Origin of the sequence: Veillonella nakazawae (genome assembly GCF_013393365.1) — a bacterium.
In the GTDB taxonomy this organism is placed as follows: domain Bacteria; phylum Bacillota; class Negativicutes; order Veillonellales; family Veillonellaceae; genus Veillonella; species Veillonella nakazawae.
Genome location: NZ_AP022321.1, coordinates 530,001 through 760,686, shown reverse-complemented (window position 1 = coordinate 760,686; position 230,686 = coordinate 530,001). Strand labels below are relative to the sequence as shown.

Genomic DNA, 230,686 nt, shown 5'->3' with positions numbered 1-230,686 from the left:
CTAGCTTATAACCATCAATTGAGCTATACCTATAATAATTCTCAAGCTAATCTTGATAGTCAAAAAATAGCTGCTGATCGTAAAAGCACAGATCAAGATACACTTCAATGTAAGCCACATAAATTATAAACTACCTGCCCTCTATTCATTAATAGTTTATCTATAATAAACATAACTCTAGGCAGATAAGCATATTATTAATTATAATATATATGTGTGTTTTTATTAGAGGAGTGTATTATGAAACAGACAAAAAGAATTATAATCATGACCTTACTTACCATGATTACAATGATTTCTACTGTATTGGGGTATACAGGAAACATAAATACTGGGAAGTTCCATTATGATGACTGCCGTCACGTATCTCGCATGAACGAAAGTAATAAAATTTACTTCGATACACGTACGGAAGCTATCAATAGTGGCTATGTACCTTGTGGTACATGCCACCCATAAAAACAATATAAAATGTACAAGCCTGTGAAACTGATTATACAGTTCCACAGGCTTGTATGTTTATTAGTTTCCTATCTTGTTTACAGATGAGTTTTCATATATACCTTTAGGCATAGCTCCCATCCCAGCTTGACTTTTAGCGTATTTGTCTTTGTCATTTGCATTGTCCACATATTGGACTATATCGCGTAAGTCTTTTGATGGTGTTTTATAATCTAAATCTGCCATTATAAAGTGAGTATATAAATATTTATCATCATAGAGCGATTGAATGTACATTCTAGATGTGGATCGTTCTACTTCCATATACATAGCAGGAGTAGCATCATTCCAAACTGTAGCGTATTGAATTTGTTTGTAATCAGAATATGGCTTATACATAATGAAGAATCGTATCAATTTATAATTAATTTGATGACGATTAGCTAACTCTTCCGGTTTTAACTCTCTCACCATAATACCTTCACGATAGCTTTTACCATCATAAATATAAATGGCATCATTATCAGGGCCATTATAGGTTAAATCACTTGATTTTAACGTTTGGAACGTGAATCCATTAATAGTTATCGGTTTTGTTTTTGAAAGTATTTGTTTTGCAGGCTCAATTGAAGGTAGTACATAATTAACTAATGGTGACATTAGCTCTTTATACACGTACTCCTGATTATGTGTCTTTAATAGTTCCAGTTCCTTTTTCTTAATCAAATCATAACTAATATGATAAGACAGCGAAGGATCAGCTTTCACCCCAAAGTTAATAACCCCTTCTAAAGCTCCACTTTTAGTCTGCCCAATCTCCCATGTAGCATTTCTAACAGTAGGATACGAGAACGAATTTTCCTTAGACTGGCTTTCACTATTCTTACGAATAGTATAATGTATATTTCCTTCAATTAAGCGGAAATTTCCTTTTTGAACCTCTGTAGTTAATGGATCCCCTTTTATAGTTTTACCAAATTGGCTACTCTCTGGTACAGTAAATTTAATATTTGCCCCATTATCCTTAAGAATAAAAACAGAAGAAGACTGATTTGTGGAATGATACAATTCCTTAGTAAAGTATAACAACTCATCTAGTGTCCATTTTTTAGACCCATTATTGTTATATTCATCTCGTATCTGATTAGCTATAATATTTTCAGTCTTTTGGACTTCATTATCAGTCTTACGATAGTTCTGATATGCATCCTTTGAAATTGAAGGATCCGCACCTGGTATATTAATATCAATTGCTTGGCTTCCCAATGTCACAAAACTAAAGCATAGTGCAGCCATTAACACGCGTTTCATTATAACTCTCATCCTTTCACATACTCTCTCAAATAGTATATATGTATAGAATATCATATTTCAGTTGACCTTTAGTAGTACAATATAAGTATAGGATTAAGGAGATGATAACTATGAAGTTTACCAAACGTATAATTGTCATGACATCGTTAGCCGTGACTGCTGCTGTATCTACAGGATTTGCTTATGATTATGTATGCAATGGATCACAAACAAATTGCAATACCAATGCTCAATATAATTGTAATGCAGATACTCAATACAATTGTAATACAAACGCTCAATACAACTGTAATAATAACAATACAGTTTGTAACAATACTAGCCAAAGTTACTGTGGTCAAAACTCTAATGCTAGAGGATGCGGCGGATATAGAAGATAATATGGTAAATACAGTAAAAGCCTATAGTACTAAAAATGTACTATAGGCTTTTGTCTTATGTTACGAGAGTACTATTTAATTCATCAAAATACTGTTAGTCTCAATCTAACACCAGCCTTTTATCAGAAGTTCATACGGTTAAAGTATTCAATTGCTTGGCGTGAGAATTCAACGTATGTATTGCCATATGAGTATGGTCCTAATTCATATGGTTGATATACAAGACCTATGGCGCCTTTACCTTTCAAGTAGTAATTGTCAGAAACATATTCTACATTCCAGTTTGGTAGTAAGTCTGCTTTTTTATGACCTTCACTGTAGAAGCGCAAAATCCCAGAGTTAATGCCTCGTTCTATTTGTTGTGGATTAGCAATTTTAACATAGTTATATAATGGAATTCTTTGACCCGTAATCTTGTTATATACTAGACCTTTGGTGTTATACATACCATGTGCACTACCAGCATGGTAATGATAGGTAGTTAACAAAATAGATACAACTTGAGCGTCTTCATAGGTAACTTTATAGTTTTGCTTTACTTGATATGCATGTTGATCGTAATAAACTGATTTTGCGTATAAAACATAGTTAGCAATGTCTGTATTAATTGCCTTTTGTGCAAACATATTATTGGTATATACCAATGGATATTTTAATTCCATGTTTACATCGGACTGACTACCTGTAACAACAGTTGCATACGTAGGTACCGCCAACATAACACCTAACATAGAGGTCATACATAGCTTTTTAAAGATTCCCATAATACTGTCTCCTTTTAACAAACACATTTAAATAGGTTATTACTGTGATAGTTCTACAAGCTATGATAAAACTCCTCTTTTATATTTTACTTTTTTGATAATTTATTTCACTTTATAAAACAGCCAAACGATTTAGTATTTTACACTAAATGTTAGGCAGAACGCCCCCTAATACAGTACTAAGAAGCCCAAGTACAATCATCCATATAGATATAAACATTAAAACAAAGGATGTATGTGTATAGATTTGTATAGTAAATTGATTATAGTTAATATCACCTTTAATCACCTTATCTCCTACTTTTTTCATAACAGCATCCAGTACAAAGGGATCTTCTGTAACAGACAGTCTATAGGTACCTGGCCCCGCATCAAAGGTATATAATTCCATTCTAGAGTGAGTAATGCCATTAACTCGGGCGCGCATAATAGATAGGAATAAAGGAATTGTCCTTCCCGTTTTTTCATCAACTAAGTTAAAACCAAATTCGCCAATAGGCGCCTTTGTAAACATTTTTCCACTAAGCCATAGGCCATAAGTACCTGCTCGCTCTAACGTAAAAGTGCCTTCTTTATTTACATAGGGCATTTCATAGAGCATCTTAGCTCTACTAAAGCGAATCGTGTATTTAATACCTAAATAAAACAAACAAAGTCCTAAAGGTATTAACAGATAAAATAACTGTTCCATTACCTACTCCTCATCTATTCTCCCGCTTTTACACAACACGATATGTATTTTCACTATATCATACTTTCACCATACAAAAAAAGGACCCTCCAAAGAGAGTCCTTAATCTGTATTGTTATGCTATTAAGCGTTTTTAGCTACTTCAACAAGTTTAGCGAATGCTGCTGCATCGTTAACTGCCAAGTCAGCCAACATTTTACGGTTAACTTCAACGCCTGCTTTAGTCAAACCAGCGATGAAACGGCTGTAAGTTGTGCCATTGATGCGAGCCGCTGCGTTGATACGAGCGATCCACAATTGACGGAATTCGCGTTTTTTCGCACGACGGTCACGACGAGCGTAGTACAACGCTTTCATTACTGTTTCGTTAGCTTTTTTGAACAAACGGGAACGTGTACCGCGGTAACCTTTAGCTAATTTTAAAATCTTTTTATGACGTGCATGAGCTGTAACGCCCTTTTTCACTCTTGCCATTGTATATTCCTCCTAAATTACGATATATCGATCTAATAGTTAACGATTAAGCGTATGGTAAGCATTTAGCTACGCGTTTGTGGTCAGCTTTTGCAACCAATGTAGCTTTACGTAAATTACGTTTACGAGCTGGAGATTTTTTCTCAAGAATGTGGCTTTTGAAAGCTTTTGCACGCTTGAATTCACCAGTACCAGTTACTGCGAAACGTTTAGCCGCTGCGCGACGAGTTTTAATTTTTGGCATAATTATAATCCTCCCAAAACATTATTTACTTACTAAAATCATGGTCATGTTACGACCTTCTAATTTAGCTGCTTTTTCAATAGACGCTGTTTCTTTGAGTTCTTCAGCGAAACGTGTCAACACTGCCATGCCTAGTTCTGGATGTGAAAGTTCACGACCGCGGAACATGATAGTTACTTTTACTTTGTTACCTTCACCCAAGAATTTGGATGCGTTTTTCATTTTTACGTAAAAGTCATGGTCTTCAATATGTGGACGTAACTTAACTTCTTTTAAAGTTACGATTTTTTGTTTCTTCTTCGCTTCTTTCTCGCGTTTTTGTTGTTCATAACGATATTTACCATAGTTCATAATGCGAGCTACTGGTGGTTTAGCGTTAGGTGCAATTTCCACAAGATCAAGATGCTTTTCTTCAGCCAATGCCAATGCCTCACGGCCAGACATAATGCCGATTTGTTCGTTTTCAGGACCTACGACACGAAGTTCACGAGCACGAATTTCTTCATTAATGCGTGGTGTATCCTTGCTAATAGCGTTCACCTCCAAGAGAATAAAAAAAACGGACGGCAAACACCATCCGAATAGAGTTCTCTATATTAACCTCATACTTCTCGGTATTAGGTGAGTGGCGGATGGCCTCTGCTTCATAAATTACTTAATTATAATAACAAATCGACTGATGAAAGTCAACAAAAAATATTGAGCTTTTAACAATGAATTTGTTATAACAACTCTTATAGTATAACAGACATTATAAGTTCTGTATATAGGTATACTTACTGACACCGCTCTCTCTTTATGTATACAATATTCTTATAAATTATACAACTAATTCTATAGAAAATACGATACAATAATATTTATAGAATAATCTAGCTTATATGTGTACTTTATAGAATAGCGTATATTATAGGATAGTGTACTTTATAGAATAGTATAATTTATAGGATAGTTTAGCTTATATAGTTTACCTTATTTATTATTATACAGTAATAGTTATGACACAAATTGAAAGGAGTTTTATTATGAGTGTAACAACCCCTGCCCCTCCTCAAAAGGTACGTACAACTGCTCAAAATATTGGACTTATTTTATCTTTCATTGTTCTAGGTGGCATTTTATTATTGCCTACACCGGAAACCTTATCTACTGGTGGTCATCGTATGATTGGCGTCCTCGCCTTTGCTATCATCTTATGGATGACCTCAGCTGTCTCCTATCCAGTTAGTGCTACCATGATTACTGCACTTACCGCTTTACTATTAGGGTTCTCACCTAATCCCGAAGCACCTGCTAAAGCGATGGGCACGGCCAATGCTTTGAAGCTGATCATAGCTGGTTATTCTTCACCAGCTATGATTCTTGTAGGTGCCGCTATGTTTATATCCGTAGCTATGCGTAAAACGGGTCTAGATCGTCGTATCGCCATGTTAGTACTATCTAGCGTTGGCACTAAGGTAAGCCGTATTTATTTAGGTGTTATTATTACAGGGCTTATCCTCGCCTTTTTCGTACCCAGTGCAACAGCTCGTATTGCTTGCTTAGCACCGATTATCATCGGTATTGTTGAGAACTTAGGTATTGAACGTAAAAGCCGTGTAGCCGCTCTACTCATGGTAGGTGCCGTACAAGCCGATACGTTCTGGAATATTATGATTCAAACGGCTGCCGCTCAAAATCTTGTGGCTGTAGGCTTTATACAAACTCAGATGAATACATCTATTAGCTGGATAGATTGGCTTACTGCAGCGGCTCCCTTCTCCATCATTATGGTTATCATCGCCTACTTCTTAACACAAGCATTAATTAAGCCAGAGTTCAAGGAACTTGTAGGTGGCGATGTACAACTCGCTAAAATGCGCCAAGAAATCGGTCCTATGAGTACTGATGAAAAGAAACTGTTATGTATCTCTATCGGTCTTCTCGCATTGTGGGCTACCGGTGGCAAGCTACATTCTATCGATACAACAACTACAACAATTGTAGCTATCGCATTGTTCTTCTTCCCTAAGATTGGCATTATGGATTGGAAATTTGCACAGCCAAACATCGACTGGGGTTCCATCGTTATGTTTGGTGCTGGTATCGGTCTTGGATCTGTATTACTGAAAACAAAGGCAGCTACTTGGCTTGCTCAAGTATTCGTAAACGCCTTCTCCCTTGAAAGTGCCAGCGTATTTATATTAATTGCCGTAATGGCTGCCTTCCTCATTGTCATCCACCTAGGCTTTGCATCTGCTACAGCCCTCTCCTCTGCTATGATTCCTATTGTAATTTCTATTGTAGTAGGACATAACGCAGAAGGTCTTAACCCAATCGGCGTAACCATGCTTATGCAATATGCGATCTGCTTCGGTCTAGTATTACCAGTAAACTCACCACAAGGTATGGTAGCTTACGGTACCGACACATTCGACGTAAAAACATTTATGACTACAGGCATTCCATTGACTATTATTGGCTATGTAATGATGCTCGTATTTGCCCTTACGTATTGGCACTGGATTGGAATCGCATAATACTGTACTTTCATAACAATCATATATAAACCAAAAGGCTCTGTCATGAGACAGAGCCTTTTAGATATTCACTATATTATTCTAATTCTTTACCTTTAAGTTCAGGGATTAAGAATACAGTTGCTAGAATATCTAGTACGTAGATAATAGCTAGGAATGCAATTGCTACTTGGTAGGAGTACATAGAGATGATCATGCCTACTACCATTGGGCTAAAGCCGCCTACAGCACGACCGATATTAAATAGTACGTTTTGAGCCGTTGCACGGGCAGTTGTTGGGTAGGCTTCTGCCATCAAGGCACCATAGCCACCCATCATACCATTTACAGAGGCGCCTAAGATAGCACCGGCAAATAACATGGCTGTTGGATCAGATAGTTGAGAGTAGATTAAAATAGATGCTACAGCACATACTTGGAATAGGATGAATGTAGGTTTACGACCTATTTTATCGGCTAAGCGTCCAAATAACCAAATACCTACCATCATGCCACAAACAGTAACTGCTGTCCACAAACCAGATTTTGTTAGAGAGAAACCTAATTGCTTACTTAAGAAATTAGGTAACCAAATCATAATACCGTAATAACCAAAGTTTTGAACAGATGTTAAAATAGCAACACCAATAGATGTCTTTGTAGTTCTTACATCTTTTACTAATAACTTGAAAGAGTTTGTATGTGAATGCTCTTTATCTTCTTTACTTTGTACAAAGATTTCTGGTTCATGTAGTTTCGCACGGAATACCCAAGCAACTAGTGCTGGAATAATGCCAACCATAAACATACCACGCCATCCAATGAAAGGAATGAGTAATGGTGTTAACAAAGCAGCAGCCAACACGCCTAATTGCCAACCAAGAGCAACATAACTTGTCGCTTTTGCACGATGTTGAGCAGGCCAAGCTTCAGCAGCGAGTGCCATACCAATACCAAATTCACCACCTAAACCAATACCTGCTATTGTACGGTAGATAAGAAGATCCCAATAGCCTTGAGCAAAAGCACAGAGGCCAGTAAATACCGCAAATAGCACGATAGTCCAAGTCAATACGCGAACGCGACCAAATTTATCTGACAAGGTACCGAAGATGAAACCACCAAGTACGGCACCAACCAAGGTCCACGTAACCAAAGAACCTGCTTGACCAGTGGTCAAGCCTAAATCTCCAGAGATTAAGGTCAACATAAAGCCTAAAATCAAGAGATCAAAACCATCCATAGCATAACCAATGGAGGAACCAATAACGGCTTTCCAGCCATATGAATTTACTTCTTTCATACTATTTCCTTTCGCTACTCACAGGTAACAATTAAAGAGATAGTCCCCACTATACAAATGGCCAACGCCTAGACTTAAGTCTAATGAAAGGCTTTAGTATATGGAGGCTAAATTTATATCTGTTTATTTTGATGCATATAAGAAATTAGATTATAACAATTTCAAACATGACAACTCATCCATCGGTAATATTGATGGATGAGTCATAATAGTCAATTAGTTGCGTTCTTTAATTTCAATTTTAATGGAGTTGAAGAATTCGTCAAATGGAACTGTACCTAATTCGTCGCCGCCGTGTTTACGTACGTTAACGGAATTATCTTCCATTTCTTTATCGCCAACAACGAGCATGTATGGAACTTTTTCCATTTGTGCTTGGCGAATTTTGTAACCAATTTTTTCGTTGCGATCGTCTACTTCTACGCGAACGTAGTCATGGCGCATTTGTTTTGCCAATTGGTTAGCGTATTCCACGTGTTTTTCGGAGATAGGTAATACTTTCACTTGAACAGGTGCCATCCAAGTTGGGAATGCACCAGCATAGTGTTCAGTCAAGATACCGATAAAACGTTCCATAGAGCCAAAGCATGCACGGTGAATCATGATAGTACGATGTTTTTGACCATCTTCACCGATATATTCTACGTTGAAGCGTTCAGGCAAGTTCATATCCAATTGGATAGTACCACATTGCCATGTACGTCCCAAGGAATCTTCGATATGGTAGTCAAGTTTAGGGCCGTAGAATGCGCCGTCGCCAGGGTTGATAACATAATCGATGCCTTTTGCTTCGATAGCGTTACGCAATGCTTCTGTAGCTGCTTCCCAAATTGCATCATCACCCATTGCATTATCTGGTTTAGTAGACAATTCAACATGGTATTTCAAACCGAATTGGCTATAGATACGATCGAACAATTCGATAACTTTCATCAATTCGGATTGCATTTGTTCAGGCAACATAAATACGTGCGCATCGTCTTGTGTGAAAGCACGAACGCGGAATAAGCCGTGTAGTGCGCCAGATAATTCATGACGATGAACTAGGCCAAGTTCTGCATAACGAAGTGGCAAGTCACGGTAGGAATGCATTTCGTTTTGGTAAACCAAGATACCGCCTGGGCAGTTCATAGGTTTAATTGCATATTCTTCGTCATCAATGATTGTAGTATACATATTTTCACGGTAATGTTCCCAGTGACCAGATGTTTCCCACAATTGTTTATTCAAGATGATTGGTGTGCGGATTTCATCATATTCGAAATCATGATGTACTTCGCGCCAGAAGTTTTCTAATTCGTTACGAAGAGCCATACCTTTTGGCAAGAAGAATGGGAAGCCAGGACCTTCTTCTTTGATAACGAACAAACCAAGTTCTTTACCAAGTTTACGGTGGTCCCGTTTAGCCGCTTCTTCAAGCATATGAAGGTATGCATCTAGTTCTTCTTTCTTTTCAAATGCTGTACCGTAAATACGTTGCAACATTTTGTTCTTTTCATCGCCGCGCCAGTATGCACCTGCAATACTTTGTAATTTGAAAGCTTTTACCTTACCAGTGGATGCCACGTGAGGGCCTGCACAAAGATCGATGAAATCGCCTTGCGCATAGCAAGAGATAACAGCATCTTCAGGAAGATCTTCAATTAATTCTACCTTGTAGTCTTCATTTTTAGATTTGAAGAACTCGATAGCTTCTTGACGAGACATTACAGATTTAGTGATAGGCAAGTTTTCTTTCACAATACGGCTCATTTCCTTTTCGATTTTGCCTAAATCTTCAGGAGTCAAAGTATGTTCCATATCGATATCATAGTAGAAACCTTTATCGATAGCAGGACCGATAGCCAATTTAGCTTCAGGCCATAAGCGTTTAACCGCTTGAGCCAAAATATGAGAAGCTGTGTGGCGCAAAGTATGTTTACCACCATCTTCTTCGAATGTTAAGAACGCTACTTCAGAACCGTCGACTAATTCTTCCCGAAGGTCTGTTAATTCACCATTTACATTAGCAGCTAGTACTTTTTTAGCCAAGCTGTTAGATAATTGTTTTACTGCTTCCCCAAGAGTAGTGCCAGCAGCGTATTCCTTTGCACTACCATCAGGTAAAATGATTTTTACATCTGCCATTTTTCTTTCCTCCAATTTATAAACTAGGATAGTTGGATTTTGGTAATAAAAAAAGACCCTCTATCCCTACAAACAAGGGACGAAGATCATTCGCGGTTCCACCCTAGTTAACTACCTATACAAATATATATGTATAGTAATTCACTTCATTAAGCCCGATAACGGTGGCGGCCGTATTTGCCTACTTAGGTTCGACAAATCAGTTTAAAGGGGGTAACTCTAATATATGTGTAAGGCATTTCCAGCATCTGCCTCTCTCTGGTACACAGGGATATGAGAATCATGTCCTTTGCATAACTTTTACTAGATTATAGTATCATAGAGAATTAAAAAATTCAATACGGTTCAATAGTAAATTTCATAAATTCTATAAATTAAAGAAACGCCTTCAAACACATCATATAAAAACGGCCCAATATAACTGATATGTACCCCCATTACGGGTTGTCCATTAAAAGGGGGTACATATGAAACTCAAGCCGTTTATTAAGATTATCATATATACGCTAACTAATGTGGCTGTACTATAGCACATTGTACATAGACTAGATTATTAGCGTTTGAAGTTTGTAGATAACATAGCGCCAATTACTTTTTCCAATTTGCTATTGGAAAGGTCTGGTCCTTTGTATAATATTAAGAGTACATCGTTAGAATTATCTTGTTTAGAAACCATCATAACACCACTACCACGAGCACCGTTATCGTCGTAATCTTTTGCTACGATAACGAGGTTCAAATAATGATCCTTCATATATGTGTACACTTTACTTGTACGTGCAGAGGAACCAATCATTTTTGCCATGCTCATACCACGGTTGAATACGATTGTATTTGCATTATGTGGGTTTGTCGCTAATTGTTGTTTTTCCTCTTCATTTAAAGGCATGAGATTCACCATGAGGGAATCACCCATTTTACCACGGAACATAGCTGGCATTGTTTCGCGCACATCTTCAGGAATACCTGTGTCAGCAGTCAATTTTAATTCTTTAGGAACAGTCATGTATAGAACGCCCTTGCTGTTTCGGCCTACCTCTGTTGTACTGAGGTCTACGGCGCTAAGCATAATGGAATCTTTAATAGTTGCTACTTGATTTGCCAATGGCTTTTCAGGAATGCCACGGCTTGCCAATTGCACGTCACCAGATTTAGTTTTTTTCAAGGTTTCTACATTCCAGTTAGCACCTTTTTTGTCAGCATCGCTAGCCTCAGTGAAAGCATTCGCCCCATCTTTTGTGCCTACATACACGTAAGTTTGAGCTGGGATAATTGTATCTGGCGCACCAGTTTTATTGAACGCTGCACCATATACAACATTAGGAATCACAGAGGAACCAATTTGTAAGTTGTTATTAGTTTGGCTTTCCACATCAAAGTTAATATTGCCAGTGAAGGTCATATCAGGACCATGATTGATAACTACTACATCCCCTGCTTGAGGAATGACAACTGGACCTACTGGGCCCGCCATAGCTACGCCCGCCATAGAAACACTAAGGCAAGCTGTTAATAATGCACGTTTCAACATAGATTGTTTCATAGATATACTCTCATTTCTCTACTAGGTCTAAACAGTTTGATGTAATTATAAAAATATTATATTAATCCTCGATAGTGACATAATCCGATAGACTACTTAATAATTCAATAGCCAAGGGCCGTATTGAAGGTGTACACCTTAGCATACAACGTCCATTTACATCAATAGATGTCATAACCCCTAAGTATTCATAGCCTTCAATGATGCGATTGATATAGTTCGTATGCTTCGGTTCAAGATGAAAGTACACATACGCCTCTTCCCCAGAGGTTGCTAAATCTGGTACATCAGTAAATGCACCGATAGATTTACTCGGTTCTAAAGATGTACCACTCATAAGTCCTCCTACACATCATTACTATAAAATGTAAATGCTATACATGTCTCTAGTATAGGCATCCATTAGATATGTTTGTCGTTAATATACTACCTACTAAGCTTCTTTTAGTTTGCACTCACGGCGCATCATAGAATATGGCTCAAGTGGTGTATCCATGTAGATACGCACTTTCATTTGCGCATGAGGCGCTACGTCGATTGGGTTACCATCTTCGTCTGTCATTTTTTCAATTACAGTTTCCACAAGGTCCCCTTTAGGTTGGCAGAATTCTACTTTATCTCCTACCTTGAAGTTATTACGTTGTTCAAGATCAACGTATTTTTCTTCTTCGTTGTAGCCCATAACTAAACCGATGAAGTCATGGCTTTGTGTATTGGTAGATTTACCATAGTTTTGAGCTGTTTCATCAGGACGACCTTCTGCAAAGCCATCAGTATATGGACGGTGAGAAATTTTTTCTAATTCTGCAATCCATTCTGGACGAACATACCAATCTTTACCTTCTTTAAGATAAGTATCGATAGCTGTACGATATACCTTTGCTACTGTTGCACAATAGTGAACGGATTTCATACGTCCTTCAATTTTAAGGCTATCAATACCAGCTTCATATAAATCAGGAATGCGGTGAATCAAGCACAAGTCTTTAGAGTTAAAGATATATGTGCCATGCTCATCTTCTTCAATTGGATAATATTCACCAGGTCGGTTGGATTCAACAAGGGAATATTTCCAACGGCAAGATTGAGAACATTGACCGCGGTTCGCATCACGGTTGCCTGTCATGTAGTTAGACAAAAGGCAACGACCAGAGTAAGAAATACACATGGAACCATGTACGAAGGATTCGATTTCGATATCTACATTATCCTTCATTTCTTTAAGGTCTGCTAAGGATACTTCGCGAGCCGCTACGACGCGTGTAGCCCCCAGTTCTTTCCACATTTGCACTGTATGCCAGTTTGTTGTAGATGCTTGTGTACTTACGTGAAGCTCAAGGCCTGGAGCCACGCGTTTAGCAAGGCTAAAGATACCCATATCGGCTACGATGATTGCATCAACGCCGATGCTTTCAAGGAATTTCAAATAGTCCTCTAAACCTTCAAAGTCCTCATTATGAGGAATGATATTACATGTAACATGGAGTTTTTTACCATGAGCATGTACGAATTCTACAGCTTCCTTTAATTCCTCGTCGGAGAAATTAGAGTTACCTGCGCGCAAGCCAAAACGTTTGCCTGCACAATATACAGCATCCGCACCATAGCGAATCGCCATTTTAAGCTTGTCCATATTACCGGCTGGACAAAGCAATTCCATAAAATGTTCTGCCATTATTTGTTGTGCCCTTTCCACACACTCACACTCATACCATCACCCATTGGATAGATGGTGGTGTTAAACAATTCTTTATTTTCAACATACGTTAAGTATTCCTTTAACCGTTTTACGATAGTCTTAAACCGTTTTGGCGGCTCCTTATCGCCTCTTACATAGCCTCTAAAAAGTACATTGTCTGCAAGGATAACGCCTCCTTCTTTCACATGAGGCAAAATGAGTTCTAATTGTTTAAGATATTGTCCTTTGGGACCATCTAAAAATACTAGATCATATTCACCGGTGAGTTCCGTTAAGACTTGAGACGCATCGCCTTTCAGCAATATAATTGTATCGGCATAATCAGATTGGTTAATATAATATTTCGCCATTTCGTGACGCACATCATCTAGTTCAATAGATGTAATATGTCCCTCCTCTTTATCGAGTAGCGGAGCCATCAACAAAGCAGAGTAACCAATGGCGGTGCCCACCTCTAACACAGAGGTGGGCCGGTACAAACCTATTAATTCTTCAAAGAGATGAACCTCAGATTCTCGTAGAATCGGTACATCATTAATCATCGCGTAAATACGCTGTTCATTTAAAATATCATTTAATGTCATGAAAGTAGATTCAATCTCCTACATTATTTATTGCTATTACCACTAGGAACTACCAACGTAGAACGATCCACAGATTCAGCTGGCTTTACTTCAATATGAGGTACTTGTTGTGTACTTGGTACAACATTTTGCATAGATTCTGGAGCAGGTGTTGTAGTCGGCACATAAGAGTTAGAGCTAGATGATTGAGTTGCTGGTGCAGATTGAGCTGGTGCTTGTGGAGCTGGTGTTGGTGCTGGAATTTCAGCAGCTGGAACCGTTGTTGGTGTATATTTGTACGTAGGTTCCACATTAACATATTGAGAATCTGCTTCCACCGCTTCTTCAGAGCTGTAATTGTAGTTAGGCTCTGTCGTTGCCACGGCCACGTCATAGTTAGGACCAGCTTGTACTGCGGCCTCTGTATTAGAGGATGTAGCCGTATCATTACCATAGATTTTATGAACTTCCGCCAAATGTTCTTCATATGTTTTAGAGAAGTGGTTATGTCCATCTTTATCTGCTACAAAGTATAAATAATCTGTATCTTCAGAATGCAAGACTGCATCTAATGCTTTTTTACCAGGGTTCGCAATTGGACCAGGTGGCAAACCTTTGGATACATATGTATTGTAAGGGCTTTGTAATTGTGTATCACCAATAGTTACATCTTCTTTTGCATAACCTAGTACATAGGAAATTGTCGCATCAGATTGCAATGGAATACCATGGGCTAACCGTTTTTTAAATACCCCTGCAATTGTTGGACGATCTGCATCAAATAAAGATTCACGTTCAACAATGGATGCCAATGTTACAAAGTCATGAATACTCATGTGTTGAGCTTGAATTTGTTTCTTCACAGCCGGTGTGAGGTAACGATTCATTTCGTCAGCCATCATTTGAATCACTTCACGTGGCGTTGCACCTACTGGAATTTCATAAGTACTTGGGAATAAGAAGCCCTCTACCGGATATGTAGCAGGTCTTGTACCTTTCATATATGGATATGGTACAAAGGTCTTTGCTTCTGCTAAGAAATCCTTTGCCTTCATAATTTGATTTTTTTCAAGAACGATAGCTATATCACCAACTGTGTATCCTTCAGGAATTGTAACACGAATAGATTCTACATGACCTTCTTGTAATAAAGAAATGAGTTCTCGCACAGTTACCTTGTTAGGAATTTGATAGTGACCAGTTTGAAGTTTATCATTGGTACCGCTCAAATATAACCAAAGCTTAAATCCTTGTGTGGAACGAATAAGACCTCGTTCATAGAGCATGTCTGCAATTTCAGTACCAGTCTGCCCCTTTTCGATGACAAGTACCTGTGTACCATCATCTTGCGCAAAGGTATTTGGCACTAAATAAATCGCTCCCAAACCACCTGCGATGATTAATACGCCTACAATAATAAGGATTAAAATATATCTTAAGGCTTTTCTCACGACGTTGAGTTCCTTTCTGTAACATAACAGTATTTATCATCTTATTATACCATAAAGTCCATATTTCCCCTATATAAAAGGACATTATCATATTATGGGCATCTTAATATATAACAAATAAAAATAGCGTATTGCCAAAAGACAACACGCTAGATTTATAAAGAAAACAACTACTCGCCATCTTCCATTTCTTCATACAATTTTACTAGAGTCTCAAAAACTTCATCTTCTTCATCTAAAGGTACGTATACTTCTACGCCTTCTTCATTTTTTTCGATGCTAGCCAAGATCATGTATGTGTCATCTTGACCTTCGTGGTCTGCCTCTTCGTCTTGTACATGTACAAGAACTGCATACTCACGACCTTCATGGTTTAGAACAACATCTTCTGTGAAGTATTGTTTATTGCCGTTTTCGTCTTCGAATTCTAAATAATACACTTCACCTTCAAAGTTTTGGTCAACCATTGGAAACCCTCCTTGTGGAAAAAAAGATTTATTTATTGAACTGCAAGCGATCTAAGTATCCTTGCAAAATTACAACCGCTGCCATTTTATCAATAACGGATTTACGCTTTTTACGACTTACGTCAGCTGCAATGAGTTGCCGTTCAGCCATAACCGTAGATAACCGCTCATCCCAATATGAAACAGGTAAATCGATGACTTCTTTCATCTTTTCAACGAATTCTTCAGTCTTTTCAGCTCGTTCACCTTTTGTACCATTCATATTCTTCGGCATACCTACTACAAGCTCATGTACTTCATATTCAGCAATGAGTTCTTGTAAGCGATTAAAATCTTTTTCAAGAGATGTTCTACGAATGGTTTCAATACCTTGTGCTGTCATGAGCAGTGCATCACTACAGGCAATACCGATAGTACGGCTGCCCACATCTAATGACATAATTCTCATTATAGTTGTTTTGCCTTTGCGTATTCTTTCAACAATTCCTCAATCAAGTCATCCCGCTCTAAACGACGGATATCAGAACGTGCATTATTATAGCTTGTAATGTACGCTGGATCTCCAGAAATAAGATACCCTAAGATTTGATTGATTGGATTGTAACCTTTTTCTTGAATAGATTGATAAACACGAGTAAGAACCTCTTCAGCTGTCATCGGTTCATCGTCTACTTTACGGAATAACATAGTTTCATCAGAAACCTTCATCGTATCCCTCCTTTTTATTACATTGGCAGGTTTCACTGTAAAAGTGAAACCTCGCCTACTATTATACTTGAATTAAAGCTACAAAGTCAGTAACTTTTTATGCATCATAAAATTTTTCTATAACAGATACAAGTATAATTATAAAATTATATGCCTATTGTAACATAGATGTTAAAGCTTCACCACCAGCTTTTAATGCTTCCATCAATTTCGCTGGTTCTTTACCACCTGCTTGAGCCATATCTGGACGGCCACCGCCATTACCACCAGCTACTTGAGCTGCTGCTTTTACGATGTTACCAGCTTTTGCACCTTTAGCAACAACGTCTTTAGATACTTTACATACAAAGTTAACCTTATCGTCACCCATAGCAGCACCTACGAGGACTACGCCAGAGCCATTTAATTGATCAAGGCCCATATCCGCTAAGTCACGTAATTCATCGATAGAGGATGCTTTTACAGCAGCCGCTACAAATGCTACATCGCCAATCATAACTTTACCAGCAATGATATCTGCCGCACCAGCTGCAGAAACCTCTTTGCGAATTTGTTCTAATTCTTTTGCAGTTTCTTTTGCTTCAGCCAATACTTGATGTAAACGTTCTTCTACTTGAGGTGCTTTAGTTTTAAGTTCGCCTGCCATACGTTCGATAGTCAAGCGATCATGTTTTGCTGCATCTAGAGCTGCGCGACCTGTAATTGCTTCAATACGACGTACACCAGAACCGATACCTGCTTCAGATGTTAAGCGGAAGGAACTAATGAAAGCTGTATTACCTACATGAGAACCGCCACATAATTCAACGGAGAAGCCAGGAACCTCTACAACGCGAACTACATCACCATATTTATCGCCAAAGAGCGCCATCGCACCTTTCGCTTTTGCTTCGTCCATGGACATTTCAGCAATAGCTAAGTCTGTAGCTTTTAAAATTTCTTCATTTACAAGAGCTTCGATTTGATCAAGTTCCTCTTGTGTTACAGGAGAGAAGTGAGTGAAGTCAAAACGCAAGTAATCTGGAGTTACTAAGGAACCTGCTTGGTTAACATGCTCGCCTAGAACCTTTTTCAATGCTGCATGTAACAAATGTGTTGCTGTATGGTTACGAGCCATAGCAGCACGGCGATTTGTATCTACTTCAAGCGTTACATCATCGCCTTCGGAAATGGAACCTTCCACAACAGTACCGATATGGTATACAGTGCCTTCAGGTAAACGTTTTGTATTATGAACCTCTACCTTACCCATTGGGCCAACGATAAAGCCTGTATCACCTAATTGACCGCCCCCTTCAGCGTGGAATGGTGTGGTGCGTACGATAACAGTAATTTCATCGCCATCAGCAGCTGTTTGCAAACGTTCAGAGCCTTTGCCAATCATTAATACGGAAGAAGCAGTTACAGCTTCATCTTCAAGAAGCTCTTCGTCTTTCAAGAATGTGATGTCAGGTGTTGCTACCTTAGCATCTTCTTTTACACGAGCTTCACGAGCGCGTTCACGTTGTTCCTTCATAGCTGCTTCAAAACCTTCATGGTCGATTGTAAAGCCGCGTTCAGAAGCAATTTCTTCTGTTAATTCCCAAGGGAATCCGTATGTATCATATAATTTGAATACTTCTGTACCAGGCACTACAGTTGCTTTTTCAGCAGCAAGTGTATCAATCAAAGAATTCAACAATTCAAGACCTTGTTCCAAGGTTTGGTTGAATCGTTCTTCTTCGTTTTGTACAACCCGTTTAACGAAGTCTTGTTTCTCAGCAATGGATTTAATACCAGGGCCAAGAATATCTACTACTACATCAATAAGTGGTGTTAAGAAGATACCTTCAATACCAAGTAAACGGCCATGACGTACAGCACGACGTAAAATACGACGCAATACGTAACCACGACCTTCGTTAGATGGCAATACGCCATCGGAAATCAATGCAGTTACAGCACGAGCATGGTCAGCAATAACCTTTAAAGAAACATCAGTATTTGGATTTTCGTTATATGTAACACCAGCGCGTTTAGCTGTAGCTTCAATAATTGGGAAAATCAAATCGGTTTCAAAGTTTGTTTTACAACCTTGCAATACGGAAGCCAATCGTTCAAGGCCAGCGCCAGTATCGATGTTTTTATGTTGCAATGGTTCATAAGAACCATCTGGCATTTTATTAAATTGAGTGAATACTAAGTTCCAGATTTCAAGATAGCGATCGCAGTCACAACCTGGTGCACAGTTAGGATCATCACAACCATGTTCAGGACCTTGGTCGAAGAAAATTTCACTATCAGGACCACATGGGCCTTCACCGATTTCCCAGAAGTTATCTTCAAGGCGTGTAATATGACTTTCTTCTACGCCACAATCATTGTGCCATGTATCATATGCTTCTTGGTCATCTGGATATACAGTAACATACAATCTATTTTTATCGAGTTTAATAACTTCAGTTAAGAACTCCCATGCCCAGTGAATTGCTTCTTTTTTGAAGTAGTCACCAAAGGAGAAGTTGCCAAGCATTTCAAAGAATGTATGGTGACGAGCTGTGCGACCTACGTTTTCAAGGTCACCTGTACGCATACATTTTTGGCTTGTTGTAATACGATGACAAGGAGGTACCAATTTACCTGTAAAGAAAGGCTTTAATGGCGCCATACCTGCCCCAATCAATAATAGAGATGGATCGTTTTCTGGTATAAGAGAAAAACTATCTAATTTTAAATGTCCTTTGCTTTCAAAAAACTGCAAGTATGCTTGACGCAGTTCATTACCCTTCATGTGTATATTCCTCCTAAAATTATTTACTCTTCATTATATCGTAAAAATGACATAAAATCTATTAAAAACATTGAGATTATGCGGAATTTACCGACTTTCACAATAGTAAATACAAGGATAAAATTCAATATTTCTAGAAATGAGAAAAAGAGGTTATACAAATCAACAGAACATAATTGATTCGTATAGCCTCTTTTAAAGCTAATATGTATTGGTTTATACAACGCGTTTTGCGCCGATATAGCGTTCACCCCAATAGCCAGTATCAAGATCTGCTACTGCTACACCACGACTGGAAGTGGCGCTGATGAACTTGCCATCACCAATATAAATACCGGAGTGAGATGGACCTGGTTCATATGTTTCAAAGAATACCAAATCCCCTGCTTTTAAGTTCGCACGAGAAACCTCAACACCTACGTTATATTGTTCATCTGCTAAACGTGGCAAAGAAATACCTTGTTTTGCAAATACATATTTAACGTAACCAGAGCAGTCGAAACCACTTGGTGTAGTACCACCAAATACATATGGTACACCGCGATATTTGTCTGCTTCCGCCAAGATAGCATGAATGCTACTTGGTGTTTCGTTTTTCGTAATATTATTTAATTTAATATTTTTGCCAGTAATGGATTGACCAGCAACACGACGAGATGTCGCATTGTTGTTTGTGAAAGCGGATTTTGTTGCTACTGCTTTAGTCGCAGCATTTTGAGTCAATACTGCCTTCGTAGAACGAGGAGCACTCATCAATGCATTATACGTAGCAGGACCTACAATACCGTCCACTGGTAAGCCACGATCTTGTTGGAACAGACGAACTGCCCATTTCGTTTCTTTACCATATACACCATTTTTATCTGTAGCATTATAACCGTGTTTAATTAGTTGTTGTTGAACCGCTGTAACACTTTTGCCCTTATCACCATATTGTAATGTTGTTGCACCTACCATGGCTGTTGTGGCACACACAAAAGTTAATGTTAATGCCGTTATTTTAACCTTACTATATTTTGACTTCATATGCTTCCTTTCCAAAACTTTTAAAGTAAGTTATTTATTCAAAATATACTAACCGTCTATTTATTTGCATTCACAAATACAGCTAGTCTTCTTTGCTTTTGTTAGTATAAGTCTCAGGTGCCATAAACACATCTGCACTACTTGGTCCAAGTAATGGAGCATCTTCATGCTCATCAAAGTTTATAGCTGACTTAACCCAATACAAAGGCCGTTGCTTCACCTCTTCAAAAATACGACCTACATACTCGCCAATAATTCCCAGTCCGACGAGTTGAATTCCACCAATAAACAAAATTGATACGCCCAAGGTAGTCCATCCATTCAAGGCTTGTCCCGTAAGATATACATACAAAAGATGCAATATAAGCAAGAAGCTTAACCCACCACATAGTACACCGACGTACAAGGCAGCCCGTAAAGGAACTCTTGAAAAGGCGGTTACCCCATCGAGAGCAAATCGTATCATTTTACGCACACTAAACTTTGAGACACCAGCAAAACGAGGTGGCGCCACAAAGTGCAACTCAGCTTGTCTATACCCCAAAGCACCGACAATACCGCGCAAAAAACGACCATGTTCTCTAAACCGTTTCAATGTGCCCAATGCTTTACTATTCATGAGACGGAAATCAGATCCACCTTCAACAATAGGAACATCGGCCATTTTGTTCATTAGTTTGTAATAATACTTAGACGTGAAAGATTTAGCCCAACTAGCATCTTCAGTTGAATCGCGTATGGTGCGCACCACATCATAGCCTGACTCCCACAACCTAACAAGTTCAGGAATCAAAGCCGGTGGATGCTGCATGTCACCGTCCATTGTAATAACTGCATCTCCATGAGCATAATCAAGACCACAAGTAAGCGCAGTCTGATGCCCAAAATTACGAGCAAGCAATAACACTTTGACATGTTTATCATTGTAAGCAATTTCACGCAATATCATAGCTGACGAATCACTAGAACCGTCGTCTACGAAGATTAGTTCATAATCGTACGTGAGTCCTGACATAACATCAGTTACAGCTTTATAAAAATTCGCTATGTTCTCTTCTTCGTTATATACAGGCACTACAATAGAAAGTAACATAAATCCTCCAAAGTATTTTACTCACATATTTTAAATTAATTAGTAAATTAAGGCAAATCGCCAAGGTTAACAATAGGAAAAATAATATCTATAACCCCAGTAAACATGCGATTTCTACAAACTCTATAGACATTTCTCTTCATTTATCCCATATATAAGCATGGTGAATAAGTTATTGTTTTACTTATCTAAATAACTACTCAATAAACCGTATTATAAAATAAATTTATATCACTAAAAATCAATGAAATACTGTTAATTACTGATTTAATCGTTAATTAATCAAAATATCAAATATATTTTTCGCTACAAATATAAGGATCTCAACCGATTTCATCTTAAATTCATAAAATTTGAAATAATTTTACTAATCACTCTGTGCATAAATCAATCATATATGCCCTAAAAGATGCATAAAATACTAATAATATAAAAAACTAACATTATGCTATTAATAAAATAAATTTACTAGAATCTTTTCATCAATAGAGAAGAAAGAGACCCTTATCAGGGTCTCTTTTATTATAGGCCAGCAGCATCAATCCAAGATTGTAAATCTTCCTCTGCAAGCTCCATATCCTCTTCATATGCACCAGCCACTACAGGATACTTCGAAACCTCTACGGTGTGCAAAATTGAATCATCTCGGCCATTTTTAAAGGTTCCAATCCAAATTCCAGAGAATTGAGATTCATACCACTCTACAGGCTGATCAGTTTCATTGAAGTTAATCGTAATATGACCACGGCCAAGTGTTTCTAATACTTCCACTTGTTCTTCTTCTGTGAGCCCTGTTTTCTCAATATAAATTGAATATGTCTCACCCGTTTCTCGCAAGTTTTTAAGAGCTAAACGCAACTCATTTAAAACAGCGCGAACATTACTATAATTCTCAATCATAAATACTCCTATTAGAGATACTCTTTATATCCTATAAACGCATTATTTTAAGTATTAAGCTCTGCAATTACGCCCCATTCTTGTAGAACATGTAATACCCGCTCTTTTACCTCTGGTAATGCTCGTTGTACAGGCGCACTAGGTTCAAAGCCAATTTCTAATGATTCTGGTTCTACGCCAATAACCACTGCATCCTCTAATGGATCCTCTTGAATAGCACGGATACGTAAAATATCTTGCATCCCTACTTCATGTACAGAAATATGCTCTGTAAAATATTGTTCTAATTCCTTATGAGGAAACTCATATATAGTTCCTGGTGCTTCTCCACCATTGATAGCATCTACAAGAAGAATTTTCTTCATTCCACGCATATACGTAAGTAGCTCCATCCCCATTGTGCCACCATCAATAATAGAAATGGCTGGTGTAAATGTGAAAGATTCTTTCAACTCTTTCACTACATGAACACCTAATCCCTCATCAGTAAGCAATATATTCCCTACGCCAAGTAGAACAATTTCATTATTCCCATCATCATAAAGGCTATTTAAATCAATACGCGGACCCTCAGAGTCCGCGTATTGTTCCAAGCCACTGATGATATCAGTACTTGTATTAGTCATTATCTTGTAATTCTCTTTCTCTAGGATCGTTAGGATCACTTGGACGATATGTAGTACCAGATGGTTTATCGATACGTTCACCACGACGGCGTTTACCGTTTAGATCTTCAATATCGATTGGATCATGCGCATAATACTTCATGCCGGAAACCATAGCAGATACTTCGCCGGATTCCTCCATAACGTCTTCTCGGAATGCCATGTACACGTGAACGATAGTAAAGAACAAGAATCCCCACGCAATATAGTGATGAATAATGTGAACCTTATATTCACCACCAAATAATGTAACAACTGGTGCGAATAGGGTTCCTAGAATACCATTAGGATCCACCATAGAATACATTGTTAACCCCGTTAAGATTTCAAAGAAAAACATTACATATACCATCATATATGCAGTTCTTGCTAAGGAGTTACGAAGCCAATGATGTTCGTGTTTTTGTGGAATCATCAAATAGTGCAATGTAGTTTCTTTAAGACCATACCAATACCGTTTTTGGCGGAATTTAGGTAATAATCTATCTCCTCGATTCCAAAGAGCTCCTGCAAATCGGAAAATAAAGGAGCATGTTAAGATAACCCCTGCAATGAAATGGATACGCCGCATAGTTTCCATAGAGAACCAGCCATCAATAGCAAAGGTTGGCTCTGGATTACCTGTGATAGCCGCAAATCCTGGATCACCAATATATAGGCCTGTCCAGAATAATGCAGTTACGCTTAGCACCATAGTCCAGTGGAATATGCGCAGCCATAGACTAAATACGACATACGCCTTTTTGTCAGTATGTATTAACATAAGCCCACCACCCTTTATTTACACAATGCATCTGTATTGACGGAAACAATTTTTTCGCCTTTTTTATTGTATAAATGGGTTGCACATGCGAGACATGGGTCAAAGGAGTGAATTACCTTCAAGATTTCAAGTGGTTTATCTACAATTTTTACATGTGTATCAATCATGGAGTCTTCGTAGGCACCATGTTCATTTGCTGCAGTCTTAGGACATGCATTCCATGTAGATGGTACGATACATTGATAGTTTGCAGAGCGGCCATCTTTAATGTGAATCCAGTGGCCCAAACCACCGCGAGGTGCATCTACAAGGCCAACGCCTTTAGCATCTTTATCCCATGTATTTGGCTCAAACTTAGTCATATCAGCCACTGTAGTATCGCCATTCTTGATGTTAGCAACAAGTTTATCAAAGAAGTATTGACTCATATTTGCTGCTACTTGTGCATCAAGGCCACGACAAGCTGTTCGACCAACCATTGTAGTCATCCATACATGAGCAGGTACCCCTAATACTTGAGATACTGTATCGATTTGACGAACAATCATAGACTCTGCCCAAGTTGGGTCTTTAATGATACCTTGTTTTACTTTTGTATATACAACGATATATTTCGCTAATGGGCCAACCTCTGCAGTTTTACCTTTGAATGTTGGGGATTTAATCCAAGAATATTTTTTATCTTCATCAAGGAATTCCCATTTTTCTTTTGTACCAGATTTAGGACCTGTAAACTTAGGATCTGTAACACCTTCGATAGGATGAAGAGAACTTTTACCATCTGGATATGTGAACCAGGAGTGATCAACCTCTTCACTAAGGTATTGTGGATCCATGAAATCTTTACCTTCTAGTGGAATAAATGTAGCCTTATCCACACCTAAAGCAAAGTTTTCTACAACGCCATTGGATCGAACCACACATTTTTTATGGTAATCACCATTAGAAATGCCAGTATATGTATCATCTGGATAATCACCATAAGACATAACACGTTTTTTCGCAAGGCCACCGCCATCGACCATGCCTTTTTCAACATAGATTTTTCCAATAGCAAGTAAATCAGGCAAGTAGAAGTTACTTACTAAATCTTTAGCCAATGCAATAGATTCTTCTACCGCAGCAAGACGTGCTGTATTGATAGGCGCATTCATATCATTCATAGAAATGGAACATGGCATACCACCAACAATATAATGTGGATGTGGGTTTTTACCACCAAATACAACGTGAGGAATTACGATATCACGTTGACGATCAAGAATATTCAAGTAATGGGATACGGCCATTAAGTGAACCTCTGGTGGCAACAAATTATAATCAGGATGATCCCACCATTGAGCAGCGAAAATGCCCAACTGACCAGATTCAACAATCTTCTTAACCTTTTGTTGTACCGCTGCAAAATATGCAGTAGTCGCTTTAGGGAACTCTTTAGGATATGCAGAGTCTTTAGATGCCGTTTCAGCTGGTGCCAAGCCACCTACATTATAGGTTGTTAAAATTTCATTTTGTAATTGAGCTGTCTTCGCAGGGTCTGCACTCAACGCTGCTATAGGACTAACCCAATCAAGAGCATGCAAGTGATAAAAATGCACAATATGGTCATGTACATCTAAAGAGCTATGCATGATGTTACGAATATAGTTTGCATTTTTAGGAATGGTAATACCAAGTGCATCCTCTACAGCACGTAACGCTGCCAACGCATGTGTTGTAGTACATACGCCACAAATACGTTGTACGAAAGCCCAAAGGTCACGAGGATCGCGATCTTTAGCAACAAGTTCGATACCGCGCCAAGCAGTACCAGAAGACAATGCGTCCTCTACCTTACCACTCGCTTCATCAACTTTTATTTCTACCCGTAAATGACCTTCAATACGGGAAATCGGATCTACTACTACGCGTTTCATTAGTGACCTCCTCCATTATTATGTTTCTTTTCATCCCATAAGCCTTCTTCTTTTAAGCGTTTTTCTTCTTTCATATCAAGAATTTTATTACGCGTAAGAGTTGCAGCACCATGAACAATAACAGCTGCAGTGGCACCAACAGCAGCTACGGTACCGATTGTATCAGCAGTTGTGATGGTTTTAGCCAATGGAATATCTGGTAAACGTTTATAGAATACGTCATTATCCCAGAAGCCCTTTTCAGAGCAGCCAATACAACCGTGACCGGATTGAATTGGGTAGGATAACCCATTCCACCAACGCAAGTTACCACAAGAATTATATGTTTGAGGTCCACGACAACCTACTTTGTACAAGCACCAACCAGATTTGGATGCATCATCGTCAAATTTTTCAACGAATAGACCAGAATCAAAGAAGGCACGACGATAGCATGTATCGTGAATACGATTGCCATAAAATTGTTTAGGACGACCTTGAGAATCAAGAGGTGGGATTTGTCCGAATAATGAATAATGCATAATTACACCAGTCATAACCTCTGGAATTGGAGGACATCCAGGAACTTTGATAATAGGCTTACCAGATACAACAGAGGATACAGATACTGTATTTGTTGGATTTGGTTTAGCCGCTTGAATACCACCCCAAGATGCGCAAGAACCATATTCAATGATTGCTGCTGCACCTTTAGCCGCTTCTATTAAGGACTCTTTAAATGTACGTCCACCTACTGTACAGTAAACACCATCTTCATCAAGTGGTACGCCACCTTCAACAGCCAAAATATATTTGCCGGCTTTTTCTTTAATGATTTTCTCTAAATGTTCTTCTAATGGTGCACCAGATGCAGCCGCCAAAGTATCATCATATTCAAGGGAAATCATGTTCAAAATTACATCGGATGTAAACGGAGAAGATGAACGAATGAATGATTCACTACAACCAGTACATTCATGACCATGTAACCAAATTACTGTAGGCAATTCAGTTGTTTCAGCTGCCTTAACAACGGTGTCTAACATCGTTGGTGGCAAACCGAGAATAGCGGTGAGTGCTACACAGGATTTCATAAATGTGCGTCGACTCAAACGTCGCTCTTGGAAGAGTGTCCATAAACTGTTTATACGATTCTTCACGGAATATAGCCTCCTTACAACAACTTTGCGCAATATATCAATATTACTTAATGAACTACAACCATTATGATAATAATCATACTATGATAATTAATTTTAATATTCAATATATCATAGATATTATGATAACAATCATATTCTTACAACTTTATTATATCACTTAATAACTGTTAAAACTACAGATTTTAAATAAAAAAACTGTATACAAGAAAATTTATTCAACTTGTATACAGCCTTGTATTATATGATATTGTAAAAAATTTCAATTATCACTAAATTAGATAACTTCCTTGATTAGAGACTCAAGCACGTCAGCTTTTTTGTAACCTACAAGGGAATCAAGCATTTTGCCATCGCGATAGAATACCATGGATGGAATGCCATCGATGTCTTCTTTCAATAAAATACCACGAAGATTTTTATCTTCTGCATCAACGCTGAAGAATTCTACTTGCCCTTCGAAGCGTTCTGCCACTGCTTCTACCTCTGGACGCATAACAGTACAAGGTTCGCACCAAGCAGCCCAAAAATCAACAATAGCTAAACCTTTAGAGCCAAGTACTTTTTCATCAAATTCTTGTACACTAGTAATCGCTGTAATTGCCATGAAGTTCTCCTAACAAAGATCTACAATCTTATATACTACTATAAATTATATCCTAAATATGGAAGCAAGCAATCAATAAGCCGAGTTCTGTTCCGCTTGCACGGTGACGATTATCTTTCTAGGCGTACAGTCGCCTGCACGCTCGAGCGACACAACCCGGAAGGTAGGCGGGACCACCCTTAACCCTTCCCTATTCGGTCTTGCTCCGGATGGGGTTTACCGAGCCAGCCTGTTACCAGACTGCTGGTGAGCTCTTACCTCACCTTTCCACCCTTACCACTGACGTGGCGGTTTCCTTTTCTATGGCACTTTCCCTAAGGTCACCCTCGCCAGACGTTATCTGGCATCCTGCCCTATGGAGCTCGGACTTTCCTCGAGTCATATGGACTCGCAACCGTCTTTCATACTTGCTTCAATTCAGTTTATCATAGCTACGCTATTTGTTGCAAGAAAATGCAACATTATAAAAAGAAGAAATCATTTTGCTCTGTGAAAGCTTTAACAGGAATAGAAAGACCTGTTCCGAGCAAATAGTCTCGCAAACCATCAGCTACAATAGATTCTGTACCAAAATGCCCTGCATCAACCACAAGCAATCCAAGCTCTTTAGCTAATTGTGCATCATGATATTTCACATCGCCTGTAACATATGCGTCTACATGCAAGCGAGCTGCATCCTTAATAAATTCAGCACCGGCACCAGAACATAGTGCTATGGATTGAATTTCTTTAGGCGCTATGCCAGCAAAACGAATATTAGCCAATGGTAAAGCTTCTTGTACCCATTCACGGAAGGTATCTAAATTTAATGCATTTGGCAAGCGGCCAACTCTACCTAAATACTGAGTAGACGCTGTAGGATCTACTAAGGACACAACTTCATAAGCCACTTCTTCATAAGGATGTGCTGCTTTCATAGACTCAATCACTTGGCTTAAATGAGTACCATCTACGATAGCATTCACTTGTACCTCAGGTGCCACCGTTAAGACACCGGCTTCACCGATGACAGGATGAGACGCTTCATTACCGATGAAGCGTCCTTCACCGTGAAGACTAAAGCTACAGTGCTCATAGTTGCCAATTTTTCCTGCCCCTGCGACCCCCATAGCATGACGAACCGCATCAGCAGCATTTTCCGGTACAAAAGTGGTTATCTTATACAATGTATCTTCACCAGTTTTGATAAAGCCTTTAATATCTATAAGACCTAATCGTTCTGCCAACATATCATTCAAGCCACCAGGTGCAATATCAAGATTTGTATGTGCACTGTAAACGGCAATATTATGTTGAATCAGCTGATTAATCACGCGCCCTTGCGCCGTATCACAAGACAATTGTTTTAAGCCCTTAAAAATCAACGGGTGATGACTAACAATTAGATTACAGTCATGTTCAATGGCATATGAAATGGCCTCCGCTGTTACATCTAATGTAGTTAACACGCCTGTAACGATAGCATTTCTATCACCCACCATGAGGCCTACATTATCCCAAGATTCTGCATAAGAACGAGGGGCCAATTGTTCCATTAATGTAATAACTTGTTGAACTGTTGTCATAAAGCTCACTTCTTTCTATCTTCTAAAAGTCCGTGCAGAAATTTTACTTCACGCTCTAAATCCTTATATTTATCTGTATGGCTCAATTGCGCAGTCATACCGTCTAGTGCACATTGTCGTTGATATATTAAGTACTCAATATATTTCGTCCAAAGTGATGGTCGTTCCTGTTCTAAAAGAGCACCTACAGACCATAATAACGAATCCTCTGGTAATGATTGATAAACATCTATGTATTCAGTCATGCCCGTATACGCTTCTACCTGATCATTACGCACTGCTAAAAATGCAGTGTATAGCTTTCCTGCATCTTCAACGATGATTTCAAGGACGATAACATAGCCCTTTTGTACCATATATTGACGTAATTCTTTTTGTCCATTCTGTGGTTGTAATACGTAGAACTCTAAAGACTCTGGACCAGCGTCTACAATATCGCGCATGAGGTATCCACCCATACCACAACAGATGGCACCATTTAATTCGCCCTTCTCTGTTACCTTTAGACCATCCCCTAATCGACAATCTACTTTAGAAGTTAATCCACAAGATTGAACATATTCTTTTGCAGATTCTAAAGGTCCTTTATGCACGTCGCCAGCAATAACAAATTCAGCACGATTACGGTTGATGAGTTCTACTGCTAAATATCCATGATCAGTACCAATATCAGCTATAGCATGAGCTTTTGGTACGATTGAAAACACCGCCTCTAAGCGATCCATCATAGGTCTAGGTTCCATAATTCCTCTATTATTATATATATAAAAATAACCGCCCTTGAATCCTCAAGGACGGTAGATATCAACATAATTGGTGGGCCCACCTGGGATCGAACCAGGGACCGACCGGTTATGAGCCGGTTGCTCTACCCCTGAGCTATAGGCCCACAGTTAGTTTCTAGCTTATTAATTATACCGAATAGGCTAGTACTAAGTCAAGGCACACCGTATTTCTATGACTGTTTCATGAGCATAAAACGATGAATCATATTGTCTTCGTTAAACACACCTTTTGTAGCCAGTGTCGTCGTTTGACTATTGGTAGATTTAATGCCCCGTGCACTCATACAGCTATGAGAGGATGTAATATGAACGATCACATCTTCAGAGCCTGTTGCTAAAGAGATTACTTCAGCTATATCTTCTCCGATTTTCTCTTGCAATTGCAAACGCTTACAGCACATTTCTGCAATGCGAGGAATCTTAGATAAGCCAATAACTCGACCTTTCGGAATGTAACCGATACTAATACTCATATCATACATAAGCGCCATATGATGCTCGCAATGAGAGAAGCAAGTAATATCCTTTACTACTACCATTTGATTTGTATCAACTGCAAAGGTCTTGCCATACATCTCAGCAATCTCAGCATTTGTATACTGAATCCCTTCATATACTTCTTCCATCATTTGTGCTACGCGCTTTGGTGTTTCCTGTAAGCCTTCTCGGTTAGGGTCCTCTCCCAAGGCTTCTAGCAATTGATATATAAGTGATTCTATTTTTTCTGTATCCATATTTTCCCCTTTATATCAAGATGTCATCATACCTCAATGCATCATACTATGATTACATAGGATACTGATTCTATACATCCTAACTACACTATACACCTTTCGCATCTGGATCCCATACAAATTTATGGATTTGCAATTGGAATCGTACATTCTGTAAATTATATGTTTTCATATAATCGATAATGGATGCTGCTTCAATTTTACCCCACACAGGGGATACATAAATTTGAGCCTTTGTAGGATGTTCCTTAATGATACGACGCATACAGTCCAAGTCCTCTACAGAACCTACTACAAATTTAATAAGATCTTGTCTTGTAGAAACTTTGAATATATCTAAATCCATAGACTCTTCTGCCAAAGATGATGGCGTCTTGTAATCGTAGGTAAACCACACATTGTCTCTGTGAAAGCTCGGTATAATGGTACCATTCGTTTCAATATTGAAATCGTAAGGACTTTCATCAGCTAATACACCTTGAGTGCCTTCAGATAATTCATTTCTCACAGTCGATTTTTTAACAGTACACGGTTTATCCTCTAGTTTAGTAGATTTACGACGATTTAATTCATCGATTAACTCCACTACAGCAGCTTCTTGTAATAGTGGCTCACCACCAGTTATGGTAATTCGATGATTGCCTAAACTTTCAATAGCATCAGCTACCTCTTGTACGGTCATATCTGTGAAAGTACTATCAATGCCATAACTATAGGTGGTATCACAATATGAACAGCGGATATTGCAGTCATGAAGACGCAAGAATGTTGTCAATAAACCTTGTCGAATACCTTCCCCATCAATGGAGCCGAAAATCTCAATCACGTTCATAAATAGCTGTGTTTCCTTCAGACTCTTGAACTTCTACTTTAAAACATTTCGGGCCTAACTCATCGGCAATCCATTTCGCCATATTTTCAGCCGTAGGATTAATGTCACCTAATACATCATTGATATGACGATGATCTAAGCGGCCGTGAATCTTTTCTTTAATAATAGTAAAGTCAATAACCATGCCATTATGATCTAATTCTTCAGAACGAGCATGGACAGTAATAATCCAATTATGACCATGTAGATTTTGACACTTGCTAGGATAATCTAGTTTTAATTGATGAGATGCACTTACCTCTAAACGTTTAGTAACTGTAAACATTATATCTCCTAAATCCTTCATTACATTTCAATATATTACTATCAGATTATATCGATGATTCTATAATTGTATAACTATAGTTCTAGTAAAGCTAATAGAGTTAATAGAACTAATAGAACTATTATAAGTAATCATATTTTTAAACATTATCAACCTTTATTATAACACAAAAGGGCTGTAACACAGTGCTAGAGAACACTGCATTACAACCCTTAAAAGATTTAACATCTTATAAGAAGTCTTTAATTTTATCGCGTTTACCGCGGTTACGCAATTTAGTAAGCGCCTTACCTTCGATTTGGCGGATACGTTCACGAGTAACATTGAAGTGTTGACCCACTTCTTCTAATGTACGAGGTTTACCATCCTTCAAACCAAAGCGCAAGATCAATACTTGTTGCTCACGGTCAGTTAAACATGTAAATACATCTTCAATTTGTTCTTGTAATAAGATGTAGCTAGCTGCATCGTCTGGAGCAATAGCATCTTGGTCCTCAATAAAGTCTCCCAAGTGAGAGTCTTCCTCTTCACCAATTGGAGTTTCCAATGATACTGGCTCTTGTGCGATTTTTTGAATTTCACGCACGCGCTCTACCGTAATGCCCATACCTTCTGCGATTTCTTCTGGTAATGGTTCACGACCTTTATCTTGCAATAATTGTCTGGAAATACGAATCAATTTATTGATTGTTTCTACCATATGTACAGGAATACGAATCGTACGAGCTTGGTCCGCAATAGCACGAGTAATAGCTTGACGAATCCACCATGTAGCATATGTGGAGAATTTATAACCCTTTGTATAATCGAACTTATCTACAGCTTTAATAAGGCCCAAGTTACCTTCTTGAATCAAATCCAAGAATAACATGCCGCGACCTACATAACGTTTTGCAATACTTACAACTAAGCGCAAGTTAGCATCTACCAATTTTTTCTTAGCCTTTTTGGCAAGTTGAATATCTTTATATGTAGCATCTTCTGCTGCGCCAGCTTCAATTTGCTTTGCTAAAACGATTTCTTCATCTGCAGAAAGCAATGGGACACGACCAATTTCCTTGAGATACATACGTACAGGATCATCAATGTTAACACCAGAGTCTACACTTAAATCGATGGAGATATTCTTTTCATTAGGAGTATCTTCTTCATCCTCTTCTTCTGGTTCTATTGGCTGAGCGTCCGCATCCTCACTGTCGATATCAGCCACTACTTCAATATTTAATTTACCAAATGTAGTATAAATATCGTCTAATTGTTCCGCAGTAAGTCCAGTTTGCTCATGAAGAGCATCTGAAATCTCTGATTGTGTCAACACGCCGGTTTTTCGGCCTTTTTCAAGAAGTTGTTCTACAATCTCCTCTATTTGACTTTTTTGTACTTTCTTAGCCACAGCGCTCTCCTTCTTACATTATATTACTTAGACCATTCTCTAATTAAGTTCTGTATTTCCTGACACTTATGTAATTCGCTAATAAATGTCGAATCTCCTGCCCGTTTTAATTGATCCGCCATAATTGAATGCGCTTTATACTGTTCACGCAATGAATGAAGCCTTATCTTACGGATTAATCCAGGCACTTGTACCTTATATTCATCGTCACTCATAACAACCAATCTAGAGTAAATATCATACTCCGATGGGGATAAAACAGATTGAATGGCAGTATCATCTAGACGACCTTCTTGTTTAAATAAGGTGAATATCTTTTCTATTATACCTCGATATTCAATTTTTTCAAAGTCTTCTAATGGCAAATAGCTCATCATATGTTGTAACACTTCACCATCTGTAAAGGCTAAGGACAATAATTTTTCTGCATCACCTTTAGGTAAATCCTGTGTTGGCAACGGTGCAGACGCAGTATCAACCAATTCAATTTGTCCTTTTTTTACATAGTCTCGGAAATATCTAAAAATACTACTATTATCAAGCCATAGTGGTAATGCCAATGTCTTTAGAGCATCATCCCGTTGTGTTTGACTATCTATATTAGCAATATATGGGAATACATCAGCCATAACAGCTTGCTTCCCTTCCGTATCATTTGTGTCGTGTTTAATTAAAGACTCACTTAATAAATAATCAAGAGGTTTAACCGCTTTAGCTACTAAATCTTTAAATGCTTGTCCTCCATGATTACGTACATAATCATCTGGATCCTTACCATCTGGCATAGCCAGAACACGCACCTTAAAGTCCGTATTTTGTAATAATTCTATAGCCCTAGCTGCTGCTTGACGACCTGCTCCATCCATATCATAGGCCAGCACAATTTCATCAGCCTGCCTCATTAAGATATGACCATGATCTCGTGTATAAGCCGTCCCCAAGGATGCTACTACATTAGTAACACCATGGTTATGGGCAGATATAACGTCCATATACCCTTCTACAAGGATAGCCTGTCGCTCTTGACGAATAGATTTATAAGCCTTATCAAAGGCAAATAATAGTTTTCCCTTTTCAAAGATGGCTGATTCTGGTGAGTTTAAATATTTTGGCGTGCTGTCATCCATAACACGACCACCAAAGGCAACTACTCGACCTTTACCATCCATAATAGGAAACATAATTCGGTTTCTAAAGAAATCGTAAAACTGTCCCTTTTGGTTTTTACGGACCAAATTCAACTCCAAGAGAATAGAATCATCGATACCACGTTCGTGAAAGGCGCGATACAACTTATCCCAACCATCTGGAGCAAAGCCTAATTTAAATTTTTCAATCGTATCTTTTGTAAGGCCCCTTTTTTTTAAGTAATCAAGGCCCACCTTACCAATCGATGTTTGAGTAAGGCAGTTATGGAAAAATGTAGCCGCTAATTCTGAAGCTTCATATAATTTTTTTCGTCGTTCATCTCGAGCTCGTTGTTCTGGTGAAAGTTTTGCCTCCGGCAAGGGAATATTAGCACGATTTGCAAGCCGCTCTAGAACCTCTACAAAGCTTAAATGCTCTAGTTCCATGAGGAATTTAATGACATTCCCCGATGCATGACAGCCAAAACAATAATAAAAGCCCTTTTCAGGGGCAACACTAAAGGACGGCGTCTTTTCATTATGAAATGGACAACAACCCCAATAGTTCTTGCCCCGTTTCTTTAAAGCTACATGCTCGGATATTACAGATACAATATCATTTGCATCTTTGATTTGTTCAATCAATTCATTTTCAAAATATCTGCTCATAGCCAACGCCTCCTTCCCCATATATATATATTAATTCGATATACAAATAAAAAATCCTCTATTTGTAAAAGATTTTAATTAGTTAAATTATTAAATTAATACAAAAATCAAATACGAATCATAAGAATCCTTATCTATGAAACTAAATACATAAGGATTCCTATACGCCGTATTAAACGATACCATTACCAATATTTTGATAATAATAGGCTGCAATGAAATCATTGCAGCCTATACTTATCGCTTATAGCATATTATTTTGCGTAATCCACAACGCGAGTTTCACGAATAATTACGACCTTAATTTGGCCTGGATATTCGAGTTCAGACTCGATGCGTTTTACGATATTCCGAACAAGTAATGTAGACTCAGCTTCATCAATCTTATCCGGTTTTACTACAACGCGAATCTCACGACCTGCTTGAATAGCAAAGCATTTTTCAACGCCTTCGAAGGATTCAGCGATTTCTTCCAATTTAGATAAACGTTTTAAGTAGTTTTCTAATGTTTCTCGACGTGCTCCTGGACGAGCCGCAGAGATAGCATCAGCAGCTGCTACTAATACAGCTTCTACAGATTGGAACTCTTCATCACCATGATGAGCGCCAATGCAGTTAATTACTGCTGCGCTTTCACGATATTTACGAGCCACATCAACACCGATTTGAACATGAGAACCTTCAAGTTCACGGTCTAATGCTTTACCAATATCATGGATCAAACCACCTCGTTTAGCCAATGTTACATCACAGCCTAGTTCAGCCGCCATCAAACCTGCTAAATGAGATACTTCAATAGAATGTTTCAAAACGTTTTGACCGTAACTAGTACGATATTTCAAACGACCTAAAATCTTAACAATTTCAGGATGTAAGCCATGAACATCAGCTTCAAATGTTGCTTGTTCACCAGCTTCTTTAATAGTTTGGTCAACCTCTTTACGAGCTTTACCAACCATTTCTTCAATACGAGCTGGATGGATACGACCATCTACAATCAATTTTTCTAAAGCAATACGAGCCACTTCACGACGAATTGGGTCGAAGCCAGAAAGAATAACTGCTTCTGGTGTGTCATCGATAATCAAGTCAATACCTGTTAATGTTTCGAGTGCGCGAATATTACGGCCCTCACGACCAATAATGCGGCCTTTCATTTCATCATTAGGCAATGCCACTACGGATACGGTAGTCTCCGCCACATGGTCAGCTGCGCAACGTTGGATTGCAGAGGAGATAATTTCTTTTGCTTTTTTCTCCGCATCATCCTTAGCTTGCTGCTCCATTTCCTTAACCATAATTGCCGTTTCATGACGAATTTCTTGTTCTACATTTGTTAACAAGATATTCTTAGCTTCTTCAAATGTCATGCCAGAAATACGTTCTAACTCTGCCATTTGTTTTTCATACAAAGCTTCAATTTTTTCACGGCTTTGGGCTAAGTCAGCTTCTTTGCGATGTAAAGCTTCCTCTTTGTGTTCAATATTGTCTAATTTTTTATCCAAAGATTCTTCTTTTTGAAGAATACGACGTTCCATACGTTGAAGTTCAGAACGGCGATCTTTATTTTCTCGTTCTACATCAGAACGGAGCTTATGAATTTCTTCTTTCGCTTCTAATAAAGCTTCTTTCTTTTTAGACTCAGCTGTGCGCTCACCATTTGCGATGATGCGTGCAGCCTCTTGTTCAGCTTGATTCAGTTTTCCTTCAGCAATATTTTTTCGTAAAAAATAGCCTACCCCTAGTCCAATCAGTACCATTACCACTGCAATTAGACTATACTCTAAAATCAGTCTCACCTCCTCTTAAATTCTCAAAATCGAGCTTTCATGCTCCTTTTTATGCCCTTTATGCATTAAATTATCATTTAGCCATATCATCATATAAATAAATAAGGCTATTATTAATTTTAGACTTGAAAGCCCTTTCTGTCAAGATTTTACAAGCCTGGTAAGGCCTCAGAAAAAGTACTATCTATTCATAAAAATCATTGCACACAACTTGGATAGTACTCGTTGAAAACCCTCTATATTTGAGAAAATTAAAGACTTTTACACGAGGAGTGCAGTCCTCATTGAGAATGGAACCAAACTTTTTCTCCACTACACGATAAGCAGCTTTAACTTCATCATAATCAGAGATTTCCGGAGGCACAGTAAGACCTCTAAGTTTCATCTTTTGCTTAATCATGTAGGCGCCGTATTTTTGTTCTTTCATCAAATAGTCTAATACTTGTTCAGACAGGCGCTCATCATTGATATAATCATAATCTCTAAGGCGTTCGAGGACCCGCTCAATGATTGGGTCCTCGATTTGTTTACGTCTCATTTTTTGTGTCAGTTCATAGGAACTTAGAAATCGTTGAGCTAGGAAGCGATACGCTTGATCCATAGCAGCTTGCATCGTTTCTTCACTCATGATTATACTTCTTCACTTACTTCTTCACCGATTACATCGATTTCTTCAGTGCCAACCGCTAATGTATCGCGAATAATACGATCAATCTCATCAGCGATTTGTGGATTGTCGAGCAAGTATTGTTTAGCCGCCTCTTTACCTTGGCCCATACGTTCCCCATTGTAGGAATACCATGCACCAGATTTATTGATAATTTCCATATTTGTACCAATATCGATAAGAGTACCTGCTTTAGAAATACCTTCACCATACATCAAGTCAAATTCTGCCGTTTTGAATGGAGGTGCTACTTTGTTTTTAACTACTTTAACTTTAGTGCGAGCACCTACGTTTTCGTTGTTAGCTTTAATAAGTTCACCCTTACGAACATCAAGGCGTACAGAAGAATAGAATTTCAATGCACGACCACCTGTTGTAGTTTCAGGGTTACCAAACATTACGCCTACTTTTTCACGCAATTGGTTGATAAAGATAACAACCGTTTTAGATTTGCTGATGATACCAGTCAATTTACGCAATGCTTTACTCATCAAACGAGCTTGTAAACCTACGTGAGCATCGCCCATTTCACCTTCGATTTCAGCTTTAGGAACTAAAGCTGCAACGGAGTCAACTACGACGATATCTACAGCGCCACTGCGAACAAGAGCTTCTGTAATTTCAAGAGCTTGCTCACCATTGTCTGGTTGAGAAATCAATAAATTATTGATATCTACTCCCAAGTTACGAGCATATACTGGATCCATCGCATGCTCCGCATCAATAAATGCCGCAATGCCACCTTGTTTTTGCGCTTCTGCTACAGCATGAAGTGCTACTGTTGTTTTACCAGAGGATTCTGGGCCATAGATTTCAATAACACGACCACGAGGGAAACCACCTACACCAACAGCGATATCGATAGCAAGGGACCCAGAGGAGATAACCTCTACGTTCATGCGATCTGCTGCTTCACCAAGGCGCATAATAGCGCCTTTACCAAAGTCTTTTTCAATTTGTTTTAACGCGTTATCCAACGCTGCTTGTCTGCCATCTACAGCCATTATTTTATTTCCCCTTTTCTGTTATATAAGTATACACATAATATAGTGCTAGCTCTGCTGCACTTTGTCGAATATCTTCGCGATTACCAATTAAATTAGCCTTGTGAGCTACTGTCCCATGAGGTCCAGTTACACCGAACCACACAAGACCAACTGGCTTCTCAGGACTACCGCCGCCAGGACCAGCTATGCCAGTCGTAGAAACGGCATATGTTGTTTGACCAATAGTTCGTGCTCCCTCTGCCATAGCCTTAGCGACTTGCTCACTTACGGCACCATACGTATCGAGCATGTCTTGTGGTACCCCTAGCACACGATGTTTTATGTCGTTGCTATACGAAATAACGCCACCCATGTAGTATTCACTACTACCGCTGACATTAGTCAATAACTTACCAACTAATCCAGAAGTACAAGATTCAGCAGTACTAATCGTGCTCTGCTCTTCAAGTAATACATGACCTAGTGTTTCCTCCATAGAAACAGTCAAGTCACGTCCTACACGAGCTCCTAATCGTTCTCGAATAATAGCATCCCAAGGATTGAGAACCTCATGGGCAGCCTCTAAGGTGTCAGCCTTAGCAGTAATACGAACCTCTATATACCCCTTTTTAATGAGCAAGGCAATGGTTGGATTCGATTGGTTCTTAATGAGATCCATCAAGGTATTTTCTAGATCAATTTCACGAATATCATATACGCCATAGCGATAGGAGGTAACAACACCTTGTGAACCAAATCGATTCATTAAATAAGGCACCACACTATCGTGGAACATCCCCTTCATCTCACCAGGAGGTCCTGGCAAAAGTATGTATGTAGTATCGCCATCTTCCACTACAACACCAGGCGCCACGCCTACCGGATTATGTAATACATTTGCGCCTTCAGGCAACTCAGCTTCTCGACGACTTGCATCCGGCACGGTACGTTTTACACGATCAAAGAAATGTTTAACCTCATCCATTGCCTCTTGATTAAATACAATAGGTCGTCCAATAGAATCGGCTAATACATTACGCGTAATATCTCCTTGCGTTGGTCCTAATCCGCCAGTACTAATAACGATGTCCGCTCTAGTGCTAGCTAATTGAAAGACCTCTGCCATGCGCTTAGGATTATCCCCCACTACAGATTGATGAGCAATAGTATAGCCTAATTTATTTAATTCTTGTGCTAGCCAAGATACATTTGTATTCACCGTATCGCCTAGCAATAATTCTGAACCTGTAGAAATAAGTTCTACAATCATCAGATCACCTCCATACTCGAATATATCGAAGTGTATTATTCTACAACAGTAGCGACAACGTCGTACGCAAAACCTTGTTCTACTTGTACCTTGAGAATGTCACCAGGTTGAACATCTTCACCGCAGTCCTCAATGTACATATTACCGTCTACATCAGGAGCTTGAGATTTCAAACGACCTTTTGCAAGCAATGTATTATTATCGCCTTCTTCAATTTCTTCGACCATCGCATAATCAATGGTACCTTCTAAGTCGCGATTATTTTCTTCAGAGATAGCTGCTTGAATGGACATGAGAATATGATAACGTTCGTCTTTAACCTCTTCTGGCACTTGGTCTTCACGAGCACCTGCAGGAGTACCTTCCTCTTGAGAGTAGGTAAACACGCCCATATTATCGAATTTGATTTCTTTTACAAAGTCGCAAAGTTCTTCAAATTGTTCATCTGTTTCACCAGGAAAACCAACGATGATAGATGTACGCAATGTAATATGGGTCGGTGCATTTCTAATCTTCTTAAGTAAACGTTCAATATCATTGCGATCATCACGACGATTCATTTGTTTTAAAATATCGTTATTCACATGTTGCAATGGAATATCTACATATTTACAAAGTTTTGGCTCATTAACGATAATATCTAACAATTCATCGGAGAAGAAAGTTGGATACAAGTATAACATGCGAATCCATTCGATACCTTCTACGGCAGTTAATTCCTTAAGCAATGTAGTCAACAATGGTTTACCATCATTTAGATCAATACCGTAACTAGTCGTATCCTGAGCGATAAGAACGACCTCTTTAACACCGGATGCAGCCAATCGTTCTACTTCGGCCTTAATAGACTCAATAGTACGACTGCGGAATGCACCACGCACCTTTGGAATAATACAGAAGGTACAACCATTGTTACAGCCTTCAGCAATTTTTACATATGCACTGTAACGAGGTGTAGTCTGAATGCGAGGCATACGTTCATCATAGATGTTCGTAATATTCTCCATAATACAACTACGATTGCCATGCTCAATAGCATCAACGGCTACCATAATTTGGTCCCATGCACCTGTGCCGATTAAAGCATCAATTTCAGGAATTTCTTGGAATAATTCATCTTGATATTGTTGGCTTAAGCAACCTGCTACAATAAGGCCTTTACATTTACCATCCTCTTTATATTGAGCCACCTCAAGAATAGTATTAATAGACTCGGCTTTTGCTTTCTCAATAAAGGTACAGGTATTTACAACGATAAGATCTGCTTCGCTTAGGTCCTCTGTAATCGTATAGCCATTATCTTTCAATAAGCCTAACATTACCTCTGTATCTACTAAGTTTTTAGCACAACCTAGGCTAACATACCCTAATTTCTTACCCATTCTATATCCTTTCATAACTAGTTTATTTCTCAATTTACTTCCTGTAATAGGATCTATATAACTGAGTTACTCCTTGCGGAAGCGCACTTGGCTAACCCAGTGATTTAACAATAACTTTTTACCATCTATAGTGTAACCACCATTAACAGGCCATAAAATTAACTCGTGCCCCAATGAGTCTTTTGGCTCATCCATTTCTGGATTCGTAAACATATAGGTGAAATTATTTTCAACCATATATTTTGCAGTCTTTATAGATAACAACCAATTAATAAATTCAACGCTATCTGCTTTATGTTTTGAATTTTTTAATACAGCAGCGCCAGTTACATAATAAGATGTTCCATCTGTTGGGTATATAACCTTAATCGGATATCCATGACGAGTATATTGGGCCGCATCAGACAAATTACCAATGCCGATATTAGACTCTCCTAACGCAGTTAAGCGAACTGGAGTAGACAAGAACTTGGCATGTTGTATTATATGTGGCTTTAAACTATATAAATAGTTCAGTGCCTCAGGCTCGCCTCTATATTCCACCATGTTATATAACAAATTAGCTGCATTTTGGGATGCTACAAAATCGGTCATCACAATAGACCAATCACCTTGTTTTCCCAATGTATCCCAAGTAGTAATATATTTACCTATCCCATTGTAGAAGGTGTCATTTTGAACAAATACAATAGGATCATACCAAAGACCTACCCAATACCCATTTATATCTTTTAGATTATCACGTACTTCGTCAATTCTCTCATTAACGATAGGTGCATATTTCCCTGCATTTGCCCCTACAACGAGATTATCTTCAGAGGTAAGTACCAGATCACCAGATGTATCAGCTACATTTGAAGCCGACCGTTGGGCCATTTGCTCTTCTGTAAGAGGCAAAACTGTAACTTTTACATTTTTCTCCTCTTCATAACGATCGGCAAGCAATGTAGTTATATTGTTCGGCAAGTCTGTATAAACTGTAATTTCACCACGAACAGGTTCTTTTGCATGTTCTAACTGTTCTTGATGGTAAAAGTTTACGCCATAGGTTAACATTCCTATAACAAATAGGGCTAAAACGCCCGGAGCAATCCACCGTTTCATATATGCCTCCTATAAGACATAAAGTATTCCCAAACCAGAATAGACAAAGCTATTCTCCATTATTAACGACTACCACGTCCTCGATTACTATTAGATGGGCGACTTTTGGTCATGCCATTACGAGAGGGTCTACCCTTACTACTTTTCTCACTAGACTGACGTCCGTTGCGACGATCATTATTCTTCCCACTATTACGAGAACCACTAGATTGACTAGTACGATTAGTACGACCAATTGGGCGTGGAGGAATCAAACATTCAGGTCCAAACCCTATTAAGTCACGTCGATTAGCTTCAATGAGCGCCTCTTTTACAAGGTCATAATTTTCAATATTTTTATATTGCATTAAAGCCCGCTGCTTAGCTTTATCTCTACCTTTTTTTGCAACATATACAGGTTTTCCATCCAGTGGGTTAATGCCCGTATAGTACATACATGTCGATAAACTTCCCGGCGTAGGAATAAAGTCTTGCACTTGTTCTGGATACATATGTTGATCACGTAAGAACTCGGCTAATTCAATAGCATCTTCCAATGCACAACCTGGATGAGAGCTCATAAAATATGGTACTAAATATTGCTTCTTACCAAGATTTTTATTGGCCTCTTCAAACCAAGATTTGAAGGTGAGGAACTCTTCCTTACCAGCTTTGCCCATCATATTGGTAACGCGTTTAGAAACATGTTCTGGCGCTACTTTTAATTGTCCACTTACATGAAATTCACAAAGCTCGCGGACAAAATCTTTATTGTTATCCGCTAGAACATAGTCATAACGCAAGCCAGAACGAACAAATACCTTTTTTACGCCTTTTATCTTGCGTAATTTACGGAGTAAAGCAATATAGTCATCATGGTTTGTATTTAGATTTTCACAAGGCTCTGGAGCCGCACAAGTACGACCTTTACAAGCACCATATACAGCTTGTTTGTCACAAGCTAAATGACGGAAGTTCGCTGTAGGGCCCCCAACATCATGAATATATCCTTTAAAGTTAACCATATTAATCATAGTTTGAGCTTCATCAAGTAAAGACTCATGACTACGATTTTGGATGATACGACCTTGATGATTTGTTATTGCACAGAATGAACAGCTACCAAAGCATCCCCGTTGACTTACAAGGCTAAACTGTACTTCGCTTAATGCTGGTACGCCACCCTTATCATCATATTTAGGATGCCACTTGCGAGTATACGGCAAGTTATATACGCCATCCATTTCCTCCTGCGTAAGTGGCAATGCAGGTGTGTTTTGAACAAGATATCTATCGCCATGTTTTTGTACTACTATACGACCATAGAATGGATCTTGTTCATCATACTGCATACGGAATGCATCAGCAAAAGCCATCTTATCCGCTTTAATTTCCTCAAAAGATGGACACTCAACATAGTCTATAGTAGGGATTTCCTTGGCCATATAACAAATACCACGAATAGATGGCAAGGACTCTTTAAATCTATCTTGATCTAACGCATCAGCTAATTCTACAATTTGAAGTTCACCCATACCATAAATGAGTACATCAGCCTTTGAATCAACTAAAATAGAACGACGCACAGTATCTGACCAATAATCATAATGACCAAATCGGCGTAAGGACGCCTCTATGCCACCGATAATAAGAGGCACATCACTGTAAGCCTCTTTCATACGATTCGCATATACCAAGGTAGCTCGATCTGGGCGATGGCCCGCTTCACCACCTGGAGAATAGTCATCTTGTCGACGAATTTTCTTTGCCGCCGTAAATTTATTAAGCATTGAGTCTAGATTCCCTGCCGTAACAAGGGATGCTAGACGCGGTTTACCAAGTTTTTTGAAAGCCTCTACATCATTCCAATCTGGTTGATCTATAATGCCTACACGATACCCTTTGGATTCTAAGTATCTGCCGATAACTGCAGGTGCAAAGGAAGGATGGTCCACATAGGCGTCCCCACTAATGAGGACAAAATCTAATTCGGCCCAACCGCGTTTCTTCATATCCGAAGGTTCTGTTACTAAAAATCTATCCATTAATTGAATAAATGCCTTTCTTTCCTTTTATTAGAAAAGGAATAACCATAGTAAAAATAATGCCATACAGAATAAAATAATGCCTAAAATAATGCGTTCTTGTACGATAGAACGTTGACGTTTACGTTGACGCGTTTCTAAGGACATACGCTTTTTGGATGTTTGGTATTCAACGAATTCACTTTGCACCAAATTTGGCGCCGCTTGTGCCTTCTGACGCGTCACAGAACGCAAGGAAAACGTATCTATATCACCTACTTGACTTTGGTAGGCTTTTACCAAGCGATCCCCATCAAGATCTAAATAATTACCGTAATTACGAATAAAGCCTTTTACGTAGACCTGACCAGGAATGATGTCATACTTACCATCTTCGATAGCTTCCAAATAGGTTGTTTTAATGTGCAGTACTTGCTCCACATCTTTAAAGGTTAAATTACGTCTTACTCGTTCACGTCGTAATTCTTCGCCTAATTCAGCCATTTTCGTTCCTCTCTTAATCTACATAATACTCATATCGTAATCATTTAATTATTGCTCATCATTGGAGTCTGAGAAATATCGCGCCTTAGCTTGTTCAGGGCTCATCAAAATCTCTCGAGCCTTACTGCCCATACTAGGACCAACAATTTTAAGGTCTTCCATCGTATCAACAAGGCGAGCCGCACGAGTATACCCAATGCGGAATCGACGCTGTAACATAGACACAGAAGCTTGACCAGATTCCATAACGAGATTAACAGCACGTTCTAATAATTCATCGCGGTAGATATCATTTTCTTCTGATGATTCTTTTTCGGTTTCCTTCTCAGCCTCTTGTGTAACAGTATCGTCATATTCTGGTTCACGTTGAGCTTTTACAAATTCCACAAGATGTTCTACCTCATCATCAGAGATAAACGCACCTTGTACACGAATTGGTTTATTAGCACCAATTGGAGCAAATAGCATATCCCCTTTACCAAGTAATTTCTCAGCACCCGCCATATCGAGAATAGTACGGGAGTCAATTTGAGAACCTACTGCAAAGGAAATACGGCTAGGTACATTGGCCTTAATAGAGCCTGTAATAACGTTGACAGAAGGACGTTGCGTAGCAAGTACCATGTGAATACCTGCAGCACGCGCCATTTGTGCTAAGCGACTAATAGATTCTTCAATATCATCAGGAGCAGTCATCATAAGGTCAGCTAACTCATCGATAATTAATACAATCAAAGGCATAGCCGCCTTAGGGTGTGCTTCGTTATAGCTCTTAATATCGCGTTTGCCAGATGCTGCAAAAGCTTTATAACGAGCCTCCATCTCACGAACAGCCCACCGCAATACAGCGGCTGCTTTTTTCATATCTGTTACAACTGGCACCATCAAATGAGGAATGCCATTGTAGATAGACAATTCAACCATCTTAGGGTCGATTAATAAAAGCTTAACCTCTTCTGGTTTACGACTAAATAGAATACTTGAAATCAAAGTATTTACACATACAGATTTACCAGAACCAGTAGTACCTGCTACAAGCAGGTGAGGCATCTTTGCAAGGTCAGTAATAACAGGCTTACCTGCAATATCCTTGCCAAGACCTACAGGAATACCCCCACGAGCGTCCTTGAAGTCACTACAATCAAGAACATCACGCAAATGAACGGCCTCTGTCGTCTTATTAGGAACCTCGATACCGATGGCGGATTTACCAGGGATTGGAGCCTCCATCCGAATATGTTGAGCCGCTAAGTTTAAGGCGATATCATCAGTTAAATTGACGATGCGGCTAACCTTTACACCTGGTGCAGGTTCAATTTCGTAGCGTGTAACAGTTGGACCTTGTGTAGCATTAACGACCTTAGCAGTAATACCAAAGTTACTCAATACATTTTCAAGCATCATTGCATTTTGAGCTACTTCTTCACCATTGCTTTGACTCCCCTTCCCTTTCGCCAAAATATCAAGGCTTGGGAAATGATAAGGTCTATCATAGGTACGATGAATTTGACCATCTTTAGATACTGCTACTTGTGCTGTATCTTCTGTAGTACTAATAGTAGATGGTACTTGTAAACTCATACCAGACATACCAGCACCAGCACTTACAGAACTTGCTGTAGCACCTGTTCCAGGTACAGCAGAAGCTATGGCAGCGTGATTAGTTTCCAATGGACCAATCGTTGTATTTTGATATGTAAACTTTGGTTGTTCCTCATGATTATTCTCTACTGATTCAGATTCATCTGTATATCCTTCGTCTGGAGTATATGTATAATCCTCATCTGGAGTATATACATAGTCATCACCTGTAGATCTACTAGCATCAGAAAATTGATCAAAATCATCTGCATCATAAGACTTCGCATCACCAGCATCTTCAGAAACATTCGCCAATTGTTCCGCTGCACGGTTGCGCGCTTCTATTTCAGCCAATTCTTTCCAAGATGTAGGAGCCTTTGGAGATTCTACAGTCGTCACTGTATCCACCATAGGTTCATTATCTATAACCGCACTCGTTTCAAAGTTATCTCGATCGGTAGTGATACCTCGTTTTTCAAGTGTATCTAACGCTTGATCTGCAGCATCAGCAAAGCGTGTATCCTTTTCCCTGTTATACGCTTTCCGTTGTTCTGCAGCTTCTTTACGTTGTTCATTCCAATCTTCAAAGACCTCTTTAGCTACAGCGACCTTCTCAGCAGCCACTTCTTTAGCTACATCTAAACCTACTTGTGTTTTATCTGCTGCCTTTTGCAAGCCACTTCGCAAAGATAAACGAGTGATTAGAATACCAAAGGCTAATAATAAGAATACATCTAAAATGATAGCCCCTAGCTCACCTAATAGAGTACGAAGGAATGTAGCGATAGCACCACCTACTACACCACCTTGGTCAGCCAATTGTGTTGTGATTAATTCCTGCCCCTCAGGAACGCGCCACAATGGAACAAGGGCTAGCAAGAATAGGAAGAACAAAGTCATTACAACACCCCGTTTAGTAACGGAAATAAATGTTCCTTTATACAATAATCGCCAGCCGATCCAGAACACACCAAGGCAAGGAATAATACCACCTAGGCCAAAACCATAACGGAATATACCTGTTAAAATCTGTCCTACAAGACCGAGTTCAAACCCAAAGAATCCGAGCAAGGAAATAACTGCAAAGGCAATTACAATTAAGCCTTTAACTTCGCTGCGCAAGGAAAACCCTTGAGACTTAGTTTGCTGTTTTGTACTTGTTCGCTTTCGTCGTGTATTGCGTTTTTTGGTGGAAGTTTTTTCTTCTGCCATAAATCTATACAAACCCCTTACTTATATAACACTACTGTAAATTAACTTATCATTATATTATAGCATATATCGAAGTATTTAGTTAGCTTTTACGCCGTTTCTCCCAGTCACAAAGTAACTGTTCTTCCTTGCCCCTTTTAATACCGTTGTAGTACGAAGCATCCATAAGAGGTGTTGGTAGATACTGCTGTTTTACATAGCCATTTGGATAGTTGTGGGCATACTTATAGGTGTTCCCATGACCTAGCTTGCTAGCCCCACTATAATGACTATCTTTTAAATGATCTGGCACCTGTCCACAATCCTTGTGGCGCACATCGGCAATTGCTGCATCGATAGCCAAATAAGCAGAATTACTTTTCGGTGCTAATGCTACATAACAAGCCGCTTCAGACAATATGATACGAGCCTCCGGAAATCCTACCATATGAGCCGCTTGAGCCGCTGCATTGGCTAGAATTAAAGCTTGCGGATCTGCAAGGCCTACATCCTCAGCTGCACATATTACGATACGACGAGCAATAAAATTAGGATCCTCCCCCGCTTCAATCATACGTGCCAAATAATGCACCGTCGCTTGTACATCAGAGCCACGCATACTTTTAATAAAAGCAGAGATTGTATCGTAGTGGCTGTCACCCTTTTTATCATATGTGTAAATTCTACGTCCCACAACTTTTTCAAGAACCTCTATGGTTATAGTCCCTTCATCCGGTACCATAGCTGCAGCCTGTTCTAAAATATTCAAAGCCATACGACCGTCGCCATTAACGAAAATTCCTACATCCTCTAGCACTTCATCGGTTACTTGTAAACGGCGTTTACCAAGGCCTACCTCTTCATCTGTAATAGCACGACGCAAAATTTGACCAATCGCCTTTGGTGTCAAAGCCTCCAATGTTATGAGTCGCAAACGGGATAAGAGCGGTCTATTAACCTCAAAAAACGGATTTTCTGTGGTGGCACCAATGAGGATAATCGTGCCATCTTCTACACAAGGTAATAACACATCTTGTTGGCTTTTATTGAAACGGTGGATTTCATCGAGAAATAATATAGTTCTTTGTTGTAATGACCGTACGCGCTTACGAGCATCCTCTATGATGTTACGCAACTCACCTATACCAGCATTGGTAGCATTTAAATTTACAAAATGACTATTACTTACCTTAGCAATGATACCTGCTAGCGTAGTTTTTCCCGTTCCACAAGGCCCATAAAAAAGCATAGATGGTATGGTATCCTTCTCTACCATAGCTCGTAAGAAGGTCCCCTTCCCTACGGCCTTCTCTTGACCGTATAAATGATCCAACTTGGTAGGACGCATACGCACAGGAAGTGGCTCATATGCATTTGTAGGCTCTAAATCAAACAAACTATCCATTCTATCACCTCAATTCACAGTATCTAAACTATTAATATCCACATTTCTAAACCATTGATGTTCTCATTATATGTCATTTTTACACGCAAAAAAGCCCCACCATGCCGTAATGTACCGCGTTTTGATCCTGCTTAGGGCAGGTGGGTGTCCTCCTCATCCTGCAGTTGTCCCATAAGGGCGTAACGTTCAGACGAGAGTTCGGACTCCCGAAGTAAATGTGTTGGCTCAAAACTGCGATATCACACGCACATGGCAGGGATATCTTATACATAAATAGTATCAGAAAGATTGGTAATAAACAAGTCTTGACATTTGAATTTTAATCAATTCTTGCCTATGTTTTTACACCAAAGATTGTTCTTCTTCTTCCTCGATATCTGGTTTAATATGCAACTCTTTTAATTGTTTAGGTTCTACTTCAGATGGCGCTTGGCTCATAACATCAGAAGCAGATTGAGTTTTAGGGAATGCGATTACGTCGCGGATAGATTGACGTTTTGCCATCAACATAACAAGACGATCAAGGCCAAATGCACAGCCTGCATGAGGAGGTGCACCATATTGGAATGCATCAAGCATGAAGCCGAATTTGGATTTTGCTTCTTCTTCAGACAAGCCAATAGCTTTGAATACTTTTTCTTGTACATCAGATTGGTAAATACGCAAGGAACCGCCACCGATTTCAACACCGTTCAATACCATATCATAAGCGATTGCTTTTACACTACCAGGATCGGATTCTAATTTATCAAGGTCTTCATGACGAGGCATTGTGAACGGATGGTGCATTGCAACATAACGTTTTTCATCTTCGTTATATTCGAACATAGGGAAATCAGTTACCCATGTGAATGCCAATTTATCTGGATCAATCATGTTCATACGACGGGCCATTTCAAGGCGCAATTCGCCCAATGCACGTGCTACAGTTGCTGGTTTATCAGCAATCATCAATACGAGGTCGCCACCTTTAGCGCCCATTTTTTCACCGATGTTGCGGATTGTATCTTCACCTAAGAACTTCATGATTTGAGACTTGATAGAACCATCTTCGTTGAAGCAAGCCCATGCAAGACCTTTTGCACCATAACGGTTTACATATTCAACGAGATCATCAAGTTCACGACGAGGAATACCAGCATCGCCAGGTACTACGATACCTTTAACTACGCCACCATTGTCGATAACAGAACGGAATACTTTAAATTCTGTATCCTTTACAAGATCAGTTACATCAGTAAAGGCCATGTCGAAACGAAGGTCTGGTTTATCAGAACCATATTTATCCATTGCTTCATCCCATGTAATGCGAGGCATAGGCAATGTGATTTCTTTGCCCAATGTAGTTTTAAATACATGAGCAACCATTTCTTCAAGCATGGAGTAAATGTCTTCTTCATCTACGAAGGACATTTCCAAGTCGAGCTGAGTGAACTCTGGTTGACGGTCTGCACGCAAATCTTCATCGCGGAAGCAACGAACGATTTGGAAATATTTTTCATAACCAGCTACCATCAAGATTTGTTTGAAAATTTGTGGAGATTGTGGCAATGCATAGAATGTACCAGCATTTACACGAGAAGGTACTAGATAGTCACGAGCGCCTTCTGGTGTAGATTTAGTAAGCATTGGAGTTTCAATTTCCAAGAAATCGCGGCTATCGAAGAAGTCGCGCATTGCTTTTGTTACTTTGTGACGTAAAATCAAGTTACGTTGCATTTCTGGACGACGTAAGTCAAGGTAACGATATTTTAAACGAATATTTTCATCTACATCAATATCATCTTGGATATAGAATGGAGGTGTTTTAGCAAAGTTCAATACGCGCAATTCTTCACAGTACATTTCATATGCACCTGTTGGAAGATTTGGATTGATAGCAGCTTCATCACGTTTTGTAATTTTACCACGTACACAAAGTACATATTCGTTACGAACATCCTCTGCTTTGTGGAAAGATTCCACGTTATGATCTGGAGATGCCACTACTTGTACTACGCCAGAACGATCACGTAAATCCAAGAAAATCAAACCACCATGATCACGACGGCGTTCAACCCAACCACATAATACGACCTCTTTACCTACCTCTTGTTCAGAGATGGTGCCACAACCGTGCGTACGGTGTAAGCCTTGCATTGTTTCCATTCTAATTGTCATCCTTTCACCAAAGAAGTTATACGTTCAGAAACTGTATCGAGTGGTACAGTTTCTTGTTCACTAGTTTCCATGAATCGGATTATGGCTTCCCCACGAGCCAATTCATCATCACCCAATATGATAACATATTTTGCATTAATTTTGTTAGCATATTTTAATTGTGCCTTCATACTCTTACCCTGTCCGTCCATTTCAACGGATACATATGCATCATGCAATGCTTGGCAAATTTTGAAAGCCTCTACCTTAGCCGCATCACCAAGAGCTACTACGAATGCAGATGGCTCTACAGTTTGTTCCGGTAATAAGTTTTGTTTTTCAAGGGCTAATAATAAACGTTCCATGCCCATCGCAAAACCGATGGCTGGTGTATGAGGACCATCGAGTTCCTCTACAAGGCCATCGTAACGACCACCACCGGCTACTGCACTTTGAGCCCCTAATGGAGTATATTGTACCTCAAATGCTGTTTTTGTGTAATAATCAAGGCCACGTACTAAACGAGGATTTAATGTATATTGCACATTGGCAGCCGTTAAATAAGTTTTCAATTCTTCGAAGTGATCATGACATTCTTCACATAAATGTTCGTGAATTTCAGGAGCACCTACGGACAAGGATTTACATGTTTCATTTTTGCAATCCAAGATACGCAAAGGATTTTTATACAAACGTTCTTGGCAGTCACTACATAATTGTTCTTTTTTAGGCTCAAAGAACTCAATTAATTTTTCACGGTATGCAGGGCGGCATATTGGACAGCCTACAGAGTTCACCTCTACATTGAGGTCTTTAAGGCCAAAGTCTTTCAACAATTGTACGACCATGCAGATAACTTCACTATCCACTACAGGGGATTGAGAACCTAATACCTCTGCCCCGAATTGGTGGAATTGGCGGTAACGGCCAGCTTGTGGTTTATCATGTCGGAACATAGGCCCCATGTAATACCATTTTGTAAGGCCTTCTTTACCATATACTTTATTTTCTAAATATGCGCGTACTGCAGATGCTGTATTTTCAGGGCGCAAGGTAAAGCTAGAGCCACCATCATCACCTGTAGTAAATGTGTACATTTCCTTTTGTACTACATCTGTAGTTTCACCAATGCCACGCAAGAATAATTTAGTATCTTCAAAGGCAGGTGTGCGAATTTCGTTGAACCCGTATACCTTACAAATTTCACGCATACGCTGTTCAATATAGTGCCAATTTATCATTTGCTCTGGCAAAAAGTCTTGTGTACCTCTTGGTTTTCTAATAGCCATTACACAACCTCCCAAAATTTTTTACAAATTCTATGTCGTTTCTCTAATAGTGCATCTATCGTTGCGTGGTAAACATCTACATCCTTTGGCATATGCTGTTTCAATTGACGATATTCAGGGGCCCGCATCCACTTAGATGAACTACCAGGTCCCATGGAAAGAATACTTTGTCGTTCCTCCATAATCTGAATATTATATTCGCACGCTTTGCCGGGCAAGGTATAGCCGATATTCTCTAACTGTCCTCTCATATATTGTTGACGATATAGATAATATGGTACATAGCCAGCCGCTTCTAGACGCTCTTTACCATATTGTATCATGTCTGCCACGAGATGTTCCTCAGGGATATCATCTTGCATATTTAAATCATACAATGGGCTACCACGTTTTAATGCTAACGTATGAATTGTAACATTTTCCGGCAAATTTTGACATACATAATCCATATTCTCTATCATGTTTTGCATCGTATGATTTGGTAAACCGGCAATAAAATCCATATTTACCGCTAACGACGTATTATGTTTGACATATTGTAACAACTCATCAATATCACATGCACTATGTCCACGACCAATGCGCCGCAAAATATCGTCTTGCATCGTTTGTGGATTAATGCTAATACGATTGACACCTAAATCAAGCATAGATCGTAACTTTGTAGGATTAACAGAATCCGGCCGCCCTGCTTCTACAGTAAACTCATGACCTTCAGGAACAAGTATAGACAGCTGTTTCAGAACTTGGTGAAAGTCTTCGTCCCCTAATACCGTCGGAGTACCGCCACCCATATAAAGAGTATCTACCGTTAAGCCATAAGATTCAACAATAGTTTTCATATCCTCGATGTCGCGGCCTAAGGCAGTTAAAAATTGGCTTTTACCATCATAGTCCTGATAGAGTCCATACGGAAAGGAGCAGTAAACACAACGGGTGTCACAAAAAGGAATGCCACAATAGAGACTCACCTTTTTATGGTCTGTATCGGCTAAAAATGGCCGTTGATACTCACCGATAGAGCCCAGTGTAGCAAGCTTTTCCATAGACACAGAAAACTCGTCCCTAATGTGACGAGTTGCTGCGTGGACAGAGCCATATGTATCTATATATTTATGTAGTAGCTTTGTAGGGCGTACGCCTACCATAGTCCCCCAAGGCGCCTCAGCTGGTAAACCTTGATATTCACGCAAGTAGCGCAGTAAGGCTTGCCCTATTTGACGTCGTCCCATAGAGGAAACAGGGCCTTCAAAAGTCTGAACCGTCTCACCAATGGTAACTGTTAAAGTATACAATCCATCGACTTCGTGAGATTCAAGGATAACATCTGGATGCACCTTGTCAGAAAACAGTCCTGCAGCACCACAATTATGGGCCACTACAGAACCAAGCGGTAATGGTCCCGTATATAGATATCCATTAAGCATGGTGATGAGCCATACGTTCTAATTTGTCAAGCTCTGCTTCAGTCATATGATTTTGGCAATCACTGCAATAACCATATACTTTCAATTGATGGTCGATAGTGCGGAAGTTCAATTTTTTAGCAATGATGGATTCTAGTGTTTCAAGCATATCATCTTCAAACTCGGATACTTTGCCACATTTTACGCAGATCAAATGATGGTGGAAATGAGCAAACTCTTCGTCGTTCAATTCGTAACGGTTACGACCATCGCCAAAATCAAGACGTTTCAACAAATCAAGTTCAGTGAAGAGATCAAGTGTTCTGTAAATAGTAGCCAAGCCGATATCAGGAGCCACTTCTTTTACAAGTACATATACGTCTTCTGCACTTAAATGATTTTCATCAGCATCGATGAAGGCTTGTAAAATTGTTTGACGTTGTGTAGTCAATTTGTATTTTTTGTCTTTAATGCGTTCTTTTAATTTTTCTAATGTTGTATTCATGATAACTATCCCCTTTATTTCTTACAAAATTTTATAAAACCTACGCTCCAACAAATGGATTGTATTGTTTTTCATAACCTATATTTGTTTCCGGCCCATGACCAGGATACACCATAATATTATCAGGCAACTTATAGAGCTGCGTTTTAATGGATTCCATTAACGTCTCATAAGAGCCATTTGGAAAATCCGTACGTCCCACAGAATCTCTAAATAGTGTATCGCCTACAAATACAAGGCCTTCCATATAATAACATACCCCACCTGGCGTATGACCTGGCGTTTCAAGTACTTCAAGGTTAATAGCGCCACATGTAATATGGTCACCTTGCTTAACCTCGATGATCTCTGCCTTCACCTTAATCGGTGTAGGATTGCTATAAGCACTGAGATTGAGTTCAGGATCTGACAAATACGGCACATCACCCTTATGAATATATACAGGCACTTGATAGGCATCTACAATGTCTTGAACGCCCCCAATATGGTCACCATGACCATGGGTTAGCAAAATAGCTTTGGGCTTCAAGTCATGTTTCTTTAGCGCATCTAATACTTCCGGTGTGGCAGGGTCAATGATGAAAGCCTCACCAACAGCTTTATCGCCTATGACATAGCAATTTGTTCCTAGTGGACCTAAAGGCATGCGCATAAGCACTAATTGTTGTTCACTCATTAAGCCCCTCCTCTACTACGTTGTACCGTATACACTTCACGAATACGGCGCAACTTAGTCATAACAAAATCAAGTTGTGAAATATCTCGGATATCAACAACTACATTGATACTTACGGTTTTAGTATCTTCTTGAACCTTTGCATTGATGTTTGTAATAGTGATTTTCAATTCTGAAAGTACAGCCATAACCTCCATCAACAGACCATTTCGATCATAAGCTTGGATATCGATGCCTACGTGGAAAGATTCACCAGAAGAACCATCCCAGGAGACCTCAATCATACGCTCTAAATCTTCTGGCGTATGTCCAAGACTCGTACAATCGGAGCGATGGATGGATACCCCACGACCACGCGTGATATAACCGATGATATCATCACCAGGTACAGGGCTACAGCATTTCGCCATACGCACCATAACACCAGCTTCGCCTTTTACAAGAACGCCTGTACCATTCTTGGTCGTTTTTGGACCTTGAGCTTTTAGTTTCTCAATGATTTGTTCAGTGCTGTGTTTAGACTCTTCTGCTTCTTTAGATTTTTTATAAAGTTCAATTAACCGCAATAGAACCGTGCTTACAGGGATACCACCATAACCGCAAGCGGCAAACATTTCATCTTCTATACCTGCTTTGAGCTGTTTCGTAACCTGTTGAAGTCGATTATCTGCAATCAATTCTTTCCAGCTATAATTTAATCGTTTTGCTTCTTTTTCGAGCGCTTCTAAGCCTTTTTCAATATTTTCAGCTTTATTTTCACGCTTGAACCAGTTGCGTATTTTGCTCTTACTTTCAGAAGAACCTACGATATTAAGCCAATCAAGGCTCGGACGACCTGTTTTAGATGTAATGATATCTACGATATCACCATTTTGCAAGGTGTAATCGAGCGGTACAATTTTACCATTTACCTTGGCACCTACGCATCTATGCCCTACATCGGTATGAACACGATATGCGAAATCTAGTGGAACAGAACCTATCGGCAATTTAACAACATCGCCTTTTGGTGTAAATACGAATACTTCACCGGAGAATACGTCTAATTTTAAAGCGTTTACAAGCTCTGTTGGATTACTTGTATCTTGCCATTCCAATACTTGGCGCAACCACGCAACCTTTTGGTCGAAATCCTTATCGCCATTTTTATTGCCTTCTTTATAACGCCAATGCGCTGCAACACCGTATTCAGATACGCGGTGCATTTCCCATGTACGGATTTGAATTTCTACAGGTTGCCCCATGGTACCGATAACCGTAGTATGTAACGATTGATACATATTAGATTTCGGCATGGAAATATAATCTTTGAAACGATATGGCAATGGTTTCCACAAGCTATGAGCAATGCCTAATACCGCGTAACAATCAGGAATTGTATCAACGATAACGCGAACTGCAAGCAAATCATAGATTTGAGATAAATCGCGATTGTCCTTTTTCATCTTCTTGTAAATACTGTAGAAATGTTTTGGACGACCTTTGATATCCGCCTTAATATGAGCTTCGCCTAAAGCCTTAGTGAGTTGACTCATCGTATCATTTACAATGTCTTCACGAGCTTGGCGTTTTTGTTTCATTTGATCTACAAGATCATAGTATTTTTCTGGTTCTAAATACCGGAATGATAAATCTTCCAGCTCCCATTTCACATTGAAGATACCAAGACGATGTGCCAAAGGAGCAAAGATTTCTAATGTTTCCTTTGCAATGCGTTTTTGTTTGTCGCTACGCATATGCTTTAAGGTACGCATATTATGTAGGCGGTCACCTAGTTTAATAACAACGACACGCACATCCTTCGCCATGGCTAAAATCATCTTCCGATAATTTTCCATTTGCCGATCTTCTTTTGTTTCATATTGGAATTGGTTTAATTTCGTTACACCATCGACAAGGAATGCCACTTCAGAGCCAAACATTTCCTCTAAGTCTTCCTTTGAATATGATGTATCCTCAACCACATCATGCATGAGTGCTGCCATAAGTGTGATATGGTCAATTTGTAAGTGTGCCAAAATATCAGCTACTGCTAGTGGATGCATGATATACGGTTCACCAGAAGCTCTAAGCTGACCTTCGTGAGCCTTATCTGCAAGCTCAAAAGCCTTTAATACTTGGTTACACTCATCATCTGTTAAATAGGTATGGATATACTCCATAAATTCAGCTAAAGCTTTTCCTTTATCAAAAGTGCTTTGTTCTACTAAAGCTTTGCCTTCTTCATTTACAGTTGTCATGGTGTCACCTCCTATACACTATAGGTAAGAAATGTTACGGACGTGACAAGATCTAATTTTCCTTCAATGGCATTCCATCTTAGCATTAATTGACCATCATCACTGGTATATTCTTCTATGATGCCCAACTCCTTAAATACATCTAAGGATGTAAGGGCACTGCGATTATTTTGATCTGCCGGCTTACGGCGCAAAATTTCTTGTTCCACATTATAAACCGATTGACTACGACCACGCATAGCTTGTTTTACTATGACATACATTTGTCTAAGACCTTCCGTGGAAAGTGTAATCGGCTCTTCAGTGAGCGGTTCAATAGCTTGGATCATAAGCTGCGGAGAAACCATCCCTTGCCATTCATTCTTTTGCAATGAAAATGCTACTTTCACCACAGTTCCAATGAATATAGTTTTAAATAAATCGGGACGATTCCAAGCAATGGCATCCAATGTGCCACTAGAGGTTTCTAAAATCACCTTGCAGTGATTTTTCAATTGTCCCATAAGCATTATATCTTGTACGGTTGCTTCCATAACGGCAAAGACCGGCGTACTATTGGCCATACCATATGGCTCAAGGGCTGATACGCGGTCAATAATATCTACATCGATATCATCAACGGGTAGTTCCGCATCAATAGCAACAACAGGAATATATTCCTCTGCTGTTACATGCGCCTTACAATACGCAGTCAAACGGTCTCGCAATTCATCTATACGATTTGCATCAATACTGAAGCCTGCTGCTGCAGCATGGCCACCGAATTGTAATAACACATCTTCGCAAGACTTCAGTGCATCGTAGATATTAAAACCATCGATACTACGACAGGAGCCTTTGCCAATGCCATCGTGGATACTAATAACCAAAGTCGGCTTATAAAACTCCTCAACCAAGCGAGAAGCCACAATACCGATAACACCAGGGTGCCAGTCTTCACCGGCTACAACGGTTACATAGTCTGCCTTATGGCCTTGGTTAGCCACATCGATACGAGCTAGTTCGTGAATATTTCTCTCTAGTTCTTGACGCTCACGATTTGTTTCATTTAATTCTTCAGCAATCGCTTCAGCCATATCAGCATTATTAGTAACTAGCAACTCAACAGCACGTGTTGCATGGGTTACGCGACCTGCTGCATTGAGCCGTGGGGCTAAGGTGAAACCAATATGTCCAGATGTTATAGTTCGTTCATGGAGACCTGCTACATCGACTAGTTTTTTAATTCCTAGATTTGGATGACTATTCATCTTTTCAAGGCCTGCTTTTACGATGATGCGGTTCTCACCGACTAACGGCACAACGTCCGCCACAGTACCTAATGCAACGATATCTAAATCATCTAAATACCATTCACCAGTCTTTGTAAGCCACAATGCTTGGCATAATTTAAAAGCAACCCCAACACCGGATAAATTCTTATCCTTGTAGTGACAGTCCTTTTGCTTGTGGTTAATAACAGCCTTTGCTCGTGGAATCATATCTGGTGCCGTATGATGATCCGTAATAATCATATCGATACGGTCACGTACAGCCTCAACAATATCGTAAGAGCTAATACCACAATCCACGGTAATTACTAGAGCTGTCCCTTGCTCTATAAGATGCTCTAAAGCCTCTAAATTGAGGCCATACCCTTCACTTTGACGCTCTGGTATGTAATAGGTAACATCAGCACCTAGTTTCTTTAAAAAACGATATAGAACAGATGTTGCAGTAATGCCATCTACATCATAATCACCATAAATAACGATTGGTTTATGTTTTTCAATTGTCTCCTGAACTAGCGAAACAGCCACATCCATATCTTTTAATGCGAATGGATCTAACAAATCAGACAAAGAGCCTTGTAAAAACCGACGCCCTTCATCAACATCTATGTGACGATTAACCATTAATTTTGCCACAATAGGGTTCACACCAAGTTCACGGATTAAGATATTCTCTTGTTCTTTGTCGCTTGTGGAAATGCGCCAACGTTTTTTCTTAATCATCATATCCCTCAGTAGTTTATAATCAATATTAGTATAAATTTTCAACGTATTATCATTATCATTTTTATTTATTATACATCAAAAAGCGAATAAAATAAACCATTTTATATATTTTATTCTCATTTAACTTTTGACATTTTCTCAACAAAAAAGAACCTCCCATTATCAATAGGAGGTTCTCGATCAGTGAATTACTTAGAACCGGAAGTCTCGTTCGCCGTCTTTCATCTGTGCAATATAAGCTTTAGCTTTATCTTTAACTAAATCATTTTTGATATTTTCTAACTGTTGTTCAATAACCTTAGCGCCATGAGCTTTAGTTTTTTCGTCACCATAATCCATGATGTATTCGTTTAATGTCATCAATGCATTAGGTTGGCAACAGTTATGGATTTGGCCGGATTTAGCGAGGGCCATAAATCTGTCCCCTGTTCTACCTGCTCGATAGCATGCAGTACAGAAACTAGGCACATATCCAAGATCTAGTAACCAATCTACGATTTCATCTAATGTACGTGTGTCACTGCGATCAAATTGAGCCGAATTATCTTCTGGTTTCTCTTCTTCTTTGTAACCACCTACGCTAGTACGAGAGCCACCACTAATTTGGGAGATACCTAATGCCAAACCGCGTTCACGCATGGATTGACTTTCACGGGTAGACATAATCATACCTGTATACGGTGTGGATACACGAATAAGAGCAACGATTTTCTCAAATATATCGTCAGGTACAGCATTACTGAAATCATCTACATCGATATCATCAGCTGGACAAATACGAGGTACAGAAATTGTATGTGGACCTACACCAAATACTGCTTCTAAATGCTCTGCATGCATCAACAAACCTACAAAATCATATTTATAATGTTCTAAGCCATAAAGAACACCGATGCCTACATCATCAATGCCACCTTGCATAGCGCGGTCCATCGCCTCTGTATGGTAGGCGTAGTCGCTCTTAGGGCCTGTTGGATGAAGTGCTTCGTAGTTTTCTTTATTGTACGTTTCTTGGAATAATGTATATGTACCAATGCCAGCTTCATGTAATTTCTTGTAATCCTCAACGGAACAAGCTGCAATATTTACGTTTACACGGCGAATTTCGCCATTTTTATTTTTAATACCGTAAATAGTCTTGATAGATTCCAAAATATATTCAAGAGGATTATTAAGAGGATCTTCACCAGACTCAATAACAATGCGCTTATGCCCCATTGCTTCTAAGGCAATAACCTCTTCTCTAATTTGGTCTTGAGTCAACTTTTTACGTTTAATATCGCGATTTTTAGAATGATACGGACAGTATACACAACCATTAATACAATAGTTAGACAAGTATAATGGTGCAAATAGAACGATACGATCGCCGTAAATAGCTTTCTTGATTTCTTTAGCTAACGCATAAAGCTTTTCCTTATATTCAGGCAACGGACATTCTAATAGAACAGCTGCTTCTCTATGGTTTAACCCCTTAAATGTAGCAGCTTTTGCTAAAATAGCATCTAACAACTCCCGATTTTCCTTGTTTTCCTCTGCATAGGCAAGGGTGTCAAGGATTTCCTGATGGGAAATAAATTCCTCCGCCTTTGGAGATTTTACATCATACATAGTACTTACCTCAAATCTTTCTAGTGGCAACGCCACCCCTCTTTAGGTATATGAAAGTATATGACAACCAGTCTTCTGGTATTTCACTGATACTGTACATAGTATACCACTATTCCTACTAAAAAACATAGGAATTTGACACACAATAATAAAAGGTTACTCCCTCATAAGAGGAAGCAACCTTTATAGTATGGGAATTTCTAATTTATATCGATTATCTATATCGAATATGACTAAAATGTATGTAACTAAATCTATCCCTTATTTACTATGTAAGATTTCAATAAAAATTACTTATATAATTGATTTCTAGTATTAAAAAATGTCCTATAAGACAACTGGCACGTAATAAAACAAGCAATTGATATAGTGGATAACGACATAAATGTAACGATCATTTGATATTTTACAGCTTCTAAAGGAGGCATGCCCGCCAATATAAGGCCTGTCATCATCCCCGGCAGCGCTACGATACCTAATGTCTTGGCACTATCTACAGTAGGTTGTAGACCCGTCTTTATAACATCGCGTACTATCGCTTTCGAAGCTTGTTTAGGTGTACTACCCAAGGCTAATTTAATTTCCACCTCTTGTTTACGCAATTCAAAATTTGATAGCATTTGGCGATAACAAAGCCCAATCGCTACCATAGCACCACTAATGACCATACCACCAACAGGAATCACTTGATAAGCAGTAAAGGTAAGCACGCCCGTTAAAAGTAGAATCGTTAAAGTAATACTTGCACCTACAGTTATAGCAAACCAAGAAATCCATAGAGCATAAGGAATTCCCTTTCCGCGCTTAGAAGAATTATAGGCTGCATTTATAGCCATAAAGCCTAATAGCCCAATTATAAATATAGGGCTTTCCGTGCTAAAAATATACGATAAAATAAAGCCGATAATTAATAGCTGTACAGTAGCTCTCACAGCACTTATAAAGATATCCTTCTCTAGCTTCAACTCTTGTCGATAGGACATCAGCATACTGATAATCACTAGTACAGACGCAAGACATAAGGAAGTAGTAGAAATAGTTTGAAACTGACTCATATCAATACCTCCTCTTTAGCTAATTGACCGTCTACGATAGTGATGCGGCGATTTGCGGTACGCAAGCTTTGCTCTTCATTATGAGTAATGGAGATAATGGTGATTCCCTTTTTATGAAGCTCATCAATAACATTTTCTACAATAGATGTATTCGTCGTATCTAAGGCAGACGTAACCTCGTCTAAAAGCAACACTTTAGGCTCAAAAATAAGGCTCCGAATGAGGCATATTCGTTGCATTTCACCGCCAGACAACTCATCATTACGGCGCTCCATATAATTTAGTGGCATATGTAGTAGATCAAAGAGATATTCTATACGACTCATATCCGGTTTTAAACCGCGAATATCATAAGGAAATAGAATATTACGATGTACTGTTTTCGCAAACAAATAAGGTCTTTGAAAGCAGTAGCCCACCTCTCTACGATAAGATTCAGGATCTATAGCCGTTAAGGGACGATCATTATAAGTAATAGTTCCCGATGTAGGACTAATCAGATCACTACATAATTTTAAAAGTGTACTCTTACCACTTCCAGAAGGGCCTACAATAGTAATATAATCGCCTTGATTTACCGATAAAGATACATCACGGATAATAGATTTGTCTTTTACAATATAAGATATATTAGATAATTCAAGCAGTGCCATAATGCCCCCTATCTCGTCATATATATATTAAAAGCAAAATATCGACTCACTGTGGCTAGTTATTTAGTATTCTTAAGCATTATGATTCTAATTATGATATCATTGCCAATATGATAATGCTAAGCTTAATTATAATATATCTATCAGACACATACTACAAAAAACAAAAAATCCCTAGTGGAAAACCACTAGGGATTAATAGTCTTTGTAAAATTAAGCTTCTACAGGGTATACGCTAACTTTACGGTTGTAACGACCAGCACGTTCGAATGCTACTTTACCAGGCACAAGTGCGAATAAAGTGTCATCTTTACCGATACCTACGTTAGTACCAGGGTGGAAGTGAGTACCACGTTGACGAACGATGATATTACCGCTCTTTACGATGGAACCATCATGGCATTTAACACCAAGACGTTTAGATTCACTGTCACGACCATTACGAGTACTGGACACACCTTTTTTATGTGCGAACAATTGCAAATCAAAAGTAAACATTAAGTTCACCTCCTATATTTCGTGTATTTGGACAAACTCTGGATATTGACGGCTAATTTCCTCTAGACCGAGAAGCATAGTCCCCAGAATATCCTGTCCACTCTGGTTAATCGTCCCAGAGAGAACCATATCACATCGACCTTCGCTATTCGTATATTCCCCTTCTTGTTGAGCAATCTGGGTAAGTCCTAACATTGCCGTTGCCGTTAAAGCAGACACTGCAGCACATACGATATCGAAGCCATGCTCATCATATCCTGCATGACCGGATAGGTGACAACCAATGACTTGATCTTCACTATTCCGCTGGATTCTAATGGAAACCATAATTAAGCTTGGATAGATTCAATACGAACTTTTGTGAACGGTTGACGATGGCCTTGACGACGACGGTAGTTGGATTTAGCTTTGTATTTGAATACTAAGATTTTTTTACCTTTACCATGCTCAAGAACTGTACCTGTAACTTTTGCACCGTTTACAAGAGGAGCGCCAACTTTAACGTCGCCGTCATTCACTACAGTCAAAACTTCTTCGAATGTAACGGACTCGTTAGCAGCTGCTTCCAATTTTTCGATAGTAATTACATCGCCTTCAGCAACGCGATATTGTTTACCACCAGTTTTAATAATTGCGTACATGAGAACACCTCCTTGTTATCGAACTCGCTGAATTCGGTATCCCGACCCGAACTTCGGTCGGGCGTTTAAACCTGCTTCACGCGGATTGCAAAGTTCAGTAAACCGAACTAATACTGATATAGTATATCCTATTTACCTATCTATGTCAAACAAAATTCAATATACATAGCTCAGTTTATGATACTTTCATATATATACAAACCTTTAAAATTCTCCAATAATACCGAGGTGTTGTAAAAGTATTTTTGTACCGATGAGAATCAATACACCCCCACCTAGTATGTCTGCATATTTTCCCACGAACTGGCCCATAAATTTGCCTAGGTACACACCAATAAGAGAAATACCAAAGGTAATTACCCCTATCATAGTAGAGGCTTCCCATACATTAATAGGTAGAAAAGCAAAGGTTAAACCAACCGCCATCGCATCAAGGCTAGTTGCCACAGATAGCATAATCATTTCCCAAGCACCTAAATACTGTTTATCATCATCTTCATCGTCATCACTGAGGCCTTCTCGTATCATAGCAACACCTAAATAGCCGAGAAGACCGAAGATAATCCAATGATCCCATTCAGATATGACATCGATAAACTGGCGACCAATAAGCCATCCTATAACTGGCATGAGAAACTGGAATAACCCAAATAAGAATACCAATGTAACCTTTCGGCCATTTTCACCTACCGGCATTGATAAACCTTTACCAATCGATACACCAAAGGCATCCATGGCTAGACCAATACTAATTAATATAATTTCAAATACAGACACGAAACTCACCTATAAAAACTACTTACTTATTCTGCTACTGCCATCAAAGAATATCCTTCTCGGCTAATTTGTGAATTCACTACAATCGAAATCTTACGCCCTATAGAATCACCTAACTCCTCAAGGACAGCCTTAGTTAAGTATTGGGCTACCTCTGGATGTACTTCAATTTCTAGATTAGATTTAATGCGACCTGATTTAAACAGCTCACGTATACGACGGATAATTTGCATGTATACAGTTCTGCCTGACAACATGTATCCAGTGCCCCCACATTGAGGGCATGTATCAAACATCAACGTTTGCAAACCTTGACGGGCACGCTTTCTTGTCATCTCCACAAGACCAAGCGAACTAATACCACATACCACAGTTTTCATCTTATCTAACTTGGCTTGTGCGCTCAACAATTTTAACAACTCTTGTTGATGGGACTTATCCTTCATATCGATAAAGTCGACGACGATAATACCACCAATATCGCGCAATCGCAATTGTCGACAAATTTCCTTTGCCGCCTCTTTATTAACTGTAAAAGCCAGATCTTCTAACTTATTAGACTTACCTGTGTAATGAGCCGAGTTTACATCAAATACGGTGAGAGCCTCCGTATGATCAATACGGATAGAGCCACCGGAAGGTAGATTGATATCACGAGAGATAAGATCTTCTAATTGTGGTTCAATATGATTAGCTTTAAAGATAGGTGTGCTACCACGGTGACGTGTCACTTTAATCTGCTGTGATGTAGGCCCATGACCTAAGAGATCCAGCAATCGAGACTCGCCCATATCAGAATCTACAATAATCTCTCCTACATTGCGATGCGCATAGTCTCGCACAAGGCGGAACCAAAAATCCGCATCACTATAGAGATCAGTACCACTCTTAGCCACCTTAAATCGTTTTAATACATGTTGCCATGTACGCCATAGATATTCCATATCACGACCGATTTCGTCAGCACTAGCCTTAGCGGCTGCGGTACGAATAATAAATCCACAGCCTTCCTGTACATAAGGCGCTGCTAATTCTTGTAGTTTAGCACGTACTGCTTCATCAGTAATTTTCTTAGAAATATGCATGCCTTCAGAATATGGTAAAAGCACCATAAAACGTCCTGCCAAACTCACATCAGCTGTAACGCGAGCTCCTTTACCAAGCATTTCCTCTTTTACCACTTGTACAAGAATTTGCTGTCCCACAGATAGGCGTGGCAAGATTTTCTGTTCTTTCCCCTGTTGAAGGTTCAAATACGCATTTTGAGAGCCACCTATATCAACAAAGGCCGCTTGCATACCGTTTAATACGTTCTTAACAGTACCTTTGTACATATGATTTGCCATATGAGACTCATCAGTACGCTCTAAGACAAAGTCTACTAACTGCCCATCTTCGTCGATAACAGCCATGCGAATTTCTTCTCGCATAACATTGACCAAAATTTTATGCATCCTATCCCTCCCTTCGTTCAATTTAAAATATATAGATTTTTTAAAACACTAAAGCTTATATAAAGATTTAAGATTTTTATAAAGAGTATTAGTAGTTAATTTCCAATGGGGTATAACGACCTTCTTCATTTTCCACCATAATCGCTTTACGGTGAATTTCATAGCCACTTGTAATAGGCCAATTATATTGGTCTTTACCAAGATTCCACACTTCGCTAGGTTTGATTGTACCTTGCGGATAGATGCCAATGCCCATAGTAAGGGTTACCATACCGTCCTTAACAGATGCTACGATAGGTTCTTTTACAAATTCTTTCACATCAATAGTGCGAGTTTTCTTTGGAGTTACCTTTTCATAAGAAATCTCCGTAGCTTCATTGAAAGATTTGAGCAAAGCATCCCAATCCGCATGTTCATCCGTTACAGGACCTGTTACTTCGTAAATAGCAAAGTTACAGATAGCCATCATCTTTTTAACCTTTTCAGGCATTTCCTTGCCACCTAGCACCTCAAGACCTGGAGGAGCTACGCGGTTCAAACGCTCCATAATAGACTCTAAAGAATCTTCTTCCAGTACATCCATATCAATATATTCAGCCGCCGCTGTTACACCTAGAGCAAGTGCAGAGGAAAAGCTAATTTTCATATGTGGATTAAAACCTTCAGAATAAGCCATTTTAATTTCTGCGCGGCGAATCATACGTTCTACTGCTTGTGCATAATCAAGGTGCGACAAGAATCGCAATTTTTCGCCTTTATTTAAGGCCAAACGTAACTTTTTCAACTCTGCCACCCTCCTTATAGTCAATAATTGCAGTATTTAGCTCTGGACATACGTTACAGCCCTTACATGGACCGCGACGGCAATCACTTGTTAAGTTTGCCTCTACCGCTTGTTCCCACTCTCGTTTCAAGAAAGCTTTACTTACAGTGCAATCCAAATGATCCCAAGGTAATGGCTCGTCGAAATCACGAGTACGACGTGCAAAATATGCAGGATTCAAACCACAGTCAGCGAATGCTTTCAACCAAGTTTCATAGTTAAAGTACTCAGTCCAGCCATCAAATTTACAACCTGCTTCCCATGCTTTTACAAGAACCTTAGACAATCTACGGTCTCCACGAGCAAAAGCGGCCTCCATGTAGCCAGTATAGCCATCATGATAGTGATAAGAAATATTGCGATTATTGATGAGAGATTTTAAGTAGCGTTGCTTACGATGGATTTCCTCAACATCTTGTTGACCAAACCATTGGTATGGAGAATGTGTTTTTGGTACGAAGAAGGATACACTCACAGTTACAGAACCATTGCGTTTACCCGTAATATCGCGGTGTAAATCAAGTACCTTGTACGCTAGATCAGCAATACCCGCTAGGTCTTCATCAGTTTCAGTAGGAAGGCCCATCATGAAGTACAGCTTAACTGTATTCCACCCAGATTTAAAGGCATTTGTACACGCTGCCAATAAGTCTTCTTCGCTAACGCCTTTGTTGATAACATCGCGCATGCGCTGTGTACCTGCTTCAGGAGCAAAAGTAAGACCACTTTTACGTACTTGTTGCACCTTTTTCGCAATATCGATGGAGAAACTATCGATGCGCAAGGATGGCAAGCTTACGCTCACTTGTTTGTCTTTGAACTCTTCCATAAGCATGTCTACTAGCTCTGGCAATTTAGAATAATCCGCAGAGCTTAAGCTCATCAAAGAGATTTCATTATAACCAGTGTTAGCAATCGTATCCTTAGCAATTTGAAGCAAACGCTCTGGCGTCTTTTCACGAACAGGGCGGTATAGCATTCCCGCTTGGCAGAAACGACAACCACGTGTACAGCCACGGAATAATTCTAGTACTGCCCGGTCATGCACAATATCTAAGAAAGGCACAACAGGTTTTGTAGGGTAAAATACATTTTCTACGTCCTCTACGATACGTTTCTCTACAGCTACCGGTACCTCTTCAAAGCGAGGTGTAATAGATTTAAAATCGCCTTGCTCTGTATATTCCACATCATATAATGCAGGACAATAGGTACCAGGAATTTGAGCCACTTTACGTAAGAACGCCTCTTTACCACCAGGGAAACCTTTTGCTTTTTCAGCTTTATAGAGGTCGATAAATTCATCGCCCCATTCTTCGGATTCACCGAGAGATACAATATCAAAGAAATCTGCAATAGGCTCTACATTAAATGCACATGGGCCACCACATACGAGTAATGGGAAATCCATATCACGATCTTTAGAGTACATAGGAATGCCAGCCAAATCGAGCATATTCAAGATATTAGTAAAGCTCATCTCATATTGAAGCGTAAAGGCTAGTACATCAAAGTCTTTAATAGGCGTACGAGTTTCCAAAGAGAATAAAGGAATGTTGCGCTTGCGCATCTCCTCTTCCATATCGTGCCAAGGTGCAAACACACGTTCCGCTGCTGCATCATCACGACGGTTTACAAGACCATATAAAATTTTGATACCCAAATGGCTCATGGCCACTTCGTATACATCTGGAAAAGCTAATGCCATTGTTACATCAACAGTACTGTGATCTTTTACGATACTATTATATTCGCCACCCGTATAACGAGCAGGCTTTTGGACATGTTGTAACCATGACGTATCTAATTGAATCATACATCCTCCGTCTTTTCTGAAAGACTTCTTTCACAATCGATCCTATATATAGGTTATTTAAAAAATATATTTCGTTCGTTGCATTGCGATATTTAACAAAATACCAATACTCAACATATTCGTGGTCAATGCACTAACACCATAACTAAGGAATGGCAACGGAATACCAGTAACAGGCATAATACCAATTGTCATACCTACATTTACGAGTACCTCAAAGGTAAACATAGTGGCAATACCTGTAGCTAATAACATACCAAAATTATCATTGCACATATACGCCACTTTAATGCTGCGATAAATCAGCATAAAGAGCAATAACAATACTAGGATACAACCTACAAAGCCAAATTCTTCACCAATAACGGAGAAAATAAAATCCGTATGGTTTTCTGGTAAGAAGTTCAACTGACTTTGTGTGCCATTAAAGATACCTTTGCCAAAAATCAAACCTGAACCAATGGCAATCTTAGATTGAATAATATGATAGCCAGAGCCAAACGGATCAATATCTGGATTTAAAAATACGAGAATACGTTGTTTTTGGTATTCTTTCAGTACAAACCAGCCTAAAGGCATCAATAATAAACCAGTGCCCGCGATGATTTTTATGAGTCTAGTTTTAATGCCAGAGATAAATAACATCCCCACAAAAATGGCAATGTACACAAGAGATGTACCTAAGTCAGGTTGTAAAAATACAAGTCCAATAGGTACCCCAACATATAATACAGGCAATATTAAAGACTTAAATGTATCTAACTTGCCAATACGGGGCTCTAGCATTTTGGCCATACAGATAATCATCAATAATTTAGAAAATTCTGATGGCTGAATGGTAATAGGTCCCAGTTGAATCCACCGTTGAGCACCCAATGCAGATGTACCAACGGCCATAACGGCAATTAACATCAAAAGGGTAATGCCATAAATGATATTGCCCCAATCCTTTAACCGATGGTAGTTAAGGAATTGCATGCCTATCACAACAGCTGCATTAGCAAGGAAAAATATAAGTTGCTTTACTACTAAACTACCAAATCCAATAGGCTCTTGATTAACATGAGTTGCACTGCCAATAGCTGCTAAGCCAATACAAACCAGTAGAAAAGTACATATGATAATAGCCCAGTCGCTATCATTCCATAGTTTCCGCCACATCATATCACCTATTTCAATTTACGACGGCGCCATAAACTTTGCTTACCTTGCACTAATAAACGCTGAGTAGTCCATCCACCGCGATTAATATACAAAACAGTATTCGAATCTTCAAAGATAGACTCACCAGCTGAAGCAAGAGTCGGTGTACATGCTTCTTCTTTAGCCGCTTTTTTCTTAGTTACATAGGCATCAAATTGTTTTTGTACATCATAATCTTCCCAACAATCGCCTGTCACAACATAGTCTACAAGAGGTGCTAATACATTACGAAACTCATGAGAAACAAGGTCTAACAAATGACCATCTTGTGTATATGTTAGGATATCTTCATCATAAGGAATCATAGCCCCTACATACTCGGCGCGAAGGACTTCCAACATATCATATAAATCTATGTCTTCACTATCTACTGGCACTGCATTAAAGGCAATAGCAAAGTCGCGAATATTATGTTCTTGACACACTTGAATCATACGCGCCCCATTGCGCAAGGATACCCACAATGGATGGGTCACAACGATACAACGACTCACAAGATCTAAAATTGACTCAATGCCCTTACCAATCCCTGCTGGTGCATCAATCAAAATATAGTCATATACATCACAAAGCCGACGAACTAATTTCTTATACTTCTTTCGACCTATATCTTCCCAGCGTGCACTTTGACTAGCCGGTAAGAAATCTAGATTTTCTGCAATGGATACAATAGCATCATCTGTATATTCTTTATCTTCACTCGCATCAAGTGCATCATAGATAATTTCATCTGCCACGCCTAATACGAGATCCAAATCGCGCAATCCAAAGTCCCCATCACAGAGCAATACGCGGTGCCCTGCATGACTTAAGGCTGCACCCAAGCATGCAGTGACGGTCGTTTTACCTACGCCACCCTTGCCGGATACAACACCAATGATTTCGCCCATACTAATCCTTTCTTGGTTGCCCACTTGTTACTGCATTCTGAGGTTTCTGCCCATTAGACGTATTCCCTACAGTTGCACTATCTTTATTACTTTTAGTATTTGTATCATTCGTTTTTTTATTTAATGGTACATTGAAATATGCGGCTAACACATCTCGTACGATTGGACCTGCAGAGCCCGCACCAAAGCTACCTTGTTCAACAAGTGCAACCACAACAATTTGTGGCTTGTCATATGGTGCATAGGCTACAAACCAGCCATGATCCCGGCCATGTGCATTTTCCGCAGTACCAGTCTTACCAGCTACATTAATTGGGAAGCCTTTAAATAAGTCCCCTGCTGTACCACCTTCGTTTGTAACATCACGCAAACCTTCTCGAATAAGGTCCATAATATTTTTTGGAACTGGTAGAATACCTAATTTATCAGGACCGAAAATCTCTTTCGGAGTGCCATCTTTATTATCAATACGGCTTACCACATAAGGTTTATATTTAATGCCACCATTAGCTACTTCGCTGAGCAAAACAGCCATTTGCAATGGCGTAACTAAGGTAAAAGATTGACCAATAGCAGCATCGAAAGTTTCACCTAAGTACCAATCTTCATCATATACTTTTCGTTTATACTCAGGGCTTGCCATAATGCCAGACGCCTCACCTGGTAAATTAATACCAGTCTTTTCGCCAATACCAAAATAAGCAGCATATTTATCGAGATTTTCTATACCAACGCGATTACCCATTTCATAGAAGTAAACGTTATCTGACTTAGCAAGCGCTCTATTAAAGTTAAGCCATCCTAAGGCTTCACCTTCTGCATTTCGCTTATCGATCAACCAGTGCTTACCACTGTCAAAGATCATCTCTTCAGGAGTAACCTTTTTAAGATCTAACGCAGCTGTACCGGTAATAATCTTAAATGGTGATCCTGGTGGATATTCACCAGAAATAACCTTATTATCAAATGGATGATTTTTATCATTATTCAGCTGATTCCATTGAGCAGTTGTAATCCCTTTAGAAAACCAGTTTGGATTAAATTCAGGCGCACTGACCATAGCTAAAATAGCCCCTGTATTAGGGTCCATGGCCACCACTGCTGCCCCTTGTGCTGGAATACCTTGCGCACGCAATTGATCGAGCTGGTTTTTAACAGCTTCTTCTGCAGCCTTTTGTAAATTCACATCGATGGTTAGATGAATATTAGCACCTGGCACTGTATGTTTTCTATCTACTTCAGCCACAGGACGACCTGTAGCATCTACCTCAACTTGTTTACCACCATCGGTACCACGCAAGATAGAATCATATAATTTTTCGAGACCAGAACGACCTAAAATAGTACCGCCACTTACCAGTGTATTAGGGTCTTGCTGTTTTAGCTCTTCTAATTCCTCTTCACTCACTTCACCAACATAACCAAATAATTGAGAAGCCATCGTTTCATATGGATAGTATCGAAGTGGCTCAACATCAATGGTTACCCCTGGTAATTCATGACGATGCTCTTCAATGGTTGTCACTACATCCATAGAAATATCATTAGCAATACGTATTGGCTCATAACCATACTTGTGATCATTAACCTTCTTTGTAATATCTTCAGGTTTCATTTTTAATAAAGCTGCCAATTTAGCAACTTCACCATCATCCAAAGCCTTTCCGGTAGGCATGATAGATATAGTATAGGCAGGTCGAGAGCCTACAAGAATTTGACCATTACGATCATACATAACGCCTCGTGCTGCAGTCATCGGTACCATGCGCAATCGGTTGCCTTCCGCCTTGGCTTGATAATAGCCACCAGCCAAGATTTGTAGCATAAACAAACGCAATGCTAACACTATAAATATACCCGCTACAATGTAAAAGAGTACATCAAAGCGACTCGTTTTTCTTCGTTTATAGAGGCCTTCAAGCACTCTTTCACCCCCTTACTAATTTATTACCAAATATAATCTTGCTGTTCGTCCTTACGCCACAATAATCCATGTACAATGGCAGCCAATAGACCGTTCCAAAATAGTACCGGTATAACCATATGCCACATATATAACCCTATATGTAAATCCCCGCCACTGGCCAATATCATTAAGCTCCGGATAAATCCATCAAGCAATGTACAAATGGCTACAATAGCACTGGACCAATACCAACGTTCTTCATAGAGTCGATGTTTCACTGCGGATAATAGGTAAACCACAAGAACGTAAGGGAATAAATGGAGCCCAAAGAAGTTAGATATCAATACATCATGTACAATACCACCTATAACAGCTGCCATCAGCCCCATATAACGACCTTTAAATAGTGTGACTATAACAATGGTGGTCAAAATTAAATTTGGCAACCAATTCGTATGAAAAATAGCAGGCAATAATTGCGCCTGTATAAAGTAAATTAAAAATCCACAGAGTACTAAAGCTAGACGCGTCATGGTTTAACGGCCCCCTTTGCCCCTTCAACTTGATCTCGTTGTGTTTGAGGTACCAGTTTAGGCTCAAGCCCTGGTTTTGGTGGTGCACTTACTGAAGATGATGTAAGGACAAACACCTCTTCTAAACGATAGAAGTCCACACTTGGTGTAATTACGGCATTCTTTACAAAACCTTCCGTATCATTTTCGATGGACTGTACATTACCAACAGGCAATCCTTTAGGGTAGATACCACCATACCCAGAGGTGATTAATTTATCCCCTACTAATACATCACCATCACGGGCAATATTTACCATTGATGGCGTACGAGGTGAGTCGCCATCACCTTTTACGACACCAGATAGGCGAGATTCAGGACGTTGTACAATAACACCGATTGCACTACGTGGGTCAAGAATAGTTTGTACGCGAGAAGAATGAGGGTATACATCGGTAATAAAGCCAACTACCCCACTTGGTACAACGACAGCCATATTGACAGCCATCCCTTCTTCACTACCCTTATCGATAGTGAACGTATTTGTCCATGTGCCGTAATCCTTTGTAATAATACCGGCTAAAGTCATGGAGAATTCCGGATGATTGCTCTTATAGTTGAGCAATTGACGAAGTCGAATATTTTCTGCTACTACTTCATCATAGTTAACAACCTTTTGTTCTAATTCAGCCTTGCGAGATGCGGCCTCATCACTTTCAATAGTTGCAGAAATAGCATTATTGAGCACTGTAAAACCGGTTTGTACACCGTCAAGCAAACGGGCAGATCCATAAGCAAATGGTGTTGTAATACCTTCAAGAGTGACAGTAACAAAAGGAATACTAGTTCGTTGTTTCCATGCAAATCCGAGCAGAGCTAATAGGATACAGCTAATGACAACAACGATAATTAACTTTTTATCTGACTGTATCATATTAGTCTTGTCCCTTTCTATTTTTAGAATTCACAATAAAACGTGATAAGCTCACCAAGTCAGATGAAGCTCCGTTAAGGCCCACAACGACTTTTGTCTCTGGTGCATCCGGAACATGTACAGGCACACCTAACTCGCCCCCGATACGCTCAGCCAAGCCCGACAGTTGCGCAGTACCACCAGTAAGATATATTCCATATTGCATAATATCTGCTACAATCTCAGGTTCAGCAGAACGAATCATTTGTTTCACTTCATCTAAAAGGCCAGCAATACAGTCATTAACAACTTGATATACCTCTGACTGATGAATAACACAACGTCTGCCTAAACCATTCATCATATCACGGCCTTGAAAGGCATATTCGGCATCTTCTAAAGGTGCCATAGCAGTGCCTACTGTATGTTTAATATCTTCTATAATTTCTTCAGAAACGATAACCCCAAAACACTCACGTACATAGCGTAGCAATGCATTATTGATATCTGAGCCACCGAAGCGAATCGTTTTACTATCTACAATGCCGCCCAATGAAACAATGCCCATATCGACAGTGCCACCACCAATATCAATGACCATAGATCCACGAGCTTCAAAGATAGGTGCACCACAACCAATGGCTGCAGCGACAGGTCGTTCGATAAGAAATACTTCGCGTGCGCCGGCCTGAATAACAGCATCCATCATCGCTCTTTGCTCAACGTCGGTCATCCCACAGGGAACACCAACAAGAACTCGAGCGCGGCGCAATGCATTAGACACTTTATTCAGAAAATAGTTAAGCATCGTATGCATAACTCGATAGTCCACGATAAATCCATCTTTTAATGGTGTCAAAGGGCGCCACATATCGGGCATACGCAATACAAGACGTGCCGCTTCATCCCCAACGGCTACTACTTTTTCTTGTTTTGTATCAGTTGCTATAATAGATGGTTCGCTTATAACAGTTCCTCGCGTCCCCCCCATGAGACGCGTCTGTATGGAACCAATATCTATACTTACATCTTTTCCTAGAGTAGGTAAAATGGAACTCATAGTAAAATCTCCTTCATTACATCATCATTCCATTTTACCACATATAATGCGACTTTATCTATTGATATCAAGGCTTTTCCCCATGTTAAAAGCACATAAAATGCATAATTCAAGTACACTTAAGTCATACATAATTTATACACTTACAACTGATACACCTTGCTATATATAGACCATACAAAATAGAAAAGCACCCCTATAATGATGTATACATCTCTTCACTGAACAAATCAGAAAGAGTGAACTCATTATTATGAGTGCTTTTACTATTAATATGTGCATTCTCTAACTAAGTTTACCAATTTCACTAAGGCTAGTGAATTCATTATCACCAATGATAATATGATCTAACACTGGTATTCCCATAAACTGACCTGCACTAACAAATAACTTGGTAAGCCGTATATCTTCGTCACTAGGCCGGCTATCTCCAGATGGATGATTATGTATTAAGATAATGGCTGCCGCATTACAAGCTATGGCCTTCTTAAAAACAGCTCGTTGCTCTACGAGGCTAGATACTAAACCTCCATTCGAAATATGTTCTAACTGAATCAACTTATTTCGAGACGTCAACATAGCTGCCCATACATGCTCCACCTCTTCATGTCGCAAGCGCTCCATTACATATTGAGCAATGACAAAAGGTTGAGAAAAATCTTCGTATGTTGCCTTAATTTTTAGTTCCCCTAATCGTCGCCCCATCTCAAGAGCCGCACACAAAGTTACCGCTTTATCTGTGCCAATTCCCTTAATTTTTATAAGCTCTTCAACGGTCATTCTATTAAGACCGTACGCCCCATCATCATAGGACTGTACGATATCACTCGCCAGCGATATGGCAGACTGACCTTTCACCCCAGTACGCAATAAAATAGCTAGCAATTCCTCCATCGCCATATGGGATGGTCCTAAAGCAAGAAATTTTTCACGGGGACGCTGAAATGGTAACATGTCTTTTACACTTACTGTTGGTACTTCCATAGAATCTCTCCATTCAAATAGATAACACCATTTGTAAATCTAACTACACACATCTACTCTCTTACTATATCAATAACGCACAGCACAGCACAGCACAGCACAGCACAGCACAGCACAGCACAGCACAGCACAGCACAGCACAGCACAGCACAGCCGATTATAGCACCATCGCCATCAAATGATAGTATTATTTAGCACCTAATGCTTTACACAATTCATCGTATACATGTTCAACAGGTAATCCTACCACATTGGTATAAGAGCCTTCTATCTTCTCTACCCATAAAGCACCTTTACCTTGTATACCATAGGCGCCAGCTTTGTCCATAGGTTCGCCACTAGCAATATAGGATTCGATTTCAAAAGGAGCTAATTTTTTAAAATATACCTTTGTTTCATTATGAAAAACTATTTCTTGACCTTTAATAAGCAAGGCTACACCAGTAATTACAGAATGAACTCGGCCTGATAAACGCTCTAGCATATGACGGGCCTCAGATTCATCATGAGGTTTACCTAGCACTTGATTGTCTAATACGACAATCGTATCAGCACCTAGTACGATGCTCCCTTCAGGTACGCCTACAGCCGCACGAGCCTTACCTAAAGCTTGTTCTTTCACCATTTCAATAGGATCATCATACCCCTTATTAGCCTCTTCATAGGCACTTGATACAACAATATGATCAATACCAACTTGTGTTAATAATTCAGTTCTTCGTGGTGATTGGCTCGCCAAATATAATCCAGCCATTTGCACTCCTTTATGTATACAAATTTTAGTTAATTTCACCGTTTTATAAATAAAACCATTCCAACCAATTTAGATAATATAAATTAGAAAATATCTGTAAATTAAACAAGAATATCAGGGCCATCCTTTTCAGGTGTTGTTAACTTTTTATAGTACTCTTGTACATCTTCACCATGTTTTACCGCATCAGCACGGACTGCAGCATAGAACACAATGTCCGCTTGAGGCACACGGATACGACCTGGTACATGTTCCTCTAAGATGTCAAAAAATTTATCATCCGCTTTCAATAAAAGGCGACCATTTTGAACCTTATCACCCTTTACAATCGCATATACTAGAGACCAAATAGGACGTGGATCAGAAGTTGAGCATTTTCTATATTTATATCGATATTTAATATTTGTCAATAACTCACGTTCAAACTTAAAGACGCCATCAATCATATCGTAATCTACCTCAAAATGGCGCTTTCTAAATATAGAAGATTCTTCAATTACTAACTTTGTATCTGTCAAAATATAGGTATATCGACTAACAGCTTGTTTAACAATTACGATGATAGCCATAATTTCAATAAAATATTCTGCTATTAGTATAGTATGCAAGTTAATACTACGATATGTAGTGTACCCAACACCACATAATAATAGAATAACAAAACATAATACTAGCCACTCTGCACTTTTAGCACGCTGAGATTTTTCTTCATATAATACTGTCATGTGTTACCCCTTTAAAAGAACTACTACTTTATAACTATACATTCTATTATAAGGTATTCTAAGTATAAAAACTACAAAAACCCCGCCTATATCTATGATATAGACGGGGTTTTATGACTCTATTAGTCACCTAGTTCAGATACGAACTATATTATTTTTTCAAGGATGCTGTAATACGTTGAGTATCGCGAGCAATCATGATTTCTTCGTTTGTAGGGATTACGAAGATTTTAACTCTGGAGCCTTCAGCACTAATTTCTTGTTCTTTACCGCGGATGTTGTTGCGTTCAGAGTCAATGCGAGTACCCAAGTATTCTAAACCGTTGCAGATTGCGTCACGGTTACCGATACCGTTTTCACCGATACCAGCTGTGAATACGATAGCATCAACACCACCCATAACTGCTGCGAATGCACCAATTACACGGCGAACTTTGTAATGGAACATGTTCAATGCTAATTGAGCACGTTTGTTACCATTAGCTGCTGCTTCTTCGATAACACGGAAGTCATTAGACACGCCGGAAATACCAAGTACACCGGATTTTTTATTCATAACAGTGTCTACTTCATCGTAGTTCATGCCAGTTTTGTTCATCAAGAATGGAACGATAGCTGGATCAATATCACCAGTACGAGTACCCATGATCAAACCAGACAATGGAGTAAAGCCCATTGTAGTATCGATGGAGCGACCACCTTTAATAGCGGACACGGAAGAACCATTACCTAAGTGACATGTGATGATGCGAAGATCAGACATGTGTTTGCCCATCAATTCAGCGCAACGTTGTGCAACGTATTTGTGGGATGTACCATGGAAACCGTAACGACGGATGCCATAATCTTCATAGTATTCGTAAGGAAGCGCATACATGTAAGCTTCTTTAGGCATTGTTTGGTGGAATGCAGTATCGAATACAGCAACTTGTGGTACGTTAGGCATGATAGCTTGGCAAGCTTCGATACCTTGAATGTTTGGTGGGTTATGCAATGGAGCCAATGCGCAGCATTCTTCTAATGCTTCCATAACAGCTGGAGTGATCAATACGGAGTCAGCGAATTTTTCACCGCCATGTACTACACGGTGACCAACAGCGTCGATTTCGTCCATAGACTTAATTACACCATATTCAGCATCAACTAAAATATCAAGTAAAATACGAAGAGCTTCTTTATGATTCAAAATTGGTTCAACGCGTTCTAATTTATCTGCGTTAGGACGTTTATGAGTAAAGATAGCGTCTTGATCACCAATCTTCTCAAAAAGACCTTTTGCCAATTCTGTTTCAGTTGTCATATCAAGTAATTGATATTTCAAGGAAGAACTACCGCAGTTAACTACTAATACGTTCATCGATTAACCCTCTTTCTGTTGTGTAACTTGAATCTTGTTTTGAATTTCTTTGCTGATATCAGCACCTACCTGATCCTTTTCAGGATATTGGTAGACTATATTCCACAATACGCCATGATCTAAGAATACGTATTGAGAAAATCTAAATGTTTGTCCTTGAGTTGTATAGGTCACATCAAGCTTTTTAGCAGACGCGCCTTCTAAAGCTACAGACTCTTCTTTGATGGTGCCGCCAATTTTAGTAAACTCAGATTTGCTGCGGTTTACATACTCATCCACCGTTGGCAATGGTTTGTTTTCACCGGCACGCAAAGCCTCAACCTCAATTACCATATGGTCTGTAACAGATCCATAAATATCAATTGGATACCCATCATCAGACATATTTTTTGTACTTTTACCCATTTCATAAGGCAAAGCGATGGTAATTTCAGATTGACCAGCACGGATAACTTGATGGCCAAAACTATATGTATCCATTACATTTGTAGAGCCACATCCCGCCATTGCTAGTAGCGCAGCACCGAGCAGAGCCCCTTGTAATGTACGTTTCCAATTTTGTTTCATCATATACCTCACATCAATTCAGCATTTACAGTTAATTATAGCCTATAGAACAAATAAAATCTACAAAAAACTTTAGTTTTACACACATTTTTTACATCTATTTCTTTACTATACGGCCTCTTAAGTTCAAAATTTATTTACAGTCTTTCTATGCTTTGTTACACTAACACTAATGAAAGGAGTCACTATGAAAACCATCGGTATTATTTGCGAATACAATCCATTTCACAATGGTCATGCACATCAACTACATACATTAGCTACAAAATACCCTGATGTATTGCGCATCTGTATAATGAGTGGCTCCTTTGTACAACGTGGCGAACCAGCTCTTTTCTCAAAATTCGATCGCGCTCGATGGGCTATTCTAGGTGGTACAGATATCGTTATCGAACTTCCTACGCTTTATTCGTTAGGTAGTGCCCAACTATTTTCTTCAGGTGCCATTCAATTAATTAAATCTTTATCTATTGATATGCTGTCCTTCGGTTCTGAAACAACTGATTTAAATCAACTCATCCATATGGCTAAGCGTATGGATTGTGAAAGCACCCAAAATGAATTACGCAATTATTTAAATGAAGGCATGTCCTATGGTACAGCCTTCCGCAAAGCGCTAGGTTCCGAATCATTTAGCACACCTAATGCCTTATTAGGGCTTGAATATATCCGTGCTGCATTAAAGTATTATCCAAACTTAGAATATATTCCTATTCAGCGTACATCTGATCACCATAATCACAATTTCAATCAAGAGTTACCATCCGGTACGGCATTGCGTCAACTCATCACTACTGCTAATCCCTTAGATATGTGTTCAACGCTTCAAAGTACTATTCCAACACCAATTCTAGATGATATGACGCATAGAATCACAAATGATGACTATGTCGACTACAATAGATATTACAATATGGTACATATGTTGAGTCGCCGCATGACAGCCAATGAATTAGAGCATTTTGTTGATTTTACTGAAGGTATTGAACACTTGTGGTTAAAAGCAGCACAACAGCCTTCATGGGAATCTGCCATTGAGCAAATAAAATCCAAGCGCTACACCTACGCCCGTTTACAGCGCATGAGTGCCTACCTTACATTAGGCATTACGAAAGACTTGATAAATATCGCTATGCAAGACGGTCCTCAATACGCTAGATTACTAGCCTTTAACGACAGAGGACGTCAATGGCTGAGAACTAAACATGACATTCCACTCATTCAAAAATGGGCTAAAGCACCTACTCAGCTCAATAATCTTGGAAAATCTATGCATCATATAGATACGCTAGCTACAGATATACAAGCCTTATGTTTCCATAATAAAGGTAAACGTATAGGGCATACAGACTATACCTATACACCGCAATATATCAAATAAAAAGTATAATTTTAATTTAAGCAAAAAAAGGGGTTACAATACAGATTATTCCTGTATTGTAACCCCTTCTTCACCATCTAAGTCTTCTACGGCAACTCGTACACTTTCAAGATGTGATGTAGGAATATTTTTACCCACATAGTCTGCGCGAATCGGCAATTCACGATGACCACGGTCCACGAGTACTGCTAATTGAATAGATTTAGGTCTACCAGATGTCATCAATGCATTTAACGCTGCACGAATAGTACGCCCTGTGTAAAGTACATCATCCACGAGAATGATTGTTTTCTCCGTTGTATCAATCGTACATGGTTTCCCCTCTTTTTGGCGAGCATCACGATCATCACGATACATAGCAACATTGAGTGATTCACATTCAATACGAATACCTTCAATGCGTTCGATTTCGGCCTGCAAACGTTTTGCCAAAATAACACCACGTCGTTCAATGCCTACAATAAGAGCATTAGATAAGCCTTTATTACGTTCTAGGATTTCGTGACTAATACGACGAATCGCGCGCATAATAGCATCTTGATCCATCAATAAGCGTTTCTTTTCCATATATACGCCCTTATAGCACAGAGTTCTCTATGCCCCTTTACAAATATAGTTAGAAGATTATTTTCGTTTATCTTCTCGATATGTTTTAGCAAACTCTATACATGCTTTGAAGTCATCTGGAAGAGGCGCCTCAAAATGCATACTTTCACCTGTAATAGGATGTTTTACATCTAAAGATTTAGAGTGCAATGCCTGTCCTTCAATAGGGAAGTCCATACGACGGTAGCCATAGAACGGATCATTAACAACAGGATGTCCAATATGAGCAAAATGTACACGAATTTGATGTGTGCGCCCAGTCTCTAAATTACATTCAACCAAGGTTTGATGGCCAAATCGTTCAACCACGTTAAAGTGAGTGACTGCATCCTTACTATTTTCAAAGACAACAGCCATTTTCATACGATCCTTAGGATGTCTTCCAATAGGAGCTTTAATAGTACCCTTTTCTTCTACAATATTACCTTGTACTAATGCTAAATATGTCCGTTTAGCAGAATGCTCCTTTACCTGCTCCGCTAAACCTATATGAGCTGCATCATTTTTAGCAGCCATCATAACACCAGATGTATCCTTATCTAAACGGTGAACAATACCAGGTCTAATCTCACCATTAATACCGGACAAATCCTTACAATGATATAGCAATGCATTAACAAGTGTACCCGAATAATTGCCCACCGCAGGATGAACAACCATACCACGTTGTTTATTTACAATAATAATATCATGATCTTCATACAATACATCTAAAGGAATATCCTCTGGTTTTACCTCTACAGATTCAGGCTCCGGTATCTCTACACGTACAACAGCATTTGGTGTAAGTCTAAGATTTGCTTTCCCTACCTTAGCACCTACTGTAACGTGACCACCTTTAATTAAACTTTGAATATAACTACGAGACCCTTCCATATGTTCTGTTAAGAATACATCCAGTCTCATACCGTCTTGCTCAGCATTTACAATATATTCGTTCATCCTCTACCTCTCTATGAGTTAAGTATCATATATTAATTAATTATATGTCATAATATATGAATTATTTATCATCATCTTTTAATGTAAATAAATAGTAGACTACTAAAGCTACGCCTACACAGATACCAATATCAGCAACATTAAAAATAGGCCATATACGGAAATCAAAAAAATCTACCACACCATGAATCATGTAACGATCAATGCCATTACCAATAGCACCAGACACTAATAAAGCAGATCCAATCTGTAAAGTCCACGGACCTTTTGATAAGCGCTTCCAATAATATGCACATGCGCCTAGCAAAATAACCGCTACCAGTAAGAAAAACCATCGCTGATTAGCAAGCATACCAAATGCTGCACCGCGATTAATAATATATGTTAAATGAAATACATTGGGTATAACCACTAAAGACTCACCTAACATAAAATGATTCATAATGTAATATTTAGTCCATTGATCTAAGAGTAACCAAAGAATTAGTATAATATAAAACAAGCTGTACTCCCTTATAATAATATATATCTTAATAGTCCTATTATACTAAGTTAAGCAAATTTAGGCAAAATAAAAAGCCCCTCAATGAGGGGCCGTTTAATTTGTGATTACTCAGCGGAAATTACAGATACTGGGCAAACGGATTCGCAAGAACCGCAATCGATGCAAGTATCGTTGATTTCATATTTAGTTTCGCCTTCAGAAATAGCAGAAACTGGGCAAACAGATGCGCAAGAACCACATTTAATGCAACCATCAGCAATAACTCTCATAATTAGGACCTCCATAAAAATATAGATCAGAACTTTTTATTATCATTTAGAAAGGCACTTGCCTCAACTTATGTTCTCATTATCACACAGTTCTTTTTGAAAGTCAAATGAAAATGATAAAAAACTGTATATATTTTTGCATATTACTTTTTCATTTTTATCATACAAAGCCTATGTTTATAGGTATTTTGATATTACTTTTCATTTAATTAATTGAATATGATATTCAACAAATGAGAATGTTGTAATTATCAATTTTATAAAATCCTAATCATTATAATAGGAATTTAATTATCAATATTTATTATCATAAAAACTATTTTTTTATCACAACAGATTTAACGCTTATCTATATTTTAATCTAACATATAAACTTCACTCTAAAAAAGGCCGAATCATACGATTCGACCTCATTTATATTTATAAAGTAAAGTAATATCTTTACTATTATTCACTATATAACAATAATACTATTTTTTTCTTATAGCACTTAGAAAGATGTTAAGAATGTTAGTGTACCTAAAATAACGCCTGCAAGGTTTGGTACGATTAAAATATAATCACGTTTAGGTGATTTTGTCCAACCATATAATACCCAGATCAAACAGGATACTGCTGCAAATAATGGTTGCCATGGTTGACTAGGTTGACCATGAAGATTAGCAATTATTTGTGGGATATAGGCTAAAAATACAAATACACCAATAAATGCACCAATAGAACCAACTAACATGTTAAATCTTTCTTTTGTCATAGATGACCTCCTTATTCAACATTACGTTATTATATATTACACAATATACTATATCATATTTTTTTCGATGTAGTCAATTGTGTAAAATTAATCATGCAAATTAGTTTAATTCATATTGCTTTTGATTACACTTATATGTAATCTATATTAAAATCATATAGGCTAAAATCATAAAAAACGAGGCCGAATCTTACGATTCGACCTCGTATGTGCTTTATAGTAGAGTAACCTATCCCCTATTATTTACCAGGGAAGAATGGCCATACCATTGGAATGATAATTAAGCTTACTACGAAGCAAACTAAAATCAATGGAACGCCGGCTTTTACATAGTCTGTAAATTTGTATTGACCAGGGCCAAGTACTAATGTATTTGGAGGTGTACCTACAGGTGTACCGAATGCACAAGATGCAGCAATGCCAATAGCCATCAATACTGCATGAGGGTCAGCGCCCATACCTTGGGCAATGGAGATGCCGATAGGAGCCAATAATGCACTAGATGCTGTGTTAGACATGAATTGAGTCATAACACAAGACAAGATGAACAATACAGCTATTGCAAAGTAAGGGCTAGGATTATCGCCTATAACGCCGATTACAGAATTAGCAATCATTTTACCTGCACCAGATTGGTCAAGTGCAGTTGCCACTGGCATCATACCAGCGAATAAGAAGATTGTTACCCAGTCAATAGAAGTGTACGCTTGTCTTTCGTTCAAGCAACCAGTTAATACGCAAAGCATTGCGCCAATAACTGCAACCATGCTCAATGGTAAGTTAATACCATAGCCTTTTAGGAAGTCGCCTAAAATCATAGCGATAATTACGCCTAAAAGAATAAGACCAGAGAATAATTGTTTCTTAGGATCGTTAGAAATATCTTCTGCAGCTACTTCTTGTTCTACTTCGCCAGCATCTGTAATTTCATGATTAGGTAATAAATGTTTACCAATAAGCATCATGAAAACGATAGTAGCGATAGTCAAAGGAATACCAATCCAAGCAAATTCGAAGAAACCAAATTGTGTAAGACCAAATTTAGCTAATGTACCACTTACAATAATGTTTGGAGGTGTACCAACCATTGTATTGATACCACCAACACCTGCAGCAAAAGCCATAGGCATCAATTGGCGAGACGCAGGAATCTTAGCAACAGCACAGATACCAACAACTACTGGAAGTAAAGCAGCTGTTGTACCAGTGTTGGACAAGAATGCGGACATAATTGCTGTAATAACCATGATGGCAAGCATTAAGCTATTTTCGTTAGTACCAGCACGAGATACTACAGTTTCACCAATTTTTTGAGCTAAACCAGTGTAGAACAATGCAGCACCAACAACGAACATGCCAGCGAACAACACAACTGTACTATCAGATAAACCAGAGAATACAACCTTAGGAGTAATAATACCCATAAGGCCTAGAGTAATTGCGCCGCCTAGAGAAGTAATAGCTAAAGGAATAATTTCCGTAACGAATAAAACAGCCATGACTGCAAGGACGATTAAGGTTTGTTCTGCAATACCCATACATCATCATCTCCCTTCAGAGAAATGCACTGATTGTATTAGATGAGATATAAAATATAGCCTACAATACTGATAGCCAAAGAATAATACTTCCCCTAAAAAACCTCGGCTATTAAACCAAGTATATTTAGTTCTACGTTGGAACCATTTGGCCTTTTTTTCATTACCGATAATCAGTGCAGTAATAAAAAACACAATAAATGCCCAAATAAAACAAATCAGTATTTTTAATTCTATCGATAACAAGTGACCACCTCTACTATTTTAAAAGCACTAGAAGATTATTCTGTGAATTCTTGTATCACCTAATGACCGATCTGAAAAGCATTTATTACAAATATACCCTATTTATGCATGAATACATAGATTTAAACTTTTTATTATCATTTAGAAAGACACTTGCCTCAATTTATGTTCTCATTATCATACAGCTCTTTTTGAAAGTCAAATGAAAATGATAAATAACTATATATATTTTTGTATAGTAATTATCATTTTTATGAAACCCTAAGTGCTATACTAGGAATTTAATTATCAATATTTATTATCATAAAAAAACGAGGCCGAATCTTACGATTCGACCTCGTATGTGCTTTTATAGTAGAGTAACCTATCCCCTATTATTTACCAGGGAAGAATGGCCATACCATTGGGATAATAATTAAGCTTACTACGAAGCAAACTAAGATCAATGGAACGCCGGCTTTTACATAGTCTGTAAATTTGTATTGACCAGGACCAAGTACTAATGTATTTGGAGGTGTACCTACAGGTGTACCGAATGCACAAGATGCAGCAACGCCGATAGCCATCAATACAGCATGAGGGTCAGCGCCCATACCTTGGGCAATGGAAATACCGATAGGAGCCAATAATGCACAAGATGCAGTATTAGACATAAATTGAGTCATAACACAAGACAATGCAAATAATACTGCTGTTGCAAAGTAAGGGCTAGGATCAGAACCCATAACGCCGATTACTGCATTAGCAATCATTTTACCTGCACCAGATTGGTCAAGTGCAGTTGCTACTGGCATCATACCAGCGAATAAGAAGATTGTTACCCAGTCAATGGATGTGTAAGCTTGTTTTTCGTTCAAGCAACCAGTTAATACGCAAAGCATTGCGCCAATAACTGCAACCATGCTCAATGGTAAGTTAATACCATAGCCTTTTAGGAAGTCACCTAAAATCATAGCGATGATTACGCCTAAAAGAATAAGACCAGAATATAATTGTTTCTTAGGATCGTTAGAAATATCTTCAGCAGCTACTTCTTGTTCTACATCACCAGCATCTTGAATTTCATGTTTAGGTAATAAATGTTTACCAATGAGCATCATGAAAATAATAGTAGCGATAGTCAAAGGAATACCGATCCAAGCAAATTCGAAGAAACCAAATGGTTGTTCACCAAATTTAGTTAATGTACCACTTACAATGATATTAGGTGGTGTACCAACCATTGTAATGATACCACCAATACCTGCAGCAAATGCTAAAGGCATCAATTGACGAGAAGCAGGAATCTTAGCAACAGCACAGATGCCTACAACTACTGGAAGTAATGCAGCTGTTGTACCAGTGTTAGATAAAAATGCGGACATAGTTGCAGTAACAACCATGATGGCAAGCATTAAACCATTTTCACTAGTACCTGCATGAGATACTACTGTTTCCCCAATTTTTTGAGCTAAACCAGTGTAGAACAATGCAGCACCAACAACGAACATACCAGCGAACAACACAACTGTACTATCAGATAAACCAGAGAATACAACCTTAGGAGTAATAATACCCATAAGGCCTAGAGTAATTGCGCCGCCTAGAGAAGTAATAGCTAAAGGAATAATTTCCGTAACGAATAAAACAGCCATGACTGCAAGGACGATTAAGGTTTGTTCCGCAGTACCCATACATCATCATCTCCCTTCAGAGAAATGCACCGATTGCATTAGATGAGATATAAAATATAGCCTACAATACAGATAGCAGAAGCCATCAAAAAAGTTATACCATAACCCTCTTTAGTTTTAGGATAGCCAAAAAATAACGCTTCCCCTAAAAACCCTCGGCGATTAAACCAAGTATATTTAGTTCTACGTTGAAACCATTTGGCTTTTCCTTCATTACCGATAATCAGTGCAGTAATAAAAAATACAATAAATGCCCAAATAAAACAAATCAGTATTTTTAATTCAATTGATAACAAGTGACCACCTCTACTATATTCAAAGCACTAGAAGGTTATTGTGTGAATTCTTGTACCACCTAATGACCGATCTGAAAGCATTTATTGCAAATATACCCTATTTATGTATGATTACATAATTTATAAGGGATTTTTTATTCACCAATAGGTGTACCTAATTAGGCACACCTTGGTGAATAATTATTTAATTATTAATGGCTAGACAACATAGCAAGCATTGTACCTGCTGCTACTGCTGTACCAATAACGCCAGCTACGTTAGGACCCATAGCATGCATGAGCAAGAAGTTAGCTGGGTTAGCTTTCGCACCTACTACTTGAGATACGCGAGCCGCCATTGGAACTGCGGATACACCGGCAGAACCAATAAGTGGATTTGTTTTACCACCATCAACTAAGCTCATCAATTTACCGAACAATACGCCACCAGCAGTACCACCGATAAATGCAACTAAGCCTAAGCAAATAATAAGAATTGTTTGTACGCTTAAGAAGTGTTCCGCACTCATTGTTAAACCAGTACCAGTTGCCAAGAAGATTGTAACAGTATTGATCAACGCATTTTGAGATGTATCAGACAAACGTTCAGTTACGCCAGATTCACGGAACAAGTTACCTAACATCAACATACCTAAAAGAGATGTAATGGAAGGAAGCAATAAGGAAATGAAGATCGTTGCAACAATTGGGAATACGATTCTTTCAAAACGTGTAACGTCACGCAATTGTTCCATAACAATTTCGCGTTCTTTTTGCGTAGTGAATAATTTCATTACAGGTGGTTGAATCAACGGTACCAAGGACATATAGGAATATGCGGCAACCGCGATTGCACCTAATAAATGAGGAGCTAACTTAGTAGCCAAGTAAATGGATGTAGGGCCGTCGGCACCACCGATGATACCGATAGCAGCTGCTTCTTGAGCAGTAAAGCCAAGCATCATTGCGCCACCTAAAGCAACGAATACGCCGATTTGAGCAGCAGCACCTAAAAGCAATGTTTTAGGATTAGCAATGAGTGGACCAAAGTCAGTCATTGCACCTACACCAAGGAAAATTAAAGGTGGGAAGATTTCTTGAGAGATACCTGCACTAATAAGAGCCATAACGCCTTCTTCGAAGCCATTACGAGGAATATTAGCAAGTACACAACCAAACGCAATCGGACCCAACAATAATGGTTCAAACTCTTTAGCAAATGCCAAGTACAATAGGATCAAACCTACAAGAATCATAATAGCATTGCCTGTTGTAAATGCGAGGAACCCGCTATCATTAATAACGGATTGAATCGCAACAGCAAAAGCCTCCATATGCGTTCCCCTTTCACAAATATAAAATTTTTATATGACGCGGACTAGCCGCGCCACACAAAACTTGGTATTAACCAAGAACAACCATGTCGTCGCCAGTGGATACAGTTTGGTTAGCAGCTACGCGAACTTCTGCAACTACAGCATCATGTGGAGCTGCGATTTCGTTTTGCATTTTCATAGCTTCAAGAATCAACAAAGTTTCGCCTTTTTTAACTGCTTGACCAGCGGATACTGCTACAGATAAGATTTTACCAGGCATTGGAGCTTTTACAGTTTCAGCACCTGCTGGAACTGGAGCTGCTGCTGCAGCTGGAGCTGGTGCTGGTGCAGGAGCTGCTTTAGGAGCTGGAGCTGCTGCTGGAGCTGGAGCTGCTGCAGGAGCTGCGCCTTTTACTTCATTAACTTCTACATCATATGCTGTACCATTTACTGTAACGTTGAATTTTTTCATCTTAAATTCCTCCAAAATGTGTATGTCTACACAATACTTATAAATTTTTATTACACATATAAATTGGATAATCTTATCGATTATCTAAATAAGCCAATAATCTTATCGACTACCGCGCAAACGGCCTTCCATTTTCCAATTATAGCTTACGATTGGACGGATATGCGCGATTTGATCAGCGGAATAACCCATTGCCGCTAATGCACCAACGATTACGGCTACTACATCTTGAGATGGAGCTTTACCGTTAGTTTTTGTAGCATTGCTCATTACAAATGCCTCCTAAAATTTTATTAACCTCTACCGCTTAAACGACCTTCCAAGCGCCATTTAGCACTGATTGCTGTAGGTCGGATAGATGCAATTTGTTCAGATGAGTACCCCATCGCCACAATGGCACCTACGATAGCTGCTACTACTTCTTCCTCATTTTGAGCGGATGCACTTGGAGCAGCCACTGGAGTAGCTGCAGGCGTTACAACAGTTTGTTCTGTTTTAGGTGCTTCTTTTTTTTTCTTAGTTGGATCGATTAAATGTACGATTTCCATAAGAATACCTAAAAGAATCAACACAACAAATACAACTGTCATATTAATGGCCATAATTAACCAAGGATTGGTAGTAACTGCTTGTCCTTCCATAATCATTCCCCTTTCTAAAAAATTAGTAAAGAAAGGTATCTCCCAAATTCGATGTTCTTGTTATCGAAACGAATTATAATGGAATATTACCATGTTTCTTTGGAGCACGGTTTTCGCGTTTGCTTGCAAGCATTGCCAAAGCGTTGATAACTGCTGGACGAGTTTGTTTTGGTTCGATTACAACGTCTACGAAGCCACGTTCTGCAGCTTTGTATGGAGTTGCGAACTCTTCTACGTATTTTGCTGTTTTAGCATCTTTATCTTCGTCTTTCTTGAAGATAATGTTAGCTGCACCAGCAGGACCCATTACAGCGATTTCGGATGTAGGCCAAGCGTATACTTGGTCAGCGCCCAAATCTTGGGAACACATAGCGAGGTAAGAACCGCCGTATGCTTTACGAGTGATAACAGTAATTTTTGGTACTGTAGCTTCAGAGTAAGCATACAACATTTTAGCACCATGACGAATGATACCGCCCCATTCTTGATTTGTGCCAGGCAAGAAACCAGGAACGTCAACAAAGTTAACGATTGGAATATTGAAAGCATCACAGAAACGGATGAAACGGGAAGATTTGTCGGATGCATTGATGTCCAAGCAACCAGCCATTACTTTTGGTTGGTTAGCAATGATACCAACGGATTGACCGTCAAAACGTGCAAAACAAGTAATAATGTTTGTAGCATAGAATGGTTGTACTTCATAGTATTCACCATTATCTACAGTAGCTGCGATAACATCTTTCATGTCGTATGGCATGTTACTGTTATCAGGCAACAAGCTGTTCAAGCCTTCGTCTTCACGAGTTGGATCATCGCCAGTATCTACTAATGGAGCATCTTCCATATTATTGGATGGCAAGAAGCCTAATAAGTAGCGAATTTGTGCGATGCAATCATCTTCATCTTCAGCTGCAAAGTGAGCAACACCAGACACAGAGTTGTGAGCCATTGCACCACCAAGATCTTCAGCTGTTACTTCTTCACCAGTTACAGATTTGATAACTGCAGGACCAGTGATGAACATTTGAGATGTGTGTTTAACCATGTAGATGAAGTCAGTTAATGCTGGAGAATATACAGCACCACCTGCACATGGGCCCATGATTACGGAAATTTGTGGAATAACGCCAGATGCATTTGTATTTTCAAAGAAAATTTTACCGTAACCAGCAAGCGCATCTACTGCTTCTTGAATACGAGCACCGCCGGAATCATTGATACCAACGATAGGAGCACCCATTTTCATTGCTAAACGTTGTACTTTAACGATTTTAGCAGCATGCATTTCACCAAGAGAACCACCTTCTACAGTGAAGTCTTGTGCGAATGCATATACTAAACGACCGTCGATAGTACCATAACCAGTTACTACACCTTCGCCTGGTAATTCTTTCTTTTCTTGACCGAAGTTAACACAACGATGTTTAACAAATTGATCAAGTTCAACGAAAGAGTTATCATCGAACAATTTAGCCAAACGTTCACGAGCAGTCATTTTGCCTTGAGCATGTTGTTTCTCAACGCGTTTTTCACCGCCACCAGCTTTAACTTTAGCTAGTTTTTCGTGCAATAACTCGATTTTTTCTTGCACTGTTGCCATTATAGCACCTCCAAATAAAACTTGTTACAGTATCATTTTATTTCATTAATAATTAAAGTTCAAGCATGCATACATATTTAATATATAACTAGTGATTATATGAATATGTATATCTATTACTCATACATAATGATGTGAATTGGATACTGTATTATTTCATACGTTGACATAATTCAAGCAATACGCCGCCTGTTGCTTTTGGATGTAAGAAAGCAATGGAGGACCCGCCTGCACCGTAACGAGGTTTTTCGTCAATCATACGAACGCCTTTAGCCATCAAATCAGCAATAGCATTTTCAATATTATCAACGCGCAATGCAACGTGTTGGATACCATCACGACCGCCATTTTTTTCGATGAATTTACCGATAGGGCCATCTGGAGTTGTAGTTTCTAAGAATTCAAGTTCAGCATCGCCACATGGGAAGAAGGATACTTTTACTTTTTGTTCTTCAACCACTTCATCTTCTGGAAGATGTTGAATACCCAATGCATTTTTATAGAATTCTTTAGTTGCTGCTAAATCATTAACACCAATACCGATGTGATCCACTTGTAATACTTTAAAAGCCATTTCGATTATCTCCTTTTCAAGGCTAAATCTCTAATGCTATGTAGTCGCCGTCTACTTTAGCACGCTTGTCATTACGCCGTTAACAACTGTGTATGGATCGCTTTCGCGTTCATTAACAGCTGCCACTTGGCTATTAAATTCGTCGCTTGTAACGATTTTATCAGCTACATAACGACCAATTTGTTCATTAATCATTGCGATGATTTCATCACGAGTACGTTCTGCCCGACGAGATTCCAATTCACCAGAATCTTCAAGATACTCAAAATGTTCATCTAAAGCGTCGATGAGTTCATCTACGCCTTGGTCCTTGCTAGCAATTGTGCGCTTAATTGGTGGGCGCCATTTTACTTCACGAGAGTCTAGGTCAAGCATCATTTCAATTTCTACATTCAAACGATCACAACCATCTCGGTCAGCTTTATTGATAGCAAATACATCGCCAATTTCAAGAATACCCGCTTTGATAGCTTGGATATCATCACCGAGACCAGGAACAAGTACTACCAATGTAGTATCTGCATTTTTAACGATATCTACTTCGGATTGACCTACACCTACTGTTTCAATGATTACTAAATCCATGCCAAAGGCATCCATGAGTTTTACAACGTCCGCAGTCTTTTTGGATAAACCACCAAGACTACCACGCGTGCCCATGCTTCGAATAAATACATTTTCATTTAATGTCAAATCATTCATTCGAATACGGTCCCCCAAGATAGCACCACCAGAGAATGGGCTTGTTGGGTCGATGGCAACGATGCCGATTTTTTTACCTTGATCTAGATAATGTTTAACAACTTTATCAGTCAAAGTACTTTTACCAGCACCAGGGGCCCCAGTAATACCGAGAATACGTGCATTTCCTGTTTTAGGGTAAATTGCCTTCATAATATCAATGGCATTTTCATACTCGTTTTCTACAGCTGTTATGGACCGTGCTAAGGCTAGTCGGGAACCTTCAAAAAGTTCTTTAACTAAATCCACTCGCCTCACCACCTATCTTAAAATATGGGAATAGAGGGGAGTCAACCATTTAGTTCAACCCCTCTCTTGCCCAATTAATTATTTAACGTTTTCGTTGATGAATTTAACGATATCGCCAGTTGGTGTACCAGGTGTGAATACTGCTGCTACGCCAGCTTTTTTCAAGCCAGGGATATCAGCGTCAGGAATAACGCCACCACCGATTACAAGTACATCGCCCATGCCTTTTTCTTTCAAAAGTTCAACAATTTTAGGGAACAATGTGTTATGAGCACCGGAAAGAAGGGATAATGCAACTACATTAACGTCTTCAGAAAGAGCTGCTTCTACGATTTGTTCTGGAGTTTGACGAAGACCAGTGTAGATTACTTCGAAACCAGCATCGCGAAGTGCGCGTGCTACTACTTTTGCACCACGGTCATGACCATCAAGACCTGGTTTTGCTACGATTACTCTAATACGTTTTTCTGCCATGATTAATTACCTCCGAAATTAGCCGATATTATAATGTGGAATGAGCTTCGTATTCACCGAATACTTCGCGCAATACATTACAAATTTCACCCAAAGTAGCATATGTTTTAACTGCATCAAGAATTAATGGCATCAAGTTAACGTTTTCATCAGCTGCACCAGCTTTAAGAGCTGCTAATGCTTTATCAACTGCTGCTTGATCGCGGTTAGCGCGAACTGCTTGAGTTTTCTTGGATTGGTTAACACCAACGGAAGCATCTACGCGAAGTAAGTCTTTTGGAGCTTCTTCTTCAACTTGGAATTTGTTTACGCCAACGATTGTGCGCAAGCCAGATTCAACTTCCATTTGCCATTTGTAAGCGGATTCTTGAATTTCTTTTTGGATGTAGCCTTTTTCGATTGCTACTACAGCGCCGCCCATTTCATCAATTTTCTTGATGTATGCCATAGCTTCGTCATAGATAGCGTTAGTCATAGCTTCTACATAGTAGGAACCGCCCAATGGGTCAACTACGTCAGCTAAACCAGATTCGTAAGCCACGATTTGTTGTGTACGAAGAGCTACTTGTACAGATGCTTCTGTAGGAAGAGCCAACGCTTCGTCACGGGAGTTTGTATGTAAGGATTGAGTACCGCCCATTACAGCAGCTGCAGTTTGAAGAGCAACACGAACGATGTTGTTATCAACTTGTTGTGCAGTCAACATGGAACCAGCTGTTTGAGTATGTACACGAAGCATCATGGATTTTGGTTTTTTAGCACCAAAACGTTCTTTCATGATTGTTGCCCATAAACGGCGGGATGCACGGAATTTAGCAACTTCTTCAAGTACGTTGTTATGAGCATTCCAGAAGAAGGAAAGACGACCAGCGAATGTATCAACATCAAGACCAGCTTTCAAAGCTGCTTCTACGTATGCGATACCATCAGCAATTGTAAATGCGATTTCTTGAGCTGCTGTGGAACCTGCTTCACGGATATGGTAACCGGAGATGGAGATTGTGTTCCATTTTGGAACATTTTGAGAACAATATTCGAAGATATTAGTAATCAAACGCATGGATGGTTTTGGTGGGAAAATGTAAGTACCACGAGCTGCGTATTCTTTCAAAATATCATTTTGAATTGTACCTTTCAATTCTGTGGAAGGTACGCCTTGTTTTTCAGCTACTGCGATATACATTGCCAACAAAACGGATGCTGGAGCGTTGATTGTCATGGATGTGGATACTTTACCAAGATCGATGCCGTCGAACAAGATTTCCATATCTGCCAAGGAGTCAATCGCTACACCTACTTTACCAACTTCGCCTTCTGCAACTGCATCGTCGGAGTCATAACCAATTTGTGTAGGTAAGTCGAATGCACAGGAAAGACCAGTTGCACCAGACTCGATTAGGTAGCGGTAACGTTTGTTAGATTCTTCTGCTGTAGCGAAGCCTGCATACATACGCATTGTCCAGAAACGACCACGGTACATAGTAGGTTGTACGCCACGAGTGTAAGGGAATTCGCCAGGCATACCCAAATCACGTTCATAGTCAAAACCTTCGATATCAACTGGTGTATATACACGGTTGTATTTTAAATTTTGACGTTCTGGAGTTTTTGCACTTTTTTCGTCACAAAGTTTGTTGTACTCAGCAATTTGGGCTTTTAAGTTTTCGTAAGCCATGTTTTCATCATCCTCCTAAAAAAACAGGTTATTTTTTCATGCTTCCAGTTTCTGTGAAGCGTTTATGCCAAGAAAGAGCTTCATCAAGCAACATAGGTGTATGGGCATTCTTTGTTGCAGCTAATGCTTTTTCTAGGTATTCAGTTAACATAGGTTTGTAGTCTGGGTGAGCACATTTTTCAATGATCAAACGAGCTCTTTCCACTGGGCTCAAACCACGGCAGTCAGCAACACCTTGTTCTGTACAGAAAATCATAGTGTCATGTTCTGGGTGATCCACATGAGATACATATGGAACGATAGAACTGATGTCGCCATTTTTAGCAACGGAGTTAGTGCAGAAGATAGTGAGATAAGCACTACGTGCAAAGTCACCAGAACCACCAACACCATTCATCATTTTGCTCCCCATAATATGAGTAGAGTTTACATTGCCAAAAATATCAAATTCGATAGCGGTATTCATGGCAATGACACCAATACGGCGAGCAATACCAGGGTTGTTGGAAATTTCTTGTGGGCGAAGAATGATTTTTTTACGGTATTCATCAATATTCGCATAGAAACGTTTCAACCCATCTGGAGAAGGACTTAATGCAGTACCAGAACATACAGTTACTTTACCAGCATCGATCAAGTCGAACATACCATCTTGGATTACTTCTGTATAGATGGACAAATCTGTGAATGGGCCTTTAGCAAGACCACTGATTACAGCATTCGCTACGGAACCTACACCAGATTGTAATGGAAGCAAGTTTTTAGGCAAACGACCTTCTGCAATTTCTTGTTCGAAGAATTTGATAAGGTGTTGACTCATTGCTTTTGCATCATCATCGATAGGTGCCAAAGGTCTTGTTGTATCAGGAACATCACAAGGTACTACTGCAACAATTTTACTTGGGTCACAAGGAATTGCTTCAGTACCAATACGATCACCAGGTGTTTCCAATGGAATTGGTTTACGATGTGGTGGATCGAGTGGTTCATAGATATCATGCATACCTACCAAGGAAAGTGGTTGGGATACATTCACTTCTACGATAACTTTTTTAGCTTGGCTAACAAATGTTGGAGAGTTACCAACAGATGTAGTTGGAACAATGGAGCCATCTTCGTTGATTTGTGCAGCTTCAATAATTGCTACGTCTAAATCACCAAAGAAACCATAGCGAACATTTTGTGCCATTGTGCTTAAATGCATATCAATGTATTTAACAGCACCGCTATTTAAGGCTTTACGTGTATCCCCATTTGTTTGATATGGGAAACGACGATTGATACCGTTAGCACGAGTTAACGCGCCATCAGCTTCATCACCTACGGAAGCACCTGTCCACAAATCAATTTTGAATGGTTCTTTTTCCATTCTTTCTGCCAATGCCAATGGCACTGCTTTTGCATAACCAGATGGAGTAAAGCCGGAAATACCAACTTTATCGTTAGGGTTAATCAAAAGAGCTGCATCATAAGCAGTGACAATTTTACCTTGGAGGGCCGCACATTTAACGCGGTCTTTGATGTCTATCACCATTACCATCTCCTTTAAGAGTAACATTGTATAAACGACAGTTTGATCTCTTGGTCGTTCCTTAAACCGACTTCATCGTAGTCCACATCCAACGTATTGTCAACTTATATGACTAAAATGTATTTTTTTATACACTTTATGGGTGCATTATGATTAAAATGCATAGATTTTCATATATTCACATAAGTTTTATTCACATCGCTATAACTCACAGGAATTATCGATTTATGGCATATATTGATGTTTTTCAATTAAATCGAACTCTCTCTATACAATATATAGACCCTTTTCAATATAAAACAACATCTCACACACAAGAACTAGACCATACACCTCCCTATAAAGATACAAAGATATACAAAAAACCGGCTTTCAAATGTCAACGATAATGTTCAATTATGTCTAACATTAGAAAACCGGTTATAACCTCTTAATACATACCTACCTAAGGTATGTATTAAGTATACCATATTATGAAATTATATATCTACTATAAAACATACTAATTATACAAGCTACTGAAATTATGTAGATTTATCAGCAGACAGCTGAACTTTTACAAAGGCCCCTACCCAGCCAAACAATTGCCAAAATACAATAGTCACTTGATGACTGTATAGCTCAAAATCAGATAAGCCACTAAATAAAACCCCTATAGCCAACGCTCCTACACCAATTTGCGCAGCTTGACGGAATATATCCCCTTTAAGCCTTATAGATGTAATAACATGACCTACGATAACTGCTAGGAATGATAGCAATCCAGGGATACCGGTTTCAGCTAACATATTAAGGTATAAATTATGAGCATGATACATCAAGACGTGAGGTCCTTGAATATAGTAATTATAGTCTGGATATACTAAATAAAATGTATTCCACCCAATACCAAAGATAGGATTTTCTCGTACGATATACATAGTACTATCCCATAAGGCCCATCGAAGATCAGCGGATGTATCATGACCTTGGAATATAGACCACAGCCTTGAAGCTATTTCACCATCATAAAAGTACAAAATTATTGGCACTGCTAATAGGGATAAGAATAATCTTCGCTCCACAAAGATTGCCCAATACAAAATCATCGCTCCGAAGCTAATCCAAATTCCCCGAGAATAGGTTAATAGCATCGTTAAGAATAATATACTACCTATAATTAGCATTGAAATAACTTCGCGCGTACGATTTTCCTTCATATATACCAAGATATAACTGATACATACGCTGAGTACCATCAATAGATAGGCGCCCAATAAATTAGGATTTTGTAATGTAGACGACATGCGACGCATCAATTTAGGGAACTGTGCTGCATCTACCCACTCTTTTATATGTATATTAGGAACAAATACATATTGATAAGCACCTATGATACACACTAGAACTGCAGTGCCTAGCAAGGCACGAAGAAAATAGTTCCACTGTTTAGGCGTTTGAATGTATGTACGAACTAAATAATACATACCGCCGCTGGCCACAATTTGATAAAACCAACTTTGAATTGACCAATCCCAATTTTCTGACACTATAGAAGATACGCCAGTCCATACCACAAAGATCATAACAGACCACGATAAATAGCCTGTTGGTAAGCTCAAAGATTTACTAGATATTAAATCATATAGTGCAAGGCCTATCGCTAGCCAAAGGAGCACATCACCCACCATTGGTTGCAAAGGCATGGCCACAACAACACCATAAATTAAACGTTCAATATAGAATGTAATTCTCTTCTGATTAGGAATAAGTGAGAGTTCCATAGGCTCACCTTAGTGACTCATCTCATGGTTAAACCACTGACGAGCATCTCCTAAAATATATAAAGAACCACAAACAGTGATAATATCACCAGTTTTTGTATGTTTATAGGCTAAAGCCAATGCGTCTTCAACAGAATCTGCTGTTTGTGCTATAGCTTTTGGAACGATGTGACGTATTTTCTCAACCAAAACCTCTGGCACTTCAGTTCTATCTGTTGGAGCTGGTACAACTAGGACCGTATCGCCCGCCTTAACAACTTCGCGGATAATAGCATCTTGATTTTTATCTTTAAGAATTGCCATCACAATCGTTTTTGGGGTGTCCTTAAATAATTCAGCATAGGTCATACTGAAAGATTCAGCACCTGCCGCATTATGAGCACCATCAAAGATAAAGGTGCGATCTAAGCCTCGTTTAACTTCAAATCGACCTGCCCACGTAGTGCGAGCAAATCCTTCACGCATCGTTTCTTCACTAATGTTAGTGTCTTCTTTCATCAGTAAACGCACAGCCATTAATGCACACGCAAGATTAACAGATTGGTGGATACCTGCCATCGTCGTAAACAACATTGCAGGAGCGGTATCATTAGTACTAACCGTAATCATTTGGCCACCAGTTACAGCACTACGGCTATCGATACCAAAGTCTTTATTGAAAGCATACACTCTAGCATGTTTCTCTTTAGCTACCTCTTCAATAATACGAAGAGGAGCATCCTGTGCAGCCGTTACAACAGGAATTTTAGATTTAATAATACCTGCCTTGTGATGCGCAATCTCCTCAATAGTATCACCACAATACTTTTGATGGTCTATTGTTACATTGGTAATAACCGATACCTTTGGTGTCACGATATTAGTAGAATCTAGTAATCCACCTAAGCCAACTTCCACCACCGCATAGTCCACATCTTGTTCTTTGAAGAACAAAAAGGCAGCGGCCGTCAAAATTTCAAATTGCGTTGGCGCTTCTATTCCGTTAGTAATGATAGTATCAACTGCCACTTTTACACGACTAATTAGATTACCGAAGGCTTCCTCTGTTATATTTCCATCATTGATTTGAATTCGCTCCGTATAGGATTGAAGGTGAGGCGATGTAAATCGCCCCACCCGTAGTCCACTTGTAAACAGTGCGTAGGAAATATATGAGGTAACCGAGCCCTTACCATTCGTGCCTGTAACATGAACAATCTTATAGTCTTCTTGTGGATTCCCAAGGGCTTCCATAAGCGCTGTAATTCGTTCAAGGCCAGGCTTAATACCGAATGAAGATGCCTGTTCTAAATAGGCTAAGGCCTCTTGATATGTCATATAAACCTCCTATTATAAGGTTTCAAGGAACGCTTCACGTTCCAATAACGCTTGTTGTTTTTGTTTATATTCTTCTAACTTTTCTTTTTCTTTTGCTACTACAGCTTCTGGAGCTTTTGCGAGGAAGCCTTGGTTAGACAATTTGCCTTCCAAACGGGAAATTTCTTTTTCCATTTGGATTTTTTCCTTTGCAATACGCTCTCTTTCTTTTTCACCGTCGATCAAGTCTTTAAGTAAGAGATATACTTCCATACCATTTACAACTGTTACAGTCGCATTTTCTGGTTTTGAATCATCGGCACCAAGAATTGTTACCTTCTCAGCCCAAGCTAATGTAACGAAGTAATCGCTATGATCTGCTACAGTTTGAGCTAATGCTTCATCTGTTGGTGCTACGATAACCTCAGCTTTTTTACCTAAAGGCACATTCATTTCAGCACGCATGTTACGAATACCTTTGATGGCATCCATCATAACTTCCATTTGACGAGCTGCACTTTCAAGATTATCAAATTTTAATGCTTCAGGCCATTTTGCAACAACGATGCTATCCCCTTCATGAGGTAAATGTTGCCAAATATGTTCTGTTACGAACGGCATAAATGGATGTAATAATTCAAGCATATGACGCAAGATTGTTACGAGTAAATATTGAACAGTACGACGATCACGTTCATTACCATCGTTATATAAACGAGGTTTAGCTAGCTCAATATACCAGTCACAGTATGTGTTCCAAATGAAATCATATACGGAACTTGCAGCTTCACCCAACTCGAATTTGTCGAGATTAGACGTTACACTTTGTACTGTTTCGTTATATTTTTGAACAATCCATTGATCTGCTAATGTCAAATCATCTGCAGTTGGAATGAAGCTTTCATCATAATTTGTAAGATTCATCAATACAAATTTAGATGCATTCCAAATCTTATTGGCAAAGTTACGATTAGCCTCAACACGTTCCATATAGAAGCGCATATCATTACCTGGTGTGTTACCAGTAACAAGAGTAAAGCGCAATGCATCTGCACCATATTGGTCGATAACTTCAAGAGGATTAATACCATTGCCCAAGGATTTACTCATTTTACGGCCTTGACTGTCGCGAACTAGACCATGAATAAATACATGTTTGAATGGAATTTCATGTTCGAACTCAAGAGCCATGAAGATCATACGAGCTACCCAGAAGAAGATGATATCGTAACCAGTTACAAGAACACTTGTTGGGTACCATTGTTTAAGCTCAGGAGTTTGTTCAGGCCACCCCATGGTAGCAAATGGCCACAAGCCAGAGCTGAACCATGTATCTAAAACGTCTGGATCTTGTGTAACATGACCGTGGCAATGAGGACATTCAGTAATATCGTCACGACTAACGATTGTTTCACCGCAATCATCGCAGTACCATGCAGGAATACGATGACCCCACCATAATTGACGAGAAATTGTCCAGTCCCGAATATTTTCAAGCCAGTTTACATATGTTTTTGTAAAACGTTCAGGAACGAACTCTACTTCGTGATCTTTAACAACTTTAAGAGCTGGTTCTGCCAATGGTTTCATATCTACAAACCATTGTTTAGATACCATTGGCTCAATAATTGTGTTACAACGAGAGCAATGACCTACCGCATGGTCATGATCATCGATTTTTTCAAGTAAGCCTAGTTCTTTGAGCTCTGCTACTACTTGTTTACGAGCTTCTTCACGAGTCATGCCATTGAATTTGCCAGCACCTTCATTCATTGTCGCATCATTGTTCATAACAACGATGGATTCCAAATTATGACGTTGGCCCATTTCAAAGTCATTAGGATCATGAGCAGGTGTAATTTTTACACAGCCTGTACCGAAGCTAGCATCTACATAATCATCGGCAATTACAGGAATTTCGCGATTAACAAATGGTAAAATCAATGTTTTGCCGATGAGGTCTTTATAACGATCATCATCAGGATTTACTGCTACTGCTACGTCACCGAACATTGTTTCTGGACGTGTTGTAGCAACAACTACGAATCGATTATCCTCACCTTTTACAGGATATTTAATATGCCATAAGTGGCCATGTTCGTCTTCATGTTCAACTTCAACATCAGATAAAGCGGTAGCACAACGAGGGCACCAGTTGATGATGCGTTCACCGCGATAGATTAAGCCTTTTTCATAAAGTTTTACGAACACTTCACGCACTGCATGATAGTACCCTTCATCTAATGTAAAGCGTTCGCGAGACCAGTCACAAGATGCGCCTAAGCTACGAATTTGTTTTACAATAGTATCGCCGTATTCTTTTTTCCATTCCCATACGCGTTCTACGAATTTCTCACGACCTAAATCATAGCGAGATTTTCCCTCTTCTTTAGCGAGCATCTCTTCTACTTTGATTTGTGTAGCAATACCAGCATGGTCAGTACCAGGCATCCACAACACATTGTAACCTTGCATGCGTTTGAAACGGATGAGGATATCTTGCAATGTATTATCTAAAGCATGGCCCATATGCAACATACCAGTTACATTAGGAGGCGGCAACACGATACTAAATGGTTCTTTATTAGTGTCTACTTCTTCGTGAAAGTATCCTTGGTTTTCCCAATATGAATACCATTTCCCTTCTATTTCACCGGGGTTATAAGTGGTTAAATTTTCGTAGGTTTTCATCGTTCCTCCTAAATAAACTCCTTAGCGCTTCATAATCTTAGCCAATACAAATAGGCTCGTTTCATATAGCAATATCATAGGTAATGCAATCATCGTTTGAGAGAACATATCCGGTGTTGGTGAAATGACAGCACCTATGATAAAGGATATAAGTATAAATATCTTACGTTTCGTTTTTAAAAAACGCGATGTAATTAAGTTGAAATATCCCAAGATGATTAAAATCAACGGCAACTCAAAGATAAATCCAAAGGGTAGTACAAAGGATAATACAAAGTCCATGTACTGGCCGATGGAAAACAGCGGTTGTAATTCGTCGGTAGCAAAGCCCATAAAGAACTTAACAGCTGCTGGTAGCACGAGAAAATAAGAAAATACAATACCTATGCCAAATAAGCCTATAGCAACCGGTAAAATCCAATTGGATAGTTGCTTTTCTCGCACCGTAAGGGCAGGCTTAACAAATAACCAGATCTGATGCAATATAATAGGTGCCCCTATAATAAGACCACCTACTATAGACACCTTCATATATGTAAAGAAGGCCTCAGTCGGTTTCATATAATAGAGCTTACCAGCTGGCTTTAGGAGTATTTCCAATAAGAAGTCTACATAATAATAAGAAATACATGTTCCTATGACTACTGCAACAGCCATTATAATAAGGCGCTTTCGCAATTCAGATAGATGGCCTACAAGGGATATTTCCCTCGCCTCGTCCATCATTTTCTGTTCCATCTCAGTATAAATTGGCTCGTCCTCAGGTTCCTCAGGAACCTGTTGTTTTACCACCTTATACTGTTCTTGTTCAGCCTTTAATTTGGCTTCGCGACGCTTTTGACGAACTACACTATCAAAAGAAGGTTTTTGTATGGGATATTCGAAGTCCGTTTTTGGTTCGAATGGTTCCATATTATACCTTTCTATCAGCTAAATTCTCTACAGCCATCACAAGGAATTCCTTGCCGGGAAAATCACGGACAGCGTCGAGTGCTGCCAAAGCATCTTTGCAATATTGATCAGCTACAGCTAATGTATTATCAATACCGCCTTGACCGATAACATAGTCGATAATAGCCTGCTCATCGCCGCCATTATTCAAGGCTTTAATATCCTCAAGCAATTTATCTTTATTGTCATCATTAACGATACTTAACAACGGATATGTCAATAAACCTTCGCGAAGATCATTCCCCACGGGTTTACCAGTCGTCGCTGTTGTTTCACGATAATCCATAATATCATCAGTAATTTGGAATGCCATGCCCAGAGCATGACCATATTTTTTCAACTCAACGATTTCAGATTCGCTCCAGCCCCCTAAAAGGCCACCCAATTCCATACAGCCTTCCATAAAGTCAGCTGTTTTCTTTTGGGTCTTAGTCATATACCGCTCAATACCTTGATCGATGCGATACACATCTTCCATCTGCATAAACTCGCCTTCCACAAGGCAAGTAATGATATGAGAAAAAATCTGCAAATATTTCATATTAGGCATTTCAGATACAATTTGGAATGCTTTAGCAAACAAGTAATCACCACTAAGAATAGCTACCTTATTTCCTTTATGCATATGTATCGTTTCTTCGCCTCGACGAATCTCTGCTTGATCTAACACATCATCGTGAATCAAAGTCGCTAAATGAAGCATCTCTACGGCTTCAGCAATTCTAATACGCTGACGTTCTACAGATGTACCTGCATTAGCAATCAATAAACATAATTGCGCGCGCAAGCGCTTGCCACCTGCAGCAGATAATGGTCGAATCAGTGCATTAAAGTCTTCTGCACCTGTATTAAAAGATGATGCAAGAGACTCTTCCACACCCTCTAAATCTAGAGCAATGCGTTCCATAATCTCTAATTCATTGGTTTGACTCATGCTTCATCTCCTACTAGAACTTTATTGATGCGTTGTTGTAAAAGTTCACGTCCCGTGTGTTTTAAGGAGCTATATAAAATAGGCGGTGTATTCGTTGGATACATTTCCTTAATTTTAGCCAAGTTCGCAGACTTCTCTTTAGCCGTTAGCTTGTCAGCTTTAGTAACTACAATTTGTAATGGTACACCAGCTTCAATAAGCCAATCATAGGCCACCTTATCGATAGGCATCTCTGGATGACGTCCATCGATAAGTAAGCACAACAACATCAATCGTTCAGAATGTAAAATATAATCGGCAATAAAGGAAGACCACAAGTTGCGGTTTCCCTTATTTGTCTTTGCAAAACCATAACCAGGAAGGTCTACGAGAAACCAGTTATATCTGCGTTCCTCTGTTTCAGAAATATCTTCTTTTGATTCAATATCAAAGTAGTTAATTGTCTTAGTCTTACCTGGTTGGCCACTAACGAGAGCCAACCCACGATAATTACACAACGAGTTAATCAACGAAGATTTGCCCACATTAGAGCGCCCGATGAAGGCTATTTCCACAGTATCCCCTTCAGGATATTGATCAGCCTTAACACAGGAAGTATTATATTTTGCTGCTATAATACGAGGCCCCTTCGGTTCTTTTCGTGTATATTGTGGTTTTGGGCCCATTTGTTTAGTGGATTTTTTCTTTTTTTGCATTACACAAGTGCCTTTGCTAATACTTCATCCATTGTCTTAACTGGCGTAATAATGAGACCGTCTTTTACAATATCAGGTAATTCTGCAATATCCTTTTCATTGCCTTTAGGAATCAATACTTCTTTAATGCCATTAGACAAGGCTGCTAATAACTTTTCTTTTAAACCGCCAATTGGTAGTACACGGCCACGCAATGTAATTTCACCAGTCATGGCAATATCAGAACGAACCTTGCGATTTGTTAAAATAGATACCATAGCCAATGTCATCGTAATACCTGCGGAAGGGCCATCCTTAGGTGTTGCACCTTCTGGCAAGTGAACGTGTATATCGAGTTTCTTATAGAAATCATCTTCAATTTTTAAGGCTTTTGCATTGTGGCGAATATAGCTCATTGCAGCTTGACCAGACTCTTGCATAACCTTACCTAAGCTACCCGTTAATGCAAGTTTACCTGTACCGTTCATAGTTGTTGCTTCGCATGGCAATACAACGCCACCTACAGAAGTCCAAGCTAGGCCATTTACATAGCCAATTTGCGGTTTCTTTTCGCGCTCTTGGTCAACAAAAATTGGTGCACCCAAGAATTCGTGAAGATTTTTTGTCGTTACTTTCGGTGCATCCCCACCTTCTTCAACGACTTTATAAGCAATCTTACGACAAATCTTAGCAATCGTTTTTTCTAAGGTACGAACACCCGCTTCACGAGTATATTCGGAAACTACCTTTTTCAACACTGCATCAGATAATTTGACCTTGTAATCTTCAAGGCCATTTTTCTTGATTTGTTTAGGTACTAAATAGCGCTTAGCAATTTCTAATTTTTCTTGTTCCATATAGCTAGATAGTTCGATAATTTCCATACGATCTAACAATGGACCTGGAATATTGGATGCAACGTTAGCCGTTGTAATCCAGAATACTTCGGAGAAATCAAATGGTACTTCAATGAAGTGATCACTAAATGTGCTATTTTGTTCAGGGTCCAATACCTCTAACAATGCAGAGGATGGATCGCCTTTATAATCAGATGCTAGTTTATCAATTTCATCCAATAAGAATACAGGGTTCTTAGTGCCTACATTCTTGAGGCCTTGAATCATACGACCAGGCAATGCACCAATATACGTACGGCGATGGCCACGAATTTCAGCTTCATCACGAACACCACCTAAAGATGCGCGGATGAACTTACGGTTCATTGCTTTAGCTATAGACGTAGCCAAGGATGTTTTACCAACCCCTGGTGGTCCAACTAAGCAAAGAATGGAGCCACTATTCTTACCAGTTAACTTACGAACAGCTAAGAATTCAAGAATGCGTTTCTTAACCTTTTCAAGGCCATAATGATCAGCCTCAAGCATATCATGAGCTTCTTTGATATCTAAGCGATCCTCAGTCAATTCGTTCCAAGGTAACGCCAACACCCAATCTAGGTAATTACGCAAAATAGTTGCTTCTGGCATCAATTGAGGCATGCGACTATAACGAGAGATTTCTTTATCGATACGTTCATGTATATCTTCGCTAAGGTTGAGTGCTTTCAATTTAACACGTAACTCTTCTGCTTCTTCCTCTGGATCTCCTTTATCACCCAACTCATCGTGGATAACTCGGATTTTTTCACGCAAGAAATATTCTTTTTGCGCTTTTTCCATAGATTGACGAACTTGATTATTAATAGAATTTTCCAAATCAGAAATTTGTAATTCCATATTCAAGATGCCTACGATCATATTTAAACGACGAGCTACAGATAACTCTTCAAGTAACTCTTGGCGTTTAGTATTATTAATAGGCAACAAGAACGCAACTTGGTCAGCTAATTCACAAGGGTCACGTAATTCCATAACCCGTGTTACGCCTTCATCGGTAACAGATTTAGCCTCTTCAGCCCATTCGCCAAACTTAGATTGCACTAAACGACGATAGGCTTCTAACTCAACATCGTCTTCAAATTCGGAGGCTACACGCTCGTAGTCCCCTACATAGTACGGATCCATACTTGTTATATTCATTACGCGAATACGTGTAATGCCCTCTACAAGAACACGTACAATACCACCTGGTAAGCGTAACATTTGCTTAATTTTTACTAATGTACCCATTTGGGCTAAGTCATGAACAGTTGGCGAATCAACAGCATCATCCTTTTGGCTGACAACTGCTAAGATGCGATCCTCGTTCATTGCGGCTTCTACCGCTTTAATGGATTTGTCTCGACCGATATCGAGGTGAATCACGATATTCGGGTATACAACCATACCTCTAAGGGGTACAGTTGGAATCCCAATTTCGAGTAAATTCATACTTCCTCCAGGTATTTATATTATGAAAAGAAACTCATTCCTACACAGAAATGAGTTTCTTCGAATTACGATTTCAACTGGATGTCTTGGTCTGCCTCATTTTTGAGTATAGGTTCACCTGTGCTCAACACGGATTCACGATTAACTATGCACTTAGTTACTTCCGGCATGGAAGGAACTTCAAACATAACGCGTTTCATCACCTTTTCAATGATAGCACGCAAACCACGAGCACCTGTTTTTCGCTGTAATGCTTTATCAGCGATTTCTTCTAATGCATCTTCAGTGAAAGTTAAGTCTACACCATCAAGGGATAGAATTTTTTCATATTGTTTTGTTAATGCATTTTTAGGCTTTGTCAAAATTTGGATCAATGCATCTCTATCCAATTGATCTAATGTTACCATTACCGGCAAACGACCAATGAACTCAGGGATTAAGCCAAACTTCAATAAATCTTCAGGTACAACATCCTTCAAGATAGCCGAAACATTACGTTCTTCTTTACGTTGTACATCTGCACCAAAACCAAGGGTTTTCTTAGCGGTACGCTTAGTAATAACCTTGTCCATACCATCAAATGCACCACCACAAATAAAGAGAATATTTGTAGTATCAATTTGAAGCATTTCTTGATTTGGATGCTTTCTACCACCTTGAGGTGGAACAGAAGCTACGGTACCTTCTAAGATTTTAAGTAATGCTTGTTGTACGCCTTCACCAGACACATCACGTGTAATGGAAGGGTTCTCAGACTTACGAGCAATCTTATCAATTTCATCGATATAAATAATGCCACGTTCAGCCCGAGCTATATCATAATCTGCAGCTTGGATAATTTTGAGCAAGATATTTTCCACATCTTCCCCTACATAACCAGCTTCAGTTAAGCTTGTAGCATCTGCAATAGCAAATGGTACTTCTAGCATTTTCGCTAAGGTTTGAGCCAATAGTGTTTTACCACTACCAGTAGGACCAATGAATAAAACATTAGCCTTTTGTAATTCTACATCATCAACTACATTATCTGTTTGTAAACGTTTGTAGTGATTATATACAGCCACAGCTAAAGAGATTTTAGCATCATCTTGACCAATAACATATTCGTCAAGATGAGCTTTAATTTCTCTCGGCGTTGGCAATTCTTTTAAGTTGAAGTCGTCCGTCTCTACGTCACCTAACTCATCAGCAATAATACGTTCACATACTTCAACGCATTCATCACAAATATATACGTTAGGACCCGCTACTAATTTGCGGACTTCTTCGCTTGTGCGTCCACAAAAACTGCAGCGCATAGTGTCTTTATCTTTTGCCAATGGGCGCCTCCATTACTTGCTTTCTACAGGTTCTCTTGTGAGCACCTCATCAATTAAGCCGTATTCAACGGCATCCTGAGCACTCATGAAGTTATCGCGATCTGTATCGCGCGCTACAACCTCAATATCTTGTCCACTGCGAGAAGCTAAGATACCATTTAATTCTTCACGCATACGAAGAATCTCACGGGCATGGATTTCAATTTCAGATGCTTGCCCTTGAACACCACCTAATGGTTGGTGAATCATAACGCGTGCATGAGGCAACGCATAACGTTTGCCCTTGGCACCTGCTGTTAAAAGCACGGCCCCCATGCTCGCTGCAGAGCCTACACAAATGGTAGACACATCTGGTTTAATATATTGCATCGTATCATAAATAGCCATGCCGGCAGTTACAACACCACCGGGGCTATTAATGTACAAATGGATATCCTTATCAGGATTCTCTGCTTCTAGGAATAACATTTGCGCAATAACCGCATTTGCTACATTATCATCAATAGGTCCACCTAGGAAGATAATGCGGTCCTTTAACAAGCGAGAGTAAATATCATAGGAACGCTCACCGCGTTCACTTTGTTCAACTACGATTGGTACATACATATATTCACCTTTTCATGTACCTAGTTGAGCAAACTATTATTTAGCCGCTTCAGCGCCTTTTGCATTATCAATAATGAATCGAGCTGCTTTTTTGCGAGCTACAGAGCCTGCCAACATAGCTACACGACCTTCTTTTGCAATAATATCCCAAACTTCTTTAGGATCTGCCCCAAAGTTTTGAGCCATAATGAAGATTTCACGGTTCATATCATCTGGAGTTACTTCGATACCTTCAGCAGTTGCGATAGCGTCTAATACTAAATCAGCGCGTACGTTTTCAGCTGCAGAATCTTTGTATTCAGAACGTAAATCTTCGATAGTTTTGTTGGAGAATTTCAAGTAGTCATCAAGTTTCAAGCCACGGCCTTCCATGTTCATAGCCAATTCTTGAATCATTTGTTCTACACGATCTTCGATCATTACTTCTGGGATTTCAACAGTTGCATTTTTAACAGCTGTTTGAATCAAGTCTGCATTGTAAGTATCGATTGCGCGACGGGAAGCTTCTTCTTCCATTTTAGCGCGAAGATCTTTTTTCAATTCTTCAATAGTTTCATAAGAGCTTGCTTCTTTTGCGAACTCGTCGTTCAATTCAGGCAACTCTTTACGTTTAATGTCATGGATATGTGTTTTGAATTCTGCTTCTTTACCAGCAAGTTCTGCTACGAAGTAGTCTTCAGGGAATGTTACTTTTACAGTTACATCATCACCAGCTTTAGCGCCGATCAATTGATCTTCGAAGCCAGGAATGAAGCTACCAGAACCGATTTGCAATGGGTAGGATTTACCTTCACCACCATCGAATGGTTTGCCATCAACGGAACCAGCGAAGTCGATTACTGCGAAGTCGTCTTTTTGAATTGTAGCGCCTTCTTCAGCAACAACCATTTTTGCTTGTTGTTCACGGATGTTGTTCAATTGTTCTTCGATTTGTTCATCAGTTACTGTAGCATCTTGTTTTTCAGCTTCTAAGCCTTTGTAGTCGCCAAGTTTAACTTCAGGGCGTTTAGTTACAGTAGCTTTGAAAATCAAGTCTTTACCTTCTTCGAATTGTTCGCGTTCGATTTCTGGTTCAGATACAGGAACGATATCATTTTCACGAAGTGCAGCACTGTAGTTTTGGCTAGCCAATACTTCGAATGCTTCTTCCATGATAGCGTCTTTGCCGAAGTTCATTTCCAAAATACGGCGAGGCGCATGACCTTTACGGAAGCCAGGAATGTTTACTTGACTTGCAATGCGTTTTACAGCTTGCTTAATGCCTTTATCTACTTCTGCTGCAGGTACTTCAATAGTTAACGTTACTACGTGTTGATCAACAGGATTTACAGTTGCTTTCATTTAAAATATGTCCTCCTCGAAGGGCAATACGCCCAAATTTCTGTAGTATATTATGCACTCCTAATAATAACATAAATGCAAGGTCAATGCAATTCTTCTCAATTTACACTAAAAGACCACCCCGAAATGGGTGGTCTTTCTATGTTCTACATAATTATGCAAATTAGTTATCTTTAGCAATCAATTTGATAATGTCACGACGAGACAAGATACCAATCAAATGGTAATCCTTATCTACAACAGGAACATTTTTCAAATGTTGATCAAGCATAACAGATACAATTTCCTCTACATCTTTATCCGGTGTAGTTGTAATGACTTCGTCGGTCATCAACTCATGAACGTGAGATGCTAACAATTTTTTGAATTGCGCATTATATTCGCCAATGCCATTGTAATAAATACTAGCGCCCAACACATTTACATAGTGAGGTACATGAGGGCGAACTTTTTTATAAAGCAAATCACCTTCAGAAATAATACCTAATAATTTATTGTTGTCATCCACTACGGAAACAGCTGTTAAATTATATTTTACCAATAAGTCAGCCACATCAGAAATCGGCGCATCCTTGCCAACAGTAACAGGGTATTTATTCATTACTTCTTGAATTTTCATAGTGAATTCCTCCTTACAAATACATCTTGCTTTATTATACTATTCGACATAGCATAATAAAACTCCTTTTTTATAAGAATATTATATAAATAATTTATAAGTCTATTACCAATGATATGGTTCGTTACGATTAATCTTAGAAGCTCTATAAATTTGCTCTACTAGCAATAAGCGTACCATTTGATGGGTAAAGGTCATTGGGCTAAAGGATAATTTATAATTTACAGATCTACGTAGTTCATCGCTTACCCCAAAAGCACCGCCAACGATGAACGCCATATCGCTAACACCATCTACTTCTAATTTTGCTACAGTCTTTGCTAAGTCTTCAGAGGACATTGTCTTACCGTACACATCGAGTAATACTGTATAAGCACTCTTCGGAACCGCTTTTAATAAACGCTCACCTTCTTCTGCAACGACTTGTTTTCGATCCGCATCACTCGGCTTATCGCCAATTTTACTTTCATTTAATTCAGTAATAGTAATACCACCATAAGGCCGCATGCGCTTTACGAATTCCGCAACACCATCCCGCAGATAAGCATCTTTTAACTTTCCGATACAAACTACATAAAATCTCATTTTCTACCTCTTTACAGATTGCATAGACACAATTTCATTAGGCTGACCATGTTGCAATTTCATTTCCGGTCCAATGCGTACGCCACCGTCTACTAGCATTTTTCCAATCGTTTGAGTTACTAAAACTGCATTATTATTGTTTTCAGAACGATGGGCCAGAATAACTTGCATAAAATCAGGCCGCTTCATCATAAGCAAGGCTTGAGCTGCCATTTCGTTGCTTAAATGGCCTTCATCACTGGCCACCCGTTGTTTCAAAAAAGGTTGATACGGTCCAAAGCGCAACATATGAGGATCATAATTAGCCTCTAGTACTAGCAACGTACTATCATCCAGTCTATGTAATATATCATCAGAAATGATACCCGTATCGGTCACGACTGTAGCCTTGTCGTTTCCAGAAAATACATTTATTCCGATTGGATCTGCTGCATCATGACTCACTGCAAAAGGTTCTACAATCAGATTCCCCAATGTTAGACTACCTTTGGTCAGTTCAATTAATTGATTCTTTGGTACGACGAGCTTATCTTGTATTTCACGCCACGTTCCCTGTTTCGTATACACAGGAATATCAAAGCGTTTCAACAGTTGTTGTAGCCCTGCAATATGATCACTATGCTCATGACTGATAAATATGCCCTCTACCTGTGCCATATCGATATGCAATTCTTTTAATCCATTTACGATGCGCCGACAGCTAATGCCTACATCGTGCAATATGACGGAGTTTCCTTTTTTTATTACTGTACAATTGCCCTTGCTACCACTAGCAAGGACATGGACCTCCAACGGTGAGGATTCACTCATCAAAACACTCCATATACTTAATCATAATTCTTTACATATTTTTGTGAAAGTCAGTGACTTAGTTATTCGATATAACTATTGTATTAAGTTAAATAACCGTAAACTATCATGACTTGCTTTCAGATAAGTCAGTCAAACGCTCTACAAAGTAAGCCATATTAGACTCGATATCCGGACCTCTACGGAACATATCGCCCCCAACGAGGAACATTGTATCATTACCGTATAACTTAACTAGTTCATTAAGACGAGCATCTGTTACACCACCACCTGGAGCTGGGCAAGCCGCTTTCATCAATGCCATAGGTTGTTTAATATAATTCGAAATTCTCTTGCATTGCTCCTCTGTGAAAGTAAAACGTCCACCATAGGATACAAAGATTGGCATATCAGCCCCAAAAATACGAGGCAACAAGCCTAATTGTAGATAATCAGCTATACCAGATGTGCCAGGACTTACAAATCCACCTGAATAAGCGGGATGATGTATAATGGGCAATCGTAATTTTTCATCACTAGCTAGTTTATGTAGCCAACCAAACCCAACGAGCCCTGAGGCCACCATAAGGGCCGTTGCGCCAGCTTCCTTAGCAAAATAAGCACGTTCTATTACGTCTGTACCATCGCCAGACACATTAGCTGCATATAAGGTATGTTTGCCGTGTTTATCATTCATTTCACGCACTATAGCAGCACATCGCTTTACCCGATCTTTAAATTGAGAGAACGACTGGTTAGAGATACCATGGTCATCCTTAATAACATCTGCCCCACCACGTGTATAAGCTCCACACATACGAGCTAACTCTTCATTAGGTGTTCCCATAGGTTTTACAACGGCTTGAATCATAGGACGCGTTGGTGTTTCCACTAAGTCACGAATGCCTTGTAAACCAAACTGAGGTCCTGTAAACACATCGTAAAGAGTTGGGCATAACTCTACATCAACCACCCAAATATGAGGTTGTAAGGACGAGTTTCCAAAGACAACATTTAAAAATTGTGTCGCTTCTAATGCCGTAGTATCTACAAGATACGAAATACGAGCCACATAGTAACGAGATACATCAATTACAGCATTTGGCATAACGCCAACATTAACATATGCAGAACCTTGTTCCATAGGCTCAAGGCTCTCTAACCGACCAGTGATATTTTCTTTAATATACGAATCAGTAATAAACTCATAAGGGAACTCTATGGTTTGTTCTACTTGAACAGCCCAAGCAATTGCTTTTGCTTCTTCATATGAACCTGCTTCTATTCGATACGTAACTATAAATCGCTCGTCTTTCATAATGCTTCTCCTTTGTAATAATATTATTTAATTATATACCAAAGTAGTACACGATTCCACACAAAAAAGGGCTCACTCTAAAACTAGAGTGAGCCCTTTTAAAATCGAAAACATGTATATAGATGTTTTACCTATACAAACAAGGTTTCTATTGTGAAAGACAATACATGTAATCGTATGAGAATAAACTCGTCTAACTATATATTATTGATAGAAATGTTTAGGATAGCCTTTGAATCGTGTGAAGTGACGGTATTTACGTATTGCACGATTAGGTTCGTTAACAGTTTTGTAACCAAAGCCATTGAATACAACGTTTAGAAGAACGGCAATGATACTACCAGCTGTGATACCAGATTTCAAAAGAATTTGAGCCCAATCTGGGAAATGTGCATAGAAGTTAGGCGCAGCTAGAGGAATCATGGATACACCAATACTAATCGCTACTAACATCAAGTTGTAGTTACCATCAAAGCTAACTTTACCAAGGGAACGGATACCGCTGGCAATGATCATACCAAACATTGCGATACCTGCACCGCCTAAAACGGCATTTGGAATACAAGCTACGATAGCAGCTAATTTAGGGAAAAGACCTAATAAAATAAGAATAACACCAGATGCTGCTACAACGAAGCGGCTCTTAACGCGTGTTACAGCGATAAGACCAACGTTTTGAGCGAACGCTGTGTAAGGGAAGCTGTTAAGCACACCACCGATTAAAGTAGATAAGCCATCAGCACGAAGTACTGCAGCCAACTCTTTTTGACCGATAGGTTTATCAACGATTTCGCCTACTGCGATACTGTCACCAGTTGTTTCAACCATAACTACGAGCATTACAATAATCATAGAAATCATAGAAGCAAAGTCAAAGGTTGGAAGACCAAAATAGAACGGTGTTACAATGGATACCCATTGAGAACGACCTACTTCGGAGAAGTCAGTAACACCACAAAGCATAGCAAGGGCTGTACCAAGGATAAGACCTACTAAGATTGCTAGATTACCAATAAATCCTTTACCAAATCGATAGGTTATAATAACAATAATAAATGTAGCTACACCAAGAGCAATGTTAAGCAGATCCCCAAAGTTTGGACTGCCTGCACCGCCGCCCATCCATTTAACTGCTACTGGCATCAAGTTGATACCAATAATAGTAATGATAGTGCCTGTTACTACAGGTGGGAATAGACGGATTAAGCGACTAAAGAATGGTGCTACCAGGAATGTAAAGATACCGGCTACGATAATCGCACCGTAGATAGTTGTAATATCATGCTGCTGACCAATCATAATCATTGGACCTACAGAAGCAAATGTTACACCTTGAATAAGAGGAATACGACCACCGATAGGACCAAAGCCTAATGTTTGAATCAATGTAGCAACACCACATGTGAACAAGTCGGCCGTAATCAAACGAATTAAGTCTTCAATAGGTAAGTTCATCGCTTGTGCGATGATGATTGGTACCGCTACTGCACCTGCGTACATAGCTAGTACGTGCTGTAAGCCATAAGCAAACAATTGCGGGATTGGCAGCATACCATCTACATGGTCGACGCCAGATATAGCTTTACTCATAAGAATCACCTCATATCTTACGTTTTAGTTACTAGTAAATAATATAGTCATACTATCGTACATGATAGAGTTTAGAGAAATCTCATCGACTTCACGTGGGAACCTTGATGGCTAGGGGCCTTAGGCCCCTACCCATTAAGCAAATATTCTATTTTTTATAACCTGTATGTTGAATCGGCAAAGATCTACGTGGTTCTCCGTCAATACGACGATACGCATTTGCAATAGCTGGTGCAATTGGAATACTGGAAATTTCACCAATACCTTTAGCGCCGTATGCATATTGTTCTGGTGTCCCCTTTTCAATCAAACTCACATGAATTGGTGGACATTGTGTCGCTCTAAGAAGACCTAGAGTGCCGTATTTAGCTGTTACATAGCCATCTTTATAAGGGAAGTCTTCTGTTACAGCAAAGCCCATACCCATGATAGCGCCGCCTTCAGCTTGACCAGCACAGGATTGTGGGTTAACTACACGACCTACGTCGTATGCTACATGTAAATTAGCAATTTTATTATCTTCACCAATTGTTGCTACACAAGCACCGTAACCATAGGCAACGTGATTTTTTGGATGTGGTTTATCAGAGTTGAATGGATCTGTTTCACCAAGGAACTCTTCATAAATTTCTACGCCATTCAGTTCCTCTAATGTCTTAGTTTCTAACATTTCTTTCAAGCGAAGACTTGCTTTACGCGTTGCTTCACCAGTGAACACTGTTTGACGAGATGCAGTAGTTGTACCAGAGTCTGGAGTGCGCACTGTATCAGGGCGCTCTACAAATACTTTATCAGCTGTTAAACCAGTTGTTTCACAAAGTACTTGAGTAGCCATAGTAGCCATACCTTGACCAATACAAGCTGCGCCAGTACGGATGCGAACTTTGCCGTCACGTACTTCTAAAATAACGCGGCCAGTATCAGGTAAACCTACACCGATACCACTATTTTTTAAACATACTGCAAGACCTGTACGGTCAGATGCGTAGTATGCATCTTTTACTGCTTCCAAACATTCTGCTAATGCAGTTTCTTCGGAGCAAATTTGGCCATTTGGTAAGGAGTCACCAGGGCGAACAACGTTTTTATAACGGAACTCCCATGGATCCATGCCTACCAATGCAGCTAATTCATCAATGTTTTGTTCTTGACCAAAGATAGTTTGTGTTACGCCGAACCCGCGGAATGCACCACCAGGAACAGTATTTGTGTAAACACAAACACCATCAAAGGCAAAGTTATCAAATTTGTAAGGACCACAAGAGTGTGTACCTGCACGTTGAAGTACTGGGCCACCTAAGGATGCATAGGCCCCACAGTTAGATACGATGTTTACCTTACTTGCCACCAAGTTGCCTTCTGCGTCACAAGCAGTAGTAATATCCATTTCCATCGCATGTCGTTTAGGGTGAATATTAAGACTTTCTTGACGAGAGAATAGAACCTTAGTTGGTTTACCTGTGAGCCAAGCTACAAGAGAAGCATGATGTTGTACACTCATGTCCTCTTTACCACCAAAGCCGCCACCTACGAGCATGCTATGAACTTTTACAGATTCTTCAGGAATGCCAAGCATACGAGATACTTCATGGCGATCATCATATACGTTTTGGCTACCGGAATGTAAATGAATTACATCGCCTTCACGATATGCTACAGCACATTCTGGCTCCATGAACGCATGGTCTGTTTGAGGTGTGGAATAGTGATTTGTAACAACAAATGCAGCCTCTGCAATAGCCTTATCTACATCACCACGAGATAATGTTTGACGAGACAATACATTTCCATTTGGATGTAATTGAGGTGCATCTGGCTTCAATGCTTCTAATGGGTCTACTACAGGCTCTAACTCAGTATAATCAACTTCAACGAGAGCAAGAACTTCGTCTAAGTATTTTTTCTCAGTTGTCGCTACTAGTGCAATAGCATCACCTACATAACGAGTGTTATCGCCTTCTGCTATGAGCACATCCCAGTCTGGTACCAAGTGACCAGTCTTATTGAATGGAACATCTTTTGCAGTTAAAGCCGTTACACATTTAGGATGTGCAAGTGCTTTAGACACATCAACGCGATCAACTCTAGCGCGAGGATATTTAGAGCGCAATGCTTTAGCATAAATCATGCCATCCATATGTATATCATCAGCGTATTGTCCAGTACCTAATGCTTTTTCCTCCGCATCTACACGGTGTAAACGAGTACCTACATTACCAGTTGTATCCTTTTCAGGAACTGGTAAGTTTTCACGGAACATTTTTGCTGCTAGCATAATGCCTTCTTCAATTTTGACATATCCTGTACAACGACAAATGTTGCCTAAAATAGCTTTTTTTACATCATCAGGTGTAGGGTCATTATTTTCATCAATCAAAACTTTTGCACTAATAATCATACCTGGGATACAGAAACCACACTGCACCGCTCCGCATTCACCAAAAGCATAGGTGTATACCGCTTTTTCCCGTTCAGATAGTCCTTCAATCGTTACAACTGATTTACCATCTAATTGGGATAATTTAGTTACACAAGCCTTTGCTTTTTTTCCGTCTATAATTACTGTACACGTACCACAAGCACCAGCACTACAACCTTCTTTAGTGCCCGTTAATTTCAAATCGGCTCTCAAGAAATCAATTAAACGTTGATCCTCTTGAACCTCATGTTGGGTGCCATTCACTTGAAAGCGGTACATATATAGCCCTCCTCTCATTAAGGAATACATTCACCAAGATATGATTCTGTTAAGGATCCATCTTGTACCACATGGTTACCTCTAAGGATAACATCTCGAACTTTACCTGTTACAGATATGCCCTCATAAGGTATATAGTCTGCCTTTGTATGGGCGGACTCTTTCGAAAGCACATGCTCAATGCGCTTATCAACAATTGTAATATCCCCATCGCTACCAACGGCTAACGTGCCCTTCTTTGGATACATACCGTAAAGCTTTGCAGGATTTTCACTAACTAATTTCATAAAATCTACAACGCTCATATTGCATTGATTTACCAACACATCATAAGCTATGATTCCTCGTTCCTCCGCACCTGGAATACCACCAGGTATACGAGTAAAATCATGTCTACTTTTTAGCTTTTGATCATCAAAAGTAAAGCTACAATGATCAGACCCAATCGTTTGGAATATGCCATTTACTAAAGCATCCTTTATTGCCATTTGATCCTGAATTGTTCTCAGCGGCGGGCTCATCACATATTTAATACCTTCAAAATCAGGCAAATTATATCGTGATTCATCGAGCACTAAATATTGTGGACATGTTTCACAAGTCACTTTATGCCCTAGGTTCCGTTCTCGAATAACCTCTTCAAGGCCCTCTTTAGAACTTACATGAACAATATGTACAGGATATTCTAATGCAGCACCAATTGTACTAAAGCGCTTAATCGCTTCCGATTCAATCATGGCAGGTCTTGTGAGGGGATGATTGCTTACACCTAATTCACCACATTTACGTTTATTAGCTACGAGCGCATCAATAAGATCACCATTTTCACAGTGTGCTCCAACGAGAGCTCCTGTAGGTTTGATTGCCTCTATAGCATCATAAATTTCTCGATCTGTTAAACGGAAGCCATAAGCTAAATATACCTTAAAGGATGATACACCAGCTTCAACCACTTTTGGGATTTCACTGGCCACAGTATCATTCATTTCTACAAGTTCCATATGGAATTTGTAGTCACAGGAGCAATGCCCTGCGGCACGCTCCTTATGAACCTCTAAGCCTTTACAAAGGGAGCCTTCCTCAGGAGAAGCAAAATTGATAATTGAAGTAGTCCCGCCAAGGATAGCAGCCTTTGTGCCACTATCAAAATCATCCGCAGTAGATGCTAAAGCATTAGTCATTTGGAAGTGTGTATGAGGATCTATAAATCCCGGGAATACATAGCAACCTTTTGCATCAATTACTTTAGCTCCTTCTGGAACAGGAACGTGTTCATCGATGGCGACAATTTTGTCGCCATCAATTAATAAATCTCCGGTAAGGATTCGATCAGTTAAGACCAATTCCCCTTGTTGTATGATAATCATGATACATAGTACACATGCTCTTTACAGAAGGCATGTACAACTCCTTTCAATTCTTCAGGTAATGCATCAATGTCACATACGGCTTCTTCACCTTTGAAGCGGTAGCCACAGCTAGTGCCTGTGATGTAGAAACCATCATTTGTACTATCTGCTAAAGCTTCAGCATTGTGGAAGAATGTAATGCGATCCTTGTATGGTTGACAAGGTTCTACGCAATGACATGCACAGTTACCACACTCATTACAGCTTTGATCTACATGGACGATCAATTTAGCATCATTTACAGTAACGACTTCATTACATCTGTTAGGACATACGCGAACGCAAGCACCACACACTACGCGGCAGTGGTAGTCAGAGCTACGTGTACCAGGGAAGGATGGCATTGCTTCACGTTTTTTCTTCATTGCATCGCTTTTCTTGAATACTTTATTTTCAGCGATGTCTTTAGCAAGTGCTGCGATAAGTTCTTTATGAACTTTTAATGCAGCGTTGTAATCAGTAGATTCAACTTCATCTGCCAAAGCTTTGAAAGTATTGTAACCTTCGCCTTGTAGAAGAATTGTACATACTGTTACAGGCCAGATACCACAATCAAAGATAGCTTTAATATTTTGTTTTACAGCACCACCGCTGTAAGACATTGGTAAACGTTCACCGAATTGAGCACTTAATAGCTCAGCTACACCAATTGTTACAGGTAACAAGGATTTACCAGACATGTACATTTGCTCGCCTGGCAATTCATTGTTATGAATTTGTACAGGGAATGTATTTGTCAATTTAACGCCAAAGATCTTGTTGTGTTTTTCACCAAGAGCGATAAGACGTTCTAACATTGGAACAGCTTTATCGAATTGAAGGTCAACTTCGAATTGATGATCTTCAAAGTCAATATATTCAAAGCCAGCGTTATCTAACAACTCTCTAATGCGTTTTGGACCTAACAATGTAGGGTTGCATTTCAAGTATAAGTGAAGGCCTTTTTCACTGATTAGGTAAGAACAAATGGATTCTATTTCTTCAGCTGGGCAACCGTGCATTGTAGACAATGTGATTGCTTGGCAAAGTTCATCGCTAATGGAGTTGATGAAATCAGCATCGATATGTTCAAATTCATCTACATGGTCAAGACACCATTGTTTGCATTCATCCCACATAGGAGATTGAGATGCGCTACGCATTGTGTTGATGAATTTATCAACCATTGGACTCTTAATGCCAGCCAAGTTGTAACCAACACTCATGATAAACAAGAAACCATCTGGATCGCCTAAGCCTAATTCTTTAGAGATTAATTTTAATGCGAACCAAGCTTTGATGTATTCATCAGCAGCTTCATCACAGCTATATTCAGAAGACCATTCTACGTTGTATGTTTCGTCTACAGAGTAGATACAAGGTCTAGGAATACCTAATTCTTCACCGTACATAATTTGTACAGTTTTTAATTCGATGCAACGAGCACCAGCTACATAAGATGCCACAATGTTTTGTGCCAACTGTGTATTAGGGCCAGCTGCAGGACCTACAGGATTTTCAATGGATTTACCAAAGATGGATAAGCGTTGATCATGATTAGTACGATGAATTTTATTTACATTGTAAATACGATTGTACATCTTGTACTCAGTCATAATGTGGTTCATCAAATTTCCGAAACTTACCGGATACATAATGTCACTCATAATGTCACACTCCTTTAAAGCGCTTGCGTTATGGGTTTAGTCGTTTCCATAAACCTTTAGATGTTGATAAAACTTCATTCATTACTTCAGCTTTGTCGATGCCTTGTAACTTACGATCGATCATACGTGGTACACCATCGCTAATAGTTGTTACCACATACATACCATTAGCACCGAATAATAAGTGACCATTGATGTTATTTTCATCAAGTGGCGTTGGTGCTGCGTAATCAAGAACGATTACGTCAGCTGCGGCACCTTTTTTAAGGATGCCAACTGTAGTATCGAAGAATTCATTCGCCATTTTACGGTTGTTTTCAAATAGCATATGAGGAACTTCGCCCCAGCCTACATATGGTTTATGTTGCTCATGTTTTACAAGGCAATTTGCTACTTTGTAAGATTCGAGCATGTCATTTGTGTAACCATCTGTACCTAGACCAACTGTGATACCTGCACCTAATAGTTTCAAGATATCTGTTGTGCCTACTGCATTACCCATGTTACTTTCTGGATTATGTACAACCTTGGCTTGAGATTCTTTCAATAATTCCACATCTTGATCAGTTACATGTACGCAGTGACCTGCAATACTCTTAGGACCTAAAATTCCTGCCTCTACAAGTCGTCTCACAGGTGTCATGCCATATTTTTCTTTACTATCTGCCACATCTTCAGGGCCTTCAGCAACATGAACGTGATAACCTAACTTGTCTTCATTTTGTGCTTTCACATAATCTAATGTGTCAGAACTTAACGTGAAGGATGCATGTAAGCCCATCATAGCAGCGAGTCTAGATGGATCTTTTTTCGCTTCTTTACCAAAACGCACATTTTCTGCAACAGCTGCTTTCATTTGATCAACACCGTTACGATCAGATACTTCATAGCATAGGCAAGAGCGAACACCAAACTGTTTAGCCACATCAGCAATTACAGATAAACTATTAGCGGTTTCTCCATAGCTTGCATGATGATCGAAGATAGTAGTGACGCCGTTTTCAATACATCCTAAGTATGTAAGCAATGCGCTAGCCTTCACATCTGGAGCTGTTAATTTATTATCTAAATAGAACCATAAGCCTTCTAAAATTTCACCAAAATTAGTTGGTGCTGGTCCTGGCAATGATAAACCTCGTGCAAGAGCGGAATAAATATGGTGATGTGCATTGATAAAACCTGGCATAATCAAGCCGTTATGAGCGTCAATGATTTCTGCATTTGCATAAGTTTTACATAACTCATCATATGTTCCGATATCAATAATTTGAGTTCCATCAATAGCAACAGCACCATCATAAATGATAGGTCTATCCGCATCGCGAGTAATTACAGTACCTTTTCCTAATATAATCATATGGGCACCTCCCCAACGAGTCGTTGGATGTATACTTATAAATCTATATATTATTATAATACGATACGCGTGCCTGTTTTTCCTGCTATACCATCCTTAGATTTTTCTAATAATGTAATAATGGAAACACGGCCTTTTTTAGATTCTGCAAAGGCAATAGCTGCTTCTACCTTAGGTTTCATAGAACCTTCTGCAAATTCGCCTGCTGCTGCATATTTTTTCGCATCTGCCACGGTTATTTCATCTAGCCATTTTTCATTTTCTTTACCAAAATTAATAGCTACTTTTTCAACAGCTGTTAAGATAACAAGTACATCTGCATCAATTTCTTGTGCTAACAAGCTACTAGTCCAGTCTTTATCAATAACGGCTGCTGCACCATGAAGTTCATTACCTTCTCTAGTTACAGGGATACCGCCACCGCCACAAGCAACGATTAATTGTTTCCCAACTAAGCCTTTAATCGCTTCGATTTCGATAATTTCTTTAGGAGCTGGAGATGCTACTACACGGCGATAACCGCGGCCAGAATCTTCTTTTACAACGTAATCGTAATTTTTTTCTGCGTATTCAGCTTCTTCTTTAGTCATAAAGTGACCGATTGGTTTTGTTGGATTTTGGAATCCAGGGTCATTTTTGTCAACTAATACTTGCGTAACCATTGTCATAGTTGGTAGATGTTCAATACCACGATTCAACAACTCTTCGTGAAGGGCATTTTGTAAGTCATACCCAATATATGCTTGGCTCATGGCCACACATACGGACAATGGTGTATTAGGTTGTCCTTCTACTTCTCGTGTCAATGCAGCCATCGCATTGTTGATCATACCAATTTGAGGGCCATTGCCATGAGTTACTACCACATCACAATCAGCTTCTACTAAATCAATAATCGTTTTAGCTGTACTTTTTACTGCAATTTTTTGTTCCGGAAGGGAATTACCTAATGCATTCCCACCTAACGCTACTACAACTCTTTTTTTCATGTTATGCCTCATAACAAACTATTAAGAATAAAAAGGGGCCATCAACACGGATGGCCCCTAAAGTTTACTTTACGGTTGAACTCGGTCAGTTCCCTTCCGTTCTAATTCTTTTAAGGTTTCTACAGGATTCTTAAATTTGCTTAAGAAGATCATAGCTGCAATAACATATGGTTTGTAGCTTGCTTCTTTATAAAGAGGTACGCGATAGCGATCGAATACTGTTGCGTCTACTTCGCCTTCTTCACAACTTACACCTGTAATATCTGCTGGTAAGCAATGTAAGTAAAGAGCTTTACCGTCTTTAGTGAGACTCATCATCTCTTCAGTACATGCCCAATCTTTATGTTTACCATTTTCTTCAAGAAGAACTTTTTCTAATGCTTTAATGCCTTCATGGTCGTTTTCGCCATACAATTTCGTACGTTTTTCCATCGCACCAAATGGAGCCCAGCTCTTAGGATATACGATGTCTGCATCTTTGAAAGCATCCTTCATGTCGTTAGTTCTACGGAAGGAACCGCCGCTTTCTTCAGCTTGTTTCTTAGCAATTTCTTCAACTTCTGGCATTACTTCATAGCCTTCAGGATGTGCTAATACAACTTCCATACCTAAACGAGTGAATAAACCAATAGCACCTTGAGGTACGGATAAAGGTTTACCATAAGATGGAGAGTAAGCCCAAGTCATAGCAATTTTTTTGCCTTTAAGATTTTCTACACCACCGAATTCTTTGATGATATGAGCCGCATCAGCCATAATTTGTGTTGGATGGTCGATATCACATTGTAAGTTTACAAGTGTAGGACGTTGTTCTAATACGCCATCTTCATGACCTTCTTTAACTGCATCAGATACTTGATGCATGTAAGCATTACCTTTACCGATGTACATATCATCACGGATACCGATAACGTCAGCCATGAAGGAGATCATATTCGCTGTTTCACGAACTGTTTCACCGTGAGCAATTTGGGATTTACCTTCATCCAAATCTTGAACTTCAAGACCTAACAAGTTACACGCAGAAGCGAAGGAGAAACGAGTTCTTGTAGAATTATCGCGGAATAAAGAAATACCAAGGCCACTGTCGAATACTTTAGTGGAGATATTGCGTTCTCTAAGAGCTCGTAATGCATCTGCTACTGCCCAAACACCTTTTAATTCATCTTCAGATTTTTCCCATGTAAGGAAGAAATCTTCGCCGTACATTTTGCTAACGTCTAAGTCTTTTAAAGTTTCAATACTTTTATTGAAGTCTGTCATCTATAAGTCCTCTCTTTCAATTCCCTAAAGGGCTACTTAGGATCTAACTTTATACGATACCTCATCAAATGGTGAGGTACCGTATTAAATTTGTAGTTATGAACTATGTTCTAGTGATTTCCGTTTTAAAGAGATCTAATCCAATTTATGTGATATTAGTCTTTACAGTATACGGATGGCAATAATGCATATACAGCCGCACATGTTACAAGGTCTTGTTTCCATGTAATTTCGTTAGGAGCATGTGCTTGTGCTTCTGCGCCAGGACCGAAGCCGATGCAAGGGATACCATTACGGCCCATGATGGATACGCCGTTAGTGGAGAATGTCCATTTATCAGTCAATGGGCGAGCTTTACGCATTTCAACTGTATCTTCAGCGCCGATACGTTCGTTACCATACAAGCTAGTGTATGCTTCTTCCAAAGCTTCTGTTACTTTGTGATCTTTAGGGATTACCCAAGTTGGGAAGTAACATTCGATTGGATATGTTAAACCAGTCCAGGATGGACGAGCATATTCATACATGGATACTTTTGCACCATATTCTTTAACATGTGGTAAAGCTTCGATTTCTGCCAAGCAGGATTGCCATGTTTCGCCAGCTGTCATACGACGGTCCAAGGAAACGGCGCAAGAGTCAGCTACTGCACAACGGCTTGGAGAAGTGTAGAAGATTTGGGAAGTAGTTACAGTACCGCGACCTAAGAAGCGAGCTTCTTCGTAGTGGTCAGGGTTGAATTTAGGGTCAAGCATTTTTACAAGACCTTTAATTGCTGTGCTTTCATCAGCAGAGTTAGCATTCAAGTCACGGATGTCTTGAAGAATGTCTGCCATTTTGTAGATAGCGTTGTCACCACGTTCAGGAGCAGAGCCATGGCAAGATACACCTTGTACATCTACGCGGATTTCCATACGGCCACGTTGACCACGGTAGATACCGCCGTCAGTAGGTTCAGTGGATACTACGAATTCAGGACGAATATTACGTTCTTTAATCATGTATTCCCAGCAAAGACCATCGCAGTCTTCTTCTTGTACTGTACCTACAACAAGTACGCGATATTTATCACTTAAAAGACCTAAGTCTTTCATGATTTTAGCACCGTATACAGCGGATACGATACCACCTAATTGGTCGGATACACCACGACCACCGATTTTAGTTTCATCTTCAAAACCTTCATAAGGATCGAAGTTCCAGTTATCGCGGTTACCAATACCTACAGTATCGATATGAGCGTCGAAGGCAATAAGTGTTTTACCAGTACCCATGTAACCAAGAATGTTACCCATTGGATCTACTTCAACTTCGTCGAAGCCAAGATCTTTCATTTCTTTTTCAATGCGTTGAACGTGTTCTTTTTCTTCTGCACTTTCACCAGGGAATGCTACGATTTCACGTAAGAACTTGGTCATCGCTGGTCCATAAGTTGCTGCTGCTTGTTTAATTGCTTGTAAATCCATAATTAATGCCTCCTAACGATCTTCACCATACCACATAATGTTTTTATATCTTTCAGGGTCTGTATCACCTTCAGTGGAGAAGCAGAGCACCTTTGAAGACGCATCTAATTCTAATTCCTTGCGTAAGTCTTCATATTCTGGCATTGTCATAATTGCCGTTACAAGACCTAGTGGAACCGCACCAGATTCACCTGTAGTGATTGGTGTATCACCTTTAATCGGTGCACCACCAACGCGCATCCCAAGTCTTGCTACCCAATCAGGAGCAGATACGAATACATCCGCATGGTTTCTCAAAATATCCCAAGAAACTGTATTTGGTTCACCACATGCAAGTCCAGCCATGATTGTTTCTAAATCACCCTCAACGATACGAGGATTACCATCATCAGCTACAGCCCCTTTATATAAGCAAGCTGCTGCTTCAGCTTCTACAACCACTAATTTAGGTTTCTTAGTTGCATTGCTGTATAAATTAGTAAAATAACCTACTACAGCACCTGCTAGGGAACCTACACCAGCTTGTACAAATACATGAGTTGGTACCTTACAGTTTTCAGATTCTAACTGATTTGCCGTTTCCATAGCCATTGTGCCATAGCCTTGCATGATCCAGTTTGGAATTTCTTCGTAACCTTCCCATGCTGTATCTTGAACTACAACACCATTTGGAACTTCTTTAGATTTTTTAGTTGCTAACCGTACACATTCATCGTAGTTGAATTCTTCGATCGTTACGGTAGCACCTTCATTTTCAATTTGTTTTCTACGATATTCTGTAGAGCCTTTAGGCATGAATACTACTGCTTTTTGACCTAATTTATTAGCAGCCCAGGCTACGCCACGTCCGTGGTTACCATCAGTAGCTGTAAAGAATGTAGCTTGTCCGAATTCTTCTTTTAATTGTGGAGAAGTTAATACATCATATGGTACATCTTCAACATTTTTACCAGTTTGTTGAGCTACATATTTTGCCATTGCATAAGAGCCGCCTAATACCTTAAACGCATTTAAGCCAAAGCGGTAAGATTCATCTTTTACAAAGAGAGAATTAACACCGATATAATCTGCTAATTTTTCTAGCGATACTAGTGGAGTTACACTATACTGTGGAAAACTTTCATGAAACGCTTTAGCTTTCTTAATTTCTCTAACATCCATAACGGACAAAAACTTGTCACTAGATGGTGCCATCGTATTACGTTTCCACTGAATTCGGTCCATATTTGCCTCCTAGGATTCTTCCTTTACAGTATTTAAATCACTATAAAGAGTAAACTTAGAAATATTGAAATACTCCGCAATCTTCTCTGAAGATTTAGAGATAAGAAAAGCCCCTTTTTCATTTAAGTAGCTAATAGCTTTTAGTCGCTCTACTTTATTCATGAGTGGGCCAGGTTTGCCAACTAACCGTTCTGCTTCTAGTAGTAAATCATCTAATAGTTCCGATACACTTGTAGTAATTTTTTCAACAGTGCCAGTCTCAGCTTGACCTATCCCTATAAGACTTTCAAGTGATCGATGCATCATAACAAACTCTGTAATATCCTGATTAATTCCTAATAGGTATTCAATATTGCCATTATCATCACGGATATACATGGTAGAGGATTTTAATATCCGTCCATCCTTAGTTTTTGTTAGATACCCAAATCTACCTTCACTACCATCATCATAGTTGAGTACATCCAAAACCACATGTGATGGACCATCACCAACATGGCGATTCGTTATCGTACCATTTTCTATATATACAAGTGATGTATCGAGATCTCCTTGTAAGTCATGTATTAGTACTTCACAAGATGGTCCGAATTGTATGGCCAATCCATGAGCTATTACTTTTAGCCGTTCCAATGTACTCATTGAGATAACCTCCCTCTCATCGGTATCGGTTAACTTTATGGTCTAAATAACTTCAGTCCGCTTATATAGTCAGCATTATGAGAACAATTCTAACTATTTTTGTATCAACCTAATTTTTTGTTAGGTTCCTTACTTAAATTATAGGTCTATGTATACAAAAATGCAATGCTATTATGCATTAAAGTTATTTATAAACATTCAAACATATACATCCATTGTTATAAACATATACATTCCCTTTGATTTCCATCATATAAACCGGCTGTTATAAAAATTTTTAATGACCTTTGTGCTATCACATCTATATAATTAAATCTATTCAAACTCTATAAAAATCAATGTATATCTATATTTTTATATGTATTAATTCAATCTGCTATGTCATTATGCATATATATATTTTTTATAAATACTCCTACATTCATAACTACCAAAAAGTTACGTCTATATACATAGTAAGTATATATAATCTTCTTATTGCATACAAAAAAGGCTGTAATAACGACATATCGTTATTACAGCCTTTATATACTGTTATCTGTTAGGATTTATGTTAATGGTTAAGAGTAAACTATGCGTTTGCTAATGTTTTACCCAATTCTTCACATTGTGCTTTACCATCATCATCAGGTTCACCCAAGATTGCCACGCCATCAGCTACTAATTCGCCACCAGCGTCTTTAATGCGAGTGCCCCAGTCTTCTAACCAAGTGCCACCCCAACCATAGGAGCCAAAGATTGCTACTTTTTTACCACCCAATTTAGCTTCTAATTCTGTGTAGAATGGTTCAAATTCGCCTTCTTCTAATTGTTCTGCACCCATATCAGCACAGCCAAGAGCTAGTTTTTCGTAAGCTGCTGCGTCATCTACGGATACTTCAGAAACAGATTTCACTTCAACTTCTTGACCTGCAGCTTTGATACCTTCAGCTACTGCTTGAGCCATTTGTTCTGTATTGCCTGTACCGGACCAATAAATTACACCAATCATCTTGTACCTCCTAGGCCGTTCTTGCGACCAATGAACTAAATGTTTTTCCCAACATCAATTGAGTTTGACAAAATTCACGACATGCTTTGTAACATAAGAAAGAGCGTTTTGCATCTACCACATCATGGTAAACTTTCCACTCTCCACACATACGATATCCACTGCCACGACGAGAAATAAAATATTTCACATCTTTTAATGGATAACCTAGAAATACGCCGATTTCATGTGGAAAATCAACACTTGCTTCCATACGATATCTTAGGTGCTCAAGCATCTCCATAATGCTCATGCGATCATGATAACCGTAGGCTTTCAAAAATGTCATTACTGCAGGTTGCCGTACATAGTCTCGTAATTGTTTCTCACGGAATACCAATAATAGTCTACGCGCTTTACAGCGACATAATTCAAAGAAGAACAATCCTTTTTCATTGAACTCTTTATTATATTCTGTCAATACAAATTGGATTTGTTCATTCATGTCCCGTGGAATAGAAACCAAGTTCGAAAGTTTGATACCTCGAATTGCCGGTGCACAATGATATCCAATGATATGGTCAATTGAATTCATCATAATAGTACCTGCCTGTTGCACATCGTTAGAACTTTCTCTAATGAGAATAATTCCTATATGCCAATAGTACTCTTGATGAGAAAAATTGTCAAGAATAATTGATATATATTTTCAATAATTATTTATTTTTTTACGGTTAGCAAAGTCTTAACTTTAGGGAATATCGCAGCATCATCAGCTTCATTTATAGCTATAAAACGTGCATTCGGACCAGTATACTTATCATCAAAAAGGCTAATATGTAAAACTTCATTATAAGAATTATTATTAGCTACACTTTTATATTTTAATATTCCTTCGTATACATTACCTTGTTTAGCTAATGGCGTTACAACTGTGAAAGTACCAAGAATTGGACTATCCCCCTTATTAATAGCAGAAGCAAGTGCACCTAGTGAAGATGGATCTGCATTGACATGCTTAGTTTCACTCATGCGACCAGATAATTGCTTACCTAATACTACATCACCATATACAGCATAGTTCATTTCATTTTCGTTTTTAATATTCAATGTAGATACATTAGCAGAGGTAGCGCCCGCTTCTATAAGCACAGATTTAATATCTTTTTTTGCATCGCCTGCAAAAAGTGCTTTAGGATTATTTTGATACATTGTAACACCTTCAGGTAATTTAACACCTTGATATGTTACAGTTTGACTTTTATTCAAAACGGACTTAATGTTTGCTGCAGAGCCTATTGCTGGAACAGATACTAATACAGCAGCTGCAGTAGCAAGTAATACTAATTTTTTCATATGTCTCCTCTAATGAAATGTTAATGTCACAAACGCTCAACATTATAGTAACAACACAGTAGTAAAGAACCGCCCTTAGTGGAGCGGTTCTTTATCATTATCTTAGCAACGTATATGCCTGACTAAATTATTTTTTTTGTGCCTTAGCCCAGCTATCGCGTAAACCAACAATACGGTTCATTACGATATGATTTGGTGTACTATCTTTATCAGTTACAAAGTAACCTTGGCGCAAGAATTGGAAATGGTCTCCTGGTACAGTATTAGCAAGATATGCTTCCCCTTTACTATGGAATACTTGTAAGGAGTCATGGTTGAAATCGCCCAAGAAGTCTTTACCATCGGAATCTTCTTTAAGTAAATAATCATATAAGCGAGATTCAATATCTACTGCAGTAGATGCTTCAACCCAATGCAATGTACCTTTTACCTTACGAGTGCAACCGCTGCCGCTCTTAGTTTCTGGATCATATGTACAGTGTATTTCTGTAATATTGCCATTTTCATCTTTGATAACATCAGTACATGTAATGAAGTATGCACCTTTTAAGCGTACTTCTTTACCTGGTGCCAAGCGGAAGAATTTCTTAACTGGCTCTTCCATAAAGTCATTGCGTTCAATGTAGATTTCACGACCGAATACAACTTCACGATTACCCAACTCTTCATTTTCTGGATTATTTTCAACTGTGCATAGTTCAGTTTGACCTTCTGGATAGTTCGTAATAACAACTTTCACAGGATCAATAACAACCATAGGGCGTGTAGCTTTGAGTTTCAAATCTTCACGGATACAGAACTCAAGCAAAGCAATATCAACAACGCTATCTGCTTTAGCGACGCCAATGCGATCACAGAAATCACGAATCGCTTCTGGCGTATAACCACGACGACGCAAGCCAGAAATAGTAGGCATACGAGGATCATCCCAGCCAGTTACGAGACCAGCTTCCACAAGTGCACGCAATTTACGTTTGGACATAACCATTTTAGTTACATTTAAACGAGCAAATTCAATTTGTTGCGGAATTTCAGTATCATCCCAATCCTCAAGTACCCAATCATACAATGGACGATGAACTTCAAACTCTAAAGTACAGATAGAGTGTGTAACACGTTCGATAGCATCTTCAATAGGATGAGCAAAGTCATACATAGGGTAAATCTTCCACTCATTGCCTGTGTTATGATGTTCTGCATTTACAATACGATAAAGAACAGGGTCACGCATAACGATATTAGGATGGCCCATGTCGATTTTTGCACGCAATACCTTTTCACCATCAGCGTATTGACCATCTTTCATTTCTTCGAAGAGTTTCAAGTTTTCTTCTACGCTACGATCGCGGTATGGGCTATTAACACCAGGTGTAGAGAAATCGCCACGGGTTTGTTTAATTTCATCAGCCGTTTGATCATCTACATACGCTTTGCCAAGAGTAATTAATTTCTTAGCATATTCGTACATTTGACCAAAATAGTCAGATGCATAACGTGGTTCATCAGCCCAATCAAAGCCGAGCCATTTTACATCTTCCATGATGGAGTTTACGTATTCAACATCTTCTTTTGCAGGATTCGTATCATCAAAACGAAGATTTGTTAAGCCATTGTACTGTTTGCCAATACCAAAGTTAAGACAAATAGATTTAGCATGACCAATATGTAAGTAACCATTTGGTTCTGGTGGGAAGCGAGTTAACACACGACCACCGTATTTGCCAGTTTCGTTATCTTTGTTGATGATAGCTTCGATAAAGTTAACAGATACAACTTCTTCAGGAGCTACAGTTTTTTCAATATCTTTATGTTCCAACGTTCTAACCTCCATAGGATAAATATTCTTTTATTTTACCATATTTTGCATAATACCGCATATCTTTTGAGGTCTTGTGATATTAGTCGAAATCAGCTAAGTCTACACCAGCTTTTTTAAGCTCTTCTAAGGCAGACTCTACATCCATTTCTGGTTTCTTATAGTTAACTTCTTCATTAACACAGGTCTTTAATGGTTTCTTATGAACGCCAGCAATAATATTGTCAGCTGTCAAAATAGACATATCATAACGCGTACGATCAGTATAAGAACCAATATGTGGTACGATAAGACAGTTCTCAACATCCAATAATGGATGATCTGCTGGCAATGGCTCTGGATCAGTTACGTCAAGTGCTGCGTAATCGATTTCACCTGTTTTTAAGGCACTAATCAAAGCATCTGTATCAACGATAGGTCCACGGCCAACATTAACAAACAAAGCAGTATTCTTCATTTTTTTGAAGAATGCTTCATCACACATGTGATATGTTTCATCTGTTAGTGGAGCCATCACACAAACTACATCACTAGTAGCTAATAAGTCATCTAATTCCATATACGTAGTTTTATGAATCTTGTCATCAATACGCTGATTACGATTATGGTATACCACGGTCATACCGAATGCACGAGCACGACGAGAAATAGATACACCAATAGCCCCCATCCCAATAATACCAAGGGTACGGCGACTCAAATCAAAGCCTTTAATATTCGATGGTCTTTGAGCCCAACGTCCTTCTTTTACGAAATTAGCATTTTCCAGAATACGACGACTAGCAGTGGCAATTAATGTAAAAGCAAGCTCTGCTACGGTTTCATTAAGAACACCTGGCGTATTGCCATAAGGAATGCCTGCTGCTGTTAATTCATCAATTTTTACATTATCATAACCCACTGCTGCTTGAGCAATAACCTTTAAATTAGGTGCATTTTTTACAAGATCACCATCTACATCTAAAGGGCGAACACACCACAAACCATCCGCATCAACGAGCCATTCCTTTAATGTCTCACGAGGCATTACAGTCTTTTCAGTCCATTGGCGCACATCTACGTGCTCTTTTAAATAAGCAATTGCATCTTTACGGACTAAACCGTTTACAACAACTAGAGGTTTTTTTTCCATATATATAAGTCCTCCAAAACATCTTATAATACACGCACAAGAATTTCGCGTTAAAGTTAATATTATATATTTCTATTATATACTTATATTTTATACTAGAAAGCTGGCGTAATACAACAAAAAGGAGTAAGGCCTAGGCCTTACTCCTTTTATGTAGCTTTAAATTTGAATTATTTCAAATCTACTGTACAGTTAGGACATTTAACTGCATCAATGTGAATTTCTGTTTTACAGAATGGACATTCTTTAGTTGTAGGTGCTTCAGCAGCCTCTTCTTCTTTCGCGTTTTTCATCATTTTAGCTAATGCGCGAACCATCAAGAATACAACGAATGCCAAGATCAAGAATTGGATCAAGTCGGTAATGAATGTACCGTATGGCAATACAGAACCAGCTGCACGAGCTGTATTAATATCTGCACCAGCCATGAATGCGTCTTTAGAACCTGCGCTTAATGGCAAGTACAAGTTACTGAAATCAATACCGCCTGTGAACAAGCTGATAATAGGCATGAACAAGTTGCTTACAACAGAGTTTACCAACGCTGTGAAAGCAGCCCCAATAATCATACCAATAGCGAGGTCCATCATGTTACCTTTGAATGCAAAAGCTTTAAAATCGTTCAAAAATTCTTTCATTTCTCACTACTCCTAGATACACTTAATTGAGAATGCGTTAATAACTGTACTAATCATAAAAGAAAGATGAAGAGATGTCAATATTTTTCGATGTAGTCTTTCGAATTTATTTAATATAGTTTTTCATAACCCTATCTATTATTGTAATAAACCAGTAATTATGCGTACTTTTCGCACCATATTGATATATACTTCTTCAAAAATTCTATTTGAAATACGTAAAAAATAGAGTCTAATCCTACATCGGTTAGACTCTATTAATTAGAAAAAATAATTTATAGCTCTATATTATATATACTATTATATCTTTATACCTAGGGAAATAGCTTTAGCCCGTTCTATAACTGAAATAAATGCCGGCGGTATCATTTCGGCCTCTAAGAATTGGCTGATACGACGCCCTACAATAACGCCTTTATTAGCATAGAACCAAGAGAAATAATAGACATGTAAATCATCTAATTTGCGATCTGAAATATTTGATAAACATCGTTGTCTAATTTGCTTTTTCGTAATTCCTAGCTTGGCATAACCTCGTCGGGCCATATCCTTTGTCACCATTGGTCTAGCATCATCGATTATATCCTTGATAATAGCATCTATAATGGAACGTTTACGCAAGGATAATAGATGAGTAACAAAGTCCATTTCAAAACATATTTCATCTGTATAGAATATATTGCTATGGGCTTTAGCATATTTCCCTTCTACATCGCGATCATAGAGAGCGACTGTAGGTATGGCAAATCGATTAAACAGTTTTTGTAGTTTACTAATAGAGGACTCACCACGTGCATTGATAAGACATATGCCAAAGTAATCAAAATCTACACCTAATTTTTTCCCAAAGCCAGCAAAACTGCCATACTCTGTTTCACCCTCTACAAGAATGATACACCGTGCATAGAGTGCCTGTTTAGCCTCAGGGAAATGCATAATCAAGTGCTTTTCTACTTCCTTAGGAAAATTAAAGGTCACTCCACAAGCTGTACAAACCATATTGTTCTCATCACGGTATAGACGAATTATATGACGATAGTCGTCAACTAGCGCATCCGTACTATGAGTAACTACAAAGAGCTGCCCTAAAAGTCCATCAATGTTAAATATATCTCTTAGCAACGCCAAAAATTCTTCGTTTTCATTCGTTGCAATTTGGCGATAATAATTTAGCACGGCTCGTTGCAAGTACGGACTTAAGTGTAACTCTGGCTCATCGACACTAATAAAAATAGGTAAATACTTACGACCTTTTTCATCATATACGAGAAGAGATTCTAAATTTGTTGTTGCACTATTAATCTTCATATAAATTTGCGCCAAAATCTTAAGAGCCACCGCCATAATTAAACGCACATTATCAGCAGAGTATTTATGTTCCATTGCGGATGAAGTGGATAACACTTCTATGAGGTGTTGAATATTGAGCATACAATAGGGATCTAAATCCTTACGCAAACTGACGATTTTACGTTGTAAATCATCGGTTACCACTTCCAATCTAGACACATAGTCTTCTAATAGTTTTCCTAGCTCTACATAAACTGAGGATGGAATAGTAAACAACTCTTGTTCAGAAGTATCTCGATGACACATATATAAAGCATGACGAATCATAGAAAGCGCCATAGGCTCAATATCTTTATCAGTCATGCTATACAGGCGTGGATATACCTCTTGTACCACTTGTTCTAATCGTAACCGATAAATTGGCCCCTCATTAGGGGTAAACATACTTTTATAATTTAATTCACCAAGTGATAGTTCAAAATCTATGCGAATCGGTTTATGTACATCTGTAAAATCATGTTCATTAAAACCGTGACATTCCATGACAATTTCTAAGAGATCTAAAAAATTAGACTTACCTACTGCATTTTCACCAACGAAATAATTAATATCATTGTGAAAGCTCAAGGTCACATCAGCCAAGTTGCGATAGTTTTCAATATGCATCCATTTTATATACATAGCCCCTCCTCCTGTAGCTACTTTCAAAATGAAAGAGCCCTAGTATATTTTTAATAACAACCCGATACATCATTATCTCAGATATTTTTCGCACCTATATGTAAAAAGGTGCCAATCACGAATGTGATCAGCACCCCCACTGTCATACAACGTTTGATATTGTATATATTCGACATTTATTTAATTTTATCCTCTATAACCTTGCCTTCACGCAAAGGACCACTTTGCTCTTTAAGGCGTGCTAGCATAACAGAGGACACAAACATAGCAATACCAGCCCCAACGGTTTCGATGGATAAGCTTTCACCAAAGAACAGGAATCCATAGAAGGAACTAATGAATACGCCAACATATTGTAGAAATTGAGCCACTACAGCGTTAGTTGTAACAAAGGCACCAGTCAAGAAGAACTGAGCCACTACACTAATACCACCAATCGCCAAGATGATAAGCCAATCTGTGCCTTGAGGCATAACGAGTTTGTCAGTTGTAACAAGCCCTGCAATCATACCTGTAATCATAAAATACGCCATAATTTCGAAATTACTATGTTTACCTCGCTTAGATATAAGGCGAATCGTTGTATACGCAGCCGCAGATAAAGCAGCCCCTAAAATAGCTACTAAGGCAAACCAAGTAAAGCCAGTAAAGCTAAATGGATTTACCATAACCATTACAGCTACAAAGATCAAAAGAAGCCATTTTCCAGCCCCTTTAGGTACCCGTTCTTTAAGAAATAAGGCGCTAAATATCAATACAAATATACCTGATGTTTGAAATAAAATCGTTGCATCAGATAACTTTAAATGCACTAAGGCAATAAAGTTACAAACCATTCCAAAGCCGCCGTATAAACCGCGCATTAGTAGATGTCCTCTATCTTCTTTAGAGAATCGGATGCCTTGGGTATACATAACGATAAGAACCGCTACAGTACCAAATAAGCCACGGAAAAAGGCAATTTCCCCAGAAGGAATATTAGAGCCAAGCATCTTTACGAATAAATTCATCGTACTCAACAAAAGAGCCGATAACAATGCGTACATAAGGCCTTTTTTAGCCATACTACCTCCCTATACACTTCTACTATAATGTTACTACATAGTTACTGTCCTGTATTATCTATATAAGCAATCCGATATACAGGAGATACATAGTTTACAAAGCCAAAATATATGCCGCCCTTCTAATGAAAGGCGGCATCATATTATTTAGAGAATGTATCTACAAAATCAAGAATTTCTTGTTTCATATCCTCTTTATCGATTGCTTTTGTAAAACGCAATGGTTTAGATTTCAAAGCTTCCAATTGTTTAGGGAATGCTACACCCGTTACAGCAGAAATATTATCTAAGCTTTCATACGGTGTGTCACCCACTTTGATATCTAAAGCCTCGCAAATGGCTGTAGGGAATTTAAATGGATGTGCAGTAGACGCAATAATTGTATGGCGCGCACCATCTTCAGGATGTTTTTCCAATTCCTTCATGTATGCACCCATAGCTACCGCCGTATGAGGGTCCATTACATAACCATAGGAGTTGTACACTTGTTCAATGATGGCTTTTGTTTCTTCATCATCAACGTAGGCACCTGCGAAATTAGCTTTAACACGACTGAACTCTTCTTCGTTGACAGTCAATTTACCGGTTGCTTTAAGATCTTTCATCCAACCAGCGGTACGTTCACTATCTTCACCAGAGATATAGTACAAGAAACGTTCAAAGTTGGAGGATTCAAGAATATCCATGGACGGAGAAATCGTTGTATAGAATGGGCGGTTCATATCGTATGTGCCAGTTTCAAAGAAATCAGTAAGCACATTGTTTTGGTTGGATGCACAAATCAATTTACCAATAGGAATACCCATTTTTTTAGCATAGTAAGCAGCCAAGATATTACCAAAGTTACCTGTTGGCACTACTACGTTGAAAGCTTCGTCTTCGTGAATAGCACCTTGTGCTACGAGCTCAGCATAGGCATTTACATAATATATCACTTGAGGTGCCAAGCGGCCGATGTTAATGGAGTTCGCACTGGAGAATATCACACCTTTTGCAGCAACCTCTTCTGCTATAGCCTTATCAACGAATAAGCGTTTCAAGAATTGTTGAGCATCATCAAAGTTACCATGAATAGCCGTTACATTAACGTTATTTCCTTCTTGCTTTTGCATTTGTTCTGCTTGCATAGGACTTACACCATCTGTTGGGTAGAATACTTGGATATGTGTACCAGGTACATCTTTAAAGCCTTCCAGTGCAGCTTTACCAGTATCACCAGATGTAGCCGTTAAGATAAGAACTTCTTTTTTCTCACCTTCTGCTTCTTTTGCTGCCACCAATAAATATGGGAATAAGGACAATGCCATATCTTTGAAAGCTTGTGTACGGCCGTGGAATAATTCCAATACAGAAACCTTTTCTAATAAGGAATGTAATGGTGCAATATCACGAGTACTGAAATTAGCATCAGAGTATGCAGAATTGATCATTTCATTTAAATGAGCTTCAGAGAAGCATGGGAACAACTTAGATAATACAATAGCTGCTACCTCTTGATAGTTTTTATCTTTCACATCATTGTAAGTTAAGCAGTTTGTAGGGAATAAAGATGGTACATATAGACCACCATCCTCTGCTAAGCCGTGCAACAATGCATATGTTTCATTTACCGCAACGGTACCGCGGGTGCTAGTATAATTCATGGAATACCTCATTCATAACTACAATAGATTTTACGAGTTTAATAGATTTATTATAGCATAAAAGCGCCCCTAAAAGGAGCGCTTCTATAGAATTTATAAGGTATTTTCACTCAAATTATATGCTGCTAACAAAACTGAGCATCACAAACCATATAAATCATGCATAAACTAGCTATGCGGATTATAATTCGCCTTCTGCAATAGCATCCAATGTATCAAGGGATGGAATGAAAAAGAGCATGCCTGTAATAGGTTTGGAATAATCAAGCAATTTATCATTTTGCGTAAACATATTAGTAAGCATTGTTTTAGTTACATCCCAGTAACGAGCATAGCCAATAAAGTATGTACCACGTACACCTTGACCCGGTTGAGCAAACGGTACATTCATGCGCACGATTTTATGTTCTTTATCATCGCGATTATCTTGAGACACTACATTATGAGCTGCTGGATCTTTTTCATCATCTTCTAACTCAATATCGCTGAATTTACGACGGCCAATGAACTTTTCTTGCATTTCTGTAGGAAGCGCACGCCACGCATCAAGATCGTGTTCATATTTTTGAGCAAATGCATAAGAACCATTAGTGAATTCAGGATCTTCATCACCAATAACGCCCCACTCTACAGCTTCTTGACCAACAGGGTTTTCAGTCCCATCTACAAAATCAATGATGGCGCGACCTTGTTCATAATGGAAGCCATGAGTTTCATCTACTACAGATGTAATAGGACGTAAGAACTCCATAATTTGATCCACTACAGTATATGTAACGGACTCATCATTGGAACGTACATGTAAGAATAAATCAGCTGCTACCGCTGGTACGTCTTGTTTATCACCTTTAATACCTTGGAAGTCTTCTAACTCTTTTGGTACAGGTGCATTAGGGAATAAATAATCCCATGCTTTACGGCTGAAACCAAAAGCAATGCCCAAACCTTCACCATTTGCACGAATGCTAACAGAGCGTTTAATAGCTTGAATGCGGTCCGCCATATCTTGAATTACTTCGAGTTCAGCGTCACGATCTTTACGATTTAATAATAATGTTGTAAAGTTTACACTTTGTCCAGCATCTTTATACACATCTTGTGTTCTAGAAACATCTACTGCCATTGGGTGCCTCCTAATGAGAAAAATTATTATATAGTAATCATAAGCTATTAAGCCCGTATTGTCTATAAGATATAAAATATTCCAATAATTAATCCTGTTATCCTACAAACACAGTGTTTTATTCCATTTCATATTCTCTTACTCACCTATATTTCTATATATTTTTTTATAAAATGATGTCAAAATGATGTCAAAAATATATACATTATATGTGACGATCCATTTCTTCACCATATAGTCTTTCCATTCCTTGACGAGTTACAAGCCAATTTTTGCCCGACTTTCTAGCTTCATCATCGGTAAATTGTTTATTTGCATATCTTTTTAAACAGCATTGCTTGATAGAATCAGCTGGTACATTCCATCTTTCACCAGCCTCTTGTGTAGTCATAACGTCATCTAGTTTCATTACAGTACTCCCAATATTACTAATAGATTATAGACGGATAAAACAAAGGCAATAACAAGAAAAACCCGCACCAAAGTGCGGGTTTATTTTGGTGGACCACCAGGGGTTCGAACCCTGGACACCCTGATTAAGAGTCAGGTGCTCTGCCAGCTGAGCTAGTGGTCCATGACACGACTAATTATATGCCTATTTTATAGGAATGTAAAGAATATTTATTACATTCCTATAAAACATATACATCAATATCGTCCTAGCCAATCCTTCATCGTATTACAAGCCTCCGTAGGGAGAATATCACTAGTTCCTACGCAGTCAGTACCACTATATAGTTGAAGAACACTATGCGTACGACTTACCTCTTTAATAATAATGTTTGTCACATCAGCCTTTGGCACATTAAATTGCAATCCATAACGTCCCTTGTAGGTAATGACAGCAGATTTTGTATCGTATTCTATATGGACTTGAAGCATCTTGCCACCAGGCCAACATTCTTCAATATGTTCCTTTGATCTTGGTTTTAGAAAATCAAAAAATCCCATATTATCCTCCAATGCGCCACATAGGACGTTCTGGTTGTTCCATACCTACGCCATCATGACGTTCTTGCTTTCGTTGCAATGCACGTTCAATATGCAAAGCTAAATCTTCCTCGGTCGCACCATTGCGCACAAGAGATACAAGATCAGCCTCATCATCACGCAACAAGCATAAACGCATTTGCCCATCCGATGTAAGACGAACGCGATTACATGTATCGCAGTAGCTATGAGACATAGAAAAGATGAATCCTACAGCCTTTCCACTTGGTAGCGCTAAATACGTAGCAGGGCCAAAGCCATAAACGGAATGTACTTCTGTAAGCGGACCTCCACTAACACGTTCTAATTGAGCCTTCCATTCATCAAAGGTTGGACCATGGAACGCATCGCCTTGGAATGGCATATATTCAATAAAACGCCATACAACAGGCCACTTTTCTACATACTGTAATAAAGATTTAACTTCATCATCAGACCAATGGCGAGATAATACGGTATTAATCTTTACTGATTTAAAATTCTCGCTAATAGCACTGCGAATACCATCTAATACGGAATCTAGCTGCCCCTCTTTACCTACACAAGTGGCAAAGGCATCACTTTCAAGAGAATCTAGACTGATATTCACTCGATTCAAACCAAGTTTTTTCAATCGTTGTGCTCGAGATGCAAGCAAGCTACCATTAGTAGTCATAGATATATCTTCAAACCAACCAGTATCCTTGATACGAGTTAAAAGCTCTTCAATATGAGGATATAGTAATGGCTCGCCACCAGTTAAACGTACCGCTTTCACGCCGATACGATGGAAGGCACCTAAAATAGTCATCCATTCATCAACTGATAATAATTGTGTCTGACTTTGAGGTGTAATTTCAGCAGGTCGACAATAGGGACAACAAAAATTACACGCATCTGTCAATGACAGACGTACATATTCAATTGTACGGCCCCATGCGTCTTTCATAACACACCTCGTTTATCCGACTAAGTTATTTGATAATAGATACTTCATCACCTACGTGAATCGTACCATTTTTAAGGACTTTGCCAAAGATGCCTTGTGTAGGCATGATACAAGATCCTACTTGTTTCATGATTTCACAGCCATGATGACATTCCTTACCAATTTGAGTAATTTCAAGAATTACATCCTTACCAACTCGTAATTGTGTGCCTACAGCCAATTCGTAAAGCACCATACCTTCAACAGTGATATTTTCTGCAAAATCACCAGGTTTTACATCCGCTCCTTGGGCACGCATATGATCGATGCTTGCAATACCAAGCAAGCTGATTTGACGATGCCAATTGCCTGCGTGCGCATCACCTTCCATACCATGATCTACGATAAGATTAGCGGATTCAATATTATGTTTCTTTTGCCCTTTTCTCTCACTAATGGAGATAGCAATAATTTTTCCGTCTGCCATGTAACCCTTCCCTTCTTATGGGAACATACCATATATACATAACTTTATTTCAACATGTAATTGCAGTCATTTTTATAATTTTCATGTTACTGAAAGCATCACAAAATTATTCTACAATTATCTATCTATTATAGCATAGTATTCACACAAATTTCCTGTGAATTTAATCACTAAAAAAGAACTCTGCTCCAAGGAACAGAGTTCTTTTTTAGTAATTTTTATCGACGACCCATTTCTTTAATTTCGTCACCACGATTAACACCATTAAGTAGTAAATTAAGCAATATTGCCATAATACTACCGAAAGTGATGCCAGATTTTAAAATAATTTGTGCCCACGCAGGGAAATTAGCATAAAAGTTTGGCGCTGCAATTGGAATCATAGCTACACCAATACTGATAGCTACGAGCATTAAATTATGATTGCCTTCAAAGCTAACCTTGCCTAAGGAACGAATACCGCTAGCAACGATCATGCCGAACATAGCAATACCAGCACCACCCAACACGGCATTCGGAATGCTAGCTACGATAGCCGCTAATTTAGGGAATAACCCCAATAAAATCAAGATTACACCCGATGCAGCTACAACAAAGCGGCTCTTAACACCTGTTACGGCAATAAGACCAACGTTTTGAGCGAATGCTGTATAAGGGAAGCTATTAAGAATACCACCAATAATTGTAGATACCCCATCAGCACGAATAATAGAAGCAAGTTCTTTACGACCAATTGGCTTATCTACGATTTCACCAATAGCGATACTATCACCAGTTGTTTCTACCATAACTACGAGCATTACGATAATCATGGAAAGTACAGACGCCCAATCAAAGGTTGGTAACCCGAAATAGAAAGGCTCAATAAACGCAATCCAGTGGGAATGACCAACTTCATCAAAGTTTGTAACACCCATGGCAAACGCAATCGCTGTACCTGCAATCAAACCAATTAATACAGAAAGATTACTAAAGAATCCTTTGGCAAATTTATAAACAAATACGACGATTAAGAAGGTAAGAAATCCTAGTCCAATATTGGTAAAACTACCAAATTGAGGATTACCTACACCGCCACCCATCCAATTAATAGCAACTGGCATCAAGTTAATACCGATAATGGTAATAATTGTACCTGTAACTACAGGTGGGAATAAGCGAATAAGACGACTGAAGAATGGCGCTATCAAAAAGGTAAATAAACCGGCTACGATAATAGCACCATAAATAGCAGTCATACCATGCTGAGCGCCAATCATGGCCATAGGTCCAACAGAAGCAAAGGTAACACCTTGGATCATCGGAATACGTCCACCAATTTTACCAAAACCTAATGTTTGGATTAATGTGGCAATACCGCAGGTAAATAAGTCCGCCGTAATTAATCGAATCAAATCTTCCATAGGTAAGTTCATGGCCTGTGCCACAATAATAGGTACAGCAACGGCACCTGCATACATGGCCAGTACGTGTTGTAAACCAAAGGCAAAGAGCTGTGGTATTGGCAACATACTATCGACCGTATTCATTTGTTTTTGATCTGTCATAATGTCTCCTACATCAAACCTCGAAATAACACCCATTCATTTTACACTATCGTTCGGATTTTAACAATAGAAAAAAGAGAACTCATTATTTTTAAAAGAAATAATAAGTTCTCTTTTAAATTTTTCCGAACATTAGGTTTTTAAAATCCTCAATAGTTCGAATTCACTTAAAGTATTATTTAAAAGTATTATTTATTAGTATATACAGTCGTATATCTTGTTATTTTAATCTGCTATTTTAATCTGCTATTTTGAGCTGGCTATACATATAACGCTATAATTGCCGCTTCTTTATCATCTAAACCTGTTTCAATAGCCTTCATTTTTGTGGTTATATCAGCTACAAATGCTTCGTCTTTAATACCGGATAAATTAATACGTACGTTTAGGAATGCCGCCTTTACTGCAGCACGAGCATTGATTGCAGCAATAATACCATCAGTAATAAGATTTTGATTACCTTTTTTAGATGCTAACGCTGCTAAATCAAAGATTTGATAAGCTAACTCGCCGATTTCAAAGGGAACCATCGCAGCATCTTTATAAGCTTGTTGAATAGCGGCAATACGTTTAAACTTTTCTTCATCTGTATTCTTTGGCAAACCTAAGGCATTCATAAAGATATTAAATACATCTGCATCAGCTTGAGATAATTCGAGCATGCGATTACGAATAGATTCCGCTTTAGCTTGAAGATCTTTCATTTCAGATTGAACATCTTCATATCCCTTTTTACTAAAGGTTAAATTCGCCACCATTTCAGCTAATGCTGCACCAGTTGCAGCCGTTAAGGCCGCAATGGCCCCACCACCTGGAGTTGGTTCTTTAGATGCAGTAGCTGCTACAAAATCTACAACACGTTGTTCTACTAAATTCATAACAAGACCTCATGTAAAAGCGATAACAAGCTATCCTTGTTATCGCTTTGTCATTTCTATAAAAATATACAGGTAACACAATATATAAACTAGTGAAAGTAGACACTACCAATCGGCAGTAAAAAAATTGTCTACTACAAGGAATTTATATTAGAATAAACCTTTAATCGTACCATCTGCTTCGATATCCATATTAAGAGCGGCAGGACGTTTAGGAAGACCAGGCATAACCATTACATCGCCCGTACGGCATACGATAAAGCCTGCTCCATTAGCAACACGAATATCGGATACGGTGATAGTAAATCCTTTTGGCGCACCTAATAAAGCTGGATTATCAGATAAGGAGTATTGTGTTTTTGCCATACATACAGGTAAACGATCAAGGCCCCAATCAGCTAATTGTTTAATTTGCTTTTTAGCTTTATCTGTAAAGATAACGCCATCGCCACCATAAATGGTTTTAACGATTTTATTTACCTTTTCTTCTAAGCTATCTTCTAAAGCATATACAAATTTAGGTGTTGGTTTAGAACCTTCAAGCAATTCAACGACTTTTTTAGCCATATCAATGCCGCCTTCGCCGCCTTTTTCCCAACATTCATTGAGCTCTACAGGTACACCAAAGTCATCACAGAGACGAGTCAATTCAGCAATCTCTGCATCGGTATCGGTAGCAAATTTATTAATTGCTACCAATACAGGCACATTGAAGTAACGCATGTTTTCAATAGCTTTTTGCAAATTGCTGAAACCTTTCGTAACGGCCTCAACATTTTCAGTGCTAAGTTCTTGTTTAGGCACACCACCATGCATTTTAAGAGCACGCAATGTAGCTACGATTACAATTGTATCAGGGAAAATTTCACCGTAACGACATTTAATGTCGAGGAACTTTTCAGCCCCTAAGTCAGCACCGAAACCAGCTTCAGTAACTACGATATCGCCTAATTTAAGGCCAAGCTTTGTAGCTACGATGGAGTTACAACCATGAGCGATGTTAGCAAATGGACCACCGTGAACGATAGCTGGTGTATGTTCTAATGTTTGTACTAAATTCGGCTTTATGGCATCTTTCATAAGAAGGGCCATCGCACCTTGGCAACCAAGTTGATGAACATAAACAGGCTCACCTGCTAAATTACAGCCGATAACGATACGACCAAAGCGTTCTTTTAAATCTTCTAGATCTTTAGCCAAGCAAAGAATAGCCATGATTTCAGAAGCAACAGTAATCATGAAGTGATCTTCTCGTGGGAAACCGCACACTTTGCCACCAAGTGCTACAGTTACGTTGCGAAGTGCACGGTCATTCATATCTAAAACACGAGTCCAAGAAAGTTGACGCAAATCGATTTGCAATTCATTACCTTGATGGATGTGATTGTCGATCATCGCGGACAATAAATTATTAGCTGCTGTAATAGCGTGCATATCACCTGTAAAATGAAGATTAATATCATCCATCGGTACAACTTGAGCGTAACCGCCACCTGCTGCACCACCCTTAATGCCAAATACAGGACCTAAGGATGGCTCACGCAATGTGGCAATCGCATTTTTGCCAATTTTTTGTAAGCCTTGTACAAGACCAATGCTCGTTGTAGACTTCCCTTCACCTGCTGGCGTCGGTGTAATAGCCGTAACGAGCACTAATTTACCATCAGCTTTAGATTCTAAGCGACGAATAGCATCAAAAGAAATCTTCGCTTTATAATGACCATATTGTTCAATGTCATCAGGTGTTAATCCGCATTTATCTGCAATGACCTGAATTTTTTCCATTTTATTCTGTTGGGCAATCTCAATATCGCTTAACATAAAGCCTCCTTGGCACTATGGCCACATTAAACCTATATAACAACTATTAATAAACTTTATCTACTTTTTGTCTACTGTGAATGTATATTTGTACACTTACATTACTCTATTATATGTGAAAGTCTCTTGATTGTCTAATAGTAATCACTAACAAATTTAGTAATATATCTAATAGATCTAAGATGCCTAAGACGTATAGAAAATCTAATACGTCAAATACGTATAATACATCTAAAACATCTAAAACATCTAATAGCTAAATTATATTATCTAATACGTTTATCACTACCTATTGCACATATGAGAAAGAGCCCTAATGCAACATACATTAGGGCTCTTTCTAAAAAACTTATATTATCTCATTAAAATGGGAATAAAATTGGTAACAATATAAGCGCTACTATGCTAGATACAACGATGAGTGGCAAACCAGCTTTCACATAATCCATGAAGCTATAACCAGCAATGTTGTATACCATAGTATTCGCAGGCATACCAATTGGGGTAGCATACGCTAAGGAGCTAGCGATTACGATAGCTGCAAGCACCGCTTTTGGATCGAAGCCCAATTGAGATGCTAAGCTAAGACCGATTGGTACCAATAATGCACAGGTAGCAGTATTAGACATGAAGTTCGTCATGAACACACCAAGCACAAAGATTACTACTAGAACAACAATTGGAGATGGACTAGCACCAAGGCTATTTACGATAATATCTGCAATTACAGAACCAGTACCTGTTTTAACCATTGCGTCCCCAAGGGCCATAGAGCCAGCGAAGAGCATGATTGTTTTCATATCTATAGATCTAACAGCTGCACTTTCACTAATAACATTAGTAGCAACTAATACAAGAGCACCTATCCAGGCACTTACATAAAGTTTTACACCTAATTGTTTTTCAAAGATCATAGCAACAACTGTCAAAATTAATACAATTGCAGCAGTCCATTTTTTCCAAGACGGTACATGGCTATAATCGTCATTGCCTTCAAAGGCTCCATCTGGTTGATGACTTGGAGCATCTGGTAAGAAACGTTTACCAATTGTAGCATAGAATATAGTACCTACGATAAGGATTGGTAAGCCTACTAGACCATAATCAAAGAAACCAAAGGAGCCTAAGCCTGCCTGTTGTAAACCTGCTTGCGCAATCATATTACCAGGCGCACCGATAAGAGAAATATTACCACCCATAGCTGCAGCAAATACAAGAGGCATCAATAGTTTAGTTTGTTTAAAACCACTCTTTTTACAAATACCGATAATTACAGGAATCAGTACAGCAGCTGTACCAGTATTAGATAAGAAACCAGATAAAATACCTGTAATCATCATAACTGCAACAAGTAAAGATGTTTCAGTTTTAGCAAACTTATGAACTACATTACCTACACCTACAGCAACACCTGTTGCAAAGAAGGCTTCACCAATAACAAACATGCCCATAAATAGTAAAACGTTTGGATCTACAAAACCGGCAAATGCTTCTTTAGCAGATAAAACTCCACTTAGATGCAAGCCTACAGCTACGATCATAGCGGTAATAGACAATGGAATTTTCTCCCACGCAAACATGACGATGGCAAATACCAAGAAGCCAAGAGTTATCATTACACTCGTATCCATATATACCTCCTAATACGTGTAATATACCTAAAAAAGGGTGCAAAAAAGGAGGATTGTACAAAATCCGTATAATCCTCCTATTTAGTTACATTTCACAATGCAATTATTTAATGAAGCCTACGTGTTTATAGAGCTCTTCTAACACCTCTTCTTTTTTCGCATTGTATTCTACTTTTTTATTTTCAAAGTAGTTATTGCCATCTGCATCAATAGATACGATAAGCGGACCAAATTCTTTTACCTTAAAAGTCCACAAAGTCTCACACATACCTAATTCACGCCAATTAGCAGATTCTACTTTTTCGACTTCTGTAGCAGCAAGAACTGCATTGCCTGCAGGGAATACACAGTGTAGTGCGCCAAAGTCTTTACATGCACGTGCTGTTTCAGGGCCCATCCCACCTTTACCTACAATGAGACGGACACCGGTCTTCTTAACAAAGTCATATTCGAATTTTTCCATTCTCATAGATGTAGTAGGTCCTACAGATACTACTTCAAATTCATTATCGCTTATAGTACGAATAATTGGGCCCGCGTGAAGGATAGCACCATCTTTAACGTCAACTGGTAACGTTTGACCTTCTTCCACCACACGACGATGCCCCATATCACGACAAGTTGTAATATGCCCAGTCAAATAAATCACATCGCCGGGCTTAATGCCTGCTAAATCAGATTGTTGAATAGGTGTAGTTAATATTTTCTTAGCCATTATAATGTCACTCCTTTATGAGATTTAACTGTGCAATTACCATCCTTGTCAAATACGAGATCGCCGCGACGATGATTCCAACAACCTACACTGACAGCACAAGAAATAACAGATGGATGACGTGTACCATGTTCAATGTTAACACCTAATACAGTTTTATCCCCACCCATACCTTGAGGTCCAATACCAATCTTATTAATTCCATCCTCTAACAATTGTTCCATATAAGCCGCTTTTTCATTAGGTGCTTTTGAAGATACAGGACGCATTAATGCTTTTTTAGATAAATCAGCCGCAGTATCAATAGTTGTAGCAATACCTACACCTACCAATAGTGGAGGACACGCATTCAATCCATAGCTTGTCATCAAATCAAGAACAAACTTAGCAACACCTTCATAGCCTTCGCCTGGCATCAATGTTTTACCTGACCCTGGCAAGGAGCAACCGCCGCCAGCCATGTAAGGGAAGATTTCTACATCATCGCGATCAGGAATGATATCCCAGTGAATATAAGGTGCAGTGAGGCCAATATTTTTACCAGTATTAAATTCATCAAAGGTTTCTACACAATTCAATCGTAATGGAGCTTCTTGTGTAGCCTTATAGGTTGCTTCTCTTAGAATATCTTCTAATTCTCCTAGTAATGGATAATTAGATCCAACCTTTACCCAAAATTGTAAGACCCCTGTATCCTGACAAGAAGGACGATTAAGCTGAGCTGCTAAATCCATATTATGTTGCATTGTCTCATAAATAGATTTGGCCATAGGATTTTTTTCATCCTGCGCCAATTCATGAATTTTTTCTTGTACATCATCAGGCAATACCTTTGCCATATAAGAAATGAAATTAGCTATCTTATTAGTCATTTCTTGTACTTGTTGTTCCTTCGTACTCATCGCAAACCTCCAAAAGGACTTCATTATTTAAGACTCAATAACTTCTATTTCGGAACCTTAGTTCCTTTCGATGATTTCATTCTACTCTTTTTTCAGAATATAACTATCCAATTTACAAGTTGTTTTTGCTTGTAAAAAAACAGTAATTTCATACAAAACCATCTATATGATTATATTTTCACCCCTCTAAAATATACAATTACACCTATCTAGAAATACAAAAAAGAGCACTACCTATCAAAAGGAAGTGCTCTTTCATCATTTATTTTTATATGCTTATCAAATATACAAAATCACCTATACCTAATGATTGTATATCTACCTTAATTTTAATTTTCAAAATCATAAAATTATAACTAACTACAAAGTATTATAACAATGAAAATTATGATTGTAAATTTCTTATAACCAGCTCAAGTTGTTCTCTAACAGCCTTTAACTTTTGATTAGCCTCCTCTAATCTATCCTTATTGATAGATTCATCTTGGTAGGGTAAACAAGTTTGTAAAATATCTATAATATCTTCTTCCTTTGTAGAAATAATTTCCTTCCAATCATGTAATTTTGTCTTACGTCCCATCTCTTTTGCTTGCTTTCTATATTCAGATGGTGTTGTATGGAAATGTTTCTTGAAAGCTACATTAAAGGCTTTAATATCTGCGAAACCACAGCTACTTGCAATATGTGCCACTCCATCTTCAGAGTTAACCAAACGAACTGTAGCCTCTCGTAATCTCAACCGCAATAAATACTCTAAAAAGGAAACCCCTAATTGGCGTTTAAAAAACTGAGATGTATAGTTCACATTATAACCGCCAATTTTAGCAATATCTTCTAACTCAATCTTTTGCTGATAGTTTTCATCAATATAAGCAATCATTTTATCAAAGGTAGCTACAGTCATATCAACAGGCTTTGTATGTACAGGGGTAGTCTTAACCGTATCAATTTCACGATATATATCACTAATCAAGGCTAAATAGTGACTCTCCAACCGTAATTGACAATCAGGCCTTTCACCATTCACCATTAGTAACATCATTTGCGCTGCATGATGACGTAAGGACGTAAATAATTGATTATACCGATTAGTTTTATCTGAGCGCAATACAAATTGGTACATTCCAAAGTTAGGATCAAAATATTGGAAAAACTCCTTACTTACATGAATAACAAGAGCAGTCGTATCCTCCTCTAAGGCCAACGTAGCATGACCTACTTGAGGAGAAATAATAATTGTATCAAGAGGCTCCATAGTAAAAACCTCACTATTACAACTCATATCAATTCTACCCTTTAACAAAATTAGGATTTCCACACCACTGTGCCAGTTGTAATGATATGTACTAACCTTATATATATCACTATTAAAATCTATATGATTATGTTTATAGGTATAGTGAAAGTAATCCATAACAACGTAACACCCCTTATAAAGTCAAACAAGTACCTATCAATTATTTACATAAAAAATGCATCCCTTAGAAATTCAAGGGATGCATTTATTATGATATATATATTTAACTAAGGTCAACAGTAACTTAATTTTTATCTATTAAGCCTGCTAAAATGTTGATATACACATTACTGTTACTATTACACTTAATTAAAAATTACATAAGAGCTGTAATTGCTGCTGCTAAACCGAAGAAGATACCTGGTGCATTGGCTAATGCTACTGGAATATCTCTATGTTCTTTAAACAAACCATATAACACCCATAATGTACAGTTGATAGCTGCTACTAAAGGTTGGATCCAATCACCAGTACCTGGATGTGCTAAGTTGTTCATAATTTGTGGGAAGTAAGATACATACATAGCTACAGCTGTAACTGTTGCAACTTTACCTACGTTTTCCATAAATTTTACTTGATTCATTATATCCTCCAAAATGATTAATTTACGATTGTTTGTAATACCTGATGAAGTATATTCTACTCATTTTAAGGAATCTAACTATCCAAATTAAAAGATAATTTTTCTAGTAAACCTTACATAAAACGATGATTTTCTTTTGATTTATTATATTTTGATTTCACGACAATCTATAAATCCGCCCCCATAAAAGGTACAAAAAAAGCACTACTTATCAACAGTAGTGCTTTTTAGGTAACTATTTGATGATTTTTTATATAGAAAATCACCCAATTCTAACGTTTATATATGTATCAAAAATATTTGCTAATATTTTGCTAATGCGCCCTAGGCTATGAAGATATATATTCTATCAAAATATACGGAATTAATTATAAGTCTTTTACAACATCAGCTAACTTCTCTTTCAAATATTCTAACTTTTTACTCATGAATTCTAACTCATCCTTCGCTCGTGAATCATCTTCATAGGATAAGAATGAGTGCAGTAGATTTAGAACATCTTGATTTTCTACAGAAATAATTTCCTTACAGTCTTGCAATGTCGTTTTACGCCCAATATTCTTTACTTGTTTGCGATATTCTGTTGGGGTTATGTGGAAATGCTTTTTAAAAGCCACATTAAAAGCTTTAACATCGGCAAAGCCACAATCACTCGCAATTCGTGCCACAGCCGTATCGGTGTTAATTAAACAAAGGGTAGCCTCTCGAAGTCTCAAACGCAAAACATATTCAACAAAAGAAATACCCATTTGCTTTTTAAAGAACTGAGATGTATAGGCAACATTATAGCCCCCAATTTTTGCAATATCTTCCAACTCTATTTTCTGCTCATAATGCTCATCAATATAGGCAATCATTTTATCGAACGTTGCTGGTTTCATATCACCAGGTCTAGCATTTTCATGAATCTTTTTAATGGGATCAAACTCTCTAAATACATCCCCAGCCAATGCTAAGTAATGATGCTCTATCCACATTCGATGTACCGGGCTTTCACCTTTAGTCATCAACAACATCGTCATAGCTGCATGATGCCGTAAGGTTGTAAAGAATTGATTATGACGAGTACTATTATCTGAACGCAATACAAATTGATAGGCACCAAAATCTGGATCATACTGTTGGTAAAATTCATTTCCTACATGCATGACAAAGGCAATGACATCCTCTTCCAAAGCTAATGTGGCATGTCCCACTTGAGGAGAGATAATGACCACATCAAGTGGTTCCATCGTAAATGCCTCACCATTACAACTCATTTCCATTTGGCCTTTTAATAAAATAAGAATCTCCGTCTCACTATGCCAGTTGTAATGATATGTGCCAACTCTATATATGTTACTGCTAAACTCTATGTAATTATGTTTATATGAATAGTCGAAATAATCCATAATTTCTGAAGTCCTTTAATATAACTGCTTTTGCAGCTTTTGTTCTTGTGCTCTACCTACCGCCAACAAATCCTTTTCTGCTGAAGTCCAATCACCAAATAAAATTTTATCTACCACAGTTCCAATTGATTCAGTACACAGTTTTGAGTTATATACTTGTTCTAAATCACGTTTATACACTTGAATAGTTTCAAAAAGTCCACTCTGTTCTAATTCAGTAATATTAGCGACCAAGGATTTTACAATTCCATCATGATGCTCTTTAGGTGTCGCTCTAGCTTGCAACGGATCTACTAGAAGCATTTCTAGATAACGTAATTGTGTCGTCAAATAAGATAACTCTGGCTTGGTGGCAATCAAACAAAAGTCGACGGTATAGCCTTTAGATTTTAATAATGTAGCTGTATTAATTGGTACTGCCGCTGAACGTAATGTGCCTTCAATAATTAAATTGTATTTTAAAGAGCTTAATTTATCAATTACAGCCTCTACCATCTTACCTGCAAACATTTTTGTGTAATCTACACTATCAACACCATATTTCTCTTGTAACTCTCTAAAATACGGGTGTTGAGCACGGTATGTATCGCCATCAATAACAATATAATTACCTTTTGACTCTAGCATTTTCACACGATGAATTGTGGTTTTTCCTGCTCCACTTTGTCCACCTAAAATAACAGCACGAGGTGTACTAGATATATTTTTATTAAATGTTAAGAAATCAATGGTACGTTCTAAGGCCTTATCAAAGTCTTCAGAACTATAGGACTCAATAGCTTGTACATCACTAGTCTCCTTAACAGCTTTAACATCACTAATGTCGTGAGAAGCTTGTGCTAATGACTCTTTAATAGTATTTTCAAGTTTAACCATATCTAACTTTAGAATATCTAACTCATGTATAGACGTAGCTAAATATAACTCTGTATTTACAATATGAGAATATGCTTTTAATAGCTCTACACAGTCACTAGTGCCACTCCCCTCAACTAAGTTACAGAGACGCGCTAATGTTTCCGCGCTTTGTTCTTTTAGAACTTCTATTTGTAAAGTTAAATTATACTGTTCAACGACATTCATACATTCGACCTCTCTCAACGCATTAAAAATGCACCCCTTATAATCCAAAGGATGCATTCATTATGATATATTTATTTAACTACGGTCAACAGCATCTTGAAGTTTTCTCGGGCATCGAGGCTATGAGGCACTTCAGATGGCATAATCAATGTTTCACCAGCTTTCACAGTATGTTCCACATCACCGACGACGATGTGTGCCTCACCATCAAGAATTTGCACAATCGCATCGCCTACAGTTACATGTGTTGAGATTTCTTCGCCCTTTGGTAACGCAAACAAGGTAACACTGAGGCGTTCATTTTGAGCTATCGTAATACTAATCACTTGCCCCTCTTTATACTCTAAACGCTCGCCTAGATGTAAAATTTCGTTGACTGGGATATTTTTTGTGAAAGTCTTACTCATAGAAATCACTCCTTATATAACTATTTGATAGTAGAAATAATTAAAAAGTAGATTGAAATAAATTTTGTCAAAACTCAATTGATATAACTAAAAGGACTATCCTTTTGTTGACTTTATTATAAGTTAATTGAGATTTAATTTCAGTGTCTACAGCAACAGAATTGAAGTAATTTTATATACTTATATAAACATATAGACGAGGCCGCCATAGAGACCTCGTCTTGTTATTTATATCTATTAATCTTACAAATATTCAATATGCTTAATTTATAAATGCTACATATATAAAACTTGTAAGTCCATATATTTTAAACCGCAGGTAGTAATCCTAATAGATACACATCAAAGGTATCGCCCGGATGTACTTCATGTACCCCACGAGGAATACATGCGAGGGCGTTCACAGTATATAAACCTAGCATACTACTACTGTTAAAATGACGATTTGCCACAAAACGTGGTGCACCACCGCCAAAGATTACTTTACCTTGTACATAGCGATCAAAAGCATTCCGCTTAAAGATTTCCGTATCCATTACACAGGCTACTACCGGTGTGGTCCAGTTTTTTAAGCCTTTATATCGTTTCAATGTTGGCGCTACGATTAGATGCCATCCATTAAAAGCTGCCCCTGGATTACCAGATAGACCAAAGATGATTTGACCTTTCGGCGTCACTGCACCATAGGATGCAGCACCTGGACGCATTTGAATGCGCGCATAAATGGATTTAACTCCTAGTTTTTCATAAATAAGAGGCATTGTATCAAACAGCCCTACTGATACACCGCCAGAGCTAATGATAATATCGGCATCTTCACTGAGCTGTAACACATGATTAATTTCAGACTCTAATTCCTCTGGAGCATCACTGACATGATAGTGCGTAATTTTATGAAAGCCTAAATCCTCCAAGAGTCCACAAATCATAGCTCTATTAGAGTTATAAATTTTACCAGCTGTTAAGCTTTCACCAGGTTCAATCACCTCATGGCCAGAGGTAAGAACTAACACGCGAGGCATTGCATTGACAGCAATCTCAGTCAACCCCAGACCAGTCAAAACAGTTTGTACTGTAGAGGTTACCTCTGTTCCACGAGGAATCACAATAGTGCCAGCACTACATTCCTCACCTTGAGGGATGATATGATCGCCACATTTGTATTTACCTTGAATTGTGATTGTTGTACCCGGTTCTCCGGAGCCAACTACCTGTTCTTGCATGATAACAGTATCGCATGTATCCGGTATAGGTGCGCCCGTCATAATACGTACTGCATGGCCTGGTGCAACAGGTTGTTCCCATACAACGCCGGCGCCTATAACACCGTCAACAATATACTCATTACAATCCGCGGAAAAGGCAATGGCATACCCATCCATCGCTGATTTCGAAAAGGCCGGTACATCTGTGGGCGCAACGATATCCTCTGCCAACACATATCCCTTAGCAGACTTAACATCAATCATTTCTACTTTATAAACTTGCGTATCTAAGGCCTTCTCCCATAATTGAAGGGCCTCCTCAACAGTAACGACGGCCATTTAAACACCTCATCATTTCCTGTATATGACGTACTAATCCTGGTACGTCTTGGTCTAACTTGCTAATTTCGATTATAGCTACTCGATCGATAGAATCTGAGATAAGCTCTTCTGTATGTCCTTCTTGCGTAACCTCTATAATAGGGGCAATGCCTTGGGACCTTGTTTCTAGTATAACTATATCCACAGGCATAAACTGTGATATTTCATACAGATTTGATTGTTCTTTAGTGCGTATACGAATCGCTGTTTCATTAGGGCCTGCAATAGCCACCGCATCAGCACCAGCTTTATAAGAAAGGTCTGTATCGGTCCCTTCATGATCCATTTGAAAGCCGTGTTTATCACTCTTTACAACACCTACAGAAAACCCAGCTCGTTGTAACTCAGCTACAAGACGGGTTACTACCGTAGTCTTACCTGTTTTACGTTTTGATGCTACTACACTAATAAGCGGCACACGACGGAACTCATTTTCTGCTAATGCACGAGCCCATTGATAGTCATCATAATGATTTACATTACTTAGCTCCCAATCATAATCACTGGCATCAATAGATTCAACATGACCAATCGTATCAAGGGCATGCTGCAACGATACGTCTTTACCGGCCAGAATAGATGGAAGTAATGATACAATATGAGGTCTATAAATTCCCGCCATAGGTTCTGGCTTACCTCTAGAACCAGTAGGAACTATGACATTCCAATTGTTATGATTCACTTGATATAACCAATCATAATATAAATCCATAGGCATAAATGGCATATCTACAGCCATCACCGCATAGGCAGGACTCATTCCAACAGCTAGAGCACTATAAAGTCCCCCTAGAGGACCACGTCGCTCAACAGAATCCCGAACAATAGAAACTTTTTTCTTCTCATCGTTCGATAACGTATCAATGATATGAGTCTGCATGGCATGTCCTAACTGATCATCATCACCAATGGAGATGATAATATCATCCACATCCGCTTCTAATCCCTTACGAAGTGCATGAGATATGAGGCTTTCACCATTAACCCAAGGTAATAATGCCTTAGGTTGCCCCATGCGAGAACTCAAACCACCAGCCAAAATAATTAAACCTAATTTATCCACGACGTCCTAACCCTCGTTTAACACCTTGGTAAATGAATAGTAAAACAACAATATTTAAAATCCCATCTGGCACCATATAAGAGGCATTATAAATCATGGAGTAAATCCATGGATTTTGACCTTGAGGTGCATAGCTAGCGAACACAACGGCACCGCTCACAACAGTGGCGATCCAGCGCAATATAATACCAACAATAGAACCTGTAATGAGACCAGAAATAGAATCTTTGAAGTAACCACATACACCTATGGCACCATAAGCAACTAGATAATCCAATATAATACTTAAATAGTGTACAGATGATTTAAAGCCTAAAATAAAATGTAAAATACCATATACGACGCCAGCAAAAATTCCTCGTGCACCACCCCAACGATAGGCATAAATCATGAGCGGCACCAAAGCTGCAGCCTTAATAGAGCCTCCTTGAGGCATATGAAAAATCGTAATAAATGATAATACTTGAGCAATTGCAATCGCCACACCTGCTTCTGCAAGCATGCGAGTTTTGGACTGATCCATGTCAATCAACCTCCTTTTACCATATATATTAATGTATATAACTTGCATAATCTACTTGTATTGTACTACAGTTCGTTTCTGAGTCCAAACAAAATATTCGGAACGTATTGAAAATTTTACGCGTCTCTTGTATAATGGTACAGGTTCAATTTGTAATACTCGAAGGAGATATAGAAAATATGATTAATACAACGAACATCTTTGATTATGAAGACGTGCAATTAATTCCTAATAAATGTATCGTAACTAGCCGTAGCGAATGTGATACACATGTTAAATTAGGTAATCGCACATTCCGCTTGCCAGTAGTTCCTGCAAATATGCAAACTATTATCGACGAAGAATTGGCAGAAAAATTAGCTCGTGAAGGTTATTTCTATATCATGCATCGTTTCCAACCAGAACGTCGTATGGATTTTGTTAAACGCATGCACGACCTTAATTTATATTCTTCTATTTCCATTGGTGTAAAACCAGAAGAATTTGCTTTAGTTGATGAATTCAAAAAAGCAAATTTAACACCTGAATACATTACAATCGATATTGCACATGGTCACTCCAACGCTGTAATCGATATGATTCAATACATCAAAAAGAACTTGCCTGGAACTTTCGTTATCGCTGGTAACGTAGGTACACCAGAAGCAGTTCGTGAACTTGAAAATGCTGGTGCAGATGCAACTAAAGTTGGTATCGGTCCTGGTAAAGTTTGTATCACTAAATTAAAAACTGGCTTCGGTACTGGTGGTTGGCAATTGGCTGCCGTTCGCTGGTGCGCAAAAGCAGCTACTAAACCTATCATCGCTGACGGTGGTATCCGCGATCATGGCGACATCGCTAAATCCATTCGCTTTGGTGCTACTATGGTTATGATTGGTTCCCTATTCGCTGGTCATGAAGAATCTCCAGGGGAAGAAAAGATTGTTGACGGCAAAGCAGTAAAAGAATACTTTGGTTCTGCTTCTGAGTTCCAAAAAGGTGAACGCAAAAACGTAGAAGGCAAAAAAATCTTCATCGATTCCAAAGGTTCTATCTTTGATACATTAGTTGAAATGGAACAAGATTTGCAATCCGCGATTTCTTACGCTGGTGGTACTACGCTACAAGCAATCCGCAAAGTAGACTATGTACTTGTTAAAAACTCCATCTTCAACGGTGACCGTTAATACAATATTACATGTAAAAGCCACAGGATAAATCCTGTGGCTTTTTTGTATCTCATCGATGATATATAACGAATCAACATATTTGTAATAATATTGCTATATTTCAAAAATTTAGCCCCAAAGACATACCATCTTTGGGGCTATTATTTAAGCTTCAGCTTCTTTTGATTTGTCCATTAACATGTAGGCGTATTTACCTATACCTGCACTTACTACAAGTAATGTAGTCAATACGATAAATGCTACTGTAAGACTTGTGCCATGAGCAATGAAACCAATCAATGCTGGTCCCATCAAAATCCCCATATAACCAAGCATCGTGGATGTTGCCACAGCTTGTGTCATAGGAATTACATTTTGTTCCCCCATGGCAGAGAACAAGTTTGGTACTACCATAGCTAAGGAAATACCAAGTAATAAATACGTATACATAGAGCCATAACCTGGTAAGAATACGATAAGTCCCATTGCAATAGCGCCAAGTAAATAACCACCAACGACAACTTGTTTAGATGTTAAGTGTTTACCAATTGTATTCCCTAGCAAACGGCCAATACACATAGTACCATTAAAGAGCATAACCCCCATAACGGCTTCTTCAATAACGATACCTTTATCTTCGAACAGGTATAATGCACTCCAGTCCCCTACGGCACCTTCAACCAAGTAAGATACAAAGGACAAGAGACCAAAGATAATAGCAATGGGATGGAAAGATAATGGGCTTTTAGATTTTTTAACAACCTTTGCATTTGGATCACTACCAAAGGTCAACATAAATTGGCTAACCACAACCATGGCAATAAATAATACGATGAGAAGTCCCCAAATACTTTCATTAACAGGTAAGGATAATATTTTTAAGAGCACTAGCAAAACACCAGCACCGGCAAAACCGCCTAAACTCCATCCACCGTGATAGGCACCCATTAAGTGTTTCTTACTCACCTTTTCTGTCAAGATAGCTTGTAAATTGGCAGACGCACCACTTAAGCCGACGCCAATACCAAAGAAGAATAAAGCAGCTGTGGTCGTAGCAATTGTAGAACACATGGTAACAACCGCAAGAGATAACATCCCAATAAAGCTAGCTAATAAAACGACTTTCTTGCATCCAAAGTTCTCTACTAGCTTACCAGCTATGGCCATGGACAAGCAAGAGCCTACACCGAGCACTAAAATCATGGAGCCCAATACATCTTCACCGATACTAAGCTTTGCTTTTAAATATGGCACAAAGCCAGCCCATAAAGCTGTATACATACCTGGGATAAAGAATCCCCCAAAGGCACCACGAATATTTGCTGTTGAAATAGAAACTTGATTGTTCATTACATCCTTTCTGGCTTCTAGAACCGTCCGGCGAAGAAAGGCCCTTTTTATCCGCAAAGCGCTAAAACATGCATCAGTGCAGGAAACCATTTTAATTACATATGATTTATTATTGGAATATAATAACCCTCTTTACAAAAAATGTAAAGAGGGTTATTTAGTAAAATTCAATATCAAATTTATTCGTTAATAGAATTTAATTCAACGCGATTTATAGATGGTTTAAACACAGTCATATACAAAGTATAGATATTAATAAACGGAATAAACATTGCTACTAACCAATACCCGCTAAGACCTGTATCATGTAATCTTCTAACAGTACAACTGATATTAGCTAACATATACCATAACCAAAAAATCCAATAGATAACTAAACTAGTCACAATAGCTGTATCTATATTAAAAATATTTTCATAGAAGTAAAACAAAATAGGGTTGAGAGCATTTGTTAAAATCTGAAACATAACCACACCCCAATATAATTCTTGTCGTTTTGCTCTAGTTCGATAATCAAACAACTTGTTAATAAACATAGTCCTAAAGGAATCTATGGAATGAGATAAACCAATTCTATCCCAATAATCTTCTCGCTTTTTATCACCACTAGAACTATATAACGGTTCATAGCTGATATTGTATTCTCCACTCTTCTGCTTTCCATTTGGCAAACCATAACGATTAGATTCTTTATTAGAAGGCACAAATATTAGCAATAAGAGTACTATATACTCATAGAAAAGATAAATGTAAAAGTCTACAGTCACTCTAAGATCTATATCAGTAAGGTTTTGATTATATCCCCAAAAGCCTAGTAGTAGTATATTAAAAATTAAAATAATATACTGTAAACACCGTCCAAGAGCACTACCACTATAATCATTTAAGCGTCGTTTACCTAATTCTGATAATGTAAAAGCACCTAGAAGATTGATGACAATTGTCATGATAAAAAATATCGGCTCATCAATATAATAATCAGAGGTGAGAACAATTCGTCCAAAATAATTAGAAAAAGTATCATTTGGAGTTAACTTTAAAGAGTCTACAATACCTAAAAGATTTATTAAATTGCCAATATAGACTTCTAAGAGAAGAAACAATACCCCTATAAGGTATGGAAATCTTGTTAGCCTTTGGTTAAGAAAAAGATTCTTAACATTAGACTTTAATAATAGCCATTCATCAAAAAAATTAAAGTTTATCATTAAAGCTCCATATTTCATATATCTAAACAAACTATTAACAATAGTACTAACGAGTACCATACCATATAAACAATTTCTAGTATATATCTCCGTTTAATAAAACACATATATCCCCACACAGCTTGTAAGTAATGCCACAAGAACAGGTACAGCAGTTCGTTTAAGTAAGTCTACTGACTTAATATGCGCCACGCCTGCTACGCCGACCATTACAGGACTAATAGGGCTAAGGAATAAGCCTAGGCTTGCACCGTTTTGCATACCAAGCATAGTAGTAATCGGATCAAGGCCTAGATGAGCTACGATATTAGGTACTAGAGGAACCAAAGTAAATAATGGTGCTACATTGCTACCTGTTACCATGCTAAGGCCTAACATACCGCCCCCTAGCACAGAGGTAAGCCCTATGGAGTTAAGAGATAATGTTTGAAGTGCCCCAAGCAAGGATTCAATAAGACCTAAACTCACTAGTCCTTGTGCAAAGATTTGTCCCCCTATAATAAGTGTCACTGCATAAGAGAACTGGTTCCCCATACCTTCAAAGAAAATAGTTGTACTTTTAAGAACTGTACGCAGATTACGATGACGAATTAGTTCAGCAAACAAGGCAATACCAAAGGCAAGCATCATAGCCAAAGTTACGTTCATTTTCACCCCAGGTAAACCATATTGACTAAAGCCCAAGATAAAACACAATGGCAATAATGGGAATATCATATACGGCTTAGGCCCTATTGGCGCCTCTGGAATACTTTCACAAGCATCTATAACCTTAGGTTCCTCCACCCGGTCACGATATTTTTGCCAGAAAAAGTGTGCTATAGCCGTCACAATGGCGACTAAGAAATAAAGACGCAACTGATAGCCTACAAAATAGTTTGGCACGGGCATATTCAAGGTCTTTGCAATGAGTAAGGTAGATACCGCACCAGGTCCTACATCCATAAGATGTCCCGTAGCAATAACCGCTGCAGCCCCCACTGGGCTCACCCCAAGGCGAAGCAATACGGGATACATAGTAACCATCATAAGGAGTGCAAGACTCAACGGATTAGGTACACAAATAGACAGTCCCATATTAAGAAGAAACATTAGGGCCAGTACAATATATGGGCGATTTAGACGATATAAAGGACGTATAAATGTATGTGCCAATCTCGTTCCTGCCCCAATATGCTCCATATATTTTGCATAACCAGCACAGGTCATAATCATGAGACCTAAATTTACTATATTCTCGGACGTAGTAATTCGCACAATATCCATAGCATCAAATACCAAGACACCTGTAGATTGAGACTCAACGAGTATAGCATCAATCCAATTTGCTTCATAAGCAATAAACATCATGAGAATCCCCATACCAATTAAAACTGGCTGTGGTTGATAGCGCTTCATTAACAATATACCTGTAATAGCAATAATGGTGATACATATAACTATATTCATAAATAAGCACCTCTCAACTAGAGAATATATATTAGCCCCATATAAGATGTATACTACACTTGTATTAAACCCATGTTATACCTATATTATACCTATATCATGCACAAAAGATAAATAAAGATACAATGAAAAGCACCATTACCCTTAAGATAACAGTGCTTTTAAGATGAAATATTTAATTGATTTTATTATTAAACATACAAATATCTAATCTATTAGGCAGATTAGTACGTAGGTTATTTCTTATATAATTAAATAGTTTTTATTTATGCTCTTTCAACCATGCAATGGCATATTCAGCATATACCGCAGATGCGGCAGATAGTACAGTATCATCCATATTAAATCTATTATTATGATGATCGTAGGTAGCCTCTAATTCAGGGTTTTGAATCCCAATAAAGGCAAAGCATCCTGGTTTATCTTGTAAATACCATGCAAAATCTTCCCCTGGCATTACTTTACGCATTTTAGAAAGCTTGTCTTTACCTAATGTGTCAATAACGACACGTTCCGCCAATTTGCTAGCTTCAGGATCATTAATAGTAGGCGGTACTTTTTTTACATATTCTAATGTAGCAGTCGCTCCATAAGCTTCAGCAGTATGTTCTACTACGCGACGTATAGATTCTACATAATACTCTTCTTGGTCAGGATCAAAGAATCGAATAGTTCCCCCCATTTTAGCTTCACCGGGGATAACATTCCATTCAGATCCAGAGTGAATATTACCAATAGTGAGTACAAGAGAATCTAAGGCACTCACATTACGAGACACTACGGTTTGCAAGTTCATGACGATAGCACTAGCTACTACAATGGCATCAATCGCTTGATGTGGCTGTGCACCATGGCCTTGTTTGCCTTTTACATTAATAGTAATCTGACTACTTGCAGCCATACGAGGACCTTCTTCTACAGATATAAGTCCTGCTGGTAAGTCAATCCATACATGGCCGCCAAAGATAGCATCTATCTTATCATACCAATCACCAAATTTAATGAAATCTGGTGCACCCGCTCCTGTCTCCTCAGCAGGTTGAAAGGCTAAATATACGTCGCCTTCGATGCGATCTTTCATAGACATTAACATTTTAGAAGCGCCTAGCAAGATGGCCATATGACCATCATGACCACAAGCGTGCATTTTGCCTTCAGTTTCTGATTTATAGTCTACTGTATTATGTTCGTGAACAGGCAATGCATCAATATCAGCGCGCAAAGCAATGGCTTTACCAGTTTTATCACCATGAATAATACCAACTAAGCCGATGCCACGCTCTGTATCTACATGAACCTCTACGCCCATAGATTCTAATTCTTTAGCTAGTGTCTTAGTTGTTTCAAATTCTTCATTACTCAGCTCTGGATGTTTATGAAAATATCTACGCCACTCTTGAACGTAGCCTTTATATTGTTCTATTAAATCGCGACTATGCATGGTATCGCCTCCTTATAAAATCCCATAATCAAGGGGAATAACAGGGTAAAAGTAAAAGAAAACGACAGGCAGTGCCATGTCGTTTTCTTAGTTTCTTATCGGTTGCGTAATACTGCTTGTACCGCCAAGGATACAACAGCTGTTGCAACTGCCACAGCAGCCGTAATTTTTGCTGTTGTGAAAAGTTCTTCTTTTGTAGGTTTTGCTTTTGTAGCAATATCTAATGTTTTTGCTACTGCAGGAACCAACACTTCGTTACGTAAGGATTCTGTATTCATATTTACTCCTCCAATATAGACTGTTTCTTCTAGGGTAACACGAATGAGAACTAAAGTCTATATATTCATCGATTTATCTCAATAATTATACGGTTACGCAACTATTTTAAATGATATTTATGAAAGTTATCCTTAAAATTATTTTGCAGCCAACTCTTCAATAGCTTCAGCTAGAATGGTAATCGCTTTTTCCAATTGGTCTTGAGGGATATTAAGAGCTGGTAAAAGACGTACTTTATTTTTCGCAGACAAGCATACAACGCCCTTTTCAAGACATTTCGGAATGACTGCTTTTGGATCTACTGTAGTTTCAATACCAAGCATAAGGCCCATGCCGCTCACACCTAGAATACCAGGTTTGCCGACTAAGGTAGTTTTTACATAGTCTCCTTTTGCTTTTACAGAATCTAAGAATTCTGGTGTTAAACGATTAATTATAGTATTGCCTGCTGCCGCACAGATTGGATTGCCCCCAAAGGTTGTAGCATGTGCACCAGCATTTAACACATATTGCATCTTTTCATTGAATAATGTAGCACCCATAGGAAGACCACCTGCTAAACCTTTTGCAGTAGATACTACATCTGGCTCAATGCCAAATTGTTGGTATGCATATAGACTACCAGTACGGCCATTACCAGTTTGTACTTCATCGATTAATACGAGTTGATCGTGTTCATGAGCATATTTTGTTACTGCTTGTACGAACTCTTTATCTAGTGGCATAACGCCACCTTCACCTTGAATAGGTTCCATCATGATGGCACAAACTGCTGGATTATCAAGTGCTTTTAATGCCGCATCAATATCATTAGCGGGTGTATGAATAAAACCTTCTGTAAATGGGAAGAAATGTTGATGGAATACATCTTGGCCTGTAGCAGACAAGGTAGTAATAGTACGACCGTGGAAGCTATTAACCAAGGTGACGATGACATGACGACCTTCACCGTATTTGTCATGGCTATATTTACGAGCTGCTTTGATGGCACATTCATTAGACTCTGCACCAGAGTTAGAGAAGAATACCTTCTTCATACCTGTTTTAGCACACAGTTGTTTTGCCAATTCAATTTGTGGCAAAGAATAGTATAAATTTGAAATGTGGTTCAACGCATGAGATTGTTTTGTCACGGCCTCTGTCCATTCATCGTCATCGACACCAAAGGCTGTTACGCCGATACCAGATCCAAGATCGATGTATTTTTTACCATTTACATCCCATAAAAGGGACCCTTTCCCCTTTTCAAAACATACGTTAAACCGGCCATACGTATTGGCTATATATTCTTTATCTTGTTGTTCAAAATCGATTGTATTACTCATTACATCCTCCAAACGTACGGTCATGCCGTCGTCTATCTATATGAAAGGTAACGATGGTAATAAATACTTACCATCGCTATACCTACTATATTACTTTACAAACATGGTGCCAAGACCTTCATCAGTCAACAGCTCAATAAGAATGGCATGTGGGATCTCACCATTGATGATAAATACCTTTTGAGCTCCTGATTTAATGGCCTCTAAGCAGCAATCCACTTTTGGTATCATACCGCCAGCAATAATACCATCTGCTTTTAATTGATCCGCCTCTGCCATAGTGATTTTAGAGATTAGAGAACTAGGATCATGCACATCTCGTAATACACCATCAATGTTAGTCATGGCCACCATTGTTTCCGCCTTAAGGGCACCGGCAATTTTTGCGGCTACCGTATCAGCATTAATATTATATGTCTTGCCATCAGCCCCCATACCAATGGATGAAATGACAGGAATATAACCTCTACTGATAACATCGTCGATAATACTTGTATCAATCGTATCGATAGAGCCTACATAACCAAGCTCATCATTTTGTTTATGAACTTGAATCATATTACCATCCACACCACAGAGACCAACAGCCTTACCACCAAGGTCTGTTAAATCTGCTACAAGGCCTTTATTAACCTTACCGGCTAATACCATTTGTACTACATCCATTGTCGCTTCATCAGTGACACGCAAGCCATTTGCAAAACGGGATTCAATTTTCATGGCATCTAGTGTACTATTAATAGCTGGACCACCGCCATGAACGAGCACAACTTTCACCCCTACCAATTGAAGTAGCATTAAATCCTTCATAACGGATTTTTTTAATTCTTCATCAATCATAGCATTGCCGCCATATTTAACGACAACATATTGATCTGTATATTGTTTAATATATGGAACGGCCGCAGTTAAGATATGCGCCCGCATTGCATTTGTTACGTCCTTCATAGTTCCCTCTCTAACCTAGTGCTAGGCCTGTATCCTCAGGCAAACCTAAAGCAATGTTCATACATTGAACAGCAGCACCAGAGGCACCTTTGCCTAAATTATCGAAAATAGCATGAACCATAATGCGTTCATCGTTGCCAGTCACATAGATTTTCATGCTATCTGTGTTGCTCAATTGATTTGCATTTAACATGCCTGTATTACTGTTCTCAGTAAATGGGACGACAGTAATAATCGGGCTACCTTTATAAAAGTTTTCTAATGCCTGTTGCACTTTATCAATGCTTATTGGCTTTTGACATAAACGACTGTGAATGCCTACCGTTACTTCCATGCCAGAATAATAATCGTCAACGATAGGCATAAAAATAGGCGCTTCACTAAGGCCACAAACATGTTGAACCTCTGGTAAATGTTTATGTTGTTGACTAAGACCATATTGACGCGGTGCATAGAGGAAATAATCCTTTGGTTCACTTTCATATTGGCCAATCATCTTTTTACCACCACCGCTATAGCCTGTTAAGGATGTGATAGTGAAAGGATAATCTGTTGGCACAAGACCAGCTTTTACAAGAGGTGCAATACACGCAATCATTCCACTCGCATGACAACCAGGGTTAGCAATATGTTTTTCAGTAGCGATGGCTGTTTTATAATCCGCACCGAGCTCTGGGAAGCCATAAGCCCAATCAGCAGCCGTTCTAAAGGCAGTTGATGTATCAATTACCTTACATGGTAATTCACCGATAGCGGCCATGATTTCTTTAGATGCCGCATCAGGCAAGCAGAGAAATACAATATCTGCCCCTTTAGCTACCTCTTTAATAGCCTCTACATTTTTTCGATCCTCATCAGCTGTAGCTAATAGCTCTATATCTTTTCTATCGGATAACCGTTCATGAATTCTTAAACCTGTCGTGCCTTCATGACCGACAATAAATACTTTATATGGTGTCATAGTAAACCTCAATTCTCACCTATTGGTGACTCACACCTATTTATACAGTTCTCAGTTATTACTTTCAGCGATTATAAATAGGAAACAAACTATACCATACATCACCTTCTAGGGAGATGAAATTATTTCAAAGGATAGTCACTAAAGGTAGCAACCATAACGGCCTTAATCGTATGGAGACGATTTTCTGCTTCTTGGAATGCTAAGGAATTTGGACCTTCAAAAACCTCTTCCGTTACCTCAATACCATTCATGCCGAACCGTTCAAAGATATCTTTACCTACTTGAGTTTCCGTATTGTGGAATGCTGGCAAGCAGTGACAGAATTTGGTATTTGGATTACCTGTTAATGCCATCATTTCTGCATTAACTTGGAATGGTTTAAACGTATTGATACGTTCTTCCCACATATCGTATGTATCACCCATAGTTACCCATACACCTGTATAGATTACATCTAAGCCTTTAACACCTTCCGCTACGTTATCTGTACATGTAATGGTAGCACCTGTTTCTTTTGCAACTTTCAAACATTCTTCATAGAATGGCCCTGCAGGCCAGTATTGTTTAGGCCCGATAAGTCTAAAGTCCATACCCATTTTAGCGGCGCCACTCATTAAGGCATTACACATATTAGATTGACCATGACCCACATAAGCATAGGAGATTTCATTCAATGGTTTATCAATATTTTCTTGAAGCGTCAAAAAATTCGCTAATGTTTGTGTAGGATGATCCATATCGGTAAGGCCATTCCAAACAGGTACGCCAGAATAATCAGCTAATGTATCTACATCGGCTTGATCAAAACCTCTAAACTCGATAGCATCATACATAGATCCTAGAACACGAGCTGTATCTTTTAAGGATTCTTTTTTATTCATTTGGGAACCTGTAGGGCCAAGATATGTTGTATGAGCACCTTGGTCCGCAGCACCTACTTCAAAGGCACAACGTGTCCGCGTAGAGTCTTTTTCAAAAATTAATGCAAAGTTTTTACCTACTAATGTTTTGATTTCTTTGCCTGCTTTTTTATCGGCTTTTAACTTTGCAGCCAAGTTCAAGAAGTATTTAATTTCTTCTGGTGTGTATTGAAGCATTGTTTTAAATGATGTATGTTGTAAACTCTTCATGATAACCTCTTATTTCAAACTACTTATTTAATTACTTTTCTTGTAAAAATTCGGCGGCAATAGCAGCCATCATTGTTATACCAGGTTCCAGAATGCTTTCATCGATGGTGAAAGCCTCATTATGCAAGGCCGGATTACCTTCAAATCCAGTACCTAACCAAAGAAAAGCACCTTTTATTTTATGAAGATACGCGGAGAAATCTTCTGCAGCCATAGACGGGAATTCAGGATGTACTACAGCTTCTTGCCCAAGATATTTCTCTACAATCGATGTGGCATAATCGATAGCGTCTGGATTGTTGATGGTAGCACCATGACCACGTTTATAATCTAAGGTACTCTTTGTTTTTAATAACATGTCGAGAGCTTGTAAACTTTCACCTAAGCGGCGCTCAATATAATCCCGTTTTTCAGGTGCATAGGTACGGCATGTACCTTCGAGATATACATCGCCACAGCCTACATTATATCGGTCACCACCATTAATCACACCGATGGTACACACGAGATTTTCCATTGGGTTCGTTTCACGAGCTACCATGGATTCAACATTTACAATCCAGTTAGCAGCGGCTACGATGGCATCCACCCCATTATGAGGCTCCGCACCATGAGTCGATTTCCCTTTAATATGGACGAGAAAGTGATCTGATGCAGCCATCAAATTACCTTTTTTTAGACCTACCGTACCAACCGGTAATTGTGGCCATACATGAAGGCCATATATTTCATCTACATCATCAAGAATGCCGCTATCTACAATACCTTGTGCACCTGGGAATAATGCTTCCTCTTCGGAAGGCTGGAATACGAGCTTTACTGTGCCATGCAATTGGTCTTTAATAGACTGTAAAATGGCTGCTGCACCAAGCAAAATTGCAATGTGGCTATCATGACCACAAGCATGCATAACGCCGTCATTTTCTGATGCAAATGGCAATCCAGTAGTTTCATGTATAGGTAAGGCATCTATATCAGCACGCAATGCAATGACTGGTCCAGGTTGAGCTCCTTCGATTTTACCGATAACGGCATAATCAGAAACATCATTTACAAAAGGAATGCCTAATTCACCAAGAACCTTTTGAATAAATAAGGATGTATTTTTTTCTTCACCAGATAATTCTGGATGACTATGAATATGTCTACGCCATGCTACAACTTGTTCTTTATATTGTGCGGCATATTTCTTGATCAAATCTTGTAATGTATTCATTACTCCATCTCCTTTATACACTATATGTATGTTTTATACATTATTAGTGTATTTTTATAACCTATGTACGTATTATAATACTATCAGTCGTTTTATTCAAGTTTTATACAAATTTTCTGTATTTTTATTTGTTATACTATGAATTAATTTTTATCATAGTCCTTAGAACTGTAATTTACATGAACTTAATTTAGCATATAAAATATCTAATAAATATATAATTATCATTTATATCTTTACCTATTTAAACTATAAATCAGAGAAAACTATTTGTATAAACACACAAAAAAGACACCTTCCAAGTAAGGTGTCTTTTGCTTATATATTCTTATATTCTTGTGCTTCTATTTCTCTATAACCGACTCATCTAACTGTGTACCATCTGGTAAGAAAGCTTTTACTATTAATTTATTCGGTGTAACAGTCATCGTCATATAGTTATTCTTATCTCGATTTGGTGCCACATATACATCTAAAGGGTGTTCTTTCCACTTAGGGCGGCGAGCATCCCCGGCAATACCAGTCAGAATATATAATGGCCCCGAAGCATCTCGATCAAAGTTACGTACATGGCCTCTATTACGATAAGAATGTAAATGAGCTGACAACACTAAATCTACATTAAACTCATCAAAGATAGGCATAAACAATACGCCCTCTTCGTTGAATCCTACATCACGACTTGCGCCAGGGCGGTCAAAGGCATATTGGAATGGATCCCGATGCATGAGAACTACGGTCCACTTTTTAGTATTAGCTGCTAAATCTTGGCGTAGCCACTGAATCTGTACATCGTATAAATCAGGATGATGCGTATCATGGTTATCCTCATGATTGCTTTCATATAACATTGTATCTAATACAACGTAATGAACATCACCGAAGTCATAGGAATAATAACGACGATTAAAAATTTCATTTCCATTAGGCGGTACTGCGAAGTAATTCAAATACGCATAAGGCTCACGCATTTTCCAATCTAATGTATACATCTCATGGTTGCCTAAGGTCGTTGCTAACGGCACATTAGTACTCAACGGTCTAATAGAATTTAACCAGGTGCGCCATTGATAGTCTTGTTCCCCATTATCTACAAGGTCACCCATACTAATATACAGGGCTGTCCTTGGATTGCGATGCGCTGAGTCCTTTACAATCTCTTCCCATTGAGAATAATCCCCCGACTGAGAGTCTGGATATATGAGCACATCATAGACACTAGCACCAGCCGTTTCCAGGGAGTACCAATCACTACGGCGATCACTGCCATACCCAACGCGATATTCATATTTAGTATTAGGTGTTAACCCTGTCAAAGTGCCCTCATGAATATAGGTGGTACTGCCGTCATCAGTAAAAACTTTATCCGTTGCCCCTATCGATTGAGTATTTTCAGAACCTGTAAGACGATACTCTATTACCGCATCAGCTTCGTTGCTATCTGATTGCCACATAATAGTACGGCTTGTGCTATTATCTTGAGCTACAATTTGTCGAATGTAACGGCCTTCAGAATTAAGGAGCGGTTTTATCTCTTGACCACTCACCACAGCCGCTGTTCTAGCTATACGACTCTGTATAGCATCTTTATATACATAGCCAACTATGACTAATACAACCAATGCTGCAATAGCTATAATTGTTTTTAATAATTTACTTTTATTCATATAGTTCCTTTATGTAAATATGTATTAAGTACTAATATGAACACATTATAAAACTTACACTTAACTTTAAGTCAAATAAGATTTTTCTACACTTCTTCAACATCTACTTTTCTATATCTAGCAGAAACACAACCCAACATGTTTAATTGCGGTATATTCCACTCATTAGGTAAATAGATGTTACAAGTGATCTCATCGCCTATTGAATTATTAGCTATAAATTGATAGCGCCCTAATTCTTCATTGCTATATACTCTTTCAACCTGATTTAAAGTAGTAGCACCCCAAAATCGACTAAATTCTGACCAAATAATTTCCGTATCAACTTGAGATAATTCAACCTGTAGTCTATATGTTATGCCAACTTTGCATCGTTTTTTTAAGCCCTTTTCGTCAGCACTACAAACCTTAGTGGAGCCTTTATCAAAAGACCATTCTAGGTCATCTAACGATTTAATTTGAGTAGAAATAAGATTTTTAAAATTTGAAAAGTCCTCAAGAAAATGTTTACACGCTACCTCGAATGTATCTAGTCTATCTATATTGCTCAATTCACAATACCTCTATCAAAAGATTTATCTATTATTTTTCATAATATTGTTTCATTTGTGTATAGCCATTAACGATGACTTCAATTTCACCGGTTCTAGGATGGAAGATAAGACCGTGAATAGGTACGTCTTTCGGAATCAAAGGATTCATACGCAATTCGTCTACTGTGTCTTCTACATTTTCAGCAGGGTGTGTAAATCCATCTGCCCAGCGTTCCATTTCTTTACGGACCATATGAATCGCTTCTGGTGCAATACCACGAGCCAACATTTTTTCTGTTAGATCTTTTGCCGTAGTTTTTGCCATACCACATTCGTGATGACCAATGATAAAGATTTCGTTAACGCCTAGCTCATAAATACAAACAAGTAAACTACGTACAACACCATCAAATGGACCTGTAATACAATTCCCTGCAGTCTTTACGATTTTCGCTTCACCTCGGCCAATATCCATGGAATCTTCTAAGAAGTTAACAAGACGTGTATCCATGCATGTAACGATTGCCATTTCACGACTAGGCATCTTACTACATTTAGTATCTGTTTCTACATAACCTGTATTTTGATCTTCTACATATTCTCTATTATGGGCTAAAATATCATCTAATAAACTCATAGTACCTCCTATATAAAAAGACCTTGGCATACAACCAAGGTCTCTATATCAATAATGGTCGATATAAATATTATATCATATTCAGTTGTACCCATTCTAAATCACTACCAGGCTTAGATCATTATCCTCCAGCAATAGATTTAGAATAATTAGAGTTAAAACTTATCTATCAGGTGTAGATAGTGCTTCGATAGCAACACTACCACCGCGTACAACTTCAATACGATTAACAAACATATCTTTAAATAGAGCAATCATGTCATTATTTTTAGATACTGTTTTTACACATTGTACGAGAACGGATTTGCGGTTATAATCGACTACCAACAAGTCAAAGGTTTGAGCGATGCGGAAGATTTCTTGTTTATCTGCTTCTTTGCAGCTGTTGACCTTAATAAACAATAGTTCTTTTTTTGTAATCGGCATATCCGTAAAGTCGATAACCTTAATCACCTCTACACTGCGATTAAGCTGTTTAATAATTTGTTCGTATGTCAAATCGTCGCATGTGAGCTCAATGGTCATACGAGACATGGTATGATCTTCTGTCTCTCCTACAGTCAATGTATCAAGGTTATAATTTTTACCTGCGAAGAGGCCTGAAATTTTAGCCAATACGCCGATTTGGTTTTCTACATACGCTGAAATACAGCGTTTTTCCATATGTAATTCCATAGCCCCTCCTATTTTTTATCCTTTAATAACATATCGCTTAAAGATTTGCCAGCTGGTACCATTGGCAATACATTGAGCTCCGTTGGAATGATGAACTCAAGTAATGTAGGACCATCTTTGAAAGTATCTGCCAATTGGAACCCTTTTTCGATATCCTCTACCTTAGTAATGCGCATTGCCTTTGCACCATAAGCTTCTGCCAATTGTACAAAGTTTGGAACGTATTCAAACTCATCATTATCGATCATATCACGTGTCACAATAGAGCTTTCATCCATCAATAAATTAGTACAAGCATATCGTTTATCGTAGAACAATTGTTGCCATTGGCGTACATTACCAAGGAAGCCATTATTCAAAATGATGAGCGTTACTGGCAAACGATAATGCATAGCTGTGGCAAATTCTTGGATATTCATTTGTACGCCACCATCACCACAGATAGCAAACACTCGTTTATCAGGGTTGCCAATTTGAGCCCCTAACGCTGCTGGAAACCCATAGCCCATCGTACCAAGGCCACCAGATGTCAACATTTGGTGTTGTCCTTTAATTTCAAGGAACTGAGTAGTCCACAATTGATTTTGTCCTACATCGGTAGCAACAATAGGTCGTGCATAGTGGTTATTAATATAATCAATAATAATTTGAGGTGTTAAGCCCTCTTCACCAGCTTGTGTAACAGGGCGCTCAGCCTTAAGTTGTTGTAATTGCAAAGGCCATTCACCAAGATCATGAGGTTCAATATATTCCAATAATTTTTCAATAGCTAATTTAGCATCTGCTACGATTGGAATATCTACCTTAATATTTTTAGAAATAGATGCGGCATCCACATCAATATGGATAATCTTACAATTTTGTGCAAAGGTACTTAATTTGCCTGTAATACGATCATTAAAGCGTGTACCAATAGAAATCATTACATCACAATCAGTGAGTGCCACATTCGGTGCATAGCCACCATGAATACCAATATTGCCGAGATATAAAGGATGTCGACTATCGATAGCACCTTTCCCCATCAATGTAGTTACAGCAGGAATGCCTGTTTTTTCTACTAGCTTCATCATGAGGTCGTTAGCACCACTAATGCTAACGCCACCGCCTAATAAGAATAGTGGTCTTTTAGCCTTGCTGATAATAGAGCATGCTTTTTTTACTTGTCCTACGTGAACTGTTGTATTTGGTTTATAGCCACGAATATTAACCTCTGTAGGATACTCATCAGAGCCCATAGCCTTTTGAATGTTTTTAGGAACATCCACCACTACAGGACCAGGACGACCAGTACGGGCAATATAAAAGGCTTCTTTCAAAATACGCCCTAGCTCTTTACGATCACGAACGGTAATAGCATATTTACAGATATTGCGCACAATACCAACCGTATCCACCTCTTGGAATGCGTCATTGCCCATGAGGCCTAAGTCTACTTGACCTGTAATACAAACAAGAGGAACACTATCAGCGTATGCTGTAGCAATACCTGTCACAAGGTTTGTCGCACCTGGTCCAGAGGTTACCATGCACACCCCTACTTTACCTGTACTGCGAGCATAACCATCTGCTGCATGAGCCAATGCTTGCTCATGACGTGGCAAAATTACTTTTACCTTATCTTGTTTATATAATTCATCCATGATATCAATGGTTGCTGCCCCAGGATAGTTGAATAGTATATCTACCTGCTCCTCTTGAAGGGCCTTCACCACATATGCTGCGCCTGAAATCATAGGTGCCTCCTTAACTATGTAAAAAATGCATATCGCATTCTCAATATTCTCATTCGATATATCCAAAAAATTGAATATCTTATATAGATGTGTTATACTCAGTAGTGTACCACATGTTGTGGTACATGAGTATGTAATAAATCTCAAATTATAGAAATATATATTAATTTTGTCTGGAAAGGACTGTAAAACCATGAAAGAAATCTTAGGTTTCCACTTAAACGGTTGCCCTTATTGTGCAAATGCATTCCGTGCTATCGATGAACTTGTTGCAGAAAACCCTGCATATGCAGACATTCATATCAACTGGGTTGAAGATCAAGACGCTCATGAGCTCTTCAAAACTCACCCTTATGAGTACTATCCAAACTTATGGTTCGACCTCGACAAACAATATGAGGCTCAACCTGGTGAAAGCTATGACCAAACAAAAGCATTAATCAAAGCTGTATTGGACAAAGCAATCGCATAAGATTATTACATGAAAACGTGATAAAACCATTAAAAAGAGGCTAGCATGGCTAGCCTCTTTTTTTGTCTTTCCATTCAAGATACATATGTCTAATGACTTGGATCGGCGATACCAGTAACATCCTTGGTCCACCATAACGCATAATTTCACGGATTTTTTCACGATAATTAGGTGCATAGCAATGGGTTTTACATACACTACAGAATGTTTTACTTTCCATATGAGGACATGCATCAATGCGATGCTCCGCATATTCCCAAACCTGCTCGCAAGCCTCACATAGCTGCCCCTTAGGAGTATGGTGCTTATTATGACAATAGATGCCAATAATTTGGTACATAGTTTTTAGTTCTAACTTACGTTTTTCATCAACTGTCATACTACCCTCCTATTTCACAGACCATGATACCCATGCCACTTTATCAACTGTTTTATTATGGATTTCTCCATTAATGGCTAATGGTTCAATGAGATTCCTAATTTCTACTTTCATATCTTCTATATCGCCCCATGTATTATTATGAAGTCGCATAGCAAAGTAATTAACCGCTTTATCAAGGCTCATAACCTCTGTTTCAGGCACTGTTTTATAAGTCACTTTTACATTATGTCCTATTTCATGGATAACATCTAAACATGCTTTCATCTTACCATCCCAAGGAAATGAATCGCGACCAAAGAAATGTTCAGATAACATATCTACCGTTTCATCACTGCGTTCACTAAAAGCGATCCACAAGCATTTGTCCTTACTTGATTCATGCATGGCGCGAATGTTTTCTACATCAAACATGATAGGGCAAAAAATACTATATGTTAAATCAAAGGTTTTATCCCATTTTAGTTCACGGCGAGTTTCATCAGACCACGGTGCAATATACAAGCTAAGATCTAAACCTTCTGCCTCTGCTAATTGTTTAGCACCACGAATCATACCATCAGATAAATCTATACCTGTTGCCTTATAGCCTTCACGAGCCAATCCTAATGCATAGTCACATACACCACAGCCAATATCAAGGGTACAACCGTCTTTAGGGGGCAAAAGATTTTCATCCTTCAAGAAGGATAAAAACTCTGTAACCTGCGCCTTACGATCGTCCCGATTGTGCATTTCTACAAAGTAATTAGATCGATTATTCCACGCATCTTGCTCATTACGCCAAGTTTCGTCGACGGTGAGTTCTTGTATTCTATTTGTCATTCTATCTCCTCTGTATCACTACATCAAAACTATTCAATGATACAATTTAGTACTTTATTAATCTTAATTAGATAATTTATATGTTATTCATCACGTCCTATATGCCTAGTGTTCCAGCTAGGATGTTCAGATTTTCATAAGGACATTTTTATTGTACATCATTCTCAAAATAAAATGTGTTACTCAAATCACATTTACACGCTATTTCAATACTATCAAATATAAAATCCTATATGGAGCTTTTAGCTGTACCACATCCCCTATATATCACCATAAAAAAACCTCCACTCATTGGAGTAGAGGTTTTCTAAATCATTTATATCAACAATATGCTCATTACTTCGTAGCTGTTCAGATCCAGTAATGAAAGCTTCACGTAGACCCTAATTTCTTCTCTAACAATTTTCTTGTTTCCCTCTTGAGTAAAGGCTTTTTAATCCCGAAAAACACAGCAATGGTGGGAATCAACATATACACCCTTACTCCATTTAGTAGTTCGTGCATGTATTTCCATTCGTTTCTCTCCTATTACTAGAGTTAATATAGCTGTTTCATATATTATTTATATTTATTATAATAAAGAAAAGGAGGCTTTGAAAGTATGGGAAAATATATGATAATCCTTATGTTTCTATTGATCGCTATTGCTGTAGTTTTTGCTACTTATAACTTATCTATAATCAGATCTATGCCTCCTGGAGAGCGTTATAAACTTCTTTACTTTAAGGATGATCAAGTCTCTATAGGCATTGGCTTAGTAAGAAGAACATTTAAATTAAGCGATATTCGTGAGGTACGTTTTTCTAAAGGAAAACAATTCCGTAGTATGGGTAGCTGGGCCGGCAGAATGCAAATTTGTAAACTAAATGGTAAAACAAGCCGTTGGATAGAATTTGATGGTACTGTCTATTACAAAAAGATGGTATATATAACTAATGAAGAAATCATTGATAAATCAATAGACTTACTGATGAATGAATTTCAAGCACGAGGAATTCGTTGTACTAAATATAGATGCTAACATATAATTTTCTGAACTATACATCAACCTAAAGAATAAAGACACATAAAAAGGCTTCTCGAAATTTCGAGAAGCCTTTTATTTGGTGCGCCTAGCAGGAATCGAACCTGCGCACCCGGTTCCGGAGACCGGCGCTCTATCCCCTGAGCTATAGGCGCATGAATACCTAAAAATTATACCATATTACGTTATGGTTCGATAGTATAAAGTATAAAGCAAGATAGTCTGTATATAGAAAAGACCTTACTATTAAATCAATTCAAGATTGGAATAACTATAGTTAAACTCAATCACTATTGCTACATCATCTAATAGTAAGGTCTTTATATTTATATTTTTTCTTTAATCAACGCTAATAGAGCATCACAGCTACGACTGACATCATCATAGGTTTCATCAAAATTTCCCGTATACCAAGGATCCTTTACATCTCGGCTTTCACCAACAAAAGACATGGCCTTGAATACCTTAGAATCTAAATCATCACCAATAATTCGTTTTAAATTACGTCCATTATTTTCATCCATAATAATGAGGTAATCGAAGTTGTGATAGTCATCAACAGTTACTTGACGAGCCTTACGACGAGTATAAGGAATACCCATTTCATCTAGTTTTTGCTTAGTCCCATAATGGGTGTCGTTTCCTATCTCCTCACGAGATGTGGCGGCAGACTCAACGTAAATAGAATCGCTAAGTCCAGCTTTCGCAACGATATGCCTCATATAAAACTCAGCCATCGTTGAACGACAAATATTACCATGACAAATGAATAAAATTTTAACCATCATAACTCCTATAGTACCTAACCAAGCGCTAAGGTATTAACGTACAAAGTTCGTAGATACGTTTTTCTCTGTATCTGGATATGGTACACCTTGTTCCTTAGCTACAGCAAAGCTACGCATCATCCAAACCATATTTCTAGCCAAGTTGCGCATTGTTTGCATACCTTCTTCATCTTGCTTAGCATCTTCGGCTACTAGACCATGGCTAATATTCCAATATGTAGAGCCTGCAATTGGCATTTGAGAAATACCAAAGTATTTATTAAGTACATCAAAGGAAGCCGTTGTACCACCGCGACGAGCTACGGCGATAGATGCACCTGGTTTAAAGGCAAATGGATTTGGCTTTACACTTTCTGCACTAAAGAATACGCGATCTAAAAAGGATAAAATACGTCCACTCGGATGTGCATAATATACAGGTGTTGCAAAGATAAAGCCATCTGCATCCTTCGCTTTTTCTACAAAGGCATTTACATCATCATCCTTAAATACACATTCACCATGTTCAAAACAATAACCGCATTGAATACAATCTCGAATCGGCTTATTACCAAGTTGAATGACTTCAGTATCTACATTTGCCTCAGTAAAGACCTTTTGTACTTCTTTTATAGCTTGCATTGTTGTGCCATTCACATGACTACTACCATTTACGATTAAAACTTTCATATTATATCCTCCTAACTCTTACTTAAGAAGTTACATATTAACTAGCCTCTATATACTATCATAGAAATACAAAATTGTTAAAGTCTGCCTATCACAGCAAGCCAGTTAATATTGTCTATTTGCCGATAAAGAATAATTCACATAAACACTTTTACAAAAAAACTCTGTAGCAACTCAATTCAAGCTACTACAGAGTTTTCATATATTTAATTAAAAGTTATGTCTAACGCCTGCATCGATACGCCATGTATTATCTATAGTAGCACCAAAGTTTTTAGTGAATGTACCATATAGATATGTACTAGGACGAACGCTCCAAGAACCGCCGATTTCCGCATCAAGCCATGTATCCTTTAAATCTACAGTTGTTTGTACTGTTGGATTACCTGGTGCAGAATATGTAGTATTTACCTTACCAGAGAATTCATGAGCTAGTGCTAGTTTTGCAAAGATATTAGATTTTTCTGTTTCTTTACCAATACCAATACCAAGTCTACCTACCGCAGAGTTTACAGCATCAGATTTCACATGCATGGATCCGCCGCCTGCAATAGTTGCATCATAGGATACACCATTTAAACGCCCTAGAATAAATTCTACACTAGGGTCGATATAGAAACCATTTTGTTTTTTAATACGTTTGCCATATTCAGCACTCAAGGATGTACCAAATGTATGGTAGTTACCATTCAAACGTTGGCCACTAATTGAGTTAAGGCTATAGTCGTTGGATAATCTATTACCACGAGCGATGATATCTATATACCGACCATCCTCATGTTGTTTTGTACCATATAAGGCTATACCGCCAAGCTTACCGTCGCCACTGCCGTTGGCATAAGAGTTGCTAGATGTGCTGTAATCAATAGCACCACCAAAAATCCAACCATTAGTTGCCTTATGGTCGTAACCAACTTGTACGCCATTGTATGTCATATGTGCATCAGCACCATCTGTAATCTTAGATTTACCACCTATATATTTAGCCCATACTCCTTTATCTGTATTAGCTAGACGAAGGTCACCTAAACGACGTTGTAAATTATTAGTATTATTTTTCCACGCCATAACTGTTGAAGTAAGGGCAGATTTTGTGCCACCTACGAGCGATGATTCACTAGCACGAACAACTTTTGTTGTATCATCTACAACGAGATGACCTTGAGAATCAAAATGATCTGCCCCTAGGTCTGCTACAGCACCAGGTGTAGTAACACCTTCATTAATTTGAACTGTTGTGCTAAGCTTCTTATCATTGCCTGTGTATTGTAATTTCTCAGCTAATGCTTGAATATCCTTTTTGTAGCTTGCATCGTCGATGGTATTACCGGAATGGTCGCCTTGCATTGTAATATGGCTATTATCCGCCGCATGTTCAACGATGATTTGCCCTTTTCCTGTATCACTAGCCGGCACACCAGATTTATAAATAGTATTCACATAACCGCTATAGTTCTGAATTGTTATAGGCCGCGCATCGATAGGATGAATGTTACCTACTGCAGTTGGGTTAACACCACCTACAAAATTACGAACCTTACTGCCCTTGTATAGGTATGCTGCATTATCCCCTGATGGACGTTCTTTTTTAGGTGTAGGGCGCTCTATACCAATCCACTCATTATTCCAAGTAGCACCATTTTGTAAGTAAATATCTGCACCAGAATTATGAGGATTTTTATTGCTTTCAGCATATTCATTTAATACAGCACCTGTGAGGCTAGAATTTGGTGTTGTGAAAGCTAAACCTACATTCGTCGGTTCTTCATTATGGTTTGGATCGCGACCATAGTCCTTATCGATTAAGCCTACATTACCAACAACAACCAAGTCATGAGTGCCTGGATGTTTGCCATCAGCGCCTGCATTAACATATACATCCCCTTCTTCTGCTACTACAGAATAGGTATCAGATGTTTCTACAGGATGAGTGATAATCTTACCGCCTCCATCAACAAGGATATGACCTCGTTGATTGACTTGTAAACCAGAGCCGATAGCATCGATATCTACATTACCTTTCACATGAATATTAGTATCACCATAGTCTCGATCAGGGTTATCTTTACTTAGACGTGGTACCTTACCGCCATAACCAGCATAGACTGCACTCATATAATAATGACCTAATTCTCGCTTCGATGCTGGTGCATCATTCTTTAATCGTACAATAAGGTCTTTATCTACCGTTAGTTGTGAACCAAAGCCATTATAAATACCTGTAACATTCTTACTTTTACCAGCCTCTGTTAAACTTTTACCATGTACATTAACTGTTAATGTATCCTCTATGTGTTTAACCTCAGGTTGCGTTTGTACTGGTGACCCCATTGTTAAACCCAGCAACTCCTCTGCTTTATCGCTTGTTACAGTAATTTCTGTTGCTATCGCAGAATAAGATATACCAGTTAAAACTAAAGCAGCCATCACAGCGGATAAATGGCGATGTAACTTCATAATAATCTCTCCTTTTACTTACCTTGTAGGTAAGCGTCCTCACAGAACACATTTACATTTTTATTTGCTCAAAATATAAAAAGACCCCCTTAGTCCAACTAAGGAGGTCTTCTATTAACTCACACACTCGGTAAGTACTAAAATTACTAATTATTATTCTTCAGGAGAAATAAGGAAGGACAATGCACTAAAGTATTTATTTTGTTCCCCTTTAGTTTGTGTAGGGAATGCAACTTCAACACCTACTACATTTAAGCCATCTGCTGTAACAGCTACAGTAGCTTTACCATTTTCATCGGCTTTAGCTTCACCAGTTAAATCATTTACTAAATCTTTGATAAGAGGTGCATTCGCATATGGTTTACCATCTTTAAACACTTGGATTTCATAGGTATCACCTTTTCTTAATGTCAATGGATTAACAGAAGGTACAATTTGAATAAATGCATTCTTATCTACAAATGGTTTTGCTTGTGCATTCCAGTAATGAACATCATATTTGATAGCATGTGTACTCTTAACCGCACCAGGAACTTCGGTGATTGGTTTATGAATTGTTTTACCATCTTTAGTCTTAGTCCAGTAGCCATAATCGAAATTAGTTACAGTTACACCAAGATCTGCTGGTGGAACAATAGCTATATTTTTTTCATGCTTCACAACTTGTACTGGAATTTGTTTGCCTTGTACATCATATGCAGTAATATTTTTTACCATATCTGCACTATAAGCATTATCTACAGGACCCTCACCTAATACAAGTACTTTTTCATCTGTACGGTTAGCGAAGAACACACCATGTGCATCAACAGAAGAGCATACACAGCCTGCAGCTAAACCTACAGCAAATAAAGAAGCTAGAATTTTCTTATTCATAAGAACCTCCATAATCAATAACTTGTTTCAACAAACTTGATATTATTATACAGCCTTCCATACGTTTCGTATATACCAATACCCCTATAACTTAGTTAATATGCAGAGTTAGTATATACAACCATTTGTATACGAATCTAGCATTAATGATAAAATTATCATCAACTTTTCATAAGGATATAATATATAGGAATATGTTATAAAAATTTTATAATTTCGACAACAAAAAAGACGCCCCCATAGGAGCGTCGTTTTATATCACTAAGGATATTATTTTTTGTTTTTAGCAGCTTTCGCACGTGCGTTACGATCAAGGATTGTTTTACGCATACGAATACTTTCAGGTGTTACTTCAACGAGTTCGTCATCGTTAATCCACTCAAGAGCTTGTTCCAAGGAGAAGATACGAGGTGGAGTCAAGCGAACTGCTTCATCAGAGGAGCTAGAACGCATGTTAGTAACGTGTTTTTTCTTACATGGGTTAACATCCATATCAAGTTCACGAGTGTTTTCACCAATAACTTGGCCTGCGTACACGTCTTGGTTAGGACCAACGAACAATGTACCGCGATCTTGAACAGAGTTCAAGCCATATGGAGTAGTTTCGCCATTTTCAAATGCTACCAAGGCACCGCGTGTACGGGAAGGAATTTCGCCTTTGTATGGTGCATAACCATGGAATACATGGTTCATAATACCATTACCTTTTGTAGCTGTTAAGAATTGTGCACGGAAACCGATCAAACCACGTGCAGGAATTACGAATTCCATGCGAAGGTAACCAGCTAACTCAACCATGTTAGTCAATTCAGCTTTACGTTGACCAAGATTTTCCATTACAGTACCCATGAATTCTTGAGGTACGTCGATAGTCAATGCTTCTAATGGTTCGCACAATTTGTCGTTAATAGTTTTGAAAATTACGCGAGGTTTACCTACTTGTAATTCATAGCCTTCACGACGCATAGTTTCAATTAATACAGCCAAATGCAATTCGCCACGGCCAGATACTTTGAAAGCATCTGCAGAATCAGTTTCTTCTACCTTCATAGAAACGTTAGTTTCTACTTCGCGGAACAAACGATCACGTAAGTGACGGGATGTAACGAATTCACCTTCGCGGCCAGCGAATGGAGAGTTGTTTACGGAGAATACCATGGACAATGTTGGTTCGTCGATGGAGATGGATGGTAATGCTTCAGGATTTTCAGCATCTGCTACAGTTTCGCCGATATTGATATCGTCGATACCAGCGAACGCAATGATATCACCCATTTCAGCTTCGTCAGTTTCAACACGGTTCAAGCCATTGTATGTATATACACGACCGATTTTCGCTTTACGAGTGCTTTCACCAGTCATGATAGCTACTTGTTGGTTAGGTTTCATTTTACCGCGAACGATACGGCCTACTGCGATTTTACCGATGAAGTTATCGTAATCAAGTGTAGTAACCATGAATTGAAGAGGACCTTCCAAATCACCTTGTGGTGCAGGAATTTCTTCGATCAATGTTTCAAACAATGGTTCCATATTTACAGCTTCGTCATCCCAGTTAGTTTTAGCCACACCAGCACGAGCAGATGCGTATACTACAGGGAAATCTAGTTGGTCATCATCAGCTTCAAGTTCCATGAACAATTCAAGTACTTCATCTTCAACCTCTTTAACGCGTTGGTCAGGACGGTCAATTTTGTTGATAACAACGATTGGTTTCAACTTTTGTTCTAAAGCTTTACGCAAAACGTATTTAGTTTGAGGCATTGGACCTTCGTAAGCATCTACGAGAAGCAATACGCCGTCAACCATGTTAAGTACACGTTCTACTTCGCCGCCGAAGTCAGCATGGCCTGGAGTATCAACGATGTTGATTTTAATGCCATCATGCATAACAGCAGTGTTTTTAGACAAAATGGTAATACCGCGTTCACGTTCCAAGTCGTTGGAGTCCATTACGCGTTCTGCTACTTTTTCATTTTCACGGAACACATGGCTTTGTTTTAATAACGCGTCCACCAAAGTAGTTTTACCATGGTCAACGTGGGCGATAATCGCTACATTACGAAGATTTTCGCGAATCATAAGATCCTCCCTTTAATTCTTTCAGTATATTCTATATCACATAGCGCTTGTGAAAGTAGCTATGTAGGTATATTCCCAAAATTGGCAACACTTAATTATAACGTAGTCTATAGAAAAAAGTCAAAGAAGTACAGGATTTCTAATCATGGCAATTTCTACATTTGATTATACTTTTGACTCATCTTATAGACCAATCATTGTTTTTGCCACCTATTTCTGTATTCTATAGCCCGCCTAGCAGATTTACGCAACAATGGAATTTGTTCATTCGTTAAATGAAAACAGAATTTAGGAATCATTTGTTCTATAATCTCTTCATCAGAGGCTTTCAAAATAAATTCTGGCTGTAGTATAGGTTCCAATTCATCAAGTCCAGGATAGTCTTTCCCGATGCTCCAATCATGATTCTTATTAAATGGGCACGAGTCTTGGCAATTATCACAACCTATAATCCACTCTTCCAACATATCTTCTGTTATTCCCTCTGGCATATTCCCATCACCAAAGGTATTGATAAAAGAAACACATGTCATTGGATTCATCGTAAATGGTGCAGATAAAGATTTTGTCTTACAACCTTGCTGACATAAGTTACAAGAATCTGGGCACGGAGGAATATCCGTATCATGAATATATTCACAAGACTTATCTATTAAATAGGCTACCAATTCATAATTAGAACCTTTAGGACCATAAAAGAAATTATTTTTTCTATAAATTCCAAGGCCCGCGGCTACAGAAGCGGGACGCAGAGGGACAACACCAGCTGGCTTTGCGGTTTCACCACCAATATATTGAATATTTTGACTCTGTAACCATGTTTCAAAAGATTGTCTCCGTTTAAATTCAACACCATCAGGTATATTACTTAAAGATAATAGTAATCCTTTTGCATATCGCTTCTGCAGCGAAACAGGAAACTTATAATTTCCAAAATACTCGGTACAAACTACTATAGATTGTGCCCAAGGATAATTATCTTTTAATGCTAGAAAGTCTTTACTATGAGCATATACATCTTCACTTTCAGGTACATCTTCTAAACGCTTCGTCAACCGATCTTTATAAAAATCAAGTGCATCAAGAGGCACTATACCACAACTATCATAGCCACATGCTAGCGCTTTATCATGAATCTCTCGTGCCAATAAAGTATTCATATCATCGCCTCCTAAACATTGATTAACTATATAGTTATCATACTCTTTTACAGACTATAAAAAAAGATTTCTTATGAGTCCATTCTCCCGAAAAAGTAATGATACATAAGAAATCTTGTATTAATATTTAGTTTGTATTAATCTTCACCAATCATACGTACTTCTGGCTCCAGATGTACACCATGTTGATCATATACGCGTTTTTGTACTTCTTTAATAAGATCAAGTACATCTTTAGCTTTAGCATTGCCAGTATTGATAACAAAACCAGCATGCTTATGAGATACTTGTGCGTCACCAACAGATAACCCTTTAAGACCTGTTTGTTCAATCAAAGTACCTGCAAAATACCCTGGTGGGCGCTTAAAGGTTGAACCTGCACTAGCATACTCTAAAGGTTGTTTAGATTCGCGCTTTTCTGTGAGCTCATCCATGCGAGCCTTAATAGCATCCTTATCACCAGGTTGTAACGTCATAATAACCTCCCCAATAACCTCATGGTTATCGTGGAATACGCTATGACGATATCCAAAATCCAAGTGAGATGCATCGTACTCCTTAATATTGCCCTCGAAGTCTACAGCTAGTACTGAAGTGACCACATGGCTCATTTCCCCGTCATAAGCACCTGCATTCATAAATACAGCACCACCAAGTGTACCTGGAATACCAATGGCAAATTCAAGGCCAGATAGTCCGTTTTCCCAAGCAAATTCAGAAGCATCTTTTAACATATAACCAGAACCAATGCATAATACATTATCATTGCAATCCATGATTTGTGTCATATGTCGAACCGATACGACAGCACCGCGAATACCACCATCTTTCACCAAAATATTGGAGCCGCAACCAATAATAGTTACAGGCACTTGTGATTCGTGAATCTTGCGTAGCGTAAAGCTCAACTCATCCATCGTCGTAGGTTCAATAAATAAATCAGCAGGACCACCAATTTTAAATGTCGTATGATGACAAAGCAGTTCCTGTTCTCGTACACGTGTACTAGGTAATTTCTCTAATAAGGCTTCTTTTAAGTCCTTAATGTTTTGGTTGTTGTTGTTCGCCATGATCTAACACTTTCATCCCCTCAGTGATTGGTTCGCTAATGATTTTATAAATATCATTAGAGATTTGGCTCCAACGCATTTGTGCTTGTAAATAAGCAGCCGCTGCAGCATTTTCTTGAATTTGAGGCATTAATTCCTCTTGTTTCTTTTGCAATTCATCAGCTTCTGGTGCACCAGACAACTTTGCGTATTCCCATTGCATTTGTTGTGCCATAAATGTGCGTACCAACGCCGCTGCTACTGCATCAGCTTTCAAAGCCTCTTGAGCTGCCATTAACTCTTTGTACTCTTCGGATTCACGCATAGCGTGAGCTAAATCATGAGCTTTATCGTAGTTCATAATATCCTCCTCTAACAACACCTGTCGAAATACTACCTCTCATGTAGATTGGGTAGGATTTCTAACACATATTTATTGTATCTATCTCAATGGTGAAAGTATATTTATTTAGGTTGAATCCAGTTGCCTTCGGCTTTAAGATCTGGATAATCAAGTTGGCGCATAGCTTCATACGCAATAATGGCTACTGCGTTAGATAAGTTTAGAGAACGCGCCTCATCTACCATTGGTATGCGAATACATGTTTCTTCAACACCTTCTAATAAGCTTTCAGGCAAGCCTCTTGATTCAGGACCGAATACGAGCATATCTCCGATTTCATACTTTACCTCGGAGTGGGTATGCTTTGCTTTTGTAGTAGCGTAGAAATATCTGCGATCAGGATATTTCGCATACAACTCTTGAATATTTTCATGTACCTGTACATCTACCAAATGCCAATAATCGAGACCAGCTCGTTTCACGTGCTTATCGTCGATAGAAAAACCAAGTGGTTTGATAAGATGTAGGGTCATGTGATTAGCTGCGCATAAACGCGCTATATTTCCTGTATTGCCAGGGATTTCTGGCTCATAAAGTACTATTTCCATTTTCGTTCCCCTATTCTTTATATCTATATTATTCTACAAAGGAACGCACAAAATGTCCACTTTTCCCGCCTTCTTTTTCTACGAGGTATGTAGGTCCCATAATCATGCCTTTATCAATGGCCTTACACATATCGTATACGGTGAGCAAGCCCACTTGTACAGCTGTAAGGGCCTCCATTTCAACGCCCGTTTTTCCAGTAGTCTTAACGATGGCACGTACCTTGACGGCCTTGTTATGATTTTCATCAGTGCAAGCAGGGCTTTCACCATCTACTAAAGAGCAGTGAACCTCAACCTTTGTGAGCGCTAATGGATGACAAAGAGGAATGAGATTGCTCGTTTGCTTAGCCCCCATAATAGCAGCTAGTTGCGCAACACTAAGGACATCGCCCTTTTTTATAGTACCTCCAGCAATGCGCTCATAAATTACATCATTGATTGCTATGAATCCTTCTGCGATGGCTGTGCGGGATGTGATATCCTTATCGGATACGTCCACCATCCAAGCATTACCATCTTGATCAAAATGTGTTAAATCCATACTATATCCTTACTAATTATGCATAAATTATCATCAATAGTTTTATTTTCATTAGTTATATTATACAATAGAATTAAGATTTATATGTATAAGGAAGGAAGTGTTCCTATGAAAACAAAACTAACTTATTTCGGTCATGCTTGCTTTATGCTAACACGCGGTGATGTGTCCATGATTTTCGACCCATTCTTAACAGGTAATACATGGGATATCGCAAAAAAAGAAGATATCAAATGCCAATATATCTTTGTCAGCCATGGTCACGATGACCACTATGGCGATACAGATTTCATTGCTAAAACAAATGATGCGCTCGTTATCTCTACTGCAGAGGTAGCAGGTAAAGCAGCAGCTGCTGGTTGTCGTACACACGCTATGCATTTAGGCGGTAAATTTGACTTTGAATTCGGTTCTGTTCGCATAGTTCCAGCCTTCCACGGTGCTGGTATCCCTGGTGGTCATGCAGCAGGTTGTATCGTAGATTTCTATGGAGATATTGTATACTTTGCAGGTGATACAGCACTCTTTAGCGATATGAAATTATTGAATCGCTTTGGAGATATTGACTACGCTTTACTTCCTATTGGTGATAACTTCACGATGGGCGTTGAAGATGCAGCTCTTGCTGCTTCTTATGTAAAAGCGCGTATCTCCATTCCAATTCACTACAAAACATGGCCTGTTATCGACCGTGAACCAGGTGTATTTACAAGCTTAGTTGAAGGCAAATATAATCAAACAGCCCTCATTATCGATCCAGGTTCCTCTATCGAGCTCAATAACTAAAATAAAAAATAACATCTACGTAGAAATGACGCAATTCTAAGGAATTGCGTCATTTTTATATGCTTTTATAAACACATCTCTAGGTTAAACCAAAATATATCAATGCTCACCTTTATAAAGCAGCCTAAACCTCTTGGTTAGCCATAGAAAAGCCACTACGACTAGACATACGTACAAATTCATCTATATCTTGTGTTTCATCTACACCCACATAACCTAGTTCACGAACCATGCCATACGGATTATGAAGAGATAGTTGAGGATTTTCCCCTGTAAGAACCCATAAAACCTTATACCCTTTCGGAGCCTCTCGTAATCGTTCCTCGCCTTTGCCATCCGTGAAGTAAACCAATAAATCCACACGGTTTTGATTGGCTAAAGAAAATACTGGCGAGAAAGCTGTTGCACCGCGCACATCAAGGCGAGGCTTTACATCTTTTACTGATTCCATCGTATAAGTACGGCGCACCTCATTATCACATTCTACAACGGTGATGCGATGGTTATAGGCATGTACAATTTGCAGTACTTGTTCTAAGGCGTTCGTAAACTCTGCATCGGTAATACTACCACTCATATCGAGAGCAACCCATACATTAGCTTTATGTTGACGCAAGGTACCAGACAACTCCAAGCGCTCAGGTTGACGACGATTGCGACGCATCGTCGTTTTTTTGTACCCACTTGCTACCTTGCCCATAAGCTTTTTAAGGTAGAAATACCACGGAAGAGCACGACGCGTCTTTTGGAAGGTATCGATGAGACTCTTCACATACCCTTCCATATCACCTTTTGAGGCTTCGTTGATATAGCGCTCCGTAATTTGGTCCATCGTATCCGTATCAATGGAATCAGATTCATCCCAAATATCATGGCTAGTTTGAGAGTCAAACTCCATAGCTACAGCTGTATCAGAATTATCTACAGGTACAAAGAGTTCAGGCTTTTCCTTCATCGCCTTATCGATGGCCTTGGCGTAATACTCAATGGTACGGAATCGTTTGAGCATCAATCCAAAACGTTCATTTACATTGGCTACAGTAACCGCATCACGATCAACATGTTCTAAGTAGTCATTTACAACCATATCCATCGCCATATGTACGGCCGTTTTATTAAAGCTTTGACTCAATGTTTTTACGCGCATCAAATGTGCAGAAATAATATGAAGAATTTCACGCTTAATGCCATCTTTCATAACATCTGGTGGCTGGCGTAGTAAGATAAAAGGATTTACATATAATACATAGCCACCTTGTTTTAAGTTAATACCGAAGGCACTGGTCATATCAAAACGAATACGATGAGCCATTTGTAAATAGAAATAACCAAAGAATTGGTCCTCTTCAAGGAGTAAGCTATTTACATCATGTAAAATATTCCATAATCGTTGCTCAAAGGCAGGTGTCATTACGGCTTGTTGCATTATCGCAAAATCGGTGCCTTCAATTTGTATCTCATCTAAGGCACGTCCTATGGTCCCTATATGACTATCAGACATATTATGGTTCATCAAGTCTGCCGCTATGCGTTCTGGTTCCATGCTATGATGTTGTGCTTCATAACTATCTACATAGGCTTCGTAAGCAGCATAGATTTGCGTGTACAAGGCCTCTGCTTCACGATGAATACGCTCCCGTTTTGCATGCCAACGATCGAGAGCCTCGATGGCCTTCTCATCATAGGAACCTGTTTTCTCCCACCCGTCTATATGAGTGAGTAAATCAGAGGCGTCGCGAATATCATCTTTATCTAAATTTCGTTGCATCATTCCACCTCCTTTTTCGTTTAACATCAGATTTTATGTATATCATGTTTTATATATTGGTTATTGTATCCCCAATCATTCGCTAAATTTCTTTATCCATATAGACAGCTTCATTTAGTTAACTATGGAGCAGAACTATTTTTGTGCTTCAAAGAAGGTATCGATGAACAAGTCATCTTCAATGGCATAAGCGAAAACACGTTCGTATGTGTTACGCAAGTCTTTCATAACTGCTACGCGTAGATCACCTGGATACAATGTAAGGAATTCAATGAAGTGATGAACTTCTTCGGCATTGCTATTGCGGTTTAAACGATGCAACATATTTTTAGCCGCTACGTATAAGCGTGTTGGACTTTCACCTTTAACCTGTTCAGCCATAGACATAATGGCCCCTGGCTTTTGAACCGCCACCAATACATCATCAAAGGTAATAAGTGGTTCTTGGTCTGACTCGATAAAGTTTACAAACGCCTCGGCAATGAGTTTACCTACATTACCGCGGATAACATTCATAAATACATCGCGACTATAGGCTGAATCTTCTTGGTTTTTATAAATCGTATACAGGCCAGATACGCGTTCAAAGGAGCGTGGTGTCGCATCAATATCATCTTCATGTCGTTGATTTAAATACTCTGGATAGGAAGAAATGAATTCGATAACTTTTTCCTCAATACCAGCACTTATAGCCCAGTCAATCCATTGCATATAATCAGCATTCATATAGAGCCATACAAAACGGTTTTGTTGTGCCGGGTCCATGTCGATAGTTTGGTAGTCAAAAGAATCCTCAGGGTTCATAGCGGCGATGATACGCACTTGATCACTTAAAGAGAAGCCATTGATTTCACGATTCAAGATAAGATTCATTAACTCCTGTTGTACTGCATGTTCAGCACGGTTAATTTCATCGATAAACAGTAATACTTGACGACCTTTATCCACAGCTTGAGCCACATGTTCCAACGTATGATGTACAGCATACACTGTAGTCTTTACAGAATGTGTGTTACCACGACCATCTGTATGTGTTACAGATTCTACAGTTGGTAAACCACCAATTTCACCTTCTTTTAAAAGATTTCCATCAATGGTTACCAATTCCCAGTCATGCACAGTAGCTACGCGTGCCGCAAGAGATGTTTTACCAATGCCCGTTTCACCAACGAGCAAAGGCACTTGATTAGCAGCAAGCACTAATTCTACACTTGCCATTGTATCTATAAAGTTCATTGTGTCTCCATTTCTAATACTTCAAATATTCACTGACTGCAATTTTCTTAACAGCCCTAGTTCCATAAGCGTCTATAAGTGACAATAGGTCGATATGCCATTTAGATTGGCGACCACCGATAGCTTGGTTGTTAATCAATTCACGAATATAGTCTTCATCAGCTGTATCACTAGAGATGGCGCTAATGATGATCGATTTAATTTCGTCCACAGTGACACCTAAATTATTTGGTATATACCCTAGTGTGGCAGCACTTACACCAAATAGGTGCAATGCCAAGTCCTTTGTAAGCTTTGTAATTTGCCGCATCGCTTGAGAATCTTGTTTAACTGCTGCTTCTAATACGGCTACGCTAGGCTCATCAATATAACGTAATGCCAAGTAATTCTCTTTAACTGCTTGCAATTGTACGGCTTCACTAGGCTCCTTAATATATTGCAAAGCATCGTAGTTAGACTTTACAGCTTCTAACTGCAGTGCTTCAGATGGATTTGCAATATAGCGAATAGCCCACCCAGATTGATTGAGTGCACATTGAACAACTGCATCGGATGGGGTATCGATATATTCTAAAACAGCCCAATCTTTTTTCACCAAGGCCTGTAATAGTTCTTCTGTAGGATGTTCCACGAATTGTATGGCTCGTGGTGATTGTGAAAGCGCCGTTTCAATAACCTTTTCGGTAGGTTCTTTAATGTATTGCAACAACATGCCATTTTGAGCTACGCAGGTAAGTTGCATTGCTTCTGTAGGGTTTGGAATATTCCGAATTCCATGGGGGTTATTGGTCAGCGCCGTTATGTATTGTTCTTCTGTCATACTAACCTTCATTTCTATTTAAAAAGGCCATACGAATACGTATGGCCTATACTGAATTCTATTTTTATTGTATCACATTTTTTCGATATAATTATATCTCTTTCGTATACTTACTACACCGTTAATGCATCTAAATCAGAATTATTCCCAATTACTAATAATTTATCATCTTCACCGAGAATGGTAATTGGGTTTGGTGGAACTTCTAAATCTTCACCGCGTCTTATGCCTACTGCATTAAGATTATATTTCTCACGCAAATTAGAATCCTTTAAATTAGATCCTACCAAGAATGTTGGCACCTTAATTTCTATGAGACTAATATTTTTAGATAGTTGTAAATAATCCATCACATGGTCTCTAGTTAAAAACTGTACGAGGCGTAATGCCATATCGTATTCAGGGTAAATCACTTGATCTACACCTATTTTATGAAGCATTTTGCCTTGTATATTATTTTCAGCCTTGGCCACAATTTTAGGTGCATTTAATTCTTTAAGAAGCATAGCTGTCATTAAATTAGCTTGAAGATTTCCACCTATAGCCACAATAACCATATCAAACTGGCTTAGGGCCAATTCTTTGATTGCCTCTTCATCAGTTGTATCTGCAACTATAGCATGTGTTATAAATGGCGAAATTTTCTGTACAACTTCTGGATCAATATCTACACCTAATACCTCATGCTCCATGGAAGCTAACATCTTGGCAACAGTGCCACCAAATTGACCAAGACCTATTACTGCTATCGTTTTATGTTTCATATATGACCTCTTTTATATTCAATCTAATCTATTTTTATAACAATACACGCTCTTCTGCATAGCTAATTGGTTTAGTCGGTGCCGTTCTTAGCGCCCAAGTACCAATAACAGTCATAACCCCTACACGACCTGTAAACATAACAAGCATCAACACCCATTTACTACTTTCAGATAAATTAGGTGTAATACCCGTTGTAAGACCTACGGTCCCAAAGGCAGAAGTTACCTCAAAAAGCAGTCGAATAAAGTCATATGGCTCATCCCAAGCCAAATAACAAGTAGCAAATAAAACAAAAAGGATAGATAAAAAGATTATCCCATTTGCCTTAAGTACAGTAATCAACGAGATACGACGTTCAAAAACCTCTGTATCAGAACGGTTATTAAATAATGTACGCGATGCTAGAAAAGCGACGGCAATAGTACTAATCTTAACACCGCCCCCTGTAGAGTTAGGACCTGCCCCAATAAACATAAAAATGATGGTAATAAACAGTGTAATTGGATGTAAATCATTATAATCTACAGTTGCAATCCCCGCTGTACGAGGTGTAATCGATTGAAACAGAGATGCCATGATCTTGTTCCATATAGGTAAAGGACCAAACGTTTTGGGATTCGCCCACTCAACCCCCAAGAAAATAATAGTCCCTAAAAGGATGAGCGCCGTTGTACCAACTAACATTATTTTTGTATGTAGTTTTAAATCTACAAATCGTCGTAGCTTGCGATGCGACCAAATATCAAAAGTTGCGAGATACCCAAAACCACCTATTACAATAAGGGCCATTGTATTCATATTAAATAATACATCGCCCACCATAGCATAAGGTAGATCATTATCAAAGAATATAAATCCTGCATTACAAAAGCTGGAAATAGATTGCATAATCCCCGTATATAAAGCAGCATCACCAATATAGGGATATAGCTGAATGGTATAGATAATACCCCCAATTATTTCGACACAAAAGGTATAAATGGTTAGCTTCTTCGTAATGTGTAGAAGCCCTTTCATGCCATCTTGCCCTACATCTTCTGACAAAAGCACGCGATTTTTCAGACCTACCCGTCGCCCTAATACTAGAGCAATAATAGTGGTAAAGGAAACAATCCCTAAACCACCTAATTGGATAAGGATTACCATGACGATTTTGCCAAACAAGGACCAATGATGATAGGTATCTACTGTTGACAATCCAGTTACAGAAACACAAGATACTGCGGTAAAAGCTGCATCTACAAGCGTTGTACTAAGGCCTTGAGCATGTGATATGGGCAACATGAGTAATATCGTCCCTATAGTCATGGTAGCAAAAAAGCTAAGGGCTAATAGGCGATAAGGATTTTGTTGCATATATTGCTGAACTTGATTTTTTGAAGTATTTTTCCACATAACTATAGTCCTATCCTATTAGTTCCTGCACTGACTTTAACGTTGGTAGTGGACTGCGCCCGCCTATGCCTTGTGTATTTAAAGAAGCTACTGCAGATGCAAAAATAGCGGCCTTCTCTAAATCAGAATGTGCACAAGCTTTGAGCAACTCTACAGCATGTATAGATGCACGGTCATGCTTAGTCGTCGAAGTTGTGTCTTGCCCCTTCATATGATTAATTGTATATACTAAATTAGCTAGAAAAGCACCATGAAAGCTATCCCCAGCCCCCGTTGTATCTACTACGGTAGATTGAGTAAATGGTTCACATCGATAAAATGTTCCATCAGGCCAAACAAAATAACTACCATTTGCACCATCCGTAACACCTGCAATACATGCACCTCGTTCATGAATGATACGACAAGCCTCTTTTAGATTAGTTGTGCCCGTATATTTTTCAGCATAATCACGAGCTACGATAACGATGTGACTGGCTTCAGTAATAGGCTTCATGTCTTCATCGTAACGCTGAGCACCACCATCTAAAGAAATGATAGTGCCTACCTCTTTTGCAACGGCCATAGCAGAGCGCATGAGTTGGCGATGTCGACCATTGATATGCAGAATATAGGCAGATCCTATCAGCTGCTTATGGGTATCTAAAAACTCAGGCTCAGTTGCAGTAGACCGTTCAAAAAATACAGCACGCTCACCAGTACTCTGTTTTACGAGGATTGTTGCCACACCGCTCTTCGCACCGCGTTCAACTTGAATTGCCTCTGTATTAACATTGTATTTTTCAAAGTCATCTAATATATGACGACCTACCATGTCATCACCAATGCTATCAATTATAGCGGTACGGGCACCATATTTTCCTGCTACCGCTAGTGCTGTAGCCACTGGCCCACCACCATCTGTAGTAGACGATACGACTTGTTGTACCTCACGACCTGTAGGATAATGATCGACGACGATAAATCGATCTAATGTACTGGCACCTATGCCAACAATATCTATATGTTTTTGAGGAAATGTACTCATACTAATCTCCTAACTCCGAAACCACAACGATTCATACAACAATTATACTCTAGCTCTTTTATTACAGAATACCTTTCACCTTATAAAAAGTAAACCCCAGACTATCGTCTGGGGCTACTTTGTACTACAAAATGTACTGTATGTCACGTAGTTTGTCTTGTTTAGTATATGTTGTGTGTGAGAAAGGTTGTTAGATATAAGGTGTACTATAACAGGTTAAGACATCATACGCTCCATCATATATTCAATTTCATCAGCACTCAAATTGTACATAGCCTGTACCATTCGCTCTGCTGACTCACCAGATGCACCGCTTTTCGCAATTTCTGCTTTTGCCTTAGCTATAAGGGCTTCCTTGCGTTGTGCTTCGGAATCTTCATCTGTTGGTACGGAAATATTAGCTTTACCTTGACCAATACCACGTACCTCTTGGTTAGGATTATCTTTAGACGTTGTTTTCGTATCTTGGGCGGCCACCGCTTCCATAGCGAAGGAGTTTTTACCAGTTATGATATACTCCACAGCCTCCAAGGTACTTTGTGTAAGATTTACCGTCCAGAATTCACCAGCTGCAGTCAATTTATAAAGTAACCCATTGTAAGCTACAAGACCACGTTCTTCCCATAATTTATAGAGCCAGTTTAATTCTTCTAGTCTTGGCTCTAGTGTTACCAAACTCATAATATTGAGGAACCCTTGTTCAAGTTGGCTTACCACTTGATTTACGACGGGTTGTAACTCACTTTGTTTCATAAGAGCCATGAATGGTTTTTCACCGCGAATAACCATATCTTCGTATGGCTTTAATGCACGATGTAACATCATGCCGTACCCATCCACATTACCACCGGCACCGCTACCAAATGGGAACATAGGCACGCCCGCTTTAGCCAAGATATTATACAAGCTACGTTCACGATTATTAGCACTCCAGTGAGCAGCACTCAATCGGCGATAGGAACGCTCATTAAGGTACTTACGACCGAATTTGAACATATCCCCTTGCATAGCTGTCGTCGCAGCAGCTGGCACCTTACCGTTTGCAATATCTTTATTAAGATCACTGCCATCAAATACGTTCAATTGATATAGGTCAGCACCATCTACGCCAGAGATTACTAAATCAGCTAGATCTTGTTCCCAAACCTCCATAGTTTGACCAGGCAAACCATAGATTAAGTCGATAACAACAGAACATTGACCATAGGCTTTCAACGCAGCCAGCCGTTCTAATACGGTTTCTTTCGTATCTAGACGGCCTACCATTTGACGAACTTCTGTGTTGAAAGATTGTACACCAATAGACATGCGGTTTACGCCGTTTGCCATCCAAACATCGAGATTTTCAGGAATCAAATCGTGAATACGGCCTTCTAAGGTAAGCTCATAATCGTTAGCTAGTGGCAAATATTCTTTAATTGCTTTTAGCAATCGTTCAGAGTTTGCTGGAGATAACGATGTTGGTGTACCACCGCCAATAAATAGGGCGTGGATTAATCCATCTTTTAATCTTGGACGCTCACTAGCTAGTTTTAACTCGCTAACAAGACCATCAATATATTGGTCCTCTACGTTTTGACTCGTACCGTTTTGGAAGAAGCCACAATATGTGCATTTAGTCTTACAAAACGGAATGTGAATATAGGCGCATTGCATTTCACCCTTTTTCGGTGTGCCATTCATTAAGGTATCCCAAACGGCTTGTGTTTCCTTTGGCGAAACTAAGGTGCCATTTAGCCCTGCATGAACAACCCGTTTATGAGGGAATGCACCACTCATCGGATTATCGCATTCTAAACCTAATTGTAGATTGCGTTGTTTCTCCGGAATGGATTCAAAGAAACTTGCTAAACTCATACTCCAATCCCCTTTCAGTTTAGGCTTGCAACTTTGCAAGTACAGATTTCGTAAATTCTTTTGCATTTGCAAAGTCTTGTTCGTCTGGATGCGTTTCAGCCGCTTTATGTAAGGCATCGCGTTCAGGGCTTTGACCATGAGCAGATCCAGGTGGGAACATTTTATACATCATTTCAATGACTTTTGGATCAATTTTACCTTGGCATACGAATCCATCTACAAGGGACTCTTTATTTTGTAGTAATTCAGATGCTTTATCAATACTTTCACGAGCATGATCAGAATCTGCATACATACCTAATGTAGCAAAGAATACGATGTTAGGATTCTTCAAAGTTTCAATTAACTTAGCAGCCTCTTTATTTGCTGTACCACGGTCTACCCAGAAACCTACGAAAACAGTGTCATAATCAGCTAAATTCTCAGGCGCCTCTTTTACAGGAACGCAAGGTGTACCTTCAGGCATTACAGAAGCCATTGCTTCCGCCACCCTTTTTGTATTTCCCGTGAGGGAAGAATATAAAATAATTGATTTCATAATTAGCTCCTTTAATTCATAGATAGGTCTATTACATAGATACTTCTATTCATCTTCATCATCAGATGATTCATGACCTCTAAACTCAACTGGTACCTTGATATCGATATCTGCTCCAGTTGGATTTTTATATGGTGTTGCGGCCACTACGGCAGACATTGCCGCATCATTGAATATTTCATTTGTAGAATATACGATACTTTGTCCAATAAGACTACCATTTGTATCAAGTGTTACTTGTACAGTCACATCGCCTTGTAATTTTCTTTTTAAAGCCATGGAAGGCATTTGTGCATTATCTTGCACTCTTGCACGGAATCCTTCTACATCAAATGCAGCTTTCACCGTACCATGACCGTCACCTTTACCAGTGCCGTCACCCTTACCATTCCCCTGACCTTGGCCATCACCATTGCCAGTGCCATCACCTGTACCGTTTCCACCGCCAGAGCCGCCACCATGTCCGGGGCCGGAACCACCTGTGGAATTATCACCAGAGGTATTACCTTTATGTTCGCCGCCTTTCGGGGGTACATCTACTGCATCAGGAATATCTCTTGCAGTAGATGGATCAACATTTGCTACAACAGCCTTTGTTCTTGCCGCTACTTCATCAGCCGATAATGGTTTAGGGAATAGGTCTGACCTGTTTCCGCCACCACCGCCGGCATGACCACTGCCGCCATCATCGAGCACACTTTGTGTGAGGTCGATTTCATAAGTTTCCATGTCTTGAATTGCTGGAACCACTACGAAAAAGATTACGGCAATAAATAGAGCAATAAGATGAACTACGGCGGATATAATGGCTGCTTTTTTCCATGATATGCCTAGTCCCATAGTTATCCTTTCTGTTCAGCTGCAATAGCCAAGCGTTTAACACCAGATTGCTTTAGCATATCCATAATCGCTACTACTTGACCATGAGCTGCACGTTTGTCGGCTTGTAAGATAACACTAGCGTTAGGATTTTCTTGAATCCGTTGTTTAATCATAGCTTCTGCTTGATCAATACTCATTGGATTGTTATCAATTGTAATATGCCCTTCCGCATCAAGTGTAAATACAACTGGTAACTGAGCCGGTGCAGATGCACTAGTAGCTTGTGGTAATTGTACAGATAATGCTTTTTGAGCCACTGTTTGTAAGCTATTCATCATGAAGAATACCAACAAGAAGAAGATAATATCAATCATTGGGATAATCATGAATTCAGGCTTTGTTTTCATACGAAAGCTTTGTAAGTTCATAATCATTTCCACCCTTCTCGCTTAGCGCTAACAATGCTAACACACATATTTTCAATTTGGTTAATGATAGCATCCAAACGATGACTGAATACTGTATATACAATAAAGGCCATGATGGCTACGCACAAACCAGATGCTGTAGCGATGAGGGCTTCACCAACACCACCAGTAATAGCAGATGCGCCCGCACCGGAGTCGAGGATACTGAAAGAACCAATCATACCTGTTACTGTACCTAATAGGCCCAATAATGGAGAGATTGTAACGGTAGCACTGAGATAGTCCATATATTTACGGAAGCCTACTGCGTCTACGCCCATTTGGTCAGCAAAGGCTGTTTTCATAGCTTCCTCGCTAGAAGCATTATGTAAACCTGCTTCTGCAATACGGCTCGCAATAGATGGGTTTTCTTTGATTACTTTATCAATTTCTGCCCAATTTTGTAATTTTGCTAGTTCATTGACTGCATGGGTAACAACGAAAGTTTTACCGGCATATTTGTGATAGTAGAAAGCTCGTTCTGCAGCGATAGCGATAACCATGAAAGACAAGAGTAATAATGGATACATTACATATCCGCCGCTATGAAACAAGTGAATGACATAATTTAAGTTTTCCATATTAGTAACCTTTCTGCCTGTTTACAGACTGAACATTAGAACCTGTAGGTCCCTTGAATTCTTGTATAATCGCCTAACTTAAAGCTTTCACTACCATATAACGTATCTCGTTTATTAGTACCTTTCGCATCAAATGTGTAGAATGCTTCAAGGAGTAAATCCTTGCGAGGCACATAGCCAGCACCGAATGTAAAGCTGCGAATACCGTCGAGATAACGATCCGGAACTGCACCACTACCATTACCACCGAAGAAGGAGCCATGTTCAAAGTATTTGTAATCGATGAACGCATTCCAAGATTTAGGAATATCTAGGTCGGCACGACCAATATCTAGACGAGCCATCCAGAAGTGTGGTGTACCACCCATTTGATGACCTTTAAGAGCAAAGTCGGCTGTGCCACGTTCGTGTTGGTATACAGTGTTACCATTTAAATAACGACCCAAGTTGGAACGGTTTTGACCGTAATCAACGGTAACAGATGCATTAGCACCTAACTGATATTTAGCACCGATACCGAATACATGAGCTACATTGGAGAAGCTATATTCATCATTACCGTTGCCATTTGCATTTAGGTATGTATGCGTTTTACCGCCAAAGGAGCGTAAATACCACGCTTGTAACCCAAGACGAGAGCCTATTTGTTTCTTGTATTGAACAAAGGCAGCTTTATCAATAGCTGGTACAGTATCTTTTTCAAGAACTACCCCTTCTGTACGAATCAAGTTACCAATGATCTTACCAATCGCTTCACGTGGTAATTTGTTTTCAGACTCTGCATCATGTACAACCTTTTCAAGATTATACATATAGTTGAACAATGCATTTGGCATGCCCCAACCATAGTAAGAACTACCTTCACCCCAGTCATTAGAGGACATTGTAAAGTTCTTTTTGTAAATTGCATCTTTAGCATCATAATCACTAAATACATAACTACCACTATCGTATTTATATGTTTTAGCACCTAAGTAACCAGTGAACTCATAATCACTAGCTGGTTGTCCATAGTAATCATAAGATTGTTTGAATGTGCCATCTGGCTGTTTAACCCAAACCACATCAAGTTCACTATTGTTATAGTTGCTCCAGTTATCTGTAGCATTATATTTAGCAATTTCTGCTACGGATTGATTAATCTCGTCACCATGTTTTTCAACATAGGCTTTAGGATTTACTAAAGCATCTTTATTATCAGCAGATACGATAAGACCTTTAGCCTTTTCTTTTAAGTATTCAGGGTATAAAGAAGAGTTCACATTATACATAATGTCCCCGGTCTTATAGAGTTTTTCCCCTGTATTCTTATTAGTGATTTCATACATTGCATAACCACCAGATGGTATATCGAGGGAGAATTTCTTCTCAGCCATATCTGTAGGGTATGCCTTAGCAAGAATATCTTGTAAGCGGCTCATCACTTGAGCTTGTTTTTGTTGTGTTTCCACAAGCTTAGCATTTGCCTTTTCAAGCTCTTGATCGCGATTTGGATTACTCCAGCTTAAATCCAAGGTTTCTTTATAAGCTTCATATTCAGCTTGCAATTCTTTCAGTTGTTGATAGAAGTAAATGCTATCTGTCTTACCTTTATAAGTAGAATCATAAATACCATTAGGGCTATCTGGTGCAGCTGTATCTTCACTAGATTTTTTCTCACCATCAGAACCGGTTTTAGTAGCACTTTCAATATCGTATGGGAACTCATCGCGATTAATACCGATTAACTCAGCCGCTGTTGGCGGTCTGTAGATAACTTCATGTACTGCGTGAGTATAGGCAGAATCAGTGATACCTGTACTATGTTTGAAAGTACCAACACCGATACGAACTTGAGAGTCATGGCCATTCCAAACGGCACGAACACCGTCATAAGATTGACCGAACCAATAGCCACTCGCACCCATAGGCTCTGTTAAGCGGCCCACAGATACGTCCCATTTTTTAACGCGTCTCGTGAGATCCACTGTATCGAGTCGTTGATGGTTAAAGCCTTTAGAATCAGATTGAGTCCAGCTTGTATCTACACCACTCATGCCAGTCGCACTGCCGATAACTTTGAGGTTTGTAAACTCATTAAGGCGTGCATCGAAGCCAAGGCGCAAGCGTTGTTCAAAGCTATGACGATTAGCATCGTACATATTCGCTTTCGCAGAACCGATAGCGGAGTTAGCTCTAAATGGAGATTGCGGTCTGTTAGAACCATCATGTGCCATCCAGCGCGCTCTGTAGTCGCCAACTAATGTAACACCACGCTCTTTTGTGGTATCAAAATCAGAATGAATAAAGTCAGTTAAACGAACTACATCAGCTACATTTTGTACACCAGATTCTGCATTTACTACTTCGCCATTAGCGCCATTAGGTGTATTGGCCCCTACTGCATTAACAGTTGTGCCATTCTTGGATTTGCCGATTGCTGTAGTTTTGCTGCTGTCACCACCACCAAATTTAAGGTTAACGCCCAAGCGATATACCCGTTCTTGTGTAGCACGGTCATCATCGCGATGGTTAAAGATATTGTTGATACCAAAGTACATCATGGCATTTTTATTAAATCGTTTTTGAACCATTACGTTCCAAATGCCAAATGTTTTCTTTTCATAGGTTTGCTTATTATAAACGCCTGCATCACCGGACAAGATATCTGGCCAGTAGTTACCGCCATTGTTAAGGGTATTACTATCAAGCATGTTGATATAGTAATCACCCCAAATGGATCCATTCCAACCGGATTTAGGATTGTCATAAGTAATACCGATGTCAACTTTGTGCATAGGCTTATCAAGCAATTGACGAGGCATACTTGGATCACTCTTGTTGATGGCATGCAAGTATGTATAACCTAACTTACCAGACCAATATTTGCCGAACTTTTGTTGTACTTCCGCTTGAACACCTGTGATTTCTGCTTTACCAATATTTTTAAAGCTGTAAATCATATCTGGTGCCCGTTGGTACTTCGCATCGCCTTTGAGGTATGGTGCAAAGTCCATGAAGTCCCCTGTGAAGTATACAGACATATAGTTCTTGATGCGGTTGTGGAATACGCCTACGCGAGCGTAAGTATTTTTATTTTCACCTTCCAAGCTCATATCAAAGTTGACAGATTTTTCAGGTTTTAAATTAGGATTACCAGCCCAGTACCAGCCGAGTTTCGCTACACCAATCCCTACAGGGTTAGACGCGTACATTTCCCAGTTATACCACAATTCACCCATACCAGGCTCTGTATAACCAGTACCTACATTGGCTTTAAATCTACGGTGTGTATTACCATTTACGTTATAGGTCATCCCCAAGGATGCAGACAAATTGGAACCAAATAGACTACTGTTATCAAAGCGAAGAATTGGAGATAATGTTAAGTTTTTATTTACTTGCCAAGTATCAGAAATATAAGCGTTTAACTTGCGGATTGAACCGCTACCAGTAGTCAATCGTTGGTCTCGATTACGGTACTCTTCTAAGAAAGCTTTACCATTTAACTTAGGCGCTTTTTTACGCATTTCTGGGTCATTGGACTCGCCATATTTAAAGTAGTCACCTACGATATTGGCACGTGTAGCAGATAATACGGGATTTTCTGCTTTTAAACGATCTTCTAAAGCTTTATAACGAGCTTTAAACTCATCCGTTACAGGTTGATTATTAGGGGATGTACTAGACCAATCACTTAATCGACTTTCAGATAAACCATAATTTATATAGTCATCGTATGTAATACCTGGTTTTTGAGCATCTGTTTCAGCACCATAGTATTCATAATCCATATCCCATTGTGGCATGCCACCACCGGAATTGATGAATTTGTAGTCATGGATGTGAGAATATACCTTAATACTGTTATCACCTTTACGTCTTACAAGACGATCAAGTTTATCTACTAGCAAGCTCTTATCGTAATCCCATGGATCGATGTACATAGTGCTTGTATTAGGGGAACTCTTCAATCGGCTACCAGAGCCTTCTTCACGAGCATAGCTCACGCCGTAGCTAAGCAGATGATTTTTATTGAGCTGTGTGTTTGCATTAGCTCGAATGTCTAATTGACGGTGATCGATATTATCGATATAGCGTAACTCATTGGAGCCTTCATAAGCAGAACGACCAGTATAACTAATGAGGGCTACGTCATTTTCTTTGATGCGGGAGTAGTTAGTTTCAACAGTCCAGTCGCTTTTACCAGCTCGAGAGGACCATTGCAAGTTTGCTGTATTACGGTCCGCAGTACGTTTGAAATGTTGTTGTGGCTCTAAATCGGAGTCAGAGTGTTTAACATCGCGTACAAGATCTTCTGTATAACGGTTGAGACGCATTTCAAATTTATTTTTATCGTTTGCATCATAAGTTGCTACAAGACCAATATCTGCCGCATCACCATAGTAACGAAGTACATTTGGTTTGAAGTTATGCTTAGCATAATCAAAAGCCATACCCGAGTCACGACGTTTAACGGATGCTAAAACAGGCATAAGATCACGTTTACTACCAGATAAACCGACCTTTAATTTCCCCATTTGACCAGAGTCGGCACGAATGAAAAAGTTTTGGAATGGGAATGCATCACCATCACTCTTGCGTCGCATACCTTCTGCATTTAATTGCAAAGATGGTTTCTTTTGTGCCTTTTTAGTGATGATATTAACTACACCACCTATAGCATCAGAACCGTATTTAGCACTGGCAGCACCTTGAATAACTTCTATACGTTCAACATTTTCTGTACCTAGCCGTTGGACTTCGTCTGCTGCACCAGAGTACTTATCAAAATCGCCGAGTACGGGTTGACCATCTACAAGGATCAGTGTGTGACGCGCTTCGGCACCGCGGATAGATACACCAACACGGCCCATAGCATCAACAGTTCTAGATACACCTGTTTGAGTAAATATAATATCTTCGACGGACTTCGCCTGTTTCTTTTCAATCTCTTTCTTAGTAATGATTTGCACTTGCTGTGAGTTCAATTTTGCTTCTTCTTCTGCCCATGTTCCTTTAACATGAACAACATCCGTAGTAACAGTCGCATTCCCCGCCCACACTACAAGCGGTGCACTAAGCCACAAGGCAACTGCACTAGACAGAATAATGCTACGTTTTGCATGTCCCCACCGGTTCATTGTGCCCTCCTCAATTTCTAACTAACCATATGTTTTGTATCTCATACACAAAATAAAAAAGATACACTTCAGCAACACATAATGACATTGAATATCATTTACATTTTAATGTTAGCAAAGTGTATCTTGCATATCTACTCCGAAAAGACCAAAAATATACATTTCGGACAATATTAAGTTTTTATAACCTACTAGTTCTAGACCTTAAACACTTATATTTTAAATATTACTAATACTATAATGCATGTCTTGGTTTAGTTTGAAGGTATTTATACTTTACGATAAGCACTAGGCGTTACACCTGTGGCCTCTTTGAATGCACTAGTAAATTTACTACCATTCTCGTAGCCTACGGCATTAGCAATTTCTAAAATAGATTGATCTGACTCTTGAAGCAAGTGCTTAGCTGCATTAATACGACATTCCTTTAAATAGTGATGGATTGTCGTACCATATACCCCTTTAAAACAACGCTTTAATGTTGATGTAGGAATATCAAATTGGTCAGACAAGGAATCTATGGTTATCCGTTTCATAAACTGTGTAGATATATATTCATTAACAGCTTTTACAATATCTACTTGTTGTTTACGATAGGAGCTTCTCTTTTCATGATTAGTTGTAGAAATAACAGATAACAGTAAGAAGATTTCAATAACTTTTAATTTAAAATAGTGCCCCTTAATTTGATCAGGCACTTTATATAAACTAGAAAAAATCTGACGAACAGATTCCGTCTCTTCCATCATCATACCAAAGTCAGAATGCTCACAGAATCGATTTGCTAATTGAGTCAAATCGATGCGCGCTTCAGTCACAAGTGCATCTAATACGGGTTGAGCCTTTTCAACATCTACGAGTAATACAATCCCTTTAAAGAGCTTTGTAGGGAAGTAGTTCTCATGTTGATAATCAGCATGAATATGCCATCCTATGGACATATCACCGGGCCCCATATATAAATAATCACCAGATGTAAACTTGCACTCAATGCGCCCCTCTTCACAATGATTTATGGCAAACGTCTTTGTATGTGATTTTGCATAAAATTGAATTGTTTCTTGCTTCACATCAAGGAACATCAAATCGATACCGTCAAACACTGTATGTCTCGACATAGAATTTCCTGCATGTGAAACTGCATGATTATGTGGATTCATACGATCACCATATACACAAATACTATAAAAATTATTATATACATAATTATCATAGTATACTTATTGATATCCATTGTCAAATTTAAAATAGTAATAATTCATTTTTCTTTAATAATATAAGTTTTTCCTATTTGTAATCCATATAAGATATTTTCAGTAATATATAAGACTTTGTTCATTAGGCTCTATGCATTACACAGCCTACCTATATATTATTGATTTTACAATAAAAAAGCCTTGCAAGTTAAACCAATGCAGTCTAACTTACAAGGCTATATTCAGAATTATCAGAGATAATTCTTTATTTTTTTGTTTTTACAATAAAGGCTAATGCTATAACATGACCAATCCATACAAAGGCCATAACACCAAGTGCAATGGGCATATTTTGACTAAAATAGGCACCAATTGCCATTATTGTACTAACCGATAAGAGAATGGATAACTTTGTCCGCAACGTTAACGCTTTATCACGTTCATAAGCACCAACAGTCTTTTGATATAAACTAGACTCCAAAAACATCTTATGGAATCGTTCAGATCCTCGAGCTAAACAAAATAATGTTAGCATATAAAACGGAACTGTTGGCAACAGTGGTAGTACGATACCTGCTGTACCGAGACCAAAACTGATTGCACCGATGGCCAGAAATACATATCTAACTACAACATTACTATGTTGCTCAGTTGTTTTCATTACTCCTCTTCTACGTAGTTAATAACTTTACCTTTTGTTTTAATAAAGTTTGGAATAATAAGTACAAAAGCTGCAATGGCTACGATACCATAGATACCAGCCATACCGATCCATTCGAATGCATGACCTAATACAAGACCCATTACTGCAAAGTCTGCATCACCAAATGTTGTATTTTGGAAACCTAATTGACCAAGAACTGGCAATGCCAATGCTGGTAAGAAGGTAATCGCCAAACCATTAAGGAATGCACCTACTGCAGCACCACGACGGCCGCCTGTAGCATTACCATAAATGCCTGCTGTTGCACCACAGAAGAAATGAGGTACAAGACCAGGAATGATCAATACACCACCTACAGCACCAAGGATGAGCATGCCGATGATACCGCCGATAAAGGAGCTAATGAAGCCCAATACTACAGCCGTTGGAGCATATGTAAAGAATACGGCACAGTCTACTGCTGGGATAGCATTAGGGATAATTTTTGTTGCAATACCTTGGAAAGCAGGAATTAAATCACCTAAGATCATACGTACACCAGAGTATACGATTGTTACACCTACAGCAAAGTTCATAGCGCTCATAACAGCATATAAGTAAGGACTCATATCACCAGATAAAGTAGCTACAAACTCAGAACCAGCTGCAAAGGCTGCAATCAAGTAGAATACGATCATAGTCAATGCTGTAGATAATGTAGAGTCACGTAAGAAACCCCATTTTTCTGGAATTTCAATATCCTCTGTACTATCATCTGCTTTACCAACATATTTAGCAACCCAAGCAGATAAATAGTAACCTAAGCTACCAAAGTGACCGATAGCAATTTCATCACCGTCTGTAACTTTGGATGTATAACTTTGACCGATTGCTGGAGAGATAGCAGACCAAGCGCCCATCAAGAAACCACCTACAAGGATGAGTTCCATACCAGATAAACCTGCTGTACCAAGTACGGCAGACATAAGACATGCCATAAACAAGCTATGATGACCTGTTAAGAACACATATTTGAACTTGGTGAAACGAGCAATACATAAGTTCATCAATAAGCCTACAACGAGAATAGACATCGTTTCAACACCAAGTACCTTTTGCGCTACAGCTACGATAGCTTCGTTGTTTGGTACAACGCCAGTAATGTGGAAGCCATGCTCAATCATCTTACCTAGTGGATCAAGGTTATTAACGATAACACCTGCACCGGCTGCGAGCATCAAGTAGCCAAGAATAGGTTTTAATGTACCGGTCATTACCTTATGAAACGGACGTTTCAAGGCAATTAAACCTATACATGACATAATACCAATCAAAAGTGCTGGTTGAGACAGCACATCGCGTAAGAACTCTAATACCATTTCCATGGCACTACCTCCTATATATAGTTGTTACATTTTATTGAGCTGCTTGTTTCAATGCATCAAGAATATCTTCAGTGATTTTCTTTTTATTAATATAGCTGCGAACAATAGCGACATTCTTATCTTCAAATTGTTCCGCTAACTCTTTTACGGTTACAATAAGGTCTGCTTTACGGCCTTGTGCGGCATTAAAATCAATAGATTCAACTTGTGCATCAATACCATTTTCAGCACAAATCTCTTCAATTTTCATTTTTAGCATCAAGCTAGAACCAATGCCATTACCACATACAGTTAATACAGAAATCATACTTGCCTCCTCCTAAACGTATTCTTGATCTTCTAAACGCTCTGCCAAGAATTCTTGTACATCTTCAATACTTTCAAAATCAGCTGCTGCATCTAAAAACTCGTCATCTTCAAATAACGTAGCAATATCAGTCAACAATTGAATATGTTCATCCTTGTTAGGAGCACATAAGAATAATGCAACAGAAACCGGATCGTTATCAGGGCTACCAAAGTTTAATGGTTTTTCTAAGGTTACTAAAGCAGTACCTACACGTTTTGCCCCATTTTCCGGGCGAGCATGTGGCATAGCAAGACCTGGTGCCAATACAATATATGGCCCCATTTCACGTACAACCTCTACCATAGCCTCTGTATAAGATGGATCAGTAAAACCTGCATCAACCATAAGTTGACCACCGTGACGAATTACCTCTTCCCACGTTTCTGCAGGATAATGAAAAGATACATTATCCTCAGATAGTAAATCTTGTAACAAGCTAACACCTCCTAAATTTACTCACGTATATACTTGTATTATATCTATTCTTACAGTTTTTTCATATAACAAAATAGGAATACGGTAATAAAAACAAATAAAAATAACATTTTACCTATTATTTTATTAATAGATTACCCCAAATTAACGAACGAATATTTATCCTTATTTCTAAATTTTTATTAACACTAAAATCCTATTTTAAATTTCACTTCGAGCGCAATTTTAATAAGACTCTCTATAGAATTATACTTATTATAATCAATACCTATACACCTATGTATATTGTATATATATAGAAAGTTCTCTATACTTAGATAAGGTTATATTACCTATACAATAAAATAAGGAGATTTTATGCAAACTTCTATAAAAGCATTAATACTATGTGTAATATTATGTATTTCATTGGTAACGGCCTTACAATTTGGCTCCACATTTATTTCTTTAGATCAAATCATTCCTGCACTTATGGCTATGATGGACCCAAATGCCACCACATCCATGACAAACACAATTATTACAGATATTCGTTTGCCTAGGCTCATCTACTCAGTACTAACAGGTATAGGCCTATCCCTTGTAGGTTTATTAATGCAAACGGTAACTAGAAATGCTCTAGCAGATCCCTATGTATTAGGTGTTTCATCGGGTGCTAGTACAGGTGCCGTATTTGCTATCATCATGGGCGGTATTCCACTACTAGGGGCCTATAATACGCCTGTTTTTGCAGCCCTAGGTGCAGCTCTCTCTATTATCTTGGTATTGCTCTGTGTTGGTAAAAGCAACAGCCCTGTGAAGCTCATCCTCATCGGTATGGGCATGACGGGGATATTCTCGGCTTTAACTATGATGATTATTTACGGAGCCAAGCACGAGGCACAAGTTCGAAGTGCTATGTTCTGGCTCCTAGGTAGCTTCGCAGGCATTCAATGGGGTGATTTACCATTAACGGCTATCATTGTAACCTTGTTTATACTATACATCTATATGTTTAATCAAGATCTTGATGTGCTACTACTGGGTAATCATGAAGCAGCACAAATGGGCTTATCAGTTAAACAGTTACAGCTAAGCATCGTTATTATATCCTCTATTGTCATTGCCACATTAGTATCAAAAGTGGGTGTAGTCGGTTTTATAGGACTCATAATTCCACACCTAGCTAGAATTATAGGTGGTCCTAAGCATAGAAACACATTACTTTTTAGTGCTCTAATCGGTAGTATCGTCATGATATGGTCAGATGTATTATCAAGAGCCCTATATAGTCCGGAAGAAATCCCAATCGGTGTTCTTACATCCTTACTAGGGGCTCCACTCTTCATTTGGATTATTATGAATCGTTACAAACACAATGGTTAGTATATATTATATCTATAGGAGATACTATGTATCAAATTAATCAGCTGTCCTTCTCCTACGAGAAGAAAGAAGTGTTAAAGAATATTTCTGTAACATTTCCTAATAATAAAATTACAGCCATCATCGGGCCAAATGGATGTGGTAAGTCTACATTACTGAGCCATCTTTACCGACTACTACCATCAAAAGATAAAATCACATTGAATCAAAAGCCATTAGAGTCTTATAAAGGTCGTGAATTTGCTCAATTAGTAGCAGTGTTAACACAGTCTAGGGACTCTATGATCGATGATTTCCTCGTAAAAGACATCGTCCTCATGGGCCGTTATCCATATAAGCAACACTTCGGCACCTATAGCGCAGAAGATGTAAAAATCGCAGAGCACTATATGAACGAAGTAGGCATTACACATTTAGCTGACGAACAAATTCATCACCTCTCAGGTGGCGAGAAGCAACGCGTTTTTATTGCGAAAGCATTAACGCAAAAACCTCAAATACTTCTTTTAGATGAACCTACGAACCATCTAGATATGAAGTATAAGGTAGCACTTATGAAACAATTGCGAGCATTCAAAGGTACAACCATCGTAGTTCTACACGATTTAAACCTAGCTGCTCAATATTGTGATCATATCGTGATTATGAATCAAGGAACAATCCTAAAAGAAGGTTCCCCAACTGAGGTACTAACACCTGAAATCCTTGAACCTATATTTGAAGTTCCGTTCAAAACCTCTTGGGATGAAGGGCGCTATCACTTATATTATTAATTAAAAGAAAGGACTTACTATGTTTCAAAAATTAAGAAAATCAAAAAAATTGTTATTAGTTGCTATGGCATGTGCCACATTTGCTATCGCTGGTTGTGGTTCTGACACAACGAAGAACGCAGCTGACAATGGCAATGCAGTAACATGGAGTGAAACATTTGACGGTACAAAAACTGACTTTGCTGTAAAATCTTCCCCTACTCATGCTGTATCCATGTCTCAAGCAACGACAGAAATGATGCTTCAATTAGGTCTTGAAGACAAGATGGCTGGTACAGCTTTTAAAGAGGAAGAGATCTATCCACCTCTACAAGCCGCTTATGACAAGGTAAAAGTATTATCCGATAAATGGCCGTCCTACGAAGTATTCATGTCCGTAAAACCTGACTTTGCTACAGGCTGGCCAGACTCTTTCAGCAAACGAGCCATCCCTGCTGATAAAATGATTGCACAAAAGGTTAACATCTGGCTTCCTGAATCTATGCTATCTACAAAGGCCGACTTGGAAACTAACTTTAATGATATGATTAAATTAGGTGAAATCTTCGGTGTTAAACCTAAGGCTGAAGAATGGGTTGCAGGGCAACGTAAAACATTAGCCGCTATCCAAGATAAGTTAAAAGACTTACCTCGTAAACGTGTATTCATTTATGACTCTGAAGATGGTCAACCATTCACAGCCTTCGAAGGCTACACTACTAACATCTTGAAACTCATCGGTGCTGACAACGTAATGAGCGGCTTAGGTGTAGATAAAACATGGGCCAAAGGATCTTGGGAAACTGTAATTGCTCAAAATCCTGATTATATTATTATCGCTGACTACGGTACTTCTATTCGTAACGACGACGATTTCCAACAAAAAATCGAAAAAATAAAATCTAACCCTCAACTTCAAGACATTACAGCTGTTAAAGAAGGTCATTTCATTCGCGTAAAACTCTCTGAAATCACACCTGGGGTTCGTACTGTAGATGCCCTAAAACGTCTAGCCGAAGAGATTCACGGTGTAAAAATCGACTAATAAACTAATAATTCAGGAATTTGCTACGTAATATAAGGATTCCTAAAATTATAGCAATATAACAAACGAAAAAGGTCCCAATTCAAATGAATTGGGACCTTTTTCGTACTGCTTGTATTGCACACAGCATATTGTAGAGAGTAGAGATGTGTTGTAGTTGAAAGATTTTAAAATGGATTATTGTAAAATAGATGTAAAGTTTATTAAGTTGTATATGCTGTGACAATGCCTTTTTTATCTATTTCGATTATATTGTTGCCTATATCGTTTATCATTATTTGCCTTAATAGCCATAATTAATGGTTTGAGTGAAAGAAACTCTTCATCACTGAGTCGAATGGTTCTACCAATACGTTTAATCGGATTACGTGGGCGCCCGGCACCGCGTCTAGTTCCACCCCATGCCATATACATACCTCACTTTTCACTTGAAAAACTCCTTCTACCGATAGTATAACCGCTCATACATAAGTATGCAATATCTATTCATTATAAATAATCTCATAATAGTCTTTAAACGTGTAATAAACTGCATTTATTAATAAAATGCATAATCAAGAAAAGCACATATTTATAAGCATTTTCCTATTCTCAACTTGAATTGTAACATCAACGTTGCCAAATATAGATAAATCGCTTTTATAGAATATAGTATTTAAAATCTAATGTATACCTATATTCTTTGATTACATACTAGATACAACTAGTCAAATTGAAGTCTTAAAATCTCATCAACAAATGGGATAACTTAATCAATTTAATACTTTAACTACAGAAAAAAAGACTGCTTTCGCAGTCTTTTTATTTCTATATATGATTGTATTAACCAAATAGTAAATGACCTACTTCATATGCGATAGCTGCTACAATACCAGATAGTGGAATTGTTACAAACCACGCCAATACCATAGATCTTGCTACGCCCCAGTTAACAGCTTTCAAACGTTTAGAGGAACCAACGCCTAGCAAGGAACCACTTACAACGTGTGTAGTACTTACAGGTAAATGTAAGAATGTAGCTGTAAAAATAGTGATGGCAGAGTTTAAGTCAGCAGCAAAACCATTGATAGTTTCCAATTTGAAAATCTTAGTCCCCATAGTAGAGATGATTTTCCAACCGCCTACTGCTGTACCCATGGCCATAGCCGTAGCACAACAAAGTTTAACCCATACTGGTACCTCTAATGTATCGATAAAGCCGCCACTAAGTAATGTTAAGGTAATAATCCCCATCGCCTTTTGCGCATCATTAGAACCATGAGAAAAGGCCATCATGATAGCAGATACAATTTGCATGGATCTAAATCGATCATTCAATGTAATTGGAGAAAATCTACCAAAGATAAGCAACAATACTTTCATCACAATATAGCCACCAATCATGGCTACAATTGGAGATAAAATAAGGGATAAGAAAATCTTTATAATCCCTGCCTCATTTAAAGCATCGAACCCTACGGACCAACCTACAGCACCGATGATACCACCGATAAGAGCATGAGATGAGGAACTAGGAATCCCCCAATACCATGTAAGCAAGTTCCATGTTATGGCACCAATAAGAGCCGCTGAGATAATCGCACTATTAATGAGAGACGCAGACATTACGATGTCACCACCGATTGTCTTTGCAACGCCTGTACTAACCATGGCCCCCAAGAAATTGAGTGCCGCAGTCATCATAATTGCCTTTTTAGGCTCAATAGCACGGGTCGAAACAGATGTAGCAATGGCGTTCGCCGTATCGTGGAAGCCATTGATATAGTCGAAGGCTAACGCTAAAAATACTACTAGCCATACTAAATAATGAGCATCAAGCATATTTCAATACTACCCGGCGGAATGTACCAACCAAATCTTCGCAACCATCGATTACATCCTCCATGGCACTAAGGATTTCCTTCCATTTGATAATTTCAATAGGATCTGTACACTCAGTAAAGAGTTTAGCCATTTCTTCGTGGTAAATATTATCCGCTTCAGACTCAAGTTTCAATACTTGGTGTACACGGCCTTCTACCTTCACATGGTCCTTTTTAAGGCTACCCATATAACCAATAGATTTATTAATATGCTTAACGCATTTTACAACGATTTCACTCATACGGATAGCACCATCACTTGGCTTACCAACGTGGTACATAACCATTTTATCCATGATTTCTTTAATATTATCCAATGTAGTATCCAATTGGTCGATTAGAAGCTGAATATCTTCGCGATCCATTGGAGTGATGAATGTTTTACGCAAACGTTCTACAGTTTCGGTTACTAATTCATCGGCTGCTTTTTCCTTTGTATCAATTTCAAGAAAAGCCTCTTCTTTAGAGATTTCGCCTTTAAACACACGTTCCATCATCTCTGCGCTTTCATATGTAAGAGCAGCATGATTTTCTAAAATACTGAAAAATTTTTCTTCTTTTCCTTTTAATTTAAAAGCCATGAAGATCCTCCTGAAACAGTATTGATTGCTTCTATAAATATAATTTAATTATAGCACACTAACAATAATTCCTAAACAATTTACCATGCTCTATATTTTAACCCCTATGCGTATATGGCATATATAGTATCTCATTCTGTGAAAACAACTATAATAGTATTTACGTATCATAGGTGTACTTTCTAAATATTCTAGATCACAATAACTCGTAAGGTGAATAGTTCTATGATTCTTCATAACATCCCCTACAAGTCTAAAGACAATAAAAAAGCAGATAGCTGATAAATTATCAACTATCTGCTTTTTAACTTAAGCCACATACGAGCTTTTATAGTATATAGCAACTAATTACAACAGTTAACAGTTAGAAATACGGTTAATTATTACTGTTACTATTTTTTACCTATTAGTTATTAGCTTCTGCTGCAGCTTTAGCCGCTTCTGCTGCCTTTTTCAAATTAGGCACAGATGTTGGGCATGTAGCAGGCGTACAAGCACCATTAGGACCTAAGTCTTCTGCACGGCTCACAAATGTGGTATGTAACATGTGATGAGCTTTATGGCTCATAGGTTTGCCATCGAAGAACTCAGCATATAATTTTTGAATATCTGGATTATCACAAGCTGCTTTCACTTGTACCTCTGCATCGCGAGTATACAAGGACGCAATACGAGCTTCACGAGCTTTATCAGCCATCGGTAATTTAACGCGTGGTTGACCACCACCACCGATACAGCCACCACGGCAAGCCATTACTTCAATGAAGTCATAATGGATGTTTTCTGCACGCATGCGTTCGATGAATTTACGCAAGTTACCTGTACCATGAACAGCCGCTACATGTAATGTTTTATCACCAATCACTACGTCTGCTTCACGAGCACCATCCATACCGCGAATTGCTTCAAATGGGATCAATGTTTGAGGTGCATCTTCACCAGTTGCAAATTTGTAAGCCGCACGCATAGCCGCTTCCATAACACCACCAGTATTACCGAAGATGATACCACCACCAGATGCTTCACCCATCAATGGATCAAATGCAGAATCTTCTAATTCATCAAAGTTGATTTCTTCTGCACGTAACCATTTTGCAAGTTCACGTGTAGTAATACAGTAGTCTGTATCGCGCATTTCTGGTACATCCCAGTATTCAGCAGAGGAGTTCATTTCATCGCGACGAATTTCGAATTTCTTAGCTGTACAAGGTGTTACTGCAACAGCAACGATTTGTTTTGCATCAAGGCCCATTTTTTCAGCAAAATATGTTTTTTGTGTAGGCGCTTGCATTGCAATTGGACTCTTAGCTGTAGACAAGTTTGGCAAGAATTCTGGATAGAATGTTTCAGCAAACTTAACCCAAGCAGGACAGCAAGATGTGAATTGAGGCAATACCGCATCACTATTGATAACGCGTTCCAACAATTCAGATGCTTCCTCCATGATAGTCATGTCAGCACCAAAGTTTGTATCTAAAATATAGTCGCCACCCAATTTACGAAGAGCAGCTACCATTTTACCTTCTACGAATGTACCCGCATCAAGACCGAACTCTTCACCTAAGCCAACACGTACAGCAGGTGCAGTTTGGAAAACGACGATTTTATTAGGGTCAGCAATAGCTGCTTTTACTTCATCAATTTCAGAGCGTTCATTGATGGAATCGAATGGACAAATAGATGCACATTGACCGCAATGAATACAAATTGGATGATCCCCATTAGTTGTTAAGTCATAATAATCAAATACGCCCATGTCTACAGCACAAGCTTTACGACATAAAGAGCAGTTTTTACATTTGGACAAATCTTGAACTAATGCAATATTACCGTCTTCAATAGGTACACGACGGTCTAAAAATTGGTACTTACTCATGAGTTCCTCCTACTTAGGTAACGTTGTTATCGTTAATTGATGAAATTATACTATACATTGTGATTTTTATCAATAAATTTACATGTAATTCCTTTGCATAACAGATATTAAAAAATCACATGATACAAGGAATTATAGGCGTTCTTCTAATTCCATCCACCGTTCTGTGAGCGCATCTATTTGGGATTGAGTCTCTTCTCGCTCAGCCATCAAGGATTGCATCTTTTCATAATCAGTAGCAACTTGACTAATCATGACATCGAGCCCCTTTACTAAATGCTCTAATTTAGGTAACTCATCCATAATGTTAGCATACTCTGCTTCTTCCGCTTTATTGAGTCCCTTCTTCGGTGTTTCTTTAAAAGTATCTTCCCCAAATGTAGCCATATTACTATCACTACCATCTACCGAAGTACTTAATGATGAATCATCAGATCCAGTACTAGTTTCAGATTTGTTAGTTTTATCAGTTTTAGAAGCAATAGATGTATCAGTATTAGCCATGTAGAATGGGCGCTTTCCACCACTACTTTCATCTAAAGAATCCTTGTAATCGGAATAGGAGCCGTGAACAATTTCAATTTGACCATCACCACTAAAAACAAAGAGTTTGTCCACAACACGGTCTAAGAAGTAACGATCATGGCACACTGTGATAATGACCCCACTAAAGGAATCAAGGAAGTCCTCTAGCACCTCTAATGTAGGAATATCAAGATCATTGGTCGGTTCATCTAGTAATAAAACATTAGGAGCGCTCATAAGCAATTTCAATAGATATAAGCGACGTCGTTCACCGCCTGAAAGCTTACGAATCGGCACACCATGTAGCTCTGGTGTGAAAAGGAATCGTTCAAGAATCTGACCAGCACTCAACGTAGAACCATCGCCCAGAACCATATAGGAATGATCTTCGCGAATATAATCAAGAACACGCATATCTTCATCAAACTCTGGTAGTTCTTGTTTGAAATGGGCAATGCGAACGGTCTCGCCCTTACCAATAGTACCGTTTGTAGGTTCATAGGTTCCATCAAGAATATTCATAAAGGTAGACTTGCCAACACCATTAGGGCCTACAATACCAATACGATCATGACGCACTACATGGTAGGTAAAATCCTTAATCATAGGGCGCTCACCAAAGTAGAACTCTAAATGTTCAATATCAAAAATGGTTTTCCCTAAACGCGTTTTTAAAGCAATGGAATCCATTTGATCGGGACGTCTAGTTTTCTCCATATTCTTAAGTTTTTCATAGCGGTCTAAACGAGCCTTTTGTTTCGTCGTTCTCGCCAAAGCCCCACGACGTACCCATTCGATTTCTCGTTTCAAGAACTGACGGCGTTTCTCTTCCGTAGCGGCCTCGCGAGCCTCTCGATCAGCCTTCAAGGCAATAAATTCTTCGTAATTACCGTCATATTGATACATACGACGATTAGAAAGCTCTAAAATTCCATTACATACAGAGTCCAGGAAATATCTATCATGAGTACTGATTAATAGGCCTCCTTGGCGAGCACTTAAGTAGGACTCAAGCCAGTCGATACTATCTTCATCTAAATGGTTTGTCGGTTCGTCTAACAATAATAGGTCACAAGGATATAATAATGCCTGTCCTAACGCGAGACGACGCTTTTGACCACCAGATAACATAGCCACTTTTTGATCCATCTCAGGAAAGCCTAATTTAGTTAAAATAATACGAGCCTCTTGCTCTACCTGCCATCCATCTTGTTGATCCATTTGTTCTAACGCATTCATATAGTTACGCGATATTTTACTATCCTCGCTACCAGACTCTTGCATTTCACGATATTCACGACTAATGCGTTCAAAAGATTGCACCATCCGCAAACGAGGATGGTCTCCATCAAGAACAGCTTCTAGCAAAGTTGATTCTGGATCAAACTCTGGGGTTTGAGCCAAATAATGAATACTCGCCTTACCATTCCGCTCAATGCTACCCTTATCAGGCTCCATTTGTGCTGCCAAAATTTTTAGGAATGTAGACTTACCCGTCCCATTAATCCCTACAAGACCTAGCCGTTTGTCTGTGGTGAAAGTAATATTCACATCTTTAAACAGCAGTCGTGTGCCATATGATTTTTCTATATTTTGTAAACTAATAACGTTCATCGTATGCTCCTATTATGTCATTCTGTTATTTATTATACTACACATTACCATTGACAGTAACAGACGCCGTCAGTAGAATAAACGTAACGTATATATTCATGAGGAGGTCCACATGGCAGTAGATAGCGTTTTAGACTTTTATGAAACTATCAATTTTGAACTTATCGATATCGATGGGTATGATACATTATTTACAGAGCTCTTGGAAGATGGCACCTATGCAACTGTGTCCGATGATGACGGTCATTTGCCAGAGGATTTAGAGATGCCAATCGTATTCAATGTGTACGACGATAACGACTCCTTCCAATGGAGTGTGACCCTAGATGATTCCTACCAACTAAAAGACTTGTTGGACAGTGCTGAAAGCACAGATACATTCTTAGAAACACTTCAAAAAATTCGACAAGAACATATTGAACAATACCAATAAAGCAAAAGCGATGACCTAAGAGTCATCGCTTTTTATTTCATATAAAGCTACTAATATCTATATATTACTAATCTAGATATACGTTCATTATCAATAGCTAATTATATTCGTACTAGCCACTACAAGAGATTAGTTAATAGACTCTTCCGCCTTTACTAGTTCAACAGATTCGCCCGTATCAGTAGCATCTAGAATTTCAATTAAGCTATTTACGATATTCGCTGCACCATCAACATGCCATTCACGAGCGCGCTCAGACATCTGTTGAAGTCGTGGTGAATTGATAAGAAGGGCTGTCACAACATCTTCTAAGTTATGAATATCACGAGCCCAACGAGCACAACCTCGTTGTTCTAATAGCTCTGCATTAGCCTCTTCTTGCCCTGGAATAGCATTAAAGAACACCATAGGTAAACCAATTGTAACAGCCTCCATACAGGTTAATGCACCAGGCTTTGTTACCAGCAAGGAAGAGGATTTCATAAGCTCCGAAATATTCGTAGTATATCCATACACAATAGTCTTAGTACGCATAGATTCACTAAGGGTAACTAAGGATTCATAAAGAGATGTATTTTGACCGGCTACAACAGTAATTTCATCAATGCCATTAACTTCATCTAAGTGTTTTAATGCCGTTTCTAGAGAACCCAATCCAAGGCCCCCACCCATAACGAGCACTTTTATGGGTTCCTCTAAGCTATATTCTTCAATAGCATCACGGAAGAAGGCACGACGCACTGGAATCCCTGATACATGGATACGTGAGGCATCGATACCAGACGATACCATTTCATCTACCATCGATTCAGTAGCTACATAGTATGTATCAATTTGTGGATATAGCCAAAATTGATGACTACTAAAGTCCGTCATGATAGCCACTAATGGTACATCGATATGACCTTGACGTTTTAAGATAGACGCTGCACCACATGGGAATGGATGAGTAAATACCATCACATCTGGTTCTTCTTGTTGCACCAACTTAAGCATGCGGCTTTTCAATAGGTATGACAATGCAGTTTGTAAAATCGTACCTCGTTTTTCCCCTTTTGATACGCGATAAATCATATCATATAGCATAGGAAATACGTCAATCATCTTAATATATGTGCCCTTGATCAAATGCTCTACAGACATGGTTTCTGTATCAAGAAAGTCTACATGCGTTATGGACGCTTGTGGCTCTTTCTCTTTCCAATATTCTTCTATGGCTCTGGCGGCCTGCATATGTCCTGTCCCAATAGAAGCGGACACGATGAGAACCTTCCGTGATCTTTCGTTATTCATAGTACACCCTTTCTCTGTGCATTATACCATAAATAGACGAAAAAAAGAGACCTCGAAAGGTCTCTTTCCAATCCATTAAAGATTATTTTTTGCGTTTTTTAGCTTTTGCAGCGTTAACTTGTTCTTTCAAACCTTTACCAGCTTTGAATGCAGGGGATTTGGAAGCTGCGATTGTGATAGTTTTACCGTTTTGTGGGTTACGGCCTTCACGAGCTGCGCGTTCACGAACTTCGAATGTACCGAAGCCGATAACTTGTACTTTACCGCCAGCAGCTAATTCTTCAGCAACTGTGTCAAATACAGCTTTTACCGCTTTTTCAGCGTCTTTTTTAGTTAATTCAGTTTTTTGTGCAACACTTGCGATTAATTCTGTTTTGTTCATGACAGAACCTCCTTAAAAATACTATACCTAAGAAGTATGCAAACCTCTAGGCTACTTTTCCTGCACTTTAGCCTCCTCCCAAAAAGCATCCAGCTCAGCTAATGAAAAGTCTTCCCATGAGCGATCGCTTTGGTTAACACAAGCTTCTACATGTAAAAAACGCTGTCGGAACTTTGTGTTTGTGCGATTTAGTGCATTTTCACCGCTTATTTTATACCATCTTAATAGATTAATCAAGGAAAAAAGCACATCTCCCGCTTCTTTTTCCATATTTTCTCTATCTTTTTGGGCAATAGCCTCCTTAAATTCATCCATTTCTTCCGAAACTTTCGCCCAAACCGGATCGAGCTCATCCCAGTCAAAACCTAGCTTCGCAGCCTTTTCTTGCAACTTATAAGCCGCCACTAAAGCAGGTAAACTTTTAGATACACCATCTAATACAGATTTTTGTATATTTTTCTTTTCTTGTGCCTTTAATTCGTCCCAACTGTATGATTTTTCATTATTTTCAGGGTCAAAAACATGGGGATGACGGCGAATCATCTTCTGAGTCACATCATTAATTACATCTTCTAATGTAAACTGACCAGCTTCTTCAGCTAATTGACTGTGAAAGACAACTTGTAATAATACATCACCTAGTTCTTCGCGAAGATTAGCCATATCTTTATTATCGATAGCATCTACTACTTCATAAGTTTCTTCAATGAAATATCGACGCAATGATTCATGAGTCTGTTTTTGATCCCAAGGGCAACCATTAGGAGCTCGCAAGGCTTTTACTACATCTACTAATGGTTGTACCGATACAGGCTTATCAGTATTGTTCTTCATATAGTTTAGCCTCCTCCTTATCTCGGCGAGCTTGTAAGCGCTTGCCTATAACAGGGAAATGATACATATCAGCTTTTACAACGGCCTTTGTTAACCATAAGGATAAACCATATACAAATACAGCCACAATAATAGCCGCTGCCACTGCACCACCATTGCCGAATAACTCTACAGTAGTCACATACACTACCTGTGTAGCACCGCCCATAGCCATGGCAGACACTACAATTTTTAATAGCTCTAATTTATTAAGTACAGATCCTACATATTTTTTAACAAATATATAGTTTATGAGTGCCGCAATGGCAAAATTCAAATTCGTTGCCCATGCAGCACCATTAATGCCTAGCTCAATAGTACCTGTCAATTCATAGTCTAAGAAGGTCTTAGCCAACAAACCAATAAAAATGGCTATCATAGGAATAACAGTTCTGCCTAACCCTTGCAAGATGCCTGCTGTAATCTGTTGCCAACCTAAGAATATAATGCTCAAGCTAATAACAGCAATAACAGGACCTGCATGAGGCGTTGCATATATCAGTTTAGATATAGGTGTCGCCAACACACAGAGGCCGATACAGGCTGGAATAGTAAAGATATTTGCAATTTTAATGGCTGTTCCAGCGCGCTGCACAATACGATGCACATCACCTTGGGCATGCGCTTCCGATACAGCTGGTACAAGGCTAGCTGCTAAAGATGTAGTCAAAATAATGGGCAACCCAATCAACGATGTGGCCATCCCTGTAAGATAACCAAATTGTGTGGTCGCTTCATTGAGATAATACCCAATATCCATCAAACGTTTTGGCACGATAAATGTATCGATAAGGGATACCATAGGTAGCATAATATTGGCCATCGAAACAGGTATGGCCAAACTAAATAGTCGTTTGACTACAGAACTATTACTTTCACCAACAGCATTCGGATTCTGCTGTGCCAACATTTGCGCCCGTACACGACGTTGACGATAGTAAAAGTAAATTAATACGAGTAATCCCGCTAATACGCCAGGGAATGTAGCAAAGGTTGCACCACCAGCCGCTAAGTGTAACCCTCTATCAATGAAGTAATAGGCTAAGCCCACCATAGAGGATACGCGGAAGATTTGTTCAAAGACTTGGCTAGTCCCAGTAGGAACCATGTATTGGAAGCCTTGGAAATAACCTCTAAAACAACTCAAAATCGTAACGATAAAGATTGCTGGAGATAATAGCTGAATGGCGAGCAATGCACGAGGATCTGTAATAATATGAGAATCTATGAGCCACTGTGCACTACCATATAAAGCAACACTAAATACAAGGCCTAACAGCGTTAACACTTTTAAAGATACGGAAAACACTTGTTGTACGCCACGCATATCATCATTAGCTAGCTTTTCCGCAATCATAATAGATATGGCCACAGGAATGCCTGCAGCGGAAATACTAACGATAATTTGATAAATCGGATAGGCCATCATATATAGGCCAATCCCTTCACCACCGAGAACACGGGCAATAAGGACTTTACTGAAAGCACCGATAACTTTAACGATAATCCCAGCTAAGGTTAAAATCATAGCACCCTTTAAAAATCGATTCATAGGCCCTCCTTAGACGATGATTTCTGGCTAAGAGCCTTCATCACCGCTTCCGTAATGGTCAAAATAGAACCTTTCATGCCTTTAAGGCTCACATATAATGTGGCTGGCTTGGTGTCTGCAAATTTCATCTTCTTCCATAGATCTTCTCGTACAGCCCCCATATCCCAGTCGGCCATCTTAGAATCATCATGCCAATGGATAGTAAGCTGTTGATCTCTACGGACGATACTTTTAATGCCAAGTAAACGTGCTTGCTCTTTAATTTGGGCAATGCGCAATAATCGGTCTACTGGATCTGTTGGAGTACCGAACCGGTCGATGAGTTCATCGGTCATATCATCAAGCTGTTCTTTGGATTTAATATGTAACAACCGTTGATATACGGAGATCTTACGAGCGCTATCCTTGATATACGCATCGTCGATAAAGGCATCTACCTCTAAGTCGATAGCTGGATCGATGGATACTTCCCGTTCAACTTCTTTATTTTGAGCCTTCGCAATGGCTTCTTCTAACATACTTACGTACATACCAAAGCCGACGGATGCGATGTTACCATGTTGCTGCGAGCCTAATAAATTGCCAGCGCCGCGAATTTCTAAGTCGCGCATCGCCAATTTAAAGCCAGCACCGAGCTCTGTGAACTCTTCAATAGCTTTTAAGCGCTTTTCTGCCGCTTCAGAGAGCATTTTATCAGGACGATACATAAAGTATGCATAAGCCCGTCTACGAGAACGCCCTACACGGCCACGCATTTGATATAGCTGAGATAAACCTAAGCGGTCCGCATCATAAATGATGATGGTATTGGCATTAGGAATATCTAAGCCGGTTTCAATGATACTGGTAGACAATAATACATCATAATGGCCTTCATAGAAATCCGTCATAATTTCTTCAATTTGACGGCCCGTCATCTGACCATGAGCAATAGCATAGCGTAAACCAGGTAATGCTGCTTCTAATAACTCACCCATATGATTAATTGATGCAACGCGGTTATATACGAAGTAAACTTGTCCGCCCCGTGCCAATTCTCGCTTGATGGCATCAGCAACGATGTTCATATCATATTCCACCACATAGGTCTGAACCGGCAATCGTTCCTCTGGTGGCGTGTTGATAACAGACATCTCCCGAACACCTACAAGAGACATATGTAAGGTCCGAGGAATTGGGGTTGCACTCAAGGTGAGCACGTCAATATTACTAGCCCACTCTTTCCATTTTTCCTTTTGTGCTACCCCAAAGCGTTGTTCTTCATCAACAACAAGCATGCCTAAGTCTTTAAAGACTACTTTTTTATTAAGTAGTGAATGGGTTCCGATGAGAACATCGATAGAGCCATCCTCTACACCTTTTAGAACTTGTTTCTTCTCAGATGTACTGCGGAAACGATTGAGCACATCGACTTTGACTCCAAATGGAGCAAAACGATTCCAGAAGGTTTGGAAATGTTGCTGTGCAAGAACTGTAGTCGGTACGAGCACCGCAACCTGTTTGCCACTCATAACGGCCTTAAAGATGGCACGCATAGCCACTTCGGTTTTACCAAAGCCTACATCACCTGCCAGCAAGCGATCCATAGGAACAGGTTTTTCCATGGATGCCTTGATTTCTGCTGTAGCCTGTAATTGGTCTTCCGTTTCTTCATAAGGGAAGGCATCTTCAAACTCTTGCTGCCATGGTTGATCTGGCAAAAATGCAAAGCCTTCTGTAATTTCTCGTTGTGCATAGATCTCAACGAGCTTATCTGCCAAATCATCAATGGATTTTTTTGCCTTTGTAACAACCTTAGCCCAGTCACGACCACCCATCTTATGAATACGAGGCACATCACCTTCATTACCGATGTATTTTTGTAACTGATCTAAATTGTTTGCAGGTAAGAACAGTTTATCCGTTCCCGCATAAGCGATTTCAATATAGTCGCGATGAATGCCTTCCGTTTCTATCGTTTTAAGGCCAATATACTTACCAATACCATGCATGCTATGAACTACATAGTCACCTGGTGTTAAGTCCGTAAAGTAGTTGATTTCTTGGCCCTTTTTAGGCTTGTTGCGAAGCTTACGTTTTTGTTGTCCGTAAATATTGCCTTCTACAACAACTACGAGATGGCTATTAGGTAATTCAAAACCATCGGTCAATAAACCTTGCAAAATAACGACCGTATTAGGTTTTGCAATCCATTCCTCACTATGAACAAAGGCAATTCCTTCACCTTCAAGAGCTCGTTCAATACCTTCTCGTCGTTGTTGGTTATTTAATACCAATACAACTTGATGATTGAGGCGATGCCATTGCTTAATTTCATCTGTTAGGAGTGGAATTTGACGTTCAAAGCTCGTCATCGTTTTACCTTGAATACCGATTGGATTAAATCCAGGTAAACCGATAGAGCGTTGTTGCATAAATGTGAAAGCTACTTGATTTGTAGCCTCTACAGTACGTTGTAATTCACTCCAGTCGCAATGATTTTTACGATGTGTAGGATCTTCCTTAAGGAACTTCTTTAATGCTTCCTGGATACGACCGGGCTCATCATAAATGAGAGTCCCTTCTTTCACAAAGGATAATAAGGTACAATCTGCATCACTTTTACCAAGGAAGAACGGTGTCACCGTATACGAATCAATTTGTTCAATAGAACGTTGGTTCTCAACAGAGAAGAACCGCAATGTATCGATTTCATCGCCAAAGAACTCAATTCGTATTGGATGTTCACTATTAACAGGATAAATATCTAGAATATCCCCACGCACGGCAAAATGACCACGTTGTTCCACCTGGTCTACACGTTCATATCCAATTGTAACAAGCTGTTCAAGAGCTGTATCGCGTTCAATCGTATCATTCAAAGAAAAATGTAACGACTGGCCTTTTAAATATTGTGGAGATACTACATATTGTGTAACCTCTTCTGCATTCGCTATAACTACGGCAGGTTCTTGCCATGCTAGCAATGCTAAAGCACGCATTTGTGCACCTTGATCTTCAAGGCTACGAGCAGTCGTTGTAAACTCCACATTGTCAGTTATAGGAAATGATAGGACTGGGATATTAGGCCAGAAAAAGGCTAAATCTCGTTCCCACATCTCTTTATGGTCCTTATCATGGACTACGATAACTACGGGCTTTGTAAGGCCTGTAGCAAAAGCTTGGTTTAAGAGGAAACTCTTTTGAGATCCACTTAGACCATATATGACTGACTTTCCTTTCCGCTGAAATGCGTTTAGCCCATCCACAAAGGATGGGTTCTGTGAAAGCAGCTTAGTTAATGTATTATCCATACTGCACCATATAGTATTCATGATTGTTTAAATAAATAGTTCTAACTCATTTATTATAACATTTTTAGGCAAAAAAAATAGCACCTCAAAAGGTGCAATAAAGTTGGTGCGGGAGAAGGGACTTGAACCCCCACGCCGTAAGGCGCCAGATCCTAAGTCTGGTGCGTCTGCCAATTCCGCCACTCCCGCGTCTCAACTGAAATAATAATATCATGTATATAATTCATCGTCAATCATTTTTTTAGATTTAACTAAAATTTCATGTTGCCTCTAAAGTATCTACTATATAACTAATTAAATATCTGCTATATAACTAATTCTATTTTTCTTATTTTAACCTTACATATTGGTTATTATATAAATTGTAAAATGAAAAAGAGACTGACCCAGAATCCGAACTACTAGAATCCTGGGTCAGCCTCTTTTTTAGGATGATGATGAATAAATGCATGCCCTACATTTACCATAAAATATATTAACAGTCATAACGTATGTCATGCTGGTAATACCAAGAAGGTATTATTCACCATGACCATGCCATCGACATTTAGGTCTTTCGAATACAATCTAACTCATAAATGTTGAAGATTGTATAGAACTAAAAAATCCTTTTTACGGGTACGTAAAAAGGAGCTATTAACTTCTCCTCCCTATCTCTCGTAGGTCAAATGGTGAATGTTGAATAGGCAGTTCTCCTGACTCGGCGTCATCGCTTATCTAGCCTTCCCAGTTTCCCAGTGACTTAATTTAGACTCGCTCGACCATACAGTGGCGGGACCGTGCTGGCATTTAACCAGCTTCTCTATTATGCTTTTCAGCACCTATTCCCAAATATGATGTTTTCTATGAGTTAATATTAACACCGCTATCGTATTAAGTCAATTTATTTTTGTAATTTTATTTACAATTTTACTGTCCATTAATTTATACATATATAAACATGAGTTATACACTAGTTGGATATCTTCACGGCTTTTACTTTTTCATCTCTTATTCATCTATTGCCATATATGATATTTTTAATTACAATATAAAGGTATCTAAAAATAGGAGGAATCTATGTATATCGGAGATTTCATTAAAGAATATCGGGAAGCGAATGGTGTATCCATTGAAGACTTTGCCACAAAAGCAGGCTTAACAGTTACAGAAATTGAAGCCTTAGAAAATAACTTACAAGAAGATGGTACTGTAATACCAGTTGCGATGCGACAAATCAAAGGTATCGCCGCAGCTATGAGTGTACCAATGCCTGTAGTTATGGCTCAGATTCCTTCCGATCAAGAATTAGTTGTCCATGTAGTAGCTGAGTCTGATCAGCCCCATGCAAAGTAATAAGGAGAATAAATGAAGCGTAGTTTATTAATTGCAGCAGCTTTCACAATCTTAGGCATCCTGCCCTCTCAAGCAGTCAATATTGCTGACTTAGAGAATGCAAGAGGTTATGCCTACTTATATCGTATGAATGGTCAAAACTATTACGCAGAACAACGCGTTAAAGTTATCGCTGGTGAAGGTAATAAATTTGAAATTATCGGTCGCACCTATAGTCATCAAGGGGCTCAATATTATATGACAGAGTACATAAACCATTATTACTTTGATCAAGATGCCGATACAATTCAATGGGTCCAAGAACAACGTAATATTATCGATGCCCGTACAGGTAGAATATTACGTGAGGAAAAACGACCTAAAGCTAAATTGATTACGTTAAAACCAGATACTTATGGTTATATGCAAGCTATCTATTGGAGAGATCTTGCCGTAGCTGCAGGTCAGCTAAAATAATCTAAGCATTATCTAATTGGCAATTTTCAAAAGCTCGCCATATTAAGTATACATATAATAAAGGACTCTACTGATTAGAATGTAGAGTCCTTTTGATTATACTATTACTATAAGTAGATAAAACAAAAAAGCACCACAGTACTGTGATGCTTTAATTTGGTGACCCAGAAGGGATTCGAACCCCTGGCCTTTTGATTCGTAGTCAAACGCTCTATCCAGCTGAGCTACTGAGTCATGTACTAGGTACTCACTTATATTAACACAACGCTTAAATCGATGCAAGCATTTTTTTAATATTTTTTGAGTAATTTTATGGACATGCGGTCCGAAGACCGCAATCCAAAGTTTGGCAGGGGCAGTAGGACTTGAACCCACAACCAACGGTTTTGGAGACCGCTACTCTACCAATTGAGCTATACCCCTATGTTCATCAAGCTGTGCTTGATACTTGATTAGTTTAACAAAAAATAGACCCTATGTCAAGAAACAAAGAGCTTTAAAATAATGAAATAATAGTGAATTTAAAAGGAAAAGAGCCCTTTTTCAAGGGCTCTTATGTCTACCTAACTTTTACCTTTATATATACGGGAGATGGTATATATAATTAGAGAGTTTTGTATATGTATTGTTTTGTTTATACACAGGGAGAGTATTGTTGTGTATTTAAGTGTTGTTTTATGTGTTGTATTGTTTTGTGTTGTGTTGTTTGTATTATTTGTAAAAGGGACAGGTAAAAGTTATTTGCAGTAGACCTCCATTTCCTTAGTTGATCTCAATCAACTATTGCTAGTATATAGATTCTATGTGAAAACATAGTGAAAGTTTTATGAGATATATATGAAACGAGTAAATTTTGGTACATATTTAAACATTATAAATATAGCTATAAAACTAGTATTTACCTACACTTTTAGGTTTATATATATTTTTTTAATAAAACTATGCATGAATAGAATATGTAGTAGATAGTCATTATTAGAATTTATAATTAAAGCAAAATTTATTACATAAAGATGATTAATTAGAAAATTTGATTAAAGAATATCTTATGTACTGTTTTGATCAATCAAGTATTATGTATAGATATAGCCATTAAAATAGGAATATTTAAGTTATACTGTTGTTTTTATATCGCTAAGAAGTCTATACCTATTGAATAATATAACTAACGTTTACGGATAAATATTTAAAGTTAAAAATGAAGGATAATTGTATATTATAGATAAGTATGTATCGAGATATAGTGATACTTTAGTATTAAGCGATATATAATACTTAGAACGTAACGCTCAATATTTACATAATTTAGAGTTACTCAACGATTTTTTGGGTTCGGTAACATTGGCACGTTGTGCCGCGTTACCGTATGAATATAGTTTTCCTCCTACCACTAGCCGCAGCTTCCTATCAATCCTCACTGTGGATTTCCCTTCTCTGCTTCGCAGCTCGGTAAATCTTACGTTCGGAAGAAGGTGAT

At 38.7% G+C, this 230,686-nt stretch carries 209 protein-coding genes, 6 tRNA genes, 2 other RNA genes, 1 riboswitch and 1 other annotated feature (1 of these 219 running past the window's edge); of the genes, 15 read left to right on the top strand and 202 right to left on the bottom strand.

What is annotated here, in order from left to right; genetic code table 11:
- Together VEIT17_RS03370 and VEIT17_RS03365 are read left to right on the top strand one after the other, a co-directional pair.
- A protein-coding gene (locus VEIT17_RS03370) for a DUF2075 domain-containing protein (RefSeq protein WP_178884753.1) crosses the window boundary here: on the top strand, positions 1-129 show its end. Its footprint begins 1,854 nt before the window's first position; the window shows 129 of its 1,983 coding nt (coding positions 1,855-1,983); its start codon lies off the left edge, out of view; the stop codon is at positions 127-129.
- A 111-nt stretch (positions 130-240) separates the two neighbouring features.
- Positions 241-459, top strand: coding sequence for an Ada metal-binding domain-containing protein (locus VEIT17_RS03365; protein ID WP_178884751.1), 219 nt, complete (start codon positions 241-243; stop codon positions 457-459).
- 63 nt (positions 460-522) lie between these two features.
- On the opposite strand, the gene VEIT17_RS03360 is transcribed toward VEIT17_RS03365, so the two are convergent.
- On the bottom strand, positions 523-1,752 hold the full coding sequence (locus tag VEIT17_RS03360) for a hypothetical protein (protein WP_242013285.1): 1,230 nt from the start codon (positions 1,750-1,752) through the stop codon (positions 523-525).
- A gap of 113 nt (positions 1,753-1,865) precedes the next feature.
- Here VEIT17_RS03360 and VEIT17_RS03355 point away from each other — a divergent pair, with 113 nt between their 5' ends.
- Positions 1,866-2,135, top strand: a complete 270-nt coding sequence (locus tag VEIT17_RS03355; protein ID WP_178884749.1) for a hypothetical protein — start codon at positions 1,866-1,868, stop codon at positions 2,133-2,135.
- Positions 2,136-2,257: 122 nt separating this feature from the next.
- Here VEIT17_RS03355 and VEIT17_RS03350 read toward each other — a convergent pair whose 3' ends face one another.
- The 5 genes from VEIT17_RS03350 to infC all read right to left on the bottom strand — a co-directional run bounded on the left by VEIT17_RS03350 (position 2,258) and on the right by infC (position 4,848).
- Positions 2,258-2,899, bottom strand: coding sequence for a DUF3298 and DUF4163 domain-containing protein (locus VEIT17_RS03350; protein ID WP_178884746.1), 642 nt, complete (start codon positions 2,897-2,899; stop codon positions 2,258-2,260).
- 145 nt (positions 2,900-3,044) lie between these two features.
- The gene (locus tag VEIT17_RS03345) at positions 3,045-3,590 is read right to left on the bottom strand and encodes a hypothetical protein (protein ID WP_178884745.1); all 546 of its coding nucleotides are present in this window, start codon (positions 3,588-3,590) and stop codon (positions 3,045-3,047) included.
- 123 nt (positions 3,591-3,713) lie between these two features.
- Positions 3,714-4,064, bottom strand: coding sequence for a 50S ribosomal protein L20 (gene rplT, locus VEIT17_RS03340; RefSeq protein ID WP_005376311.1), 351 nt, complete (start codon positions 4,062-4,064; stop codon positions 3,714-3,716).
- Between the two features lie 46 nt (positions 4,065-4,110).
- Positions 4,111-4,308, bottom strand: a complete 198-nt coding sequence (rpmI, locus tag VEIT17_RS03335) for a 50S ribosomal protein L35 (RefSeq protein WP_004696338.1) — start codon at positions 4,306-4,308, stop codon at positions 4,111-4,113.
- Positions 4,309-4,329: 21 nt separating this feature from the next.
- A complete protein-coding gene (infC, locus tag VEIT17_RS03330; protein ID WP_005386139.1) occupies positions 4,330-4,848 on the bottom strand; it encodes a translation initiation factor IF-3 in 519 nt (172 codons plus the stop codon).
- A 485-nt stretch (positions 4,849-5,333) separates the two neighbouring features.
- Here infC and VEIT17_RS03325 point away from each other — a divergent pair, with 485 nt between their 5' ends.
- Entirely contained in the window at positions 5,334-6,827 is a 1,494-nt protein-coding gene (locus tag VEIT17_RS03325) for a DASS family sodium-coupled anion symporter (RefSeq protein ID WP_178884742.1), read from the top strand.
- A gap of 76 nt (positions 6,828-6,903) precedes the next feature.
- On the opposite strand, the gene VEIT17_RS03320 is transcribed toward VEIT17_RS03325, so the two are convergent.
- The 67 genes from VEIT17_RS03320 to VEIT17_RS02990 form a co-directional block, all read right to left on the bottom strand.
- Entirely contained in the window at positions 6,904-8,109 is a 1,206-nt protein-coding gene (locus tag VEIT17_RS03320; protein WP_178884741.1) for an MFS transporter, read from the bottom strand.
- A gap of 216 nt (positions 8,110-8,325) precedes the next feature.
- Positions 8,326-10,236: a threonine--tRNA ligase gene (thrS, locus tag VEIT17_RS03315; protein WP_060923940.1), complete on the bottom strand. Its 1,911-nt coding sequence runs from the start codon at positions 10,234-10,236 to the stop codon at positions 8,326-8,328.
- 72 nt (positions 10,237-10,308) lie between these two features.
- Positions 10,309-10,540, bottom strand: a binding site (T-box leader).
- Between the two features lie 249 nt (positions 10,541-10,789).
- A complete protein-coding gene (locus VEIT17_RS03310; RefSeq protein WP_178884739.1) occupies positions 10,790-11,779 on the bottom strand; it encodes a hypothetical protein in 990 nt (329 codons plus the stop codon).
- 61 nt (positions 11,780-11,840) lie between these two features.
- Positions 11,841-12,116 carry a DUF4911 domain-containing protein gene (locus tag VEIT17_RS03305; RefSeq protein ID WP_178884737.1) on the bottom strand — a complete coding sequence of 92 codons (276 nt, stop codon included), beginning with the start codon at positions 12,114-12,116 and terminating at the stop codon, positions 11,841-11,843.
- Positions 12,117-12,212: 96 nt separating this feature from the next.
- Positions 12,213-13,454 carry a peptidase U32 family protein gene (locus VEIT17_RS03300; RefSeq protein WP_178884735.1) on the bottom strand — a complete coding sequence of 414 codons (1,242 nt, stop codon included), beginning with the start codon at positions 13,452-13,454 and terminating at the stop codon, positions 12,213-12,215.
- The gene (locus tag VEIT17_RS03295; protein ID WP_178884733.1) at positions 13,454-14,062 is read right to left on the bottom strand and encodes an O-methyltransferase; all 609 of its coding nucleotides are present in this window, start codon (positions 14,060-14,062) and stop codon (positions 13,454-13,456) included. The genes VEIT17_RS03300 and VEIT17_RS03295 overlap by 1 nt, the downstream gene beginning before the upstream one ends.
- A 23-nt stretch (positions 14,063-14,085) precedes the next feature.
- Entirely contained in the window at positions 14,086-15,492 is a 1,407-nt protein-coding gene (mltG, locus tag VEIT17_RS03290) for an endolytic transglycosylase MltG (RefSeq protein ID WP_024066666.1), read from the bottom strand.
- Positions 15,493-15,662: 170 nt separating this feature from the next.
- Complete coding sequence (locus VEIT17_RS03285; protein ID WP_005386121.1) at positions 15,663-15,959, bottom strand: DUF1292 domain-containing protein; 297 nt, start codon at positions 15,957-15,959, stop codon at positions 15,663-15,665.
- Between the two features lie 28 nt (positions 15,960-15,987).
- Positions 15,988-16,407: a Holliday junction resolvase RuvX gene (gene ruvX / locus VEIT17_RS03280; RefSeq protein ID WP_005386119.1), complete on the bottom strand. Its 420-nt coding sequence runs from the start codon at positions 16,405-16,407 to the stop codon at positions 15,988-15,990.
- Positions 16,407-16,667 (bottom strand): IreB family regulatory phosphoprotein, encoded by a 261-nt coding sequence (locus VEIT17_RS03275; protein WP_009351224.1) that lies wholly within the window; start codon positions 16,665-16,667, stop codon positions 16,407-16,409. Before VEIT17_RS03275 ends, ruvX begins: the two co-directional genes overlap by 1 nt.
- Positions 16,668-16,821: 154 nt before the next feature.
- The gene (alaS, locus tag VEIT17_RS03270; protein ID WP_178884730.1) at positions 16,822-19,437 is read right to left on the bottom strand and encodes an alanine--tRNA ligase; all 2,616 of its coding nucleotides are present in this window, start codon (positions 19,435-19,437) and stop codon (positions 16,822-16,824) included.
- A gap of 216 nt (positions 19,438-19,653) precedes the next feature.
- Positions 19,654-20,463: a C40 family peptidase gene (locus VEIT17_RS03265; protein WP_060923946.1), complete on the bottom strand. Its 810-nt coding sequence runs from the start codon at positions 20,461-20,463 to the stop codon at positions 19,654-19,656.
- A gap of 82 nt (positions 20,464-20,545) precedes the next feature.
- Positions 20,546-21,556: a glycosyltransferase family 2 protein gene (locus tag VEIT17_RS03260; RefSeq protein ID WP_119209137.1), complete on the bottom strand. Its 1,011-nt coding sequence runs from the start codon at positions 21,554-21,556 to the stop codon at positions 20,546-20,548.
- Between the two features lie 522 nt (positions 21,557-22,078).
- On the bottom strand, positions 22,079-22,456 hold the full coding sequence (locus tag VEIT17_RS03255; protein ID WP_060923948.1) for a hydrogenase expression/formation C-terminal domain-containing protein: 378 nt from the start codon (positions 22,454-22,456) through the stop codon (positions 22,079-22,081).
- A gap of 47 nt (positions 22,457-22,503) precedes the next feature.
- Entirely contained in the window at positions 22,504-23,082 is a 579-nt protein-coding gene (locus VEIT17_RS03250) for a HyaD/HybD family hydrogenase maturation endopeptidase (protein ID WP_178884728.1), read from the bottom strand.
- Positions 23,075-23,884, bottom strand: coding sequence for a Ni/Fe-hydrogenase, b-type cytochrome subunit (gene cybH, locus VEIT17_RS03245; protein ID WP_119209253.1), 810 nt, complete (start codon positions 23,882-23,884; stop codon positions 23,075-23,077). Before cybH ends, VEIT17_RS03250 begins: the two co-directional genes overlap by 8 nt.
- Positions 23,885-23,898: 14 nt before the next feature.
- Positions 23,899-25,800, bottom strand: coding sequence for a nickel-dependent hydrogenase large subunit (locus VEIT17_RS03240; RefSeq protein ID WP_178884727.1), 1,902 nt, complete (start codon positions 25,798-25,800; stop codon positions 23,899-23,901).
- Positions 25,800-26,939 (bottom strand): hydrogenase small subunit, encoded by a 1,140-nt coding sequence (locus tag VEIT17_RS03235; RefSeq protein ID WP_178884725.1) that lies wholly within the window; start codon positions 26,937-26,939, stop codon positions 25,800-25,802. The genes VEIT17_RS03240 and VEIT17_RS03235 overlap by 1 nt, the downstream gene beginning before the upstream one ends.
- 277 nt (positions 26,940-27,216) lie before the next feature.
- Positions 27,217-27,546: a thioredoxin family protein gene (locus VEIT17_RS03230; RefSeq protein ID WP_178884723.1), complete on the bottom strand. Its 330-nt coding sequence runs from the start codon at positions 27,544-27,546 to the stop codon at positions 27,217-27,219.
- A gap of 60 nt (positions 27,547-27,606) precedes the next feature.
- Positions 27,607-27,957, bottom strand: an RNA gene (gene rnpB / locus VEIT17_RS03225) — RNase P RNA component class A.
- Positions 27,958-28,007: 50 nt separating this feature from the next.
- Entirely contained in the window at positions 28,008-29,111 is a 1,104-nt protein-coding gene (locus tag VEIT17_RS03220; RefSeq protein WP_178884721.1) for a Nif3-like dinuclear metal center hexameric protein, read from the bottom strand.
- A 5-nt stretch (positions 29,112-29,116) separates the two neighbouring features.
- Positions 29,117-29,854: a tRNA (adenine(22)-N(1))-methyltransferase gene (locus VEIT17_RS03215; protein WP_178884718.1), complete on the bottom strand. Its 738-nt coding sequence runs from the start codon at positions 29,852-29,854 to the stop codon at positions 29,117-29,119.
- A 71-nt stretch (positions 29,855-29,925) separates the two neighbouring features.
- Positions 29,926-30,000 (bottom strand) — tRNA-Ile (locus VEIT17_RS03210).
- Positions 30,001-30,066: 66 nt separating this feature from the next.
- Positions 30,067-30,630, bottom strand: a complete 564-nt coding sequence (gene folE / locus VEIT17_RS03205; RefSeq protein WP_024066137.1) for a GTP cyclohydrolase I FolE — start codon at positions 30,628-30,630, stop codon at positions 30,067-30,069.
- 88 nt (positions 30,631-30,718) lie between these two features.
- Entirely contained in the window at positions 30,719-31,462 is a 744-nt protein-coding gene (locus VEIT17_RS03200) for a 4Fe-4S cluster-binding domain-containing protein (RefSeq protein WP_178884716.1), read from the bottom strand.
- The gene (gene queD, locus VEIT17_RS03195; RefSeq protein ID WP_004696395.1) at positions 31,449-31,787 is read right to left on the bottom strand and encodes a 6-carboxytetrahydropterin synthase QueD; all 339 of its coding nucleotides are present in this window, start codon (positions 31,785-31,787) and stop codon (positions 31,449-31,451) included. The genes VEIT17_RS03200 and queD overlap by 14 nt, the downstream gene beginning before the upstream one ends.
- 229 nt (positions 31,788-32,016) lie before the next feature.
- A complete protein-coding gene (gene rpoD / locus VEIT17_RS03190; protein ID WP_060923956.1) occupies positions 32,017-33,180 on the bottom strand; it encodes an RNA polymerase sigma factor RpoD in 1,164 nt (387 codons plus the stop codon).
- Between the two features lie 23 nt (positions 33,181-33,203).
- Positions 33,204-34,976 (bottom strand): DNA primase, encoded by a 1,773-nt coding sequence (dnaG, locus tag VEIT17_RS03185; protein ID WP_060923957.1) that lies wholly within the window; start codon positions 34,974-34,976, stop codon positions 33,204-33,206.
- A 254-nt stretch (positions 34,977-35,230) separates the two neighbouring features.
- Positions 35,231-36,775: a ribonuclease Y gene (gene rny, locus VEIT17_RS03180; RefSeq protein ID WP_255403550.1), complete on the bottom strand. Its 1,545-nt coding sequence runs from the start codon at positions 36,773-36,775 to the stop codon at positions 35,231-35,233.
- 175 nt (positions 36,776-36,950) lie between these two features.
- Positions 36,951-37,394 (bottom strand): regulatory protein RecX, encoded by a 444-nt coding sequence (locus tag VEIT17_RS03175; protein WP_178884714.1) that lies wholly within the window; start codon positions 37,392-37,394, stop codon positions 36,951-36,953.
- Between the two features lie 2 nt (positions 37,395-37,396).
- A complete protein-coding gene (recA, locus tag VEIT17_RS03170) occupies positions 37,397-38,437 on the bottom strand; it encodes a recombinase RecA (RefSeq protein WP_178884712.1) in 1,041 nt (346 codons plus the stop codon).
- A 4-nt stretch (positions 38,438-38,441) separates the two neighbouring features.
- Positions 38,442-39,689, bottom strand: coding sequence for a competence/damage-inducible protein A (locus VEIT17_RS03165; protein ID WP_178884710.1), 1,248 nt, complete (start codon positions 39,687-39,689; stop codon positions 38,442-38,444).
- 35 nt (positions 39,690-39,724) lie between these two features.
- The gene (rimO, locus tag VEIT17_RS03160; protein WP_178884708.1) at positions 39,725-41,071 is read right to left on the bottom strand and encodes a 30S ribosomal protein S12 methylthiotransferase RimO; all 1,347 of its coding nucleotides are present in this window, start codon (positions 41,069-41,071) and stop codon (positions 39,725-39,727) included.
- 66 nt (positions 41,072-41,137) lie between these two features.
- Positions 41,138-42,175, bottom strand: a complete 1,038-nt coding sequence (locus tag VEIT17_RS03155; RefSeq protein ID WP_178884706.1) for an ABC transporter substrate-binding protein — start codon at positions 42,173-42,175, stop codon at positions 41,138-41,140.
- Between the two features lie 62 nt (positions 42,176-42,237).
- Complete coding sequence (locus VEIT17_RS03150) at positions 42,238-44,199, bottom strand: YgiQ family radical SAM protein (RefSeq protein ID WP_178884704.1); 1,962 nt, start codon at positions 44,197-44,199, stop codon at positions 42,238-42,240.
- A 30-nt stretch (positions 44,200-44,229) separates the two neighbouring features.
- Positions 44,230-44,682, bottom strand: a complete 453-nt coding sequence (locus VEIT17_RS03145; protein ID WP_005386075.1) for a helix-turn-helix domain-containing protein — start codon at positions 44,680-44,682, stop codon at positions 44,230-44,232.
- 48 nt (positions 44,683-44,730) lie between these two features.
- Entirely contained in the window at positions 44,731-47,475 is a 2,745-nt protein-coding gene (locus VEIT17_RS03140) for an FtsK/SpoIIIE family DNA translocase (protein ID WP_178884702.1), read from the bottom strand.
- A gap of 82 nt (positions 47,476-47,557) precedes the next feature.
- The gene (locus tag VEIT17_RS03135; protein WP_129823166.1) at positions 47,558-48,859 is read right to left on the bottom strand and encodes a replication-associated recombination protein A; all 1,302 of its coding nucleotides are present in this window, start codon (positions 48,857-48,859) and stop codon (positions 47,558-47,560) included.
- Between the two features lie 89 nt (positions 48,860-48,948).
- Positions 48,949-49,121, bottom strand: a non-coding RNA gene (gene ssrS / locus VEIT17_RS03130) — 6S RNA.
- Between the two features lie 80 nt (positions 49,122-49,201).
- The gene (aspS, locus tag VEIT17_RS03125; protein WP_178884700.1) at positions 49,202-51,007 is read right to left on the bottom strand and encodes an aspartate--tRNA ligase; all 1,806 of its coding nucleotides are present in this window, start codon (positions 51,005-51,007) and stop codon (positions 49,202-49,204) included.
- A gap of 8 nt (positions 51,008-51,015) precedes the next feature.
- Complete coding sequence (gene hisS, locus VEIT17_RS03120) at positions 51,016-52,287, bottom strand: histidine--tRNA ligase (RefSeq protein ID WP_178884698.1); 1,272 nt, start codon at positions 52,285-52,287, stop codon at positions 51,016-51,018.
- Entirely contained in the window at positions 52,287-53,714 is a 1,428-nt protein-coding gene (hemZ, locus tag VEIT17_RS03115) for a coproporphyrinogen dehydrogenase HemZ (RefSeq protein ID WP_178884696.1), read from the bottom strand. The genes hisS and hemZ overlap by 1 nt, the downstream gene beginning before the upstream one ends.
- On the bottom strand, positions 53,707-54,198 hold the full coding sequence (locus tag VEIT17_RS03110) for a Fur family transcriptional regulator (RefSeq protein WP_024065550.1): 492 nt from the start codon (positions 54,196-54,198) through the stop codon (positions 53,707-53,709). The genes hemZ and VEIT17_RS03110 overlap by 8 nt, the downstream gene beginning before the upstream one ends.
- 40 nt (positions 54,199-54,238) lie before the next feature.
- The gene (locus tag VEIT17_RS03105; protein ID WP_178884694.1) at positions 54,239-54,874 is read right to left on the bottom strand and encodes an MBL fold metallo-hydrolase; all 636 of its coding nucleotides are present in this window, start codon (positions 54,872-54,874) and stop codon (positions 54,239-54,241) included.
- A complete protein-coding gene (locus VEIT17_RS03100; protein ID WP_024065552.1) occupies positions 54,874-57,114 on the bottom strand; it encodes a RelA/SpoT family protein in 2,241 nt (746 codons plus the stop codon). The genes VEIT17_RS03105 and VEIT17_RS03100 overlap by 1 nt, the downstream gene beginning before the upstream one ends.
- Positions 57,115-57,125: 11 nt before the next feature.
- A complete protein-coding gene (gene recJ, locus VEIT17_RS03095; protein WP_178885997.1) occupies positions 57,126-59,108 on the bottom strand; it encodes a single-stranded-DNA-specific exonuclease RecJ in 1,983 nt (660 codons plus the stop codon).
- Positions 59,109-59,303: 195 nt separating this feature from the next.
- Entirely contained in the window at positions 59,304-60,722 is a 1,419-nt protein-coding gene (hydG, locus tag VEIT17_RS03090; protein ID WP_060923969.1) for a [FeFe] hydrogenase H-cluster radical SAM maturase HydG, read from the bottom strand.
- Between the two features lie 290 nt (positions 60,723-61,012).
- Positions 61,013-61,777, bottom strand: a complete 765-nt coding sequence (locus VEIT17_RS03085) for an ABC transporter permease (RefSeq protein WP_024066238.1) — start codon at positions 61,775-61,777, stop codon at positions 61,013-61,015.
- Positions 61,774-62,430: an ABC transporter ATP-binding protein gene (locus VEIT17_RS03080; RefSeq protein ID WP_119208658.1), complete on the bottom strand. Its 657-nt coding sequence runs from the start codon at positions 62,428-62,430 to the stop codon at positions 61,774-61,776. The genes VEIT17_RS03085 and VEIT17_RS03080 overlap by 4 nt, the downstream gene beginning before the upstream one ends.
- Before the next feature lie 213 nt (positions 62,431-62,643).
- The gene (gene rpmA, locus VEIT17_RS03075; protein ID WP_004696430.1) at positions 62,644-62,928 is read right to left on the bottom strand and encodes a 50S ribosomal protein L27; all 285 of its coding nucleotides are present in this window, start codon (positions 62,926-62,928) and stop codon (positions 62,644-62,646) included.
- 12 nt (positions 62,929-62,940) lie between these two features.
- Positions 62,941-63,255 carry a ribosomal-processing cysteine protease Prp gene (locus VEIT17_RS03070; RefSeq protein ID WP_178884692.1) on the bottom strand — a complete coding sequence of 105 codons (315 nt, stop codon included), beginning with the start codon at positions 63,253-63,255 and terminating at the stop codon, positions 62,941-62,943.
- A gap of 2 nt (positions 63,256-63,257) precedes the next feature.
- A complete protein-coding gene (gene rplU / locus VEIT17_RS03065; protein WP_004698652.1) occupies positions 63,258-63,569 on the bottom strand; it encodes a 50S ribosomal protein L21 in 312 nt (103 codons plus the stop codon).
- Positions 63,570-63,773: 204 nt separating this feature from the next.
- Positions 63,774-64,346: a manganese efflux pump MntP gene (locus VEIT17_RS03060; protein ID WP_178884690.1), complete on the bottom strand. Its 573-nt coding sequence runs from the start codon at positions 64,344-64,346 to the stop codon at positions 63,774-63,776.
- A 26-nt stretch (positions 64,347-64,372) separates the two neighbouring features.
- The gene (locus VEIT17_RS03055) at positions 64,373-65,800 is read right to left on the bottom strand and encodes an Rne/Rng family ribonuclease (RefSeq protein WP_178884688.1); all 1,428 of its coding nucleotides are present in this window, start codon (positions 65,798-65,800) and stop codon (positions 64,373-64,375) included.
- 88 nt (positions 65,801-65,888) lie between these two features.
- The gene (locus tag VEIT17_RS03050) at positions 65,889-66,584 is read right to left on the bottom strand and encodes a TIGR03936 family radical SAM-associated protein (RefSeq protein WP_178884685.1); all 696 of its coding nucleotides are present in this window, start codon (positions 66,582-66,584) and stop codon (positions 65,889-65,891) included.
- The gene (locus VEIT17_RS03045; protein ID WP_178884683.1) at positions 66,556-68,439 is read right to left on the bottom strand and encodes a TIGR03960 family B12-binding radical SAM protein; all 1,884 of its coding nucleotides are present in this window, start codon (positions 68,437-68,439) and stop codon (positions 66,556-66,558) included. Before VEIT17_RS03045 ends, VEIT17_RS03050 begins: the two co-directional genes overlap by 29 nt.
- Before the next feature lie 57 nt (positions 68,440-68,496).
- Positions 68,497-69,600 carry a rod shape-determining protein RodA gene (gene rodA, locus VEIT17_RS03040; protein ID WP_178885995.1) on the bottom strand — a complete coding sequence of 368 codons (1,104 nt, stop codon included), beginning with the start codon at positions 69,598-69,600 and terminating at the stop codon, positions 68,497-68,499.
- A gap of 8 nt (positions 69,601-69,608) precedes the next feature.
- Positions 69,609-70,532, bottom strand: coding sequence for a P-loop NTPase (locus tag VEIT17_RS03035; protein ID WP_129823177.1), 924 nt, complete (start codon positions 70,530-70,532; stop codon positions 69,609-69,611).
- Position 70,533: 1 nt separating this feature from the next.
- Positions 70,534-72,456, bottom strand: coding sequence for a penicillin-binding protein 2 (gene mrdA / locus VEIT17_RS03030; RefSeq protein ID WP_105094532.1), 1,923 nt, complete (start codon positions 72,454-72,456; stop codon positions 70,534-70,536).
- A 23-nt stretch (positions 72,457-72,479) separates the two neighbouring features.
- The gene (gene mreD / locus VEIT17_RS03025) at positions 72,480-72,971 is read right to left on the bottom strand and encodes a rod shape-determining protein MreD (RefSeq protein WP_178884681.1); all 492 of its coding nucleotides are present in this window, start codon (positions 72,969-72,971) and stop codon (positions 72,480-72,482) included.
- Positions 72,968-73,885 (bottom strand): rod shape-determining protein MreC, encoded by a 918-nt coding sequence (gene mreC, locus VEIT17_RS03020; protein WP_178884679.1) that lies wholly within the window; start codon positions 73,883-73,885, stop codon positions 72,968-72,970. The genes mreD and mreC overlap by 4 nt, the downstream gene beginning before the upstream one ends.
- Position 73,886: 1 nt before the next feature.
- Positions 73,887-74,924, bottom strand: a complete 1,038-nt coding sequence (gene mreB, locus VEIT17_RS03015; RefSeq protein WP_060923982.1) for a rod shape-determining protein — start codon at positions 74,922-74,924, stop codon at positions 73,887-73,889.
- A 285-nt stretch (positions 74,925-75,209) separates the two neighbouring features.
- A complete protein-coding gene (gene radC, locus VEIT17_RS03010; protein ID WP_119206453.1) occupies positions 75,210-75,908 on the bottom strand; it encodes a RadC family protein in 699 nt (232 codons plus the stop codon).
- A gap of 187 nt (positions 75,909-76,095) precedes the next feature.
- A complete protein-coding gene (locus VEIT17_RS03005) occupies positions 76,096-76,662 on the bottom strand; it encodes a Maf family protein (RefSeq protein WP_129823182.1) in 567 nt (188 codons plus the stop codon).
- Between the two features lie 101 nt (positions 76,663-76,763).
- Positions 76,764-77,387 carry a hypothetical protein gene (locus VEIT17_RS03000; RefSeq protein ID WP_129823183.1) on the bottom strand — a complete coding sequence of 208 codons (624 nt, stop codon included), beginning with the start codon at positions 77,385-77,387 and terminating at the stop codon, positions 76,764-76,766.
- Positions 77,388-77,538: 151 nt separating this feature from the next.
- Entirely contained in the window at positions 77,539-78,744 is a 1,206-nt protein-coding gene (locus tag VEIT17_RS02995; RefSeq protein ID WP_129823184.1) for an acetate/propionate family kinase, read from the bottom strand.
- Between the two features lie 3 nt (positions 78,745-78,747).
- Positions 78,748-79,311 (bottom strand): hypothetical protein, encoded by a 564-nt coding sequence (locus VEIT17_RS02990; RefSeq protein WP_039969076.1) that lies wholly within the window; start codon positions 79,309-79,311, stop codon positions 78,748-78,750.
- Between the two features lie 187 nt (positions 79,312-79,498).
- On the opposite strand from VEIT17_RS02990, the gene VEIT17_RS02985 reads away from it, so the two are divergent.
- A complete protein-coding gene (locus VEIT17_RS02985) occupies positions 79,499-80,692 on the top strand; it encodes a tRNA(Met) cytidine acetate ligase (RefSeq protein ID WP_178884677.1) in 1,194 nt (397 codons plus the stop codon).
- Between the two features lie 45 nt (positions 80,693-80,737).
- Here the strand turns inward: VEIT17_RS02985 and pyrR are convergent, their stop codons facing one another.
- The 71 genes from pyrR to thiT all read right to left on the bottom strand — a co-directional run bounded on the left by pyrR (position 80,738) and on the right by thiT (position 157,800).
- Positions 80,738-81,259, bottom strand: a complete 522-nt coding sequence (pyrR, locus tag VEIT17_RS02980; RefSeq protein ID WP_105089436.1) for a bifunctional pyr operon transcriptional regulator/uracil phosphoribosyltransferase PyrR — start codon at positions 81,257-81,259, stop codon at positions 80,738-80,740.
- Between the two features lie 57 nt (positions 81,260-81,316).
- On the bottom strand, positions 81,317-82,240 hold the full coding sequence (locus VEIT17_RS02975) for an RluA family pseudouridine synthase (RefSeq protein ID WP_127161426.1): 924 nt from the start codon (positions 82,238-82,240) through the stop codon (positions 81,317-81,319).
- A gap of 61 nt (positions 82,241-82,301) precedes the next feature.
- The gene (lspA, locus tag VEIT17_RS02970; RefSeq protein WP_039969072.1) at positions 82,302-82,742 is read right to left on the bottom strand and encodes a signal peptidase II; all 441 of its coding nucleotides are present in this window, start codon (positions 82,740-82,742) and stop codon (positions 82,302-82,304) included.
- A 107-nt stretch (positions 82,743-82,849) separates the two neighbouring features.
- Positions 82,850-83,014, bottom strand: coding sequence for a 4Fe-4S ferredoxin (locus VEIT17_RS02965; RefSeq protein WP_005386021.1), 165 nt, complete (start codon positions 83,012-83,014; stop codon positions 82,850-82,852).
- 490 nt (positions 83,015-83,504) lie between these two features.
- Positions 83,505-83,768 (bottom strand): SemiSWEET family transporter, encoded by a 264-nt coding sequence (locus tag VEIT17_RS02960; protein ID WP_004696474.1) that lies wholly within the window; start codon positions 83,766-83,768, stop codon positions 83,505-83,507.
- A gap of 239 nt (positions 83,769-84,007) precedes the next feature.
- Positions 84,008-85,306 carry an SLC13 family permease gene (locus VEIT17_RS02955; protein WP_105098821.1) on the bottom strand — a complete coding sequence of 433 codons (1,299 nt, stop codon included), beginning with the start codon at positions 85,304-85,306 and terminating at the stop codon, positions 84,008-84,010.
- A 620-nt stretch (positions 85,307-85,926) separates the two neighbouring features.
- Positions 85,927-87,225: an SLC13 family permease gene (locus VEIT17_RS02950; protein WP_060923991.1), complete on the bottom strand. Its 1,299-nt coding sequence runs from the start codon at positions 87,223-87,225 to the stop codon at positions 85,927-85,929.
- 38 nt (positions 87,226-87,263) lie between these two features.
- Entirely contained in the window at positions 87,264-87,521 is a 258-nt protein-coding gene (locus VEIT17_RS02945; RefSeq protein ID WP_060923992.1) for a hypothetical protein, read from the bottom strand.
- A gap of 191 nt (positions 87,522-87,712) precedes the next feature.
- On the bottom strand, positions 87,713-88,834 hold the full coding sequence (gene mmdB / locus VEIT17_RS02940; RefSeq protein ID WP_060923993.1) for a methylmalonyl-CoA decarboxylase subunit beta: 1,122 nt from the start codon (positions 88,832-88,834) through the stop codon (positions 87,713-87,715).
- A gap of 70 nt (positions 88,835-88,904) precedes the next feature.
- On the bottom strand, positions 88,905-89,288 hold the full coding sequence (mmdC, locus tag VEIT17_RS02935) for a methylmalonyl-CoA decarboxylase subunit gamma (RefSeq protein WP_060923994.1): 384 nt from the start codon (positions 89,286-89,288) through the stop codon (positions 88,905-88,907).
- 102 nt (positions 89,289-89,390) lie between these two features.
- Positions 89,391-89,558, bottom strand: a complete 168-nt coding sequence (gene mmdE, locus VEIT17_RS02930) for a methylmalonyl-CoA decarboxylase subunit epsilon (RefSeq protein WP_173015017.1) — start codon at positions 89,556-89,558, stop codon at positions 89,391-89,393.
- A 23-nt stretch (positions 89,559-89,581) separates the two neighbouring features.
- Positions 89,582-89,929, bottom strand: coding sequence for a methylmalonyl-CoA decarboxylase subunit delta (mmdD, locus tag VEIT17_RS02925; RefSeq protein ID WP_178884675.1), 348 nt, complete (start codon positions 89,927-89,929; stop codon positions 89,582-89,584).
- Positions 89,930-90,002: 73 nt separating this feature from the next.
- Positions 90,003-91,532: a methylmalonyl-CoA decarboxylase subunit alpha gene (mmdA, locus tag VEIT17_RS02920; RefSeq protein WP_060923996.1), complete on the bottom strand. Its 1,530-nt coding sequence runs from the start codon at positions 91,530-91,532 to the stop codon at positions 90,003-90,005.
- A 151-nt stretch (positions 91,533-91,683) separates the two neighbouring features.
- A complete protein-coding gene (gene mce, locus VEIT17_RS02915) occupies positions 91,684-92,106 on the bottom strand; it encodes a methylmalonyl-CoA epimerase (protein WP_060923997.1) in 423 nt (140 codons plus the stop codon).
- 51 nt (positions 92,107-92,157) lie between these two features.
- Complete coding sequence (gene meaB / locus VEIT17_RS02910) at positions 92,158-93,096, bottom strand: methylmalonyl Co-A mutase-associated GTPase MeaB (RefSeq protein ID WP_060923998.1); 939 nt, start codon at positions 93,094-93,096, stop codon at positions 92,158-92,160.
- A gap of 78 nt (positions 93,097-93,174) precedes the next feature.
- On the bottom strand, positions 93,175-93,570 hold the full coding sequence (locus VEIT17_RS02905; protein WP_060923999.1) for a cobalamin B12-binding domain-containing protein: 396 nt from the start codon (positions 93,568-93,570) through the stop codon (positions 93,175-93,177).
- A 28-nt stretch (positions 93,571-93,598) separates the two neighbouring features.
- On the bottom strand, positions 93,599-95,245 hold the full coding sequence (locus tag VEIT17_RS02900) for an acyl-CoA mutase large subunit family protein (protein WP_005386006.1): 1,647 nt from the start codon (positions 95,243-95,245) through the stop codon (positions 93,599-93,601).
- 28 nt (positions 95,246-95,273) lie between these two features.
- Positions 95,274-96,779, bottom strand: a complete 1,506-nt coding sequence (locus tag VEIT17_RS02895) for a succinyl-CoA:acetate CoA-transferase ScpC (protein ID WP_060924000.1) — start codon at positions 96,777-96,779, stop codon at positions 95,274-95,276.
- Between the two features lie 521 nt (positions 96,780-97,300).
- The gene (locus VEIT17_RS02890) at positions 97,301-98,539 is read right to left on the bottom strand and encodes an O-antigen ligase family protein (RefSeq protein ID WP_178884674.1); all 1,239 of its coding nucleotides are present in this window, start codon (positions 98,537-98,539) and stop codon (positions 97,301-97,303) included.
- A 9-nt stretch (positions 98,540-98,548) separates the two neighbouring features.
- On the bottom strand, positions 98,549-99,856 hold the full coding sequence (locus VEIT17_RS02885; protein WP_178884672.1) for a bifunctional folylpolyglutamate synthase/dihydrofolate synthase: 1,308 nt from the start codon (positions 99,854-99,856) through the stop codon (positions 98,549-98,551).
- Positions 99,857-99,868: 12 nt separating this feature from the next.
- Positions 99,869-102,526, bottom strand: coding sequence for a valine--tRNA ligase (locus tag VEIT17_RS02880; protein WP_178884670.1), 2,658 nt, complete (start codon positions 102,524-102,526; stop codon positions 99,869-99,871).
- A 21-nt stretch (positions 102,527-102,547) separates the two neighbouring features.
- On the bottom strand, positions 102,548-103,438 hold the full coding sequence (tatC, locus tag VEIT17_RS02875) for a twin-arginine translocase subunit TatC (RefSeq protein ID WP_119206539.1): 891 nt from the start codon (positions 103,436-103,438) through the stop codon (positions 102,548-102,550).
- 1 nt (position 103,439) lies between these two features.
- Complete coding sequence (locus VEIT17_RS02870; protein WP_119206540.1) at positions 103,440-104,411, bottom strand: polyprenyl synthetase family protein; 972 nt, start codon at positions 104,409-104,411, stop codon at positions 103,440-103,442.
- Entirely contained in the window at positions 104,408-105,106 is a 699-nt protein-coding gene (gene yihA, locus VEIT17_RS02865) for a ribosome biogenesis GTP-binding protein YihA/YsxC (protein ID WP_129823194.1), read from the bottom strand. Before yihA ends, VEIT17_RS02870 begins: the two co-directional genes overlap by 4 nt.
- Positions 105,106-107,415, bottom strand: coding sequence for an endopeptidase La (gene lon, locus VEIT17_RS02860; RefSeq protein ID WP_178884668.1), 2,310 nt, complete (start codon positions 107,413-107,415; stop codon positions 105,106-105,108). The genes yihA and lon overlap by 1 nt, the downstream gene beginning before the upstream one ends.
- 65 nt (positions 107,416-107,480) lie before the next feature.
- Positions 107,481-108,734, bottom strand: coding sequence for an ATP-dependent protease ATP-binding subunit ClpX (clpX, locus tag VEIT17_RS02855; RefSeq protein ID WP_277872759.1), 1,254 nt, complete (start codon positions 108,732-108,734; stop codon positions 107,481-107,483).
- A gap of 12 nt (positions 108,735-108,746) precedes the next feature.
- On the bottom strand, positions 108,747-109,340 hold the full coding sequence (clpP, locus tag VEIT17_RS02850; protein ID WP_178884666.1) for an ATP-dependent Clp endopeptidase proteolytic subunit ClpP: 594 nt from the start codon (positions 109,338-109,340) through the stop codon (positions 108,747-108,749).
- Positions 109,341-109,376: 36 nt separating this feature from the next.
- On the bottom strand, positions 109,377-110,681 hold the full coding sequence (gene tig, locus VEIT17_RS02845) for a trigger factor (RefSeq protein WP_105085923.1): 1,305 nt from the start codon (positions 110,679-110,681) through the stop codon (positions 109,377-109,379).
- A 163-nt stretch (positions 110,682-110,844) separates the two neighbouring features.
- Entirely contained in the window at positions 110,845-111,300 is a 456-nt protein-coding gene (locus VEIT17_RS02840; RefSeq protein WP_024065467.1) for a CBS domain-containing protein, read from the bottom strand.
- Between the two features lie 105 nt (positions 111,301-111,405).
- On the bottom strand, positions 111,406-111,885 hold the full coding sequence (gene rlmH / locus VEIT17_RS02835; RefSeq protein ID WP_024065468.1) for a 23S rRNA (pseudouridine(1915)-N(3))-methyltransferase RlmH: 480 nt from the start codon (positions 111,883-111,885) through the stop codon (positions 111,406-111,408).
- A gap of 3 nt (positions 111,886-111,888) precedes the next feature.
- Positions 111,889-112,695, bottom strand: coding sequence for an MBL fold metallo-hydrolase (locus VEIT17_RS02830; protein ID WP_024065469.1), 807 nt, complete (start codon positions 112,693-112,695; stop codon positions 111,889-111,891).
- Between the two features lie 106 nt (positions 112,696-112,801).
- On the bottom strand, positions 112,802-113,992 hold the full coding sequence (locus VEIT17_RS02825) for a RuBisCO large subunit C-terminal-like domain-containing protein (RefSeq protein ID WP_178884664.1): 1,191 nt from the start codon (positions 113,990-113,992) through the stop codon (positions 112,802-112,804).
- Positions 113,993-114,196: 204 nt separating this feature from the next.
- Complete coding sequence (locus VEIT17_RS02820) at positions 114,197-115,582, bottom strand: nucleobase:cation symporter-2 family protein (protein ID WP_060924007.1); 1,386 nt, start codon at positions 115,580-115,582, stop codon at positions 114,197-114,199.
- Between the two features lie 148 nt (positions 115,583-115,730).
- On the bottom strand, positions 115,731-118,280 hold the full coding sequence (gene xdh / locus VEIT17_RS02815; protein ID WP_178884662.1) for a selenium-dependent xanthine dehydrogenase: 2,550 nt from the start codon (positions 118,278-118,280) through the stop codon (positions 115,731-115,733).
- Between the two features lie 17 nt (positions 118,281-118,297).
- Positions 118,298-119,647 (bottom strand): dihydropyrimidinase, encoded by a 1,350-nt coding sequence (gene hydA, locus VEIT17_RS02810; RefSeq protein ID WP_024065472.1) that lies wholly within the window; start codon positions 119,645-119,647, stop codon positions 118,298-118,300.
- Positions 119,644-121,335: a selenate reductase gene (locus tag VEIT17_RS02805; protein WP_129823201.1), complete on the bottom strand. Its 1,692-nt coding sequence runs from the start codon at positions 121,333-121,335 to the stop codon at positions 119,644-119,646. Before VEIT17_RS02805 ends, hydA begins: the two co-directional genes overlap by 4 nt.
- 28 nt (positions 121,336-121,363) lie before the next feature.
- A complete protein-coding gene (gene ssnA, locus VEIT17_RS02800) occupies positions 121,364-122,692 on the bottom strand; it encodes a putative aminohydrolase SsnA (RefSeq protein WP_129823202.1) in 1,329 nt (442 codons plus the stop codon).
- A 53-nt stretch (positions 122,693-122,745) separates the two neighbouring features.
- Positions 122,746-123,681: a carbamate kinase gene (gene arcC / locus VEIT17_RS02795; RefSeq protein WP_024065749.1), complete on the bottom strand. Its 936-nt coding sequence runs from the start codon at positions 123,679-123,681 to the stop codon at positions 122,746-122,748.
- Positions 123,682-123,750: 69 nt separating this feature from the next.
- Positions 123,751-124,944, bottom strand: coding sequence for a knotted carbamoyltransferase YgeW (ygeW, locus tag VEIT17_RS02790; RefSeq protein ID WP_024065750.1), 1,194 nt, complete (start codon positions 124,942-124,944; stop codon positions 123,751-123,753).
- 155 nt (positions 124,945-125,099) lie between these two features.
- Positions 125,100-126,410: a YgeY family selenium metabolism-linked hydrolase gene (locus VEIT17_RS02785; RefSeq protein WP_060924011.1), complete on the bottom strand. Its 1,311-nt coding sequence runs from the start codon at positions 126,408-126,410 to the stop codon at positions 125,100-125,102.
- 12 nt (positions 126,411-126,422) lie between these two features.
- Positions 126,423-127,634 (bottom strand): diaminopropionate ammonia-lyase, encoded by a 1,212-nt coding sequence (gene dpaL / locus VEIT17_RS02780; RefSeq protein ID WP_024065752.1) that lies wholly within the window; start codon positions 127,632-127,634, stop codon positions 126,423-126,425.
- A 9-nt stretch (positions 127,635-127,643) separates the two neighbouring features.
- On the bottom strand, positions 127,644-128,276 hold the full coding sequence (locus VEIT17_RS02775) for a helix-turn-helix transcriptional regulator (protein WP_178884660.1): 633 nt from the start codon (positions 128,274-128,276) through the stop codon (positions 127,644-127,646).
- Positions 128,277-128,847: 571 nt separating this feature from the next.
- Positions 128,848-129,267, bottom strand: coding sequence for a flavodoxin (locus VEIT17_RS02770; protein WP_105089459.1), 420 nt, complete (start codon positions 129,265-129,267; stop codon positions 128,848-128,850).
- 10 nt (positions 129,268-129,277) lie between these two features.
- A complete protein-coding gene (locus VEIT17_RS02765) occupies positions 129,278-129,865 on the bottom strand; it encodes a DUF3793 family protein (protein WP_060924014.1) in 588 nt (195 codons plus the stop codon).
- Positions 129,866-129,966: 101 nt separating this feature from the next.
- The gene (locus tag VEIT17_RS02760; RefSeq protein WP_060924015.1) at positions 129,967-130,602 is read right to left on the bottom strand and encodes a hypothetical protein; all 636 of its coding nucleotides are present in this window, start codon (positions 130,600-130,602) and stop codon (positions 129,967-129,969) included.
- A 127-nt stretch (positions 130,603-130,729) separates the two neighbouring features.
- Positions 130,730-132,418, bottom strand: a complete 1,689-nt coding sequence (locus tag VEIT17_RS02755) for a glutamine--tRNA ligase/YqeY domain fusion protein (protein WP_060924016.1) — start codon at positions 132,416-132,418, stop codon at positions 130,730-130,732.
- A gap of 82 nt (positions 132,419-132,500) precedes the next feature.
- Entirely contained in the window at positions 132,501-133,550 is a 1,050-nt protein-coding gene (locus VEIT17_RS02750) for a 2-hydroxyacid dehydrogenase (RefSeq protein ID WP_060924017.1), read from the bottom strand.
- A 170-nt stretch (positions 133,551-133,720) separates the two neighbouring features.
- Positions 133,721-134,188 carry a large conductance mechanosensitive channel protein MscL gene (mscL, locus tag VEIT17_RS02745; protein ID WP_178884658.1) on the bottom strand — a complete coding sequence of 156 codons (468 nt, stop codon included), beginning with the start codon at positions 134,186-134,188 and terminating at the stop codon, positions 133,721-133,723.
- Between the two features lie 300 nt (positions 134,189-134,488).
- Complete coding sequence (locus tag VEIT17_RS02740) at positions 134,489-136,159, bottom strand: ATP-dependent nuclease (protein WP_119206964.1); 1,671 nt, start codon at positions 136,157-136,159, stop codon at positions 134,489-134,491.
- Between the two features lie 176 nt (positions 136,160-136,335).
- On the bottom strand, positions 136,336-137,223 hold the full coding sequence (locus VEIT17_RS02735; protein WP_024064656.1) for a DMT family transporter: 888 nt from the start codon (positions 137,221-137,223) through the stop codon (positions 136,336-136,338).
- A gap of 143 nt (positions 137,224-137,366) precedes the next feature.
- Positions 137,367-138,866, bottom strand: a complete 1,500-nt coding sequence (gene thrC, locus VEIT17_RS02730; RefSeq protein WP_178884656.1) for a threonine synthase — start codon at positions 138,864-138,866, stop codon at positions 137,367-137,369.
- Between the two features lie 181 nt (positions 138,867-139,047).
- Complete coding sequence (locus tag VEIT17_RS02725; RefSeq protein WP_178884654.1) at positions 139,048-139,989, bottom strand: Dyp-type peroxidase; 942 nt, start codon at positions 139,987-139,989, stop codon at positions 139,048-139,050.
- A gap of 205 nt (positions 139,990-140,194) precedes the next feature.
- Positions 140,195-140,398 carry a helix-turn-helix domain-containing protein gene (locus VEIT17_RS02720; RefSeq protein WP_105089468.1) on the bottom strand — a complete coding sequence of 68 codons (204 nt, stop codon included), beginning with the start codon at positions 140,396-140,398 and terminating at the stop codon, positions 140,195-140,197.
- A gap of 89 nt (positions 140,399-140,487) precedes the next feature.
- Positions 140,488-140,563: transfer RNA gene (locus tag VEIT17_RS02715), tRNA-Lys, on the bottom strand.
- A 74-nt stretch (positions 140,564-140,637) separates the two neighbouring features.
- A complete protein-coding gene (locus VEIT17_RS02710; RefSeq protein ID WP_105089469.1) occupies positions 140,638-140,940 on the bottom strand; it encodes a hypothetical protein in 303 nt (100 codons plus the stop codon).
- Between the two features lies 1 nt (position 140,941).
- Positions 140,942-141,907 carry a GTP 3',8-cyclase MoaA gene (gene moaA / locus VEIT17_RS02705; RefSeq protein WP_105089470.1) on the bottom strand — a complete coding sequence of 322 codons (966 nt, stop codon included), beginning with the start codon at positions 141,905-141,907 and terminating at the stop codon, positions 140,942-140,944.
- Positions 141,908-141,932: 25 nt separating this feature from the next.
- Positions 141,933-142,373 carry an MOSC domain-containing protein gene (locus VEIT17_RS02700; RefSeq protein ID WP_105089471.1) on the bottom strand — a complete coding sequence of 147 codons (441 nt, stop codon included), beginning with the start codon at positions 142,371-142,373 and terminating at the stop codon, positions 141,933-141,935.
- Positions 142,374-142,591: 218 nt separating this feature from the next.
- A complete protein-coding gene (locus VEIT17_RS02695) occupies positions 142,592-143,920 on the bottom strand; it encodes a nucleobase:cation symporter-2 family protein (protein ID WP_105089472.1) in 1,329 nt (442 codons plus the stop codon).
- Positions 143,921-144,180: 260 nt separating this feature from the next.
- A complete protein-coding gene (locus VEIT17_RS02690) occupies positions 144,181-144,798 on the bottom strand; it encodes a cyclodeaminase/cyclohydrolase family protein (RefSeq protein WP_178884652.1) in 618 nt (205 codons plus the stop codon).
- A gap of 150 nt (positions 144,799-144,948) precedes the next feature.
- The gene (locus tag VEIT17_RS02685) at positions 144,949-146,619 is read right to left on the bottom strand and encodes a formate--tetrahydrofolate ligase (protein WP_178884650.1); all 1,671 of its coding nucleotides are present in this window, start codon (positions 146,617-146,619) and stop codon (positions 144,949-144,951) included.
- 362 nt (positions 146,620-146,981) lie between these two features.
- The gene (locus tag VEIT17_RS02680; RefSeq protein WP_178884648.1) at positions 146,982-148,250 is read right to left on the bottom strand and encodes an SLC13 family permease; all 1,269 of its coding nucleotides are present in this window, start codon (positions 148,248-148,250) and stop codon (positions 146,982-146,984) included.
- Positions 148,251-148,353: 103 nt separating this feature from the next.
- Complete coding sequence (gene ttdB, locus VEIT17_RS02675; protein ID WP_105089475.1) at positions 148,354-148,965, bottom strand: L(+)-tartrate dehydratase subunit beta; 612 nt, start codon at positions 148,963-148,965, stop codon at positions 148,354-148,356.
- Positions 148,965-149,867, bottom strand: a complete 903-nt coding sequence (ttdA, locus tag VEIT17_RS02670; RefSeq protein WP_105085995.1) for a L(+)-tartrate dehydratase subunit alpha — start codon at positions 149,865-149,867, stop codon at positions 148,965-148,967. The genes ttdB and ttdA overlap by 1 nt, the downstream gene beginning before the upstream one ends.
- A 385-nt stretch (positions 149,868-150,252) precedes the next feature.
- Positions 150,253-151,281 carry an AraC family transcriptional regulator gene (locus VEIT17_RS02665; RefSeq protein WP_105089476.1) on the bottom strand — a complete coding sequence of 343 codons (1,029 nt, stop codon included), beginning with the start codon at positions 151,279-151,281 and terminating at the stop codon, positions 150,253-150,255.
- 199 nt (positions 151,282-151,480) lie between these two features.
- The gene (locus tag VEIT17_RS02660; RefSeq protein WP_105089477.1) at positions 151,481-151,747 is read right to left on the bottom strand and encodes a SemiSWEET family transporter; all 267 of its coding nucleotides are present in this window, start codon (positions 151,745-151,747) and stop codon (positions 151,481-151,483) included.
- 368 nt (positions 151,748-152,115) lie between these two features.
- Positions 152,116-153,138: a helix-turn-helix transcriptional regulator gene (locus VEIT17_RS02655; RefSeq protein WP_178884646.1), complete on the bottom strand. Its 1,023-nt coding sequence runs from the start codon at positions 153,136-153,138 to the stop codon at positions 152,116-152,118.
- Between the two features lie 15 nt (positions 153,139-153,153).
- Positions 153,154-154,221 (bottom strand): zeta toxin family protein, encoded by a 1,068-nt coding sequence (locus tag VEIT17_RS02650; protein WP_197923045.1) that lies wholly within the window; start codon positions 154,219-154,221, stop codon positions 153,154-153,156.
- 71 nt (positions 154,222-154,292) lie between these two features.
- Positions 154,293-154,628, bottom strand: a complete 336-nt coding sequence (locus VEIT17_RS02645; protein WP_178884644.1) for a cupin domain-containing protein — start codon at positions 154,626-154,628, stop codon at positions 154,293-154,295.
- A gap of 308 nt (positions 154,629-154,936) precedes the next feature.
- Positions 154,937-156,172: a molybdopterin molybdotransferase MoeA gene (locus VEIT17_RS02640; protein ID WP_178884642.1), complete on the bottom strand. Its 1,236-nt coding sequence runs from the start codon at positions 156,170-156,172 to the stop codon at positions 154,937-154,939.
- Positions 156,153-157,277, bottom strand: a complete 1,125-nt coding sequence (gene mobB, locus VEIT17_RS02635) for a molybdopterin-guanine dinucleotide biosynthesis protein B (protein WP_178884640.1) — start codon at positions 157,275-157,277, stop codon at positions 156,153-156,155. Before mobB ends, VEIT17_RS02640 begins: the two co-directional genes overlap by 20 nt.
- Positions 157,270-157,800 carry an energy-coupled thiamine transporter ThiT gene (thiT, locus tag VEIT17_RS02630; RefSeq protein ID WP_178884639.1) on the bottom strand — a complete coding sequence of 177 codons (531 nt, stop codon included), beginning with the start codon at positions 157,798-157,800 and terminating at the stop codon, positions 157,270-157,272. Before thiT ends, mobB begins: the two co-directional genes overlap by 8 nt.
- Before the next feature lie 179 nt (positions 157,801-157,979).
- Between thiT and VEIT17_RS02625 the strand changes: the two genes are divergently transcribed.
- Positions 157,980-158,966 carry a GMP reductase gene (locus VEIT17_RS02625; RefSeq protein ID WP_039969037.1) on the top strand — a complete coding sequence of 329 codons (987 nt, stop codon included), beginning with the start codon at positions 157,980-157,982 and terminating at the stop codon, positions 158,964-158,966.
- Between the two features lie 147 nt (positions 158,967-159,113).
- Here VEIT17_RS02625 and VEIT17_RS02620 read toward each other — a convergent pair whose 3' ends face one another.
- From VEIT17_RS02620 to ilvB, 15 genes are all read right to left on the bottom strand, one after another.
- Positions 159,114-160,298, bottom strand: a complete 1,185-nt coding sequence (locus VEIT17_RS02620) for an MFS transporter (RefSeq protein ID WP_178884637.1) — start codon at positions 160,296-160,298, stop codon at positions 159,114-159,116.
- Between the two features lie 179 nt (positions 160,299-160,477).
- Entirely contained in the window at positions 160,478-161,524 is a 1,047-nt protein-coding gene (locus tag VEIT17_RS02615; protein ID WP_178884635.1) for a DUF805 domain-containing protein, read from the bottom strand.
- Positions 161,525-161,599: 75 nt separating this feature from the next.
- Positions 161,600-162,955: a C4-dicarboxylate transporter DcuC gene (gene dcuC, locus VEIT17_RS02610; RefSeq protein WP_178884633.1), complete on the bottom strand. Its 1,356-nt coding sequence runs from the start codon at positions 162,953-162,955 to the stop codon at positions 161,600-161,602.
- Positions 162,956-163,217: 262 nt separating this feature from the next.
- A complete protein-coding gene (locus VEIT17_RS02605; protein WP_005385825.1) occupies positions 163,218-164,396 on the bottom strand; it encodes a M20 metallopeptidase family protein in 1,179 nt (392 codons plus the stop codon).
- Positions 164,397-164,491: 95 nt separating this feature from the next.
- Positions 164,492-164,674 carry a hypothetical protein gene (locus VEIT17_RS02600; RefSeq protein WP_005385822.1) on the bottom strand — a complete coding sequence of 61 codons (183 nt, stop codon included), beginning with the start codon at positions 164,672-164,674 and terminating at the stop codon, positions 164,492-164,494.
- Between the two features lie 138 nt (positions 164,675-164,812).
- Complete coding sequence (locus VEIT17_RS02595; RefSeq protein WP_178884631.1) at positions 164,813-166,000, bottom strand: aspartate aminotransferase family protein; 1,188 nt, start codon at positions 165,998-166,000, stop codon at positions 164,813-164,815.
- Between the two features lie 90 nt (positions 166,001-166,090).
- The gene (gene argB / locus VEIT17_RS02590) at positions 166,091-166,948 is read right to left on the bottom strand and encodes an acetylglutamate kinase (protein ID WP_178884629.1); all 858 of its coding nucleotides are present in this window, start codon (positions 166,946-166,948) and stop codon (positions 166,091-166,093) included.
- Between the two features lie 10 nt (positions 166,949-166,958).
- On the bottom strand, positions 166,959-167,909 hold the full coding sequence (gene argC, locus VEIT17_RS02585; protein WP_178884627.1) for an N-acetyl-gamma-glutamyl-phosphate reductase: 951 nt from the start codon (positions 167,907-167,909) through the stop codon (positions 166,959-166,961).
- Between the two features lie 122 nt (positions 167,910-168,031).
- Positions 168,032-169,042, bottom strand: coding sequence for an ornithine carbamoyltransferase (gene argF, locus VEIT17_RS02580; RefSeq protein ID WP_178884625.1), 1,011 nt, complete (start codon positions 169,040-169,042; stop codon positions 168,032-168,034).
- A gap of 31 nt (positions 169,043-169,073) precedes the next feature.
- Positions 169,074-170,258 carry a M20 metallopeptidase family protein gene (locus tag VEIT17_RS02575; RefSeq protein ID WP_178884623.1) on the bottom strand — a complete coding sequence of 395 codons (1,185 nt, stop codon included), beginning with the start codon at positions 170,256-170,258 and terminating at the stop codon, positions 169,074-169,076.
- Between the two features lie 344 nt (positions 170,259-170,602).
- Complete coding sequence (locus VEIT17_RS02570; protein WP_178884621.1) at positions 170,603-171,925, bottom strand: fibronectin type III domain-containing protein; 1,323 nt, start codon at positions 171,923-171,925, stop codon at positions 170,603-170,605.
- Between the two features lie 86 nt (positions 171,926-172,011).
- A complete protein-coding gene (locus VEIT17_RS02565) occupies positions 172,012-172,476 on the bottom strand; it encodes a hypothetical protein (RefSeq protein ID WP_178884620.1) in 465 nt (154 codons plus the stop codon).
- 31 nt (positions 172,477-172,507) lie between these two features.
- Positions 172,508-173,095: a beta-class carbonic anhydrase gene (locus tag VEIT17_RS02560; protein ID WP_105089499.1), complete on the bottom strand. Its 588-nt coding sequence runs from the start codon at positions 173,093-173,095 to the stop codon at positions 172,508-172,510.
- Between the two features lie 162 nt (positions 173,096-173,257).
- A complete protein-coding gene (gene ilvN, locus VEIT17_RS02555) occupies positions 173,258-173,770 on the bottom strand; it encodes an acetolactate synthase small subunit (RefSeq protein ID WP_156719064.1) in 513 nt (170 codons plus the stop codon).
- Positions 173,771-173,778: 8 nt separating this feature from the next.
- Positions 173,779-175,506 carry a biosynthetic-type acetolactate synthase large subunit gene (ilvB, locus tag VEIT17_RS02550; RefSeq protein ID WP_178884617.1) on the bottom strand — a complete coding sequence of 576 codons (1,728 nt, stop codon included), beginning with the start codon at positions 175,504-175,506 and terminating at the stop codon, positions 173,779-173,781.
- A 193-nt stretch (positions 175,507-175,699) separates the two neighbouring features.
- Between ilvB and VEIT17_RS02545 the strand changes: the two genes are divergently transcribed.
- On the top strand, positions 175,700-175,978 hold the full coding sequence (locus VEIT17_RS02545) for a hypothetical protein (protein WP_005385785.1): 279 nt from the start codon (positions 175,700-175,702) through the stop codon (positions 175,976-175,978).
- Between the two features lie 49 nt (positions 175,979-176,027).
- Here VEIT17_RS02545 and VEIT17_RS02540 read toward each other — a convergent pair whose 3' ends face one another.
- Positions 176,028-176,357, bottom strand: a complete 330-nt coding sequence (locus tag VEIT17_RS02540; protein WP_005385779.1) for a nitrous oxide-stimulated promoter family protein — start codon at positions 176,355-176,357, stop codon at positions 176,028-176,030.
- 9 nt (positions 176,358-176,366) lie between these two features.
- A complete protein-coding gene (locus VEIT17_RS02535; protein ID WP_005385776.1) occupies positions 176,367-177,182 on the bottom strand; it encodes a class I SAM-dependent methyltransferase in 816 nt (271 codons plus the stop codon).
- A gap of 601 nt (positions 177,183-177,783) precedes the next feature.
- Between VEIT17_RS02535 and VEIT17_RS02530 the strand changes: the two genes are divergently transcribed.
- Positions 177,784-178,203 (top strand): hypothetical protein, encoded by a 420-nt coding sequence (locus VEIT17_RS02530; protein WP_178884615.1) that lies wholly within the window; start codon positions 177,784-177,786, stop codon positions 178,201-178,203.
- Between the two features lie 83 nt (positions 178,204-178,286).
- Here VEIT17_RS02530 and VEIT17_RS02525 read toward each other — a convergent pair.
- The 11 genes from VEIT17_RS02525 to moaC all read right to left on the bottom strand — a co-directional run bounded on the left by VEIT17_RS02525 (position 178,287) and on the right by moaC (position 188,779).
- Positions 178,287-178,361, bottom strand: a tRNA-Arg gene (locus tag VEIT17_RS02525).
- A 171-nt stretch (positions 178,362-178,532) separates the two neighbouring features.
- Entirely contained in the window at positions 178,533-178,991 is a 459-nt protein-coding gene (locus VEIT17_RS02520; RefSeq protein ID WP_039969030.1) for a low molecular weight protein-tyrosine-phosphatase, read from the bottom strand.
- 36 nt (positions 178,992-179,027) lie between these two features.
- Positions 179,028-179,663, bottom strand: a complete 636-nt coding sequence (locus VEIT17_RS02515) for a flavodoxin family protein (RefSeq protein ID WP_005385772.1) — start codon at positions 179,661-179,663, stop codon at positions 179,028-179,030.
- Positions 179,664-179,873: 210 nt separating this feature from the next.
- On the bottom strand, positions 179,874-182,120 hold the full coding sequence (locus VEIT17_RS02510) for an autotransporter family protein (RefSeq protein WP_005385771.1): 2,247 nt from the start codon (positions 182,118-182,120) through the stop codon (positions 179,874-179,876).
- A 153-nt stretch (positions 182,121-182,273) separates the two neighbouring features.
- Positions 182,274-182,996, bottom strand: coding sequence for a DUF4198 domain-containing protein (locus VEIT17_RS02505; RefSeq protein ID WP_039969029.1), 723 nt, complete (start codon positions 182,994-182,996; stop codon positions 182,274-182,276).
- A gap of 270 nt (positions 182,997-183,266) precedes the next feature.
- Positions 183,267-185,078 (bottom strand): translational GTPase TypA, encoded by a 1,812-nt coding sequence (gene typA / locus VEIT17_RS02500; protein ID WP_005385769.1) that lies wholly within the window; start codon positions 185,076-185,078, stop codon positions 183,267-183,269.
- A gap of 194 nt (positions 185,079-185,272) precedes the next feature.
- Entirely contained in the window at positions 185,273-186,238 is a 966-nt protein-coding gene (locus VEIT17_RS02495; protein WP_178884613.1) for an epoxyqueuosine reductase, read from the bottom strand.
- A gap of 137 nt (positions 186,239-186,375) precedes the next feature.
- On the bottom strand, positions 186,376-187,308 hold the full coding sequence (murB, locus tag VEIT17_RS02490) for a UDP-N-acetylmuramate dehydrogenase (RefSeq protein WP_178884611.1): 933 nt from the start codon (positions 187,306-187,308) through the stop codon (positions 186,376-186,378).
- Positions 187,280-187,648, bottom strand: a complete 369-nt coding sequence (locus VEIT17_RS02485) for a YlbF/YmcA family competence regulator (protein WP_060924059.1) — start codon at positions 187,646-187,648, stop codon at positions 187,280-187,282. Before VEIT17_RS02485 ends, murB begins: the two co-directional genes overlap by 29 nt.
- A 104-nt stretch (positions 187,649-187,752) precedes the next feature.
- Positions 187,753-188,238, bottom strand: coding sequence for a tRNA (uridine(34)/cytosine(34)/5-carboxymethylaminomethyluridine(34)-2'-O)-methyltransferase TrmL (gene trmL, locus VEIT17_RS02480; RefSeq protein WP_005385766.1), 486 nt, complete (start codon positions 188,236-188,238; stop codon positions 187,753-187,755).
- A gap of 28 nt (positions 188,239-188,266) precedes the next feature.
- Positions 188,267-188,779, bottom strand: coding sequence for a cyclic pyranopterin monophosphate synthase MoaC (moaC, locus tag VEIT17_RS02475; RefSeq protein ID WP_005385765.1), 513 nt, complete (start codon positions 188,777-188,779; stop codon positions 188,267-188,269).
- A 108-nt stretch (positions 188,780-188,887) separates the two neighbouring features.
- Between moaC and VEIT17_RS02470 the strand changes: the two genes are divergently transcribed.
- Positions 188,888-189,565, top strand: a complete 678-nt coding sequence (locus VEIT17_RS02470) for a metal-dependent hydrolase (RefSeq protein WP_039969026.1) — start codon at positions 188,888-188,890, stop codon at positions 189,563-189,565.
- 124 nt (positions 189,566-189,689) lie between these two features.
- On the opposite strand, the gene VEIT17_RS02465 is transcribed toward VEIT17_RS02470, so the two are convergent.
- From VEIT17_RS02465 to VEIT17_RS02385, 17 genes are all read right to left on the bottom strand, one after another.
- Entirely contained in the window at positions 189,690-191,333 is a 1,644-nt protein-coding gene (locus VEIT17_RS02465; protein ID WP_039969024.1) for a vWA domain-containing protein, read from the bottom strand.
- Between the two features lie 135 nt (positions 191,334-191,468).
- The gene (locus tag VEIT17_RS02460) at positions 191,469-192,569 is read right to left on the bottom strand and encodes an AAA family ATPase (RefSeq protein ID WP_005385758.1); all 1,101 of its coding nucleotides are present in this window, start codon (positions 192,567-192,569) and stop codon (positions 191,469-191,471) included.
- A 13-nt stretch (positions 192,570-192,582) separates the two neighbouring features.
- Entirely contained in the window at positions 192,583-193,389 is an 807-nt protein-coding gene (locus VEIT17_RS02455; protein ID WP_039969021.1) for a hypothetical protein, read from the bottom strand.
- A 113-nt stretch (positions 193,390-193,502) separates the two neighbouring features.
- The gene (locus VEIT17_RS02450) at positions 193,503-194,153 is read right to left on the bottom strand and encodes a potassium channel family protein (protein ID WP_005385754.1); all 651 of its coding nucleotides are present in this window, start codon (positions 194,151-194,153) and stop codon (positions 193,503-193,505) included.
- 34 nt (positions 194,154-194,187) lie between these two features.
- Positions 194,188-195,549, bottom strand: a complete 1,362-nt coding sequence (locus VEIT17_RS02445) for a TrkH family potassium uptake protein (RefSeq protein ID WP_178884610.1) — start codon at positions 195,547-195,549, stop codon at positions 194,188-194,190.
- A gap of 10 nt (positions 195,550-195,559) precedes the next feature.
- Entirely contained in the window at positions 195,560-196,576 is a 1,017-nt protein-coding gene (locus VEIT17_RS02440) for a carbohydrate kinase family protein (RefSeq protein WP_178884608.1), read from the bottom strand.
- 216 nt (positions 196,577-196,792) lie between these two features.
- Complete coding sequence (gene hutW / locus VEIT17_RS02435; protein ID WP_178884606.1) at positions 196,793-198,433, bottom strand: heme anaerobic degradation radical SAM methyltransferase ChuW/HutW; 1,641 nt, start codon at positions 198,431-198,433, stop codon at positions 196,793-196,795.
- A gap of 19 nt (positions 198,434-198,452) precedes the next feature.
- A complete protein-coding gene (locus tag VEIT17_RS02430) occupies positions 198,453-198,971 on the bottom strand; it encodes a flavodoxin family protein (protein WP_005385737.1) in 519 nt (172 codons plus the stop codon).
- A 45-nt stretch (positions 198,972-199,016) separates the two neighbouring features.
- Positions 199,017-199,811: an energy transducer TonB family protein gene (locus VEIT17_RS02425; protein WP_005385736.1), complete on the bottom strand. Its 795-nt coding sequence runs from the start codon at positions 199,809-199,811 to the stop codon at positions 199,017-199,019.
- A gap of 2 nt (positions 199,812-199,813) precedes the next feature.
- Positions 199,814-200,221, bottom strand: a complete 408-nt coding sequence (locus VEIT17_RS02420; protein WP_039969325.1) for an ExbD/TolR family protein — start codon at positions 200,219-200,221, stop codon at positions 199,814-199,816.
- A 2-nt stretch (positions 200,222-200,223) separates the two neighbouring features.
- Entirely contained in the window at positions 200,224-200,841 is a 618-nt protein-coding gene (locus VEIT17_RS02415; RefSeq protein WP_039969016.1) for a MotA/TolQ/ExbB proton channel family protein, read from the bottom strand.
- Between the two features lie 35 nt (positions 200,842-200,876).
- Complete coding sequence (locus VEIT17_RS02410) at positions 200,877-205,964, bottom strand: TonB-dependent receptor domain-containing protein (protein ID WP_178884604.1); 5,088 nt, start codon at positions 205,962-205,964, stop codon at positions 200,877-200,879.
- A 269-nt stretch (positions 205,965-206,233) separates the two neighbouring features.
- Positions 206,234-207,124: a helix-turn-helix domain-containing protein gene (locus VEIT17_RS02405; RefSeq protein WP_178884602.1), complete on the bottom strand. Its 891-nt coding sequence runs from the start codon at positions 207,122-207,124 to the stop codon at positions 206,234-206,236.
- Between the two features lie 301 nt (positions 207,125-207,425).
- A complete protein-coding gene (locus VEIT17_RS02400) occupies positions 207,426-207,821 on the bottom strand; it encodes a YbaN family protein (protein ID WP_178884600.1) in 396 nt (131 codons plus the stop codon).
- Positions 207,821-209,188 carry a PTS ascorbate transporter subunit IIC gene (locus VEIT17_RS02395; protein WP_178884598.1) on the bottom strand — a complete coding sequence of 456 codons (1,368 nt, stop codon included), beginning with the start codon at positions 209,186-209,188 and terminating at the stop codon, positions 207,821-207,823. The genes VEIT17_RS02400 and VEIT17_RS02395 overlap by 1 nt, the downstream gene beginning before the upstream one ends.
- Positions 209,189-209,219: 31 nt before the next feature.
- Positions 209,220-209,495: a PTS sugar transporter subunit IIB gene (locus tag VEIT17_RS02390; protein ID WP_005385725.1), complete on the bottom strand. Its 276-nt coding sequence runs from the start codon at positions 209,493-209,495 to the stop codon at positions 209,220-209,222.
- Positions 209,496-209,507: 12 nt separating this feature from the next.
- Positions 209,508-209,972 (bottom strand): PTS sugar transporter subunit IIA, encoded by a 465-nt coding sequence (locus VEIT17_RS02385; RefSeq protein ID WP_024047885.1) that lies wholly within the window; start codon positions 209,970-209,972, stop codon positions 209,508-209,510.
- A gap of 357 nt (positions 209,973-210,329) precedes the next feature.
- Here VEIT17_RS02385 and VEIT17_RS02380 point away from each other — a divergent pair, with 357 nt between their 5' ends.
- From VEIT17_RS02380 to VEIT17_RS02370, 3 genes are read left to right on the top strand one after another with little or no spacing between them, the layout of a single operon-like run.
- The gene (locus VEIT17_RS02380) at positions 210,330-211,337 is read left to right on the top strand and encodes a FecCD family ABC transporter permease (RefSeq protein WP_178884596.1); all 1,008 of its coding nucleotides are present in this window, start codon (positions 210,330-210,332) and stop codon (positions 211,335-211,337) included.
- 26 nt (positions 211,338-211,363) lie between these two features.
- The gene (locus VEIT17_RS02375; RefSeq protein WP_178884594.1) at positions 211,364-212,110 is read left to right on the top strand and encodes an ABC transporter ATP-binding protein; all 747 of its coding nucleotides are present in this window, start codon (positions 211,364-211,366) and stop codon (positions 212,108-212,110) included.
- Positions 212,111-212,129: 19 nt separating this feature from the next.
- Complete coding sequence (locus tag VEIT17_RS02370; protein WP_178884592.1) at positions 212,130-213,134, top strand: ABC transporter substrate-binding protein; 1,005 nt, start codon at positions 212,130-212,132, stop codon at positions 213,132-213,134.
- Positions 213,135-213,368: 234 nt separating this feature from the next.
- On the opposite strand, the gene VEIT17_RS02365 is transcribed toward VEIT17_RS02370, so the two are convergent.
- The 5 genes from VEIT17_RS02365 to VEIT17_RS02345 all read right to left on the bottom strand — a co-directional run bounded on the left by VEIT17_RS02365 (position 213,369) and on the right by VEIT17_RS02345 (position 219,592).
- Positions 213,369-213,542 carry a hypothetical protein gene (locus VEIT17_RS02365; protein ID WP_173015018.1) on the bottom strand — a complete coding sequence of 58 codons (174 nt, stop codon included), beginning with the start codon at positions 213,540-213,542 and terminating at the stop codon, positions 213,369-213,371.
- A gap of 414 nt (positions 213,543-213,956) precedes the next feature.
- Positions 213,957-214,955: an inorganic phosphate transporter gene (locus tag VEIT17_RS02360; protein ID WP_178884590.1), complete on the bottom strand. Its 999-nt coding sequence runs from the start codon at positions 214,953-214,955 to the stop codon at positions 213,957-213,959.
- Positions 214,948-215,577: a DUF47 domain-containing protein gene (locus tag VEIT17_RS02355; RefSeq protein WP_009351206.1), complete on the bottom strand. Its 630-nt coding sequence runs from the start codon at positions 215,575-215,577 to the stop codon at positions 214,948-214,950. The genes VEIT17_RS02360 and VEIT17_RS02355 overlap by 8 nt, the downstream gene beginning before the upstream one ends.
- 406 nt (positions 215,578-215,983) lie before the next feature.
- Entirely contained in the window at positions 215,984-217,453 is a 1,470-nt protein-coding gene (locus VEIT17_RS02350; RefSeq protein WP_178884589.1) for a [FeFe] hydrogenase, group A, read from the bottom strand.
- Between the two features lie 132 nt (positions 217,454-217,585).
- The gene (locus VEIT17_RS02345; RefSeq protein ID WP_178884587.1) at positions 217,586-219,592 is read right to left on the bottom strand and encodes an ABC-F family ATP-binding cassette domain-containing protein; all 2,007 of its coding nucleotides are present in this window, start codon (positions 219,590-219,592) and stop codon (positions 217,586-217,588) included.
- A gap of 112 nt (positions 219,593-219,704) precedes the next feature.
- On the opposite strand from VEIT17_RS02345, the gene VEIT17_RS02340 reads away from it, so the two are divergent.
- Positions 219,705-220,025 (top strand): hypothetical protein, encoded by a 321-nt coding sequence (locus VEIT17_RS02340; protein WP_060924078.1) that lies wholly within the window; start codon positions 219,705-219,707, stop codon positions 220,023-220,025.
- Positions 220,026-220,154: 129 nt separating this feature from the next.
- Here VEIT17_RS02340 and VEIT17_RS02335 read toward each other — a convergent pair whose 3' ends face one another.
- From VEIT17_RS02335 to VEIT17_RS02310, 6 genes are all read right to left on the bottom strand, one after another.
- On the bottom strand, positions 220,155-221,318 hold the full coding sequence (locus tag VEIT17_RS02335; protein WP_060924079.1) for an MGDG synthase family glycosyltransferase: 1,164 nt from the start codon (positions 221,316-221,318) through the stop codon (positions 220,155-220,157).
- 82 nt (positions 221,319-221,400) lie between these two features.
- The gene (locus tag VEIT17_RS02330) at positions 221,401-221,700 is read right to left on the bottom strand and encodes a non-specific DNA-binding protein Hbs (protein WP_005385694.1); all 300 of its coding nucleotides are present in this window, start codon (positions 221,698-221,700) and stop codon (positions 221,401-221,403) included.
- A 51-nt stretch (positions 221,701-221,751) separates the two neighbouring features.
- Positions 221,752-222,534, bottom strand: a complete 783-nt coding sequence (gene mazG / locus VEIT17_RS02325) for a nucleoside triphosphate pyrophosphohydrolase (RefSeq protein WP_060924080.1) — start codon at positions 222,532-222,534, stop codon at positions 221,752-221,754.
- Positions 222,518-224,125, bottom strand: a complete 1,608-nt coding sequence (locus tag VEIT17_RS02320) for a putative polysaccharide biosynthesis protein (protein ID WP_178884585.1) — start codon at positions 224,123-224,125, stop codon at positions 222,518-222,520. Before VEIT17_RS02320 ends, mazG begins: the two co-directional genes overlap by 17 nt.
- Entirely contained in the window at positions 224,122-227,418 is a 3,297-nt protein-coding gene (gene mfd / locus VEIT17_RS02315) for a transcription-repair coupling factor (protein WP_178884583.1), read from the bottom strand. Before mfd ends, VEIT17_RS02320 begins: the two co-directional genes overlap by 4 nt.
- Before the next feature lie 104 nt (positions 227,419-227,522).
- Positions 227,523-227,607 (bottom strand) — tRNA-Leu (locus VEIT17_RS02310).
- 479 nt (positions 227,608-228,086) lie between these two features.
- Positions 228,087-228,258: riboswitch (cobalamin riboswitch) on the bottom strand.
- 219 nt (positions 228,259-228,477) lie between these two features.
- Between VEIT17_RS02310 and VEIT17_RS02305 the strand changes: the two genes are divergently transcribed.
- A complete protein-coding gene (locus VEIT17_RS02305; RefSeq protein ID WP_060924083.1) occupies positions 228,478-228,753 on the top strand; it encodes a helix-turn-helix domain-containing protein in 276 nt (91 codons plus the stop codon).
- Between the two features lie 12 nt (positions 228,754-228,765).
- The gene (locus tag VEIT17_RS02300) at positions 228,766-229,209 is read left to right on the top strand and encodes a hypothetical protein (RefSeq protein ID WP_105086476.1); all 444 of its coding nucleotides are present in this window, start codon (positions 228,766-228,768) and stop codon (positions 229,207-229,209) included.
- Between the two features lie 157 nt (positions 229,210-229,366).
- Here the strand turns inward: VEIT17_RS02300 and VEIT17_RS02295 are convergent.
- Positions 229,367-229,443 (bottom strand) — tRNA-Arg (locus VEIT17_RS02295).
- 113 nt (positions 229,444-229,556) lie between these two features.
- A tRNA-Trp gene (locus VEIT17_RS02290) sits at positions 229,557-229,632 on the bottom strand.
- Positions 229,633-230,686: the final 1,054 nt, after the last annotated feature.

Excerpts from the sequence above, each read along its gene's own strand:
- VEIT17_RS03365 (WP_178884751.1), top strand. The coding sequence starts at position 241 with ATGAAACAGACAAAAAGAATTATAATCATGACCTTACTTACCATGATT.
- VEIT17_RS03360 (WP_242013285.1), bottom strand. The coding sequence starts at position 1,752 with ATGAAACGCGTGTTAATGGCTGCACTATGCTTTAGTTTTGTGACATTG.
- VEIT17_RS03355 (WP_178884749.1), top strand. The coding sequence starts at position 1,866 with ATGAAGTTTACCAAACGTATAATTGTCATGACATCGTTAGCCGTGACT.
- VEIT17_RS03350 (WP_178884746.1), bottom strand. The coding sequence starts at position 2,899 with ATGGGAATCTTTAAAAAGCTATGTATGACCTCTATGTTAGGTGTTATG.
- VEIT17_RS03345 (WP_178884745.1), bottom strand. The coding sequence starts at position 3,590 with ATGGAACAGTTATTTTATCTGTTAATACCTTTAGGACTTTGTTTGTTT.
- rplT (WP_005376311.1), bottom strand. The coding sequence starts at position 4,064 with ATGGCAAGAGTGAAAAAGGGCGTTACAGCTCATGCACGTCATAAAAAG.
- rpmI (WP_004696338.1), bottom strand. The coding sequence starts at position 4,308 with ATGCCAAAAATTAAAACTCGTCGCGCAGCGGCTAAACGTTTCGCAGTA.
- VEIT17_RS03325 (WP_178884742.1), top strand. The coding sequence starts at position 5,334 with ATGAGTGTAACAACCCCTGCCCCTCCTCAAAAGGTACGTACAACTGCT.
- VEIT17_RS03320 (WP_178884741.1), bottom strand. The coding sequence starts at position 8,109 with ATGAAAGAAGTAAATTCATATGGCTGGAAAGCCGTTATTGGTTCCTCC.
- thrS (WP_060923940.1), bottom strand. The coding sequence starts at position 10,236 with ATGGCAGATGTAAAAATCATTTTACCTGATGGTAGTGCAAAGGAATAC.
- VEIT17_RS03310 (WP_178884739.1), bottom strand. The coding sequence starts at position 11,779 with ATGAAACAATCTATGTTGAAACGTGCATTATTAACAGCTTGCCTTAGT.
- VEIT17_RS03305 (WP_178884737.1), bottom strand. The coding sequence starts at position 12,116 with ATGAGTGGTACATCTTTAGAACCGAGTAAATCTATCGGTGCATTTACT.
- VEIT17_RS03300 (WP_178884735.1), bottom strand. The coding sequence starts at position 13,454 with ATGGCAGAACATTTTATGGAATTGCTTTGTCCAGCCGGTAATATGGAC.
- VEIT17_RS03295 (WP_178884733.1), bottom strand. The coding sequence starts at position 14,062 with ATGACATTAAATGATATTTTAAATGAACAGCGTATTTACGCGATGATT.
- VEIT17_RS03285 (WP_005386121.1), bottom strand. The coding sequence starts at position 15,959 with ATGGTTGACCAAAACTTTGAAGGTGAAGTGTATTATTTAGAATTCGAA.
- ruvX (WP_005386119.1), bottom strand. The coding sequence starts at position 16,407 with ATGAGAATTATGTCATTAGATGTGGGCAGCCGTACTATCGGTATTGCC.
- VEIT17_RS03275 (WP_009351224.1), bottom strand. The coding sequence starts at position 16,667 with ATGAAGGTTTCTGATGAAACTATGTTATTCCGTAAAGTAGACGATGAA.
- alaS (WP_178884730.1), bottom strand. The coding sequence starts at position 19,437 with ATGAAGGGTAATGAACTGCGTCAAGCATACTTGCAGTTTTTTGAAAGC.
- VEIT17_RS03265 (WP_060923946.1), bottom strand. The coding sequence starts at position 20,463 with ATGAAGTCAAAATATAGTAAGGTTAAAATAACGGCATTAACATTAACT.
- VEIT17_RS03260 (WP_119209137.1), bottom strand. The coding sequence starts at position 21,556 with ATGTTACTTTCTATTGTAGTGCCTGTATATAACGAAGAAGAGAACATA.
- VEIT17_RS03255 (WP_060923948.1), bottom strand. The coding sequence starts at position 22,456 with ATGATTGAGAATTATAGTAATGTTCGCGCTGTTTTAAATGAGTTGCGT.
- VEIT17_RS03250 (WP_178884728.1), bottom strand. The coding sequence starts at position 23,082 with ATGACTAATACAAGTACTGATATCATCAGTGGCTTGGAACAATACGCG.
- cybH (WP_119209253.1), bottom strand. The coding sequence starts at position 23,884 with ATGTTAATACATACTGACAAAAAGGCGTATGTCGTATTTAGTCTATGG.
- VEIT17_RS03240 (WP_178884727.1), bottom strand. The coding sequence starts at position 25,800 with ATGAAACGCGTAGTAGTAGATCCGATTTCCCGTATTGAAGGTCATTTA.
- VEIT17_RS03230 (WP_178884723.1), bottom strand. The coding sequence starts at position 27,546 with ATGGCAATTACAGCGATTACTAGTGTACAAGAATTTGATGAAAAAGTA.
- VEIT17_RS03220 (WP_178884721.1), bottom strand. The coding sequence starts at position 29,111 with ATGACAACAGTTCAACAAGTTATTACATTAATGGAACAATTGGCCCCT.
- VEIT17_RS03215 (WP_178884718.1), bottom strand. The coding sequence starts at position 29,854 with ATGGAACCTAGACCTATGATGGATCGCTTAGAGGCGGTGTTTTCAATC.
- folE (WP_024066137.1), bottom strand. The coding sequence starts at position 30,630 with ATGGATACAGAAAAAATAGAATCACTTATATATCAATTGCTAGAAGCC.
- VEIT17_RS03200 (WP_178884716.1), bottom strand. The coding sequence starts at position 31,462 with ATGAACGTGATTGAGATTTTCGGCTCCATTGATGGGGAAGGTATTCGA.
- queD (WP_004696395.1), bottom strand. The coding sequence starts at position 31,787 with ATGTTTACAGTTACTAAACGTTTAGAGGTAAGTGCATCTCATCAATTA.
- dnaG (WP_060923957.1), bottom strand. The coding sequence starts at position 34,976 with ATGAGCAGATATTTTGAAAATGAATTGATTGAACAAATCAAAGATGCA.
- VEIT17_RS03175 (WP_178884714.1), bottom strand. The coding sequence starts at position 37,394 with ATGAGTGAAGAAACGATGCAAGCTGCTATGGATCAAGCGTATCGCTTC.
- recA (WP_178884712.1), bottom strand. The coding sequence starts at position 38,437 with ATGGCTGTAGATGGCAGACAAGCAGCGTTGGATAACGCGTTAAAACAA.
- VEIT17_RS03165 (WP_178884710.1), bottom strand. The coding sequence starts at position 39,689 with ATGATTGTAGAACTTATTTCTACAGGTTCAGAATTATTGCTAGGCGAT.
- rimO (WP_178884708.1), bottom strand. The coding sequence starts at position 41,071 with ATGGGTAAGAAATTAGGGTATGTTAGCCTAGGTTGTGCTAAAAACTTA.
- VEIT17_RS03155 (WP_178884706.1), bottom strand. The coding sequence starts at position 42,175 with ATGAAACGGTGGATTGCTCCGGGCGTTTTAGCCCTATTTGTTATAGGA.
- VEIT17_RS03150 (WP_178884704.1), bottom strand. The coding sequence starts at position 44,199 with ATGGATAGATTTTTAGTAACAGAACCTTCGGATATGAAGAAACGCGGT.
- VEIT17_RS03145 (WP_005386075.1), bottom strand. The coding sequence starts at position 44,682 with ATGGCTGAATTAGGCGAAGAATTACGACGTGAACGAGTAAGACGTAAT.
- VEIT17_RS03140 (WP_178884702.1), bottom strand. The coding sequence starts at position 47,475 with ATGGCAGAAGAAAAAACTTCCACCAAAAAACGCAATACACGACGAAAG.
- VEIT17_RS03135 (WP_129823166.1), bottom strand. The coding sequence starts at position 48,859 with ATGGATAGTTTGTTTGATTTAGAGCCTACAAATGCATATGAGCCACTT.
- aspS (WP_178884700.1), bottom strand. The coding sequence starts at position 51,007 with ATGGAAACAATGCAAGGCTTACACCGTACGCACGGTTGTGGCACCATC.
- hisS (WP_178884698.1), bottom strand. The coding sequence starts at position 52,287 with ATGGCTATTAGAAAACCAAGAGGTACACAAGACTTTTTGCCAGAGCAA.
- hemZ (WP_178884696.1), bottom strand. The coding sequence starts at position 53,714 with ATGCTTAATGGATATCTATATACGGGACCATTACCGCTTGGTTCTGTA.
- VEIT17_RS03110 (WP_024065550.1), bottom strand. The coding sequence starts at position 54,198 with ATGAATACAACATTAGAAAAATTAAAAGAACGCATTAAAGACAAAAAA.
- VEIT17_RS03105 (WP_178884694.1), bottom strand. The coding sequence starts at position 54,874 with ATGAGTGAACAACAATTAGTGCTTATGCGCATGCCTTTAGGTCCACTA.
- VEIT17_RS03100 (WP_024065552.1), bottom strand. The coding sequence starts at position 57,114 with ATGACAACTGTAAATGAAGAAGGCAAAGCTTTAGTAGAACAAAGCACT.
- recJ (WP_178885997.1), bottom strand. The coding sequence starts at position 59,108 with ATGATTAAGAAAAAACGTTGGCGCATTTCCACAAGCGACAAAGAACAA.
- hydG (WP_060923969.1), bottom strand. The coding sequence starts at position 60,722 with ATGTATGATGTAAAATCTCCAAAGGCGGAGGAATTTATTTCCCATCAG.
- VEIT17_RS03085 (WP_024066238.1), bottom strand. The coding sequence starts at position 61,777 with ATGAGTCAGTTTCAAACTATTTCTACTACTTCCTTATGTCTTGCGTCT.
- VEIT17_RS03080 (WP_119208658.1), bottom strand. The coding sequence starts at position 62,430 with ATGGCACTGCTTGAATTATCTAATATATCTTATATTGTAAAAGACAAA.
- rpmA (WP_004696430.1), bottom strand. The coding sequence starts at position 62,928 with ATGTTTACTTTTGATTTGCAATTGTTCGCACATAAAAAAGGTGTGTCC.
- VEIT17_RS03070 (WP_178884692.1), bottom strand. The coding sequence starts at position 63,255 with ATGGTTTCCATTAGAATCCAGCGGAATAGTGAAGATCAAGTCATTGGT.
- rplU (WP_004698652.1), bottom strand. The coding sequence starts at position 63,569 with ATGTACGCAATTATTAAAACTGGTGGTAAACAATATCGCGTTGCTGAA.
- VEIT17_RS03055 (WP_178884688.1), bottom strand. The coding sequence starts at position 65,800 with ATGCATAAAATTTTGGTCAATGTTATGCGAGAAGAAATTCGCATGGCT.
- VEIT17_RS03045 (WP_178884683.1), bottom strand. The coding sequence starts at position 68,439 with ATGATTCAATTAGATACGTCATGGTTACAACATGTCCAAAAGCCTGCT.
- rodA (WP_178885995.1), bottom strand. The coding sequence starts at position 69,600 with ATGTGGCGGAAACTATGGAATGATAGCGACTGGGCTATTATCATATGT.
- VEIT17_RS03035 (WP_129823177.1), bottom strand. The coding sequence starts at position 70,532 with ATGGGCGAAATCATTGGTGTTGTATCCGGCAAGGGTGGCGTAGGTAAA.
- mreD (WP_178884681.1), bottom strand. The coding sequence starts at position 72,971 with ATGACGCGTCTAGCTTTAGTACTCTGTGGATTTTTAATTTACTTTATA.
- mreC (WP_178884679.1), bottom strand. The coding sequence starts at position 73,885 with ATGATACAGTCAGATAAAAAGTTAATTATCGTTGTTGTCATTAGCTGT.
- mreB (WP_060923982.1), bottom strand. The coding sequence starts at position 74,924 with ATGAGTTCCATTTTACCTACTCTAGGAAAAGATGTAAGTATAGATATT.
- radC (WP_119206453.1), bottom strand. The coding sequence starts at position 75,908 with ATGGAAGTACCAACAGTAAGTGTAAAAGACATGTTACCATTTCAGCGT.
- VEIT17_RS03005 (WP_129823182.1), bottom strand. The coding sequence starts at position 76,662 with ATGGCTGGATTATATTTGGCGAGCCAATCACCACGAAGAACTGAATTA.
- VEIT17_RS03000 (WP_129823183.1), bottom strand. The coding sequence starts at position 77,387 with ATGACAGTATTATATGAAGAAAAATCTCAGCGTGCTAAAAGTGCAGAG.
- VEIT17_RS02995 (WP_129823184.1), bottom strand. The coding sequence starts at position 78,744 with ATGAACGTATTAGTAGTTAACTGCGGTAGTTCTTCCTTGAAATATCAA.
- VEIT17_RS02990 (WP_039969076.1), bottom strand. The coding sequence starts at position 79,311 with ATGAAACAAAATTGGAAACGTACATTACAAGGGGCTCTGCTCGGTGCT.
- VEIT17_RS02985 (WP_178884677.1), top strand. The coding sequence starts at position 79,499 with ATGAAAACCATCGGTATTATTTGCGAATACAATCCATTTCACAATGGT.
- pyrR (WP_105089436.1), bottom strand. The coding sequence starts at position 81,259 with ATGGAAAAGAAACGCTTATTGATGGATCAAGATGCTATTATGCGCGCG.
- VEIT17_RS02975 (WP_127161426.1), bottom strand. The coding sequence starts at position 82,240 with ATGAACGAATATATTGTAAATGCTGAGCAAGACGGTATGAGACTGGAT.
- VEIT17_RS02965 (WP_005386021.1), bottom strand. The coding sequence starts at position 83,014 with ATGAGAGTTATTGCTGATGGTTGCATTAAATGTGGTTCTTGCGCATCT.
- VEIT17_RS02960 (WP_004696474.1), bottom strand. The coding sequence starts at position 83,768 with ATGACAAAAGAAAGATTTAACATGTTAGTTGGTTCTATTGGTGCATTT.
- VEIT17_RS02955 (WP_105098821.1), bottom strand. The coding sequence starts at position 85,306 with ATGGGTATTGCAGAACAAACCTTAATCGTCCTTGCAGTCATGGCTGTT.
- VEIT17_RS02950 (WP_060923991.1), bottom strand. The coding sequence starts at position 87,225 with ATGGGTACTGCGGAACAAACCTTAATCGTCCTTGCAGTCATGGCTGTT.
- mmdB (WP_060923993.1), bottom strand. The coding sequence starts at position 88,834 with ATGGAGGCTTTTGCTGTTGCGATTCAATCCGTTATTAATGATAGCGGG.
- mmdC (WP_060923994.1), bottom strand. The coding sequence starts at position 89,288 with ATGAAAAAATTCAACGTTACAGTAAATGGTACAGCATATGATGTAGAA.
- mmdE (WP_173015017.1), bottom strand. The coding sequence starts at position 89,558 with ATGAGCAATGCTACAAAAACTAACGGTAAAGCTCCATCTCAAGATGTA.
- mmdD (WP_178884675.1), bottom strand. The coding sequence starts at position 89,929 with ATGGAAGGACAAGCAGTTACTACCAATCCTTGGTTAATTATGGCCATT.
- mmdA (WP_060923996.1), bottom strand. The coding sequence starts at position 91,532 with ATGGCAACAGTGCAAGAAAAAATCGAGTTATTGCACGAAAAACTAGCT.
- mce (WP_060923997.1), bottom strand. The coding sequence starts at position 92,106 with ATGGCTTTTAAAGTATTACAAGTGGATCACATCGGTATTGGTGTTAAT.
- VEIT17_RS02905 (WP_060923999.1), bottom strand. The coding sequence starts at position 93,570 with ATGGCAGAAAAACGTATTAGAGTAATCGTAGCAAAACCAGGTCTTGAT.
- VEIT17_RS02900 (WP_005386006.1), bottom strand. The coding sequence starts at position 95,245 with ATGGCTTACGAAAACTTAAAAGCCCAAATTGCTGAGTACAACAAACTT.
- VEIT17_RS02895 (WP_060924000.1), bottom strand. The coding sequence starts at position 96,779 with ATGGTGATAGACATCAAAGACCGCGTTAAATGTGCGGCCCTCCAAGGT.
- VEIT17_RS02890 (WP_178884674.1), bottom strand. The coding sequence starts at position 98,539 with ATGGAACTCTCACTTATTCCTAATCAGAAGAGAATTACATTCTATATT.
- VEIT17_RS02885 (WP_178884672.1), bottom strand. The coding sequence starts at position 99,856 with ATGACATATCAAGAGGCCTTAGCCTATTTAGAACAGGCATCTTCATTC.
- VEIT17_RS02880 (WP_178884670.1), bottom strand. The coding sequence starts at position 102,526 with ATGAAAACCTACGAAAATTTAACCACTTATAACCCCGGTGAAATAGAA.
- tatC (WP_119206539.1), bottom strand. The coding sequence starts at position 103,438 with ATGGAACCATTCGAACCAAAAACGGACTTCGAATATCCCATACAAAAA.
- VEIT17_RS02870 (WP_119206540.1), bottom strand. The coding sequence starts at position 104,411 with ATGAGTCAAACCAATGAATTAGAGATTATGGAACGCATTGCTCTAGAT.
- yihA (WP_129823194.1), bottom strand. The coding sequence starts at position 105,106 with ATGCAAAAAAAGAAAAAATCCACTAAACAAATGGGCCCAAAACCACAA.
- lon (WP_178884668.1), bottom strand. The coding sequence starts at position 107,415 with ATGAATTTACTCGAAATTGGGATTCCAACTGTACCCCTTAGAGGTATG.
- clpP (WP_178884666.1), bottom strand. The coding sequence starts at position 109,340 with ATGTATGTACCAATCGTAGTTGAACAAAGTGAACGCGGTGAGCGTTCC.
- tig (WP_105085923.1), bottom strand. The coding sequence starts at position 110,681 with ATGAAAGCAACTGTAAATCCTGTTGATCAACACGTAGTAACGTTAACT.
- VEIT17_RS02840 (WP_024065467.1), bottom strand. The coding sequence starts at position 111,300 with ATGAAAATTCAAGAAGTAATGAATAAATACCCTGTTACTGTTGGCAAG.
- rlmH (WP_024065468.1), bottom strand. The coding sequence starts at position 111,885 with ATGAGATTTTATGTAGTTTGTATCGGAAAGTTAAAAGATGCTTATCTG.
- VEIT17_RS02830 (WP_024065469.1), bottom strand. The coding sequence starts at position 112,695 with ATGAGTGAATCCTCACCGTTGGAGGTCCATGTCCTTGCTAGTGGTAGC.
- VEIT17_RS02825 (WP_178884664.1), bottom strand. The coding sequence starts at position 113,992 with ATGAAAGACGAGCGATTTATAGTTACGTATCGAATAGAAGCAGGTTCA.
- VEIT17_RS02820 (WP_060924007.1), bottom strand. The coding sequence starts at position 115,582 with ATGAGTAAAGCTATATCTGGCGTCGACCATGTAGATGGTATGCTGCCA.
- xdh (WP_178884662.1), bottom strand. The coding sequence starts at position 118,280 with ATGTACCGCTTTCAAGTGAATGGCACCCAACATGAGGTTCAAGAGGAT.
- hydA (WP_024065472.1), bottom strand. The coding sequence starts at position 119,647 with ATGATTATCATACAACAAGGGGAATTGGTCTTAACTGATCGAATCCTT.
- VEIT17_RS02805 (WP_129823201.1), bottom strand. The coding sequence starts at position 121,335 with ATGAGTGACATTATGTATCCGGTAAGTTTCGGAAATTTGATGAACCAC.
- ssnA (WP_129823202.1), bottom strand. The coding sequence starts at position 122,692 with ATGATTATATTAGGAAAAGGTACTGTAATTACTCGCGATGCGGATAGA.
- arcC (WP_024065749.1), bottom strand. The coding sequence starts at position 123,681 with ATGAAAAAAAGAGTTGTAGTAGCGTTAGGTGGGAATGCATTAGGTAAT.
- ygeW (WP_024065750.1), bottom strand. The coding sequence starts at position 124,944 with ATGACAGACTTCAATAAAAGTATTGAAACTTTAAAAGACTTAGACGTT.
- VEIT17_RS02785 (WP_060924011.1), bottom strand. The coding sequence starts at position 126,410 with ATGGATTTACAAGCAATTAAACAAGCAGCAGCAACTTATGGACCAGCG.
- dpaL (WP_024065752.1), bottom strand. The coding sequence starts at position 127,634 with ATGGACCGAATTCAGTGGAAACGTAATACGATGGCACCATCTAGTGAC.
- VEIT17_RS02775 (WP_178884660.1), bottom strand. The coding sequence starts at position 128,276 with ATGAGTACATTGGAACGGCTAAAAGTAATAGCTCATGGATTGGCCATA.
- VEIT17_RS02770 (WP_105089459.1), bottom strand. The coding sequence starts at position 129,267 with ATGATTGGTGTAATTTATTGGTCCGGTACAGGCAATACAGAACAAATG.
- VEIT17_RS02760 (WP_060924015.1), bottom strand. The coding sequence starts at position 130,602 with ATGAAAAAATTAGTATTACTTGCTACTGCAGCTGCTGTATTAGTATCT.
- VEIT17_RS02750 (WP_060924017.1), bottom strand. The coding sequence starts at position 133,550 with ATGGAAAAAAAACCTCTAGTTGTTGTAAACGGTTTAGTCCGTAAAGAT.
- mscL (WP_178884658.1), bottom strand. The coding sequence starts at position 134,188 with ATGAAAGAATTTTTGAACGATTTTAAAGCTTTTGCATTCAAAGGTAAC.
- VEIT17_RS02740 (WP_119206964.1), bottom strand. The coding sequence starts at position 136,159 with ATGTATATAAAATGGATGCATATTGAAAACTATCGCAACTTGGCTGAT.
- VEIT17_RS02735 (WP_024064656.1), bottom strand. The coding sequence starts at position 137,223 with ATGGCTAAAAAAGGCCTTATGTACGCATTGTTATCGGCTCTTTTGTTG.
- thrC (WP_178884656.1), bottom strand. The coding sequence starts at position 138,866 with ATGAATTATACTAGCACCCGCGGTACCGTTGCGGTAAATGAAACATAT.
- VEIT17_RS02725 (WP_178884654.1), bottom strand. The coding sequence starts at position 139,989 with ATGGCAGTAGATGTTTCTAGAACACAAGATGTGTATAAAGATGCTGGA.
- VEIT17_RS02720 (WP_105089468.1), bottom strand. The coding sequence starts at position 140,398 with ATGAAACTAGATGACGTTATGACTACACAAGAGGCTGGTGAAAGATGG.
- VEIT17_RS02710 (WP_105089469.1), bottom strand. The coding sequence starts at position 140,940 with ATGGGATTTTTTGATTTTCTAAAACCAAGATCAAAGGAACATATTGAA.
- moaA (WP_105089470.1), bottom strand. The coding sequence starts at position 141,907 with ATGAAAGACGCATGGGGCCGTACAATTGAATATGTACGTCTGTCATTG.
- VEIT17_RS02700 (WP_105089471.1), bottom strand. The coding sequence starts at position 142,373 with ATGGCAGACGGAAAAATTATTGCTATCTCCATTAGTGAGAGAAAAGGG.
- VEIT17_RS02695 (WP_105089472.1), bottom strand. The coding sequence starts at position 143,920 with ATGACAGATCAAAAACAAATGAATACGGTCGATAGTATGTTGCCAATA.
- VEIT17_RS02690 (WP_178884652.1), bottom strand. The coding sequence starts at position 144,798 with ATGAATTTAGTAGAACAACGTGTTGTAGATTTTGTAGCAGCTACTGCA.
- VEIT17_RS02685 (WP_178884650.1), bottom strand. The coding sequence starts at position 146,619 with ATGTTAAGCGATATTGAGATTGCCCAACAGAATAAAATGGAAAAAATT.
- VEIT17_RS02680 (WP_178884648.1), bottom strand. The coding sequence starts at position 148,250 with ATGGATACGAGTGTAATGATAACTCTTGGCTTCTTGGTATTTGCCATC.
- ttdB (WP_105089475.1), bottom strand. The coding sequence starts at position 148,965 with ATGGCTAAGAAAATATTAACTACACCTATTCAACAATCTGATTTAGCA.
- ttdA (WP_105085995.1), bottom strand. The coding sequence starts at position 149,867 with ATGAGTACGAAGGAACAACAAGTACAAGAAATGACTAATAAGATAGCT.
- VEIT17_RS02665 (WP_105089476.1), bottom strand. The coding sequence starts at position 151,281 with ATGGATTACTTTCACTATACCTATAAACATAATCATATAGATTTTAAT.
- VEIT17_RS02660 (WP_105089477.1), bottom strand. The coding sequence starts at position 151,747 with ATGAATCAAGTAAAATTTATGGAAAACGTAGGTAAAGTTGCAACAGTT.
- VEIT17_RS02655 (WP_178884646.1), bottom strand. The coding sequence starts at position 153,138 with ATGGATTATTTCGACTATTCATATAAACATAATTACATAGAGTTTAGC.
- VEIT17_RS02650 (WP_197923045.1), bottom strand. The coding sequence starts at position 154,221 with ATGAATGTCGTTGAACAGTATAATTTAACTTTACAAATAGAAGTTCTA.
- VEIT17_RS02645 (WP_178884644.1), bottom strand. The coding sequence starts at position 154,628 with ATGAGTAAGACTTTCACAAAAAATATCCCAGTCAACGAAATTTTACAT.
- VEIT17_RS02640 (WP_178884642.1), bottom strand. The coding sequence starts at position 156,172 with ATGGCCGTCGTTACTGTTGAGGAGGCCCTTCAATTATGGGAGAAGGCC.
- thiT (WP_178884639.1), bottom strand. The coding sequence starts at position 157,800 with ATGGATCAGTCCAAAACTCGCATGCTTGCAGAAGCAGGTGTGGCGATT.
- VEIT17_RS02625 (WP_039969037.1), top strand. The coding sequence starts at position 157,980 with ATGATTAATACAACGAACATCTTTGATTATGAAGACGTGCAATTAATT.
- VEIT17_RS02620 (WP_178884637.1), bottom strand. The coding sequence starts at position 160,298 with ATGAACAATCAAGTTTCTATTTCAACAGCAAATATTCGTGGTGCCTTT.
- VEIT17_RS02615 (WP_178884635.1), bottom strand. The coding sequence starts at position 161,524 with ATGAAATATGGAGCTTTAATGATAAACTTTAATTTTTTTGATGAATGG.
- dcuC (WP_178884633.1), bottom strand. The coding sequence starts at position 162,955 with ATGAATATAGTTATATGTATCACCATTATTGCTATTACAGGTATATTG.
- VEIT17_RS02605 (WP_005385825.1), bottom strand. The coding sequence starts at position 164,396 with ATGCATAGTCGCGATTTAATAGAACAATATAAAGGCTACGTTCAAGAG.
- VEIT17_RS02600 (WP_005385822.1), bottom strand. The coding sequence starts at position 164,674 with ATGAATACAGAATCCTTACGTAACGAAGTGTTGGTTCCTGCAGTAGCA.
- VEIT17_RS02595 (WP_178884631.1), bottom strand. The coding sequence starts at position 166,000 with ATGAGTAATACAATCGATTTTGAACAACAAGATAAAGAATATATAGCC.
- argB (WP_178884629.1), bottom strand. The coding sequence starts at position 166,948 with ATGAAGGACGTAACAAATGCAATGCGGGCGCATATCTTAACTGCGGCC.
- argC (WP_178884627.1), bottom strand. The coding sequence starts at position 167,909 with ATGACACCATATAAAGTATTTATTGTCGGTCATGAAGGCACGACAGGT.
- argF (WP_178884625.1), bottom strand. The coding sequence starts at position 169,042 with ATGAAGAGTTTACAACATACATCATTTAAAACAATGCTTCAATACACA.
- VEIT17_RS02575 (WP_178884623.1), bottom strand. The coding sequence starts at position 170,258 with ATGAATACATTACAAGATTTGATCAAGAAATATGCCGCACAATATAAA.
- VEIT17_RS02570 (WP_178884621.1), bottom strand. The coding sequence starts at position 171,925 with ATGAATAAAAGTAAATTATTAAAAACAATTATAGCTATTGCAGCATTG.
- VEIT17_RS02560 (WP_105089499.1), bottom strand. The coding sequence starts at position 173,095 with ATGAGTTTATTAGATGATATTTTAGCCCATAATAGAGAATATGTAGAA.
- ilvN (WP_156719064.1), bottom strand. The coding sequence starts at position 173,770 with ATGGAATTACATATGGAAAAACGCTGTATTTCAGCGTATGTAGAAAAC.
- ilvB (WP_178884617.1), bottom strand. The coding sequence starts at position 175,506 with ATGATTTCAGGCGCAGCATATGTGGTGAAGGCCCTTCAAGAGGAGCAG.
- VEIT17_RS02545 (WP_005385785.1), top strand. The coding sequence starts at position 175,700 with ATGAAAGAAATCTTAGGTTTCCACTTAAACGGTTGCCCTTATTGTGCA.
- VEIT17_RS02540 (WP_005385779.1), bottom strand. The coding sequence starts at position 176,357 with ATGACAGTTGATGAAAAACGTAAGTTAGAACTAAAAACTATGTACCAA.
- VEIT17_RS02535 (WP_005385776.1), bottom strand. The coding sequence starts at position 177,182 with ATGACAAATAGAATACAAGAACTCACCGTCGACGAAACTTGGCGTAAT.
- VEIT17_RS02530 (WP_178884615.1), top strand. The coding sequence starts at position 177,784 with ATGGGAAAATATATGATAATCCTTATGTTTCTATTGATCGCTATTGCT.
- VEIT17_RS02520 (WP_039969030.1), bottom strand. The coding sequence starts at position 178,991 with ATGGTTAAAATTTTATTCATTTGTCATGGTAATATTTGTCGTTCAACG.
- VEIT17_RS02515 (WP_005385772.1), bottom strand. The coding sequence starts at position 179,663 with ATGAAAGTTTTAATCGTAAATGGTAGTAGTCATGTGAATGGCACAACA.
- VEIT17_RS02510 (WP_005385771.1), bottom strand. The coding sequence starts at position 182,120 with ATGAAGTTACATCGCCATTTATCCGCTGTGATGGCTGCTTTAGTTTTA.
- VEIT17_RS02505 (WP_039969029.1), bottom strand. The coding sequence starts at position 182,996 with ATGAATAAGAAAATTCTAGCTTCTTTATTTGCTGTAGGTTTAGCTGCA.
- typA (WP_005385769.1), bottom strand. The coding sequence starts at position 185,078 with ATGATTCGCGAAAATCTTCGTAATGTAGCGATTATCGCCCACGTTGAC.
- VEIT17_RS02495 (WP_178884613.1), bottom strand. The coding sequence starts at position 186,238 with ATGAATACTTTATTGGCACGAGAGATTCATGATAAAGCGCTAGCATGT.
- murB (WP_178884611.1), bottom strand. The coding sequence starts at position 187,308 with ATGGCGAACAACAACAACCAAAACATTAAGGACTTAAAAGAAGCCTTA.
- VEIT17_RS02485 (WP_060924059.1), bottom strand. The coding sequence starts at position 187,648 with ATGAACTACGATAAAGCTCATGATTTAGCTCACGCTATGCGTGAATCC.
- trmL (WP_005385766.1), bottom strand. The coding sequence starts at position 188,238 with ATGGAAATAGTACTTTATGAGCCAGAAATCCCTGGCAATACAGGAAAT.
- moaC (WP_005385765.1), bottom strand. The coding sequence starts at position 188,779 with ATGGATTTAACACATTTTGATCAAGATGGTAATGCTTGGATGGTGGAC.
- VEIT17_RS02470 (WP_039969026.1), top strand. The coding sequence starts at position 188,888 with ATGAAAACAAAACTAACTTATTTCGGTCATGCTTGCTTTATGCTAACA.
- VEIT17_RS02465 (WP_039969024.1), bottom strand. The coding sequence starts at position 191,333 with ATGCAACGAAATTTAGATAAAGATGATATTCGCGACGCCTCTGATTTA.
- VEIT17_RS02460 (WP_005385758.1), bottom strand. The coding sequence starts at position 192,569 with ATGAACTTTATAGATACAATGGCAAGTGTAGAATTAGTGCTTGCTGCT.
- VEIT17_RS02455 (WP_039969021.1), bottom strand. The coding sequence starts at position 193,389 with ATGACAGAAGAACAATACATAACGGCGCTGACCAATAACCCCCATGGA.
- VEIT17_RS02450 (WP_005385754.1), bottom strand. The coding sequence starts at position 194,153 with ATGAAACATAAAACGATAGCAGTAATAGGTCTTGGTCAATTTGGTGGC.
- VEIT17_RS02445 (WP_178884610.1), bottom strand. The coding sequence starts at position 195,549 with ATGTGGAAAAATACTTCAAAAAATCAAGTTCAGCAATATATGCAACAA.
- VEIT17_RS02440 (WP_178884608.1), bottom strand. The coding sequence starts at position 196,576 with ATGAGTACATTTCCTCAAAAACATATAGATATTGTTGGCATAGGTGCC.
- hutW (WP_178884606.1), bottom strand. The coding sequence starts at position 198,433 with ATGAGTTTAGCAAGTTTCTTTGAATCCATTCCGGAGAAACAACGCAAT.
- VEIT17_RS02430 (WP_005385737.1), bottom strand. The coding sequence starts at position 198,971 with ATGAAATCAATTATTTTATATTCTTCCCTCACGGGAAATACAAAAAGG.
- VEIT17_RS02425 (WP_005385736.1), bottom strand. The coding sequence starts at position 199,811 with ATGGGACTAGGCATATCATGGAAAAAAGCAGCCATTATATCCGCCGTA.
- VEIT17_RS02420 (WP_039969325.1), bottom strand. The coding sequence starts at position 200,221 with ATGAACTTACAAAGCTTTCGTATGAAAACAAAGCCTGAATTCATGATT.
- VEIT17_RS02415 (WP_039969016.1), bottom strand. The coding sequence starts at position 200,841 with ATGGAAAACTTAAATTATGTCATTCACTTGTTTCATAGCGGCGGATAT.
- VEIT17_RS02410 (WP_178884604.1), bottom strand. The coding sequence starts at position 205,964 with ATGAACCGGTGGGGACATGCAAAACGTAGCATTATTCTGTCTAGTGCA.
- VEIT17_RS02405 (WP_178884602.1), bottom strand. The coding sequence starts at position 207,124 with ATGAATCCACATAATCATGCAGTTTCACATGCAGGAAATTCTATGTCG.
- VEIT17_RS02400 (WP_178884600.1), bottom strand. The coding sequence starts at position 207,821 with ATGAAAACAACTGAGCAACATAGTAATGTTGTAGTTAGATATGTATTT.
- VEIT17_RS02395 (WP_178884598.1), bottom strand. The coding sequence starts at position 209,188 with ATGGAAATGGTATTAGAGTTCTTACGCGATGTGCTGTCTCAACCAGCA.
- VEIT17_RS02390 (WP_005385725.1), bottom strand. The coding sequence starts at position 209,495 with ATGATTTCTGTATTAACTGTATGTGGTAATGGCATTGGTTCTAGCTTG.
- VEIT17_RS02380 (WP_178884596.1), top strand. The coding sequence starts at position 210,330 with ATGCAAACTTCTATAAAAGCATTAATACTATGTGTAATATTATGTATT.
- VEIT17_RS02375 (WP_178884594.1), top strand. The coding sequence starts at position 211,364 with ATGTATCAAATTAATCAGCTGTCCTTCTCCTACGAGAAGAAAGAAGTG.
- VEIT17_RS02370 (WP_178884592.1), top strand. The coding sequence starts at position 212,130 with ATGTTTCAAAAATTAAGAAAATCAAAAAAATTGTTATTAGTTGCTATG.
- VEIT17_RS02365 (WP_173015018.1), bottom strand. The coding sequence starts at position 213,542 with ATGGCATGGGGTGGAACTAGACGCGGTGCCGGGCGCCCACGTAATCCG.
- VEIT17_RS02360 (WP_178884590.1), bottom strand. The coding sequence starts at position 214,955 with ATGCTTGATGCTCATTATTTAGTATGGCTAGTAGTATTTTTAGCGTTA.
- VEIT17_RS02355 (WP_009351206.1), bottom strand. The coding sequence starts at position 215,577 with ATGGCTTTTAAATTAAAAGGAAAAGAAGAAAAATTTTTCAGTATTTTA.
- VEIT17_RS02350 (WP_178884589.1), bottom strand. The coding sequence starts at position 217,453 with ATGAGTAAGTACCAATTTTTAGACCGTCGTGTACCTATTGAAGACGGT.
- VEIT17_RS02345 (WP_178884587.1), bottom strand. The coding sequence starts at position 219,592 with ATGAACGTTATTAGTTTACAAAATATAGAAAAATCATATGGCACACGA.
- VEIT17_RS02340 (WP_060924078.1), top strand. The coding sequence starts at position 219,705 with ATGGCAGTAGATAGCGTTTTAGACTTTTATGAAACTATCAATTTTGAA.
- VEIT17_RS02335 (WP_060924079.1), bottom strand. The coding sequence starts at position 221,318 with ATGAATAACGAAAGATCACGGAAGGTTCTCATCGTGTCCGCTTCTATT.
- VEIT17_RS02330 (WP_005385694.1), bottom strand. The coding sequence starts at position 221,700 with ATGAACAAAACAGAATTAATCGCAAGTGTTGCACAAAAAACTGAATTA.
- mazG (WP_060924080.1), bottom strand. The coding sequence starts at position 222,534 with ATGAAGAACAATACTGATAAGCCTGTATCGGTACAACCATTAGTAGAT.
- VEIT17_RS02320 (WP_178884585.1), bottom strand. The coding sequence starts at position 224,125 with ATGAATCGATTTTTAAAGGGTGCTATGATTTTAACCTTAGCTGGGATT.
- mfd (WP_178884583.1), bottom strand. The coding sequence starts at position 227,418 with ATGGATAATACATTAACTAAGCTGCTTTCACAGAACCCATCCTTTGTG.
- VEIT17_RS02305 (WP_060924083.1), top strand. The coding sequence starts at position 228,478 with ATGTATATCGGAGATTTCATTAAAGAATATCGGGAAGCGAATGGTGTA.
- VEIT17_RS02300 (WP_105086476.1), top strand. The coding sequence starts at position 228,766 with ATGAAGCGTAGTTTATTAATTGCAGCAGCTTTCACAATCTTAGGCATC.